Here is a 230,686-nt window from a genome sequence, read left to right on the forward strand (position 1 = left end):
TCGGCTTCGGCATAGTTCAGATCACGAGCGCCTCTTTTGCCGCGCCCAACTTCTTTTAATATTTCAATGATATTCATGTTCAAGGCCCCTTTCAGATTTATGCTTTTAGCATTTGCTGTGCTTTCACAATGGAGATGGCCACATCAACGATTCGTTTGCGCTCATTCATCGCTTTTTTACGCAGCAGATCATATGCCTCCGCTTCCGGGATGCCGTTTACTTCGCCAAGTATCCCCTTCGCCATATCAATCCATTTGCGTTCTTCCAGCCGAGCGGTCAGTTGTTTGCGTTCACTTTGCCAATGCTGGCGTTCAAAAAAGCGTTTGGCGCTAAAATGAAGAGCCCAATTCAGCTCATGGGCTGCCATGGAAGGGGTTAGAATACCGTCGACAGTCACGTCTGCTTCACAAGCCTCCGTCGATGACAGCGCTGATGTCGCGCTGCACCACCAGAGCAACGGAATTGCTTTGGTTTGCTCCAACCTGCTACTCCACATGCTGATTGTGCCGACAGGTATGTTTAGTAAGGCCGCATCTGCATTATGGATGAGCTGTTTGATTTCAGATTCATGGCGGCAGGGCAAAGGCAGGTATCCGTTGGATTCTAAAAGGTGCTCAGGTCCTGCCTGCCATGAGGGAATGGTGTCTGCCTGCTTGGATGCAGGGTCAGCATGTGAGTGAATTACCAACAAGGAACGCAAGCTGGCTCCTCCTCTCTTTAACATGAAGGGTAAATAAGCATAGGATTGTATGTCTTGATAAGAAATATGACATATAACTTGATGAGATGGGTTTACTTTTCCATCATAATGAAGTGGAAACGGACTTTTAAACCATTTTGGCGTGTTTTGGACTGAAAATCAATCCTAATTTTGTAGAAGAGTGATATTTTATACGTCATCAATATGTTACTTAGTGATAAAATATTATTTTTACGAGATTTTGCGTAAGGAATATTGACATGTGATTTGAATCGTTATATATTGGCTACAGTACTTTAAATTCATACTCTGATGAATACAACGGCGTATTCGATGAAACGGCAATGGAGCCTGTTTTCACATGTGGAGGGATGTTTTGCATCCCCGTATGTGAAGCAGGCTTTTTATGTTTTAAGGATAGAAATGGAGAGGGAGTGACCTAATGAACTACATCCAAAAATTAGTGCTGGTCGGCAACGGAATGGCGGGGATACGCACTCTCGAACATTTGCTGAAGATCGCACCAGGTGCCTATGAGATTACGGTATTTGGGGCCGAGCCCCATCCAAACTATAATCGGATCATGCTGTCCTCTGTTCTGGCCGGTGGAGCAGGTTTGCAGGATATTATCATCAACGATTGGAATTGGTATGAAGACAATAATATCCGATTGTATACCGATGATCCTGTCACAGCGATCGATACGGAAAAGCGACAGGTGACTTCACGATCCGGTGTATGCGTCTCTTATGATTTACTGTTGTTGGCAACAGGTTCTAAACCCTTCATTTTGCCGCTTCCAGGAGCCGACAAGGATGGTGTGATTGGGTTCCGGGATATTCGTGACTGCGAGATGATGATGGAGACGGCGAAGACGCACAAAAAAGCGGCCGTTATCGGCGGCGGATTGCTTGGGCTAGAGGCAGCCAGGGGGCTACTCAATTTGGGAATGGACGTTACAGTTATTCATATTAACGGTTATATTATGGATCGGCAGCTGGATGAGGCTGCTTCCCTTATGTTACGGCGCGAGCTGGAGGAACAGGGAATGACTTTTCTGGTCAATAAGCGGACGGCGGCTATCACCGGGCGTCGTCGCGTGGAAGGGCTAAAGTTTGCTGATGGCAGCGAACTGGAAGCGGATTTGATCGTTATGGCGGTAGGTATCAAACCAGACATTGAACTGGCGGTGTCAGCGGGAATCCCCGTAAACCGCGGTGTCATCGTAAATGATCACATGGAAACGAATATTCCTGGCATATATGCCGTTGGAGAATGTGCAGAACACCGGGGAATCACTTACGGTCTGGTTGCCCCATTATATGAGCAGGGGGGCGTCCTGGCTCAGCGACTCGCGGGAATGGAGACTCCTGGCTACAGTGGTTCCGTTACTTCTACAAGATTGAAGGTATCGGGCGTCGATGTATTTTCAGCAGGAAATTACAAGGATGAGTCGGGAACGCGATCACTGCGGTATCAGGATGATATTGATGGCGTCTACAAAAAAATCGTCATTAAGGAAGAAAAACTGATCGGTGCCGTTCTGTTTGGGGATACCTCTGATGGAGCCAAGTTGTTTTCTCTGATTAAAAGTGGGGAGTCGGTGGTTGGTCGAGAGAAAGAGTTGTTACTTGGCTTTAACCCTGGTCAATCAGAAGGTAGTGGCACCATGATGCTGGAGCAGATGCCTGAAGACGAAATTGTATGCGGATGTAATGGTGTATCCAAGGGTGACATTGGAGAGGCGGTTGCGGCTGGCTGTAAGAGTCTTGGGGAAATTAAGGCCTGCACGAAGGCATCGGCATCATGCGGCGGCTGCAAGCCATTAGTGGAGGGGCTCTTACAGCTGTACGCAGGTGCAGAAGCCGGAGAATCGATTAAAGAGGGGATATGTGGCTGTACGACACTTGATCGGGAGGCGATTATTGATGGTATCCGAGAAATGGGGTTGAAGAGCGTCAAAGAAGTGATGAACGTGCTGGGCTGGAACGAAGCTGAAGGATGCACCAAATGTCGGCCGGCCCTCAATTATTATCTAGGTATGCTGTGGCCACTGGATTATGAGGATGAGAAGGAATCCAGATTTACGAATGAAAGGTACCATGCCAATATTCAGAAAGATGGCACCTACTCTGTGGTGCCCCGCATTTATGGAGGAGTTACTTCACCTGCCGACCTGAAGAAGATTGCTGCTGTCGCGGAGAAATACAATGTGCCTTTGGTTAAATTTACGGGTGGCCAACGTCTTGACCTGCTTGGTGTAAAAAAAGAAGATCTACCGGGAATCTGGTCCGAATTGGATATGCCATCGGGATATGCATATGGAAAGACATTGCGAACCGTCAAGACGTGTGTCGGTAACACTTTTTGTCGCTTCGGCACACAGGACGCTATGGGCATGGGCATCCGGTTGGAAAAGGCATTCGAACGTCTGAATGCGCCATCCAAAGTCAAACTGGCTGTGTCGGGCTGTCCGCGTAACTGCGCAGAAGCGACGATCAAGGACTTGGGTGTTGTCGCTATTGACGGTGGCTGGGGGATCTACATTGGAGGTAACGGCGGTATTAAAGTGCGGGCAGCAGAACTGCTGTGTACTGTAAAAACCGAGGATGAAGTGATGGAATGGACTGGTGCCTATTTACAGTATTACCGTGAGCAGGCGAATTGGAACGAGCGAACAGCTCATTGGGTAGAACGGGTAGGCGTAGAGTCGATCAAACAGGTATTAGCAAATGCGGAGACGAGGCAGCAACTGGTAAGCAGAATTGAGGAGACGTTAAGCACAACGACTGATCCGTGGCACGAAATCATTCATAACGAAGAGCTGCGCAAAAACTTTGTACAGCTGCCGGAGCTTAAGGCAGTAATGGAATAGGAGGCTGACCAAATGGAGAGCAATACGATAACCAGCAGAATCAGGATAGCAGATCTGAACGAGATTGACCGACGTGGAGCAAGAACAGTTCGCATTCATAATGCAGAGATAGCCGTATTTCGCCTTAGTGACGGCAGCGTGCGTGCGCTTGAGAACCGTTGTCCACACAAAGGGGGACGGCTATCTGAAGGAATGATATGTGGATCGGTGGTCCATTGTCCGCTCCATGATTGGAAAGTCGACCTGTCCACTGGTCAGGTGCAAGAGCCGGATACTGGATGTGTGACCACTTACCCGACGGAGATTGACAGTGAGAGTGGAGCAGTTTACATCGTAATCTAGGGGCATTAGGTTTATTTGCTTGGGGTGCTGGGCTTAGTTGTTCTTCTATATAATAGAAGAGATACGTATTGCCGAACAATTCTCTAGAATTCAATCTTGCTGAAAAAAGAGACATTGCTGCTTAAGCGTGGTGTATATAAAAAGTCAACCTTACTTCTGGTTGGCTTTTTTTTTGCCTAAATCTTGAACGACGGCCAGTTTCTCGTCTCGGCACCGTTTGCTTTATCTTCAAACAAACAAAAAAAGCCTTGAAAATCAAGGCTTCTGACGAATAGGACGGATGGGGATCGAACCCATGACCCTTACCCTGTCAAGATAATGCTCTCCCGCTGAGCTACCGTCCTGTAGTTACTAGATAATATCATGTATTAACCATATATGTAAAGTGAAAAAATAGAAATCAGCCTGTACTTCATGACTATTTATATATATAATTCAAATTTAGTGAGTTTACATTTGAAATTAAGGATAGGAGGAACTGATGATGGCCGCAGAAATTATAACTGTAACAACAGAAGAGCAACTGCAGAAGGCAATATTGATCCGTACCAAAGTGTTTGTCGAAGAGCAGAAGGTTCCTCTGGATCTTGAAATTGATCATTATGACAAGCTGGGAGATACCGCCCATCATTTGCTAATTTGTGAACATGGGGAAATGGTGGCTACTGGTCGGCTGACATATTACGATGAAGAGACAGCTAAAATGCAACGTATTGCCGTTCTCAAGGAGCATCGTGCAGCAGGTTATGGACGTGTATTACTGCTAGCACTGGAGGAACGTGCACGTGAACTTGGGCTGAGATACTCGTTGTTAGATGCTCAATGTCAAGCTGAGAAGTTTTACGAAAAGCTTGGCTATGAAACGATCTCCGATGAACCTTTTGACGATGCGGGAATACCGCATGTACGTATGCTTAAAAAGTTGTAGTCGAGGCACAGGGTGTATACAAAGCTGTACAATGCGCATGCTAGTAAAAGTTCCTCCACTATACTATGGATAAGGAGCGATGCAGCATGGCTAATACAGAACGAGAACAAATTACGGCAGTACGTAAAAACGGGGATGGCGATCTTGCGTCATTTCAGACGTCTACTGGACGGATTTTGGATTATAGCCAAGCGTTGAACGAGATTGAAGCAGGTTCAATTGCAGGCGTCAACGTGTTCAAGGCCAAGGATGGAAGCAAACGAATTCGAGGGGATGCCGATGGAGATCCTTCTAATAACCTAGATCAACTGCCGTTGTTCTGACCTTGACTCGCAACATTAACGTCCAAGCTTATCATTGTATACAAAAAATATGCAGCAAGCCGCCTAGCTATCCTTTGTAGGAAAGTCGGGCGGCTTTTTGTTAATTGTTAATACTCCCTTTAGCTCGGTTACTCTGCACGTTCCAATTCTGCTAGCGGATATACTCGTTGCTGCTCCAGAAAGGACATAATCCCTGCCTTATCCCTAAATTGTTCCATATCGTCACTATAGTGCATCAGATGAATTTGCTCTTGAAGAGGTGTTGGCAAGCTTAGCAGCTCATCTAACGTTGTATGGACTTCTCCGGCACCTTGTAATTGAACCTCATGTAAAATGCTCCGACATCCCCGTTCATGCACCAGATGATGAAGTAAATCGGGATCAAAAACCATGTCCGCACTATAAAAAAGACGATCATTGATGAACAAAGAGTAACTGTTTTTACCAGGAATATGCCGTGTAGGGATCAGCTCTACCTGGATACCCGGTACTAAGGTGGTGGGTACGCCAGGGGTTATGACATTTACCTCGAATACATCCTCAAGCTTGTCAATCATACCTTGCTGTGACATGCCGCCCTTGAGCGTATGCTCCCATAAAGGGTGGATTAATGGTTCGGCGATATAAAGCAGAGGTTTGCGACGATGGAGGATATTCATTTGAAAACCAAATTCCTCTAGGCCTCCGACATGATCTGCGTGAATATGTGTGATTAAAATAGCGTCAATATCAGGCAAAGGGACACCCATCTGGTGTAATGCTAGAGATGCGGTTGTACCGCAATCGATCAGCAGCTTGCCTTCCCCGCTATCCAGCAGCGCGTTGTTGTTGTAATAATGCTTGGCAAAGGCGCTACCTGTACCAAGCATCTGTATCGTTAGGCCCATTATGGATTCACCCTCCAGACGATGTGTTATAAGACACTCTACAATCGTATTTTAACATCTAGGCTGCAGGAACTAAAGATTTGGCTCCTTATGTAAAAACTTTGGACAATTTGTGAAACACAGCGCAACTTGTGCGGCTGAGCTAGGTATAAATGTACGACAGATGGTTTTTAACAGATAACGATGGAGGGATATGTAGTATGAAATGGAGAAAAGTGATGGCCCTAGTGATGGCCTTTTCAATAATGGGAGGGACCGTCATTTCGGCGGAGTCCGCCAAGGACCAAGTGCAGTTGATTATTAACGGAGAAGTGTCAAAAGATGGCGCAGTTGTCATTGATGGGAAAACTTATGTGCCTATCCGTGACTTTAACGGGCTTGTAAATTTTGATCCCTCTGGTGGAAAAGTTGTCTTCGACCAGCCAAACGTGCATATGTTCCTGTTCAAGGGAGATACTGTGTTTGGTAACGTGAATAAAGGTAACAAAGTGAAGTTTAATGTTTTCAGCCAAATTGATACCCTGAAAACAGATATCTCCGGAGTGAAAGTAGCGATTACCGACCCTTCGGGCAATGTAAAGGATATTCAGTCCCAAGATATCAAAGGAGCGCAAAAGGATAACTTCTGGTTCCGTACGAACGACTTTACGTATGATTTCAAAACAGCAGGGAACTATCGAGTCGGTTTCTACATTAAAGAAAGTAAAGACGGTAGTTATACACTGGTATCCGAAAAAGTCATTACAGCGATAAATTAGGCATACCACAAATTGACCTGCACTCTTGATCATGTTACGATACGAGGGAAAATAAAACAATTTGAAGGTAGGTATTTCCATGAGTGATCACAAACATGAACACGGTGAAGCCTGCAACCACGATCATGACCACGAACATGAAGAAATGGTTCTTACGCTAACTGATGAAAATGGCAAAGATGTAGAAATGGTGCTGGTAGAGACCTTTGACGTAGAAGATCACGTGTATGCTCTGTTGCTTGAGCGTGGCAATCCCGAAGCGGATGGTATCATTCTTCGTATGGAAGAAGAAAACGAAGAAATGGTGCTTTACAATATTGAGGACGAAGATGAGTGGAAGCGTGTAGAAGCAGCTTATAGCGAGCTTGTTGCCCAATACGAATAAGATTGGATACAGCAGCTGCTCTTGCTCTTCAAAACACTAGAAAAGCCCCCGAATGGGGGCTTTTTTTGTTGACCATCAACATTTTTTTGCATGCAGATGCTAACAGATCATTGTTTAAGAAATAGCGTCAGTTTCAACGATAACCTTCACCTGATGTACCGTTCGATCCTCAGGTCCTTTAACAGGCAGGCCTACTTCCACATGATCTACAATATAATCAATATTGTCCTGCGAAATAACTTCGCCCGGCAATAGGATTGGGATGCCTGGTGGATATACATAAATGAATTCTGCAATGATACGGCCAGCAGATTCCTTGAAGGGTACGATTTCCGTATCTCCGTAAAAAGCGTCTCTCGGAATGAGGGAGAGCTGCGGTATATCCGGTATCTTTACAACCAGCTCATGCTGCTGACCTGTGGAATAGTGCAGTGAAGCCAGCTCGCGCAAAGCTTTTAATAAAATGTCAATTTCCTCTTTGGTATCACCAGGAGTCACCAAACAGAGAATATTATACATATCGCTAAGCTCAACTTCGATATTGTAGTGATCTCTCAGCCAATTTTCCACATCATATCCGGTAAGGCCTAAATGGCGAATATGAACCGTCACTTTGGTCGGATCATAATCATAGGTAGCTTCCGTGCCAAGAATTTCACTGCCAAAGCAATATAGCCCTTCGATTTTGTTGACCTCTGCGCGGCAATATTCAGCTAATTCCAGAGCACGTTGTGCGATTTCATGGCCATTAAGGGCCAAATTGCGTCGGGATGTGTCCAACGAAGCCAGCAGAATATACGAAGTGGACGTCGTTGTCAGCATACTGAAAATAGTTTGTACACGCTGCGGATTAACGAATCCGTTTTTTGTATTTACATTTAGTATCGAGCTTTGAGTCAAAGAACCACCCAGCTTGTGAACGCTTGTAGCTGACATGTCTGCCCCCGCCTCCATGGCGGACATCGGCAAATCAGCGTGAAAATGAATCAGTACTCCGTGAGCCTCATCGACCAGGACCGGCACATTATAGCTGTGAGCGAGATCTACAATTTCCTTCAAATCGGCGCACACACCGTAATATGTCGGGTTGATGACAAGGACGCCTTTGGCGTCAGGGTGACGTTCCAATGCCCGGCGTACGGACTTGGTTGTAACCCCGTGGTGAATACCGAGATTCTCATCACTGACCGGAGAAATGAATACCGGCTTCGCACCAGCGAAGATGATGGCAGACATTATGGATTTGTGTATATTTCGGGGTACAATAATTTTATCACCTGGCATACAAATGGACATAATCATGGTGATAATGGCTCCGCTTGTCCCCTGTACACTGTAATAAGTATAATCAGCTCCGAAGGCTTCTGCTGCAAGCTTTTGAGCTTCTTCAATGACGCCTGATGGCTGATGCAGATCGTCCAATGGAGCGATATTGATCATATCTATGGAAAAAGCATTATCCCCCATAAATTCGCGAAATTCCCGATCTGCCCCCACTCCCTTTTTATGACCTGGGATGTGAAATTGAACCGGATTGCTCTGAGCATGCTTTTTCAAAGCAGTAAAAAGCGGGGTGTTGCTTTGATTCATTAGTGTTGTCACAACCTTTCATGCAGGATTTCGACAATCCTGTGCAATTGATAATAGAACAAAATTGAGTATAGCAGTTTGAAGTAGGAATGCAAGCGATTGAGGGCGCATTTATTTGCGAAAGAGTGGAGTAGGCGGAGAACCCCGAATGTATAGACAAAAAACAAAGGCGGAGGATGTGGGATAGATGAAGCAAATTAGACGAAAAAAAGCTTCGCAGCGGCTGTGGACTCCTTTTTTCGCCAAATTATGGATACTGGTGTTTCTGGTCGAATTTATGAAGGGATCTCTTCTGGTATCGATCCTGCCGGTATATATGGGAGAAACGTTGGGGCTGTCGGCCGGAATTATCGGTTTAGCCTTTTCGCTTCAGTATTTCGGAGACAATGCATTCCGGGCACCGGCGGGCTGGATGGCTGAACGGCTCGGTTACCGTGGCACGATGTCAACCGCGTTGTTGTTTACACTTGTAGCGATCATTATGCTAAGCGCACTGACGGAACCTGTGTGGCTCGTCATCGCGTGTCTGCTACTAGGACTGGGGACATCTCCGCTCTGGCCGTGTGTGATGACCGGAACGACCGAAATGTCCGGACCTAATAACAATAATGGTGCAGCGATGGGAACACTGGAAATTGCGTCCATGGGCGGAACGGGCTTGGGTCCACTCGTTATGAACTTCGCCATATCCCACTACGGACACTCTTACGGTATGGTGTTCATGATTTTGATAGGATGCAGTATTGTATTACTACTGGTTGCTCTTATGCTGCCTGGAACGAACAGGTCTGCTGGCAAAGGTGACCTCGAACAGAGCGCACTCATATCTTCTGATGGGAAGTCCAAGCAGAAGCGGCAAGTGCTGAGTGGTATCCAGGAGACGATCAGCACGCTCAAAACCAAGCTTAATGTGAATCCGTTAATTTACCCTGCGCTGTTTTTGCAGTCCTTTGTCATCGGTTTGATCAGCCCTGTGCTAACGCTGTACGCGCGGACGGATCTCGGAATTTCACCGAACTTGTATAGCGTGCTTCTGATTGCCGGCGGTGGGGTGACTGTGCTGGCATTGATCCCTTGTGGCAAGCTGGTGGATCGCCTTGGAACCAAGTACTTTTTGCACATCGGATTTTTGCTTGCCGGGACCACGCTATTTTTCTTTTCAACAGTACAGACCATCCCGCTTGTGTTTGTATCCGTAGCAATTATTGGCTTGGGATATGCGCTCATTTTGCCTGCATGGAACACGTTTCTTGCCCAACTGATTCCGGAAAGCGAGCGTGCAACAGTATGGGGCTTTTTTTTAACACTCCAAGGCTCTGGCATGGTTATCGGTCCGCTCGTTTCAGGAGTGCTATGGGACCGCGCTGGACACACAGCTCCATTTATCATCAGTGGGATCGTGATGCTGCTCATGTTTGGCTGCCATCTGGCTTTGGCGCGCAATCCACGGAGAAAAACCGTTGTTAAGGCTTGAACGGTGCTTTTAGAAGTGGATCAGGGCCGCATTTATTCTGAAGCTATTCCTTTGGAAAAGACATCCGGTACAGTGGCAGCAAATGCTCAAAAGTGGAACGCACTGTCTGCAGTAGCGCAGCTCCGTCACTAGCGAGAGGATCATTACGATCAATGCGGAGCCCGCACATGACCTCGGCTTTTTTCACCTGCTGCAGCTTGTTAATGATGGTTTGAAACTCTTCAGTGTCCATTTGCTGCTGTTCTGTACCTTGTGGAGCCATATGATCCATGGACCAGTAAAAGTGACCTGGTATGTTAGATCGCACATCGCTGAGGTTGGTTTCAAGCGCCTGGGCAAATGTGATTTTATTCGGACTTTCATAAATGACTGCGAATATGACGAATATATGGGAAGCGAACATACCTACCTCAAAATGCGGCAACGCCTTATACCCGCGTTTATTTGCCGCCCAGGCTACCCATGTATCGATCGGGGGGTTGACCTTGCGTCGTGCATGCTTGGCAACGTGAACGTGCATAGGCTCCCCGCATAAGTCCGTCAGGAAGGGGGCTAACTCCTCGCCAATCGCCTCCAACTTGGGCCGAACCTGTTGAATCAGCACCTCCATGCGAGGTTCCAATCCTGGTATCTCAAAAACATCAAAGTCCTTTGCAGTAAATCCACTAAATGTCATTCCTATTCCTCCAGTAACTAGGCTAAGCCATATCGTGTGGCGTATTATGTCCGATTATAGCATAATGTCAGCGGGCTTGACCGTCTTTAGACCAGGCTCGGTACAAGCACATAAGGCAAAAGTAGGATTGTGCGCTGTTACTCATAAAAATAGGTCAAATAACCAAGTACCCTTACATAAAATGAAGTATAAAATAGAGCAAGGGAAGATCAAGCGGGAAAGCCGCAGGCTTGCTGTAGCCGGACTTCTTGAATCGGACTTGAAAAAGGAGGGAATGCCGTGAACAAGGGCTGTGAGGTAGAATATTGCAATCTAGAGCTCCGGTTTAGCCGTCGGCATATCCATAATCTGATCAAGGATTTGATATCGGAAGGGTATTCGCTGTACTGGAGCGAGGATGAGTCGTATCTGGTTTTGTCGGTGAGAACCGGGCGCAAGCTGGTGAAGCTCCGTTTTCAACAATTGCGCACAGGGCACTATAAGCTGGCTGGAGATTATGTAATCCGCGATGCCAAGCTGGCTGAGTGGTTGGAGAAGCTAATTGGAAGTACTCGAGGTCATGCCATTGTCAAAAGAGTCAAGGATCATCATATCTTGGTAGAAAATATTTTGTTCGGCGAGGTCATTCGTCTGGTCGAGGTTACTGGCTTTAAGCAGCGTGTTATTTATCAGAAAGGACCCGTGCTGTCCGCTCAGGAAATGGAAGATATGTACGCTTCCAATGAAGGGGAAACCCGGCTGCTGCTGCTCAAAATGGAAGTGGATGATGAATTGGAGAAGCTGTTCACAGCCATGACCGAGGAAGATACGATTAAAATCGAGAATTGCCACAAACGCCTGCAAACGCTATCTCACCAACTGCTGATGATGGAAGCGTAGTACATCGGAACACCTCATGCAAATGGGGTGTTTTGACCTGTGATTAGACAGGGGTTCACTTCTGACACTAAAAACGTTAAAATAGAAGTGCACGTGTTCCGATTCACATAAAGTGTAATGCGGTAAAGCGGCGATATAGAATACAAAATATGTTGCAAAGGATGAGGAACCAGATGGCAAAACAGCAAATTGGTGTGATCGGCCTGGCGGTAATGGGTAAAAACTTGGCCCTTAATATTGAGAGCAGAGGCTTCACCGTTTCGGTTTTTAACCGCTCTCCAGAAAAAACGCACGATCTTATCAAAGAAGCAGAAGGTAAGAAACTGACGGGTACTTTCTCCATTGAAGAATTTGTGAACTCACTGGAATCACCCCGTAAAATCCTGATCATGGTTCAAGCTGGTAAAGCTACAGATGCCACGATTGAACAGCTTGTGCCTCATCTGGACAAGGGCGACATTATTATAGACGGAGGCAATGCCTACTTCCCTGATACACAGCGCCGCAGCAAGGAGCTGGAGGAAAAAGGACTTCGCTTTATTGGTACAGGCGTATCCGGTGGTGAAGAAGGTGCCTTGAATGGTCCTGCCATTATGCCAGGTGGACAAGAAAGTGCCTACAAACTGGTAGAGCCGATTCTGACTGCAATCTCTGCTAAAGTGGACGGCGACCCATGCTGTACATATATCGGTCCCGACGGTGCTGGTCACTATGTAAAAATGGTGCACAACGGTATCGAGTACGGTGACATGCAATTGATTGGTGAAGCATATCACTTGCTGAAATCAGTTCTGAATGTGAGTGCGGAAGAACTTCATGAAATCTTTACAGAATGGAATAAAGGTGAACTGGACAGCTATCTGATCGAAATTACAGCTGACATCTTCTCCCAGTATGATGCTGAAACAGGCAAGCCTATGGTAGATGTGATCTTGGATGCTGCGGGTCAAAAAGGTACTGGTAAATGGACAAGCCAAAGCGCGCTGGATCTGGGTGTGCCATTGTCCATGATTACCGAGTCCGTATTCTCCCGTTTCTTGTCTGCTATGAAAGATGAGCGTATTGCGGCAAGCAAAGTGCTGAGCGGTCCTAAAGCTGAATCCTTCAGCGGCGACAAAAAAGAATTTATCGAAAGCGTACGTAAAGCCCTGTTCGCAAGTAAAATTGTGTCTTATGCTCAAGGTTTCGCTCAAATGCGTGCAGCTTCCGATGAATATGATTGGGATTTGAAATACGGAAAAATTGCAATGATCTTCCGCGGTGGTTGCATTATCCGTTCGCAATTCCTGCAAAACATCAAGGATGCGTATGACCGTGATCCTGCTCTGAAAAACCTATTGCTGGACTCTTATTTCAAAAATGTAGTAGAAACGTATCAAGATGCATGGCGTCAAGTGATTTCCGTGGCTGTATCTCAAGGTATTCCAGTGCCTGGCTTCTCCAGCGCGCTTGCTTACTATGACAGCTATCGCACGGAGCGTTTGCCAGCAAACCTGCTGCAAGCGCAACGTGACTACTTTGGTGCACACACGTTCAAGCGTGTGGACAAAGAAGGCGTATTCCATCATCAATGGTTTTAATGAACTGACGAATATGTAAGAATGCAGTATGTAACACAACGGAAGCTTTTTTGCCCTCTGGGTAGAAAAAGCTTCCGTTTTTGATTTGGTATTTTAGATACAATGTTGAATTCGCTAAAGGATTGTATAATCTTTTGACGCTATGGTATGATAGAAACACAAAATTTTAATGCTTTACCGCGTCTAAGCTTTGAGTTTAAATAAAAGAGACGGAAGATTCCCGTCTCTTTTATAGACTAGCTGTTTTACTGCTCCTGTGACCATTGCAGCATGCCACCAATCATATTGGTGCAACCCACGTAACCTAACTGCTGCAAATATTCGCAGGCACGTTCACTGCGATAACCGCTCCGGCAAATAAAGATGATTTCACCGGTGCGTTCAATTTCCTCAAGGCGGCCCGGAATCTGTCCGAGCGGAATGTGCTTGGCACCTTCAATCATACCTTCCGCTACTTCTTCCGCTTCACGGACGTCGATCAATTGCAATTGCTCTCCTGCTTGCAGGCGTGCGCGAAGCTCAGAAGGTTCAATCAGAGCGATTTGCGTCATGGCTGGACCTCTTTTCTAATGTAAATGGGTACTATTTGTATTGTTGACGTGTGAGAAACGTCACACTCTCTATGTATGATAGCGAAGCGATCTCTAAGCTGTCAATTAGCCTGAATCTAAAAATCAAATAAAGATTGGTCAACCAGGTTGCTAAACCTCGACAGACCTAGATGAATATTCCTTATTTTTTAGGTGGAGAAATGAACGTTACAACTTGTATAATTAACGTAAACTAGGATGGTTTGAATCGAAAAGGAGCATGTATAATATGGATGTTATCGTTAGACCTACCCCTTCCCTGCAAGGAGAGATTGGGGCTTTGTCCTCCAAAAACTACACTACTCGTTATCTGCTAACGGCTGCACTAGCTGATGGGCAAAGTACTATTTACTATCCAGCTCATAGTGAAGACAGTGATGCTATGCGTCGTTGTATCACCGATCTGGGAGCAGTGCTGGAAGAGGATAATGAAAAAATCGTGATTACAGGTTTTGGTAGCCATCCTCAAGCTGTGAAGGAACTGAACGTGGGCAATGCAGGAGCGGTGCTCCGTTTTTTGATGGGAATTGCGTCCCTATGTCCGGATGTTACATTTGTGAATACATATCCCGACTCCTTGGGGAAAAGACCCCATGATGATCTAATTGATGCACTGGGCCAACTGGGGGTTAGAGTAGATCATCGTGAAGGCAAGTTGCCAATACGTATTCAGGGTGGTCAGGCGAAGGGCGGTAAAATCCAAGTGTCCGGTTCGGTTAGCTCACAGTATTTAAGCGCTCTGTTGTTCCTTACACCTCTACTGGAGGAAGATAGTGAAATTGAAGTGCTGCATGATTTGAAATCCAAAGTGGTCATTGGGCAGACGCTGGAGGTATTGCAAGAGGCTGGTATTACCATTCATGCAAGTGATGACTACATGTCTTTCCGCGTACCGGGTCGGCAATCCTATCAGCCACGTACGTATACTGTACAGGGGGATTATCCAGGGAGTGCTGCGGTGCTGGCGGCGGCTGCAGTAACGAATTCCGATGTAACCATCCATCGTCTTAAAGAACAGAGCAAACAGGGAGAACGTGCTATTGTAGACGTGCTGCGTATGATGGAAGTGCCACTGACACATGAGAACGATACCGTTGTCGTAAAGGGGAACGGTCGATTGAAAGCCATCGAGTTTGACGGTGATGCTGCGACAGACGCTGTGCTTGCCATGGTAGCTGCGGCTGTATTTGCCGAAGGTACGTCCCGTTTCTATAACGTGGAAAATTTACGGTATAAGGAATGTGACCGTATTACCGATTATTTGAATGAATTGAGCAAGGCTGGAGCTCGGATAGAAGAACGTCAAGCGGAAATCATTGTGCATGGTAGACCGGAGGGTGTCGAAGGTGGTGTGGAAATCAACGCGCATTTTGATCACCGTGTCATTATGGCATTGACGGTTGTAGGTTTGCGTGCGCAGAAGCCGCTAGTGATCAAGGATGCGCATCATGTCGCCAAATCGTATCCACAGTATTTCGACCATCTGACGACGCTTGGTGCTTCTGTAGAATGGGTAAAATAAAGGTAAGTTAAGATGCAGACAGGAGGAGAAAAAATGGCTTTTGAAAATCCGTCCAGAGAAGAGATTAAGAATATTTTGGAACAAGTAGGCAATATTGCGGTTGTTGGTTTGTCTGATAAATCAGACCGCACCTCATACATGGTTTCTTATGCTATGCAACAGCGGGGATACCGGATTATTCCGGTAAATCCTGCGGCCGCAGGACAAACGATTCTTGGAGAGACTTGCTATGCCAGTCTTGCTGAAGTACCAGAGCCCGTTGAATTGGTTAATGTATTCCGGCGTAGCGAATACTGCGCAGAGGTTGCGCGTGAAGCCGCTGCTATTGGAGCAAAGATATTGTGGCTGCAACAGGGAATTATAAGCCAGGAAGCCGCTGACATTGCACAGGAGCATGGAATGACGGTTATTATGGATCGTTGCATTAAGGTGGAGGATTCAGTGACCCAAGCTGTACGTAAAGGATAATCACATCGCTGAATCATGCTATATGAGCATGAAAAAAACCTTCTTCCCTTATTTCATAGGGTTGAAGGTTTTTGGTGTGAAATCAGAACTATGATACAGTATATTATACTTTCAGGAATCCATATAATGTATGTATGCTTGGAATATGATAGGGTCTAGTTAAATTCATAGGGTTATCGCTGAGTAATAAGTTATATGACCTGTAAAAGCGTAAATAAATATTTTTGGCTGACGGAACCATTGCTTTGACAAAAGTATTTATTCGGCTTACCATCAGGGATAGAAGGGAGAGGAATGCCATGAATTGGCTCGGATCCTTACAACAGCTTGGTCGTGCTGTCATGCTCCCGACGATGGTGCTACCAGCAGCTGCAATATTGCTAAGTCTCGGCAGCCTTCCTTGGGCCACGTGGGGATTTCCTATGGTGTCTGATATGGCAAATGCGGCGGGACACGGGATTTTTTATTTTTTGCCGTATTTGTTTGCGGTGGGTGTTGCACTGGGTATGTCGAATCAAGCAGGTCAGGCGGGACTGGCTGCATTGGCTGGTATGGCTATATATGATCAGGTCACATTGAGATTTGGAAACGGACTCATTCAGCCAGCGACGCTCATAGGTATCATTTTGGGGATTATTTCAGGCTTGGCTTATAATCGCTTCAAAAGCATTAAGTTGCCCGAAGTGCTTCAGTTTTTTGGGGGAACCCGATTTGTTCTGCTGCTTATTGGCCTGTTCTCTGCTGTATTTGCAGGGCTTATGTTGATTATTGCTCCGCTGATCCAGCGAGGACTGGAATTTATAGTAGGCCTGGAATCGAGCTTGGGCGGTTTTGGACTGCTTATTTACGGTATTCTATACCGATTATTGGCAGCTTTTGGTCTTCATCATCTGCTTAATAATATATTTTGGTTTCAACTGGGTACATATAAAACGCCGTCTGGCAACGTTGTGCAGGGGGATTTGCCCCGGTTTTTTGCTGGCGATCCGACAGCGGGCTATTTCATGTCTGGGTTGTTTCCCATTATGATGTTTGCGATCCCTGCGATTGCGTTAGCGATCATTCAGGAAGCTCGTGAAGATTTGAAGCCAAAGGTGCAGAAAACGTTTCTGACGGCCGCATTGGTCTGCTTTTTTACCGGAGTGTCGGAACAGATTGAGTTTGCCTTTTTGTTTGCTGCTCCTTATTTGTTCCTCGTTCATGCGGTTATGTCCGGTCTGGCCATGTGGCTTACCTTTGAGTTGGACATTCATCATGGCTTTTCATATTCGGCGGGTTTTATAGATTATGTCCTTAATTTCCACCTGTCACATAACGCCTGGTTACTAATTCCAGTCGGAGTGGCATATGGGCTTGTGTATTATGTACTGTTTCGATGGGCGATCCGTCGGTTCCGTATTCCAACCCCTGGTCGCGAGGAAGGCTCAGTTCTGGAGGATTGGGCCGGTAATATTCCTTACAGTGCTCCGCTTATTTTGGAAGCACTCGGTGGGAAGGAGAATATTGTGCAGGTAGAGGCCTGCATTACCCGTTTACGGCTGACCGTTCACAATGACAGGCTGATTAATACCGGAGCAATGAAGGCTTTGGGATCAGCCGGGCTTATTAATCTGGGCGGGGGTAATTTACAAGTCGTATTTGGAACATATTCAGAACTGATCCGTGAGGAAATTGCGAAGTTGATGGAACGTGATCTTCCTCAAATTTTGTTCAATGCTCCTGTACATGGAAAAATGCTACCGATTCATGAAGTGCCTGACAAAATTTTTGCAACGAAGCTGGTTGGGGACGGTGTTGCTTTTGTTCCTGAACGCGGTGAACTTGTGTCTCCGGTGTATGGTACTGTGATGCATTTGTATCCAACCATGCACGCTTTAGGCATCTCCACACGAGAAGGACTTGAGGTTCTGCTTCACATCGGGATTGATACTTCACAGCTAAAAGGGAATTTTACTGCTATGGTAGAAGCAGGCGATACGGTGGAACCGGGGCAATTGCTGATCAAATTTGATTTGCAGGCGCTACGAGAGCAAGCTCCATCGCTGGTGACTCCTATGGTCATCACGAATCCGGATCGCGTCAAGTCGTGGAGCTTTGCTCCGTTTAAAACAGTGAAAAAAGGTCAGGCCTCGGTAATGTCCGTTGTGCTGCATGACAGGAATGTTGGAGGGGTAGAAACATGATAGAAGGCATCGGCGCCGCAGCAGGTGTGGCCATCGGGAAGGCATTTGTCCTGCCGAGCTGGGAATGGGATTTACCAGATCAAAAAATGGATACGGTAGATCTAGCGAAGGAATTTGAACGATTGTATGAAGGGATACGTACATCCAAAAGTGAAATCCAGTTTATTAAGGATGAGTTTCGAGAGATGGTGGGACCGGAGGAATCCAGCATTTTTGATGCTCATCTTGCGATATTGGAAGATCCGGAATTCATGAATGAAATTAGCGGAATTATTCAGCGTCAGTATAAGGCGGCCGAGGTGGCTGTGAAGGAAGCTATTGATCATTTTGTGACCATGTTTGATTTGCTGGATGATGAATATATGAAGGAGCGGGCAATCGACATTAAGGATGTGGGGAACCGACTGCTCAAGCATTTGCTGGGCGCACCGGAAGTGACTCTTCCCAACGACACACAGCCCTATATTCTGGTAGCCAAGGAGCTTTCGCCATCCCAATCGGCACACCTGAATCCCAGCTACGTGTTGGGGATTGTGACTATGAATGGTGGTAAAACATCGCATTCCGCGATTATGGCCCGTGCGCTTGGTATCCCACTCGTTTCAGGATTGGAGAGCAATTTGAATTTGCCCGTTCAAACCGGAGATATGATGGTTGTGGACGGAGACCTGGGCAGGGTGTATGTAAATCCGGAAAAATCAGTAACAGACCACTATATCGTTTTGCGTGACGAGCAGCGACGCAGAAAAGAGCAGCTTCAGGTACTCGCTTCGGTAGAAGCTGTGACCAAGGATGGAACCACGCTGAGGCTGGCGGCCAATATTAGCTCCGTTAAAGAGCTGGAGGCCGCTTTGAAGCATGGAGCTCAAGGTGTGGGGCTGTTCCGCACGGAATTTTTATATATGGATCGCAAATCTGCTCCTGATGAAGAGGAACAGTATGAAGTATATCGGCTAATAGCGGAAAAGGCAGGCAATCACTCCGTAGTCATCCGTACATTGGATATCGGCGGCGACAAGCCGTTGGATTATCTTGAACTCCCAGAGGAAGAAAATCCTTTTCTAGGTTATCGTGCTATACGGATTAGTTTGGATTGGAAGGAAATGTTTAAAACTCAATTGACTGCAATTTTGCGAGCCAGTGCAACGGGGAATATCAAGGTCATGTACCCGATGATCTCATCCGTGGAGGAAGTCCGTCAGGCAGATGTTCTTTTGAAGGAGGCTATGGCGGATCTGGATGCAAGAGGGCTTGCCTATAATCCCAAAATACAGCGAGGAATTATGATTGAGGTTCCGGCTGCGGCGATGATCGCGGATCTATTAGCAGCTGAAACCGATTTTTTTAGTATCGGAACAAATGATCTAGTTCAGTATGTGCTGGCTGTGGACCGTATGAATGAGCAGATTGCGCATATGTACCATCCATACCACCCGGCTGTACTTCGAATGCTGCGCATGACTGCACAGGCGGCACATCAAGCCGGAATTGATGTGAGTGTCTGCGGTGAGATGGCTGGAGATGAACGGTCGGTTCCACTTTGGCTGGAACTAGGAATACATCAGCTCAGTATGTCCCCCCAATCTTTATTGCGGGTCAAGCATCGTGTGCTGAATACGACCGCATCTGAGGCGATGACAGTTGCTCGTGCTTGCTTTGGCATGTCTACTGGTGCAGCGATCGAAGACAAGCTGACTGCGGCTAATATCAGCTGCACCCCGGCCGGACCTGGGCGGCAGTAATGCTTTAAAATCTGAAAGCTTAGCTTGGCTCGTACAAAAAAGCACCTTTAAAACCATGAATAAAGTGGTTTTGAAGGTGCTTTTTCGATATAGCTATAAATAAGGGTTACTCAAGTCCTGAATATGCGGACTGGATATCTTATTTCTGAGCGCTATTAGCTAATACATCGCAGAACGCTTTTCCGTAAGGGGGAAGATCAGGCGGTCGACGAGCGGATACAATATGTCCGTCTGTCACCACAGCTTCATCCTTCCAGATGGCTCCTGCATTTTCCATATCATCACGAATACCTGGTGTGGAGGTGACCGTAACACCATCCAATATTTTTGCAGAAATCAGTACCCAGCCTGCATGGCAGATTTGTCCGATGGGTTTATGTGCGGCATGAAATTCCTGTACGAGTTGAATGACCTTGGGATAGCGGCGCAGTTTATCAGGCGCCCAACCGCCAGGAACGAGAATTCCGTCATAATCGCTGCTATTCAGTTCTTCAAAGGCATATTCTGCTTCAGCAGGTACGCCGTATTTTCCAATATACTTTTTACCCTTTTCAGCACCGGCTAAATGTACTTCCGCGCCTTCTTCACGAACGCGATACACCGGGTACCATAATTCCAGATCCTCGAATTCCTCATCTACCAGGGCAATTACCTTTTTTCCGGTAAGTCTTGACATCCAACCATCCTTTCGTGCGTCACATGATGACACCTTTGTTTTGTAATCTGTACTTTTACATCTTAAGAAAAAGTACGCCCGAAGTCCATTCCTCCGCAGATTCTCGGGTTAGGAGTCGCTCTTTAACAACAATCGTCGTCATTTTTTGACCCCCAAAGCTTTGGTAATTTGTTCATTGCTGCAATCTGTGGAAGGATTTGAGGCCCCAAAGTCGAAATAAAAAAAGGTATGATAGATTTTATTGAGTTAACAAATATTTTATAGACTAGTAGATAGATATATCTGGATTCTGATGAGATCCTCATATAAGTTTGATCCTACGTAATGAGGTGGTAAAATGCATAAGCAATGCCAATGTGGTGAACCGATGGGGCTGGAATTGCGAAAGGTAATATACGCGAGTAAGGTTGAAATTTTGCATGTCCCTGTATTCTCATGTCCGTCATGCTTTTCCAGTGAGGTTTTGCAGCATGTGACGAAGGACATTAAGGAACTATTACAAAGTCTAGGGAGCAAACCTGCACCCCGGCGAATATCTTTTGCACGCAACAATGAACTGGCAGAAATTATTCGTAAGCTTGTACTGGAGGAAGCGGATAATCCCAATGTGGATTGGCAATCCGCTTTGGAGGAGCGAATGGAGCTTCGAATTAATCTCTTACTGGATCTTTATCGCTATGCGAGAAGCCTAGGAGATGAAGATTGGATGAATGATGTAGAGAAAAGATTGGTTCAATTATCCGGTTTTACCAGTAAATCGGTGTTTACGAATACAAAAAACTAAAAAATATGAAAATTTTCATGGTCACCATTGGATTTTACATGTTCTTTTTGTTACGATGAGAATAGGCCATACGACAAGACACAGAAAGGAATGTATATCCAATGGCGACGATGACGAAAATGACTACTATTCAACAATTAAATACGGCTCTGGAAGCGTCATCAGACAAGCCGTTACTCCTCTTTAAGCACAGTACACGTTGTCCGATAAGTGCAGGTGCATATCAGGAAGTGGAGTCTTATTTGGAAGATGCTCCCGACGAAAATATTGAATACGGTATCATTTATGTAGTAGAGGATCGGCCGGTGTCCAATGCGGCTGCGGACATGCTTCAGGTGAAACATGAATCGCCGCAGGCCATTTTAATCAAGGACGGGGAGGCTGTCTGGCATACATCCCATTCGAATATTACAGCCCGTGCGCTTCACGATCATCTCACATAGATAGAATGAGTGCTGTCGTTGCATAAAGTAGTATTTTGTCGTATCATGGTTCTAATTAGTTGATCTAGGATTCGGTTGAAAATTTATTGGCAATGGAGAGAAGGAATGTGACGGTAACGATCTATGATGTAGCTCGCGAAGCTGGTGTCTCAATGGCCACGGTGTCCCGCGTAGTTAACAATAATCCTAATGTAAAACCTCAGACCCGCAAGAAGGTGTACGAAGCGATTGAACAATTGGGATATCGCCCGAATGCGGTAGCTAGAGGTCTGGCCAGCAAGAAGACAACGACTGTTGGCGTGGTTATTCCGGATATATCGAACTCAATTTTTGCAGAAATTGCACGCGGTATTGAGGATATTGCAAATATGTATCACTATAACATTATTTTATGTAATGCCGACAAGCGTAAAGAAAAAGAGATCCGCGTTATCAACACATTACTTGAAAAGCAAGTGGATGGACTGCTGTTCATGGGCGGCACAGTAACGGACGAGCATATTCAGGCCTTCCATACAGCTGCAGTTCCTATTGTTCTATGTGCAACGAGTGATGAAAAAGGTAGCTATCCTTCAGTTGATATTGACCATGAAGCCGCTGCTTTTGATGCAGTTAACACGTTGATCCGTCATGGACACCGTCAAATCGCAATGATCAGTGGTACGCTTCAAGACCCTGCAAACGGCTATGCACGTTTCCAAGGTTACAAGAGAGCATTGGAAACAGCTGGAATTGATTATCAGGAGGATCTCGTGAGAATCGGGAACTACCGCTATGAATCCGGTGTTGAAGCCATGAAATACTTCCTTGGTCTGAAGAAGAAACCAAGTGCTATTTTTGCCGCTACGGATGAAATGGCAATTGGTGCGATTCATAGTATTCAGGATGAGGGATTGAAAGTACCTGATGATTTTTCGGTAATCAGTGTTGACAACATTCGTATGGCCTCCATGGTTCGTCCTCAGCTGACGACCGTCGCACAACCAATGTACGATTTGGGTGCGGTAGCCATGCGTTTGCTGACCAAGCTGATGAAGAAGGAAAACGTGGAGAACTCTCGCGTTATTTTGCCGCACGAGACTATTTTGCGGTTATCAGTTAATTATTTAGACTAGGCACAGTGCCGAATAGGATACACCTTCGATGAAAGCTCCTTTGAGGGAGCTTTTTTCGTAGATACATAGCTTCTTGTGACATCATCATCAAACTAAGAAACGAGGGATGCGTAATGAGCCGACTTTATGGATTAATGGGTGCGATGGATGAAGAAATTGAATTGCTGCTCTCGGCGATGACCGAGGCAAGCAAGACGACCAAGACGGGAATCACATACACTACCGGAATGATTCACGGGCAAAGGGTAGTCGTCTGCAAGTCCGGTGTAGGCAAAGTCAATGCTGCAGTAACAACACAAATCTTGATTGATCATTTTGGCGTCGAACAAATTATATTCACGGGAGTGGCAGGGGCGGTACACCCGGATTTAAACATTGGGGACATTGTCATCTCATCAACATGTATGCAGCATGACATGGATGTAACGCCTTTGGGTTATGCCAGAGGGGTCATTCCTTATCAGGACACCTCAGAGTTCGCGGCCGATCCCGAGCTTGTCAGTCTGGCTGAACAAGCCTGCAAATCGTTTGGCGATCGATACATTGTCGGGAAAGTACTTTCCGGCGATCAATTTGTCGCAAATCGTGAGATAGTGACAGCATTGCACCAAGAAATGGACGGTGCTTGTACCGAGATGGAAGGCGCCGCAGTGGCTCAGACAGCTCATATGAACGCTGTGCCTTATGTTGTCCTACGATCTATGTCAGATAAGGCTGATGGATCGGCTCACGTGAATTATGCTGAGTTTACGGTAGAAGCCTCACATCGTTCGCACCGTATTGTGGAGTTCATGCTCAAGCATTTGGGATAAGAGTGTAATATTTTTAATACATGAATCTTCGAACAAACCGGATACGGTCAAACTGTTCTCGTGATTCGAGGGGCACATCATCTCCCATTCGTACCATCAGACAGTTCGCAGGGTGTGAGCATATTTCAGGATCATCCGTGGCGTACCATACCATATTTACGGTTTTCATCAGACGTTCCATCATGCGGCGGTATTCCCATACGGAAAGACCGCTGCCTTTTAAATCCCAGTGCCAGTAATATTCGGTTGTAAAAATAATATAGGATTCGAGCTGTCCGTCTTCAAAGGCAATCCGAATCATTCGGCTACCCAGGCCCAGTCCGCGATAGTCATCGGCTACCTCGACAGCTCCGAGTTCCAGTAAATCCTTCATGCCAGCTTCCGACCAGCGTTCCATCTCGTCTGGATAGTGAAAAGTGACATATCCCAGAAGGGTTTCTCCATCATGGGCAATGATGATTCTGCCTTCAGGCAATTCTGAAATTTCCACCAGCGCGTCGAATTGCTCCTTTGGTTTACGAAAGGCGTCCAGTTGCGTATGCATTTGAAATGAACGCAATCGATCAGCGGATACCGGTCCTTCTACATGGATGGTTTGTCCGTTATGATCCAGTGTGTCCAAGTGGTACAATTTTAAATGCTGCATGGGTGCGACCTCCTTGTTTGCCATCAGTACCTCTTCATATCCCCTACTTATAACAAAAAAACAAATAAATGAAAAGGATGGTCGTCACATCCTCACCTATGATATACTGATTTAGACACGAATTGTTCACAATTAAATGCTTTAAATCAAACCACAAATCAAAAGACCTGATTTGCATCATTAATTTTGTAAGCGCTATTTTGTTCTGTGTAATTCTCATTATTCCATTGTGAGGAGGCTGAACGCATGAAGATTGAAGAACTCCAGGCTGTAGTTCCCACATCCAACATGGGCCCTTATGAACAAGCTTACAACAACTTTCAGTGGGAAGATGTAGAACGTCATTTTACGTGGTATGAAACAGGCAAAGTGAATATGGCACATGAGGCGATTGATCGACATGTAGAGGAAGGCCGGGGGGAGAAAGCAGCACTTTTGTATTGCGACGCAAACCGTCATGAAACCTACACTTTTTCTCAGCTCCGTGCCAGCTCCAACAGGTTCGGAAATGTGCTGCGCAAATACGGTATTGGTAAAGGGGAGCGGGTGTTTATATTCATGCCGCGTTCACCTGAACTGGTCATTAGCATGCTTGGGGTTTTAAAGGTAGGGGCTGTTGTCGGTCCACTATTTGAGGCGTTTATGGAAACGGCGGTTAAAGATCGCTTGGAGGATAGCGGGGCGGTGGCACTAGTAACCACACCTGCGCTTCTTTCACGGGTGAAACGTGAGGAGCTTCCTGCGTTGCGTCATATTTTTGTGGTTGGTGATATGGACGAACGGGAGCAGGGAATTATTGATTTCGAAACGGAAATGCTCACGTCCTCAGAAGATCTTGAGCCCGAATGGCTGGGGCGTGAAGATGGATTAATTATTCACTATACGTCAGGCTCAACGGGCAAGCCCAAAGGCGTGTATCATGTGCAAAATGCAATGATTCAGCATTACTATACGGGGAAAGTGGTACTGGATCTGCGGGAAGATGATGTGTATTGGTGTACTGCGGACCCTGGTTGGGTTACGGGAACATCATATGGTATTTTTGCTCCTTGGCTAAATGGAGCCACGAATGTCATCCGTGGAGGACGTTTCAGCCCAGAGGATTGGTACCGCACGATTGAACGTCACGAAGTGACTATTTGGTATAGTGCTCCTACGGCGTTTCGGATGTTGATGAGCGCAGGGGAGCAGGTAGTTGCCAATTATGATCTAAGCAGCTTGCGGCATGTATTATCCGTTGGGGAGCCACTGAATCCCGAGGTAGTGAGATGGGGTTGGCAAGTATACACACAGCGTATTCATGATACTTGGTGGATGACGGAAACAGGAGGACAGTTGATCTGTAATTACCCAGAGCTGCCGATTAAGCCGGGTTCGATGGGAAAGCCACTTCCAGGTATTCAGGCTGCTATTTTGGACGACAGAGGCCAGGTGTTGCCTCCTAATAGGATGGGACATTTGGCGATTCGTACACCATGGCCATCCATGATGAGCCGCATATGGAACAACCCCAATAAGTTTCAGGAATATTTCCGCTTTTCCGGTTGGTATGTATCCGGTGATTCAGCTTACATGGATGAGGATGGATATTTCTGGTTTCAGGGGAGAATTGATGATGTTATTAACTCCTCTGGAGAGCGCATCGGTCCTTTTGAGGTGGAGAGCAAGCTTCTGGAGCATCCTGCCGTAGCAGAAGCAGGAGTCATTGGCAAACCAGATACTGTACGAGGAGAGATCATTAAAGCTTTTCTCGCCCTGCGTGATGGCTATACCGCGTCGGAAGCGTTACAACAGGACATTTACCGCTTCGTCAAGGAAGGGCTGTCTGCTCATGCTGCTCCGCGTGAAATTGAATTTAAGGAAAGGTTACCCAAAACCCGTTCCGGCAAAATTATGAGACGTGTGCTGAAAGCTTGGGAGCTTAACCTTCCTACAGGTGACTTGTCTACTATTGAGGATTGAATTGATGCATGTTTGCACCAAAAAGGGAGTCTCCATAGCTATTATAGCTATGGAGACTCCCTTTTTTATTAGGGTGAACTCATGCATCTCACCCAAACTATCGCTTCTTGTTTTTGTTTTGAACTATGGACGAACGGCTCCAGAAGGAGCTGATTCCCCCATGGTATTCATGGAAGTAACACGGAACCAGCCTTTGGGCTTGCGGCCTGGTTTATACTCAAAGCTGGTGTTTGCGGTAGAGCCTATGTTTTTAAAAGGCTCCGCACCGCTTTCACTGTAATATACGTTATAGGCTGTTATAGCGTCCGCAGGCTTTCCTGCACTCCATTGGAGGACTACGGACGTGCCTGCAGCTTTAGCTTGGGGCTGCCCAGGAGCAGTAGGAACTTCTGTAGGCTGTGCACCTGTTCCATCTCCCTCGCCCGGAATATCTGGTGACTCAGAATCTGCAGGTGGCACTACAGGCGCTGCACTTGCTTGGGTACTTGGCCCAGATTCATGTCCTCCCACATCAACGGCGGTCACATAGTAACTTGCGCTGCTTCCACCAGGGCTATCAGAGAATACCTTGGAGCCATCAGCCATGACAACCTTTCCAAGCCGTTGGAAGCTGCCTCCATCTGTAGAACGATATAGACGGTAACCTACAACATCACTGTTTCCGCTTGGGCTAAAGCTAATTATGGCTTTGCCATCACTATAGCTTACGCTGACGCTAGATGGAGCGTTAGGAGCTGCCCCATCGTCCTTGCGTGGATCAATCTGAGTAGGTGCTTCTTTATCTGCATCTTGAGGCAGATAGTAGGACAACGAATTATGCCGTCTCATCACTCTAAAGGCTTGCTGAAGCTCTTTAATCAATTCTGAGATTGGCTTTTCCCGTTTTCTAACGGTCCGTTCATACAACATATCATCTGGCGTACCATCACGTGGAATGTAATTTACACCCTGATAGGTAATGTATTTCGCACGGGTAACACCATTTTCACTGTTTTTGGGTAAATATTTACTGTTATAAATGTCTGAACCATAGGCGGACGCTGTCCGGCTTACAATACCGTCAGGTCTCTTGAAACTGTCCGTTTGGAATAACTGAGAATCTTTAGCCGTTACTTCATTCATGATTAGAGCCCATAGACGACGAGCCCGCTCTTTTTGTGCTTTCGTTTCAAGCTTATTGACAGGTTGCTTGTAACCAACCCACACTCCCAGCGTGACGTCAGGCGTAAAACCCTCAAACCACACATCGGTGTAAGATTGCGTAGTACCTGTCTTGCCGGCGATCGGAATCTTGCCGGATTGATTAAAGTTACGCTTCACCAGTCTGCCTGTGCCTTCCGATACGGCTGTACGTAACATATCTGTCATCAGGTAGGCGGTTTGTGGTGTGAAGGCCTGTACAGGATTAGGCTGATGCTTGTATACAATATTGCCTTGCGAATCCACGATCTTTTCGATCATGTAGGCATCATTAAACACACCGCCATTTGGGATGGCTCCATATGCATTGGTTAGTTCCTCAACGGTTACCCCGTGGGCCAAGCCGCCGAGTACACCGGTTTGGGCGTTGTTATCACTTGGTTCCAAGGTGGTAATACCCAGTTTTTTAGCAAAAGCCCAAGCCTTATTGATCCCTACCTTTTCGTTAAACAGCTTGAGTGCTATCGTATTTAGCGATTGATTCAGTGCATAACGCGCTGTGACTAATCCTTGGTAGCGGTTGTTGGCATTTTTCGGGATGTGATATCCATTACTGCCATCTTTCAAAATAATAGGAGCATCATCCACAATCGTGCCAGGCTGTACAAGACCGCTGTCCAAAGCAGGCAGATAAGCAGCAATCGGTTTCATGGCTGAACCCGGCTGGCGTACCATCTGGGTAGCATAGTTCATTTGCTCTTTTTGGAAGTCCCGACCTTCCATCATACCGAGAATGGCGCCGGTTTTATGCTGAATCAGAATGGCCGCCGCTTGCTCGTCACCCTTGGTTTTACTTGTAGCAGAGAAGTTGTCATTATTTTCTGCAATTTGACGCATGGATTTGTACACGCTCTTATCAATGGTGGTATATACCATATAGCCGCCTGTGCGAAGCTGCTGTTCAGCTTCTTTGAGCATGTCGTTATCATCCTTGGTTTTGGTATCTGCACTGGCATTAGCTGCTTGACTCGGATTGGTGACAGACATGAGTGCCTGAGCAGCTTGCCGCTCTGTTTCCATCATAAGATATGGATAGGTGTTATAAGCCTTAACAGTGCGTGGTGCTAGAGATTTTTTGATATCAAAAGCCATCGCTTCATCATATTGTGCTTTATTGATTTTGTTCTCCTCCAGCATTCGGCTGAGCACCAGGTGCTGGCGGTTAATCGCTCTTTTAAATCCGGCTTCATTAAACTCACCTTTACCGTTGTAAGCAGAATAAGAAGAAGGGAGTTGCGGCAGACCTGCCAGATAGGCAGCTTGGGCTACATTAAGCTTGCCCAAATCATTCTCATTAAAAATACCTTTGGCCGCTGCTTTAATACCAAAGACGTTGTAACCGCTTGATCCGTTACCGAAAGGTACCTTATTGAGATAGGCTGTAATTATTTGCTGCTTGCTCAGGAAGCGCTCAAGGCGCAGAGATAGCAAAATTTCTTTGACCTTGCGGTCATCCGTACGATCAAGATTTAAAAAGACACGACGTGCAAGCTGCTGGGTAAGCGTACTCCCTCCAGTTTGTACGGATTCATGTAGTGCCTTTTGCTTCACAGCACGCAGCGTTCCCGACAAATCGACACCTTTATGCTCGTAAAAATGATTATCTTCAATGGCAATAACTGCGTCAATGACGAGCTGAGGAATCTCCTTAAACGTAACAGGTCTTCGATCTTCCTCGGTCCGAAGCTGCCCGATGGGAGAGCCATCATTAAAATAAGCGAAGCCTGTAATTGCATTTTTATCTACTTCCTGTAGAATCGTAGATCTGGAACGCACGGGCTCGTTTTTTACAATAGAAGCAACATAGCCAGCGGCGGTTCCCCCTGCGAATAGTGCCCCCATAAAACCGATGATGACGACCCACTTTATGACACGGCCGAGCCTTCGCATGGTTCTCCGTAAGCGGGAAGGCTTAGGCTCTGATACATTGTTTTTTTCTTCAACCATTAAGTCTTCCTCCTTTATAACAGCCATTATTATAGCATAAAATTACAAAATGAACCCATATGCTAAAAAGCCTGTCTTTTGGTGTCGTTGACTACATAAAAACAGTGTGTTATAAATAGGTCAAAGTAAATATCGTGAAAAGCAGAGAAAGACTTCAGTAGAAGGTGGAATCACGTTGTGCAGAGAGCCGATGGGTGGTGTGAATCGGTAGCGTCCCTCCTTTGAATTACCGTCTGGAGCTGTCTGGATGAATGGAAGCTTTTGCAGGTTTGCGAAGCTCTCCATAGTAATCCGGTACCGGGTGTAAACTCGTTATAGGAATGAAGTGAAAGAAACGTTGGTTTTTTGCATACGTTTCTTTAATTAGGGTGGTAACGCGAGTAGCTCCTTCTCGTCCCTTGGGATGAAAGGGGCTTTTTGGTTTGTTTAAATAGTAAATATTGGATGGAAAATAGGAGGGATTCAAGATGAAGTGGGAAGAATTGAAGCCTGAGCAACAGGCAGAGGTAGAACGACAACTAGAAGTTATCCGTCGTGGAGTAGCGGAAATTGTACCTGAGGATGAGCTGAAGCGTAAGGTTATTAAATCGGTTGTTAGCGGCGAGCCACTTAAAATTAAGCTGGGTCTAGATCCGTCTGCACCCGATATTCACATCGGACATACGGTTGTTATGCACAAACTGCGCCAGTTCCAGGAATTAGGGCATCAAGTGCAACTGATTATCGGAGATTTTACAGGCAGAATTGGTGATCCGACAGGTAAATCGGAGACCCGCAAGCAACTGACTGAGGAAGATGTACAGCGTAATGCACAAACATACAAGGAACAAATTTTTAAGATTCTCGATCCTGAAAAGACAAAGGTATGCTACAATTCCGAATGGTTAGGACCGATGTCTTTTGCGGATGTGGTAACTCTGTCTGCCAAAGTAACGGTTGCCCGTATGTTGGAGCGGGATGATTTTACAAAAAGGTACCAAAACGGCTTGCCGATCAGCATCCATGAGTTCTTTTACCCGCTGATGCAGGGCATGGACTCTGTGGCTCTCCAAAGCGATATAGAATTGGGAGGAACAGATCAAAAGTTTAATCTGCTGATGGGCAGAACCCTGCAAAAGGAATACGGAGTAGAACCGCAGGCAACCATTACATTGCCACTGCTTGAGGGGCTTGATGGCGTTCAAAAGATGAGTAAAAGTTTGGGTAACTACATTGGTGTGGATGAGGAGCCAAATGAAATTTATGGTAAATCGATGTCCGTTCCTGATGAGTTGATGCTGAAATATTTTGAGCTTGCAACGGATATTACCAATGAGGAGCTGGCAGAGCTGGCGAAAGGTGTTAAGGAGGGTTCGGTGCATCCACGCGATGCCAAAATGAAACTGGCCGGAACATTAGTGCGCATGTACCACGGTGAAGAGGCGGCAGAAGCGGCCAAGCAGCATTTTGTGACTGTATTCCAACAACGCGCGCTTCCTGATGACATTGAAGAATTCACCTTAACAGCAGATCAGTTAGAAGAAGGTGGCATTCGTGTGATCCAGTTGCTGACTCATCTAGGCTTTGCAGCATCTAACGGTGAGGCCAAGCGTAGTATTCAGCAGGGGTCGGTCAAAATTAATGAAGAGAAGTGGACCGATGTGAACGAAGCATACAAGCCGCAGGAAGGCGACATTGTACAGGTAGGTAAACGGAAATTTGCTAAAATCAAGCTTGGATAATTAAAATACATTTAAAAGCAGCGTTGAGATTGATCTCGTATCTCAGTGCTGCTTTTTTTATTTCTACCAAGCGAAAAGCCGTGGTAAACTTAGCACAAATAATCAAACAAATAGATACAGAGTTTTACATAATGAATACGTGGGTTGCCCAATGTGGGTGAAGGCTAGATAAATAACAAGTGTGGGGAAGGATTATATGGACTACTTTAAACGAATTCAGTGTGCGATTGAGTTTATTGAATTGAATCTCCGGGAAGATTTAAAAATTGCCGAGATTGCTTCACAGGCATACTTTTCAGCTTTTCATTTCCAGCGGGTTTTTCAGGCCATTTCGGGTTTTACAGTTCAACAATATATAAGAAGGAGAAGATTGTCCGAGGCGGCAAAACGGCTAAAGCAATCCAACCAAAAGGTATTGGACATAGCTATTGAGTATCAGTACAACTCGCAAGAAGCTTTTACTCGCGCTTTTGAAAAAAGTTTTGGGATCACCCCTGGGAAATATCGTAACTGTGATATTGAGCTTTCTGATCAAAGTAAAATCAATTTTCTGGATTACAAAAAAAACGCAGCGGAGGAATTAGAGGTGAACAAGCCTGTGATACTGCAACTCGAAACGACCAAAATTGTAGGATATGAATATAAAACAAATCTCAATAATGAGCAGCATTATAAAGAAATCCCAGGATTTTATGAACACTTTGGCGCACATGAATATTTTATGTGTATTCCAAATAAAATCGCACCGGGAATGTCATATGGGATTGCCTGTCGATTTGAAGACAACGGTGCATTTTCATTTGTGGTGGGTGAGGCCGTTGAAGAAGAATCAAAAGAACTGGCTGAGGGTTTCATATATATGGAGATTCCAGCAGGCAAGTATGCTGAGTTTGACGCTTCAGGTTCAAATGGACGTGTTCAGAGTATACGAGATTTTATCTACGGCACATGGCTTCCTAATTCTAATTTTGAACGGAGGGAGGGACCTGATTTTGAAATTACGGACGTGATGAATTCCTATCCTGATCATTTGAATATGAAAGTGTACATCCCCATTGAATAAAACTCTAAGGCTTAATGCGTGGGGAATATAAAAAGCACCCGAATGAATTCGGGTGCTTTTTGGTGCTAATGCAAGGATTAGCGGTTGTAGAATTCGACGATTTGTTTTTCATCGATATCTTGGGACAATTCAGCACGCTCAGGCAAACGAATGTATTTACCTTCCAGAGCTGCGTCATTGTACTCCAGGTAAGCTGCCAAGTGGTTACGGTTTTCCAAAGCTTCTTTGATGGAAGACAGGGAACGACTTCTTTCACGAAGACCGATCACGTCGCCAAGGCTTACTTGGTAAGAAGCGATGTCAACTTTTTTACCGTTCACAGTAACGTGACCATGAGCTACCAATTGACGTGCGCCTGCACGGGAATTAGCAAAGCCAAGACGGAATACAAGGTTGTCCAGGCGGCTTTCCAGCAAGAACATGAAGTTCTCACCAGCGATACCGTGCATGTGTTGAGCTTTGTTGAACAGGGTACGGAATTGTTTTTCACCCAAACCGTACATGTGGCGCAGCTTTTGCTTTTCTTGAAGCTGCATACCGTAGTTACTGATTTTTCTCCGTTGGTTTGCACCATGTTGTCCCGGAGGGAAAGGGCGTTTCAATTCTTTACCTGTGCCGCTCAGGGAAATACCGAGACGACGGCTCAATTTAAATTTAGGACCAGTGTAACGTGCCATTATAGAGTTAACTCCTTCATAATTAAAATTTGAGTTGGGGCTCTCTTTGCGCTCCAATTTGTTCGGCGCTACCTAGTAAGGTGAGACGCACTACTGACAGAAAAGTTCAGCCGCTGTCCTGTCAGCAACAAATAAGATGAGGGTGACACAAACTGTTACGCCCAAAATTTAAGATCCGCACAGTAGATAGTTCTGCCGTACAGTCTTTTTCAATAATATATATTATATGGTATAGTGGGTCAATGTCAAGAAGAGAAAAAGAATGAAAACGTCAAAATTTGTCGATAGGGCTTTAGAACTAAAAAAGTGGGACGAATTTCTGAAAAATGGATGCAAATTTCTAAAGTTGAGAGTAAAATAGATCATATTATGAGCTATAGTGGTGTATAGCCGCTGTCTTGGTACAGCTAATTTTGCTGTGAAGGAGCGCCTTAATATGTCGGAATTTTCAACAACGGATCAGCAAACGCTTGACAGTAAAACAGTGCAGGCTAGCGGTGCTCCGCTGTTTGATGATAAAGGATATACGTCTTTTGCCTGGCTCCAGAACATGGATATGACACCCTATGATTACCCCTATATTAATCAGCTTCTCGTCCAAGGATATCGGAATTGGTTACAGCAGAGCAATGGTATATCCTGGATCAGTGAAGAGTATACTGCTGTCTTTAATTTTACAGGTGTTCGGGTTGCTGGTAGGGAAGAGGATGATGACGAGGATTTAGAGTTGGTCGAGCGTTGTTGCATATCTAGAGAGATGGAAGTGAGCCAGCGTAAACTTCGAGATGGGAGCCTTGCATTTGTATACATGGTCCCCATATTATGCCGCAATTACAAGAGAGAGCCTTTCGCCGCTCTTCGTTTTACACGGCCTGCTCAACATTCTGTCTCGAATCAGGACGCATTGTTAGTGGCTTCTTTGCATTTTAGATCCTGCTTTTACTCGAAGTTTGAGTATATATTTATGGAAGATATCCTAGGGATGCAGAATCGGAGCGAACGTGAGGGCAGACGCCGCTCTATTTTATTTCAGATTGTAAAACGGATGCATGACAAGATCGATGTGGAAGGCGTGCTGGATGAAGTATTTGGAAGTATCGCCTATTTGTTTCCCCATGTGGATATCACGTTGTATATGAGTCAGGATCGGCACAGTCGAAATCCTCAGGTCAAGCCTTTGTTGCTGCATGAACGGGACGAGGATGTATGTGTCCGTGCATTTATGAAAGGGCAAATGGCTGTGAATGAGCCTGCTGGTCCACAAGATGAAATAACTGAAATCGGTATCCCGTTACGTGGTAAGCAGGGCGTATATGGTGTTTTCCATATGATTCTTCCGGCAGGTGCGGATAGTATGGAAAAAGTGGACGTAGAGCTGATTGCGATGATGGCAGATACAGCTGGCACCGCATTTGAAAATGCGAAGCTGCTGGAGCAATCGAATGTACTTATCCATGAATTGCGGCTCATTAATGAGTTGGTTCAGCGTTTGAATCAGAGCCTGAAATTAAATGAAATATTTGAGTTTGCCGTGCAGGAGTTATTAAAAATGTTCATGGCCGACTTTTGTTGTATTGTGCAGCTGGATCAGGATGGAAGTTGCTTTAGGGTGATGTCAAGCAATGTGGAAAGTTTAAAGCTGGAGAGTTACCCTCGTGAAGGCGGATTTGCTGGACTGATATGCAAAACAGGAGAGCCTGTGATTGTGTCTGACTATAGGAAGGATGGAAAGATATCCTCTTGGTTTATGGATGCGACTGACTCTCAGTCATTGATGGCTGTGCCTATGAAGAACAGGGGGACTCCTAGAGGGGTTATATTATTATCGAGCAAGCTTCCACACTTTTTTTCTTACGATAATTACAAGATGCTGCAAATGCTGGCTCCTCATATCGGACTGGCCGTAACTAATGCTATGCTGCATGCCGAGGTGCGGCGTCTCGCTAATATGGACATGCTAACAGGTTTATATGTGCGTCATTATGTAGACCGAATCATTCAGGAGCATCAGGAAAAAGATTTCTGTGGCTCTCTTATTTTGGTCGATATTGACCAATTCAAGCAGGTGAATGATACGTATGGCCACCAGACGGGGGACGAAATTCTGAAAAGCGTCAGCAATATTGTTCGCTCGGCGACCCGTGATGAGGATGTATGTGCCAGATGGGGCGGAGAGGAGCTTGCCATTTATTTGCCGCAGCTGGGGGTGCAGCAGGCACTGGGGTATGCAGAAAAAATACGTAGCCGTGTACAATATGAAACTAATCCTCAGGTGACTGTTTCTTGTGGGATTGCTGAATGGAACTGGCTGGACGAGCAGATCAGTATCGAATCTTTATTTTATAGGGCTGATATGGCCTTATATGAAGCAAAAAATGAAGGCCGTAATCGTATAGTTATTGATCATATAGGCGATGTGTAGAGAATATTCCTTAGGGAATGTTCTCTTTTTGTTTTGCATAACCGTTTGTAGACAGGTAATCCTAAGCGTAGCTATAACATGGATGTTCTAAAACAGAATTTTTATCATGATTTATAGTCATGTTTAGGATAGGACGGATGATGGTATGCATTGGAGAAAGCAATGGGTAATGCGGGGCTGTGCGTTTCTAATTATATGTGTGTTAAGCGGTTGTGTACTGGATCGACAATATACTCCTGAGCAGATTTTTAGAAGATCTGTTGCAGGAATGGCTGGCAGAGAGAGGATAACATTTAGCGGACAGACTGGAATCAGAACTGACGGCGGTCTGCCTACGGCTAAACAGTTTGAATATCGCGGGAAGCTAAGAAATCACGATGAATTAATCATGCACTGGGGATCTACAGAGGCTTTCCGTAAGCAAGGCGACTATGTAGCACTAAAAGAAGGTAAGTCCGAGCCTGGTGTTACACATGAACGATTTCTTCGTCAAAATGGGAAATGGATTGCGCTGACATCTGGGGATACTTCTATGGTTCAAAATGGCATGTTAAATCGCTTCAATCCGATTCAGGAGCTAGAGGAATTAAATACACTGAATAAGAGCATTCGTATGGAAAAGGGAGCTGCCCGGGGAACTTGGGTGGTGAGGATTGAACCAGAACCTGCCTCGGCAAAGCGTTGGTTAAAAGAACGTTTAATGGAAGAGATGAATACGTTAAATCCTCAAATCAGGATATTAAAAACACAGCATACAGAAACAAACCGAGAGCTGCAACAAAAGCTGAGCCAAATATGGAAGCAGAGTTGTGAGGATATGAACAACCAACTGGAGCATTCCAGTGTGCAGACTGTGTACCATTTAACTATAGATCGCCAAACGGGTTTACCCTTAAATCTATCATCGGAATGCCGAATTTCCCGACAGGTTGCGAATGAAGAGCAGCATCAGGAGGCTCTGATCACCCGAGTTGTTTTTGAGGACTACAAGTAACGGAGCGGGCATGATACAATGGAATTTGAATTAACCGTTGTTCAAAAAGAGCGAATAAAGAAGGAGAGACACTACATGAAAGATCCTAGAATACTTAAGCTGGCGGAAAATCTGGTAGGTTACTCTGTTGAAGTGCAGCCTGGAGAAAATGTATTGATCGAAATGATTGGTACAGAGCGTGACTTGCTTAACGCCATCATTCATGAAGTTGGTAAAAAGGGTGGAAATGTTTTTGTTCAGCTTACAGATCGTAAGGTGCAGAGCGCTATGCTTCGCAATGCGACAAAGGAAATGCTGGAAACTTGGGCTGAAATTGACCTCAACCGGATGAAACAAATGGACTGTTACATCGGAATTCGTGCAGGCGAAAATGTAAATGATCTGTCAGATGTACCGGAAGATAAAATGAAAATGTATAATTCAATTTATCAGCATGCGGTACATAGCGAACAACGAGTGAAACACACAAAATGGGTAGTGCTGCGTTATCCGAATGACAGCATGGCTCAATTGGCCAATATCAGCACCGAAGCATTCGAAGATTTTTATTTCGATGTATGTAACCTGGATTACGCAAAAATGGACAAGGCTCAAGATGCATTGGCAGACTTGATGAATCGGACAGACAAAGTACGGATCAGCGGTCCAGGTACTGACCTGAGCTTCTCTATCAAGCAAATCGGAGCCATTAAGTGTTCGGGTCAATGCAATATTCCGGATGGCGAAGTATACAGCGCGCCTGTACGTGATTCAGTTAACGGAACTATTAGCTATAATGCACAAACCCTGTATAATGGAATTACCTTTGAGAATGTTAAATTCCGTTTTGAAAATGGTAAAATCGTGGAAGCGACAAGCAACGATACAAAGCGGTTAAATGATATTCTCGATTCCGATGAGGGAGCACGCTATATTGGCGAGTTTGCCATCGGGTTTAACCCACACATTTTACACCCAATGAAGGATATTCTGTTTGACGAGAAGATTGCAGGCAGCTTGCACTTTACACCAGGTCAAGCTTATGAAACGGCGGATAACGGTAACCGTTCTTCGATTCATTGGGATTTGGTATTGATTCAACGTCCAGAATATGGTGGCGGTGAAATTTATTTTGATGATGTTCTAATCCGTAAGGATGGCATTTTTGTGCTGCCTGAGCTGGAGCCTTTAAATCCTGAAAACTTGAAATAACGATATCTGTTCTTGCTGAGAAAGCGATTTCAATGTATCATAATGAATGAGCATTGATACATGACAATCCAGTAAAGCGAGGGATCTTACTATGTCCAACAATAATGCGGCGGTTGTTGAAATTGCACAGACGGCGAGCAAATTCACTTCTTCCATCGTCCTTCATTCCGAAAATAAGTATATTGATGTGAAAAGTATACTGGGCTTGTTTACGACGTTGGTCAGCAGTCACAGTTATGAGCTGCATGTTCACGGGCCTGACGCCGAGGAAGCCAAAAAAGCGATTATTGAGGTGTTCCAGAAGCACGGGCTGCACATTTCAGTAGCCACCTAACTTATTGAGGAAGCAAAAGCATCCCTACCTGTAACTGTAGGGATGCTTTTTTTGTCAGGTTCTTGTATTAGCCTGCAATTTGGTCTAATATTAAGGTTAGGACGTCTTGTGCGACATTGAGACATAGGGGGGAAGAATCCATGACTTCATCTGATTTGCAGGAACAATTGAATATCAAGGCCATTAATCTGCTTCAGGAAGATGCAGATAAAATAAAGAAGCTTATTGAAGTACAGATGGAGAATCTGGCAACCCGTTATTGCCCTCTCTATGAGGAAGTGCTGGATACTCAGATGTACGGATTTTCCAAGGAAGTGGATTTTGCGGTTCGTGCCGGACTTCTTCCGGAAATGGTAGGTAAACAGCTGGTCAGTGAGCTGGAACGCAATCTGGCTATTCTATATGAGGCCATGAATAATAAGGCTAATTAGGAAGACGGTTGAATTGATGAGAGCATGCGAAGTTTGAGAGCATGCTTTTTTTGATGCCATTTTTTAAAAAGGGGACGAGAGGTCGCTTATAGCATTCACCTTTGCCCTTGAATTTTTACAGTTTAAGGGGTTATATCGTCTTAAAAATTCAAGGGCATTAGTGATCAGAAGAATAAACGAAACGCGAAGAAGTCACTACAATGTAATCTACATTTTAAACTTTGGAAGCTACACCAGGAAGAAGGATACACCCAACAATACATACACTACCAGTAGCATGAGTCCCTCATACCAGTTGGTTGAGCCGTCCTGAGTGATGGATTTGGCGATAAATACAGCGACGGCAATGGCTACCAATTCAATGGTGGTGAAAACGATATTCATCGTGTTTCCCATAAAGTAACTGACAAAAATCAGCACAGGGGCAACGAATAGGGCAATTTGCAAACTGCTGCCGACAGCAATTTCAACAGATGCACCGATTTTGTTCTTCATGGCTAGTAAAATGGCAGCGCTATGTTCGGCCGCATTACCAATAATAGCGACAAGAAATGCACCCACAAACAATTCGCTGAGTCCAAATTGAGTCGTAAATACTTCCAGTGTACCTACCAGCCATTCACTGACAAAAGCGACCATAACGGTAGCGAGTACCAAATAGGCAATGGATTTATTTCTAGACCATACAGGGGCATGCTCATGCGGCAATTCTTCATCTTTTTGTTCGGTCACGTCAGCTAAATAGTCCTTATGCGTAATCATAGAAAAAATAAGCCACGCAATATACGCGACAATGAGCGTGCCTGCAACAATGAGACTGAGTGTATCTGACTCGCTATCCGTGATCACATGTGTGTTCAGAAAGACAGCTGGAACGAACAAGGCAATAACAGCCACAATCATCAGTGAGCCACTTAATCCAGCCAGCGATATATTGAAATTTTGCACTTTATATTTCAAACCGCCAGCGAACAGACTCGCTCCGAGCACCAGCAGCAGATTGCCGATGATCGAACCGGTAAGACTGGCCTTTACCATATCGTAAAGACCTTCTTTGACAAGAAAAATGGCGATGATCAGCTCGGCTGCGTTACCAAAGGTGGCATTTAAGAATCCACCTAAACGTTGACCAGCATAATGAGCAACACTTTCAGTCGCCCTACCGAGAAAACCGGCTACGAATACAACAGAAATCGCACAAATGACAAATTGGGCTATGGCATTCCAATGTGTGTAATGAGCGACTGCACTAAGAGCAAATGTCGCTATAAGCAAAGCGGGAGATAACCATTTTTTCAATGAAGAGCACCTCGATATCAATAGATGTGTACAAGTTTGGTGAATACTGTCACTTGTATGGATTTTTCTAAATTAATATACCCAAAATGATATAGGTTGTAAACGAACGATGTTTTTATACGTAAGGTTTGCATTTGGAGTGGCTGAGGCTTTACAATACAAATAAAGGATGGATGAAGGGGGACATAGGTCATGGCAGAGCAAATTCAACAACTGGAAGCAGGAAACATCAAGATTTCCAACGATGTCGTAGGAAAAATTGCCGGGATGGCCGCATTAGAGACACCAGGCATTGCTGCAATGTCAGGCGGCTTATCGGAAGGCTGGGCCAAAAGGCTGAGCGGTAAAAATGTGCAAAAGGGCGTATCAGTGGAGGTTGGACAACTGGAAGCTGCCATTGATCTACGTATTATCGTGCTCTACGAAACACCTATTCATGAGGTGTCCCGAATTCTTCAGCAAAATGTGCGAGAAGCCGTCGAAAGCATGACGGGGTTGCGGGTCGTGGAAGTGAACGTAAAAGTGGAAGGTGTCGCGTTCAAGGACGACGCAGTGTAATAGAACCACTGCATGCTAATGGACATTTTTTCACCAATGGTATAGATGCCGGGAATTCCGTGCGATAATCCGCATAAGAACACGAAAACTGGTGGTTATAAAACGCCAGTTTTCGTTTTGTGAATCTTCTGGTTAACATTTTGCAGACGGACCTGTAGTTATATACATATACAAAAAAAGAACTTCCAATGCCACCGTGATTAGTGGTCATATGGAAGTTCTTTTTTTAGCGGTAACGGTTGGTTCTACGAGTTTGAAAGCGAGTGGGAACTTCATTACGGACCGTCACCCCTGTGGTGCGTTCTTGCACTGCTTGTTTGGTGTTCTCACGAGAAATACTGAGCATGATGCCCATAGAAAACATCATGACAAGCAGGGAGGAACCACCAAAGCTAATAAACGGAAGAGTTACGCCAGTGATTGGAATCGTTTGGGTTACCCCGCCGATATTAATGAAGGCCTGAATGGCGATCAAACCCATGATGCCAGTGCCCACCAACGTTCCGAACGGATCATGGCAACGCAGAGCAATGATCATGCCTCGCCAAATGAAATACAAATATAGCATTAGGAAAATGGCTGTTCCGATAAATCCGAATTCTTCACCAATAACTGAAAAGATAAAATCATTAAACGAGTTGGGCAGATAATGAAGCTTGATAATGCCTTTACCAAATCCTGATCCGTTTAAGCCGCCTTCGCCAATTGCTTGCAGGGACTGCACCAGATTGTATCCTGTGCCTTGTCTATACTTCTCGGGATTAAGAAAGGCTTGAAAGCGTCCGATTTTATAATCTTGCTTGGCAGCAGTAGCCTGTCCATTTGCGCTGTCGGAATCTCCTCCAAACAACGATCCAATACCAAATACGATGGAAGCGCCTAGCACGAGCAGGATGATTGATGCTGTAATGTGTTTGACGCTGGCCCCCCCGGCATAAATAATCAGGCCGCTGGTGGCTACCAAAATAAAGCAGGAGCCTAAATCCGGTTGAAGCATGATGAGTCCTGCGACAGAGCCTACAATGACCGTTACAGGTATGTAGCCAGTCCGCAAATCTCTAAATCGATCTCCTTTTTTGACAATCAGTGCGGATAAGTAAAGGATGATGGATATCTTTGCGAGTTCTGTTGGCTGGAAGCCAATACTACCAAATCTGAGCCAGCTTTTTGCACCATTCAGAGAGCCTGTAAAAAGTACGATGATTAGCAGTAATATGGTTATGAAAAATAAAGGTACAAAAAGCTTTTTATATTTTTCCATCTTAATATTCATAGCTACCAGCATAATAAAAAGTCCAAGTATAGCAAATGCGGACTGGCGCTTTACAAAATATAAAGAGTCAAAATTGTATTCTTTATTCAGCAGAGCTACGCTGGAGCTGGAGCTAAATACCATGATTACACCGAATCCAACCAGCAACAAAGTGAGGATCAGCAATTGGAAATCCGGTGTCCCTCTTCTTCGAGTCTCCGGCTTCGTATTTCTCATATCAGCTTCCCCCGGTATTCGCCGCAAGGTATATTCCTCGCAGACGTTTATCATTTTATCGTTTATCCATTTTATCATAGTATGTTTGATAGGCTTCTGCAACCATCTGGAACAACAGATATCACAACAATTCCATATCTGCTACAATAGGATAAAAATAAAGACTTGAGAGAAACGGCGCGTATGGGGTAAAGCTGCATGATTTATCGGAAGCTGTCCCGATGTTTTAAAAGGAGAGGTGGAACATAATGACACAACAGGCGATGGACCAAACCTGGTTTAATCAATTACAACAAAACATGGTGGAGTGGCGTAGACATTTACATAAGAATCCCGAAATTTCTTTTCAGGAAAGTAAAACTGCCGCTTTTGTAGCGGATAAGCTAGAGAGCTGGGGATTAGATGTTCGCCGACAGGTAGGGGGACACGGTGTTGTAGGTACCATTCGTGGTGCCAAACCTGGACCTGTGGTTATGTTACGCGCCGATATGGACGCTCTTCCTATTCAGGATGAAAAGGAATGTGAATATCGCTCCAGTGTGGATGGGGCCATGCATGCTTGCGGACATGACGGACATACGTCTGTTTTGCTTGGAACAGCATACTATTACAGTCTGAACCGTGATGAGCTGGAGGGAGAAATCCGGTTTTTGTTCCAGCCTGCGGAGGAATTGCTGCCTGGGGGTGCGGTTAATGTCATCAAAGATGGCGTACTGGAAGGTGTGGATGTTATTTATGGCATCCATTTATGGACACCCTTCTCGGTCGGGACCGCTGCGAGTTGTGCAGGGCCGTTGATGGCGGCTGCCGACGATTTTTATATTGAAATTGCAGGTAAGGGTGGGCATGGCGGTATGCCCCAGTCCACTAATGATAGTGTGGTGGCAGGCTCTGCTCTTGTTATGCAACTGCAGAGTATCGTAAGCCGTTCAGTCGACCCGTTAAAGCCTGCTGTGTTGACGGTGGGAACGATCCAAGGGGGCTCTGCGCAAAATATAATTGCAGAAACCTGCCGCTTGAGTGGAACCATTCGTACGTTTGATGAGCAGACCCGGACGGTCATGAAAGAGCGATTGCATGAGGTAACTGAGCTTACAGCAGCAACATATGGGACATCAGCAAAAATTCGTTACATTATGGGATACCCGCCAGTTGTTAACGATGCCCAGGAAGCATCCCGCTTTTTTAAGGAAGCAAAGCCTGTGTTCGGCGAGGGGAATGTACAGGAAGCGCCAAAGTTGATGCCTGCCGAAGATTTTGCGTATTATTTGGAACGTGTGCCAGGTTGTTTTATGTTCGTCGGGGCGGGTAATCCGGCCAAAGGAGCAATTTATCCGCATCACCATCCAAAATTTGATTTTGATGAGGATGCCATGATCAACGCAGTTCGTCTGTTTATTGCCATGTCTACCGGATATGTTGCTGGACGAAAAGAAGGGGCAATTAACGGCTAATACGAGCTAAATTGGGAAGGGTCCAATCTGGAGTATGAGCTGAATGAAATGGGGTACCCTACTCTTGAAAAGGAGGGAGTACCCATGAAAAAGGTTCAGGAAGTTATGACTAAAAAATGTGTAACGGTTACCCCGCAGGACAATATTTACGAAATAGCGGTCAAAATGAAAGACAATGATACTGGTTTTATCCCAGTTGTGGAAAGCGAAGGCAGTGATAAGTTGATCGGTGTGGTAACAGACCGTGACCTTGTGATTCGCGGCTACGCAGCTAAAAATTCTGGTTCTGGTTCGGTGGATACGGTAATGACAACAGGTATTCGTACAGCCAGTGCTGACATGTCAGTGGACCAAGCAGCTGAACTGATGGCAGAACAGCAAATCCGTCGTTTGCCCGTGACGGAAGGAGACCGTCTGATCGGGATTGTTTCGATTGGGGATTTAGCGGTTCGTAATATTTTTGCAGACAACGCTGGAGAGGCGCTTAGCCAAATTTCCGAGCAGGTTCACTAGAAGGATAATATAGCAGGTACCAGTTTGGGACGGTCATTATCCCGAGCTTCTGATCAGGAGTTCAACCCGAGTGTGGGTTGGACTCCTTGCTATTCCGGTTGATATGCGAATAAACGGATAAGCTATTTATTATAGAACTTTTGAGTGTCAGGAGGTAGTCATGAACCCAGATCATCCTTGTATTGTACAACGTGATTTTACCGTTCTACTGGAAATGGGTTTGCCCGATTCGGAATGGGCCCGTTCACAGTTGCAGGTTTATGCGGAACTGGTAAAAAGTCCGTCCGCTTTTCATACATATCACATCACTCCATTGTCGCTCTGGAATGCGGCCGCTCTCGGGTGGAGTGCTGAGGACATTCAAAAAAGTTTGCACTCTATGTCCCGTTGGGATATTCCGCGTGATTTGTTGAGAGATATTGAACAGCTTGTATCTCGTTACGGGACGTTGACGCTGTCACGGGCAAGTGCAAAAGAAGAACAAATTTACGACACTGATACGATTGACGCGAATCGTGATGAGCAAGAGTCAGACAGAGATACAAAGGCGAGTAAAACCAACACATACACAATAGGGGATCACTTGATCTTGACGGCAGAGACCCCAGCTTTACTGGATGAGCTATTAAACAAGAAAGAGCTAAAACAGCTTGGTTTGCTTCGCACCAATGAGACAAGTGCATCCGTACCGCCCGAAAATCGTGGCTTGCTCAAGCAGGAATTAACTCGCTTGGGATATCCTGTTGTGGATACGGCAGGTTATCTTGAGGGGAACCTGCTTCGTTTTACCTTGGGAAAGGGACAAACGGAGTTGCAGCTTCGTGATTACCAGGTGAAAGCCGCTGATGCATTTGAAGGTGCAGACGGCTTAGGGGGTAGTGGAGTACTGGTCCTCCCATGTGGAGCCGGAAAAACAGTGATCGGTATGGCAGTGATGAATCGCCTTCAGTGTGAGGTGCTTATTTTAACTTCTAATACTATCTCCGTGCGGCAATGGATCGAAGAATTGAAGCAAAAGACGAATATTCCTGTCGATTCTATCGGGGAATACAGTGGTCAGAAAAAGGAGGTGCGACCGATAACGGTGGCAACCTACCAGATTTTGACGCATCGTCGCACCAAAGACGGAGAGTTTGAACATATGAAGCTACTGAGTGAGCGGAAGTGGGGACTCATTATATATGATGAGGTACATTTGCTGCCTGCGCCAGTATTTCGAGCGACGGCTGATATTCAGGCTACCCGTCGTTTGGGATTAACAGCTACGTTAGTTCGAGAGGACGGGTGTGAGCGGGATGTGTTCTCTTTAATTGGACCCAAACGGTACGATATGCCGTGGAAGGAACTGGAACGACAGGGCTGGATTGCTCAGGTCGATTGTGTAGAGCTGCGTTTGCCCATGACCGCTGACCTTTTGGAGCGAAGTATGCGCGCTGAAGGCAGACAGCAATACCGAATTGCAGCCGAAAATCCGGCTAAGCTGGAGGCAGTACGCAGTCTAATGGAGAAACACAAGGGTCTACCCACGCTTATTATTGGTCAATATTTAGACCAGTTACGTAAATTAGCTCAGGAGCTGGACGTTCCACTGATTACGGGATCCATGACTCAGAGTGAGCGGGTGCGTTGGTTCGATGCGTTTCGCAAGAGCAGTATTCAAACCCTGTTGGTATCCAAGGTGGCGAACTTTGCGGTGGATTTGCCGGATGCAGCGGTGGCCATAGAAGTATCGGGTAGCTTTGGCTCACGTCAGGAAGAAGCGCAGCGACTTGGCCGCATTTTACGACCAAAGCCAGGCGAGAATAAAGCTTATTTTTATGCATTAGTGACAGAGAACAGTAAGGAGACGGATTTTGCAGCACGTCGTCAGCTGTTTCTGATTGAGCAGGGCTATGAATATGCGGTTCGCAGGTTTGATAGGACAATGGCTAGCAGAAGCCAGGAGGATGAGACAGAAGATGGCGGAAAGAAAAAGGAGGCCTAATCAAGGATGGGCGTAACGAATACGCAAGGCAGCTGGAATGAGCTTTCAGCGGATGAACTGCTGGTGCTTAAACGATGCTTTATCCGACATGCTGCACAGCCTATGAGGGAAGAGGAGCCTGTGCAGCTTACCCAAGGTGCCTTAAGCGGAGTCGAAACAAAACTGGCACTGCATGGGCTTCGCACCCGGGGGTGGCTGGAGGCAGTTACCAAATCGTGGGGTGAGCGGATTTTATATATTCCGGTTGATCGACTACCCGCTCTGTACGATATGTTGTTAGAGCAAACTCCAATGAACGAGATACATACGGATCATCCGATAACGGTACATGAAGCAATGACTGGACTGGAGTCAGAGTTACTGCATGTGTTGTCACGTATTGCAATACAGGGGGTTCCTTTGACGGCCAAAGGAACCATACATAAGCGGTCATTGCAAAAATTAAATGAACTTACCCCCTTTCGTCCAGAGGACCTGGAGGGACTTGGGTTGCATTATGCGCATGCCGAGCTGTATCCAGTACAAACGGTGGTCATGATCGATTTACTACTTAGTTTGGGCCTGCTTGTGAAAGAAACTGTGTCTTTCCGCATTCAGGAAGCGGAACTGGCGACATGGATTCGCTTGTCTGCTGGGCAAATGCGCAAGCATATTTTTGCCACCCTCATGGAAAGGTACGGCAAGGCTGAAGCGCCCATACAGCATTTTCGCTATATGCTGTGTGCCGTCTCGCAGTATGTAGGAACAGACGGATGGATATCTATTCAGTGTCTGCTGCAATGGATGCTTCAGGTAGGCTTAATGCCGCAAAATCGTTTAAAGGGAGATGATTCCACAAACAGTACCCTTATAGATATTGTTCCTACAAACGCAACTCTCGATGGGCTTGCGGATGAAACAGTATCTGATTTTAATTTTAATGGACCTTTTATGGAAGATATAAAGGGTTGGTTGAAGGCCCTGACGGCTTTTGGAATGGGGGATTGGGGTCAGACCACATCAGGTGAATTGTGTTTTCGCTGGAATGTCTCTGTGACAGATCTGCTTCGTCCCTATCATGACGAGGATACACATCAAGAGCAAGGTGCCTTTTATGTGCAGCCTGATTTTGAAATATTAGTGCCGCCAGATGTCGCATATGATGTGCGCTGGCGATTGGAATGCTGCTGTGAACGTGTGACAGGAGACCGGATGGTAGTATATCGGATTACCAGAGAGAGTATTACAGAGGCAATCGAGCTGGGCATGGAGTCTAAGGCGATTCCTGCTCTTTTGGACAAGTACAGTCGGACAGGGGTGCCAGAACATGTACGGCTGGCAGTAGAGCAGTGGGCAGGCGATGTCGGACGAACGGCTTTTGCGACGGTAACACTTCTGCGATGCGGTACTCAGGAGGATGCGGACATGGTTGCGCGTCATCCTGCACTGGAAGGATTACTGGAGCGACTCGGTGACAAAGATTTTATTATCCCGGTGCGCTTTGCTGACAAAATACGAAAAGCGCTCGCTACAATTGGATTAAGTCCGCGTCTTGAGCCAAAAGGTGCGGATGAGCCAGATCATCATTATCCACTTTTGACGGAGACAGAGAACCTAGAAGCAGGCCGTTCCCTATTTTCACAAGAGGGAAGAGCTGGTCTGGTTTACACAGGGCGTACGTTGCATTTCTATGAACAAGAGCACACCCTGCCTAATCCGTCCGACTATTTTCCAGAAAGATCTACAGTACCCTCTTCATGGACAAAAGAATGGAGGAGTTACCATACGTCCACTTCCAGGCAGTTGATGGAGCAAGCGATCCGTTGGCAGGCGGCGGTGGGATTGCGCATTAGTGGGAAAGAGGTTAAATGGATACCGGAATCGGTGGTTTCGGGCGATCCCTGGAGTGTCACAGGCTGGTACGCCTCAGGACTGGATGAGAAAACATCTTCTCATGCAACCTTGCAGCCAAGGGATTGGTCCGAGATGAGGTTGTTGGTTCCTTTTACATAGTCGTGTCAGGAAGTGCATGAAACTCCTTCTTCTCAAAAGAAGGATGTGGTATGATAAATGAGTCTACTTTTATTGGGTAGAACTTTATATAAAGTGAGATGACATTCATGAGCGTAGCCGAATTGAACACGGTCAATATGGCAGAAGTGCTTATTAACGCCTATGAATTGGGCGATATGGTCAACCGGTCCTTTGAGGTATCGGATTATTTATATTGGAAGCAGCGTGTGGAATTGAATCCGTCTATTCAGGCGTGTGTACGCAAGCTGGATGCCAAAAAGGAGCTTTTTGCTGAAACGGAGCGTTTTGGGCATTTTCATCCCAACTATCATGAAGCGAAGGACGCAGTGCAGGTCGTTGAACTGGAGCTAGAACAATTTGAGGCTGTTAAGGAGTTCAAACGGGCCGAAAAGGCGCTGGATGATATGCTTCATGCCATGTCTGAAACGATTGCATATTCCGTGTCCGAGACCATTAAGGTGCCGAGCAACGATCCGAATGTGAAAAAGGGCGGATGCGGCAGCGGAGGAAAATGCTCCTGCGGATAGGCCATAGGAATGATACGGAGGGGAGATGAAGCGAATGTTTGCCGAGCGGACAGGGTACATCATTTGGGTAAGCGATATCAAGGCTGCCCGCAATCTGGAGAAATACGGAAATGTCCACTATATTTCAAAGCGTATGCATTATGTAGTTATTTATATGAATGCGGATCGGGCAGAGGACACCGTTAAAAATATTCGCAGACTTTCCTATGTACGTAAGGTTGAGCGTTCTTTCCGAAATGAGATTAGGACGGAGTACAACGACGATAAGGAAAAGATGAAAGAATATGAAATATAAGCTTTGATTGTCTATACATTTAGAATTCTTAAAAAAGGTCAGCCTACGGGCTGGCTTTTTTTTGTGAAGCCAGGACTTTTGCATACTAATCTTAATGCTGTTAGACCTAAAAAATCTTTAAAAAACACCCATAAACTTCAATTTTGTAACTTGTAGTCCCGGGTCTGTTGAGGTAACATATGAATATATTGGTAGATATAAAGACCTATCTGGTGGGGAGAGTGATCCCGTGCGTGACAAGGCAATGCAGCGATGGAGTACATACGAACCGTTCTACGTGGAGATGGGCGATAAGAAAGTCGCCGATATCGTGATTACAAATCATGCGAAAACACGTTATTTAGATCGGGTAGAGCAGAAACAGTCCGAGACGAATCATATCGCCGCCTGGCTTTGGGAATGCCTGAAGCAAAACAGGATGGAGTCCTACTATCATAATGAAGAGGATGTATATTTAATTGATGGTGATCTGGTCGTTGTCGCCGAATTTGGTGAGTTGCCAGGTGAGATGGACATTGCGGGAAATCCGCTTCATAAGATGATTATTATTACCTTTTTGGGTCGGATGTCAGAGACTATCGAATTGAGGGACTTAAAATCCTACTATTCATGGTTGCGCCATTCGCGGCGCATGACACTGATGAAAAGCAGTCGTAAGCAAAAATAGACGGTGATTTGGCGAACGGTTCCATTAAAACCGCGCTCATTGACACCGTCGAGTTTGAGTAGAAGTATGCAGTTATCAGCTGCATGCTTTTTTATTTTGCAAGCATATACTCCTCATTTCGGTAAGTTTACTCGGAAATTGTTCGCAGACGTTTTTCTTATGCTAAAATAAGGAGATCAGAGGGGAGAGGGCTGTCAATATGAACTTTCATCAGCTGCACATTTTTTATACCGTAGCGGAGCGCGGAAGCTTCTCGGCGGCGGCGCAAGCGCTGCATATGACGCAACCTGCGGTGACGATGCAAATTCAATCTTTGGAAGATTATTTTGGCACGAAGCTACTGCACCGATCGACTAAAAAAATTGAGCTTTCGGAGGCAGGAGCGACATTACTTCCTTTTGCAAAAAGAAGTATGCAACTGATCAGGGAAGCTGACGAGGCAATGTCTGCTTTTACTCACATGCTGGAGGGAAGATTGCATATTGGCGCCAGCCTAACGATTGGTGAATATATTGTGCCAAGAATGTTGGGCCCGTTTGGTCAGGAGTACCCTCACATACGCATGGCAATGAATGTAATGAATACGACTCAAATTATGGATGATATACTAAAGCATCAGTTGAATTTAGGGCTGATTGAGGCCCCGGTTCAACACCCGGATATTGTGGTGGAATCTGTGATGCAGGACGAACTGAAGCTGATTGTTCCTTCGGGGCATGTGTTAGCCAAGGCCAAAAAAGTAGTTTTAGAAGATGTATTCAAGCATCCTTTTGTAGCTAGAGAAAAAGGTTCTGGTACACGACAAGTCATAGAAGACGGGCTCAAAAATCGTGGTGCGGATGCCTCTCGACTTGATATTGTAATGGAGATGGGCAGCACTGGAGCGGTCAAATCAGCGGTAGAGGCAGGACTGGGGATTACCATGCTGTCACCTTCTTCAGTCAAACACGAGGTTGCGCTCGGGTTGTTGAAAATTGTAAATATTTCAGATATTACCTTCAAACGAGAGTTTTATGCGATTCATCTGAAATCAGCTTTGTTGCCAATCCCGGTAGTAACTTTTTTATCTTACTTGCGTCGTCATGATCAGGGATTGGACGTATTCGAGGACTCGCAGGACAAACTTGTAGTGATGAAAGAGGAGGAGCAATTGCGTAATGAAGGAACAGATTAATTCACAACGATATGATCTACATACACACACCCAAGCATCTGACGGTATGCAATCACCTGCTGATAATGTGCGCTGGGCGAAGGAAAAAGGGTTGGCCGGTGTGGCTATTACAGATCATGATACGGTGGCCGGTTTGGAGGAAGCCTTGGAGGAGGGAAGACGCATTGGAATGACCGTGGTGCCGGGTGTGGAAATCAGTACACGTGCTGGTGGCAAAGATATTCATATATTAGGTTATTTTATGGATTACCGTAATAAAATATTTTTGGAACGGTTGGAAAAGCTGAGACAGGCGCGGGATACCCGTAATGATTTGATTTTGAGTCGATTGCGTAGCTTGGGCCTGGAAATCACGCTAGATGAGGTGGTGGCTACAATGGGCAGACCACTAGCGCCAGATGAAAGCATTGGACGTCCGCATATGGCAGATACCCTGGTTCAAAAAGGTTACGCGAAGGACATGCGTGATGCGTTTGACCGTTACTTGGCAGAAGGTGCGCCCGGATACGTATCTGTACCCCGTGTAGAGCCTGCGGAGGCTATAAGCTGGATTCGTGAAGCAGGAGGTGTGCCTGTAGTGGCCCACCCTGGCTTGTATGGAAATGATGAACTGGTGCGCTCCATTATAGAGGCAGCGAAGCCTGTAGGGTTGGAGGTGAGCCATTCAGACCATGATGCTGAGGCTGAGAGCCGATATACTGCAATGGCGCTGCACTATGGGCTTATCGCAACAGGCGGCTCGGATTTTCACGGTGCGCGCCAAGGTGTGATTTTCCACGGTGATCTGGGTAGCCGTAGTGTGGAAGGTCAGGTTGTCGAGGAATTGAGAAAGGCTGCTGTTGGACAAAAGTAAATGAGAAAAAGCCCCTTGCCTACCGCATGGAACACTAGAAGTGTACGTGCAACGGGCGAAGGGCTTTTTTTGTAGATTCCATATGCTGGTGGAACCTAGCCGTTTTTGATGCGGTTCGGCAGCTTTTTGACCAGTTCCTCATCAGGTGTGATAAAGAGCGTACGCTGATGATCGTAGATGACAAAGCCGGGCTTCGCACCGCTTGGCTTGCGTACATACCGAATCAAAGTGGCATCTACAGGTACGCTGCTAGACTGCTTGGCTTGGCTGAAATAGGCAGCCAGTTGAGCAGCTTCCTCCAACGTTGCGTCTCCGAATTTCTCGGCACGAATAACGACGTGTGACCCTGGAATATCCTTTGTATGCAGCCACGTGTCATTGGGTCCGGCCAGTCGATTGGTCACATATTCATTCTGCAAGTTATTTTTGCCGACCAGCAGCTCGATGCCTTCGGATGATGTATATACGTGCAAGGTCGGGCGGTCATTTTTCTTCTTTTTCTTTCCTTTTTTAACCCGATCTCTGAGATAGCCCTGCTGAACCAGCTCTTCACGTATTTCCTCAATGTCGTTAATAGAGGCATGGGCTAGCTGCTGAAGAAGATTGTCCATATAACGAATTTCTTCGTGTGTTTTTGCTAGTTGTTCGTCAATGACAGCCAGGCTGTTTTTATATTTGTTATACTTTTTAAAATAACGTTGTGCATTATCTGAAGGGTTGAGTAGCGGGTCCAATGGAATGGTGATCGCACCCTGTTCCTCGTCATAAAAGTTAGTGAGTGTTACTTCCTTGTCTCCCTTTTTTACCTCATGCAGTGAAGCGAACAGCAGCTCTCCGTAAATCCGAAATTGATCGGCATCTTCCGCTTCAGCCAAATCTTGATGGAGATGATCGAGTTTTTTTACGTTTTTGCTCCGCTCGTTTTGTAGAAACCGCAGTAGGTCGCTAACCTTTTGCTTAACCGTGTCCCTTTCTGCTTTTTCACCGAAAAAGTCCTCCATACACTCACTGATGGTAGCGTATTCCTTACGTTCTCCTTCGATCAGCGTCAGTGGAATGGCTGAAAATATTACTTTATCTTGTGCGTTCAGTCCAGATACTGGCTGAAAACGATGATTCCGCACGTCATCCATAATGTCACTGAATGTCCTCCACAGTCGACGATCCTTGTCACCAGATGCTTCTTCGTTAGATGCTCGGATTAGTATCTCTTCAGCAATGAGGGGACTAAGTCCGGTAAAAGTGTTCACGAGCCAGCGTTTGGGAGCTTCTTCGGCCTCAAGGGCTGCTTGATACGAGGAGATGAAGGCTGCTTCTTCGACTTCTAGTGGATTCAGCTTATTTTGTTCAGGAGGTTCCGTATATTGAAAGCCTGGCATAACGACCCGATAGCTGCTGATAGAGGGTGTGACATGATGAATGCCGTCCAGCATCATACCTGTTTCCGGGTCAAGCAAAATAATGTTGCTATGTCTACCCATCACTTCAATAATAATGCGCTTCAATGAAATATCCCCCAGCTCATCACGCTGACGTATATTCATATGAATAATGCGCTCCATGCCCACCTGCGTGATGTTCTCAATAATGCCTCCTTCGCAATGTTTGCGAAGAAGCATACAAAACATGGGAGCTTCTGTCGGATTGAGAAAGCTTTGCTCTGTAAAATGTACGCGCGGAAATGTCGGATTAGCCGACAGCAACAGCTTTACACTCCCGCCTTGTGCCCGCAGGTTCAGCACGATATCGCGTTCGTTTGGCTGATGTATTTTATTAATGCGCCCGCCCCGGATGGCTTGCAGTTCGTGTACGATAGCGCGGGTTACGATTCCGTCCAATGCCATAATGTATGTTCTCCTTTGAAGCAAATGTATTTTCGCCTTCCTTCTATGATACATAACTTTGGGACAAAACTTAAGCGGCTTTGTGATATTTCGAGTCCTGTCCGAATAGATTGAATCAAGAAAGTCTGTCCAGCATATCAGCAATCGTGGCACAAAAATAGAATAACGGGCAGCCATCCTACGCACAACCGACGGAAACGGACTATCTGACCGGGAGGGAATTGGGGAGAATGGAACAAGCACACTGGCACCAATTAAGCAATGAACAGCTTTCAACTAGTCTGGAAGTCGACCCGAAGCAGGGTCTTTCGGAGGAACAGATTGCGGAACGAAGAGAAAGGACGGGTTGGAATGAGCTGAGCGAGGGCAAGCGTGTTTCGGCAATTTTGCTGCTGCTCAACCAGTTCAAGGATTTTATGATGCTTGTATTGATGGGAGCGACCCTGATCTCTGGCCTACTCGGCGAGTATCTGGATGCGATTACCATTATTGCTATCGTTGTGCTAAATGGAATTCTCGGCTTTGTGCAGGAATTCAGAGCTGAACGTTCATTGCGAGCTTTAAGACAGCTTTCGGCTCCAACCGCCAAGGTGCTGCGAGGCGGCAAACGAATACATGTTCAGGCCAGAGAACTGGTGCCGGGCGATATCGTGCTGCTGGAAAGTGGTGATCGTATCCCTGCAGATGTAAGGTGGTTGAGTACAAACGGCTGTGATGTCGAGGAGTCTGCCCTGACAGGTGAATCGGTTCCGGTGAGTAAGCATTCCCGTCCTATTCATGCCGCCGAAGTACCTCTTGGGGACCAAAAGAACATCGGTTTTATGGGCACCATGATGACCAGAGGCACCGCACAAGGCGTGGTCATTCGCACAGGCATGAGTACCGAAATGGGAAAGATCGCAGACTTGATCGAAAATACGGAGTCGCAGGAGACACCGTTACAGCACAGACTGGAACAGTTGGGCAAAATTTTGATTATTGTGGCGTTAGCGCTAACCGTGCTCGTGGTCATAGCGGGTATTTTGCATGGTCAGCCAGCCATGAGCATGTTTTTGGCCGGCGTGAGCTTGGCTGTGGCAGCCATACCAGAAGGATTGCCCGCGATTGTAACCATTGCACTCGCTTTGGGTGTACAGCGTATGATCAAACGCAAGGCCATTGTGCGCAAGCTGCCTTCCGTTGAGACGCTCGGCTGTGCGTCTGTCATTTGCTCTGACAAAACGGGCACACTGACCCAAAATAAAATGACAGTCACCAAGCTGTGGCTGGATGGTCGTTTCTGGGGAGTTACCGGGGAAGGTTATGATCCACACGGTCATATTATGGACAGGGATCTTCCGGCCGACCTAAAAAACGGACAATCCTTGCGTAGATTGCTGCAAGCTAGTGTACTTTGTAATAATGCGGAGATTGTTCAAGCTGACATAGATGAGCTGCGTTCAAAAAAGAAAACCAAAGAGCCGACGCCTTCCGCTGTTTGGGAGCTGAAAGGTGATCCGACAGAAGGAGCGCTGGTCACGTTAGCTGCCAAAGGCGGAGTCACGCGACAAGGGCTATACGAACTGTACACACGGGAGCGAGAATTTCCTTTTGACTCAGATCGGAAGCGGATGTCGGTACTCGTACGCCACCAGGGAGGACATATTGTATTTGCCAAAGGAGCGCCAGACGTGCTACTGGGTCAGTGCTCTTACATTTTATGGGAAGGGAATGTCGTTCCGTTAACGGGTACGCTGCGCCAAAAGGTATTGGCAGCCAATGAAGGTATGGCATCGGAGGCGCTGCGTGTACTTGGCGTCGCTTACCGTGATATCCGCTCGCATGAGCGTGTCTCTACGGTTGAGGAGGCTGAAACACAGCTGATTTTTATCGGCCTGACCGGCATGATTGATCCGCCACGCCGCGAGGTTCGCGAGGCCATTGGCAAGTGCCGTCGTGCTGGCATTCGCACGGTGATGATTACGGGCGATCATGGCACAACTGCGGAGGCCATTGCACAGCAGCTGGGCATTCTCCAACGCGGCTCAAATGTATTGACAGGACAGCAACTGTCTCTCATGGATGATGCGGCGTTGGATAACGTTGTTGATACCGTCTCTGTGTATGCGCGGGTGTCGCCGGAACACAAGCTGAGAATTGTCAAGTCGCTGCAAAGACGCGGACATGTCGTAGCTATGACCGGAGATGGCGTCAATGACGCACCTGCGATCAAGGCATCGGATATCGGTATTGCCATGGGCATTACAGGAACAGATGTGACCAAAGAAGCAGCTGCACTTGTACTGAGTGACGATAATTTCTCAACTATTGTAGCGGCAATTGAGGAAGGACGAAATATTTACGAGAACATCCGTAAATTCATACGTTATTTACTCGCTTCCAATGTTGGCGAAATTTTGACGATGTTCTTTGCCATGATGGCTGGGCTGCCGCTACCTTTGTTACCCATTCAGATTTTGTGGGTGAACCTGGTAACTGACGGTTTGCCAGCGATGGCTCTGGGTGTGGATCAGCCGGAAAAGGATCTTATGGAGCATAAGCCTCGTGGCGCAAAGGAAAATATTTTTGCACGTCGACTGGGCTGGAAAATTATTAGTCGCGGTCTGTTGATTGGCCTATGTACACTTGCGGCCTTTTGGTTGACATTACGGATTGCTCCGAATGATGCAGGGCAATTGATCAAAGCGCAGTCGGTTGCATTTGCTACGTTAGTGCTGGCGCAGTTAATTCATGTATTTGATTGCCGTAGCTCCCGCTCCGTTTTCCATCGTAATCCGTTTCAAAATAGTTATCTCGTGCTTGCCGTACTGTCCTCCATTGTACTGATGCTGGTTGTAATGTATGTGCCTGTGCTGCAACCTATTTTCAAAACGGTACCCCTTGGTTTACGTGAATGGGCACTATCTATTGTCGCAGCTGGAATTCCTACGTTCCTGATGGGAGCGGGAAGTGTATGGGGCGGTCGACGTAACCGTCGTCACGGCGGAAATACACGATTTTCAGCGGGACGTACAAAGTTCTCAGCCTAGAATTCGGGTCTTGCATATCGCATCGCTTTCACGCTTTTGCCCTGTATGATATTATGGGATCAAAGCTTCAAGAGGAGCATGACATCAGCAGCAACGGCGGGGGGAAGCTATGGAATTCACTAAAATGAATGGTCTGGGTAATGATTTTATCGTTTGGTACGGGCATCAGGAATTGCCGTCTGACGCCTCGGAATTAGCTGTTCGGCTATGTGATCGACATTTTGGTATTGGCGCCGATGGATTGGTATATATATTGCCGTCTGAAAAAGCAGATTTTCGCATGCGCATCATTAACTCAGACGGCTCGGAGGCCGAGCAATGCGGTAACGCTATTCGTTGTGCTGCCAAATATGTGTATGACCGTAAGCATATCAACCGTGAACAGATCACGATTGAGACGCTGGGTGCAGGTGTGCAACAGGTTGAACTGACTGTGGAAAACGGAACTGTACGAATGGTAAAGGTAGATATGGGAGAGCCGATTCTGGAAGGATTGAAAATTCCAACTACACTCGATTTGACTAACGTAATAGATGAGCCCATTGAAGCTGGAGGAAGTGGTTTTCGCTTTACGGCTGTTTCTATGGGAAATCCGCACTGTGTCATTTATGTTGAGGATGCGCCTAGCTTTGATCTGGAGGCCTGGGGGCCAAAGCTGGAGTGTCATCCATTGTTCCCTAAAAAAACAAATGTTGAGTTCGCCACGGTACAGAGTCGGAAGCATATAGATATGAGGGTATGGGAGAGGGGAGCAGGACCTACGCTAGCCTGTGGAACTGGAGCCTGTGCTACGCTTGTTGCTTCTGTACTAAATGGATACAGCGACCGCCGCGCCATGGTAAGCCTAAAGGGCGGCGATCTGGATATTGAATGGAGCGAGGATGATAATCACATTTATATGACAGGGCCGGCTGAGATTGTGTTCGAAGGTCGTATATAGAAGTGAGGGTGAAGAAGACCTTAGCAGGTCTTCTTTTTTTGCCCTTTTATGCCGCTGTTTACTGGGAAAATGGTGAACAGAGCGATATTCTGTCTTTTTTTGACGTCTGAACGATGTATAATATAGAAAATGAGAAAACGATAAGGAGGCCGTTCATAGTGCGGAAATTTCGTTGGGTATCAGCAATTGCAATCCTCATTCTTATAGCCACCGCGCTTCCGGTTCAAGCGGCGACTATTCCTGCTGCCACAGAAACGACGGACAAGCAGGTTGGTTCGCTAACTCCGACAGTCGTAAGCCGTTTAGAAAAAGCAGTGCAAGAACTTATCGGTTCAAAAACTGCATTTCAATTTGACGATGTAACGGATATGGGGAAAACCTGGATTGTCGAGGGTGAATTGGAAGATGGAACAGCTACGTTACAGACAGAATATAATAAAGAGAAAAACAGAGTAGATTCTACAACCATACGATATAAAATAAGTAGTTTGGGAAAGGCGATGAACGCGCCACTCAAGGCAAAAGTATTAAACAGCGCCAAAGCGTTTGACAGCAAGCGCCCCTTACAATTTGAAGCATTCTGGCGAGTCAAATCCCCTTATCAGTCCAACAAGCCTTCAAATTACTGGGTATTCTGGGGGGCAGGAGAAAAAGCTTCCTCATTGTATGTTGATGTGGATCAAGGTAATGCTATTACCGTCAATGCGGACTATGCACTGAAGCAGGTGGATCCTGTGTTACTGAACCGTGCAATGAACACGTTTAAGCGAGTGAGTGGACAGCGAATCACAGTGCAGCATGTCTCACGGTACAAGGATGAGAAAAAGGGGCTTTCTTATTGGTCGTTCGAGGATGCAAGCGAGGCGAATGAAGTCAAAATTGGTGCGGTAACCGGTAAAGTGCTGGCTGTATCCACATCAGGGATGGACTGGAATGATGACGCAGATTTCAAAAAATCTTTTGCAAGTCCAAAATATACCGCCGCCGAAGCATTGAAGCTGGTCAAGCCTAAGGTTCAACTATTGTTCAATATCAATGTGTCCGGCTATAAAGTGAATGTTCAAGGAAATCAATATACGTTCTCCCAAAAGGGGACGGATTCTATTGTGGCTAAAGTAAATAAAAAAGGGACTTTTTACGAGTTTTCTCTCCATTCTTCTGATGGGAAAATGCTATGAAAATGTAGTGGTAAATAGAAAATGATAACTCAAGTTGCCTTACTCCTGGTATCATTTTGTCGGGGCGTGAGGCGGCTTTTTTTGTTTTTGGCTTATGTTTGTAGTCTCTTTATGTTACATTAGTATGAAAATAAAGAGCGGGGTGGAGCAGAGGACATGAAACCGGATTTGCGTACTGTGCTGAATCGTGAAATTATTGTCGGAGACGGCGCTATGGGGACTTTTTTGTACCAGCTAGGATTTCCAGTAAATACGTCTTACGAAGAACTGAACATTACTTCGCCTGATGTTATATCAGACGTACATGGGCAGTATTTAAATGCAGGAGCACGATTGCTGGAGACGAATACATTCTCTGCAAATGATTATAAGTTAGCCCGCTTTGGACTGGAATCTAAGGTGGAAGAGATTAATCGTGCTGGTGTGCGAATTGCCAAGGCTGCTGCCGGACCTGAACATTATGTAGTAGGTGCGGTCGGTTCCATATGCGGAGGCAAACGTCTTAACATATCCAAGCTGGAGCTGTCAAGAAACTACGAGCAGCAGATCGATGCCCTTCTTTCCGAAGGGGTTGACGGCATTTTATGCGAAACGTTTTATTCACTGGACGAAATGCGCATTGCGCTTCACAGTGTACGTAACTACAGTGACATTCCGGTAATTTGTCAATTTGCGGTCGATCAGGTTGGTCGTACCCAAGATGGTTTTCTAGTGTCAGAAGCTTTTTCAACACTGCGTAGTGAAGGAGCTGACATCCTCGGGTTTAACTGTCACTCCGGTCCGCAGGGAATTATGAGTGTAATGGAGCAGCTGGATGGTCCTTTGTCTGTACCGCTGTCTGTATATCCAAATGCGGGGCTGGCAGATTATGTGGACGGTCACTATGTATACGGTGCATCACCTGAATATTTCGGAGAATGTGCCGCGTCCTTTGTAGATCTCGGGACCAGGCTGATTGGTGGTTGTTGCGGAACTACGCCAGACCATATTGCTGCTGTTTCCAAAGCTTTAAAAAATTTGCAACCGCCCCCGTTGGCTCCAAAAGAAGCTTTGTCGACAGAGTCCATTCATGTGGTGGAGCAGACAGCAAATGAAGGGGGACGAGGCAATGGCAGACATGCCAGCGAACCCAACATTGTGGATCTGGTTAAGGAACGGCATACGGTCATTGTAGAACTGGATCCTCCGCGAGATCTGGACATTACCCGGTTTATGCAAGGTGCGCATGCCTTGAAGAAAGCCGGAGCCGATGCACTTACACTTGCTGACAATTCGCTCGCAGTCACTCGTATGAGCAACATGGCGCTTGGGCATCTGGTTAGTATTGAAACAGGCTTGCGTCCATTAATTCATATCGCATGTCGTGACCGTAATCTGATTGGTACTCAATCCCACATGATGGGTTTTGACGCACTGGGTATTGACCATGTACTGGCGGTTACTGGTGATCCGGCGCGGTTTGGTGATTTACCAGGCGCCAGTTCGGTGTATGATATGACATCTTTTGAAATCATACGCATGATCAAGCAGTTAAATGATGGCGTCGCATTTTCCGGTAAACCACTCAAGCAGAAAGCTAATTTTGTGGTGGGAGCTGCTTTTAATCCGAATGTTAAGCATTTGGGTAAAGCCGTACAGCGGTTGGTAAAGAAAATTGCCTCCGGGGCCGATTATATTATGACCCAGCCTGTTTACGATCCTGAGCTGATTATAGCCATTGCAGAAGAGACACGGCATTTGGAAATACCGATTTTTATCGGTATTATGCCGCTGGCTAGTGGCCGCAATGCAGAATACTTGCACAATGAAGTGCCAGGCATTCAGTTATCCGATGAGGTGCGTGCACGTATGTCGGGACTAGAGGGCTCGGAAGGACGAGCAATGGGCGTGTCTATTGCCAAGGAGCTGCTTGATACGGCCATGGAACATTTTAATGGGATCTATTTCATGACTCCTTTTATGTTCTATGAAATGACAGCTGAGCTGACTTCATATGTATGGGAAAAATCAGGCCGAGCACAGGCCCCTTGTTTCGACTATAATAATCAATTACAATAGTATAATGGATGTGATGCCGATGTCATTGAGTATGACCGGATACGGTCAAGCCATCCTTCATCATGAGGGGTATAAAGTACGCTTGGAATTGAAATCGGTCAATCACCGCTATTGCGAAGTGATGATGAGAATTCCACGTGAATGGACTCGTTATGAAGATGGCTTGAGAAGAACGGTTCAACAGCAGATTAAACGCGGTCGTATCGATGTTTTCATCCACAGGGAACGTGATGAAGAACAGATACCCGCCGCACGGTTGAATGACACTGTGGTGCAGGCTTACCTGCGTGCAGCGGAGCAGCTGGCGGATCGTTATGGCGTGAAAGGAACGTTAGGTATAAGTGATATCCTTGCTTTGCCTGATGTTCTGGGTGAGCCTGGAGAGGCTTGCAATGGAGACGAAGATGACTGGGAAGAGCAGCTACAGCGAGCTTTGAACGAAGCTTTGCAAGGTTTGCTGGAGATGAGAAGGCGAGAAGGCGGGCATTTGGCACAAGATGTGGAATCCCGCATTTTACGTTTGGAATCCTTTCATCATGAAATGACGGTGTTGGCTCCTCATGTTGTGAGCGACTACCGTAACAGGCTGAAGCACAGGCTTAAAGAGCTTCAGGACGGTTCATTTACGCTTGATGAACATAAGTTCGGAATGGAGATTGCGTTATTCGCGGATCGCAGCAATATTGATGAGGAGCTTACCCGGCTTCAAAGTCATTTTGGACAGTGCAAAAGGTTGCTGCTGTCGGACGAGCCGGCCGGTCGCAAATTAGATTTTTTAATCCAGGAAATGAACAGGGAAGTCAACACGATCGGCTCTAAGGCTAATCATCTCACATTAGTTAATCTGGTCGTTGAGATGAAAGCAGAGCTCGAAAAAATTCGTGAGCAGGCTGCAAATATTGAGTAGCTACCTGGTAGCGGCACGGCTGCAATAGTCACATGTATAGGGGGAAAGACCTGAATATGGCAATCAAATTGATCAATATTGGCTTTGGCAATATCGTGTCGGCCAACCGAATAATCTCCATCGTCAGTCCGGAGTCTGCTCCGATCAAGCGGATTATACAGGAAGCCAGGGACCGTCATATGCTAATTGATGCTACCTATGGCCGCCGGACACGGGCTGTTATTATTACAGACAGTGATCATGTAATCCTGTCTGCGGTGCAGCCGGAGACGGTCGCTCATCGCCTATCCACTAAAGATGATGACAATGACGAATAAAAATGGAGTGTACTATGGCTAAGGGATTATTATTTGTAATATCCGGACCTTCGGGGTCGGTAAAGGAACGGTAGGCAATGCATTGCGCGAAAAGCTACCTGAGATAACGTATTCTGTTTCTGCTACAACTCGAACACCTCGTTCGGGCGAGCAAGATGGAGTGACCTATTTTTTCAAAACGCGTGAAGAATTTTTAGGGATGATTGAACGGGATGAATTGCTGGAGTACGCAGAATATGTAGGTAACTACTATGGCACTCCACGTGATTTTGTAGACCAGACGCTTGCGCAGGGTAAAGATATCTTTCTGGAAATTGAAGTTCAGGGCGCGCTAAAGGTTAAAGAAAAATTTCCAGAAGGCATATTTATATTCTTGCTTCCACCTTCGCTGGATGAGTTGAAGGATAGAATTCGGGGACGTGGCACAGAAACTCAAGCAACCATTGATCACCGTATGTCGGTAGCTGTGGACGAGATGAACCTGTTGCGTCATTATGATTATGCGGTTGTCAATGATGAGATTGATCTCGCTTGTAAACGAATAGAATCCATTATTATCGCCGAACATTGTAAGGTTCGACCTTAAGCGAGGCTTTACATATGCCAAGCGTACCGAAAGTGAAATAATACTGTATAAGCTGAGCTTGAAGGTGTACACTGGAGTTCAGCTTATACAGCTTAAAACTACATGAAGAGGTGTCTATTCGTGCTGTATCCTTCCATTGATGAAATGATGAAAAAGGTAGATAGTAAATATTCGCTGGTTGTAGCGGCATCACGCCGTGCTAGACAGTTGCGTGAGGGCGAGAAGACGAGCTTGAAGAGTCCTAAATCTCACAAACAGGTTGGAGTAGCTCTGGAAGAGATCTATGCAGATCATCTTTTGCTTGAAAGCGGCGAAGAAGAATAAGAATTATAGACAATCATTATAACCAGGCGCAATGCCAATTCCTTTGACAACCGCAAGGTTGTTATTTTTTTCGGTCAGGGGGAGTTAACGATGTTGAAGGGGAAAGTTATTATTCTTGGTATAACCGGCGGAATTGCTGCCTATAAAGGGGCTGCGCTCTGCAGTAAGTTGACGCAAAAGGGAGCCGATGTACATGTGATTATGACGGCTTCTGCCAAGGAGTTTATTACCGAACTTACGCTGCAGTCACTCTCTCGCAATCCGGTGTACAGTGATACATTTGATGAAAGAGAGCCGTCTATCGTATCCCATATTCATCTGGCGGATGCGGCTGATCTGGTGCTAGTTGCTCCTGCAACGGCGAATATCATCGGGAAAATGGCGCATGGTCTTGCTGATGATATGTTATCGACAACGTTGCTGGCTACGACAGCGCCTATTATGGTGGCCCCTGCGATGAATGTACATATGTACACTCATCCTGCAGTCATGCAAAATATGGAGACACTGGTATCCCGTGGTGTGAAGATGATTGAGCCTGGTGAAGGATTACTGGCTTGTGGTTATGTTGGCAAAGGACGTTTGGAAGAGCCAGAAACTATTGTGCAAACGATTGAGCGCTTTTTTGATCAGCAAGCTCAGGAGCCTGAAGCCACAATCAAGTCTGAAGCACGGTGGTTTGGAGAAGAATCTACGGAGAAACAAGTAACCGAGCGACTTGTAGATAAGAATGAATTAGCGCTTTCGGAAAAAAAAGTCATTGTCACGGCTGGAGGCACGATTGAGCGAATTGATCCTGTCCGTTATATTACGAATGATTCATCTGGTAAAATGGGCTTTGCCATTGCGAAAGTCGCTCAGGAGATGGGGGCAGAGGTGCATTTGATTGCTGCCAATACCAGTGCGGAACCGCCTTCAGGTATTTCGCTTGAAAGAGTCCAGTCAGCTGAAGACATGTACCAGGCTGTGCTAAAACAATGGGAAACGAGTGATATGGTCGTTATGGCTGCTGCCGTTGCAGATTATCGACCACGTGAGGTGGCACAGACCAAGATCAAGAAAAATGATAGTGTATTTACACTGGAGTTAGTGAAGAACGTTGATATTCTGGAATCACTCGGACGCAGCAAGAAACATCAATTTTTAATTGGCTTTGCAGCAGAAACGGGAAATTTGGAGACGTATGCAATAGATAAATTAGAACGTAAAAATTGTGATTTGCTTGCGGCAAACGATGTAACTGTGGATGGTGCAGGTTTTGGCGTCGATACAAATGCTGTTCAAATATATGACCGAAGCGGGATGGTGGAGCAGATTCCTGTACAGTCAAAGGAAGAGGTTGCGCGTAAATTGCTTACTCTAGCCGCGGGACGCATGGGTGGGGTGCTGCATTAATGGAGACAGGCAATTTAGTTGCCAAGGTCATTGTCGATGTACCTGCCAAGGATACAGATCGTACCTTCGATTATCTGATACCAGATTCCATGAGACCTTGGATTGAGCCAGGTAGTCGGGTAGCTGTGCCATTTGGCAAACGGACGGTGCAGGCTTTTGTTATCTCGGTAGTTCCAGCTGAAGAGCCGCCGAAATATAGGATGAGGGCGATTCAGGAGTTGCTGGATCTGGTACCGCCCTTATCTCCCGATTTGGTTGAACTGGGCAAATGGATGAGCGAGCGTTATGCTTGTAATCAAATTATGGCACTGCAAGTGATGATTCCTACCGCGCTTAAGGGCAAGGCGGAACGTTATATCTCCATTGCCGAACAGCAAGAGTCTACGAATCCACAGCGATCTATGCTGTCTAATCAGGGGGATGAGATCGAATGGGCCCTTCTGACTGACGACGGTATGAGCGACCCGGCGGAGCGTCAGATTGTCAGCTTCATTCAGAATAAGGAGCAAGTCCCGTTGCAGCAACTTAGTAGACGTTTCCCCGAGGAGGCGGAGGTTATTAAATCGCTGTTACGCCGCGGAGTGCTTCAGGAAAGCCAGGTTATTAAAGACAAGCTTGGCAAAAAGACGATGAAAGCTGTTGATCTGGCTATCAGCATAGATGAAGCATCCATGGCACTGGAGCAATTTTCTGCCAAGGCGCAGCGTCAGCGGGAGGTACTTGCTTTTTTGCTGGAACGTAGCGAGTTTCTGCCTCTGCCGCTGAAGGAAGTTATGACCTCGTTAGGTGTATCAGCTGCGACGGTTAAGGCACTGGAAGATAAGGGCTATGTGTTACAGGAAGATGTTGAAGTGTTCCGCGATCCCTACCGGGGCAGACACTTCAAGCCTACAGACCCACTCCCTCTTACGGCAGAGCAGCAGTCGGTGTATGAACGGATTGTTCGTCAGCTGGACATGCGTGAGCAAGGAGCTTATTTGCTGCATGGAGTCACAGGGAGCGGTAAGACGGAAATCTATCTGCAGACCATTCAGCGCTGTATCGAGCAGAATCGCCAGGCGATTGTGCTCGTACCCGAAATATCATTAACTCCACAAATGGTCGAACGTTTCAAAGGACGTTTTGGCGACCAGGTCGCAGTGATGCACAGTAGATTGTCCGGGGGAGAACGGTACGATGAGTGGCGCAAAATACGCGAAGGCCGTGTAAAAGTAGCGATTGGCGCTCGTTCAGCGGTATTTGCCCCTTTTCGTGAGCTAGGGCTCATTATTATGGATGAGGAGCACGAAACGTCCTATAAGCAGGAAGAGACACCCAAATACCATGCGCGTGATGTAGCCATTCGCAGAGCACACCAGCACGGGGCTGTCGTTATACTCGGTTCAGCTACACCGTCACTGGAAAGCTATTATGCTGCTCGCTCCCAAAGCAACGACGAGTTTGCGCCGCTACTGCTTGAAATGCCGACCCGCGCATTGGGGAACACGTTACCCGAAGTCCATATCATGGACATGCGTGAGGAGCTACGGGCCGGCAACCGCTCCATGTTCAGCCGCGCGTTGCATAATGGAATCGCAGAGCGATTAGAGCGTAAGGAGCAGACGGTATTACTGTTGAACCGGCGTGGTCACTCCACGTTCGTCATGTGCCGGAGCTGCGGCTATGTGGCGGGATGTCCGGATTGTGATATTTCGCTTACCTATCATCAGCGGTCGAACAATTTACGTTGTCATTATTGCGGCTATTCCGAGCCTGTACCTCAGACTTGCCCGGAATGCGGTAGTGAGCATATTCGTTACTTCGGTACAGGTACTCAGCGAGTGGAAGAAGAGTTGGCTAAGCTATTCCCTGGTATACGTGTTGTCCGAATGGATGTCGATACAACGACTGAAAAAAACGCTCATGAAAAGCTGCTTAAGCAATTTCGTGATAAAAAAGCAGACGTACTACTGGGTACTCAAATGGTAGCCAAAGGGCTGGACTTTCCCGATGTAACGCTGGTAGGTGTCATTACTGCGGATTCTGCTCTTAATTTACCGGATTTTCGGGCTGCGGAAAAGACCTTTCAGCTGTTAACACAAGTAGCCGGGCGTGCTGGAAGGCATCAATTGCCGGGAGAAGTATTCGTACAATCCTACACTCCAGAGCATTATTCGGTGGTTCATGCAAGCCGTCATGATTATTCATCTTTTGTGAGGGAAGAGTTGAAACACCGCCGTAATTTGCACTACCCGCCATATTGCCGACTTATTTTGGTGACCTTTTCTCATGAACAGCTTCCAGTGCTAGTCCGATTGGCTGAAAATTATTCAGCGACACTACAGGGACGAGCCAGACAACGGGGCTGGTTCGGGAATATGGACCGGCTTACATCGGATGTATTGGACATTTTGGGGCCAGTAGCTTCACCCATTTCGAGAATCAAGAATAGATACCGATTTCAATGTATGATAAAATGGCGTGGAAATATCGACGCGATTGGTTTGGCTCAGCAAGTGGCTGATGAAATGGCCGAATCTGCACAGGCACAAAAGTTGCTGATTAGTCTGGATGTTGATCCGCAGATGCTAATGTAGAGTGTTAACACTAAAGTTATTCGCACAATTGATGCGGACAAGCCGTCCGTACATAGGATAATGTAGCAGTCGCTTTTGTGATGAATACAGTAAAGCCTAAATGAAGGAAAAAGAGGAAGGTGTTCTGTTGTCATGTCAATTAGAATTATAGTGTTGGAGCCGGATGACGTATTGCACAAAGTAGCGAAGGAAGTTACTAAAGTTACGCCTAATGTGCAAAAGCTGCTGGACGATATGGCAGATACGATGTATGAAGCGGAAGGAGTAGGTCTAGCTGCTCCACAAGTAGGTATTTTGAAGCGGCTCATCGTCGTAGATGCTGGAGATGAGCATGGCTTGATAAAAATGATCAATCCAGAAATTGTGGCCGAAGAAGGAGAGCAACTGGGACCTGAAGGCTGCCTAAGTATTCCAGGGTTGAACGGGGATGTACGTCGTGCCGAGAAGGTTACAGTCAAGGGACTGGATCGCGAGGGCAAGGCTATTACCGTTACAGCGACAGGGTTGCTTTCTCGTGCTTTTCAGCATGAAATTGATCATCTAAATGGAGTATTGTTCACGGATATTGCAGAAAAAGTATATGAGGTTGCTCTGGAACAGCCAGGACCGAACCGTCAGACAGGGGAGTGAGGTTCGATGAGCCAAGACATTCGTATTATCTTTATGGGTACACCTGAATTTGCAGTCCCATCGCTGAACATGTTGCTGGACAACGGATATAACGTGGTCGGTGTAATTACTCAGCCGGATAAGCCACAGGGACGGAAAAAAATATTGACGTCTACACCAGTCAAGGAAGCGGCTGAGAAGCGCGGATTGCCTGTGCTGCAACCGACACGCCTGCGTCAACCGGAAGCGGTAGCTCAGGTGGCGGAATTGCGTCCCGATCTAATCGTAACCGCAGCTTATGGACAAATTTTGCCTAAATCCGTATTAGACCTGCCTCGTTTCGGCTGTCTGAATGTGCATGGTTCGTTACTTCCCCGATATCGGGGAGGTGCACCGATCCAGCGTGCGATTATTAACGGTGAAACTGTGACAGGTGTGACGCTAATGTATATGGCGGAAGGGCTGGACACCGGCGATATGATATCGCGGGTTGAGGTGGCTATAGAGCCGGAGGATACATCGGGCACAATTTTTGAAAAGCTAAGTGTAGCCGGAGCTAGACTTTTGCAGGACGAGCTGCCCAAGTTGCTGGCAGGGCAATCAGACCGTACGCCGCAAAATGAGGACGAGGCGACCTATGCCCCGAACCTGAACCGTGATGATGAGCGCATTACATGGAGTGATAATGCAGAGCAAATATACAACCGGATTCGCGGTCTGGTTCCTTTTTCTGGCGCGTTTACACTTTGGGAGAACAATGTTTTTAAAATATGGGCTGCGGAGCAGCCTTCCATAAATAATGAAGCGAGTGGCTCAAATGCTCCAGCACCAGGCACGGTTCTTCAATTAACCGCCCGTGGCATTGAGGTGCAGACAGGCGAAGGCACTCTCTGGCTGACCCAGGTTCAACCGGCAGGCAAGAAGGTTATGGAAGCCGGAACCTTTGCACGCGGCGGACAGATGAAGCCCGGCACGGTGCTCGGATGAGCGGGGGACACTCCCGTCAGGGAGACCAACGCAAGGGAGTGGGGACCAGATCCGACAAAACTCGCAAACAGACGGCGCGGGAAGTTGCACTTGACGTGCTGACCGGTGTGGAGCAAGAGGGCGCGTATAGCAATCTTGAGCTCAATCGCCGGCTTCAGCAGGCAGGTTTATCTGCAAGTGATGTTGGTTTGACGACGGAACTTGTATACGGTACAGTGGCACGCCGAAATACACTGGATTATTTTTTGAATAAATTTGTTCAAAAAGGAACGGCCAAGCTTCAGCCTTGGGTACGTTCGTTGCTGCGGATGAGCGTATATCAGCTGGTGTATCTGGATCGAGTTCCGGATCATGCAGTTGTTAGTGAAGCAGTGACCATTGCCAAGCGGCGCGGGCATCAGGGGATTTCCGGTATGGTCAATGGCGTCCTTCGCAGCATGCTGCGTGAGTCGAACAAGCTGCGTATTCCTGACGGTTTGTCAGCAGAGGAACGGATTTCGTTAGAACATTCCCATCCACAGTGGCTAGTTAAGCGCTGGATCAAGCAATACGGTACCGATACAGCTGAGGCTATCTGCAAGGCTAATAACGAGCCCCTGCAGTCAGCGTGCGAGTGAATACGACGATGACCAGTCGTGATCAGCTGCTGGACGAGATGATTGCAAAAGGGATTGATGCCGTTCCTTCGGCCGTTAGCCCCTATGGGATTGTTGTTCGTAGCGGCGGAAATATGGCGCTTACCTCGTGGTATACGGACGGATTGTTGTCTGTACAGGATGAAAGCTCCATGCTTGTTGCTGAAGCGGTCGCTCCTGAGCCTGGCATGGCAGTGCTGGACTGCTGCGCAGCTCCAGGCGGCAAAACAGCTCATATGGCTGAGTTGATGAAGGATCGCGGCCGGATCGTTGCAAACGATCTGCATGCCCATAAGCATCAACTAATCCGTGAGCAAGCGAATCGGCTTGGTCTAGACGCTGTTGAGACGGTTACTGGTGATGCGTTGGATCTAAAGGAACGATATGCTCCGGCTTCTTTTGACCGTATTTTGCTGGATGCGCCATGCTCGGGCTTTGGGGTGATTCGCCGTAAACCTGATCTGCGTTGGAGCAAAACTGCGCAGGATGTTCGCGACATTACTCAACTGCAGCACGAGTTGCTGGATAGTGTGGCCGGACTATTGAAGCCGGGTGGTATTCTGGTATACAGTACTTGCACGATTGAGCCTGACGAAAATGAAGGACAATTGGCTCGGTTTTTAAGCGAACATCCAGAGTATGAGTTGGCAAAGGATCATTCTTTTCCAGCCGTGAGTCATGAAATGGATGGTATACAGAAAGGCTCGGTACAGCTGTTACCGCAGCATTTTCACAGTGACGGATTTTATATTGCGCGTCTGCGCCGGGTAAAGTAGCTCGGAAGAGAATTCCAGGTAGCTGCCCACCAGTATTTCCACAATCCGCCGGACACTTCCGGCGGTTTTTTGCATGAAGATGAAAAATTTTTACCCCCTCAGGGATTTGTGCTAAAATAGGAAGAATGAAAAACACTGTCTGTGATTAAACAGAACTTAATGAAGAAGGAACGGGTGCAAATATTGATGAAACCTTTTATATATGATTTAACACTGGAAGAGCTTCAGGACTGGGCCAAAAACAACGGTGAGCCTGCCTTTCGGGGAGGACAAATTTTTGACTGGCTGTATGTAAAGCGGGTCAATAATTTCAGTGAGATGACGAATTTGTCCAAGGGGCTGAGAGAAAAGCTGGAGGAGCAATTCAGTTTTGTGACGCTTCACGAAATAACAAAGTTGGAATCGAAAGATGGGACTGTTAAATTTCTGTTTGGCTTACACGATGACCATGCTATTGAGACGGTTATCATGAGACATAATTACGGAAACAGTATTTGTGTAACGACTCAAGTGGGTTGCCGGATTGGCTGTACTTTTTGTGCCTCGACGCTTGGGGGTCTCAAAAGAAACCTGACGGCTGGCGAAATTACGGCACAGGTGGTGCAGGCTCAGAAAATTCTGGATAAAACGAATGAACGAGTGAGCAGTATTGTGATTATGGGCTCGGGTGAGCCTTTTGAAAACTATGAAGCGACAATGACGTTTTTGCGTACAATGATTCATGAAAAGGGCCTGAATATTGGTCAACGTCATATTACGGTGTCAACCAGCGGCATTGTGCCCAATATTTATAAATTTGCTGACGAGGATACACAGATTAATCTGGCAATATCCATCCATGCGCCCAATGATGCGCTGCGTTCGAAGCTGATGCCTGTAAATCGGCGTTATCCTTTTAAGGATGTTATGGATTCTCTTCGTTATTATCTTGCTAAGACGGGGCGGAGAATTTCGTTCGAATATGCCTTGATCGGTGGAGTAAACGACCAGGCAGAACATGCTGAAGAGCTTGCGGATGTGTTGAAGGACATGCTGTGTCACGTCAATTTGATTCCAGTCAACCATGTGCCTGAGCGCAAGTATGTGCGCACATCGCGCAGCGATATTTTTAATTTTCAACGTATTCTTGCCGAAAAAGGCGTCAATGTGACGATCCGGCGTGAACAGGGTCACGATATTGCCGCTGCCTGCGGTCAGTTGCGTGCAAAGCATATGGAGTTGGGGTGAAACCATTTGATCAAAACAGTTCATGTCAGCCATGTCGGACGTGTGCGTTCGGTAAATGAGGATTCTGCCTGGATCAGGCACTTGGAGCAAGGCTATATTCTTGGAATTGTTGCCGATGGTATGGGAGGGCATCTGGCCGGTGATACGGCCAGCCGCCTTGCGGTAGAGACACTTGCCGCTGATTTGGCGACGCTGGAGAGCGGATTATCCGCACATTCTTTGACGGCGGCGCTCAGCGACGCTATTTTGCATGCCAATGAAGTCATCTTCCAAACGGCTGCGCGCGATGACCAGTATCATAATATGGGAACGACGGTTGTTGCCGTGTTGCTCAATGATGCATCTGGAATTATCGGACATATTGGTGACAGTCGCGCCTATGTCATATCCAAAGGAACGGTACGTCAGCTTACAGAAGACCATACTTTGGTTAATGAGTTGTTCAAAAACGGTCAGATCAGTAAGGAAGAGCGGGAGAACCATCCCCGTCGCAATGTGCTGACACGGGCATTGGGCACTGATTCCGAGGTGAAGGTGGACATTGACACCATTACGCTGGAAAAAGGCGATGTACTATTACTATGCAGTGACGGATTAAGCAATTTGGTAACAGAAGAACAGATCAGTAAGGTAGTAGGTGCCGCAGAAAATCCTTTGGAGGAACGTGCGGATCGTCTGCTACATCTGGCGCTGCTTGCCGGTGGAGACGATAACATTACTGTAGCTTTGTTTGAATTGCCCGACAACACGGTTTCATTGAGTGAAAAGGGGTGTGAAGCATGATCGGGCACCTGCTTGGGGGAAGGTACGAAATTATTGAGCGCATCGGTGGCGGCGGTATGGCGCTGGTGTATAAGGCTCAAGACATTTTGCTGAATCGCAATGTCGCGGTAAAAGTGTTGCGTCAGCAATTTGTTCATGATGAGGAATTTATTCGCCGGTTTCGGCGTGAGGCACAGTCAGCGGCCTCGCTTTCTCATTCGAACGTGGTCAGTATTTATGATGTCGGCCAAGAGGATGAAATCCATTATATTGTAATGGAGTGCGTTGAAGGCAAAAATTTGAATGAAATTATTAAAGAACGTGCGCCATTACAAGTGGATGAAGCAGTGCGGATTGCTTCCCAGATTTGTGATGCGCTGGAGCATGCCCACCAAAATCAGATTATTCACCGGGACATTAAGCCTCATAATATCTTAATTGGACGTAATGGACGGGTTAAGGTAACCGATTTTGGGATTGCTCGAGCTGTTACGTCAACGACAATTACTCAGACAGGTTCTGTTGTGGGTTCTGTTCATTATTTTTCACCTGAGCATGCAAAGGGTGTCATTACCGGCGAAAAATCGGACTTATATTCTTTAGGTATTGTCTTATATCAAATGCTAACGGCACAGCTTCCTTTTCTGGGAGAAAGCCCAATTAGTGTGGCACTCAAACATTTGCAAGAGGAATTTGAGGAACCGCGTAAAATTAATCCGTTGATTCCGCAAAGTGTAGAAAATGTCATTCTGAAATCGATGCGTAAAAATCCGGAGGAACGTTACCAATCAGCAGACGAAATGCTAAGGGATTTGGAGACTTGTCTGCTACCGGGGCGGCGCAATGAATCCAAGCTGGAGTTTACACATTTGGATGATGAGGACCAAACGCGGGTTATCCCAGCTATTAAGCCTCAACAATTAGGTGTGTCTTCCAGTGGTGACGATGTGCCTGTCCAACCTCGGGAGTCTGAACAGCTTCCGAACAAGCAAACGTCCAAGAAAAATAGAAAAAAAACGATCTTCTGGGTAACACTAGTGTTGGTACTACTTTTGTGCATGGGCGGCGTGGTGTACTATGTGCAAAGTGTGCTTGTCGTACCTGAGGTGAAAGTACCAAGTGTACTGACACAAACAGAAGACCAAGCGAAGGTCACTCTAAGTAAAGCAGGACTAGTCATTGATGATCCAATCCAGCATGAATATAAAGAGGGGATTGCACCGGGAGTTGTTTTTTATCAAAGCTACCCTGAAGGTTCTTTAGTCAAGGAAGGAACGGAGATTAGTCTGAAAGTCGGGATTGCCAAGCCGCTCACCCCGATGCCAGATGTCAAAGGACAAAGCTACGAGAATGCTGTCAAGCTACTGACCGCCCAGCAGATTAAGGAAACACAGATTCAGCAAAATGAGCAGTTCAGTGATCAGGCTGAAGGAACCGTCATTAGTCAGACACCTGCTGCAAATGAGCCATTTGATAAGGATTCGGTTCAGGTAGTGCTCACCGTCAGCAAAGGCGCTGCCACTGTTAAAATGCCGAATCTTGTAGGGATGACGCAGAGCCAGGCGGAAAATGAGGTCAAAAAGGCGGGGCTGAAGGTTGGCTCAATTAAAGAGGAATTTAGCTATGAGCAGGATAAAGGAAAAGTAACCAAACAATGGCCTTCAGAGGCGGGCAGTGATCTGCCCCCAAATACGGAAATTACGTTTTATGTAAGTACGGGTTACCCGCCAGAAGCGATTACGTTACCGTTTAATGTACCTGTGGCGCCGAAGGAAGAGGGCAAAAACAGTAAAATTCGTATCACTTATACAGATGCACGTGGAGAAAATCAGGAGTGGGGCAGCCGTACGATTAATACGACACAGGTGTTTACGATCAACCTGCTGATGGCCCCTAACAAAGACAGTGTCGTCTCCGTATTTAGAGATGGTGCTTTTGTTGACACGTATCCTGTTTCTTATATTGATGCAAAAAATGGAACGGTGACGATGCCTCAAATTGCTCCACCTGCAGGAACATCACCGACTGATACATCTGGTGGTACTTCCTCACCGAATGGAAGTGGAAACGGTGAGGAAGGAAACAGCGGGGAATCTTCTAACGATAGTGGTAATGGTGGAGGCGACTCTAACAACCAGGAGGGGACAGAAGGCGATGGTGATCCTTCTGCTTTTGCCCCAGGAACCGATTCCTCAGGAGTTACGCGCAGTGAGTTGGCGGTTAGCAAAAAAAACAACCCCGGTCACGGTTCCCGCAAAAAGAAGGACAAAGTGATCGAGGCTGTGCAGCATCAGTAAACTTACTAGAGAAAGAAGCTTAACCTGTTCCACACAATGAAACTTGAACATTATGAAGGAGGACATCTTACACATGCCTGAAGGTCTGATCGTCAAGGCGCTTAGCGGATATTATTATGTCTCCAGCCTGGATCAGGATGGGCGTCCGGTATCCGGCGAAGCTACGGTACAATGCAGAGCACGTGGCCTTTTCAAGAAAAAAGAGATTACGCCCCTTGTTGGTGATCGGGTCCTTTACGAACTAACTGAAAACGGGGAAGGTACGGTCAAGGAGATTAGAAAGCGTACGACGGAGCTAATTCGCCCTCCAGTAGCTAATACCACGCTGGCCGTGCTGCTGTTTTCCCTGCGTGAGCCGGATTTAAACCTGCCTTTACTGGACAAATTTTTAGTCCATATTGAGCACGCTGGGCTGGATACGATTATCTGTCTGACCAAGCGCGATTTGTATGAAGGCAGCCCTTCAGAGGATGATAAGGTGCTGATGGTTCAGGAAATGTATCGGAAGATTGGTTACGAGGTGCTGGTAACCAGCGCCCGTACTGGAGAGGGTACGGCTGAGCTCAAGAAGCTGTTGGCCGGCCAAATCAGCGTGTTTTCCGGTCAGTCAGGTGTAGGGAAGTCCTCCATGCTTAATGCTTTGGAGCCTGGCTTAACGCTGGAGACGAGCGCCATAAGCAATAAGCTGGGACGAGGAAGACATACGACTCGCCATGTGGAGCTAATTCCTTTAGACAACGGCGGGTTTGTAGCAGATACACCGGGGTTTAGCCAACTGGATTTTTTAAAGCTGGGTGTGGATGAGTTATCGCCTTGTTTTCGAGAATTCCAACAATATGCGGAAGGATGCAAATTTCGGGGTTGTACGCATATTCACGAACCTGGCTGTAAAGTAAGAGAGGCCTTGGAAGAGGGACATATTTCACAGGGACGCTATGATAGCTATCTGCAGTTTTATCAGGAATTAAAAGAAAAAAAACGGAGGTATTGAGCATATGTTAAAAATAGCACCGTCGATTTTATCCGCTGATTTTGCTCGTTTGGGCAGTGAAGTCGCGGAAGTCCAAGCAGCGGGGGCAGACTGGATTCATGTGGATGTTATGGATGGTCATTTTGTATCCAATATTACACTGGGCCCCCCTATCGTTCAGGCTATTCGGCCGCATACAACTCTCCCACTGGACGTTCATCTGATGATTGAGCAGCCTGAACGTTATATTAGTGATTTTGTAAAGGCAGGAGCTAATATCATCACGGTCCATGCGGAGGCCTGTGTTCATTTGCATGGTGTCCTTCACATGATCAAGCAGCAAGGCGCTCTGGCGGGAGTGGCTCTCAATCCGGGGACATCACCATACGCGATCAAGGAAGTGCTACCGAATGTGGATATGATTCTTGTGATGACGGTTAACCCTGGTTTTGGGGGCCAGTCCTTCATTCCAGAGACGTTGAATAAAATCAGACAAATCCGTGCTTGGTTGAATGAATTGGGTCGTCCAGACGTACATATCGAAGTGGACGGAGGTATTGCGGAGGAGACGGCACCAGCCGTATTTGAAGCAGGTGCTGACGTATTAGTGGCAGGTAGTGCAGTATACGGCAGAGCAGACCGTGCAGCGGCTATTACTGCTATTCGGGATAGTGTCGCTCATTTGTCCAAGTGAAGCTAACTGAAGCACTGTGGATGACCTTAGCGAGTATGATGACCGGTTTGACACTCAGTTGTTTCTCGCTAGTGAAGACGCCTTGGAATGCTATACTTTCACTTTTGGCTGTTCTTATTGTCCTGTTTTATTTTCGTAAAAATGAAAGGCGTGGTTTGCGTATCGGTTTTGTGGTGAGCAGTGTGCTTTATTATATCCTGTTTATCTTTATACTCTCAGCATATCTCTATGTTCGTGGACTTGTCTGATGGTATAGCCTGGGATGGTTGTGCATAAATATGGTTACATGAGCGGGATTCTCATGTAGCCTTTTTTTGTGGGGCAACAACCCTTGACAGGTTGCATAAACTACAGAGAACGGATGCAGGAGGATGATGGGGAGGGTGAGGCATGAAGTTTTACACAATCAAGCTGCCAAAATTTCTGGGTGGATTCGTCAAAGCCATTTTGAATACATTCCAGAAGAACTGAAATCAAAGTAACGTTGACACAGGATGTAGGATGAAGGCGAAAGGTACACAGGAGGCACGCTTCCCGGGCACAGCAGATTGATAGCTCGGCAATAAAAGACAGGAATGCGCGGGAAGTTGCCTGACATTTTGTCCTCCTGAATCAGTGGGATATTATTCGAATAATCAAAAAAGCACCCGTTTAAAACGAGGTGCCTTTTGTTTATAACGATATTTTTTTACGACTACACGCGAGTCACTTTACCGGCTTTCAATGCACGAGTGCTGACATAAACGCGTTTCGGTTTACCGTTAACGAGAATGCGAACTTTTTGTACGTTGACGCCCCAAGTACGGCGATTACGGTTGTTAGCGTGAGATACGTGGTTACCGCTGCCAGGCTTTTTGCCTGTTACAGAACATTTACGAGACATGATTCCACCTCCTATTCTGAAAATAACCAAACTCCATATGGAATGGGTCGCTCTTCAGGCCGACTGGGTCAGCCGGACTTTATAAGTCACTAACCTGAACAAAACAATACTTAAATATAATATCATAGTCAAAAAAGCTCCGTCAACTGATTCAAAAACTTTATTTATTTCTCTTTCGCATTATAGTACAATATGGGATAGCTATTGTTGCGACTATTTTGTTTTTTAATGGAATGTGAATTCTTATTCCAGTCATGCCGGGCAGTTCAGAGGCGGGACCATAATCATCATTCCGGCCAATGATTTTTTGTTGGGCAGTTGACTGGTTTTTCATATTATATGAGCTGTGGAAAGAAACCAGAGGATGGTTACGGAAGCTTACGAAAGGGTGAGATTCGTATTCGTCGTCTGGCTTTAGTATAATTCAATTGAACCTTGAACATGTGTTGTGAAGATGGATTGTAAAACAATTGTATTAAGCTAGGAAGGGGAATTCTCTTGAGTAATCGTTCTTTGAATGGAACAGACTTTACCGCGATGGTTTTAGCCGGGGCGGAACAATTACAGCAGCATGCGGAGCATGTCAATTCACTAAATGTATTCCCGGTGCCAGATGGTGATACGGGAACCAATATGAATCTGACGATGAGCGCGGGCGTAACGGAATTGAAGAGGGGAGATTCTTCCTCCATCGGTGTCATGTCCGGCATCTTATCCAAAGGCTTGCTGATGGGGGCCCGCGGCAATTCAGGGGTTATCCTGTCTCAGTTGTTCCGTGGCTTCAGCCGTTACGCTGCCCCATACGAGGAATTGAATACCCTTCAGTTCGCATCGGCATTGCAGAGCGGGGTGGATGCGGCCTACAAGGCGGTGGTTAAGCCGGTGGAGGGTACAATTCTTACCGTGGCGAAGGAAGCGGCCAGACATGCTGTGTTTTTCTCGCGCCGGACGAACGACATCACAGAACTGATGGAAGAAGTGCTTGCCAAAGCAAAGGAAACGCTTGCCATGACGCAGGACATGCTCCCTGTACTGAAGCAAGTAGGGGTTGTAGACTCGGGTGGACAAGGACTTGTGTATATTTATGAAGGATTTATGCAGCATCTTGGAAGCGGATTGGTGACATCTCCAACTTCAAAAGGCGATAGTGTACGCCCGGTTTTTGCTCCTTATGTATCGGAGAGACCTACAGCTGCGCCTGTGGCTCCTTCTCCAGATGCGCCGATTTCTGCGCAGGCGAAGCTCGAAACGGAGAATATTGAATTTTTGTATGATATGGAGTTTTTTATTAATCGACAATTGGGCGAAGCGCAAGGTACAAATTTTGATGAGGAAGCTTTCCGGAAAGCGTTGTCAGTAGATGGTGATTCGATTATCGTTATTTCGGATGATGATGTCATCAAGGTTCATGTGCATTCGAAGGCTCCAGGTGAAGTCTTGAATCTTGCGCTGCGTTACGGGGAAATTACACAGATTCGAATTTTGAATATGCGCGAGCAGCATCGTGATTTGCTGTCTGCAGGTATGGATGGTGCTCCTGAGCCTGAATGGTTTGCAGAAATACCAACAGAGCCTGCACGTGAGGAGGAGCCATCTGAGCCTCCAGCTCATGAGCTAGCACCTTTTGGCTTTATAGCTGTGGCTTCTGGTGAAGGGATTGCTGATATTTTCAAAAGCTTGGGTGTTGATGTTGTCCTTTCGGGTGGTCAGACGATGAATCCGAGCACAGAAGACTTCGTGAATGCGGCTCGCTCGATTGCGGCTCAACATATTTTTATTCTGCCGAATAATTCCAATATAATCTTGGCTGCTGAACAAGCGCGTGAATTGTTAGAGGTGGAACGTTTGGTGTCGGTGATTCCAAGCAAAACAATTCCTCAGGGCATTGCAGCAGCATTTGCTTACCAAGAGGAAGAAGCCTTTGAGGTAAACCAAGATAATATGCGGGACGCAGTTACCCGTGTGAAGTCTGGACAAGTGACCTATGCGGTTCGGGATACGACACTTGATGATCTGCATATTACAGCGGGCCACTACATTGGTATTCAGGATTCTAAGATCGTGGCGACTGAGGAGCAATTAATGGCAACATCCCGCCTTTTGCTGGCGAAAATGCTGGTGAATGGCGATGAAATTGTTACGATTCTTACAGGTTCGGACGCAAAACAAGAAGAGACAAATCAGCTTGTTGCGTGGCTTGAAGAAAATTATTCGGATGTTGAAGTGGAAGTTCATGAAGGTGGTCAGCCGATTTATCCTTATCTGTTCTCAGTGGAAACCTGATGTGCTTTGGCACACCCATGGTAGTCCACTACAAAGGAGGTCTGACTGATGAGAACTATCATTTTGACAGATAGCACGGCTGATATTCCACAGGAAATAGCAGATCGTCTCGGCATAGTCATTGTACCATTGACGGTGATGTTCGGCAGCACAGCTTACCTGGACGGTATTGAGATGTCAGCTGCACAGTTTTACAGCGAACTGGTACGGGCTGATGAACTGCCTACAACGTCACAGCCATCACCAGCCCGTTTTTTGGAGACGTACACGGAGCTGTTGGAGCAATACCCCGAGAGCCAGGTTATCTCTATCCATTTATCCTCCGGTGTGAGCGGAACGTACCAGTCCGCTCTGCTGGGTAAATCCATGTTGGAGAAGCATGAAGATAGAGTGACCGTTATGGATTCTAAGTCGGCCTCGTACGGATACGGTATGCTCGTGGTTTACGCCGCAGAGCTGGCAGCTGCCGGGCAATCCCCGGCTGAAATTATTCAGGGTGTGGAACGTCTTGGGGAACGTCGTTGTTTGTATTTCCTGGTGGATACACTGGAATACTTGCAAAAAGGCGGACGAATTGGCAAGGCAGCGGCTATGGTTGGTACGTTGCTTAACATTAAGCCAATTCTTTCGATTGACAAAGAAGGTATTATTTATTCGGCTGATAAGGCGAGAGGGCATAAAAAAGCGACAGCACGAATTATTGAACTGCTGGAGCGGGATTTAAAAGGCCAAAAAATTAATATTGCTGTGGGTCATACGGCAGATCGCTCGGCGGCAGAAGCGTTTGTGGCTCAGCTGGCAGAGCATTTTGAACTGGGCGATCAAATATATACTGAACTTGGCGCTGTGATCGGAACTCATGTGGGACCAGGAACGATTGGTATTTTTGCATGGCCGGCCGGAGATGAGAGGTAATATGCTGCAATTGGATCAAATACCATTAAAACAAATACACGGCGTGAGTGCTCTCAAAGAAGGAGAGCTTCACGCTTTTGGCATTTCTAACGTGCAAGATATGCTGGAATATTATCCGTTTCGGTATGAAGATTACCGACTGCGATCGCTAAGCGAAGTGAAGGACGGAGATAAGATTACAGTACAGGCGAAAATTATGGGCATTCCGGTGCTTCAGCGTTACGGACGCAAATCAAGGTTAACTTGTAAATTGATGGCTGAGGATTGGATGTTTACTGCAACATGGTTTAATCGGCATTTTTTGAAGGATCAGCTAACATCAGGTCGTGAAATTGTGGTGACTGGTAAATGGGACCTCAAGCGGATGCAGATGACTGTTGCAGATTCTGAGTTTCCTGATAAAGGAGTAGCCCGTTCGGGGACACTTCAACCGGTGTACTCTATAGGCGGCAAGGTTACGCAAAGTTGGATGCGAAAAATAATGAACCAGACGCTCCAGCAGTTTGGTGAAATGATTCCCGAAATATTGCCTGAGTTGCTTGTACGCAAATATAGTATGATGCCGCGCAAGCAGGCTATTGCGGGTATACACCAGCCTCAGGACAATCGCGAGGGGCAAGAGGCTCGTCGGCGGATGGTGTATGAGGAGCTATTTTTATTTCAACTGAAAATGCAGGCATTCCGGGCGTTAAATCGTGGTCGAGCGGACGGGGTGGTACATACGGTGGATAACGCCACGATTCGTGAATTTGTAAGAGCTTTGCCTTTTGAATTAACAGACGCACAGAAGAAGGTAGAGCTTGAAATACTGCACGATCTACGCTCACCTTATTGTATGAACCGTCTGCTTCAAGGGGATGTTGGGTCGGGGAAAACTGTGGTTGCCGCCATCGGTTTATTCGCAACAGTACGTTCCGGTTTTCAGGGAGCACTGATGGTGCCAACCGAAATATTGGCCGAGCAGCATATGCGGTCGCTTCACAAGCTGTTTGAACCCTTTGGAATCAGCGTGGGGTTACTGACAGGAAGTACAACTGGGAAGAAGCGTAAGGAGTTGCTTGCCGCTCTTCAAATGGGTCTGCTGGATATTGTGGTGGGCACGCATGCCCTTATTCAGGAGGATGTGTATTTCCGCCAGCTTGGACTAGTTGTAACGGATGAGCAGCACAGGTTCGGAGTCAACCAGCGTAGTGTACTGCGCCGCAAGGGCTACAACCCCGATGTGCTGACCATGACCGCCACACCGATCCCGCGTACGCTGGCGATTACTGCTTTTGGTGATATGGATGTTTCTACAATATCAGAGCGGCCAAAGGGACGGATTCCAATTTCTACGTATTGGGTGAAGCACGAACTGATGGATCGAGTGCTCGGTTTTATTTCTCGTGAGGTAGATCAGGGACGGCAGGCTTATCTAATCTGCCCGTTGATTGAAGAGTCAGAGAAGCTGGATGTACAGAATGCCATCGATCTGCATATCCAAATGCAGCAGGCTTTTCCACATTATCGCGTTGGGCTGTTGCACGGACGAATGACTCCTGCAGAAAAGGAAGAAGTTATGCGTTCCTTCTATGCAAATGAGGTTCAGCTACTCGTTTCAACCACGGTTGTAGAGGTGGGGGTAGATGTGCCCAATGCGACGCTAATGATTATTATGGATGCAGATCGCTTTGGATTGTCCCAGCTACATCAGTTACGTGGACGTGTTGGAAGGGGCGCACATGCCTCATACTGTGTACTGATCGCGGATCCTAAGTCGGAGGTTGGTCAAGAGCGGATGAAGGTAATGACCGATACGGACGATGGTTTTGAGGTTGCTAGACGCGATCTGGATTTGAGAGGGCCGGGGGATTTCTTTGGCACCAAGCAGAGCGGGTTGCCCGAGTTTCGGTTAGCAGATATGGTAGCGGACTTTGAGGTGCTGGAAAAGGCACGTGAGGATGCAACTGATCTAATCAAGGACTCCTCTTTTTGGACATCTCCGCAGTATGAAGCACTTCGCGGTTATTTGCAAAAAGAGCAGATTTTCCAAGGGGATCTTATCGACTGACCCACCATGAATGATGAGGATGTTCTAAACGTTTCTAACAGATAGGTACAATGGACAGGCTGACCGTCATATATTTGGGAATGACCGAATGATATGGGAGGTGTGGCAACATTGAGCTATCAGCAATATGGAATTAGTCCGCAATTGGTGGAGCGGATTAAGTTAAAAATGAAAAATCGTGCGCTCAAGGAGCGGGTTAAGCAGCAGATCGAGGGCGTGACCAAAGCAGATCTGCAAAACAAAGCTAAGGTGCGTCATCTTGTGAAGACCACTTCTGCTATTTTAAACGAGCGATTGACGGCTACACAGGAGGAGCAACTGACTGCCTTCGTATTGGCACAAAAAATTGATCCGTCTAATACGTTCCATCTGATCAAGCTATGGGGAATGTTCCGTTGATGCTGTTCGAACGGGTGCTTCAAAGCACTTTCCATGTTTTATGTGAAGCATAGATAAAAAAAGGATTGCCTGATGTTAGGCGATCCTTTTTGGCTTTATTTAAGGCTTTTGTATTTCATTCCCCGGGCAATAGGCAGTAGTCTTTTAGTGTGAAATTCTATTCGTAATAACCACCAATCTTGATAGACCGTTCCATGGCCTGTACACCTGGACGTACCGTTGTTCGGTGCAGAGAACGCTCCCTAGCCCAGAAAATTGTAAAGGTTAGCACGGTGACTGCTCCAGTAAGCGCATCACGCGAAGGACCAGAATCCGGTTACTGTACGGATGGTTCACCTTGTTCCCGTCTTGCCCGAACCTCCTGGACAATTTTTCTGTTCATTGTTTCCGTCAGCTCATAATTCTTCATTGGAAATACGGAGAGAAATGTCAGAACCCCCGGAATAATTGTAAATAGTAGTGTGAGCCAAATAAGGGTTGTATTTGTTTGGACGATATTAGGCTGATAACCCGCTAACGCCAGCGCATAACCACCCACGGCGCTGCCGATTGCGGCCGCCAATTTGGCCCGGAAAACGTTAGCTGAGAAAACCATCCCCTCTGATCTGTTTCCAGTTTTCCACTCTCCATAATCGACGCAATCTGCTAGCATTGTGGACATGACAACATAGTTCAGCCCCACACCGAAAGAAATGATACAGCTGAGAATAAAGACAAGTACAATAGAGTTGCCGCAGAAGAAAAGAGCTATCATGGATATGGAGGTGATTAGCACCCCTGCTATGCTAGTGCCTTTTTTGCCGATCCACTTGGCAATGAACGGAACTGCGACGTTACCTGCGATTTGAAATCCCACGGTTAGTCCCATAAACAGTGGAATGAATGCTTCGGCACCTAGGTTGTATTTGAAATAATACAAAGTAAAGGCATTACGAATGTTGGCAGTCATTTCGATAATAAAAAACGAGATGATCAACAGCCGCAAAGGTCGGTTTTCAATGAAGAATAGGCGGAGTACTCCTTTTAACGTTTGTTTTTCATGACGAGGCACTACGTGTTTTTCTTTTACGCCAAACACTGTAAACATCATGCAGACGAAGAACAGGCCACAAAGTACAGCAACCGCTCCAGCCCAGCCGTTGAAGAAATGGACGAGGGGAAGCGCTACGACATTGACCGTCCACAAGCCGGCACTTGCAACCGTACGAGGAACAGTCACGACCTTGGTTCGTTCTGCAGCATCTTTGGTTATAGCGGCGGACAGTGACCAATACGGAATATCCAATATGGAATAGCTAATGCTCCAAGCGATATAGGTAACATAGGCATAAACCAGCTTCCCGGCGGAAGAAAGGTCCGGACTGAGGAAGAGCGCCAAGGTGGTGAGTGTTACCAAGAAAGCCCCGATGAACATGTAAGGCCTAAACTTCCCCCAACGCGTATTCGTGTTGTCGACTGCAATGCCGATAAAGATATCAACTACCGCGTCAATCACCCGTGCCACCATCAGTAATGTCCCGACTGCAAGCGCATTCAATCCAAAGCTGTCAGTATAGAAGAACATAAGATAAACGGCGGTTAAATTGTAAATAACATTCATCCCATAACTACTCAGTGAGTAAGAGATCAGTGTTTTTAAACTGACTTTGTCATTATTTTTTGCAGATGCAGAAGTAAGCATGTTTTAACCCCTTTCAAAAATTGACGATCATAACAGACTGTAATGATACGTTTAACGCAAACTTGTAAGCGTTATCTTGAATTACAGAATAACAAAAGCTGCAGGAGGAGTACATGATTTTTCTAAAGCAGATGATAGCAAAAACAAAGATTGTCGCAAACATTCACAGGTTGAGGTTTCTTTTTAGCTCTTATAACATAATTCTTAATTTATGCTATATTTGTTACGGGAACACCGCCCTTGGTTAACTTTTAAATTCTGAAACGTGGAGGTTAGGAATGAGTGAGAATATGATTCAATTTGTAGATACACGTACCAGTTCAAAACATAAAAATATTACAGATTTAATCCTATATAATTGTGGTTCCGAGCCTTGTTCTCCCAACCAGGACTTTGGGCCTATCGCCAGGGATTTCAATCTTATCCACTTCGTATTAAAGGGGAGAGGCAAACTGGTATTAGATAAGGAAACATATAACATAGAGAAAGGACAGGCTTTTTTAATCCCTGCCAATAAGGCCGCTTATTATCAAGCTGATGAGTACGAGCCATGGGAGTACAGCTGGGTGGGGTTTATGGGGATCAAATCCGAAATGTACTTGCAGAACATCTCTCTTGTTCAGGATAATCCGTATGTGGTAAGTATCGGAGACATCACTTTTTTTCATTCGACCATTCTTGAAATGCTTCGTATAGGGAATAATACGCTTTCTTCATCCTTGGCTATTCAGGGGTATTTGTGCCATATTCTCGCCAAGCTGGTGCATGAATCGGGTGAAACGATGCCTGTGAAACAAGAGCTTCCCTATTCAGTTCAATCTATCAACTATATGGAGAAAAACTACAACGGTGGCATTCAAATCAATGAGGTGGCAGAGTATCTCGGCCTTCACCCAAATTACTTAACCTCTGTTTTTAAGCAGGAAATAGGCGAAACACCAAAGCAATATTTAATGAACATTCGGATTAAAAAGGCATGCGAGCTGTTACAGGATACCAGTTACTCTATTCAAGTAATCTCCAATTCGGTCGGTTACTCGGATCAACTGACCTTTTCACGGGCGTTTAAAAAAATGATGGGCATTTCTCCCAGCGCTTATCGTGAAAATATTCTTTGATTTTGCTATATATATCTTCTAAAAATACTGGTGATTGAGGTGGGTGTATTTTGATATCGTAAAGCTGTTGGTTTTTCCTGCATGGTATTTTAAAGGATTGCACGGAAGAACTCACTTTACGAGAGGGGAACTGCATGTGGATACACTCATTGCCTTTATTCCAGCCATAGGCTGGGGATTCATGCCCATACTGGCGCAAATGACAAAAGCCAGTCCTCGCGAGCAACTGACGGGGACGGTCATCGGTGCCGTATTGTTCGCACTGTGCCTGTATTCGTACTCACCTGTTAACTTTCAAATCACACCATTTATTGTGAGCTTTGTCTCAGGTGTGTTTTGGTCCGTAGGACAGTTGCTTCAATTTCAAGCTTTCCAGAAAGTAAGCGTTTCAACGGCCATTCCCATTATTTGTGGGCTACAACTTATGGGAACGACGCTTTTTGCAGCACTAATCTTGGGCGAATGGACGACTGGGTACCAATTTGGTATTGGATTAGCAGCGCTTATATTTATTTTGTCTGGCATCTTGCTGACGAGCTATCAGGGCAAATCAAGTGGTTTGTCCAAGCCTTTACCCCTTCAAATTCTTGTCATGTTGGTTTGTTCGGGTATAGCCTTAACCTTGTATGTTATTATTAATCAAATCTTTCATGTTTCCGGTCTGTCGGTCATCTTACCGCAATCACTTGGCATGCTGTGTTCTGCGCTTTTAATGAACTGTAAGGGAGGGCAGAAGCTTCATCTGGTTCAGGTGCTGCGCAATTTGTCTACGGGTTTGTCGTGGAGCGTGGCAAATTTGGCGCTATTCATTTCGAATGGGCTTATTGGAGTCGCTGCCAGTTTTCCGATCTCTCAGGCGAGTATCGCCATCTCCTGCGTTGGCAGTATTCTGATTTTCAGGGAAAAGAAGAGTCCCGGCGAATGGCTTCGTCTACTGGCCGGCATTACGGTAATCATGGTCGGAGTGGGATTGATTAGCCTGGTCAAGCTCTGAGATTTAGCAATTGAATATTAGCGGAATGCGCTGATTACAAACCCGTACCTTTTGAGATAGCTTGTAGCGTACCCGTTCTCGTCCAGCGCTACAAGCTACAGATTGCGGCTGACCGAGGCGGAAATATTAAAAATATTAGCTTTCGCAAGTAAACGGATAATGAGAAAACTCTATGTGAATGGTTTAACCATTGCATAGGTTTTTTTTGGAATTTTGTGTTTAACAGCGGTCATAGGACGCGCAATCACTGTCAAAGGAAGTAGTTTTCAGGTGAGTAGCTTTTGAGATTGAAATAACATCTCCCGCTGTAAAAGTATTTTTATAAATAATAGAAAGATTATCCGTTTGCTGTACTTTACTACAGTCATAAATGTGGTGCATTAATATATGTGACAGACAGCTTTGTACATGGCAGAAATTTCGTTGCGCATACTTCCTGATTACAGGTGTTTAAGATAGGTGTGTTATTCGGACAAGCTTATTTAGTTGTATTTTATAATAATTAATAAATGCAATGATGTTTTACAGTTTTGAGAGGCTCAAAAAGTGTCAATATAATGTTTTTATTCTATTTCGATGGATAGGATGAACATTAGGAAAAAGGCTTGTCTCAAAATAAACATAGAGACAAACCTTTTTTTAATTTTATTCATACCAAATGCTGCCTTCTGAAATCCATTGGACTCAAACCTAAGTGCGTTTTTATAAATTTTGTGAAGCTAGAAGGCTGTTCAAATCCAAGCTTCTCAGCAATTTGATGAATAGGCTCTTTAGTCGTTAAAAGCAAGTTTTCTGCAAGTTCCAGCACCCTGGATTTGATAAAATCCTGAGCTGTTCTACCGGTTTCTTTTTTTAGCATGTCCGAAAGATAATTAGGTGAATACCCCATTGCTTGAGCAAGGCCTTTTACACTTGGTGTACCTGATTTTTCAATAATATCCACTGTACACTGTTCATTTAAAAGCTCTTCGAACTTGGTGACGGCGTCTTTATAAACCACTGTTCTAGTGATAAATTGCCTGCCATAAAAGCGTTTAGCGTAGTTTAAGAGTAATTCTAAATTGGACACAACGAGTTCTTTCGTGTAAAGGTCTATATTTTTACTGTATTCATCTTCAATGTTCTTCACTATACGTTCAATCGTCTCTCTCTCTTGTTCAGAGAGCTGCAAGGCTTCATTTGCTTCGTATTCAAAAAAGCTGTACTCGGATATTTTTGACCATAGTGTGGTTCCTCTGATCATGTCAGGATGAACACAAAGCATCCAGCCATCCGAATATTCAGGTGTATAATTGCCCTCAGAAATCATGATTTGACCAGGAGCTGTGAAAACAAGGCTGCCTTCACGAAAATCATAGTTTTTTCTGCCGTATTTAAAATCACATTGAGTACCACTTTTTAGAGATATCACATAAAAATTCAACATGACGTCAGTGTTAAACATGGTTTCCGATGGATTAGCATTTTCAAAATTCATCGCAGTAATTAATGGATGTTTAGGTTTATTGTATCCGAGTAATTCATGTAAGTCAGATATTGATTCAACCGTTAACATGATTTGCCCTCCTTATGAACAAAACAATTCCTCGCAAATAGAAAGCTCTTCTTATCATATCCTTTGAATTTCAAGTAAGACATAGTCTAATCCACGATAAACTTGTTTGAATTACAGAACTATTTATCAGTAATCTGGACAATATCATCAGTAACCTGGATATGTACCTAATCGAATGGGTTGCAGTATAAATATATTACTTAAATGAAAAGGAGAATTACGATGATTACAAAAATCATCCTTATTACTGGAGCTACTGATGGAATCGGAAAAGTTGCGGCGAAAACCATGGCAAAGCAGGGACACACTGTGATCATTCATGGACGGAATCAAAACAAAGCACAGAGACCCTTAATGTATTTTCACCATTGCTCTTAACAGAGTTATTATTAGATGTTCTTTCAAAAAGCCCCTCAGCAAGGATCATTAATACCTCTTCCGCAACACATAGGATTGCCAAAAAACCAGATTTCAGCGATTTACAGTTGGAAAAGGACTACACCTCGTCCGGTGCGTATGCATCCTCCAAATTGTATACGATTTGGATCACAAGACACTGGTCAGCTGAACTAATGAGAAGGGGACTGAAAAATATAACTGCGAACGTGTTACATCCTGGTGCTGTTGCGACTAGATTTGGACAAGACAACGATAAAGGTTTAATTAATAATATAGTGTTTAAGTTGGCACTTCCATTCATGAATACGCCAGAAAAAGGAGCTGCTACAACCGTATATTTGGCCACATCACAAGAAGTAGAAAAGGTTAATGAGAGAAATTCTTTGGTAACATGAAGGAGGAAAAACCACGGGATCGATATTATTCTGTAGAAAACGAAATAAAAGTTTGGGATTACTGCCAAAAGGTTATTAGCCCTTATATGAATAAATAAGTACGGAGCAATAATAAGGTTTACGATGGCCCCTCTGCTTTCCTGAAGTTGAGGGGCTTTTTGTATTCATTTTCTTTCCTAATAATCAGTAATAGGGACAACTTTGTCTGTAATCAGGCTATGTTAACCATAGATCTGGAGTTTTAAACTATAAGTATCCATTAAGACAACCTTAGATGCGTTATCACGCTGTACCTAAGTGTAGGCTGGAAATAGTGTATGAAGGGGGATGAGATAGGGATACGAATACAATTCAAATACAACAATTTAGCTGATATCTGAAATATATAATATGAAAAATGAAAGGGGTATAACAAGTATGTGTAAAGTTCATGCATTGAGTGTTCTCAGTGCGAATGCGCCATTTGAACGGACGATGATTGAACGGAGGGAACTGCGCCCAGATGATGTTCTAATCGATATTAAGTATAGTGGTGTATGCCACACCGATGTTCATATGGTCCATAATGATGGAGGTTACTCTCAATTCCCAATGGTTCCCGGTCATGAAATGACAGGAATTGTAGAAGCGGTTGGAACGGAAGTAACTAAGTTTGTAGTGGGTGACCAGGTTGGAGTAGGGCCTCTCGTGAACTCTTGTGGAGAGTGCGAGAATTGCCTACGTGGTGAGAATATGTTCTGTAAAAAGGGCATGGTCATGATGTATAATTCCGTAGACTACGATGGAAATATTACTTACGGTAGTTACAGTCAAAAAATTGTAGTGAAGCAAAATTACGTACTTCAGATCCCAGATAGTTTGGGCTTAGATGTTGCCAGTCCACTACTCTGTGCAGGAGCTACGGCTTACTATCCTTTGAAACATTGGGGAGTAGGTCCAGGCAAAAAAGTCGCTATCGTCGGTATTGGAGGTATCGGCCACCTAGCTATCAAATATGCCCATGCATTAGGAGCTGAAGTTACGGCCTTGAGTCAGACAATGGATAAGAAAAGCGATGCGCTAAGTTTTGGCGCCGATCATTACTATGCAACGAACGATCCTGACACATTCTCGACGCTAGCTAGTCAATTTGATGTGATTTTCAACACGACCTCTGCAAGTCTTAATTTAGATGCTTACGTATCCATGCTTAATATAAATGGTACGTTTGTTATCATTGGTGATCCCGGTAAGTCGAACCAATTTAATACGCTCAGTTTGCTTATGGGTCGTCGCAGAATTGCAGCAACGCCTGGAGGCGATCTTCTTGAAACCCAAGAAATGCTTGATTTCTCCGCAGAGCATGGTATTGTCCCTGAAATTGAGGTAATTCACACCAATCAAATCAACGAAGCTTTTGAGCGACTTATCCGAAATGATGTGCGATATCGATTTGTTATTGATACATCTACCTTTTAAGTCGTATTTTCGAGGATAACTCAATAGACACAAACATCATCAAAAGCACTTATCTGAAAGACAGGACTTACAATAGAGCGGACGAATTGCTGCTCGTCCGCTTTTCTAATTTATAAATACGCTAGTAAATTAGCTCATAAGAATTTAAAAAGAGAAGAAGTGAATTTGTATTGAAAACATTGGCCATAGTTGGTGCAGATCCCTGATTGGACTTTTCACTGGCTAAAACGTTTGGTAAACACGGATTTCGCTATGATTTCAAGAACATAAGAGAAACTAGACCAGTATACTGAGCAATTAACTAAATTGAGGCTCAAGGTTTTGCTGCGGATATTACTAACAAAGCACAGCTTACTAGAGCTTTTCAAGAAATTAAAAGTACATTGGGAACTATAAATGTCATGGAATTCAGTCCATACAGCGGAAATGTACCTACGACATCGTTGAAGAAAGCCTTTTTTTAATTGAATTCAAATGTGTATACCAAGTTTCCGCTTTTTCAAGACAAGATAAAATGTTATACATTGGTTCTTTATTTTTGTTGACATTTAAAAGATGAAGCCCAGCCAACCAGAATTCCGTTCCGATCCTCATCCCCCACGAGCACATTAAGCTTTCTTGGCCTTTATGATCACAGAAATAATGTGATGATCCACGCTCGTACCAGATACCCAATCTTTGATGATTGATTTACATAATCCTATAAATTACCTGAATACAGAACTAATGTTTGGTATTATAATAAATAAGAATACATGTTCGTACGTATATGATCGTTTTTTTGGAGGGTGCAGCATGACTAAAACAACTGAGCGGACAATTCTTTTGGCGGATTGCCAGTCTTTTTATGCGAGTGTAGAAAAAGCTTCCTACCCAGAGTATAAAAATAAACCGCTTGCGGTAGCAGGCGATCCTGCACGCAGGTCTGGAATTATTTTAGCAGCATGTCCTATGGCTAAAAGTTTCGGGGTGTCTACAGCAGAACGGCTCGGTGAAGCCCTCAAGAAGTGTCCTGAGCTTGTGATCGTCCGTCCCCGTATGAAACACTATATCGATGTCTCTTTAGCAATTACGGATATATACAAGGAATACACCGACCTGGTAGAGGTGTTTAGTATCGATGAGCAGTTTCTGGACATTTCGGGTAGTTTTAAAATTTTTGGAGATTCTTTAACCGTTGCAAGAGAAATTCAAAAGAAGGTTCTTTTACAAACCGGGGTTTGGGTACGAATAGGAATCAGTTCCAATAAGGTTCTTGCCAAAAGCGCAACCGATATTTGGGCTAAAAAAATTAAAAGCGGTATATTCACGTTGCCCAAGACAGAATTAGAGCAGCTGCTCTGGCCACAGCCAGTTAATAAAATGTTTGGGGTAGGTTCGCGGATGTCGTCCCATTTTGAGCGGCTTGGTATGACAACCATTGGTGATATCGCTAGAACGTCTCTACCAGACCTTAAGTCTAAATTTCGCGCTCGTTTTGGAAAACAGTCGGATATACAGGCGGAGGTCATGTGGAAAACAGCCAATGGTCTAGATGAGAGTCCTGTAGCTCCGTATACCTTCAGTTCTCCACAAAAGTCGATAAGTCATATGATAACCCTACCCCAAGATTATTTGGAACCAAATGAAGTAGAGACCATCCTGCTTGAACTCTCGGAAGAAGTTTGTCGAGACAGTCGTCGTAAGGGGTGCATGGGCTCTGTCGTGACCGTTAGTTGTACATGTAGCCCATATGAGGCTCCCACCGGATTTTCCAGGCAAATGAAGCTTACAGATCCGACTAACAATACGAATAAAGTGTACAACGCAGCAAAAAAAATATTTTATAATTTTTGGAACGGTATGCCGATACGACGCTTAGGTGTCACTTTAAGTGGGTTGGTTGACGACCAAACTTATCAACTTTCCTTCTTTGAGGATCATGAGCGTATCCGCTCCTTGGAAGAAGCAACAGATAAAATTAAAGAACGCTATGGTAGCGCAGCTATCGTAAGAGCGTCCTCTTTGACCCAAGCTGGTCAGGCACTGGAGAGATCCCTAAAAATCGGGGGCATTATAAATAAATGAAGGGATATACTGATGTAATTTAGAATTACTAGAGCAAGGTCAGATCCCACTACATATTGGTCTGAAGGGTTCTTGGGAAACAGGTAAAACTAAAAAACTGTTAATCTTTGAATTAAAGTCTAGAAAATTATTGCTGGACTTTGTTAATACTACAATGCTATTTGGTATTTTAGCTGTGTTTTATACTTTTCCTTCGGTTCGAGTCCATACTCCTGTTTGTCCCAGCACTTTCCGCTGAATTTCACTTGCAATACTCAACGGATCTCCGAACAGGGAGAGACTTCCGCTCATATCCAGAAATTGTTCATCAATGCTGAAAACCTCAACCAAATCCGTATACTCATTATAGATTTCTGTTATTTTTAATGAGACATCGATATAATGCTGCATGCGCAGGCGTACAATGATAAGGTCAGGACATTTTTTACAGCTTCCCCCAGACGTTCTGCAGTGGATATACCATGTTTTTTGGCCAGCGGACACGTGGCTAAAATAACGCCTGAACGAAGTGCAGGGTCACCGGCCACAACGAGCGACTTATGTTGGTATGCGGGATTATCCGTTTTTTCGACGCTGGTGTAAAAGCTTTGGCAGTCCGCTAGAAATATGGTTCTACTTCCACGCTCCTTCACAATGTTGATCTCCTCTCCTGGCATGTGATTAATCATATTCCAGAATATTCTTGAACATATACCCTTATAGTAGTATTATATATAGAACAAGTGTTCCTAATACAAATGTATTTTTTGGAACATTACAGTTTACGGGAAACCTAGCATGGCGTATCATATTATCTTGAACAAAAACAAGTGGAAATGAATGAATATTGAGGGGAGAAAACCATTTTTATGAACCCAAAACGTCGACCATCATCTCAAAAACGCAGTAGGTGGCGCATTTTTGGCAGAGTTTTGCTGATTAATATCAAGTGGTTCTCGCTTGCGGGTGTACTTGGAGTGCTGTTTGCCGGAGGTCTTATATCCGGTTATGTGGCGGCACTGGTTCATGATGAACCTGTACGATCACGTCAATTGATATATGAAAAGGTAAATGAGAATGCTCTGACCAGTTTTGTATTTTTTAATGATCAGGTAACTCCGGTTGGAAGAATGCGCATGGAAGAGGACCGACAGCTCGTTGACCTGAAGGATGTCCCTCAGTCCATTGTGGATGCCCTCATTTCAACAGAAGATAGCCAATTTTATGAGCACCATGGTGTAGATTTAAAGGGGACGGCTCGTGCTGTCAAACAGAAACTTTTGAATGAAAACCGCCAAACTGGCGGCAGTACACTGACGCAGCAGGTAGCCCGAAGAGTTTTCCTCAGTCTGGATAAAACGGACAGCCGAAAGGTGAAGGAAATGCTGCTGGCACTACGTATGGAGCGTTTTATGGGCAAAGACAAAATATTAACGGCTTACTTAAATAAAATGCCTTTTGGTAATGGTTCCGCTGGTTACAATTTGTATGGAATCAAGTCTGCTTCGTTAGGAATTTTTAATGTAAGTGATCTACATAAGCTTCATATTGCTCAAGCGGCTTATTTGGCAGGTCTTCCACAGCTGCCATCTGTTTATTCCGCTTTTGATGGTAAAGGGAATTTTGATGAAGAAGGTTTCAACAAAGCGATGGAGCGCCAACGTGTTGTGTTGGGAAGAATGCTGGAAACAGGCAAGCTCACACTGTCCGAATATAATGATGCGCTTCAATTTGATGTGAGAGCGACTCTTGCACCCCATCGCGAAAAAAGCTATAACACATTCCCTTATTTGATGCTGGAAACAGAGCGGGAGGCCGCACAGCTGTTAGCACTCCAGCAAAATCCGAATCTCACAGCAGCCGAGATTTCTAAGCCTGAGCATGCTGAACTTCTTCAAAATACGCGAGAAGAGTTGCAACGGTCCGGCTATCGAATTTATACAACGATAAACAAAAAAATTTATAGCAATATGCGACAGATTGCAGCTAATCCACAAAATTTTTCTCCATACAGTAAGAAGAAGGGACTAGAACAGATTGCGGCAATCATGATTGATCATAAAACAGGGGCTATCCTCGGTATGATCGAGGGCCGGGATTTTAATACCGAGCAAATGAACTATGCAACTCAAATGACACGTCAGCCCGGTTCTGCCATGAAGCCTATTGCTGCTTACTTACCTGCTTTGGAGAAGGGCTACACTCAGCCCGCCGGTCTTATTGATGATTCACAAATCATATTGAAAGACGGACGAAAGGGTTATCATATTCCTAAAAATTATAACAGAAGGTATGAGGGGCTTATGACAGCCCGTGAAGCACTCAATCGGTCAATTAACATCCCTGCACTGAGGCTGTTTTTATATGAAGTTAAAATTCCAAACGCTTGGAATTTTGTGCGTTCTCTTGGAATTACGACGATTCAGCCGCAGGATGAACATGCTCAAACAGGAGTTCTAGGTGGACTTAGTAAGGGGGTATCCGTCGAGGAACTGACCGCAGCATATGGGACAATTCCCAATATGGGCGTGTATAATGCACCTCACTTGATCAGTAAAATTACAGATGCCAACGGTAAGATTGTATATGAATTTAAACCACAGACGAAACGTGTATATTCGCAGCAAACCGCATTTTTGATGACGGATATGCTCAGAACCGTTATATCAGACCCAAGAGGAACTGGCAAACGTCTGCAAAAAGCTTTTAAGAGCTACGGTACCATTGATATTGCGGGTAAAACGGGTACGACACAGAACTTTGGTGATGTGTGGTTTATGGGATACACACCTGACGTTACGCTAGGCGTATGGGCTGGTTATCGTCAACAGGTTAATACATTATCTCAAGAAGGTCACACCAGAGCACAGTCGGTGTGGGCGTTGATCATGAATGAGGCGGTCAAGGACCAGCCTGAGCTTTTTAAGAATAAGCATTTTATACAGCCGGAAGGCGTTGTGAAAGTTACGGTATCTAGTCTTACAGGTAAGCTGCCAGGGCGCTATTCCCGCCAATCAGGTCACCTCGTGACTGACTGGTTTAACCAAAAGTACGTGCCGACCGAAGTCGGAAGAGAACAGCTTCCACGTTCTGCTAGACCAGTAGTTCCGTCCAAACCAGATATCAAGAAAGAAGATGTCCCTGAGATCAAGGTACCAGCAACAGATCAAGAGGAGGTTCCACCAGAGGAAACAGTTCCTTCTGTTCCTGACACAGACGCAGAGATCGAACCGCCTGATGAGAATAACGATGTGCCATCAACAGATACTTCGCAACCTTCTGTTGAAAACGTGCCGGAGACACCTTCTGAATCAGAGAACCAGAGTGGTGCTCCAAAAACTCAGCCTGATGAGGTTATCGATCCTAAACCAACGACTGATCAATCCAACAACTAAGCAACATGGACGATCTAGTTTAGAACACCGTTTCCAACAATATTGACAGTGACCTGCGGATGAAAACGGACATGGGGATACTCCTCATTCCAACGCTATTCCATTACAATGGCTACCTTGAATGGGAAGTTGGATAGTCAGGCTCCGGTACATCTGTCGGACAGAATTCTCGGTGCCTGAATAAACTTCATTGGTACTTTACCTTCATTGGTTTGAGATTCATCTACAACTTCTAGTGTTTGCTGGAGTAGGCCCTTAGGAGTAAGATCATAAATCGATGCATTTGCCAATCTGGCATCCTTTAAGCTGTCCTGATCCCAGCAGCCTGTTGTAATTATGAGTAGAGCCAGCATTTTATGCGGCTCTGCTCTTTTTTCATATTTTAGATTTCTCCTTTTTGAAAATACGAGCCAAATTATTTGCATGTAACCAATGGGCTTTAAAATTTTCTCTTTGTTCAGGCAAGTAGGCAAGGCGAGATTATAAGGGGGCATAGTCTTGGGTCAGATCAATTCCCAGGTAGTATCCGAGTTTACGCCGAACCTCACTGCGGGCAAAGGATGAAAGCATGAAAAATCGTCTTTGGTAACCGCGGCATACATACAAAACCTCTACGCCTTCATGATTTCGGATTTCGCTGTATATTTTCACTCCCTGTCTTTTCATTCGTGCTTTTGTTTCTGCTAATTGAACAGTTACGCGCTGTTGTACTCCAGTCAGGCTACGAATATACAAATCGGGCATTTTTAGAGGAGAGATATTCATAATGCGAATGTCTCGTTCCAGCACATCCAGTACAAGTGTTAGAAGTACACACATCTTGATCAGTCCTGCGTCTTCTTCAGAAGGCAAAGGAGCTTTATGCTTGTTATCAAGTACCTTTCTGTTTGTCATAAATATCTCCTTTACGCGGAGTGAAAGTACAATATATAATAAGAATATAGAACATATGTTCTGAATATACTTCATCATAGGAATTTTTCTGTTGCTAAAGCAATCATCAATTATTGGAAAAGTGCGGGGAGCGCTACTTCCATGTGCCATTATGTAAAGATTCTTGCATATAGGGCCGATGACAGCCAAACAGAGTTTATGTTAAGCTAATGGATAAAAAACTTACATAGAAGGGGATAGCGTTCTGATAGCGACATTTTTTACTATTTAACATAAGAGAGTCAAGAAAGAAGGTTTACATATTGTCACGTTCGTTATATGCAGCTTTATTATTGTTGAGCCTTATTTGGGGCGGTTCTTTTATGTTTATTAAGGTGTTATTGCTACATCAAGTAGGACCGTGGACCATTGTATTTCTGCGATCCAGTTTTGGTCTTATTTTTATCATCTTATTAATGGTTCTTATACGCAAGCCGTTTAAAATCAAAAGCATTCCGTGGAAATCGGTTATTCTGGTAGCATGTGTCAACATGGTTTTACCATGGACATTGATTGGTTTTAGTGAGACCAGAATAGCTAGCAGCATGGCTTCTGTATTGAATGCCACCACGCCAATATGGACTATGTTGGTGGGTCTTGTCTTCTTCGGAGCTATATTTCATCGCCTGCAGTGGTTAGGAATGGGGCTCGCTTTTATAGGAATTATTATTTTATTGGGTATTAATCCTGCCTCTATTATTTCTGTTGATCCGGTAGGTTTTGGATGTATGCTGCTTGCGACTCTCTGCTACGGATTTGGAACACAGCTCTCCAAACGTTTTCTCTCCAATCTTTCCATGTATCAGGCTACCTTTGCGACACTGTTTGGTGCGGCAGCAGGGGGTGGTATTATGATGGTAATTGTAGAGAGACCAGATTTGTCGATCGTTTCTGTTCCAGGAGTATTAGGTTCCCTAATAGGACTAGGAGTTTTGGGTTCAGGGGTAGCATATATCTTGTTCAACTATATGATTTTGCGGGGGAGTGCGGAATTCGCTTCTTCGGTAACGTATTTTGTACCAGTGAGTGCCATCGTATGGGGCTTTTTACTTCTGAATGAGCATATCGGCTGGAACGTGCTGACCGGGCTGGTTCTTATACTCGGGGGCGTATTTATGGCCAATCAGCGCAGAACAGCCAAACTAAGGGTAATAACTCCAAGTGAAAATAAAACACACTCAGGTCATTGAATGTGTACTCGCCAAACCTTTGGTATAATGCGTCAACTCGCACATACAATAAAGCATGCTCACACATAAAATAAAATATGGTGCAGCAAAAAAGCAAGCTGTTTAGCAGGTGACAAGGTGTGGTATAATAAATTATAGAATTATATGTACCACAGAAATGTCGGAGTTTTATTCCACAAAAGAAAGGATCAGGATACCATGTGTCCCCGAAGGATACTTCCCCAAAGGACGATTTGGAAACGATTTGATCTGTCTTATACTTAGCTTTTCCGCGGAGTAACGTCAAGCTGCGAAAGCCAACTCTGCGGAAGAGGGGATTGTACATGCGAAGGACCAAGTCCTCCAGGCACATCTTACCAGGTTGCTTCCGTAAGAGTGGGTTCATCCACATCAAACTTACGAGAAACCGAGGGAGCCTGTATGAGGAAAACTTACGAATCTATCGTGAACAATGGAGCACTGAGACAGATTGCTGTCATGTTGCTCGGAACATGCATTTTAGCTTTTACGTACTATCACATTAACGCCCAGAATCATTTGTCAGAGGGCGGATTTGCAGGCTTAGCTCTGCTGGGGCATTATGCGTTTGGCATATCTCCAGCATGGAGTATGCTGATGCTTGATGTTCCTGTCATATTGCTGGCATGGGTACTGAAGGGCAAAAGATTTATGATGCTAGCATTAATCGGAGCCGTCGCCTTTTCACTGTTTTATGCAGGATTTGAGAAATACTCGACTCTGGTTATAGACCTGCATGGAAATCTGCTAATAGCAGCTCTACTTTGTGGGGTGCTCACAGGTTTAGGAGCCGGAATCGTACTGCGATTCGGTGGAGCAACCGGGGGCGATGATATTTTGTCTCTGCTGGTGAGCGAGTGGCGCGGATGGAAAATCGGCAACGTGTTTATTGTCAGTGACATCATCGTGCTAGGATTATCGCTGTTGTATCTGCCTGTGAAGGAAACAATGTTTACAATACTGGCTGTGTGGCTTGCCGGAAAAATAATTACATGGACGACCACGTTCCAATTGCACCGACCTGTGAAAAAGGTACTGCCAGCGGCTATTCCCGCTAAAAAGGTAGTTGCCAAAACAGTGCCGGTCGTCCACAGCCTTCGTCAATAAGGAAAGGGTGTTACGTCAGGAGAGAAATCTTCTTACGTAACACCCTTTCGCTGTATGGGAAGAGCAAATGTTGATCATACTTAGTGCCGCTTGAGTGCTATTTTTTATATTTTTTCTACTGCTTCTTATTTTCTTCTACTGGATGAGTATCGTTCCATTCTTCAGCTTGAGCAGTGGCAATCGCAATAGCACGCCCTTCTTCATAGCCCTCGCGGAGTAGAGCGTTAGCGATATCAACGGCTTTTTCTCGCACCCGGGGTTCCAGATTTTTCATGGATGGCGGGTAATCATGTTTGTTCCAAGGCATTGTTGCACACTCCTTTTTAGCAGATGTTGTATTATGTATTACCCGTTGTTGGCTTAGACAAACAAAAATTAAGGTAATGAATGTATTGTAAAATATATCTTGAGAAAAGGCGTATAATGGTGTGCAGAATACCAGAAAAAGGAGTGGAACATTTGCTTGCCTGGGGTTTCGTTTTTTTACTAACCATCATCATTCATACTACCGATAGCTTGTCTTATGCTCTTCGGCTTGGTGGTTTGCGAGCACGTCGGATTGGATTGGCCTTAACCGTGGCCGGAATGCTGCTGTTGGTTTCACGCACCTCCAATATGGCGCAGGGGCCTTTACTTGGAGGGATGGTCGATCAGGCTAAAGAGTCAGCCCAATTGGGCGGAACGGATACGAGACTGGAACTGTATATGCACGGGGTATTGCTGGCCGCCACCGTTGGAACTATGTTTGCTATATTACTGTATCCAACAGTGGTGCGCATGTCAGCCAGATGGATTGTGCATTTGGAGCATACTGGATCTATTCCAGCTTTAATACGTCATTTAATGAGTCGAAATCGCTGGAAGCATGCAGGCTACTACATAAAGCGCCCTAGCTGGTCCATGCTTACCTCCCTGATCAGTGGAGTGATCCCCAAGCGTCTAATTATTTTAAATATTGCCGTTACCGCAATTTATACAACTGGAGTGGTATCTGCCTTGTATGCGTCATTTCTATGGCCCGCCCAAGGTACGGCAATGTCAATGTCGTCAGGCTTAATCAATGGCGTCGCAACGGTATTGTTGACCTTGTTAATTGATCCAAGATTGGCGGTGTTGTCAGAAAAAACGCTACGAGGGGAGCTACCCCTAATTCGGATGAATAGTGTGTACGGTTGGATGATCATCTCGCGTTTGGCAGGAACTTTATTAGCTCAGCTATTGCTGGTACCGCTAGCCATTTGGCTTGGGTGGGTGATGAGCTAGATCAGTAAAGATGTGCTGCCATATCCAAAAAAGGCTGACCCGTGACCATCTAATAAAGATGATTCCGGGTCAGCCTTAATGATTTTACGGCTGCTTACTTTTCAAATAATGACTTATATGCTCCATATCCTTCACGCTCCAAGTCTTCCTGAGGCACAAAGCGGAGCGCGGCAGAATTGATACAATAACGCAAACCCTCTGGACCTGGACCATCATCGAATACGTGCCCTAAATGGGAGTCTGCTTCGCGACTTCGCACCTCGGTACGAATCATGAAATGGCTGAGATCGGTCTTTTCTTTGACATTGTAACTGCGCAACGGACGGGTAAAGCTAGGCCAGCCGCAACCCGCATCATATTTGTCCAGTGAACTAAACAAAGGCTCTCCTGATACGATATCCACGTAAATGCCTTCAGCTTCATGATCCCAAAACTCATTTTGAAATGGGCGCTCGGTCGCGTTTTTTTGTGTTACTTCGTATTGAATAGGCGTCAGCCGATCTTTGAGCCCGGACTTATCAATCTTGGCAGCCCAATTTTGCTCAATAAAATCTTCACGTCCCGACCCTTTGCGGTAGCGTTTGTAGTGAGCGGGGTTTTTCTTATGATAGTCCTGATGATATTCTTCTGCTTCATAAAAAGTTGCGGCAGGCAGAATAGATGTTGCAATGGGCTTGTCAAAACGGCCACTTTGAGCGAGAGCTTCTTTGGAAGCCTCTGCCTTGATGCGTTGTTCATCATTATGATAGAAAATAGCCGTTTGGTAGGATGAACCTCTATCGTGAAATTGTCCACCTTCATCCGTTGGATCAATCTGTTGCCAAAATAACTCCAACAGTTTTTCATACGGGAACACTTGGGGGTCGAATGTAATCTGCACGGCTTCCACATGTCCCGTTGTTTCAGAGCATACCTCTTCATAGGTAGGATTTTCGGTATGTCCCCCTGTATATCCAGATCTAACCTTCAAAATACCGGGCATTTCCTCAAAAGGGGAGACCATGCACCAGAAGCAGCCGCCCGCAAAAGTTGCCTTTTCTACCGTGTTTGGATTGTTGGTGCTCATATTTTATCACTCCAATCTGAGAATGTTTAATTAGTTGTTATTTAAATAGCTTACAATTAAATTATATACGGGATTTTTGCAAAATCCAACGAAACATCAGAAAGTACTCAGCTGCGTAGCTGTAGTGTGTCCCAAAAAAAGCAATCAAACATTCTACAGAACCGGTACAAACTCATTGCTATCATGTTTTGTTGGCGCGCCTAACTCTTTTTCGGTAAAGTACAAATCCGCCACCTACCAGTGCAGTATATAGCAGTAAAATAAACAAACCCGTGATTGGATGTTCCGCAAAGGTACCGCCTGCATAAGCATACACTGCAATTGCGGGAAGCTTGCCGATCGCTGTGCCTAGCATAAAGCTCCAGAACGGAAACCCTGCTACTCCGGCATATACATTTACAGCTGCCTGAGGAATGACTGGAATCAGGCGAGCCAGTAGCACAGCAGTAAAAGGCTCTTTCTCCATGACCTGATTGAAGCGCTCCAGTGCGGGAACACGCTCCAAATAAGCACGTCCTTTGTCACGAAACAGGGTACGTACGGCACTGTATACGACCAACGCAGCGAAAGTAGTGCCAAGCCAGCAAATCAGAGCACCTTGCCAGGCGCCTGCTGCATAAGCAATGGAAGCGATAATCAGCTTGTAAGGGATGAACGGAATTAACGCGAATAAAAATGCGAGCAGCAGCAGAACCGGAAAGGAGGTTTGTTTGTCCGCCCATGCTAGCCAGTCATATCTGTAGATAAACGCGATGCAGAACAGCGAAACATAAGCCGCGGGGAGTAACCATTTTTTCATTTACATACCTCTTTCAATATCCCTGTTCGGCTTTTTGCTTATACAGAAAAAATAGGGTTCACATTCCCAAAAATGTATGCTATACTGCCACTAACAGAATAGTTCCCAAAGGGGAGTAGCTCAGCGAGTAAAGTCGTCATTACGGGATTCTTAATCCCCGGCTTTATTGGCAACGTAATGTTGTAAGCGAGACCTTTGCCAGGATTTTAGGAATCCGGGTAAATGGTCTTTTTTTGATGCCAAAATGGGGTCAAGCGCCGTTTCCGGATTCCGCGAAATGGCGCTTTTTTAGTATAAAGCGCTGAACTATGTACAGTATAACAAATAAATAAAGAAGGTGGGAGACACGTATGGATTTTTTGTCAATTGAGTTTTTAACCGCATTATTGTCCATCATTGTCATTGATCTGGTGCTAGCTGGTGACAATGCGATCGTAATCGGCTTGGCGGCGCGGAATGTTGATAAGGCCAATCAAAAGAAGGTCATTATCTGGGGGACGGTGGGAGCAGTCATCATTCGTGTGATTGCTACCGTGCTGGTCACATACTTACTGCAAATATATGGATTGCGTTTGGTTGGGGGTCTCGCCCTTATCTATATCGCCTATAAGTTGTTGGTCGAAGAGAAAAAACATGAAATTTCAGCTACAAATCAGATGTGGGCAGCGATTCGCACCATTATTATTGCGGATACAATGATGGGACTCGATAATGTGCTTGCTGTTGCGGGAGCCGCTCATGGAGATATGCTACTTGTTATTCTCGGTCTGGCAATTTCCGTTCCGATCATGGTGTGGGGAAGCACGATTATTCTGAAACTGACAGAACGTTACCCGGTAGTGATTACGATTGGAGCCGCAGTATTAGCGTATACCGCTGCTAAAATGGTGGTGGCTGAGCCATTAATTGCACACTGGTTCGCAAATGGAGTCGTTAAATATGGTTTCGAAGCCTTGGTTGTAGTTTTGGTTGTAGCCATTGGGATGCGTGTTAAAAAAATAAAAAGTGAGAAAACAAAAAAGGAAGCATTGCACGCATAAGCTGACTTATATTGAAGTAATCTGGCTGAAGCTGGATACTCAAGTCTTAGAGGCTGTTCCGTCAGGTCCATCTGGATCGGGAGTAGCCTCTTTTCTTTGCTTGTCAGCGGACTTCCATGTAAACTAGACAACAGATGAAATGAGTATTAGAGGTGGAACGATATGGACAAGCAAATCAAGACAAGAGTAGCGATTGCAGGATTGGGTGGTATCGCTCGTAAAGTGTACCTGCCGTTACTGTCTGCACACCAAGGCGTAGACATCGTAGGTGTCATGAACCGTTCACAGGAGCCGGTTAGTTCTACTATGGAGCAGTATAGACTACCTAGAGGAACGACGGATATGAAGGAAATGCTGGCATGGGAGCCGGAAGCTGTATTTATACATGCGGCCACCGAAGCACATTTTGACCTAGTCATGGCGTGTATTGAAAAAGGGATAGCGGTGTACGTGGATAAACCATTGTCCTATGATGTTCGTCAGAATCTGGAAATGACTGCTTTCGCGGAGGCACAGGCTGTACTGCTGGCGGTAGGTTTTAATCGGCGTTTTGCTCCGCACTATGTGGCTGCAAAAGCTTGGCTAGAGGAAGTGGGTGGTTTCAGTCAATGTGCGGCGATTAAACACCGAACTGGATATGATCGTAGACCGGCGGCACAGACGGTTTATGATGATTTAATTCACATGCTTGACTTGCTATTATGGCTGGGTGGCGATGATTATGAGCAACTGCATAGTAGTCTGAATACAACGAGTGAAGGTTACATGGACGCTGCATTTGGGACTTTGCGTTTGGGGGATGCTGCCGGTACATACAGTATGAGCAGACAGGCAGGGGCTGACATAGAGAAGCTGGAGCTTCACGGGGCAGGACGGTCTGTTGAGGTAACGAATATGGAACAGGCTGTTTTCATGCAAAAAAATAATTTATCACAAACTCAAACTTTTGGAAGTTGGGATACAATATTAGAAAGACGGGGATTTACCGGGGTGGTGAATCATTTTCTGGAGCATATTCATCGTCCGGAGAAGTGTGCGATACAAGCTGGAAAAGTCCTGGAAAGCCATATGCTGGCAGAAGAACTGATTAGTCGTTTGCGTAATTAATAAGGAACCATGACGATCGAGACATCAAGAGTTATAGGTTGAAGGAGAAATGTATCAATGGAAGACAACCGCGGAAAACAGTTAGAAGAAGCCATCATTGAAAATTATAAGCAAGAAGAAGATATGATGATCCTTGTGTTTGCTCAATGGTGCATTAATAACGGCTTGGAGCCAGAGGAATTATATCGTGTAGCGTATCCACAGCAGGATAGCAACGAGCGTCTGCTACGAATACGCAAACTGACTGTATCGCGCGAAGAAGCAGGTGATATTCCGCTGGATACGGTATTAGGTGTGCTGTCCATGTTCGGAAATGAGGACTTGGCGATGGTCGTATCCGAGGCGGCTGCCCAGCTCCCGTCGGAACGAAAATAAGTCCAGCTAAAATAAAACATCTGGCAAAATCATCATAACATCGTGTAAATAAACTATTTACTGAGGATATTGTTGATCGGGAGGGTAAGCTGACGATGGAAGATATACCTGTGCCAAGCACTTGTAAAGGCTGTGAAAGAGATATCGCTTTATCGGAAGAGCAAATTACCAGAATACTAAACAATATGAGACCCAAAATGGAATGTGTAAACGATGAAGTGTACGAAGCCAGACTGTTGGCCTGCGCACAATGCAATGAGTTAATGTCGGGGCATACATGTGGCAGTAGCGGAAGTATTGTTCGTATACGTGCCCTGGCAGCAGCTCAAAATTGTCCCAGCTACCATGGTTCACGTTGGCAAGGATCAGCTTGAAAAATGTAAAGCCCAGACTCAGTTAAACCTGAGATTACAGGCTAAAGTAGTCATCCCCTGGTCTGCCTTAATGGCGGACCTTTTTAGTTTGCTTGGACTTTGTTGTTAGCAATTGACAAATTGTAGACAATAAAATATATTAAACACGTAAAATGTTTTTATTTAATTATTAATATTTATATTAATTAACAGGTTTTTAGGCATGACAACGTGTAACATTAGAGTCCAAAAAGTAACGGTAGTGAGAGTGTAATTTATACCGTTATGAAAGCGTAATCATTATGTGGTATTCCAACAATCTTAATGTTTTGGGAGGGTTTGTTGTGAAGGGTTCTGTTATTGTAAATACCGATTGGGAACAGGGCATAATTAATAAAAATATTTATGGGCAATTTGCTGAGCATCTTGGACGATGCATTTATGAAGGCTTATGGGTGGGACAGGACTCTCCAATCCCTCACACTGACGGAATTCGAAATGATGTGGTAGAAGCGCTGAAACAGCTGAACATTCCTGTGCTGCGCTGGCCTGGGGGCTGTTTTGCGGATGAATATCATTGGAAAGATGGGATTGGACCGAAAGAAAACCGCAAAAGAATGGTAAATACGCACTGGGGCGGTGTGGTTGAAAATAACCATTTTGGTACACATGAGTTTTTCCAGCTGTGTGAGCTATTGAATGCAGAGCCGTATATTTGTGGGAATGTAGGCAGTGGTACAGTGCAGGAAATGTCGGAGTGGGTAGAGTACATGACCTTTGACGGGGAGTCCCCTATGGCTGCATGGCGTCAGGAAAACGGTCGTGAAAAACCTTGGAAGCTCAAATATTTTGGAGTAGGTAACGAAAACTGGGGCTGTGGCGGTAACATGCGCCCTGAATATTATGCCGACTTGTATCGCTGCTATCAGACATATGTCCGTAACTATGGAGAGAATCGCATTTATCGAATAGCTGGTGGGGCGAATGTGGATGATTACCGTTGGACCGAAGTGCTGATGCGCGAAGCCGGGCATCTGATGGACGGTTTGAGTCTACACAACTACACAATTCCGGGGAGTTGGGAAGGGAAACGACACGCAGTTGGTTTTGATGAAGCAGAATGGTTTGAGACGATGAAAAAATCATTGCATATGGATGAACTGATTACTCGTCACTCTGCCATTATGGACCAATATGATCCTGACAAACGGGTCGGGCTGATCGTCGATGAATGGGGAACTTGGTTCCTGACCGAGCCGGGTACCAATCCTGGCTTCCTTTATCAGCAAAATACGATGCGGGATGCGCTGGTAGCCGGACTACACCTGCACATATTCCATAATCATCATGATCGTGTGCAAATGACCAACATTGCTCAAATGGTCAACGTTTTGCAAGCGATGGTTTTGACAGAAGGCCCTGCTATGCTGTTGACGCCGACATACCATGTATTTGAAATGTTCAAAGTGCATCAGGATGCACAAGCACTGGCAATTCATGCGAAGGTAGGCAACTATGAGTATGATGGAGATTCCATCCCACAAGTAAGTGTGTCCGCCTCTAAGGCACAAGATGGCTTTATTCATATAAGCTTATGCAACGTCCATCCAGGTGAATCGGCAAATTTGAGCCTTGAACTAAGAGGGCTCGAAGAGGTTAAGGAGATCAATGGTGTTGTCTTAGCCAGTGACGATATGCAGGCACATAATACATTTGATCAGCCAGAGCGGGTGAAAAAGGAAGCTTTTACATCTTATCAACTGCAAGAACAGCATTTGGATGTTACGCTGCCACCAATGTCAGTTGTGATGCTGACGATTGCTCCGTAAAAACAGATTGTGGTATGTGAGTAGTATCGTATATTGTTATAAAAAAAGAGAGAGCGTTCCCCTGAACGCTCTCTTTTTCCTACAATTGCTCGCGATGAATCAACCTGAATTCCTTGGGCGACATACCAAAGCGGGAACGAAATACACGATGAAAGTATGTGTAGTTAGCAAATCCTGACGATTCGGCGGCTTGTTCCAGTGACATGGGACTGAAAATGATACGCTCCCTTGCCATGTTGAGCCTGATGTCCAGTGTGTACTGCATAATGCTCGTATCGAACGTTTCTTTAAAAAGGTGTACCGCTCGTGATACGCTGATTCCAACGTGTGAAGAGACATCATCCAGCTTAAAATTAGATGATGCATTTTCTTCAATATAATTTTTTATCTGATAAGCAAGATAGTTATGATGAGTAGCAATGGGCTGCTCAGATAGTATACGGTCAAACTCCAAACATAAAATGCGTATGTAATAGCTTGATATTTCCGGGTAAGGATTAGAAATACGTCGCTGCTCCAACACGAGCTGACGAAATAGACCAAGCAGGGCTTCTGTGAGTTGAACCTTAATTCGGTTGGGACGTTTGTGATGATTCCACCACTCATCTACCCACGGACCACCGAAAAAAATGTGATAATCCCCACTTTCAACAACCTGTTCTCCCATGGGATTCAACTCACTGTGAATATCCAGTTCATAAGGCTCGGTTGGATTGAACAGCAGCAGATCACCTGCCTCAATCCGTGTCATTTTCCCGTCAATGCGTGCTTGACAGCGTCCATCTGTTTGCAGACGGAATAAATAATTTTTGATTCCATCAGGCTGGTTCGAATAAAAGGGCTTACGGTGGAAGGAATAGCCTGCGGTAAGAACCTGGCAAGGCTCAATGATAGACATGATGATGACTCCTTTGGGCATATGGCTGTTTCAAATATTGACCAGATTGTTCATGTTTTAATCATATTATTCATTTTAAACGAAAGCAAAATAGAATACCATGTGAACTGTAAAGCTTACATGTTAGATGAGAAAGTACATGTTAGAGGCCAAGGAGTGTGAAGACGTAAAACGAATCAAGGCCGGGATTATCAGCTGTGGTAACACTAGCTCGGTATATCTTAAAATTCTCCAAACCAACCCGCCCTTTGAAGTAGTGACCTTTGGTGATCTATTGAATGGAAGGGCCAAGGAGAGGGTCGATAAATTGAGTGTTGAAAACGTATACAAAGTGGAAGGATCGATGCTTCGGCTTGAGATGGAGCTTGCATTCATCTGCCGGTACCTGGCTGCCAGGCACTGCAGATGTGCGATACCAGAGGCGGGCAAGCAGGTGTAATGGAACAGATATAACGGGAATTCATCCTGACAAAGAGGTGAAGGAGAATGACTAAAGTAGGATTGCAATTATACACAGTTAGGGAAGAGATTGAACAGGATTTTGAAGGTACATTGCGCAAGGTAGCTGAGCTGGGCTACAAAGGGGTTGAGTTTCATAACTTTTTCGGACGTAGTGCCAAGGATGTCAGAGCGCTTTTGGATGAGCTGAATCTGGAGGTTGTCGGAACCCATATACAATACAGCCGCTTGCTGCATCATTTGGATGAGGAAATTGCATATCACAAAGAATTGGGCAATAAATACCTCATTGTTCCTTATTTAACCGAAGAAGAGCGGGAGTGGGATGACCTTTTTGTTAATCTGAATCATATTGGTGAAAAAGTAAAGGAGCATGGGTTGATACTCGCCTATCACAATCATGATTTTGAACTAACAGAGAAAATCAATGATCGCCCGGTATTCGATGCTCTATATGATGCGGTTCCCGATGATTTGTTACAGGTCGAAATGGATACTTGTTGGGTATACTATGGAGGCTATGATCCAGTGGAATACATCGGACGATATCGTGGACGCCTACCTATCATTCACTTAAAGGATATGGCACGTGACGAGCAGCAGAAAGCAATTACTGTAGAGTTAGGCAAAGGAGAAGTGCAGCTTCAGGCTATTACAGACGCCGCTATTGAAGCAGGTGTGGATTGGGTTGTCGTGGAACAGGATTTCAGCTCAAATCCTCCAATCGAAAGCATTGAAACCAGTATGAAGTGGCTCCAACAATACGCAGCTCAAGGAGGAAATATTCATGTCTAAAACACTCAAGATCGGGATTATCGGTTGTGGGGGCATTGCCAACGGCAAACACTTGCCGAGTCTTGCCAAGCAAAAGAGAGCAGAAATCATTGCATTCTGTGACATTATACCAGAACGTGCTGAAGAGGCTGCTGAAAAGTATGGTGCAGAAGGATCGCAAGTTTATAGCGATTACCGTCAGTTGCTAGAAAATAAAGACATTGAAGTTGTACATGTATGTACCCCTAACGACTCGCACTCAGAAATTACAGTAGCGGCGCTGGAGGCAGGTAAGCATGTGCTATGTGAAAAGCCGATGGCTAAAACTGCTGAGCAGGCACGGGAAATGCTTGATGCGGCCAACCGTACAGGCAAAAAGCTGTCCATTGCTTATCAAAATCGTTATCGTGATGACAGTCTGTATCTGAAGCAATTGGTCGAGCAAGGAGAGCTTGGTGAGATTTATCTGGGTAAAGCCATTGCTCTACGCCGCCGTGCGGTTCCAACCTGGGGAGTGTTCTTGGATGAAGAGAAACAGGGGGGTGGCCCGCTTATTGATATCGGCACACACGCACTCGACCTGACACTTTGGCTGATGGATAATTACAAGCCTAAAAGCGTACTAGGTTCAACCTTCCATAAGCTGGGAGACCGAAAAAATGCAGCAAACGCTTTTGGACCGTGGAATCCTGATGAATTTAAAGTAGAGGACTCAGCTTTTGGATTCATCACCATGCAAAATGGAGCTACAATTGTATTGGAATCCAGCTGGGCATTAAATGTTGTAGAGTTTGGTGAAGCCAAGACGTTGTTATGCGGTACCGAAGGCGGAGCAGATATGCAGGATGGATTGCGCATTAACGGAGAAAAGAATAGCCGTTTGTTTGATACAAAAATAGATCTGAATGCAGGAGGAGTTGCCTTTTACTCCGGTGAAACGGAAAATGAAGCAGACCGTGAAGCCCGTCTGTGGATCGAATCTATTCTGGACGACAAAGAACTTCTTGTGAAGCCGGAGCAGGCACTGGTTGTTACTGAAATTTTGGAAGCCATCTATGAATCGGCCCGCACGGGAAAAGCAGTTTACTTTGACTAAGCCTATAATTATCCCGAATAGACAATCACTATAATGAAAGCAGCTTTTTTCACATATGATACAGGGAGGGATTTCTTTTGAAACTTGGAGTATTTATGGTGCTGTTTGGTGGACGTTCGCTAGAGGAGGCGCTGGATTATGTGGCTTCTCAGGGATTGGATGCTGTAGAAATTGGAACAGGTGGCAACCCGGGAGATAAGCATTGCAAGCCTGATGAGCTGCTGGAGAACGATACGGCGCTCAAAAATTTTAAAAAGGCAGTAGAATCTCGCGGACTAACGATTAGCGCGCTTAGCTGTCATGGCAATCCGCTTCACCCACAAAAGCATTTGGCACAGGCAGATCATGATGCATTTTTGAAAACCGTCCGATTGGCAGAAAAGCTGGAAGTTCCTGTCGTGAACACTTTCTCAGGCTGTCCGGGGGATCACGAGGACGCGAAGTATCCAAACTGGCCCGTGGCTCCGTGGCCTAATGATTTTCAGGAAGTATTGAAGTGGCAATGGGAGAATAAAATTATTCCTTACTGGACCGAGACAGGTAAATTTGCAGCAGATCACCATGTTAAAATAGGGCTGGAGTTACACGGGGGCTTCTCCGTGCATACACCAGCAACCTTACTTCGTTTGCGTGAAGCGGCAGGAGAGGTCATTGGTGCTAATTTGGATCCGAGCCATATGTGGTGGCAGGGAATTGATCCCGTACAGGCGGTTCAAATTTTGGGACGAGAGGGAGCCATCCACCATTTCCATGCCAAGGATACGACGATTGATCCGATCAATGTTAATAAATACGGACTTACTGATATGCAGGAGTATACGAATATGTTAGATCGAGCATGGCAGTTCCGTACTGTGGGCTATGGTCATGATGTAAAAACCTGGGCAGATATTATCAGTGCTCTGCGTTTGGTGGGATACGATTATGTAGTAAGTATTGAGCATGAAGACGGTCTGATGTCTGTAGAAGAAGGCTTTACTAAGGCTGTCCATAATCTTCGCCAGGTCCTGATTGAAGAACCGCTGAGCGAGATGTGGTGGGTCTAACCTAATAGGGGGAACTGTGATGATTAACGTCACCATTTGGAATGAATTTCTGAACGAGAAGTTAAATGAAGAAGCCAAACGGATTTATCCTAACGGCATACACCAAGCATTGGCTGACGGCTTGGCAGATGAAGGTTTTGCCATTCGAACAGCTACTCTGCGTGATAATGCCGAGCATGGTTTGGGAGAAGAAATCCTCAATTCCACAGATGTGCTGCTGTGGTGGGGACATAAAGCCCACGACCAGGTGAGCGATGAAGTTACAGCGCGTGTCGTCAAGCGTGTGCAGGAAGGGATGGGCCTCATCGTACTGCACTCAGGCCATTTTTCTAAGCCATTTAAAGCTCTGATGGGCACCAGTTGTGATTTAAAATGGAGAGTTGCAGGCGAGCAGGAGATTATTTGGTCAGTAAATCCGTTACATCCCATTGCAGAAGGGATAGACGCCAAAATTCTCTTAGAGCAGGAAGAGATGTATGGAGAGTTCTTTGATATTCCTGCGCCGGATGAACTGGTCTTTATCAGTAACTTTGAAGGCGGCGAAGTATTTAGAACTGGATGCACCTTCCATCGAGGCAGTGGTAAAATATTTTATTTCAGACCAGGGCATGAAACCTATCCAACTTATTACCAACCTGATATTTTGAAGGTCATTGCTAACAGCATCCGTTGGGCTTCTCCGACAAGTAATAAAAAACCAATATATGGTAGGAGTGAACCAGTAAGGCCTCTTGGTGGAGTGTTGGTATAGTTACAATTATCACATTATGATAAATTCTATAAAGAACAGATTTACAGGCGGAACCTCTGGGATTCCGCCTTTTTGTATTTAACGAATTAGACATATACCTGCCGCATTGGTTTGTTGTATAATCAGTTTTGGTCATGGCAACTTTATCATCACAGGTAATTAAATTTAAGAAAGTGTTTTCTTTCGGGATAAAGTATGCTAAAATGATATATACTAACAAAAGGAAAGCTTTATCAAACCGAAATGCAAAAGAAGGTGAAAAATTTGGAGAGTCAACCGCAATTTACAAAAATGTGTCCGCGTTTTGAAACCGCCTTTTCATGTCTGGGTAAGCGCTGGAATGGATTGATTATTCAATCCATGATGAGCGGTCCCAAGCGGTTTAAGGATATTTCCAATCTGATTCCCACAATGAGTGACAAAATGTTATCAGAGCGGATGAAGGATCTGGAAAATGAAGGGATTCTTACACGCCATGTATATCCGGAAACTCCTGTCCGCATTGAATATGAGCTAACCACCAAAGGTCGTGCACTTCAGCCGGTTATGGAGCAGATTCAATTTTGGGCTGAGGAATGGATTAGATGATCACCAAACTCATTAAGTGTTTTTCATAGCAAAACAGCCTTTTCCTAGGAAAAAGGCTGTTTTTTTATTTTGTGATAGGTAGTACGGCTTAATAGCTTTTAGCACGGCCTGCTACTGAGAATACTCCGGCTGTTGTACGGCGGGGGACACGGGATTGAATATCCAGTGCGGCTGTACGAAATGTGCCTAAGCACGAGTGGCAAAGTCTTCCTGCATAAATGGGAGAACGGCAAGACTCGCAAGGATAATCAAGCTGACTGTATGTGGAGGGAAATTTGCCTGCTCTTACCCAATCTGTGAGCAAATCCATAGGTGTGCCAGTCACATCACTGAGTTGGCGGGTATGAGTAGAAGGATGCCTCCATAGATAGTTAGAACAGCGGTCAAAGAATATATTTTCTTCTTGAATACAAGTGCTACACAGGTTTCTAAGATTTTGACGGAAAATGGAACCGCATTTTGGGCAATTCGAAGTATGTATCTCCATAGAAACCAGTCCTTTGTATCGGAATATAGTAGTATTTTAAAATTTATTAGTTACATATTACTATGACTTTATACCTATATCAATCTTTATTTAAAGAAATTGCTGATCTTTGAGTATATGCTGGCATCGAGATTGACATTACTCTGTTACTTATGTATTATAACTTACATAAAGTTACTATATGAATAAAATAAACTGTATACGATAAGGAGATTTTAATGATACCATCTTTATTTTTAGCACACGGATCACCTATGCTTGCTATTGAACAGACGGACTATACTGCATTTTTAGATCAGTTGGGGAAAAGCATTCATCCTAAGGCGATTGTTATCTTTACAGCTCACTGGGAGACACAAATGTTAACGATTAGTTCAATGGATGACATATACGATACAATTTATGATTTTGGAGGTTTCCCACCGGAACTGTACGAAGTGAAATATCCAGCACATGGTTCTGTTGAACTAGCTAATAAGTTGAAAAAGTTATATGAACAAAACGGCATCGAGGTACAAACTGATCATGTGAGAGGACTGGATCATGGTTCCTGGACATTGTTGCATCGTATGTATCCTGAGGCAGACATTCCGGTAGTTCAGATTTCCGTAAATCCGTACCTCTCGCCCAAAGCACAATTTGCCATTGGTGAAGTGCTGCGTGAGTTGGGAGAACAAGATATTCTGGTCATTGGCAGTGGCGTGACTGTCCATAATCTGCGTATTGTCAAATGGGGAGAAACGAAAACGGAACGTTGGGCAATTGATTTTGATGACTGGATTATCGAAAAAGTGCAAAGCGGAGATATAGAAGCTTTAGATCACTATGAAAGCGAAGCGCCGTATGCTCGTCAGGCTGTACCTAGAGCAGAACACTTTGTACCGTTGTTTATTGCAATGGGTAGTGGCGACCCTGCAAACAAAGCTAAGGTCATCCATAGAAGCTATGAGATGGGAAATTTAAGTTATCTATGTTTGCAGTTTTAAAGTGGGTAGGCAGAAGAAGGTCGAGTTATGTGCTTTGTTACTGTCCCGTCCGTTCTCTAAAAAATGGGGAGTGGAATAAAATTAGGGAGTGTTATAAGCTAATAATGGCTTACAGCACTCCCTTTTACATTAAAAAAATTTATTATATCCGGCAAATCTCACGTGGGCACAATTCACAATGACATACACCTTGCAGCATTTCCAAATCCTTGACAACAATCATACCATTATCGTATTCGACTGCATTTTTCTTACGCAGATCACTGAGCATCCGATTTACACTTTCCCGGGTAGCACCGATCATATTTGATAAGTCAGTATGAGTAATCTTTTTATGAATCAGAATATAGTCGCCGTGAGGCTCACCATAGGTGTTGCATAGTCGGATGAGTGTGGAACATAGAGCGCCAGGCTTGCCGTACATCATCAAATCGCGGAACTTGGTCTGGGTAATGCGGTGATGCGATCCCATCCATTTCATAAAGTCAATCGCAAAATCACAATGCTGACAAATAAGCAACTCCAAATCTGTATGATCGATTACGCCAATATCACTGTCCTCCAGAACCTCAGCAGAAAAGGAATGCTTAGTGCCGAAGAAAGGATCAGCTTGACCAACAAGATCGCCGCTTTGATACATATATAGAATAAGTTCCTTACCCTCATCCGTAGTTTTGGTCACTTTTACGCGTCCGCGCTTAATATAAAACAGCTTATCCGCTGTATCTCCTTCCCAGAACAGATGCGAACTTTCTGGCATAACTCGATCTTTCATCATCACTTGCAGCCGGTTGAAGCTGGCCTCCGAGAAGCAACAGGTGTTGCCGCGGGCTTCCATTACATTTGTAGGGTTTCTCATCGTCCATTTCCCCTTTGTATCCTATGTTATTTTATCTGCAACTTGATCAATTCAAATTCATTATATACCTGTGCAATGCGTTTTTGGGGCAAGATGAGGGGGTAAAAGTGGCAGAATTCCAAACTTTGTGATTTAATTCACTTCATAAAATAAAATTTTAAATAGATTGTGAAAAAAATCACAAAATATCTTAGAAAGCTGTGTTACGATCAGTGCGTGAACAAGAGATAGTACACGAGATAACAGGAGGATGAGGGAAATGGCTGTTAAAAACGAGGTTATCCAAAAAGAGCAAAGCGCAGAGCAGTATATTCAAACGCTGATTGACCGGGCGAACCGGGCACAGCAAGCTTTCATGAGTATGAATCAGGAGCAGATGGACGAAATCGTACAAGCTATGGCACTCGCAGGGATGGATAAGCACATGCACCTCGCGAAGTTGGCTGTTGAAGAAACAGGACGCGGTGTGTACGAGGACAAAATCACCAAAAACATGTTTGCAACAGAATATGTCTACCATAGCATCAAAAATGAGAAAACCGTCGGTGTCATTGAAGACAATGACTTTGATAGTTTTCAAAAGATAGCTGAACCAGTCGGTATTATCATGGGGATTACTCCAGTAACAAACCCAACTTCGACTACGATGTTCAAAGCGTTAATTGCCATTAAAACACGTAACCCAATCATTTTCGGCTTCCATCCATCTGCTCAATCGTGTAGTGCGGAAGCAGCCCGCGTCTTGCTTGAAGCAGCTGTTAAACATGGTGCTCCAGCGGATTGTATTCAATGGATTGAAGCACCTTCGATGGATAAAACAAATGTACTGATGAACCACTCTGATGTAGCGTTGATTTTGGCAACTGGTGGATCAGGCATGGTTAAGGCAGCTTATAGCTGTGGTAAACCTGCACTTGGCGTAGGTCCTGGTAACGTACCTTGCTTTATTGAGAAAACAGCCGATATCAAACAGGCCGTGAACGACCTTATCCTTTCTAAATCTTTTGATAACGGTATGATTTGTGCTTCGGAACAAGCTGTAATTATTGAAGAGCCTATCTTCGAGCAAGTGAAGAAATTGATGATTGCTAATGGTTGCTACTTTGTAAATAAAGAAGAGGCAGCTAAGCTCACTCAAGGAGCTATGAATGTAGAAAAATGTGCAGTGAACCCGGCCATTGTCGGCCAGTCTGCTGTAAAAATCGCTGAAATGAGCGGTATTACAGTACCGGCAGGAACCAAAATTTTGGTCGCTGAAATTGAAGGAGTAGGAACCAAATTCCCATTATCTGCGGAAAAATTGAGTCCGGTATTGGCTTGCTACAAAGTAAAAAATGCAGAGCAAGGTATCCAACGTGCTGCTGAAGTCGTAGAGTTCGGCGGTATGGGTCACTCGTCAGCTATCCATTCGCAAGATGAGGATGTTATTGCTCGCTTCGCAGACCGTTTGCAAACAGGACGTATCATTGTAAATGCACCTTCCACACATGGCGCAATCGGTGATATTTACAACACCAACCTTCCTTCGTTGACACTTGGTTGCGGTTCGTACGGTCGTAACTCGACTTCGTCGAACGTATCTGCAGTTAACTTGATTAATGTGAAAAGGGTGGCGAAACGGACGGTGAATATGCAATGGTTCAAAGTACCTTCCAAAATCTATTTTGAAAAAAATTCGACACAGTATCTTGCTAAAATGCCTGATATCACACGTGTAGCCATTATCACTGACCCTATGATGGTGAAACTCGGATATGTGGACCGTGTCATCCATTATTTGCACCAGCGTCAAACACCGGTTGCTATTGAAGTGTTCTCCGAAGTAGAGCCAGATCCATCGACAGTTACGGTAGAGCGCGGTACTGAAATGATGAGACGTTTCCAACCGGATTGCATCATCGCACTCGGCGGCGGTTCGCCAATGGATGCTGCTAAAGGCATGTGGATGTTCTATGAATATCCGGATACTGATTTCAATAACTTGAAACAAAAATTCATGGATATCCGTAAACGGATTTACAAGTACCCACGTCTGGGTCAAAAAGCACAATTTGTGGCTATCCCTACAACTTCGGGTACAGGTTCGGAAGTTACATCGTTTGCAGTTATTACGGACAAAAACCTGGGCAACACGAAGTACCCGCTGGCTGACTATGAGTTGACTCCTGATGTGGCAATTATTGACCCTGTGTTTGTATATTCGCTGCCTAAAACTGCTGTAGCCGATACAGGTATGGACGTTCTGACCCATGCTATCGAGGCTTATGTGTCTGTAATGGCCAATGATTATACAGATGGTCTGGCAATTAAAGCTATTCAACTGGTATTCCAATACCTGGAGCAATCGGCTCTGACTGGTGATAAGCTGGCTCGCGAAAAAATGCATAATGCTTCTACACTTGCAGGTATGGCGTTTGCTAATGCATTCTTGGGTATTAACCATAGTCTTGCACATAAATGGGGCGGACAATACCATACAGCGCATGGCCGCACGAATGCTATCTTGCTGCCGCACGTTATTCGCTACAATGCGAAAAAACCGACAAAATTTGCTTCGTTCCCTAAATATTCGCACTTTGTTGCAGATGAGCGTTATGCAGAAATCGCACGCATACTGGGACTGCCTGCACGTACCACTGAAGAAGGGGTTAACAGCTTAATTGACGCGATCCGTAAGTTGAACAAAACACTCGGTATCGAGGAATCGTTCCAACAACTTGGTTTCGATCCAAAAGACTTTGAATCACGTGTAGATTATTTGGCTGACCGCGCTTTTGAGGATCAATGTACAACTGCAAATCCAAAGCTGCCGCTGGTTACTGAATTGGCTGATGTATACCGTAATGCCTTCTACGGACGCTTTGATCAATAATATAATAGTATGAAGAGGCTTGTAACTAAGCATTTTCCTATACAATACCAATGCAGGCTCTCTATATAGAGGGCCTCTTGGTTTGGGAAGGGAGGTGAACGGCAAGGCTAGAGGTATACGCGTGAAGCTAGGGGAAATAAAGTGACAAAAATCACTCATATTGTGATTTTTGTCACATACTACACTCTATCATTATTCTACAATAAGAGTGTAAGAAAGGTCCCGACACTGAGCGTAAGGCATCGGTGAAAAGGCCGGGCTCAAGAAATAGTTTAAACGTGAAAAAAATCACAAGTCCGGAAGACCAAACAATTTGGAGGGATTTACATGTCGGTGATTGAGAGAGAATTACAAGAGCAACAATCTGGCTGGAGAGGTTTTAAAAAAGGAAAATGGACTAAAGAAGTTAACGTCAACGATTTTATTGAAACAAATATCTCACCTTATGTTGGCAATGAAGAATTTTTGGTTGGTCCTACCGCCAATACAACTGCATTGTGGGAAATTGTATCTGATCTTACTAAAAAAGAGTTGGCAAACGGCGGCGTTCTTGATGTAGACGTAAATACGCCATCCACCATTATTTCACATAAACCAGGCTATTTGGACAAGGACAAAGAACAAGTTGTCGGCGTACAAACAGATGCTCCATTCAAACGTTCTTTGCAGCCGTTTGGTGGAATTCGGATGATGATCGATGCTTGTAAAGCCTATGGTTTTGAAGTGCCACAAAGCATTGTTGACATTTTCACTCATATTCGTAAAACACACAACCAAGGTGTATTTGACGCTTATACAGATGAAATGAGAGCAGCTCGTAAAGCTGGCATCATTACTGGTCTGCCAGATGCATACGGTCGTGGTCGTATAATCGGTGACTATCGTCGCGTAGCTCTGTATGGTGCAGACTTCTTGATCCAAGATAAAAAACTTCAATTGAAAAGCCTTGAAGTTGATTCCATGGAAGAAGACGTAATCCGTCTGCGTGAAGAAATTTCTGAACAAATTCGTGCTTTGAATGAATTGAAACAAATGGCTGCTGAGCACGGTTTTGATATTTCTAAACCAGCTAACAATGCAAAAGAAGCTTTCCAATGGGTATATTTTGGATATCTTGCAGCGATTAAAGAACAAAATGGTGCAGCAATGTCTTTGGGACGTGTATCTTCATTCCTTGATATTTATACTCAACGTGATCTTGAGGAAGGTGCGATGAACGAAGAACAAGCTCAGGAACTGGTCGATCATTTTGTTATGAAACTGCGTATTGTTAAGTTCCTGCGTACACCTGACTACAATGAACTGTTCAGTGGTGACCCAACTTGGGTAACAGAATCCATTGGTGGTATGTCTGTCACTGGAGAAACTCGTGTTACCAAAAACAGCTTCCGTTTCTTGCACACACTGTACAACTTAGGACCTGCTCCAGAACCTAACTTGACTGTACTGTGGTCAGAAAAACTGCCTGAGGGCTTTAAAAAATATTGTGCAAAAGTTTCTATTGAAACTAGCTCCATTCAATATGAAAATGACGATTTGATGCGTCCAATCTACGGCGATGATTATGGTATTGCTTGTTGTGTATCCGCTATGAGAATCGGTAAACAAATGCAATTCTTTGGCGCTCGTGCCAACTTGGCAAAAGCTCTACTGTATGCCATTAACGGCGGTAAGGATGAAAAATCCGGCGTTCAAGTAGGACCTGAGTTCCCAGCTATTACAAGCGAAGTGCTGGATTACGAAGAAGTGTTAAGCCGTTTCAAACCTATGATGGAATGGCTGGCAAAACTGTACATGAACACTTTGAATGTTATTCACTATATGCATGATAAATATAGCTACGAACGCATTGAAATGGCGTTGCATGACCGTGATATTCTTCGTACCATGGCTTGTGGTATTGCGGGTCTGTCAGTTGCTACCGACTCCTTGAGCGCCATTAAATATGCAAAAGTTAAACCAATTCGCAACGAAAAAGGAATTGCTGTTGACTTTGAAATCGAAGGCGAATATCCTTGCTACGGTAACAATGATGACCGCGTAGATACTATCGCTGTAGAACTGGTAGAAAGCTTCATGAGCATGATCCGCAAACATAAAGCTTATCGTAATGCGGTTCCTACTCAATCTGTACTGACCATTACTTCCAACGTGGTATACGGTAAGAAAACAGGTACAACACCTGATGGACGTAAAGCAGGCGAACCGTTCGCACCAGGTGCAAACCCAATGCATGGTCGTGATAAAAAAGGTGCTCTGGCATCTCTGAGTTCCGTAGCCAAATTGCCTTATGAACACAGCTTAGATGGTATCTCGAATACCTTCTCCATCGTGCCTAAAGCACTGGGTAAAGAAGAAGAAACACGCAAAACAAACCTTGTTTCGATGATGGATGGCTACTTTGGAAGCCACGCACATCATCTGAATGTCAATGTGTTTGCTCGTGAACAACTGTTGGATGCAATGGAACACCCAGAAAACTATCCACAACTTACGATTCGTGTTTCCGGTTATGCCGTTAACTTTATCAAGCTGACTCGTGAGCAACAATTGGATGTTATTAACCGTACTTTCCACGGTACAATGTAAATAAGTTTTACGTATCAAATAATACACTGACGCACGCATAGCGGATGCGGGAAGGATGATGCAACATGTTGAAAGGTCACATACACTCATTGGAAACCTTCGGGACCGTCGATGGTCCCGGCATCCGCTTCGTGCTCTTTATGCAAGGATGCTTGTTAAAATGTCAATATTGCCATAATCCGGACACTTGGGCCTTGAATGAAGGTAATCCGATGACGTTAGAAGAAGTATTGGCTGAGATTGAACCATATTTAGCCTATTACCGTTCTTCGGGAGGCGGATTAACAGTTTCCGGTGGAGAACCGACATTACAAGCTCATTTTGTAGCAGAGCTGTTCAAAGAAGTGAAACGTCGCTGGAATTTGCACACGACATTGGACAGTAACGGCTTTAATGATGCAGGTCGTATCCATGATCTACTGGACGTAACGGATTTGGTACTACTAGATATTAAACACATTGATAACGACAAGCATATTAAGCTTACAGGCAAATCCAACGATCGTATGCTAAGTACGGCCCGCTGGTTGTCTGAGCAAGGGCGAAAAATGTGGATTAGACACGTATTTGTACCGGGTATCCATGACGACGAGCAAGATCTACTCAATTTGGGACGGTTCATTGGAACGTTGAACGGAGTCGAGAAATTCGAAATTTTACCTTACCATCAAATGGGTGTTTACAAATGGGAAATGCTCGGTAAGGCATATCCGCTGGAGGGAGTTCCGTCTCCTACAGATGAAGAAGTTCAACGTGCTTACCGACTCATTGAAGAGGGTCGTCTGGAGACTGCAGGAACGAATACTGCTTGCCGTCCATCATAATGTAAATGGATCAGAACTACTTTCAGGTTATAAAGCCGCCGTCACATCAGATCAGATGGACGGCGGTTTTTTTGTTGTTGAATTTTTGCAGTCACAGGAGAAAGTTACCTTTTTTTCATGATCGTCAAAATTTCCAGAAACTTTTTGACAACTGTCGCGTCTAATAGTATGACTTTTCACGGGAATGATAATAATTTGGGGATAGAAGGAGACAGACAATGAATTTCAAGAAATGGACCATGCTCACCGCCTTGGCGGTAGCTCAGGTGGCTGCAGTAGCCCCTGTAGGAGCAGAAGCAGCATCAACAAGCGTTCAATCCACCGATTCGGTTAGCGCCCAGCAGACGACCAATGTTGCTGATTCCGGCGTTCAGAATAGTATCGGAGATCAAAATGGAACAAGCACACCAGCTAATACGGTAACACCTGATAACACGGGTGTATCCAATGATCCATTGACTGGGCTGCCTACAGATACCACTAACGGATCGAACGTAACCAATGATGTATACGGTGGAGACGGAACGATCACCAATCCTGGTGGAGCTCCAACATCCATGAATGCGAATCAACTGATTTTGTATTTGAACAGTGCTAAAATGGAACAAAACGGACAGGTATATACGGCAACTCAGCCGATGACAGTCAAAGACGGAGTTTCCTATGTAGCTATCCGTTCTCTTGTCAGCCGTGTCGGATTGCAGTTTAGTTATGACACTGCCACCAAAGAAACCGTAATCACCCAAGGAACAAATGTCCTACGCTTCAAAACAGACAGCAAAGTTTATACGGTTAACGGTGAAGCTAGACAAATGAAGGGACCTGCTTTCCAACAAAAGAACGTATTTATGGTACCGTTGACTTCGATTACACAGGCCCTAAATATTCCTTATACTGTGAATAATACAACTAAACAAGTTATCATGGATTTGAATCAGAAGCCAAAAGCTTCTTTCACGGTTCAACAAAAGGATATCTATGCGGGTGAAACTCAAGTTACGTATTTGACCAAGGAATCTTCTCCTACAGGTCTTCCGATTGTGAACCAACGTTGGGAAGGTAAGCAGGACGTATTTCAGGAGCCGGGTACATATGTAGTTACCTATTCCGTTCTTGACTCTGCTGGGAACTGGAGTGATCCTTACTCAGTAACAATTACAGTAAGACCGCCAAACCAGCCGCCGGTAGCTCTGTTTACAACGGATAAAAAAGAGTACAAGATGGGTGAAAAAATTACCATTACCGACCTGAGTACTGACGACGAAAATGCTATCACTAAGCGTGATTGGGAGAACAAGAAACTTGCCTTCTTCCAGCCAGGTGATGTAACCATTACCCTGACCGTGACTGATAAGCATGGCGCAACAGGTACCAAAAGTGAAACGATTAAAATTACGAATGAACTGCTGTACAACGAAGATGATTTCAATAAAATTTTCACGCCATATGGTGATAAATACAGTGTAGATGGCAGTCAGGTGCCTGCTATGGCTACTATTCCAGTGACAAGTACTTCTTCCCCACGTCTATTGATCCGTGCTAACAGCCCAGAGCGTGTGTTCCAGGATGGTATCGTGTATCAGGAAACCGGATCAGGCAGTACGCGTATTCTTGTCCATCATGTCAATGAAACGGGTCGAGATGTGAAGATGTACGTGATTGCGACCAACAACAATATCACTCCGACCAATATAAATGTCGAAAATTCCGGTTTTGCTGGACCATCTGAATTTGCCACAGCTGCGGGTAAAGTTTCGATTCAAAGGTACTTTCAATCTATGTTGGATGGAAGCAAGCATTCCAGCACAGTTCTAAATCCGGGTGAGAGCCGTGTTATTTTACAAGATTTGAACGCGCAAAAAATCAAGCAAAAACAAGTTATTTCTTTGTTATCCGATCTGTACACGGATCAACCTATTCAATACACGGTAGTTGTGCTAGATGCTAATGTAGATCCGTTGACTGCGTTGCCTACTCTGGCAAAACTGCCTAAGGACGGCATTCATAACCGTGGAACGTACGCAAATTCGGATATTTCACTCAATTATACCGAAGAGGTTGGTAAAACAGCTCAACGTATCGTTCTTGGTGATAATAAGGTGGACCCGAATCTGATTGGTACCGACGGTCTGGATGGCTCTTCTGCTTCCAATGCCGGCAACTTTGGTGTTGTATATAAGGTTAAGTTGGATCATGTAGCGCCGTATTCACTGATTACGTTTAACCCACGTGGAGGCGAATACGCCGGCTATGCGATGGTGAATAATCAGGTTGTGGGTATACCAACAAATGGTTCTGTGCAAGCTCCGAATGAGATGAGTGTGCTGTATCGCACAGGTCATATCGAAGAAAGTGTAGAGATGTATTTCACTGCAGCTGCTGGTAGTAATCTGCCGGTTTCCGTAGTAGTTATGCCTTTACCAGCTATTAAAAACTAATTTTAAATAATCGGTGCTGTATACCGGCTTAGACCACTTGAGTCTCATCATTCACCGTTTTAAAAGTCGATGTTACTTGCAGGATATAGGCGTTCTCCCGTTGCGAACTTGGTTGCAGCACTGGAGAACGTCTTTTTCTTATGAGTAGCGCGAATATCTCTTATAATATTGACTTTAATCGTGGTATAATGAATAGATGCAAGCCTAAGCCTGCATCAGAAAACCTGAAACTATAGACAGGGGAGGGTGAAACGCATGCTGACAAAGGATGAGATTATCGCAACGATGTCCGCTCAGGGGCTGCGTATTACAGATCAACGCAAGACGTTGGCCACGTTATTTTCCGAGAATGAAGGGTATCTGTCCCCTAAAGACGTTTATGAATATATGGGTAAGAAGTACAGCGGACTTAGCTTTGATACAGTATATCGCAATCTGCGTGTAATGCAGGAATTGGGTGTACTGGAGCAGGTATCTTTTGAGGATGGGATGAAGTTCAAGGTGAGCTGTAATGAACATCATCACCACCACCATATGATTTGCTTGAGCTGTCAGAAAACATTGCCGATTTCTTTTTGTCCAATGCAAATGACAGATACAACAGATCAATTCCAAATCGTCGAGCATAAGTTTGAAATTTTTGGTTATTGCAAAGACTGTCAGCAGAAGAATGGGCATACTGAGAGTAATTCGGATGGGGGTTTCAAACAGACGAGCAGTCACACTCACAGCCACGGGGGCTACTGAAATGAAAATCACCACACGCAGAGTGGTACAGGCTCCGATTCAGTTTTATCGTGCTTACATTTCACCATTAAAGCCGGCTACCTGCAGGTTCTATCCGACGTGTTCGGCGTATGCGCTGGAGGCGGTAGAAGTGCATGGTGCGCTCAGAGGCTCATGGCTAGCTGCAAAGCGTATAGCTAAATGCCATCCATTTCATCCCGGCGGTGTAGATTTGGTCCCTCCTGCAAAAAAGGGGTTAGATCAGTCTGACAAAGATCGTTTGGTTACCCACACCGAGAAGGGTCTGACTTGACAGCGCCATGCCGATTTGGTTATATTTTGGTTAATATTGTTTTCCTGTGAAGGGATGAGTAAGGTAAGTCGTCCAGTACAGAGAGCCGGAGTTAGCTGAAAACCGGTCTGGAGTGAAGCCTGAATATGGTCCTGGAGGAACCTTTTTCGAGCGTATTTGCCACAGTGAAGAAGCTATGTTCAAGAGGCAATCGTAAGGAGGAGGCGTGATCCAGCGTTAATGGGCGGTCAGATGTGACCGGTGAAGCCTGTATTCTGCGAGGGTACAGGGAATTTGGGTGGTAACGCGTGAGGTGACTCTCGTCCCATAGGGACGGGGGTCTTTTTTTATGCCCAATTTGTGTCGAATTCATGAATTGGAGTACCTATCATGATAGCAAATCTTTTGCTGTCGTGAACAAAACAGGAGGAACATACATGTCTAGTGAGAACACATTTTACATTACAACACCGATCTATTATCCCAGTGACAAGCTCCATATAGGCCATGCCTACACGACGGTAGCGGGTGATGCGATGGCTCGCTACAAGAGGCTACGGGGATATGAGGTTCGTTATTTGACAGGAACGGATGAGCATGGCCAGAAGATTGAGCAAAAGGCAAGTGCAGCTGGCAAAACGCCGCAACGTTTCGTAGATGACATTGTGGCAGGTATTCAAGACCTGTGGCGGAAGCTCGACATTTCCAATGACGATTTTATCCGTACTACGGAGGAACGTCATAAGGCTGTCGTACAGGAAATCTTTGATCGTTTATTAAAACAAGGCGATATTTATAAGGGAGAATACGAAGGTTGGTACAGCATTCCTGACGAGACTTACTACACAGAAACTCAGCTCGTTGACGTCGTGAAGGACGCTGAAGGTAATGTGACTGGAGGTAAGAGCCCGGATAGTGGACACCCTGTAGAACTGGTCAAGGAAGAGAGTTACTTTTTCCGCATGAGCAAGTATGCTGATCGGTTGCTGCAATTTTATGAAGAGAACCCGCAGTTTATCCAACCGGAATCCCGGAAAAAAGAAATGATTAACAACTTCATCAAGCCGGGGTTAGAGGATCTGGCTGTTTCCCGTACAACTTTTGACTGGGGTGTTAAGGTCAAGGGGGACCCGAAGCATGTCGTATACGTGTGGATTGACGCACTTTCCAACTACATCACTGCCTTGGGGTATGGCTCTTCTAATACTGAGCTATACGATAAATTTTGGCCAGCAAATGTGCATATCGTAGGTAAAGAGATTGTACGATTCCACACGATATATTGGCCAATCATGCTGATGGCACTGGACCTTCCGTTGCCTAAAAAAGTATTTGCACATGGTTGGTTACTCATGAAAGATGGCAAAATGTCGAAATCTAAAGGCAATGTGGTAGACCCGGTAACGTTGATTGACCGTTATGGTCTGGATCAACTTCGGTACTACTTGCTGCGCGAGGTGCCATTTGGAGCGGATGGAACATTCACACCTGAAAGTTTTGTAGATCGTGTAAATTCGGATTTAGCCAATGATCTGGGCAACTTGTTGAATCGTACGGTAGCGATGGTAGACAAATATTTTGACGGCAAAGTTCCCGCTTATGAAGCCAATGTAACCTCATTCGACGCAGCTTTGGTAGATATGGCAACATCGACTTATAGTAAAGTTGAAGAAGCTATGGAAAACATGGAATTTTCCGTGGCTTTAACGGCGATTAGCCAATTTATTAGCCGTAGCAACAAGTATATTGACGAGACGCAACCTTGGAATCTGGCTAAGGATGAGGCAAAACGTCGCGAATTGGCATCTGTTATGGTGCATTTGGTAGAAAGCTTGCGTATTGCTTCCATTTTACTTCAGCCTTTCTTGACGCGTGCACCTCATCAAATTTGGAAACAACTCGGTATTTGTCAAGGGGAGCTGACTACATGGGATAGCGGCAAGCAATTTGGACGTATTCCAGAAGGAACGCAGTTGGTAAAAGGTAATCCGATCTTCCCTCGTCTGGACTCTGAGCAAGAGGTTGCTTTTATCGTAGAAGCAATGACTGGAGGTAAGAAACCGGAGGAAGCTGCCACACAAGCTCAACCGCTGAATGCATCTGAGGCGAGCCAGGAAGCACCAGAGCCGAAAGAAGAGATTGGCATTGAGGATTTTGCCAAGGTAGAACTGCGCGTTGCTCAGGTTGTCGCCTGTGAGCCTGTGAAGAAGGCCGATAAACTATTGAAGCTTCAGCTCGATCTTGGTTATGAGCAGCGACAGGTGGTATCAGGAATTGCGAAGTTTTATACACCTGAGGATATCATTGGGCGTAAGGTGATCTGTGTGACCAATCTTAAGCCAGTAAAACTTCGGGGTGAGCTGTCGCAGGGTATGATTTTGGCAGCATCACATGGGGATCAGCTTACATTGGCCACTGTACCGGATGGTATGCCAAATGGTGCGATTGTAAAATAAGAGGCTATATAAAATAAAAGAACGTAAAAAGCGTATGCTTGGATATTATTCTCCCAGGCATACGCTTTTTGGCTTGCATCATATTTTTCTCTGTCTATACGTATGTTTTAGTAGGTAGGGCTTGTATTTGCTCTGCGTGTTCACTAAGACAGGTGGGAGGAAATGATGATGTCAGATGTCAACGCCGGGTTGGCCATCGTTGCTGGACTGGTTTCTTTTTTTTCACCGTGCTGCTTGCCACTATATCCATCCTATTTATCGTATATAACAGGAATGTCGGCACGTGAACTGGCTGAAGGACGGCACAGGGCAGAGGTTCGCTATCGTACGATGGGACACACGCTTGCTTTTGTATTAGGCTTTTCGGTTGTTTTTTATTCACTGGGGGCAAGTGTCGGGTTGCTTGGAGAATGGTTTGCCAATTATGGGGATACGCTAAGAGTCGTAGCGGGGCTACTTATTATACTCATGGGTCTGGTATCTCTTGGTTTCGTGCGTCCATTATTTCTAATGAGAGAGCATAAGCTGCGCTGGACATGGAAGCCTGCCGGTTACGCCGGTTCCTTTGTAATCGGAATTGGGTTTGCGGCAGGCTGGTCACCCTGTATCGGTCCTATGCTAACAGCTATTATCGCTTTGGCGGCAGTAGAGCATCACATTTGGTTCAAGCTGATTACTGGCTACGCACTTGGTTTTGCGATTCCGTTTTTTGTATTGGCTTTGCTGGCAGGCTCTGTTAAGTTATCGTCCCGTTATACTTCCATCCTTATCCAAATAGGTGGCATGCTGCTTGTGATCACTGGCGGTCTGCTGGTAACGGATCATATGACAGATGTTACTCTTTTTTTACAACGGATTACCCCGGATTGGATGCTGGTTATGTGAAATATTCGATACGACTTAAAGGAAAATGTTCAAAAATGCGTTCTGTGATAAACTCCCGTAGTGCATTTTGCTGTTCATCGGGATAAACATATTTATTCTGGCCCCAGCGGCCCCATTTTTTCTTACGTTTTTCTATGTCCATTTCCAGTTTGGTTTTCGGGTAACGCTTCTCGATAACAGCTTTGGATGTTTTGGTAAAGCGATGCTGAATTAATTCGAATGTCAGATCCTTCGTAGCATGCTGGGGCAAGGTTTCTCCCAATCTACGCAGCAGCTCTCCGTATCCTTCTTCCCAGCCGTCATACCAAATGATGGGTGCGATGATGAACCCCAGCGGATAACCTGCCCGTGCGATTTTGCCCGCTGCTTCAATACGTTCCTCAAAGCGCGAAGTTGCAGGTTCAAACTGTTTAATAACATAATCGGAATTAATGCTAAAGCGGATGCGAGTATGGCCATTATGTTTAATATCCAGCAATGGATCAACATGATGATATTTTGTAACAAAACGAAGTCGGCCAAATTCCTCATCTGCCATGAAACGAATCAAGTCTCCAAGTGATCCAGTGATATGCTCCAAACCAACCGGATCAGAGGTACAAGCTGCTTCAAAACGAGTAATTTCAGGCGCCCGCTCCTCGATATAGGCTTTAGCTGCTGATATGATATCGTCAGTATTGACATAGATCCGAATATACGGCTTTGCTCCTAAGGTTGTTTGTAAATAACAGTAGTGACAGTGCCCCATGCAACCAGTCGAAATAGGGATGGCATATTCGGCAGAGGGCTTGGATTGGTCAAAAGTTAATGTTTTACGGATGCCGACAACCAGTGTCTTTTTTGCCACTCGGTATTTTTCAACTTCAGTTTCACCTGGTAAATTGGTAATTCGGTTGTGAGAGGTCGTCATACGATACGGAATATCCTTGGTTTTGACCCAATCCATAATACGCTGGCCTTTGGGATAATTTAGTGCGTCTGGTTCAAAAAACACCAGATCAGGCATGAATGGCTTGGTTCCTCTGATTTGGACAGGAGTACGCTCAAGCGTAGACATGGCTAACGCTCCTTTCGAAATAAATCCTCTGTGCTCTGGTGTCCAACTCTAAAGCATCTCCGCAGAAAGTAACGATACAGGGGCGACAACATTAGTGTACCCTGCTTAAATTGAACAAATCGTGGCAATAGATGTGAGTGGAGGGACGAGACTTGCCAATGAGCGATGATAACATGTATCATTACATAGTAGGTTTAATGCAGGAAATGAAGGCGGTAAGCGCCCGTTCAATAACAGAAAAGAGGGAAACAAGTGCCAACGCCAAGCATGGAAGATTATTTGGAGCGCATTTACCAACTGATCGATGAGAAGGGATATGCTCGTGTCTCGGATATCGCAGAGGGTTTGGAGGTGCATCCTTCGTCCGTCACCAAGATGATTCAGAAGTTGGATAAGGACGATTATCTTGTATATGAGAAGTATCGGGGACTGATTTTGACACCGAAAGGGAAAAAGGTCGGCAAACGGTTGGTTGACCGCCACCAGTTACTAGAGCAATTTCTGGATATGATTGGGGTTGACAAGGACCTAATATATAAAGATGTGGAAGGTATTGAACACCATTTGAGCTGGGATTCCATCACACGTATCGAGACATTGGTTGAATATTTCCGCCGAGATGAAGATCGCTTGCGCCAGCTTCATGACATACACAAGGAATTGAGTGGGGATTCCTAAAAGCATCTGTCCTTACGGACAATGCTTTTTTTATTTTCCTGACCGCAACAAATATCTGGTTATTAGCGTCTATCCATTATATAGCAGGACAAGATAGGGGTTAAAATTAACAGGGGTAGCGGAGGATTATAAAGATATGAATCGGAAGAAAATAGGGCTCATGGCTGCGGGTCTACTCTTAGCAGTACAGACTGCCATTGTGCCTGGAGTTCAAGCGGCATCAACTGGTGAGATTGAGATTATATTGGACGGACAGTCCCTGCAAAGTGATGCGTCACCGTACATTGTACAGGGCGCGAATGTCACGATGGTTCCTTTGCGAGTGATTAGTGAGGGATTAGGCGCACAGGTCAACTGGTCGGCATCGTCTGGTACGGTAACGATTACAGCACAGAACAAAAATATATCTATGGATAATGGTGCACAAAGCGCTACTGTGAATGGCAAGTCGGTTCGATTGGACGCATCTGCGCGTATGTCAAGTGGGAGAGTCATGGTACCACTGCGTTTTGTTGGGGAAGAGTTGGGGTTAAAAGTAGACTGGCAAGCCTCAGAGCGGGTCATTACGTTAAGCAGTGGTAAAGAAGGTACCTCTACTGGTGGGAGTACTTCTGTGGGAAACAGCAGCTCAACATCAAATAACTCAGCATCTGGCAATCAGGAGAGTGTTAGTACCGATCAGGGAGCCAAGGAGGATGGACAGGACGCTGTTACCTCACCGTCAACCTCTACTAATGAGGAAGTTTCAGGTTCCTCACAGGGAAATGTGGCTCAGGTGAAGGCTACAACCTCTATGCGTGGAGCATGGATTTCCACCATTAATGGAGATTGGCCTTCTTCATCTGCACGAAGCAGTTCCGAGAAGCAAAAGCAGGAGTTTACAAAAATGCTCGATGATTTGCAGGGTATGGGCATTAACGCGGTATTTGTTCAGGTTCGTGCCAGCGGGGATGCGCTTTATCCCTCTGATCTTGTGCCATGGAGCAAGTATTTAACGAATACCCAGGGTAAAAATCCAGGCTATGATCCGTTGAAATTTATGATTAGTGAATCACATAAGCGGGGGATGGAATTCCATGCCTGGTTTAATCCGTTCCGTGCTAATTCTACAGGAACAACTAGCGGTTTGGCAGCAAACCATGTGGCTAATCAACATCCGGATTGGATTGTTAAGAATGGTAGCCAGTTGTACATCAATCCTGGAATTCCAGCTGCACGTCAGCATGTCATTGCTGCGATTATGGAGGTCGTAAACGGATACGATATTGACGGTGTCCATTTGGATGATTATTTTTATCCTTACAGCGGGACTTTTGATGATGACGCGACTTTCAAAGCATATAACGCCAACAAAATCTCTAACAAAGGTGACTGGCGGAGAGATAATGTAAATAGTTTTGTTCGCGATTTGGGCAAAAGCATTCATGCCAGCAAGTCGAAAGTTCAATTCGGGATTAGTCCTTTTGGCGTGTGGCGCAACAAGTCTCAGGACTTAACGGGTTCAGACACCAAGGCAGGCGTTACTGCTTATGACACGACATTTGCAGATGTAAGAACCTGGATTAACAAAGAATGGATTGATTATGTAGCTCCACAAATTTACTGGAGTATCGGTTTCCCAGCGGCTGGATATGACAAGCTTGTCGCATGGTGGTCCAATGAGGTCAAAAATTCAGATGTTAAGCTGTATATTGGCCATTCACCTTATAAAATCGGCACCCCTGAAAAAGGATGGCAATCCTCTCAAGAGTTAATTAAGCAGCTTGAACTGAACGAGAATTATAAGCAGGTCAAAGGGGATATTTATTTTAGTGCACAGCATTTGCGGAAAAATCCATACGGACTCATTCAACTTCTTCAAAATTATTATCAATTATGATATAAATTGGATCATTTAGGTTCTACATGGACCTCCGTTCTCATACATAAGCAGTAGAACTGCTTACTCCCAAGAGAACGGAGGTTTTTTGATCTATGCTGATCAATGCTGTGTTCCAGGGTGGAGGGGTTAAGGGAATATCGCTGGCGGGTGCAGTTAAGGCTGCGGAGGAGCATGATATTGTATTCAATCGTTTGGCTGGTACATCATCAGGGGCTATTGTAGCTGCTTTGTTGGCTGCGGGATATACGGCGGATGAAATGAAAGCCGTAATTGAGAAAACTCCCTTGGTCAAGTTGTTAAGACGTTCTCCAGTGTTCAATATTAAGTGGGTTGGGCCAGCAGCACGTATCTTTCTTAAAAAAGGGCTCTACTCAGGAGAGGCACTAGAGCATTGGGTACGCGAGCTGTTACTAGCTAAAGGAGTGCGTACATTCGCGGATCTACCTCCTGGCAAGCTGCGCATTATTGCATCAGATATTACGAATGGACGCATTTTGGTGCTTCCTGAGGATATCAAACGTTTTGGTATAAACCCCTCTTCACTAGAGGTAGCCAAGGCCATTCGGATGAGCACGAGTATCCCTTATTTTTTTGATCCTGTTATGTTAAGACTTGATTCTGCACTTGCCAAGGGAAAAACCTTTTCCCAGCAATTTGTATTTGTTGTTGATGGAGCCTTACTCAGCAATCTGCCTCTATGGCTTTTTGATGAGCCTGTCAATGAACGTGAGGCCAAAACGATTCCAACGGTAGGATTTCAAATGGTGGGCAAAACAGGGACGGAGACCAAGGTTTCTTATATACGAGGCCCATTGACCATGCTGCAGGCTATTTTTGATACCATGCTATCGGCACATGATGAACGGTATATTGAGCAGGAGAATCGGTATCGGACCATTAAAATTCCAACTTTGGGTATCCGCACTGCCCAATTCAGCATTTCACCAGAGCAAAGTGATTTGTTGTATGCTTCCGGTGTGCAGGCAGGAGAAGCTTTTTTCCACAAATGGAGCATCACTTCTTACCAGCAGCAGTATAGTAAGTATCAATTGATGAAAGATACCATGTACGCCATGAAATAAACACCACTTACTGGCAGTTGAAGTATTTTCAAAGGAAGTAAAAAAGGAGCCTCTTCCCGGTCATATTGCAAAACACGGGTGATGGCTCCTTTGTGCTACATTTTAAAGGTTGATAATGATTAATGATATTTAGGTTGTTCCTCTTCATTTTTGCCCTTGGAACCCTCAATGACATGAAAAGGATACGCTTTGCGTTTGCTTGTAGTCTGCTGTTTACGTGCACTGGCTGTTTTGGTCATGGTGCGCACAGAGGGCTTAACTTTGGGAGTTCGCTTGCGTTGTCCTGGCTGGTATTTGTACAGCAGAAATATAACTGCAAAAATAAAGATGGGGATTAGTAAACTAATGAGAAAGCCCCAGCTACCTTTCCATAGCATATCTACAATTCCATATGCGCCCAAAGCAAGGGTAAGCCAGAAAATAACGGCATGTCTGTACATCATTCACTCATCCTTTCAAAGGATCAAGGACCGGACTGTTGAGAGTCTCCTTTACAGGTACATTTTCTAACTCAGCATCCAATTCAAGCATACGCTTAAATGAGGCAATCGATACCTCCACTTGATCATCGGTCGGTTCTTTGGTGGTAAGCAACTGCAGCCATAGGCCGGGGTAACCTAGATAACGAAGCACTGGAATTTCCCGAAGTGCATTGGTCAGCTTGAGAAATTCAAAAGAAAGACCCAATACGATCGGAAGCAGTAAAAGACGTTGCCCCATGCGCTCCCACAGATTATCGTAGGTAAACAGGGAGTAGACGAGTACCCCGATAATCACGGTGAGCATAATAAAGCTGCTACCGCAGCGATAATGCAGTCGGCTATATTTTTGTACGTTGGCTGGAGTCAGTTCTTCCCCAGCTTCAAATGCAGTAATCACTTTATGCTCCGCGCCGTGATATTGAAACAGTCGCTTAATTAACGGAGTTTGGGAAATACCCCATAAATAAGCGAGCAGCAAAATCAGCTTAATAGCTCCTTCAGCGAGATTATGCAAAATCTGGTTGTGAAACAAGCCGCCAAACAGGAAACTCTCCATAACAACCGGAACCAGGGTTAATACAATTTTGCCAAAGAGGAAGGACAATATACCGACCGCAGCCACGCCGATCATCATGCTCAGGCTCCAACGGGATTCCTCTTTTTTCTTTTGTTCAGCGCGTTCTTCCGGATCTACTTCATCATCAGCATACGCATCGGCTGAATAGTTCAAATGCTTGGTGCCCTTGGCACTGGAGTCGATGATGCTGACAATCCCCCGCAATAACGGAATTCTGCGGAATTTGGACACCCAGGATTGCTCCTTACGTGGTACTTCCAAATATGTGATTTCGCCAGATTTGCGGCGAACTGCCGTGACATTGACACGCTTGCCGCCGAACATGACACCTTCAATGACTGCCTGACCGCCGTAGCTCACAGGCTTGGATGCTTGTGACAACCGTCTCACCTCTCTTAATACATACTTTTTTGTATATTGTATCGAATTTGGAAGGGAATATCTAGTTAGACGAAAATGGGATGGAGTGACCTGCTAATTTTATCATTCGAAAAGGAAATTTAATCATAACGGAGAAGATGGAAATCCTTGTAGTGTGGGGAGATATCATGCCATAGGTTTAAAAAAGCATTTATGAGAGCGGTCAGACTGCCCCCATAAATGCTTATTATCGCCAGTTATAAAATCAGACGGAATCGCCAGATCAAATTCATTGCGTAATTGCCCCGACAGTCTCATCCACCAGTCCCTTTGACGAGACCGGGCCGCCAAACGTCCATGTTGTACTGGCCAACGGATAAGTACGTTTTTCTTTGACGAATTTCAAACCATTCCAAACAGAATTGTTTTTCATAGATGAGCCGAAAACATTATCGTCTGGCTGCACAATATAGATAAAGTTGCTGTCCTGAACGGCTGACAGAGCTTCAATGCCAACCGTTGAAAAGCCATACGATTCAACCTTGCTCGGTTTCCAATCGTTAACCAAACCGATCTTCGCCAGTGTTCCCACAACGACTGAATTATCTGAAAACATACGCAGACTGGCTGCATTTTGCGAAGTAAAAGCCTGTGTCAGTATAAAATGGAAATCCGATTTGTTTGCAGCGGCGAGCTTTTGTTTGGCTTCGGCATAATGCTGATCCAGATCGGCAAGCACCTGCTTAGCTTTATCCTCTTTTCCAAGAGCGACTGCGATACTATTAAAAATCTTCACCATCTTATCATAGTCGTAGCCGTTACCATCGTTCAGATTATATTCAATCGTCGGTGCGATGGCCTTGAGTTGCTCATAGATTGCTTCATTCCCATCAAAATTGGATATGATGAGATCCGGCTTTAATGAAGCAATCGCCTCCAAATTAGGCTCGTTGCGTGTACCGACATCGACCACGTTACTGTCCAGAGCCGCCTCTGGAGTCACATACACCTTATAGTTGGCATTGTCCGCATTACCAACTGGCTGAACGCCCAATGCAATCAAATCCTCCGTAAATGTCCATTCAAGCACCACGACACGCTGCGCGGGCTTGTCAAGCGTGAGTTCACCACGATTATGCTTTACTGTCACAGGACCGGTCGCTGCTTCAGTGGGTTTGCTGCCCGACGTAGTTGTCTGACCTTTATCTACTGCATTGTCAGTTGCTCCACAACCTGCCAGTGTGAGCATAAAAGTCAGTAACAATAAGAATCCGATAAATCCCTTTTTCATAGATTGCGTTCTCCTGTATAAACGTATTATGAAATGATAATGATTATCATTTTCATCAATATATTATGAAACAGGATTGAAATTTTGTCAATGCAAAGATTATTAAATCCACTCTTCGACTTCATTGTTAAACTGCTCCCCATTGGAGCATACTACCTCTCAAAATGGATAGGCACGAATTTGGTGGAAGTACACATGCTTTTCCTTATAACAATGAGTCCTCACCATGAGAAAATTTATTCATTTTGAAAGGAGATCCAAGCACATGAGTGAAACTTACTCTATACCGAAAATAGGTCGTGATCAGGAACAGTCCCGTGAATCTCAAAATCAACGTAATCATAATGACAACAGTAACAGAGGCAGACAACAGTCAGGCAAATTACATACACCGCTCATTCCCTTTGCACTTGAGCTGGGTTTTTTTGCGGGTTTGCTCTGGGGGTTGCTGCGCTGGCTGTTTTATACGCTGCACTTTACAGTAGTGGCGCCTGGCTTTCTGGCAGAGCCGTTTTTCAAGCATTCGTTCATGAACACCATGGCAGGGCATTTGGTGGGGTTGCTGTTTTTTATTGCATTGTCCGTGGTAGCGTCATTGGTGTACACCCTGATTTTGCGTAGGTTTAATGGCCCTATACCCGGTATTATATACGGTCTGATTTGGTGGGTTATTTTATTTGTGTTAACAGGCCCTAAGTTAGGGATGATGAACCCTCCTTATCGATTAACATGGAATTCCATATATACAGAAGTTTGCGTATTTATACTGTGGGGACTATTTATCGGATATACCGTTGCTGTCGAGTATACGGATGAAAGAATGCGCGAGCCTGAGAAGGCTGGGGACAGAACGTAACAAAAACTTCTCAAGCGCCTATCCCCTGTGTTAAAATAGCATTTGGTTATTTGACAGAGGGGAGCGGAATGAAGATGAAGAATGACCGGGTGCTAAAGTTGCGGCAGGCGCTGGGCGAGCATAACCTGCGGGCTATGCTGATTACTAGCCCTGTCAATCGTCGATATTTGACAGGCTTCACAGGTTCAGCGGGCTATGTGCTGATTACAGAATCCCATAGTTATTTGCTGACTGACTTTCGTTATATGACACAAGCGACCGAACAAGCCCAAGGCTTTACGGTAGTGCAGCACGCTGCGCAGGTCATGGAAACAGTAAAAGAATTGCTGTCTTCCCATCAGATTAGCGAAACAGGCTTTGAGCAGGATGATGTAACTGTTGCGACACATAAAGCTTATAGCGAAGATCTGTCACCTATTAAGCTGGTTCCGGTATCGGGCATTGTGGAAAAGCTGCGGGTGTACAAGGATGCGGAAGAGCTCGAAGTGATGCAACGGGCAGCGGATTTGGCAGATGCTACATTTGCACACATTTTACCTTACATCAAACCAGGAGTCAGCGAGCGTGAGCTGGATCTGGAAATGGAATTCTTCATGCGCAAGCAGGGAGCTACTTCTTCTTCATTTGACACGATTGTGGCATCCGGAGTTCGTTCGGCATTGCCTCATGGAGTAGCCAGTGCAAAGTTAGTACAAGCAGGTGAGCTGATTACGTTTGATTTTGGTGCGTTGCTGGATGGCTACTGCTCCGATTTGACCCGTACAGTGGCTACACAAGGGGATTTGGCGCCTCAGTTGCGCGAGATCTACGATATTGTACTTAAGGCGCAGCTTCACGCACTCGAACATATTAAGCCGGGCATGACAGGCCGTGAAGCGGATGCGCTGACCCGGGATATTATTGCTAGCCATGGGTATGGAGACAATTTCGGACACAGTACAGGTCATGGTCTGGGTCTTGAAGTGCATGAATCTACACGTCTGTCGAAGGCAAGTGATGATATTCTGGAGCCGGGCATGGTTGTAACGGTCGAACCAGGTATCTATGTGCCTGGATTGGGCGGTGTACGGATCGAGGATGATATCGTTATTACAGATAACGGCATCAAAGTATTAACGCATTCGAGCAAAGAATTTACAGTCGTTTAATAACGATAACAGTCCTGTAGGAGGGGTATTTAGTGATTAACGTTAATGATTTTAAAACAGGTTTGACCGTCGAGGTAGACGGAGATATTTTTACAGTTCTGGATTTTCAACACGTAAAACCAGGTAAAGGCGCAGCATTCGTACGCTCCAAGTTGAAAAACCTGCGTAATGGTAATACGGTTGAACGTACATTCCGTGCGGGTGAAACAATCGGCCGGGCGCAAATCGAAAATCGTGGTGTATCTTATCTGTATGCTAGTGCAGACGATCATACATTCATGGACAACGAAACATATGATCAATTTACATTGTCCAGCGATCAGCTGAAATGGGAGCTTAACTTCCTGAAAGAAAACATGAATGTAAATATCATAAGCTACAACGGAGAAATCCTGGGTATCAACCTGCCTACCAGCGTGGAACTCAAAGTAATTGAAACAGAACCAGGTATTAAAGGGAATACAGCTACAGGTGCAACCAAAAATGCCAAACTGGAAACAGGCTTGAATGTTCAAGTTCCTCTGTTTATTAACCAAGATGACGTATTGTTAATTGATACTCGTGACGGCAAATACATGTCTCGCGCATAGAATTTACATTTTCCGGTATCCTCTGTCCTTATTAAGGGCAGGGGATATTTTTATATGTACGAATATTAAAAAACATTGGCTCCACACAGCACTTTCGTATTATACTGTACTAAAGTTATGCCGCAGGATGTCACGTTCAAATCGTTTGGTGCCATCTCAAGGTTACATACTGTTGAGTCTGAGGGAGTGAATATCGTTGTCTTTGTATGTCATGAAATTCGGAGGCAGTTCCGTCGGTGATACGGAGCGCATGAAACGCGTGGCAAAACGCGTCGTTGAGAAACAGAGTGAAGGGCATCAATGTGTAGTGGTCGTTTCCGCAATGGGAGACACAACAGACGAATTGATTGACCAGGCCAAATTATTAAATGAGCAGTTGCCTGCACGTGAGTTGGATATGTTGATGACGACAGGCGAGCAAATTTCAATCGCATTGTTGTCGATGGCTATTCAGCAGCTGGGTCATGAAGCGGTATCGTTTACGGGATGGCAGGCAGGCTTCCGTACTGAATCTGACTTTGGTCGGGCTCGGATTACGGATATTCAACCTCAGCGTGTGCTGGATGCACTGAGTAGCAACAAGATTGTTGTTGTAGCAGGTTTCCAGGGGATGTCTGCAGATGGAGATATTACGACGCTGGGACGTGGTGGGTCTGATACGACGGCCGTTGCGCTGGCGGCGGCAATTCAAGCGGATGCCTGTGAAATTTACACGGATGTGGACGGCATATATTCAACAGATCCACGGATTGTGAAAGTGGCACGTAAGCTAAAAGAAATTTCTTATGATGAGATGCTGGAATTAGCCAATTTAGGTGCGGCTGTTTTACATCCCCGTGCGGTAGAGTATGCCAAACATAACCGGGTACCGTTGATTGTGCGGTCCAGTTTTAACCATAATGAAGGAACAGTCGTAAAGGAGGATGCAGTAATGGAGCAAGGCGTTGTAGTCAGTGGAATTGCATATGATAAAAATGTAGCAAGAATCAGTATTTTGGGCGTTGCAGATATCCCTGGTGTACTGGCAAAAGTTTTCGGAACACTGGCAGCAGCCAAAATTGATGTAGACATTATTGTACAGAGCGGGGTTGAAGCTGGAAAAGCAGATTTCTCCTTTACGGTAGCTCTAACGGATCGTGAAGCTGCACTTAAGACGCTGGAAGGTATTCGCGGGGAGCTTCCATACCGTGAAGTAACGTCTGAGGAAAATTTGGTGAAGGTCTCCATAGTAGGTGCAGGTATGGTTAGCCACCCGGGTGTTGCAGCACAAATGTTTGCCGTGCTGGCCGAGCAAGGCGTTAGCATTAAAATGGTAAGCACATCCGAAATCAAGGTATCGTGTGTAATTGAAGCTGGAAAGCTTCATGAGGTTATCCAAGCGTTGCATACAGCTTATAATCTGGATACCGAGGAGCAAGCGTTTGTAGGCGGCCCTAAAGACCGTCGTTAATAACATCAATTGATATAGAGAAATGCTATGACGGGGAAAGGTCGATAAATTATACGTTCCCTATTTATAGATTGATAAATCATAGAATACAGCAGTAGGTTAAGAGGTTGTTCCATCAGTGAGAGATAGACTGTGGAACAGCCTCTTTTTGCTGTAAATCTAGCTTTTTTATTTAAGGGTATCCCTTAGCCACCAAGGCATCGAGGGAGTCTTTTTTTATTATACAAAGCAGGGAAAGGTGCTTGAATGAGCGGGGAAAGGTCCGCTGAGCATGGATAGGAGTGATCAAAGGTTCGACTGGATTTTCAATATATTTTCGGCATAAAAAGCGAGAGTCAGCCATAGACTTGTCTTAAAGAAAAAGGACAACTGTGAGGAGGCGGCACTGGTATGGAATGGCTGGAGTTATTTCCGGAACCGTTGCACGGTATACTCGGAAGGCTTCCAGAAACGGTATTTAAGCAACTGGAAGAAATTCGGGTCCGGGAAGGAAGGCCGCTGGAAGTTAATGCGAATGGTGATCATCATTTTGTAACGACTGCTGGTCGGCTGACTTTGAATCCTGTTGAAGCCTATAAGCCTAACCGCGAGGATGCCCACCGATTGCTGGATTTTATCAGTAATCATTCCCTGTACACCATGGAAGAGGAGCTTCGCAAAGGGTTTATTACCATCCCTGGCGGTCATCGTGTTGGCTTGGCAGGGAGAACTGTGCTTAACCGAGGGCGAGTAGAGCATTTGAGGGATATAAGCAGCTTTAACGTACGAATTGCCCGGGCCATTCCTGGCATAGCTGATCGGATATTGCCTTATGTAGCGGATCGAAAATCCGGAATGATACGGCATACGCTCATCTTGTCACCGCCTCAGCATGGCAAGACGACGTTGCTTAGGGACTTGGCTCGACAACTGAGTTACGGAGGGATGCAAAGCAACGGAGGGCGACGAAATGGACTTAAGGTGGGCATTATAGATGAACGTTCTGAGATCGCCGGTAGCCATAAGGGCATCCCCGGCTTTGATGTCGGACCTCGCACCGATGTATTGGACGGATGTCCGAAAGCGGAGGGTATGATGATGATGATTCGCTCGATGTCACCGGATGTCCTGATTGTGGATGAAATCGGGCGGCCAGAAGATGCGGAAGCGGTACGTGAAGCGCTTCATGCAGGCATCGCAGTCATTGCTTCCGCACATGGTCGTGATGTGGCTGAAATGGCGAGCCGATCTGCCTTTGCCGGATTAGCTACAGGACAGGAGCTGTTCCAGCTCTATGTCATGCTGGAGCGGACGAGCCGGGGCGTCTCTTTTCGGCTGGCAGATGCCAAGCAGCGCAGGCTGACACTGCCTGGAGAAGGGCAGAACGGGGGCATCTCCTATGCTTAAGCTGCTGGGAGCTGTCTTGGTTATACTAGCCACCACACTGGCAGGCTGGCAGCGGGCAAGACAATTTGCCATGAGGCCGCGGCAAATCAGAGAGTTAATTCTCGCACTGCAAAGACTGACCACCGAGGTTTCTTACGGGGTGTCTCCGTTACCAGATGCTTTCGCCAAGACTGGAGAGCCCTTGCGAGAGCCGCTGCGCTCTCTGTTTCAGCAAGCCTCACGCTGGATGCACCCCTCTTTTGGCCTGACCGCCAGAGAAAGCTTGCATAAAGCGATTGAAGTCTCGTGGAGCCGTTCCTCTATGAAGCAGGCCGAGAAGGAAGCGATGCGTCAGCTTGCTTACAGCCTTGGAACCAGCGACCGTGAAGACCAGATCAAGCACATTGCGCTGACCATCCAGCAGTTATCCCATGAAGAAGCGCAGGCGCAGGCAGATCAGGTGAGATACGAGCGTATGAGCAGAAGCCTGGGACTGCTGATCGGAGCATTGATCGTCATTTTGATCTATTAGCGGGGTGCTCGAATGAATTTAGAAGTGAACGCAATTTTCCAGATTGCCGGAATTGGCATTATTATCGCTATGATTCATACCGTACTAAAGCAAATGGGCAAGGAAGACATGGCCCACTGGGTGACGGTCATCGGTTTCGTTGTCGTGCTGTTCATGGTGGTGCGAATGTTGGATAACCTTCTGCAAGAGATCAAATCTATTTTTCTTTTTCAGTAGGTGAACACATGGAAATCATTCAAGTGGTGGGCTTCGCCCTCGTTGCCACAGTCCTCATCTTAGTTATCAAGGAACAGAAGCCGATGTTTGCCTTTTTGATTGCAACAGCTGCGGGAATCGTCATTTTTTTGCTGCTGATTGGCAAGATCGGATCTGTGGTTGCCGTGCTGGAGCGACTGGCCAGGTCCTCAGGTATGGACATGATTTATTTTAAAACCGTATTAAAAATAATCGGTATCGCTTATATTGCCGAATTCGGAGCACAGATCGTACGGGATGCGGGGCAAGACGGTATAGCTTCCAAAATAGAGCTTACTGGAAAGGTACTCATCATGGTACTCGCAATCCCGATTATCAGCATTATTATTGATACCATTCTGAAGCTGATGCCCGCCTGAGGGGGTGATGCCATGAAAAGGCTGGGGGCATGCCGAATCTCAAAGTTATTGTGATTTTGCTGCTATGTCTCTGGTGCGCCTCGGCTGCGGTCCTCTTCGCAGATACACCTACAAACGAATGGATCAGACAACAGGCGGAGCAAATGCCCAAAGATGATGTTGAACATTATTGGGACGGACTCATGAAGCAATACGGCGGATTTTTCCCTGACCAGAAAACGCCTTCTTTCATGGACATGCTGCTTCCGGGTGGTGAAGGATTCAGCATAAAAGGTGTGTTGATGGCCATAGCTGATTTTTTCATCCATGAAATCCGGGTGAATGCCAAGCTGCTCGTCACCATCGTCATGCTCAGCATTATGAGTATGGTGCTGGAAACGCTGCAAAGCGCTTTTGAAAGCAAGCAGGTCAGCAAAGTTGCCTACGCTATCGTGTACATGGTCATTATCATTTTGGCGATTAATAGCTTTAGTGTAGCGATTGGTTATGCCAAAGAAGCAATTGACAGCATGATTCATTTCATGATGGCGATGTTGCCCTTGCTGTTTACCATGTTGGCCTCGATGGGTAACGTTGTCACCGTTTCGGTGACCCACCCGCTGATTGTATTTATGATCAACACGGTCGGAACAGTTATTCATACGCTTGTTTTCCCGCTGCTGTTCTTCTCGGCTGTGCTGTACTTGGTCAACTCGCTCACGGGCAAATACAAGCTGACCCAGTTAGCTGATCTACTGCGGAACGCGGGTGTTGCCGTGCTGGGAGTGCTTCTGACTATTTTTCTAGGAGTCATTTCGGTACAGGGATTAACCTCTTCGGTTACTGACGGATTAACAATCCGTACAGCTAAATATATTACAGGTAGCTTTGTTCCGGTGGTAGGCAAGGCGCTGGCAGATGCGACGGATACGGTCATTTCGGCATCACTGCTCGTTAAAAATGCCATCGGCCTTGTGGGAGTCATCATTATTTTGTTCCTGTGTGCTTTTCCTGCTCTCAAAATTCTGACACTAGCCCTCATTTATAAAGTGACCGCAGCAATCATGCAGCCTTTGGGAGATACGCCTATTGTGGAATGTTTGGATGCCATCGGCAAGAGTATGATTTATGTTTTTGCGGCGCTGGCGGCAGTGGGATTAATGTCCTTCCTTGCGATTACCGTCATGCTCGCAGCAGGCAACATGACAGTCATGATGAGGTGAATACATGCACATAATCCAACGAGAGGGAGGCGAGTGACGTGAACTGGCTGGGAGGCTGGCTCAAGGAACTAGTGCTAATCGTGCTGCTGGCTTCTTTTGTCGATATGATCTTACCGAGCCGATTTATGGAAAGGTATGTCAAACTCGTACTCAGCCTGCTTGTTTTGCTGACATTGCTGTCTCCGATTGTGCGCTTGCTGAGCAGTAGTCCCTCAGAGGTTCTGGGGCGAGCATTGGATCTGCAACGCCAGGCAGAGACAGGTAATAGGGAACCGACATTGGAAGAGATCTTAGCCAAAGGCAAACAGCTAAAGCAACAGCAGGAACAAAGCTCCATGCAATGGGCAGGCAAAGAGGTAGCTAAGGAAATGAAAGGGCAATTGGAGCAGTACACTGGGTTAGCAATTCAGTCGGTCCAGGTGACCCTTGCGCAGATTCAGCAGAAAGAGTCGGGGCTAGAGGCAGGAACGGGTGTTCAGTCAGTAGTGGTCAAATTGGCGGAGCAGAAGGCAAAAAAAGAAAAAAACACAAAGGTCCCGCCGGGTACAGATATCAAGCCGGTTGTGGTGGAGCCTGTAGCTGAAAAGACAGTGAATATTCGTGTGGAGCCGACACAGTCAAAACCCTCTAATCATAATGAAGGAACGCGAGAAGATGATCGTAGTCCTGACGAAACCACAGAGAATGGCAAATCTGCGGATCAGAAAGCTTTTGGTTTAATCACAGGAATTCTACGTGAAAAATGGGGGATCGACAGCACACATGTTCAGGTGATTAATTCGCAGGATGGAACACATGAATGGTAACAGGAGGTGAACCGAAATGGGCAAATGGAGGGAAAAGCTGGAGCAATGGATGGGTGGAGGGGGGGACGGAGCGAAAAGGTTCAATTCATTTCGTTGGCTACTTATTCTTGGCCTTATCGGTGTAGCGATTATGCTCTTTAATTCATTCGTTAATGTGAAAAAAGTCGACCCGGAAAACGTAGGGAGAGAACCGCCTGGCGTAATGAAAAATGAGCCTGCGTTAGAAACAACGGTAGGTGAGGACAGTTCCTTTGCCGGAATCGAGAAGGCTTTTGAGGATAATATGAAACAGATGCTGGAGCAGATTGTTGGCGTAGGAACCGTCGATGTCATGGTTACGGTAGATTCTACCGAAGAAGTGATCGTTCAACGGAATGTGAAGGACATGCAGGAAGAAAATAACGAGTCGGACGCCAATGGTGGACAAAGGCACACTACTCAATATACACGCGATGGTGAGATTGTCACCTATGAATCATCGGGCGGTCAGCACACCCCGATTGTTACCAAAAAAGTAAAACCACAGGTAAGGGGAGTGCTTGTTGTGGCTATGGGGGCAGAAAACCCTACGGTGAAGCAGCTCATTGTGGATGCTGTGCAGAAGGGACTAAACGTACCTTCATACAAAATATCAGTCGTTCCGCGTAAGCAGGGATAATATGGAATTGGGGAACAAAGAAGTTAATATTGCAAACCACTTATGAATATGGAGGACAGAACATGAATAATAAAAGACAAACCGTTTGGCTGGTGTCCATGCTGAGTTTAATGGTGGTACTGTCTGCATATTATTTGTTTACGGAGGACTCAAGTCCGGCGAATCCGCCAGTAGCGGACAGCGAGCAGGTGAGCAAGGTTAAACAGGATGCTGCACAGGAAGCAACGACAAAGGCAGAAGAACAAATGAACGAACTGAAAGTAAATGAAGTAGTAACCAATGGAGAAGTAACTGACGGAACGGCAGAGACTTCCACAAAGGACACAGCTTCTACAACTGATCCAGCAACAGAACCATCCAAAGGTGATAAAGACACAGCCGCCGCCCCTGCTACTGAATCGACTGCATCCGATCAAAACACAACTACAGCTAAGACAGACACGACAGCTAAAAGTGATGACAAAGCAGCTTCTAGCGCCAAAACCGACAAGCAGGTACTTGATCAAGTAGCAAACGAACAAGCAGCCCAACCAACAGCGGCAGCTGTGATTGACAACTATTTACTGGAGCGGGATGTGGAAAATCAAAAGAAAAATGACGAGCTGACTACGGCAATGAATGATAGTACACCGCAGAAAGCCGCAGAGGCACAAAAGGAATTGCATGTACTTGAAGATAAACAGGCCAAAATTACCGGCATCGAAGAAGAACTGCAGCAGCAATTCGCCAATGCAGTCGTTCGCGAGGAAGATGCTGATAAATACAAAGTAGTGGTTCTGAGTGAAAAATTGGATGCTAAGCAAGCGGTAACGATTGTCGATAAAGTCATGAAGGAATTAAACGTAACGCAGGACAAGATCAGTGTCCAGTATGTTACACAATAAGACAAAAAACGCGAAAAAGCCCGGATTTCTGCACAATCCCGGGCTCTTTCTATTTTTAATGATTGTGATATAATACATAAAGCTGTTTCAAAAATGTTATCAGCAACCGGCAAAATGCTGAAGGAGTGATTAATAGAGATGTTTAAATTAAGCGAGATTAAGGAATTGATCAAGCTGGTGGATGAAACGTCTGTGCATGAGCTTGAAATTGAAAATGAAGGAACTCGCCTCATGATCCGTAAACCGGGTAAAAGCGAGATCGTTACGGTACAGGCTCCTGTAACAGCACCTGCTTATACAGTGGCGCCACAAGCTGCAATTCCGAATCCACAAGTACAGTCCGATGTTGGACATGCAACTGCTGGGGAACCAAAGGAATATGCAAGCAATCTACATAAAATCGTATCTCCGATGGTAGGCACTTTCTATAGTTCTTCATCCCCGGATACGGCTCCGTATGTGAGTATCGGCAGTAAAGTAGGCGATAAAACAACGGTATGTATCATTGAAGCGATGAAGTTGATGAACGAGTTGGAAGCTGAAGTGAAGGGCGAAATTGTGGAAATTTTGGCCGAAAACGGACAGTTGGTTGAGTATGGCCAGCCATTGTTCCTTGTGAAACCGGAGTAAAAAGCTTGTTTGACCCCTTTTTGAGGGTTCGGCAAGACTGCTCCCAGGGAGGATAAAGTCATGACATTTCAAAAAGTATTAATCGCGAACCGTGGAGAAATTGCAGTTCGTATCATTCGCGCTTGCCGCGAAATGAATATTTCGACAGTTGCCGTCTATTCGGAAGCTGACAAGGATTCGTTACATGTGCGTCTCGCAGATGAGGCTTACTGTATCGGACCGACGTTGTCTAAGGACAGCTATCTTAATTTTACGAACCTGATGAGTGTTGCTACATTGACTGAATGTGATGCCATTCATCCAGGTTACGGATTTTTGGCGGAAAATGCAGACTTCGCTGAAATTTGCGAATCATGCAATATTACGTTTATTGGACCTTCTCCTGGAGCAATTAACAAAATGGGAGATAAGGCTGTCGCCAAGCAGACCATGAAGGATGCTGGGGTTCCGGTTATTCCAGGTTCAGACGGACTGGTTGAGGATGTACAGGATGCAATCAGTATCGCACGTGATATCGGATATCCGGTCATTATCAAGGCCACAGCAGGTGGTGGTGGTAAAGGTATTCGTATTGCTGAAGATGAGGATAATCTTATCCAGCAAATCACGACTGCTCAGCAGGAAGCGCAGAAGGCCTTTGGTAATGCGGGCGTGTATCTGGAAAAATATTTGACAGGTATGAAACACGTGGAAATACAGATCATAGCGGACAAGCATGGTAATGTTGCCTACTTGGGTGAACGGGACTGCTCTGTTCAGCGTCGTCGTCAGAAGTTGTTGGAGGAGGCACCATGTCCAGTACTTTCGCAGGATGTTCGTGAAGAAATGGGACAGGCAGCTGTTCGTGCAGCTTTGGCCGTTCAATACTCTGGCGCAGGTACGCTTGAATTTTTGCTTGGTCCGGACAATAAATTCTATTTCATGGAAATGAACACACGTATTCAGGTGGAGCACCCAGTAACAGAAATGATTACCGGTGTAGACCTGATTAAAGAAATGATTTCGGTTGCTGAAGGGCATCCGCTTTCCTTTACACAGGAAGAAGTCACGATTAATGGGTGGGCAATCGAATGCCGTATTAACGCTGAGGACCCGGATCGTAATTTTATGCCTGCACCGGGTAAAATCGGATTTTATCTGCCTCCGGGCGGTCCTGGAGTGCGGGTAGACAGCGCTGCTTATCCAGGTTATAGCATTCCTCCTTATTATGACTCTATGATTGCCAAGCTGATTGTATGGGCGCCTACACGGCAGGAGGCGATTGCCAAAATGAAGCGGGCTTTAGCTGAGTTTGCTATTGAGGGCATACCCACAACGATTTCTTTTCACCAGCGCTTGCTAGAGCATCCAACCTTTATTGAAGGCGATTTTGATATTAAATTTTTGGAGGAAAACGAAGTTTAATCGGTATATTTCCTCAGTTTGTCATAATGAACGCCAAATGATATAGTATGGATAATAAGTGAGCATGTCTGCTTTGATATCCAAAGCTGGAATGAAACTTATTTTGACCGAAAGGTGTTGAAGGTATGAGCACAGTGCCAACCGAATTCGAACGTACAGAAATTGGGGAAATTCAAATTGCCCCGGAAGTTATTGAAGTCATTGCCGGACTGGCTACCGTTGAAGTACCAGGTGTAGCGGGAATGAGTGGCGGATTTGCTGGCGGATTTGCCGAACTGCTAGGCCGCAAAAATTTATCTAAAGGTGTAAAAGTGGAAGTCGGACAGCGTGAAGCTGCTGTAGACGTCTCCGTCATTATTGAGTATGGTAACCGTCTGCCTGAGGTGGCTGCTGCTATTCAGCATAATGTTAAGCGTTCCATTGAAAACATGACAGGTCTTAACGTGGTAGAAGTGAACGTGCAAATTCATGATGTTCAATTCAAAAATGCTGAAAAAGTAGAAGAGCCGGAAGTGCTGGGCGCCGGACGGGTTAAATAGAGCGATACTTTGTACAAACCCCCGACCCTTATGGGTCGAGGGTTTACTCTAATTTAAGGAGGCTGTGCGTTTCGTGGCTAAAGTTATGGACAGACTTCTGCTGTTTTTGTACAGCTTAAGTATCGGAATTATCTCCATTCTCGCCATCCTCCTCCTGAGCGGGGCCATTCCGTATGTTTTAAGTATTGAGGATGAGCGAGTGGTGTGGTTTACCAGCTTGATTATTGCAGGAGTTCTGTTGTTATTGAGTCTTCGGGTTTTTTATATCTCTATTCGACGGAACCAAACCGTACAGCATTCTATTGATCAGCGAACCGAATACGGTGATATTCAGATTTCGGTGGATACCATCGAAAACCTGTGCCTCAAAGCGGCTTCCCGATTTCGCGGGATGCAGGATCTGAAAGCACGCGTTCGTGTGTTGGAATCGGGACTTGATATTACGATTCGGGCGATTGTTGACGGGGAAAGCTCCATTCCGGTGTTAACCTCCGAGGTACAAAAGGGGGTACACGACCATGTGGAAGAGATTACAGGAATTCCAGTATCCAATGTGTCGGTGTACATCGCTAATGTTTCTCAGTCACCAAGCTTTAAGAGTCGTGTGGAATAGAGGTGATTTTCCCTGATGCCCTGGAAAGAAATATGGGGAAGTTACAAGGGCCGGATCATGGGGATCACGGCTGGTATTTTTTTCGGTTTTATTTACTTGTGGGCAGGCTTTTGGAATATGTTGTTCTTTGCATTGATGGTGTTCATCGGATATACGCTAGGAAGACGTAGCGATTCAGCGCTTGGTCCATTCTTCCCTTGGAAAGAATGGAGCGAATGGTTGTCGCAGCGTTGGCGTCCTTTTAAATGAACCCTGTGATACGTGTTCTCCAAAATACAGCTGTAGCTTATTTGCGCCCAACGGTTTTGGAGGATGCGTTCACAGGTTTTTTTGTGGAAATTGGTTAGAATGAAAAATAGATATAGGCAAGCGTAGGAGGCAGGGCATGAAAAGACGTCTGGCGAGGGAATTAGCGGTACAGAGTATGTACCATATGGAAATGAATGAAGTGGAAGCGGCGGCAGCTGTGGACATGCTGCTTCAGGAAGCGGCTGAGGAAAACGAAGCCGAAGTCGTAATTAAAAATGCGGCAGTGTTAAGAGCGTATGTTTTGGAGCATGTGCGTGGCACATGGGAGCACAAGGAAGCGATTGACGGGCTGTTGGCGGATTACCTGAAAGGCTGGCAGATCAGCCGACTTTCGCGTGTAGATCGTCAAATTTTGAGGCTTGCGGTATATGAAATGATTTTCCGCGAGGATGTTCCAGCCAAGGTAGCAGTCAATGAAGCCATTGAGTTGTCGAAGCACTTTGGTACCGAGGAATCGGGTAAATTTGTTAATGGTGTGCTGGGACGAGTGATACAAGAGCTGGAGCAATTGAAAGCACGTTTTTAATTAGAGACTACTGAATCAGGTTGGGGAGTGGTTAAACATGTCAGCACCGATCATTGATGGTAAACAAATCTCTCAGGATATTCGGGCAAGCATTCAGCAAGAGGTCATTCGTTTGAAAGAACACAGCTTTCAACCCGGACTGGCTGTTGTACTGGTAGGCGAAGATCCTGCTTCTCAGGTGTATGTTAAAAATAAGGAAAAGGCGTGTCATGATCTCGGCTATTACTCTGAGGTTCATCGATTGGCGGCAGATACTTCGCAAGAAGCATTACTGAAACTGGTGGATAAGCTGAATCATCAAAGTAATATCCATGGGATTTTGGTGCAACTGCCATTGCCAAAGCATATTCAGGAAAAAGCTGTCATTGACGCGATTGCAGTGGAGAAAGATGTTGACGGATTTCATCCGGTAAACGTAGGGAATCTGGTCATCGGCGATGATAGCCTATTGCCTTGCACTCCCGCTGGAGTCATTGAGTTAATCAAACGCGCTGGAGTAGAAATAGCTGGTAAACATGCAGTTGTTATTGGTCGCAGTAATATCGTGGGCAAGCCGGTATCATTATTGCTGCAGCGTGAAAATGCTACGGTTACGATGTGTCACTCTCGTACAGCGAATATTGCCGAGCTCAGTAAACAAGCGGATATTTTGGTCGTTGCCATCGGCAAAGCCAATTTCATCGATGCTTCGTATGTAAAGCCGGGTGCAGTAGTTATCGATGTGGGAATGAATCGTCTGGAGAACGGAAAGCTGGCGGGTGACGTTGATTTTGAGAGCGTAAAGCAAGTGTCCGGTCCGATTACGCCTGTTCCCGGCGGAGTAGGCCCAATGACAATTACAATGCTGATGCAAAATACGCTCGTAGCGGCCAAGCGGTCGCACGGTTTGGCATAAAGGCAGCTGCCTGTGGCTGAACAACAACGTATTTATTCTATACAGGACCTGAATCGCTATATCCGGATGAAACTGGAATCCGATCAGGTGCTGACTGATGTATGGATACGCGGGGAAATTTCTAACTTTACGCATCATTCGAGTGGTCACATGTATTTTACGCTCAAGGATGAAGGGAGCCGCATACGTTCGATTATGTTTGCAACTCATAATAGACGGCTCCCTTTCGTACCGAAAGAAGGTACGCGTGTTATCGCCCGGGGAAACGTATCCGTGTATGAACGGGATGGTCAGTATCAATTTTATGCGACTCAAATGCAGCCTGACGGTATAGGCAGCCTTTATCTGGCATATGAACAACTCAAACAAAAGCTTGATGCAGAAGGGCTGTTTGATACCACTCGCAAACGGAATCTCCCTGCTCACCCTGCAACCATTGGCGTAATTACGTCACCGACCGGAGCGGCTGTGCGTGATATTATCACTACACTTCAACGGCGATACCCGCAGGCTGGAATCGTGTTGTATCCAGTTCTTGTGCAAGGAAAAGGTGCTGCCCCCTCGATCGTTAAGGCAATTGAAGCCATGAATCGTATGCAGGAGGTTCAGGTGATGATCGTCGGACGGGGTGGTGGTTCCTTAGAAGAACTGTGGGCCTTTAATGAGGAAGCGGTTGCGCGTGCCATTTACGCATCGGTCATTCCTGTGATTTCGGCCGTTGGACACGAAACGGATTTTACCATTGCCGATTTTGTGGCTGACTTACGCGCAGCGACGCCGACCGCAGCAGCTGAGCTGGCTGTGCCTCATCAGGGAGAGCTTCGGGATCAGCTGCTTCAGCGGGAGCAGCGGTTGCGTAATGCCCTTAGGCAGCGGTTGGAAGCCAGTCGTGAACGCTTGATGAGGCTTCGGCGTTCGCCAGTGTTGCTGCATCCGCGCCGCTACATGCTCCAGCATGCAGAGCGGATGGACATGCTGCATCAGCGTCTGATCCGCGCAGCGGCTAACCGTGCACGCTTAAACGCAGAGAAAAACGCGCGTATGCGTCAGGTACTAGAGCGGTTTAATCCGCGTGAACAAATTCGTTCGGCGCGCAAGCAGACGGATATGGCACAACGTCAGCTGGAGTCTGCGATGCGTGCGATCACAAAAACGGGGCGGCAGCAGCTGCATACCGGAATTCGTCAGCTGGACGCGCTGAGTCCGCTCAAAGTCATGGCCCGAGGCTACAGCTTGGTATACGATGAGCAGGAGAAACGGCTAATCAAGTCGCTCAAAGATGTACAACCGGGAGATTCTATCAAGATAAAAGTGAGTGACGGACAGTTAGACTGTCAAGTATGGGGAATGAAGGAGGACGCGAAGCACGGTGGCGAATGAAGCGGAATTGAATTTTGAAGCGGCCATGGCCGCTCTTGAAGAAATTGTCGGACAACTGGAGCATGGAGACGTTCCTCTGGAGCAAGCCATTGATTTGTTCCAGCGGGGGATGAAGCTGTCTCAGCTTTGCAGTCAGAAGCTGGAACAGGTCGAACGTAAAATTGAAATGATCGTGGAAGAGGATGGAGATTTGCGCAAGAAGCCTTTCGGCGGCGGATTGGATGAAAACGGCGGTGAAGGGCTTGAATAGACTGTCGTTCAAGGAATATTTGACAGTGACGGCGGATGCAGTTTCGTCTGCATTGACCGAGCAGTTTCCGGCGCATTGGGACATTCCAGATGTTCTTCGAGAATCTATGAACTATTCACTGACCGCAGGCGGTAAACGGCTGCGGCCTCTGCTTGTGATCGCCGCTGCGGAAGCATTTGGTGGAAGCAGGGAAGCGGCGTTGCCAGTAGCATGTGCGGTAGAAATGGTACATACGTATTCCCTCATTCACGACGACTTGCCGGCGATGGATGATGATGATTATCGGCGAGGAAAGCTGACGAATCATAAGGTATACGGCGAGGCGGTTGCTGTTCTTGCGGGCGATGCTTTGCTGACCCATGCATTTTATAGCATCGTGCAGGCGGGTCGTCGTCACGGGGTTTCTTCCGATGCGCTATTGTCCATAGTTGAGGATTTATCCGAAATGAGCGGTGCCAGAGGCATGGTAGGTGGACAGGTCGCAGATATGTCGGGCGAGCAGGGAATGACGGGGATCGAGGAACTAGAATATATCCACCTTCATAAAACGGCTGATTTGATCATTTTCTCACTCTTGGCAGGTGGACGGATTGGTGGGGCAGACAAGAGTCAACTAGAGGCGCTTCGCCGCTTTGGACGAGATCTGGGCTTGGCCTTTCAAATTCAGGACGATATATTGGATCTCATAGGCGATGAAAGCAAAATGGGGAAAAAAACGCAGAGTGATGTTGAACAGGAGAAGGTTACCTATCCGTATTTCATTGGTATGGACGCATCTCTACGACAAGTGGAGGAACTCACAGCATCTGCCAAAAAAGTGATTGCAGAAGGTGGTATTCCCGATTATTCACGCTTGCTGGAGATAGCGGATTACCTGATGAAGCGTGATCATTAGTAGTGTTAAAACTGGTTTGACTTGTCTGCGTTTAAGCACAGTCCAAAAGTGTGATATAATACTTGTTAACTTTACACACAAACTTGAAGGAAAGCGGGGAGATATGCGTGCTGCTTCCACACATAAAGCAACCAGGCGATCTGAAATCACTGTCGGTTGAGGAGTTGGCTTCTCTAGCCGAGGAAATCAGGAGCTTTTTGATTGAGAAGCTGTCCGTGACTGGGGGGCATCTGGCATCGAATCTGGGAGTGGTTGAGCTCACGATCGCCCTGCATTATTGCTATAACAGTCCAAAGGACAAGATGATTTATGACGTTGGGCACCAAGCCTACGTGCACAAAATATTGACAGGGCGAATGGATCGTTTTGATACACTTCGTCAGCGTGATGGACTTTGTGGTTTTGTAAAAAGAAGCGAGAGCGAGCATGATGTTTGGGAAGCTGGACATAGCAGCACTTCCCTTTCGGCTGCAATGGGGATGGCCTTGGCACGTGATTTGAAGGGCGAGGACAATAAGGTTATTGCAATGATCGGGGACGGCGCGTTGACTGGGGGCATGGCCTTCGAAGCATTAAACCATATTGGTCATGAACGTAAAAATTTAATGGTCATTCTGAATGATAATGAAATGTCCATCGCCCCGAATGTAGGGGCCATGCATAATTATTTGAGCAAAATTCGCTCGGACCGTCACTATTTGCGGGCAAAGGATGAGCTGGAAGTTTTGCTGAAAAAAATACCCGCTATAGGCGGTAAACTTGCCAAATCGGCTGGCCGCGTCAAGGACAGTCTTAAATATATGATGGTACCAGGTGTGCTGTTTGAAGAGCTGGGATTTACGTATCTTGGTCCGGTGGACGGACATGATTTGTCCAAGCTAATTGAGACTTTTCAGCAGGCTGATAACGTGACTGGCCCTGTATTAGTGCATGTCGTAACCACCAAGGGTAAAGGCTATAAGCCTGCGGAGGCCGATTCACACAAGTGGCACGGCATCAGTCCATACAAAATTGAATCAGGTCAGGTACTCAAAGCTGTAGGCAATCCGATGTATACGGAAATTTTCGGTAGAACGCTGATTGAGCTGGCTGAACAGGATGAGCGCATCATTGCGGTCACCCCTGCAATGCCTGGTGGATCAGGACTAGTACCTTTTAGTAAAGAGTTTCCTACACGTATGATCGACGTCGGCATTGCTGAGCAGCATGCTGCAACCATGTGTGCAGCGTTAGCAATGGAAGGGATGAAGCCGGTATTTGCGGTGTATTCCACTTTTATGCAGCGTGCATATGACCAAATTGTGCACGATATTTGTCGTCATAATGCCAATGTGATGTTCGCGATTGATCGTGCTGGTTTTGTTGGTGCAGACGGTGAAACTCATCATGGCGTGTTTGATGTAGCATTCTTGCGTCATATCCCGAATCTTGTGCTTATGATGCCAAAGGATGAAAATGAGCTGCGTCATATGATGAAAACAGCACTTGACTACGAAGACGGTCCAATTGCTTATCGTTACCCACGTGTTAATGTGGTTGGCGTGCCGTTGGATAAAGAATTGCGGGTTATTCCTATCGGCAGTTGGGAGCTTCTGCGTAAAGGTGAGGGCTTCGCTGTAATCGCTTCAGGACCGATGCTCCAAGTGGCGACAGAGGCTGCGGAGGCGATGAAACGTGAGGGTATGCAAGTGGGCGTTGTGAATGCTCGCTTCCTCAAGCCTTTGGATGAGGAGATGTTGCGTGAGCTGGCCCGCCAGCATACGAAGCTGATCGTATTGGAAGAAGCTTCTGAAGCAGGAAGTTTGGGTAGTGCTGTACTGGAATTTTACGCCAAAGAAGAAATACAAGATGCACAGGTGCGCTTAATGGGGATTCCCGATCTGTTTGTGGAGCACGGCTCCATCAAAGAGCAACGCGCTGAAGTGGGACTTACCGTTGAAGCTGTGTGCTTAAAGCTGCGTAAGTGGTCCGCTGAGCCAGCATATGGCATGGGGCAATCTGTATAGGATAACTTAAAGTAAACAACATGATTTTATAAAAAGTATGACAAGAGCAGCCTGGCTGCCTAAAGGGAGATTAACATGTCTGTTCCGAAGGAACGCATTGATGTATTGCTTGTAGAACAAGGTTTTTTTGAAAGCCGCGAAAAAGCTAAAGCCGCGATCATGGCAGGTTTAGTGTTGGCGGGCAGTGAACGGATCGAGAAAGCGGGAATGAAGGTACCACGTTCCAGTGAGCTTAAAGTTAAAGGTTCGGTGCATCCGTATGTAAGCCGTGGAGGGTTGAAGCTCGAAAAGGCCATCCGTCAATTCGAGCTGGACATGAAGGGCAGGACGATGCTAGATATCGGTTCATCAACCGGAGGCTTTACGGATTGTGCGCTTCAACATGGAGCTCAGTACGTGTATGCCATTGACGTGGGCTATAATCAGCTGGATTGGTCACTTCGTAATGATGAGCGTGTATGCGTTATGGAGAAAACGAATTTCAGATATATGACACCTGCGGATTTGAGCGGTCCTGTGCCTAATTTCGCAAGTATTGATGTTTCTTTTATCTCGTTACGAATTATTTTGCCGCCATTGCTTGCATTGCTGCATCAACCTGCTGATATTGTAGCTCTAATCAAGCCTCAATTCGAAGCTGGTCGCGAAAAGGTTGGGAAATCTGGCGTGGTTCGAGAACCTGCTACGCATAATGAAGTGTTGCAGACCATCTTGATGTTTGCACATGAGCTTGGACTTACGTTGCAAGGCTTGGCCTTTTCCCCGATTACAGGCGGCGAAGGAAATATTGAATTTTTAGCGCATTGGCGTTTGGATGGGCTCCCGGCCGCAGAATCGCAGCTGGAAAAGATGGATTACAGTCCACTGATTGAACGAACTGTTCAGGAAGCAGGTCAGACTTTTAATAATGGCCCATCGCGTAAGTGACATTCAGGGGTTCTCCATGAGTTCTGTGAACTTAAGAGAACCTCTTTTTGGTGTGAGGGATTGCTTGTAGAACTCACGTTCGCCTATAATGGATGTACAGATGAAAAGGAATTTTGCGTCATGTCCTAGAATATGTCCATGAGGTGATCGGTTCATGGACACGCGATACGATACGGTTATCATCACTGTGATCGGGGTGATATTAGGGATATGGGCTTTTTATAGCCTGCGTGCCTGGTTAAAGGAGCCGGGACCGCTTGTGCTAAAAACGATACCGATTAATGAGGATTTGAACGAAGGACCTGCTGTGGACCAACTGGAGGAAGCAGGATATGAGGTGGTGGGCGGGAAAATGAAAATACCGCTTGCTTTTAAAGTGAATGGACATACCGTGTATAGCCGTTTGTTTATTGACTACGTAGCTGTACGTAACGGTTCGACATATATGGTCAAAACGTCACGCCGCAAGAAACCTATGGAGTGGAACGGTCCTGATTTACGGGACAGGCTTATGCCTTATTTGCTGCTCTATCCGGGCTGTGCGGGGGTATTGTACGTTGATACGGACGAGAAAAGTATTCGCCTTATTACATTAGTGGAAGACCTCGAAGAAGAGGAATATGAAGGTTAATCCATAGGAGGATTATATGAAGGGTCAACGACATATTAAAATCAGGGAAATTATTTCACAACATGAGATTGAAACGCAGGATGATCTAGTTGAAGCATTGCGTGAGGCTGGTTTTCAGGTCACCCAGGCTACTGTATCCCGGGATATCAAAGAACTGCTGCTCATAAAGGTCCCAATGGACGACGGCAGATATAAATATTCGATGCCTTCAGACCAGCGTTACAATCCGACGCAGAAACTGAAACGTACATTGGTTGACAACTTTTTGCATATTGACTACACAACCAATCTGATTGTGATGAAGTGCCTGCCAGGAACAGCTAACTCGATTGCTGCTTTATTAGATAATATTGAATGGTCTGAAGTCATGGGTACGATTAGCGGGGATGACACCATTTTGATTATTTGCCGATCGGAAGAAAACAGCGAAACTATCGTGAATCGTCTTATGGGCTACATTTCCTAATTATAAAGGCTACGCATATTAGGCGTTTTAATTTGTACATCATAGAGGTGAAAGAACGATGCTGGTCACTTTGTCTATACGGAATTTGGCAGTCGTAGAGGCTGTCGATGTTCATTTTTATAAAGGATTTCATGTATTGAGCGGGGAAACTGGTGCTGGTAAATCCATTATTATTGACGCACTTGGGCTGATTGCGGGTGGCAGGGGGTCTGCTGACCTAGTGCGTTACGGTTGTGATAAAGCAGAAATGGAGGCCTTGTTTGAACTGCCGGTCAAACATCCCGTTTGGAATACGTTGGAGGAACAAGGGATTAAGGCTAACCCAGAAGAGCATTTACTGATTCGTCGAGAACTTACGGTTCAAGGGAAAAGTTCATCTCGAATTAACGGTCAGATGGTTAATTTAACGATGTTGCGTGAGGTAGGTGAGCAACTCGTTAATATTCATGGGCAGCATGAGCATCAAAGCTTGCTGCGTGCAGATCGACATCTGGCGCTGCTGGATACGTTCGGTGATTCAGTCATCGGTCCAGTCAAAGCGCTTTACAGGGAGCGCTACAATGCTTTTGTCAAAGCGGAAAAAGAAGTAAGGGAATTGCAAAGCTCCAGTCAAAAGGCTTATCAGCTATTGGACATGTATCGTTTCCAATTGGAAGAGATCGCTGCGGCAGAATTAAAATTGGGTGAAGATGAATTATTGGCAGAGGAACGGGTCAAGCTATCCCATAGTGAGAAAATGATGGATGGAATATCAGGAGCATATGAGCTGTTAAGTGGCAGAGGCGGGTTGGATACGGTCAATAACGTGTTGTCCAGATTAAATGATGTTCAGAGCTATGATAGTAAAAGTCTTCAGCCCATTGCGGAGCAGATTCAGTCTGCTTTCTATCAGTTGGAGGATGCAGCGTTTCAATTACGTTCTTATCGTGAGGATATTGAATTTAATCCGGGCAAGCTGCATGAGGTGGAGCAACGTTTGAATCAAATTACCGGACTACAGCGAAAATATGGTGATAGTATAGAACAGATTTTGGAATACTATAGCCGTATTGAGCAGGAAACCGATCTGTTGGAAAATAAAGATGAGCGGCTGGAGCAGCTCATTGCAAAGCGGGATGAGTTGCTATCGGATTTGCTGGAGATTGCTGAAGAGCTTACAGAAGCGCGTGAAATTTGTGCCGAAGAGCTTGCAGAGCAAGTAGAGCAGGAATTAAAAGATCTTCAAATGGAAAGAACGTCACTCAAGGTACGCATTGATCCAATTGAAGATCCACGGGGATATGAATATAAGGGTCTAAAGGTACGACCTACCAAGCAAGGGATAGATAATGCGGAATTTCTGATTTCGCCCAATCCAGGTGAGCCACTTCGCCCACTCGGTAAAATCGCTTCTGGTGGTGAGTTATCACGTATTATGTTGGCAATGAAAAGTATTTTTGCGCGTCATGATCAAATACCGGTGCTCATTTTTGACGAGGTGGATACCGGGGTAAGTGGTCGTGCAGCTCAGTCTATAGCCGAGAAGCTGTATCGTTTGTCTTCCGTTTGTCAGGTGTTTTCCATTACTCATTTGCCGCAGGTGGCATGTATGGCAGATCATCAGTACCTAATTGAAAAAAACGTTCATGATGGACGAACCATGACTCAAATTGAGGGACTAACGGAGGAAGGTCGGGTCAAGGAATTGGCACGGATGCTGGGCGGCGTAGAAATTACCGAAAAAACATTGCATCACGCACAGGAAATGCTGAATTTGGCGGAAGGAAAGAAAGCCTGAAAAGAGCGGCTGGCGTAATGATTAACAGTTATAAAAGCCTGGGGGCAAGGTTACCTTATAGGTACGCAATTGGCGACCACCTTTACTCGTCAAGCGAAAGAAGCAAAGGGAGCGTGACAGCCATTGAATTTTTACTCCAGGATCAAATTGCTCGGTCTTTTGCTTGTTTTTCTTATGTGTTCTCTCGGTAACGCTCAGCATGTGCAAGCAGCGCTGCCTCTACAAGCTTCTTTGGATTTGTTCGGCTCTAAAAGCATGAAAACAACCCAGGAAAGCGTGGTTCCCGATTTGAAAGTATACCCAGGGGGTCAGACGATCGGGGTCAAAGTAAAATCTTCAGGAGTGCTTGTCGTTGGTCACCATATCATTCAGGAAAGCAATGATCGTAAGGTGTCACCTGGTGAGACAGCTGGTATTCGCCTAGGGGACCGTATTACACACATGAACGGCAAACCCCTCAATAGTCTCGCCAGGGTAGCGGAAGCCGTGGACGAGGCAGGTAAAAACAAAAAGCCGCTTGACATCACGCTTTGTCGAGGCGAACAGACGATCTCCACTAAGTTAACCCCAGCATATGATCAAGAGGATAAAGCGTGGCGGCTCGGGTTATATATTAGAGACTCGGCTGCAGGCGTAGGTACATTAACATTTTATGCACCGGATCAGGGGGTTTACGGGGCCTTGGGCCATGTAATTACCGATATGAATACACAAACTCCCATTGTCGTGGGCAGCGGAGAGATTGTTCAATCCAATGTGACGTCAATTGCGAAAAGCCAGAGTGGGGAACCCGGAGAGAAACGTGCTCATTTTCTCAAGGATCATCGGATCTTAGGAAATATTGAACGAAATACGAACTTTGGAATATTTGGGAAAATGTCAGATGAGCCGCAAAATGGATTGTATTCGACGCCCATTCCGGTGGGACTTGCGAATGAAGTAAAAGAAGGACCAGCAGAAATTTTGACTGTACTGGAAGGTCAACAAATTCAGCGTTTTCAGGCAGAAATTGTACACATTTCTCAGCAGGATAAACCAGCAACCAAAGGGCTTGTGATTCGGGTTGTAGATCCAAAGCTATTAGATAAGACCGGCGGAATCGTGCAAGGAATGAGTGGGAGTCCGATTATCCAAAATGGTAAGCTGATCGGAGCTGTAACGCATGTATTTGTTAATGATCCTAAATCAGGTTACGGATGTTTTATCGAATGGATGTTGCGTGACGCAGGAATCATGCATAATAAACTGAGCTTGAAGTCATCCTCTAATCTTAAGGCGAGCTAGTGGCCTTAAGATTTTTTTGTCGAAAAGGAGAAGAATAACTCAGATTTGCAAGATAAAAAATCAATTATAATTGAATTTATAAAAAAAATAAATAAAAATAATTTTCGACAGAAGGAATTCATAATTCGATGTCGAAATCATATACTCCGACAAGAAATATTTATTTAATGCAAACAGATGTCCCAATGGAATAACACTCACTAAGGAGGAAGTACATTGCAAAAAATTGAGGTATTGTTGGCTGACGACAACCGGGAATTTACGAATTTGCTTGCTGAATATATTTCCGATCAGGAGGATATGGAAGTTACAGGAATCGCCTTCAATGGTGAAGAAGTACTCCAACGCATCGCAGAATCCCGCAACATACCTGATGTACTTATTTTAGATATTATTATGCCTCATCTGGATGGTCTCGGTGTATTGGAGCGTTTGAGAGAAATGAACCTGACTCCACAACCGAAAATCATTATGCTGACTGCATTCGGTCAAGAAAATATTACACAAAGGGCCGTTCAACTCGGGGCATCTTATTATATTTTGAAGCCGTTTGATATGGAAGTGCTTGCTAACCGTATACGCCAATTGGTAGGACCGCAATTAGTCAGCAACAGCCCGGTAACCGTTTCATCTATGCGGTCCAACGTTGTGCCTATGGGTAAGACGAAAAACCTGGATGCCAGCATCACGGCTATCATCCATGAGATTGGTGTACCAGCTCACATCAAGGGTTATCAATATCTACGCGAAGCCATTACGATGGTGTACAATAATATCGAAATTTTGGGAGCCATCACCAAAACCCTATATCCGGCAATTGCCGAAAAGTTCAAAACGACGGCATCCCGCGTAGAACGCGCCATTCGTCATGCTATTGAGGTAGCATGGACCCGTGGAAATATCGACAGCATCTCTCACCTGTTCGGCTACACTATTAATATCAGCAAGTCCAAACCAACGAACTCAGAATTTATAGCGATGGTCGCAGACAAATTGCGGATTGAGAATAAGGTGTCCTGAAAGGATCAGGATGATTAATGGATACCGCTTGTTTATTGGTTCATCCAGACCGATAAATAAGCGGTATTTTTTTACGAACAATTTTGAATTTTAACCTAACAATCTATTTGCCTCTACCTGTACTGCTGTATGCTACCCTTAAACTAAGTCTCTAACACTAAGCAGGGCTTTAATTCTAGTGGATATACGCTACTCCATATAGGAGAAGGGGGCAAAGAAGTTTAGCGACTAATCATTCTTGATTGGTATGCCCGATTAGAAATATAATTAAAGCAAACTTTCAAATGAGGTGAATCGGATGTCTTTCCATATTGTTCGAAGTATTTAGTTTCCGGGCTGGAAAAAAACGCGTGCCAGCTGTTAAGGGGGAGTCTACCCTGTTGACTACAAAACTAAAATTTTGAATAAATTCGGTTTGCCATTCTGTAGTTTATTATCTTATTTGAAGGTGGATAAAAATGAAATCAATTGAATATAAAGAGTTTTATGATAAGGTTGGAAAAACCAACGGATGGGATTTCAGTAATGTGAAATATATCTCTGAAGGAGTAAAATGGGACTTCTACAATGAAGTATCAAAGACGTGTGAGAAGTCGGACATATTGCTTGATATCGGCACGGGTGGTGGGGAAGCTATTTTAGCAATGGCGAATTCTGCATTACTTTTAGTCGGGATTGACCAATCTACTGGAATGATTGAAACGGCAACAAAGAACTCTATCAAATCTGATATAGCGAATGTTCGTTTTCTACAGATGGATGCTGAAAATCTGAATTTTCCCAGGGAATTCTTTAATGTAGTCTCTTCTCGACATTCGTGCTTCTGTGCAAAAGAAATAGTTAAGGTGTTAGTTAAGGGTGGTATATTTTTAACACAGCAAGTAAGCGAAAATGACAAATTAAACATTAAAGAAGCGTTTGGAAGAGGGCAGGCATTGGGTAATAAGAAAGATTCGTTGAAAACTCAATGTATTACAGAACTAAATGAAGCGGGCTTTAACGACATCCAGTCATTCGAATTTAATGCAACCGAATATTATCAGACTCCTGCAGACTTAGTTTTCATTTTAAAACACACTCCCATTATTCCTGACTTTGGACAAAAACAAAATGATTTTGAAATACTCCAACAATTCATTCTGGACAACCAAACTCCAAAAGGAATTAGGACAAATGCAGAGCGATTTATGATTGTGGCTAGGAAGTAAAACATAAAGGGATACCCGCTTTGGGGTATCTCTTTTTTGCTTGCAATGCTTCAACAGATGAATTAGATGGTTGAAAAATGATACTCTCACGCGGCTTATTATATGCCTCAATCAGTTATATAACAATCACGAAGAAAAATTTTCCTTTTGTAAACAGTTCTGAAATTCTCTTTAATTTTGATATAAACAATGTGTCGATTCTTGTCGATATAATATCTATTATATAGAGAACTAAGGAGCGAATATATGAAATTTAACATTCGAACAAAATTGTTATTGGGTTTCCTTGCGGTAATAATCCTGTTGGTTGTGATTAGTACAGTATCGATCTCGAGAATGAAAAAATTAGGCGATACTTCAATGGAAATTGATAGCCATTGGATGCCAAGTGTGACCATCCTCGGAACACTAAATGGTGATGTATCTGATGTAGAGCGGCTTTCATTAAATATTATTGTAGAACGTGACCCGGAGGAAATGGAGAAGGTTCAGGCCGAATATGATAAGGTTTTGAAAAAAGTTGAAGAAGGCCGAAAAACTTACGAAAAATTAATTGCTACCCCTAAGGAACGTGAAATGTATGAAAAATTCTCCAAAACGTATACAGAGTATTTGGATAAGTTGCCAGAAGTGATTGCAGCCGGGAGAGCTAATGATTACACTCAGTCAAGCATCCTTCACCAGGAATCCTATAAGTTATGGTATAGTTCAAACGATATGATCGCTCAGCTTATTAAGTTGAATGCAGATGGATCAAAACTGACTACAAAAGAAGCTGTTGATAACTTTATTTTAGGTAGACAATTAGTAATTGTTTTGAGCATTGCAGCCGTTATCCTAGCATTGATCATGGCGATCATTATAGCCCAAATTATTTCTAAGCCTATTTTGCGCATCAGTCGTGCTGCTGAAAGCATTGCGTCCGGTGACCTTACTGGGGAAGCTATTGTCGTAAAGGGCAAGGATGAGATTAGCACGCTGACGCATTCCTTTAATACGATGGTTGAAAACCTTCGTCAACTGATTCAGTCTGTAAGTAATACGACTGAGTTGGTTACCACTTCCTCGGAAGAATTGACGGCCAGCGCAGAGCAAAATAGCCAAGCAACTGCACAAATCACCGAAACAGTGCAAGAAGTAGCTACAGGGACGGGCGATCAAGTAGATATGGTGACCAAGTCATCCCAGGCTATTGAGGAAATGTCCATTGGTGTGGAACAAATTGCAATCCGTGCGCAAAATGTTTTTGCATCAGCTCAGGATGCAGCTCACAAATCAGCTGAAGGCAATCAGTTGATCCAGCAGGCTGTTGTCCAGATGAATAGTGTGAATGACTCTATGAATAGCTTGGCTGATCTTATGGCTGGATTGGGAGAGCGTTCAGATGAAATTGGGAAGATTATTGATGTCATCACCAATATTTCAAGTCAGACCAATCTTCTTGCCCTGAACGCTGCCATTGAAGCAGCCCGCGCAGGAGACCACGGTAGCGGCTTTGCTGTAGTTGCAGGTGAAGTGCGTAAGCTGGCTGAACAATCGGCTCATTCTGCTCAACAAATTACGGAGCTGGTGGGATTGATACAGAAGGACACCTCGCATGCTATTGAGGCGGTAGCATCCAATGGGCGAGATGTCATGACAGGTCGGGAAGTCGTGCAAAATGCAGGTGCATCCTTTGAGCTTATTCAGGAAACTGTTAATAAAGTGGCCAGTGAAATTGAAGAGGTCTCTGCTGGATCGGAGCAAATGTCTGCAAGTACCGATGAGATTGTTGGCTTTGTTAAACAAATTTCAGCGATTGCTGAAGAGGCTGCAGCCGGGACACAGCACGTATCTGCCGCGACTCAAGAACAACTGGCATCGATGGAGGAAATTGCTTCCTCTGCAAGAAATCTGTCCAAAATGGCAGAAGACCTACAAGGACAAATTGGTAAATTCAAGGTATAAATCGTATACCGTTTCTATATTTCAGGGGAAAAAGCCGCTCTATTGTGAGGGGCTTTTTTCCTATTCATTTTTAATTAATATATTGCGATTTTACCGTGGAGATATGCGGGGTCTGTAATTGGAAAGATATGATATAATGGTGGGAAATTCTTTGAGTTGGAGTGATATCATGGACAATAAGACTGAACATAAAGCAAGTGACCTGCGTCAGTTAGCGATAGACCAAATCATAGCTGTACCATTTTTGAATGATTTTAAATATTTGAAAAGCAGAAAAGTTTTGAAAAAAGAAAACAAGGAATTTATATTTGAAATTTGTTTTGGCGCGACCAAATATAGTGCATTAAAAGTTTACATTAACGTGGAATCTAAAAGTATAAAAAAGAAGTATAGTACAGGGGCTTGTTTTCACAGTGAGTTGATCGCTTTAACCAAGAAATATACAGGCAACAGGGATTATCTTGTGTCCACAGAAGCAGAAAGAGAACGAGTGATCCAAGAGATTACTGAAGATATCTACACTTTCGCGCTACCCTTTTTCAAGCGATTTGAACATGTAGAAACACTTGCAGAACAAGTACATAAGTCAGGCTTTTTACCACATCGCAAACGTTTTGATAAATTTAATCCGTTGACGAAAAGATTCATTGATTTTTATTATCAAGGGGAGTAATTTAGCCATCTGAGACATTTTTGTGCTCATCATCGGGAAGTAGATAAGCATTATGATAAGGAGCACGATGTCCATAGAGTGGATATTATCGTTTTTCAAAAGGATGATGTACAATTTGTAAAAAGGCTCAAACTACTCCTCTGCATAACATGTTTTACCTAACATGATCAATGTCTCGTTAAGAGGCGAGTCGGATGTTTCACTGGAGGGTAGATTTTTACATGGGTAGCAATCGAATGACCAACATAGAGGCTGTATACACGGATATATACAATCATATGTTATAGGCTAAGTCATCGTATTGAACGGGCTAGTGGTATGGATGCAAAAGATTCTAAAGCAAAGGCGGGGATGAGAGCATGTGGAATAGTCTGACTTGGGTGATCGTCGGCGTGTTGTTAGTGGCGTTGGGTTGGATTGTTATGGCATGGCGTGGACGTAGCAGCAATAAACAAGCGAATGAACATCGGGGCAATAATGTCATTGAATTTCGTCCTCGTAAGCCTGCCCGACAATCCCGCACCGCAAATGAAATGAAGTCTAAAATGTCTTCTGAAACACGCACAAATACAAAAGTGGCAGATATTAAGACTCAAGCTGGGTTTGGACTGTCTGGCTCAATCCAGAGCACAGGCAAGCAAAAATGCTCCTTTTGTAAAAAAGAAGAAAAATTAACCTTTTATGCTGATGATAATGGTTCGCTATATGGAGTATGTAAAGAGTGTAAGCATAAGGCGGAAAGACAGGATATGCTGCCACTTTAGTCTATACAAACTATTGAGGACCATCATTAAAGAATTCTTATAATTCATAAAAACTCCCAACCATATGTAAATAAATTGGTTAGGAGTTTTTTGTTAGTATTTTGCTATATTTACTACATTGTTAGCGAAGTTGCCTGTCAATCAATTCCTCTAGCGAATCAGCTATATGATCTGGTCCATAGGATAGTTCTTCCCTGCTTAAGCTCAACCAGGCATGACGCTCATCCATATCAAAGGCAGTCTCAAGCCAACCGGACAAGCCTCTGCCTCTACGGTCTACTTCTACAAGCACATGTACTCCCTCGGGTTCCAACTGCATAATCAGCTCTAGCTCCTCGATATCCCGTGCATACTCCGAGCCAGGCGTAAACTCAAACTCCTGCACAAATGGAACACCGCGTCCAAGCTTGGGGTGACGTTCGCAGGTGGAGGAACGGAATCGGAAGCCTAACAGGTGAACCGCCTCAAACACCGTACTCATATAAGGATGCGGCTCGATTTTAAGTGAATCACGATCGGTCGGGTCCAAAGCCATGCCAATATCCAATGCTGTTTCCAGCCAGACAGGCTGTTTGGCATGAGTAACAGGGGTTTCCAAAGGCAATCTGAAGGAAAAGGGGATTTCAAGCTCCTGTCCTTGCTTTAGATGAAAGCCATCAGATACCTTGATCCGCGCAATGCAGCAGGTGGTGACGGTTTTTTTATCATCGTGCTCTACGATATATTCAGTCTTGAGCTCAATATCAATTTTGCCGATTTCCTGATCAATTTTACCGCCCTTGATACGTATGATGCCGCTAATTTCTTCTCCAGGCACATATACAGTTTGATCCACTAACGTATCGACTTTGGCTGAACCGATTCCTGCACTTGCTAATATCTTGTTAAAGAAACTCATCATTCCGTCCCCCCGATAATCTTATGGTTATGGTAAACACACGAAAACTAAAAACCTGTACAGCTTAACCGGATATACGGGGAAAAAGCTTAAACCGTTCCAAAAAAATGCAAGGAAAAAGTAATGGAAAACAAGTAGGCGCATGGAATTTGCTGACCCATGTAGCTTACTAATCGCAGTTCACTTTATGGGGAGGTATAAAACATTTACGACAACGAGGCTCATAAGCCTCAGAGTCACCGATCATCACGATAGGTCCTACAGTGGAAGGTTTTCCATTGACCATACGCTGTGTAAATACTGCTTCCGAACTGCCGCATACAGCGCAGAAGGAAGTCAGCTTTTCGATGTCATCCGCCATAGCGAGCAGACCACCGACATAGCCAAACTCCTTGCCTCGGTAATCCAGATTCAGCCCATCGGCAATGACATGCTTTCCACAATAAGCTAACTCTTGTATGAGCGACATAATATGTCGACTAAAAAACTGGACTTCGTCAAAGGCAACCACATCGGCATCTTTCGTTTCTTGCAAAATATGCTGAACGAGCTCATCCGTAAGTTTTCTTGGAATAGAGATAGCGGGCAGCCGATATCCGATCCGGCTTACAATTTCGTCCTCGGCATAACGGTTATCTTCAGCTGGTTTGTAAGCGACCACCTTGCGATGCCCGTATTGGATTAGTTTCTGACAACGGCGAATTAATTCGCCGGATTTTTCACTGAACATGGGGCCTGTAATTATCGTAATTCGTCCTGTAGGCAAAGCGAATTCCCCTCTCTTAACATGTACATTACGCTGTAAATCTTCATCTCCGAAAGAAAACGCCATTATAGATTACCATAACGAGCCACATACAGACTAGAGAAAATATATTGTTTTTCGACATGTTTTTGTATGTCTATTCTTAAAACGTAAATGTGGCCGTCATTGCTCTGCCGCCGCGGGCATGATATGGTGAAGTGTAGTGGAATGAAGGGAAGAGTGGAAGGCATGGACGAAAAAAACACGGATTATAGTGCCAAAAGAAGAGCATTACTGGAACAAGGACTGATTAGCCCGCAAGCTCTGGAGCTAATCATTGAGCTGGAGACAGAGCTAGATCTTCTGAACAAGCAAAATGAATCGTTCCGCAAGGCGTTACGAGCCAAATCAGCACAAAGTCCAAGAATGTCTACCAAATTACGAGATGCGCTGTATGAATGATATGGAGAGATATCTAGATTAGGTAGATGATTTGCAGCCTATGCCTAAACGCTATATTTTGTACAGTGAAATAAAGAGAGTACAATAAGCTATATATAATCAATGTTAATGGAGGAGAAACATGACTATACATTGTGATGTCGCTATTTTGGGTGGAGGAACCGGAGGGTATGTAGCAGCAATTCGCGCAGCCCAGCTCGGCAAGGAAGTGGTGATCATCGAAAAGGACAAGCTCGGCGGAACCTGTCTGCACCGTGGTTGTATTCCGAGCAAGGCTTTGCTGCGCAGTGCGGAAGTATATGCAACGATTAAAGAAAGTGCGCAATATGGTATCGAGACATCGGGAGCACAGCTTGTATTTCCCAAGGTTCAGGAACGTAAGGAAGCCGTTGTGGAGCAGCTACACCAGGGCGTTCAATTTTTGATGCGTAAAAATAAAATTACGGTGCTGAGCGGTAAGGGACGCGTGATTGGACCGTCTATATTTTCTCCTAAAAGCGGAGCAGTGGCTGTGGAGCTAGAAGATGGTGAGATGGAGACGATTGTTCCTGCACATCTCATTATTGCAACAGGATCACGTCCGCGTGTGCTGCCTGGATTGGAGCCAGATGGCGAATTTATTCTGAGCAGTGACGAAGCATTGACTATGGAGAAGCTGCCAGCATCTCTGATTATCGTAGGTGGTGGTGTCATTGGCGTGGAATGGGCTTCCATGCTGAATGATTTTGGCGTGGAGGTTACAGTGGTTGAGGCCGCAAATCGACTTATTCCTACGGAGGACGCGGACGTTTCGCGTGAAATGCAGCGCTTGTTAACCAAGCGTGGTGTCAAGGTGCTGACGGGGGCACAAGTGTTGGCCGAAACCTATGGCAAGGATGAGGAAGGCGTACAGATTGACGTGCAAAAAGGAGAAGAAACCGAAACTCTCAGTGCTTCCAAACTGCTCATTTCTGTAGGTCGTCAGGCGAATGTGGAAAATATCGGGCTGGAAAATACAGATATCCGCGTGGAGCGTGGCTTTATCTCGGTTAATGAGCATTTGCAGACAAATGAGCCACATATCTACGCCATCGGGGATTGCATCGGCGGCTTACAACTGGCCCATGCAGCAAGTCATGAAGGGTTGCAGGCAGTTCATCATTTGGCGGGCGAAGAGTTTCACAGCGTACCCAACTATATGATTCCGCGGTGTATTTACACACGTCCTGAAGCCGCAAGCGTCGGCTTGACGGAGCAAGAAGCCCGTGAACGTGGACACCAGGTGAAAACAGGGAAGTTCCCTTTCCAAGCGATCGGGAAATCGCTAGTATACGGTAGTCGGGACGGCTTCGTTAAAGTGGTGGCGGACCAGACAACTAATGATATTCTCGGTGTACATATGATCGGTACGCATGTAACGGATCTGATCAGCGAGGCCGCTCTTGCGCAATTGCTGGATGCTACGCCGTGGGAAGTCGGACAGCTTATTCATCCGCATCCAACGTTGTCGGAGATTTTGGGAGAAGCGATGCTGGCCGTTGATGGACAAGCGATAGGCATATAAACGTTTCAAATAAATCGGTACTTTTCTTTTTGGGGCGAAAAGGATTATAATGGGGTTAGTCAGAGTTTAGTACCAGGTTTTAAGACAAGATGGTACTAGGTGCTGAAAGTAGGATGTTTGACATTTAAGGAGGTGCCTCAATGAGTTCTAAAGGCGCTGTAGACGCTGGCTTCAGACATGAACAGCTGGGACTTACTCACGGACAAGTAATTGATATGTACAGATATATGTTGCTCGCAAGAAGATTTGACGAGCGCAACATGCTCCTGCAACGGGCAGGAAAAATTAACTTCCACGTTTCCGGTATTGGGCAGGAGGCGGCACAAGTAGGTGCAGCTTTCGCTTTAGATCGGGAAAAGGACTATTTCCTTCCCTATTACCGGGATTACGGATTCGTGCTTGCAGTCGGCATGACACCGCGCGAATTGATGTTGTCGGCATTTGCCAAGGCAGATGACCCTAATAGCGGCGGTCGCCAGATGCCGGGGCATTTTGGTAGTAAACGACTACGTATTGTGACAGGCTCCAGCCCAGTGACCACACAGGTTCCACATGCAGTCGGTGTAGCGCTGGCCGCCAAGATGCAGAAAAAGGATTTTGTATCGTTTGTTACGTTTGGGGAAGGCTCCAGCAATCAGGGGGATTTTCACGAAGGCTGTAACTTTGCGGGTGTACAGAAGCTGCCAGTCATCATTATGTGCGAGAACAATCAATATGCGATATCGGTTCCGATTCATAAGCAGTTGGCAGGCAAGGTAAGTGACCGAGCATTGGGTTACGGATTCCCTGGTATTCGTGTCGATGGTAATGATGCGCTAGCCGTATATGCCGCGGTGAAGGAAGCACGTGAACGTGCTGTCCGCGGTGAAGGTCCTACGCTAATCGAAGCCATGATGTACCGTCTGTCCCCTCACTCCACTTCGGATAATGATCTGGCTTACCGGACCAAGGAGGAAGTAGATGAGAACTGGGCCAAGGACGGCGTAGCCCGCATGAAGAGTTACTTGATCGAATGCGGCATTTGGGATGAGGCCAAAGATGCAGATCTGTCGGCCGAACTGCTGCTCGAAGTCAAGGAAGCCATTGAATATGCAGATAATGCGCCTTTTCCTAAGCCCGAAGATACGCTACTGCATGTGTATGCTGATAGCCATGGGGAGGGTCGGTAATTATGGCGATGATGGAATATATTGATGCGATACGTCTTGCTATGAAGGAAGAAATGGAGCAGGATGAAACGGTTTTTGTATTAGGTGAGGACGTCGGTGTAAAAGGCGGTGTTTTTACAACGACTAAGGGGCTCATGGACCAATTCGGTGAGCAACGTGTCATGGATACACCATTGGCAGAGTCGGCGATTGCAGGGGTTGCAATTGGTGCGGCAATGTACGGAATGAAGCCGATTGCTGAAATGCAATATTCGGACTTCATGCTGCCAGCGACGAATCAGATTATTAGTGAAGCGGCTAAAATCCGCTACCGCTCCAACAACGATTGGAATTGCCCTGTGGTGATCCGCGCACCTATCGGTGGCGGTATTTTTGGTGGTTTGTATCACTCTCAGTGTCCGGAATCTATTTTTTTTGGTACACCGGGTCTAAAAATTGTTGCTCCATTTACACCTTATGACGCCAAAGGATTGCTGAAAGCAGCCATTCGTGACCCTGACCCAGTGCTGTTTTTTGAAAATAAAAAATCCTACAAGCTGATTAAGGGTGAAGTGCCTGAGGATGATTATATCGTTCCAATCGGCAAGGCTAATCTACTGCGCGAGGGTGACGATATTACGGTCATCGGTTATAGCCAGCCATTGCATTTTGTTATGCAGGCAGCTGAGGAATTGGAGAAGGAAGAGGGCATTACCGCACATGTTGTGGATTTGCGCACACTCCAGCCATTGGATCGCGAAGCCATTATCGAGGCTGCACGACATACAGGTAAGGTCTTAATCGTTCATGAGGACAACAAAACGGGCGGTATCGGTGCCGAGGTATCAGCTATTATTAATGAAGAGTGTCTGTTCGAACTGGATGCACCGATTGAGCGTCTGTGCGCTCCTGATGTGCCAGCCATGCCGATCAGTCCACCAATGGAGAAGTTTTATATGTTAAACAAGGATAAAGTGAAGGAAGCCATGCGCCGTCTCGCCATGTATTAATATAGAGCAGATTCGGGCGAAAGTATTCCAAAAGAGTAGTGGGGCAGCGATAAAACGCGCCCTTCTATGATGTTAAGGAGTTGAAAAAAATGTCAGACCAAACACAATGGAACGACGTGACCATGCCGCAATTGGCTGAATCGCTCGTATCGGCAACAATTGCCAAATGGCTCAAACAACCTGGTGACACAGTAGAGCAATTTGAGCCAATTTGCGAGGTCATTACAGATAAAGTGAACGCTGAAATCCCATCCACATTGGATGGCATTATGGGTGACCTGTTGGCGGAGGAAGGTCAGACGGTAGCGGTAGGCGAGTTGATTTGCCGTATCCAGACGAAGTCGGCTGCACCTACAGCATCAACAGGAGGAGCGGCACCAGCGGCATCAGCATCTCAAGGCAACGTACAAGCACAATCCCAGCAGAGTGCTGGATCGGATCAGTCCATGCGCGGACGTTTTTCTCCAGCGGTCCAAACACTGGCTGCTGAGTACAATGTGGACTTAAGCAGAGTGCCAGGAACAGGCATGGGGGGAAGAATTACTCGCAAAGACGTGCTGAATTTTGTGCAGCAGGGCGGCTCAGCTCCAACTGGAGTGACTGGTCAGACGAGTGGGACCACGGAAGGACAAGGATCTCCTTTTACAGGACTACAGCAGTCTGCTGTTCAGCATAGTGCTCCAGTTCAAAATATGGACCCTGCGATTCCCGTGCGCAACAGCGGTATTCATTTAACAGAGGCGCCAAAAGTTCCTATGATCGAAGTTGAGGGTGGCAACAATAACAGGTCCGAGTATTTTATTGATGTTACACCTATTCGTAGTGCAATTGCCCGCAATATGCGGCAAAGTGTTTCGGAAATTCCTCATGCCTGGACGACGATTGAAGTGGATGTGACCAACCTGGTGATGCTCCGCAACAAGATCAAAAACGAGTTCAAGCAAAAAGAAGGCATCAATATTACGTATCTGGCTTTTCTCATGAAAGCAGTCGTGAATGCAATCAAAGAATATCCGATCATGAATTCGGTGTGGGCAGTCGATAAAATTATCATCAAAAGAGACATCAATATTTCGTTGGCCGTAGGCACGGAGGACTCCGTTCTTACTCCTGTTATTAAAAAAGCCGACCAAAAAAATATTGCTGGTTTAGCTCGTGAGATTGACGATTTGGCACGTAAAACCCGCGAAGGTACACTCAAACTGGACGACATGCAAGGCGGAACATTCACCGTCAACAACACCGGTTCCTTTGGTTCCATTTTATCTTATCCGGTGATTAACTATCCGCAGGCTGCAATTCTTACCTTTGAATCCATTGTCAAAAGACCAGTGGTTATTGATGATATGATTGCGGTGCGCTCGATGGCTAATCTGTGTCTGTCGCTGGATCATCGTATTTTAGACGGAGTGATTTGCGGACGATTCCTGCAACGGGTTAAAGAAAATCTAGAAGGCTACACCTTGGATACGAAGCTGTACTAATCATCCGAACAGTTAGGTAAATGGACGGAGAGGAAGTGACAGGCCGTGAACAGACGACCGCTTGATGTAACCTATATGAATAGGATGGAATATGCCCATGCTTGGGATGTTCAGAAGGAGATTGTGGGAAAGCTGGATGCGGGGGAGGCGAGAGAAACGCTTATGCTTCTCCAGCATCCGCCAACCTACACCATTGGTTCCCAGAGGCATCCTGAGCATCTGCTCCTCACACCAGAGCAGCTGAAAGAGCAGGGCATCAGCGTCTTTCAAATTGATCGTGGGGGAGACATTACATATCATGGACCAGGGCAACTTGTCGGATATCCCTTACTTGTGCTTGGCAACCGAGAGGCGTTAAATCTGCACGGATACCTTCGAAGTTTGGAAGAAGTGATCATTCAGTTGCTGGCATCTTATGGGATTGAAGGGAGTCGTAAGCCTGAATATACGGGGGTATGGATCGGGAATCTTAAAATTGCGGCCATTGGTGTCAAATTTAACAAGTGTAAGCACCGTCGGGGCTTCGTAACCAGCCATGGCTTTGCCTTTAACATCAAGTCAGGAATACAGCATGAAGGTTTTGAAGGCATTGTTCCATGCGGAATTCAGGAATACGGTGTGACATCATTAGAGGACTGTACACAGCAGTCTTTTTCGGTAGAGCAGATTGCGAGGGAAATTGTGCCGTACTTTGAACAGCAATTTTCATTTGCTGCGCAATGGCAGACGCATTCCTTCCAATAAAAGGTCAGGCGGGCAATTGTGTGATTGACACGGGAGCCCGCCTGTTTGTTTGCTTGTGCAGCAGCTCGTCCACACATAGCTTGTAACGGATCTTGGGTAGCCCAAACTTGAGCGGTGTAGTTGTTATAGTGGCATAATAAACGGCTCAATCACCATGAACAGCGTAGAACCAATCATAGCTGCGAGCATAACGTAGACGAAAAAACGAACCCATTTTTTGTTAGACATGTGTAACTCCTTTAGGATAGGTTTAAGTCATAGATAAGAACATCTATCCGTATTGTAACGTAATCGGGAAAGAGAGGAAAGTTTAATGACAGTAGAGATAGTAAAAGATCGAATCGTACAGGAATTTATGGAACTCGTACAGGTGGACAGTGAAACAAAGCATGAACAAGAAATATCACGTGTTCTGAAAGAAAAGTTTAATGCACTTGGACTGGAAGTCGTAGAAGACGATTCCCGCGAAAGAACGGGACATGGTTCGGGTAATTTGATTGTTACCTGGAAAGCGGAAGGTGTGGAGCAAGCACCCAAAATATTTTTTACCTGTCACATGGATACCGTAACTCCAGGTAAGGGTATCAAGCCGCAGTTGGGTGAGGATGGCTGGATTCGCAGTGATGGTTCAACAATTTTGGGTTCGGACGACAAGGCTGGGATTGCTGCTTTGTTCGAGGCGATTCGTGTCGTGCGCGAGCAGAACATTCCCCATGGTCAAATTCAGTTCGTGATTACGGCTGGAGAGGAATCTGGTTTGATGGGTGCACGGGCGATGAAGCCGGAAGTGCTGGATTCTGACTTCGGATACGCTTTGGATTCGAACGGTGAGGTGGGTTCTATTTGTATAGCTGCTCCCACACAGGCACGTATTGAGATGAGAATTACTGGGAAGTCTGCACATGCGGGAGTCAATCCTGAAGACGGCATCAGTGCCATTCAAGTCGCTTCTAAAGCAATTTCTAAAATGAAATTGGGACGCATTGACAAGGAGACGACCGCTAACATCGGCAGTTTCGAAGGCGGAGGCGCGACGAATGTGGTCTGCGATTTTGTATTGATCCGTGCGGAGGCTCGCAGTATTGTACAGGAAAAGGTTAATCATCAAATTCAGCATATGCGTGAAGCGCTCGAAACCACTACGCGTGAATTTGGTGCCCAGGGAGAGTTCCGTAGTGAAGTCATCTATCCAGCATTCAGCTTTACGGAGCATGATGAAGTTGTACAGGTTGCTCAGCGTGCTATTCAAGGGCTGGGACTGGCAACATCAACCTTCCATTCGGGTGGCGGCTCAGATGCTAATGTATTCAACGGGCTTGGAATTCCAACGGTGAATTTGGCGGTGGGCTACCAGAACATCCACACAACAGAGGAAAAGATCAAGGCCGATGATCTAGTGAAGGTTGCTGAAGTAGTCGTAGCTCTGATCCAAGAAACTACAAAGTAAGACTTACTTTTTACATCTACAATATACGAAAAAGGGTTCAGGCTAAAGAAAGGAACGGTGTTCCTCCTTTAGATCTGAACCTTTTTTGGAACATTTAGCGAAGCAATAGTAGCTGTAGGTCCATATTCCTTTTGCCATTGACGCAGGAGGGCTTGAATCTGCCAGGCTTTGCCGACGATATGGAGAGTGGTTTCAGTCCGGTAGCTTTTCATGTTCTGAAATCTCCTTATAACAGAAGTTTTGATATACTACCCCCAGCATATGTTCCAAGTGGACAAGTTAGACTAATGTTGGAGATAATTAATAATGAAAGAAAGATAGAAGACGAAGGAGGAAACATGCCTGATGAACGACCAAACGAACGAACAAGTGAACAATCCAACAAGCCATGCACTTCGCAAGCCTTATTCCAATCCTGCGCTGGAGGAAAAGACCGTATCCACACAGCCTATCTTTGAAGGAAAGGTCATTACGGTACAGGTAGACACGGTAGAGCTTCCCGACGGCTCAACTGGAAAGCGTGAAATCGTCAAGCATCCAGGTGCAGTGGCAATTTTGGCTCTGCACGAGGGGAAAATGTTGGTGGTGGACCAGTACAGACAAGCTATGGGGCGCTGTGAGGTTGAAATCCCCGCAGGCAAGCTGGAGCGAGGTGAAGACCCGATGGAAGCAGCGGGACGTGAATTGAGAGAAGAAACAGGCTATACAGCCAAATCGTTGAAGCTGCTTCACTCTTTTTATACTTCTCCTGGCTTTGCGGATGAAATCATACATTTGTATGTGGCCGAAGAACTGGAGCGAGGTGAGATGGAACCAGATGAGGATGAATTTCTGGAGCTATTTGAGGTGACGCTGGAAGAAGCACACACACTTATTCGTGAAGGGCGCATTAGTGATGCCAAAACGATTCTGGCCGTCTATGCGTGGCAACTTCGCCAACAAACAGGGAGCTTCTAAGCGGATGGACACCAACATAATAGAACTTAACAACTACTTTGCAGACCTGCATATTCATATTGGCAGAACGGAGAAAGGAGCTCCAGTCAAAATTAGTGGTAGCCGTGACCTAACGTTTGCCAATATAGCCAAGGAAGCCTCCGGTCGCAAAGGGATTGGGCTCATTGGGATTATTGACTGCCATGCGCCTAATGTACAGGAGGATATTCGTCGATATTTGCATACAGGTGAAATGGAAGAAATCAGCGGTGGTGGTATCGCATACAGGGATACAGTGATTCTACTTGGCACGGAGCTGGAAATACGGGCTGAAGGTCGTCCCGAAGCACATGTACTGGCCTATTTTCCTGATCTGGCGGCGATGGAGGATTTTACCCAATGGCTGACGAAGCATATGAAAAATGTCAATCTCAGCTCACAACGGATCTACGCACCGCCACGTGAGTTGCAGCAGCAAATTTACGGACGTGGAGGCATTATGGTGCCTGCGCACGTGTTCACTCCGCATAAGGGCATTTATGGCAGTTCTGCAGCCCGTATGGAGGAAATGCTGGATATGGAGTTCATTAGTGGGGTGGAACTGGGGCTGAGCGCAGATTCATCTATGGCAGGCTTGATTTCAGAACTGGATCGCTTCAGCTTCCTCACGAATTCAGATGCCCATTCACTTGGGAAAATTGGACGAGAATACAACAAATTATCATTGGCGAAGCCGAGTTTCGATGAATTCAGGATGGCTTTGGAGAGGCGTGAAGGACGACGAGTGTGTGCCAACTACGGTTTGAATCCCAAACTTGGAAAATACCATCGCTCTTACTGTCAGAGCTGCGGTACGATTATTGATGAGCAACAGATGGCGGACGAACGCTGCCCTAACTGTGGCCATACCAAGCTGGTGCGGGGTGTGCTTGATCGAATCTGGAGCATCGCCGACCGTGAACAGCCCGTAATTCCCTCCCACCGTCCTCCGTACATTTACCAGATTCCGCTGGAATTTATTCCAGGCTTGGGTAAAGCCAAGCTGAACCAGCTGTTAGCAGCCTTCGGAACAGAAATGAATATTTTACATGAGGTTACGCAGGAGGAACTGTCAGGGGTCGTCGGTAAAGTGTTGGCAGAGCAGATTGTGCTTTCACGCGAAGGACGCCTGGCGCTTGTATCCGGTGGTGGTGGAACATACGGAAAAATAGCAAAATCCTAGTAAAGTGTCCTAGTCAAGTCTTGTCTCCGTAAAAGGCATATCAGCGTCTGCTTGTTCATAACCATAAAATATCTCTGCCGTTGGCTTGGCGCATCATTCGTGATGTTAGATTTGCAGCGGAAGCTGCCCCATTCTAGCCATCAGCCGTCGGATTACGGTTGTTTTTTGGACAAACAAGCAGATGAAAGGGGCAGGACTCGATGCAATGGTTTCGTCATACGTTAAAGGACCAGACGTCATATTACGTTTTCTTGGCTGTGCTGTTTCTTGTAGGAGTTGTTTTTGGCGCACTCATGGTAAATGCACTCTCCCTAGAACAGTTACAGGATTTGTCCCGTTACCTGAAGGATTTTTTTGTGACGGTCAACCAAAACAAGCAGGGCTTTGCTGATTCGCAGGCGGCCTCAACCTTTTGGGACAGCGTATCTCTACATCTTAAATGGGTGGGCCTCATTTGGGTATGCGGGCTTTCGGTCATTGGACTCCCAGGTATTCTTGTGCTGAATTTTCTCAAGGGTGTGCTGATCGGATTTTCTGTAGGTTATATGGTAGGGCAATATTCGTGGAAAGGACTATTATTTTCATTGGTTTCCGTTGCCCCACATAACCTGCTCGTGATTCCGATACTGCTCGTCTGTAGTGTGGCTGCGATGACTTTTTCCATCCATATGATCAAAACCAAAATACTTGCTACTCGGCCATCAGACGGGATGTTGCGTCCGTTGCTTTCTTACGCAGGATTGACTGCTGTGATGATGGTGCTGCTTATCGGCAGCGCGTCCTTTGAAACTTGGGTCACCCCGGTTATGATGCAATGGGTCACTCCTATGCTGACGGCTTCCGTGACATCTTGATCTCATTTCAAAATGTTTGACTTTATTTGTATAGACCCCCTATAATAATAGGAGTGAAAAAAAGTGCAGTAGGCAGTAGCTTTGCAGGGGGAGGGAGACACATGGAAGCACGGATCGAAAAAATTAAGCAGCAGCTGCAATCCCAGGGCTACAAACTAACGCCTCAGCGGGAAGCCACCGTCAGAGTTTTACTTGAGAACGAAGATGATCATCTGAGTGCGGAAGATGTATTTATGCTCGTCAAAGAGAAAGCTCCCGAAATCGGTCTGGCAACCGTATACCGTACCCTAGAACTGCTAAGTGAACTGCATGTCGTGGAGAAAATTAATTTTGGCGATGGCGTTGCGCGGTATGATTTGCGCGGCGATACAACCAAACATCACCACCACCATTTGATATGTGTGCAGTGCGGCAGTGTAGATGAAATACTGGAAGATTGGCTTGGACCGTTAGAGGAGCGTTTGGAACGGGAATATAATTTTACTGTAGTGGACCATCGTTTGGACTTCCACGGTATTTGTTATCGTTGTAAGGCGAAGAACGATACGACCGCCCAAAAATCCTTGGGTAAAACCAAGAAAAACAAATCACAGGATTAATAAGCTGACTACCCAAGCTCTCACCGACGAAGACGCGTTCGGGAGAGCTTTTTTGGTTCGGAATTTGCTGTATGGGATCATGTGGTATAAAACAGAATAGCTTGTCATACCCTTCCATAGAGAGCCCTAAATAGGGACTACATTTTGGGAAAAGGCGGCTGATCCACATGGTACTATCATTGCGGAGAGGACTACAATGGCTGCGCTTGCTGATCTTGTTCGGGGTGTTGGCATGTATGTTCTTTTATAGCCTCAGGCTGTTTACAGATTGGATATCACCTGTAGATCATTACCGAATACCGGAAGGACATGCAGTTAAGGTATTTGGCGGACAAACAGTGAATGATGGGTCCGAGCAACGAGTAGCGGTGTTGGAACGTTTACGTTTCTTTTATTGGTATGGTGAGTAGTTTATGTAATCATCTTAATGAGATGATGATATGAAGTCGCACACGAAGAAGCAGGCGCAACAACGGAATCGCTGTATGCAGGACAAGGAGAGTTTTGGAACTCATGAAAATGTATATTCAACCTTTCGTTCAATATATGGAAGAGGAAAAGGGTTTGTCACGCAGCACATTGGAAGCGTATCAACGGGACGTACAGCAGTTTACTGAGTTTGCAGAAAGCTGTGGTCTTGAGCAGCCGGATAATGTACAGCGGTCACATCTAGTGCTGTATTTGGGGCGTCTGAAGGAACAGGGAAAAGCCGCGGCGACAATTTCACGTAGCGTCGCCTCTATACGCTCCTTTTTTCATTTTCTCATTCGGGAGGGAATCGCGATCCATGATCCTTCCGTTCTGGTGGAACTGCCCAAAGCCGCTAAAAAGAAGCCCTCGGTGTTAACGCAGGATGAAATAGAGCGTTTACTGGCAGCGCCGGATGTGAGTGCCCCGCAAGGGGGACGAGATAAAGCCATGCTAGAGTTGCTGTACGCGACGGGCATCCGCGTATCAGAGCTGATTGCCCTGAACGTCTGTGATGTGCGCATCGATTTGCGCTTTGTGCACTGTGGCGGCGAGGCGGGCAAGGAGCGCGTTGTACCGATCAGTCGTGAGGCATCACAGTGGGCACAAGCCTACTTGGACGAGCAGCGTCCAGCGTTGCTGCGACCCGGGCAGGGTGAAGAGGCTCTAGCAGAGCAGGAGGCCTTGTTCTTGAATGTATCGGGTCAGCGGCTCAGTAGACAGGGCTTTTGGAAAATAATTAAGAAGTACGCTCAGGAAGCAGGCATAAGCAAGGATATCACGCCCCATACGCTGCGGCACTCCTTTGCGGTACATATGCTGGAGGGCGGAGCGGACTTACGCTCTGTACAGGAAATGCTGGGTCATGCTGATCTGTCAACGACGCAGGTATATGCGCAGACAGCTAGACGGAACATGAAGGAAGTATATGAAATGCATCACCCGCACGGCGGTAACCGCACTTCTCATGAAAGCAATGATTAAACGTAACGTCGCTTTGCTGTCATAGAAAATGTGATAATGACTATAACTTTACGATTGTACAAGTCAGGAGAGATATGAATGTCAACAGCCAACCAAGCTACAATTCAGGAAGCAGCAGACTATATCCGTGCTAAGAGCGGAATAAGCCCAGAGATTGGTCTTATTCTGGGATCGGGCCTCGGTATTTTGGCCGATTTGATTCAAGATGGAGTTAGTATTCCTTATCAGGATATTCCCCATTTTCCCGTATCAACGGTAGAAGGCCACGAGGGGGAGTTACTGTTAGGCACAATTGAAGGTCGCGCCGTTGTCATGATGAAGGGGCGCTTTCATATGTATGAGGGCTATGGTCCACAGCTGACAGCTTTCCCTGTTCGGGTAATGAAGCAGTTGGGGATTCAAAGCCTGCTGGTGACGAATGCCGCAGGTGGTGTAAATACTTCCTACAAAGCAGGCGATCTGATGGTCATCTCGGATCATCTGAATTTGACCGGACAAAATCCGTTGATTGGCCCGAACGATGCTGCTCTGGGTGTTCGTTTCCCAGATATGTCGGAGGCGTACAGCCGCCGCTTACGTGAAATTGCCAAACAAACGGCTACCCAACAAGGCTTCAGCCTGCAGGAAGGTGTATATGCCGGATTGCTGGGACCCAACTATGAGACGCCTGCTGAAATCGTTATGCTGCGTACACTGGGAGCAGACGCAGTAGGGATGTCGACCGTGTCTGAAGTTATTGTAGCTCGTCATGCGGGGATTGAGGTACTAGGCTTCTCCTGTATCACCAATATGGCTGCAGGCATTCTCGACCAGCCTTTGTCTCATGGTGAAGTGATGGAGACGGCAGAGAAGGTACGTGAACAATTTTTGAAATTGGTACTGGCGATTATTCCACAAATGTAGATGGAGTATAATTTTCCATTCGAAACGGTGGGCATCTCCAAAGAACCCCATATCCGAGCGCCTTTTAATGGCGTGGGATACGGGGTTCTTTTTACATTCTGCGGTTGAACTGAGTATGATCGCCTAGTGAAGAGGGCGTGTGCTCCAAGTAGCTGTATTCGCTTTTTCTGCTACAGTTAGTCTATGTCGCTCTTGCACTTTGATCACAATGACCATGAAAATAATCCAGTAAATGGCTAATGAGTTTAGAAAACGGCTATCCGTTATATTGTTCAATACGATGAACAGGAAAAAAACGGCTGCCGTCAGCCATGTATACATATCTGTTTTGCCGATTCTGATTTTAAATAAGGTAGTTACGACGAGTATAACCGTTGCGAGTAGTCCTATAAGACCCACATCGATCCACAGATCTCGAAAGCCGCTATGGCTGCTTGTCAGATCAAAGCGGATGCCGTTCGCATAAATGCTGGGCCGGGCTGCCCAGAAGGAGCCATAACCATGTCCGAACCAGTAGTGGCTCTGAATAGCACCATCAATTCCTAGCCAGATTTCCGTTCTTCCGGTTAAGGTTGTTGTTTTTCCGAATTCCGAGGCAATCGCATCCCCATAAGTAAAGGTAAGTGCCAAACCCAAAAGAACAAGTAAGCAGGAACAGCTAAGAAAGAACCCCCGCAACGAGATGCTTCGAATTCTTTTGAATAACAATATAAACAAAATAAATACGAAGAGTGAAGATGTCAGTACCAATGAGGTAGTAGACTGGCATTTGATGAGCAATAAGGCATTGAGTAAGATGAAGCCAATATGTAAAGCTTTGCGTGTGCCCCTGAAAAAATATATGACATGTGAAACAAAACTTAACAGCGAGAGGGTTCCAAGTGTATTTTTATGACCGGAGATTCCCTTCCACAGTCCAGTATGTTCCACACCGCCATGAATGGCAAAGGAAGGAACGAGCACAACGGCGAGTAGATTGAGTATGCTCAGAATACTTAATGTAACGACTAAGAGGCGTATGCAGCCCTGTGCTGTATAATGGGTCACCAGATAGAGTCCAAAGGTAGAGAAGGCAATAAATTTGAGAACCATTAGCACAGAAGAGGTCTGCTCTTGTTCAGCCCATATACAGGAGGCGGCGATGTACATCATGAGTAAAGTCAGCAAAGGATTATCAGCTAGGATCGCGATCAATGATTTGAGTGAAGGCAGAAGCATGATATAGCTAAACAACAAGATAAGCAGAGAAATCGTGATCACTCTGGGAGACAAACCCTGACAGGCAAAGGGAATCGAGAAAGCCAGTAAACCGGCTACTGTGAGTATGTGTTTCACGGTTTCACCGCCTAGATACGTTATGTATCTATAATATACAAAATGTATCTTCTTGTACAATCATAATAAAATATTTATTTTCATTTTTCGCGACCTAGAGCAAGCCTTATGTGCATATACTCAGTCCATGCTAAGAAAATGAAGAATTATTCGGTATAGTATGAAAGTATTTTCACGTTTTTAACAATGGGGGTGTTTGGGTGGCGGATTTTACAGACCGTTTAAAGTTGAATTTGAGTGGTACGGGCAAAGAGTTAACGCCTCAGCAATTAAATGACAATTTTAAAGCCATTGAAAAAGAATTCATGGAACGCAGTGTAAACGTAAGCTGGTTTGGAGCTGCTGGTGATGGTATTCAGGACGACACGGCAGCTTTGCAAGAATTGATTAACAAGACTCCCGATTACTCCATTCTTCACATCCCCAGTGGCCGATACAAAATAACATCTACCCTTCAGATTCGGAAGCAGGGTATGCGCATTTTTGGGATTCATAAGGGCAGATACCGACAGGGTAAGGGAGTTACTTCGATTGAATATTATGGTACGGGTCCTTGTTTCCAAATTGGAGACGAAAGTCTGCCATCGTTTAGTGGCTTTCAAAATGTGCAGTTCCATGACTTATCGATCCGGTACGAAGGGACCGACAGAGCCACCTTAAATAATCCGTTTTCGCAGTCAGTGAAGCGCGGGTATTATGGCAAAGGGACTATGGGCATTCAGGACTGGAAGGGCGGCGGCGTTGTCCTGGATAACGTGTTGATTGAGCATTTTGAAACGGCTTTTTGGGGCTATGAAAGTGATGTGAACTTATTTAAATGCACGGAGATAAATTACAATAAAATAGGGATTCACTTGCAGAACAGAAGTTCACAGTTTACAAGCATTGCGCTTTTTACGCTTGGGAACGATACGGCGCTGGATCTGAATAGTTCTAACGGGGCGAGATTCATGGCTAGTCAGCACATTAAGGATGGGAGCTCCAGTGATATTCCCATTTTAATAAATGATTTTATGAATGCAGAATTTTTAGGCTGCTGGTTCGAAGGACTAAGCAGAGAACACAAGATGACAGTACCTTCTTTTATTCAAATTGGTGCTACGAAAGAAACCAAAAATGTTGCCCTGCGCGACTCTATTTTGGCGATAGCAGACAAATACGATGACACCCAATCGGTGTGCAATTATTTTGTGGATGTGGTCATTGGTAAAAAAGTTTTGGTGGACGAGGTGGGCGGATATCCTCGTAATCTCAAACAGCTTATTTGTTTCTCTGGCAGCTCCTCCACACAACAGGTGACACTTCGCTCCCATTTGGATTTTAGCTATAGCAATCATCGTTATGACGAGAATCATGGGACAGGGCAAGCTTTGTTGCTCGTAGAAAAATATTCGAATAACGGTATAGAACATTTGAATGAAACCTTTGTCAAAGCCTATCTTGGTTCAAGGCAAAATATCCCTGCAGGTAGCTGGCAGAAAGTAAGGTTTAATCAAATCAATCATGATGAGTTGACCGAATTCGATGGTTCGAATAGCCGATGGCGAGCCAAGCGAGCTGGGAAATACAGAATACAAGTCTACATTTCGACCGATCCCCAAGTAGATGGTAACCGGACACGGCTGGCACTTCACTTGAATGATGAGCAGCTTACCGGAAGTTCTGCCTATGCTTATCTCGATGACAGGGTGATTGGCGGACTGAACTATGGTGCATTGAGTGGAGCAATGGAACTTAGACTCGAAGCGAATTCTTTTATTGATATACGGGTGTTTAGTCAAAATGCAGTGGATATTTTACCGGGTGGGGGTATTACATATCTTACCGTTAGCCGGATTTAGACGATTTTTATAGGTCATTTTTACAGACGATAGATGTTGTGTCGTATATATATCGGGAAATACGCACCATGCTGGCTCAGCTTGGTGCTATTTGATGTTTTTATTCATATGGAATATTTTTCTTTCATTCTGACGACAATGGTTAGCAGCACGCGAATAGACCGGAGAGATCAGTAAATGGGCTCCGGCTCTTTACGCCAATATGTTGAGGAGGGGACCGATTGTGAAGAAAAAAGTGGTGGCGTTCATCCTGGCTTGTCTGGTAGCCTTGACTGCCGTCCCTGTCGGCGGTTGGGCCGAAGAAAGCAGACCTGAAAGCAAAACCAAAGTAGGATCAGCAGCTGAGCTGGCTCCCGAGGCCCTTTCGGCGATCTTGATGGATGCAGATACAGGCACAGTCATCTATGAAAAAAACAGTCGTGAAAAGCTTCCTCCAGCAAGCATCACTAAGATCATGACGATGCTGCTAACAATGGAGGCCATTCATGATGGCAAGCTTAAGCTGACCGATAAAGTACGGGCCAGTGAGTATGCGTCTTCAATGGGAGGCTCGCAAATTTTCTTAGAGCCGGGAGAAGAAATGACGGTTGATGAGATGCTGAAGGGAATTGCGATGGCTTCGGGCAACGACGCCTCTGTAGCGATGGCTGAGAAAATTGCAGGTTCTGAACAGGCTTTTGTCGAGATGATGAACGCCAAGGTGCAGCAGCTTGGACTCAAAGATACGCATTTTGCCAATTGTAACGGTTTACCCGTAGAAAATCACTATTCCTCTGCGCATGATATTGCGGTTATGAGCCGGGAACTGTTGAAATATCCGCACATTACGAAATATACGGGAGCCTATCAGGACTATTTGCGCAAATCCTCGGTCAAGCCCTTTTGGCTGGTGAATACGAATAAGCTTGTTCGCTTCTATACCGGAGCAGATGGTCTGAAAACGGGCTATACGTCAGAAGCAAAGTTCTGTCTTTCCGCTACGGCGAAGCGTGATGGCTTACGTGTCGTAGCTGTCGTACTTGGTGAGCCGAACACGAAGATACGCAATAATGAGGTTTCTTCCATGTTCGACTATGCATTTTCTCAATATACAATGAAATCCATATATAAGCCAGGCGAAAAGCTGGGCAGTGTAAAAGTTGAAAAAGGTGTATTGCCAGAGCTGGAAATTCAGGCTGACCGTTCTTACAGTGTGCTGGTGAAAAAAGGCGGCAACAAACAAACGCTGCGTCACGAGCTACAGTTGACCCCAAGCCTTAAAGCTCCTGTCCGGGTGGGTGACCCCGTTGGTAAGCTGGTCGTCTATCAGAATGGACAACGTCTTAAGGAGTTTAATATCACTTCGCCTGTGGCTATCGAGAAGGCCGGCTGGTGGAAATTGTTTAAACGTACCATGTCGAACCTATTTTCTTTGTAGATTTAACGGGGTTTTCTTCTAGTTTTGTCGGAGGGCAGGAATCGTCTGCGACTACGTAGAAATCCTTGTCCAAGACCGGGAGGAGAGTGAGTAAGCATGAACCTGCAAATTGAAATGGAGCATCACCGGGGAGTACTTATTGTAAGGCTGTCTGGTGAACTTGATCACCATACGTCGGATATGGTCCGTATGCAAATGGATGAGGCGATTCAGCGCCGGCAATGCGAGCATATCGTGCTCAGTCTGAAGAATCTTCAGTTTATGGATAGTTCCGGCCTTGGCGTTATCTTGGGACGATACAAACTGATCAAGCAAAAGGGCGGGAAAATGGCAGTCTGTGATGTCAATCCGCCGGTACATCGACTGCTGGATATGTCAGGCTTGTTTAAAATCATGCCCATTTATGACAACGAGGTAAATGCGCTCACGGAACTGGAGGTTGTGTCATGAGAGAAGGCACGGGGAACAATTTCATGAGCTTGCAGTTTGCCGCCAAATCGGAAAATGAAGCATTTGCCCGCGTGGCTGTGGCAGCCTTTATTTCCAGGCTTGATCCTACAATGGATGAGCTTAGCGATTTGAAGACCGTCGTGTCTGAAGCGGTGACAAACAGTATTATTCACGGCTATGACAGTGATCCGTCAGGTGTCGTAACGATTAAAGTCGGAATTGAAGCGGACGTGATCACGTTGGTCGTTGAGGACGCAGGACGGGGAATTGAGGATCTGGAGCTGGCCAAGCAGCCTCTCTATACGTCCAAGCCTGAATTGGAACGTTCTGGCATGGGCTTTACGATTATGGAAAATTTCATGGATGAGTTCGAAGCAGTCAGTGAGCCGGGCGGAGGCACGTCGGTCCGGATGAAGAAAAGGATTGAATCCAAGAAAGCTTTATATAATTAGGAGTTGATCCTATGGAAGCAGGAGGAAAAAAAACTTCGCACAGCTATTTGGAGGATACAGAAGTCAAGCGGCTTATCGCACTGAGTCAATCTGGTGATAATGATGCTCGTGAGACACTGGTCAATAGTAATATCCGGCTCGTCTGGTCTGTCGTGCAGCGCTTTATGAACCGGGGGTATGAACCTGACGATCTTTTTCAAATTGGTTGCATCGGATTGTTAAAATCGGTGGATAAATTCGATCTCAGCTACGAAGTCAAATTTTCAACATATGCAGTACCAATGATTATTGGTGAGATTCAACGCTTCCTTCGAGACGATGGTACACTCAAGGTTAGCCGTTCCTTGAAGGAAACAGCCAATAAGGTCCGCAAAATGAAGGACGAGCTGTCCAAACGGCTCAATCGCCTGCCTACAGTCAAGGAGGTTGCTGATGAGCTGGGAGTGACACCGGAGGATGTTGTTTTTGCGCAGGAGGCCAATAAGCCACCTACCTCCATTCACGAAACAGTGTTTGAAAATGACGGAGACCCGATTACACTTATGGATCAGATTGCCGACGAATCGCAGGAAAGATGGTTCGACAAGCTGGCGCTGAATGAGGCCATTGACGGATTATCTGAACGGGAGCGATTGATTGTGTACCTGCGTTATTACCGGGATCAGACTCAGTCAGAGGTTGCAAGTCGTCTTGGCATTTCTCAGGTGCAGGTATCACGATTGGAAAAAAAGATTTTACAACTGATCCGCGATCAGATTGCCCAATAATGAAGACAGGATTTTAGTGAGTGAAATCCTTATACTAACGCATTCTAAAGAGTATTCCAAAGCCATTTTAATGGCCAGGAGTACTCTTTTTTGCGTGTGACAAAAGACAATACACAGAATAGGTTTGCTTGCTTCGCCCCATACTAATCGGTAATTACGAGGATAAGGAGGGAATCGGATGAATCATAGTCCGGCTCCTATTGTCTACTTGCGGCTCCGCAGCCGTGTGCGTATGATCCAAGGGCAGGATTTACATTTGGGCGATGTAGCCCACCTGCTGACGGAGCCCGAATGGGAAAAGGATCTGCTTGAGCTTGTTCTCAAGCGGCCGCAGAAGCAGGACGGTAACCTGATACTGGTGGACATGCTACAAATCATATCAAAAATTAGAGATCATATTCCGGGAGTCGTAGTTGAATCTCTCGGGAAACCGCATGTACTTGTGGAACTCGTGGAAAGACCCCGTAAGCCATCCAAAATACTGTTCGTGTTAGTATGGTTGCTGCTGTTTTTTGGCTCTGCGCTGACGATTATGAACTTTCATGCTGACGTTAGCATGATGGAGGTACAGGTTCGGATTGTGGAGATGATTACGGGACAAAAGGATGAGCATCCGTACTTGTTCCAAATTGCTTACTCGATCGGCATCGGCTTTGGCATGATCGTATTTTTTAATCACTTGTTCAAGAAAAAATGGAATGAGGAGCCGACCCCCTGGAGGTGGAAATGTATCTGTATCAGGAAAATGTGGATCAGTATGTTGTGGCAGAGGAGTATGAAAAGATGGCTCGTTTGCAGACAAAGGATAAGAAACCATGATATTTGTACAGGCTGCACTTCAGATTATTTTGGGTATCGCTGGGGGCTGGCGGTAGGTAGCGGTGTGATTGCTTTTTTTATTGTGCTGGATATCATGCCGCGATTAGCACAACTCACCCGGACGTATAAAAAATCACGTGCATACGAAAAGGCGATGATTTTAGGTTCAGTGGTGGGAACCGTGGCCGATTTTTGGAACATTTGCTTGCCATTACCGGGCATGTTTACATGGATACCCGGGCTATTTTGCGGAGTGTTTATTGGCTTGCTCGCCGCGGCTCTAACAGAGGTGCTGAATCTCCTGCCCATACTGGCCAAGCGACTCCATATGACTGTATACATGTTCGGTCTGTTAATGGCAATGGTGCTTGGCAAGGTAACGGGTTCCTTATTTGATTGGTTTGTATACAACCGTTAATAGCGAAGAAGAAGGGGGCAAGAGATATGGATCACAGAACGGATCAGGATCAGCAGGAGCATTATCATGGAGACGGAGCAATAGGAAGGGAAAATAAGACTGATGGGGAAAGTTCGGGCTCCTGGAAGCAAAAGCAGGAGCAGGAAGCCGCTCGTCTTAAGCACAAAAAGAAAGCGAGCGTTCTGATAATGTAGAGGAATCCATTCGTTATTGGCAGGTTGAGGATGATATTTCTCCAAAGATGAAGGAAAATCGTGAAACTCTTAAAATGGTATTGGGTTTGGGAGAGACCTTTGATGTTGTGTTCAGGGAAATGACAACAGGTGGCCGCCATATTGGGTATCTGTTCCTGAATACCTTTGCCAAGGATCAGATCATGCTTGAGGTGCTAAAGCGGCTTACCTATCTGACGCCTGATGACATGACTTCAGCTGGACTCCAAGCGTATTTTGAAAATTTTATTCCACATATACAGGTAGAGAAGACGGATAAGATGTCTGTCGTCATAAACAAGGTGCTGACGGGAATGAGTGCTCTCTTCATGGAAGGCGAGCGTTTTTCTGTTATTCTGGATACTCGTAATTACCCGGTACGGAGTCCAGAAGAACCTTCCTTGGAGAGAGTCGTGCGCGGTGCACGCGATGGTTTTACGGAAACGATGCTTACGAATGTAGGTTTAGTGCGTCGGCGTTTGCGAGACCCCGGACTTAAATTTGAGGCTATGCAGGTCGGACGCCGAACCCGAACAGATGTATGCTTGGGCTACATTGATGATATTGTGGATAAGGTCATGGTGGATACGGTACGAGACAAAATTAAAAATGTTAATCTGGATGGTATTCCTCTGGCCGATAAGCAATTAGAGGAGACAATTATCAATAAAGGTTGGAATCCATATCCATTAGTACGATATTCAGAGCGACCAGATGTTGTGGCTTCGCATATTATGGAAGGAAGGCTCGTTATTTTCGTTGATACCTCACCCAGCGTAATGATTTTGCCTACCACTTTTTTTGACCTGTGCCAGCATGCAGAAGAGAATCGGCAAACCGCTTTTATGGGTAGCTATTTACGCTGGGTGCGTTTTTTAGGCATATTCGCCTCAATGTTTCTGCTTCCGATGTGGCTGCTAATGGTCATCAATCCCGAGTTAAAACCGGCGTTTCTCGATTTTATTGGTCCTCAGAAGGAAGCTCATCTTCCGCTGATTGCCCAATTTATCATTGTGGAACTAGGGGTCGATCTTATGCGAATGGCAGCTGTGCATACCCCGACACCACTGGCTTCCGCTATGGGTTTGATCGCAGCCATTCTGGTTGGCGATATAGCAGTTCAAACGGGACTATTCGTAAATGAGGTCGTCTTGTACATGGCTGTTGCTGCCATAGGGATGTTCGCAACACCGAGCTATGAGTTGGGACTGGCGAATAGACTGATTCGACTATTCCTGCTGGTTGCTGTTGCTATTTTTCACGTACCAGGCTTTGTCGTCGGCACGACACTGATCATTTTGATGCTGACGCTGCATCGGTCATATAATTCTTCGTATTTGTGGCCGTTCATTCCTTTTAATGCTAAAGCGTTAGCTTCCATCTTGTTCCGTATGCCTGTACTTGATGCGCCTAACCGCCCGTCATTTAATAAAACGAGGGACAATACGCGTATGCCCCATACGGATGCCAACACAGATTCGAACTCAGGCAATGGACAGGAGCATTAATATAAATGATCTGCATAAAAATCCATTGTTCTTGATGTTTTTTTTGCTATACTGGTGTAAACATTCGATGGAATATGACTAGCTTGTTCCAGAAAGAGAGGCGCCAGAACATGTATTTGCATGGAAGCAGTAAAATTAACAGCAATGGACATTTGGAGATTGGTGGATGTGATACCACGCTTTTGAAAGAGCGTTTTGGCACGCCGCTATATATTGTAGACGAACAGTTAGTCCGCCGGCGTTGCCGGGAATTTATAGAAGCATTTCGTGAGACCGGTTTAAAGTTTCAAGTGGCTTATGCAAGCAAAGCATTTTGTGTTATGGCCATGTGCGCTTTAGCTGCTGAAGAAGGAATGTCGCTTGACGTTGTTTCCAGCGGAGAGCTGTTCACAGCGCTGCAAGCAGGATTCCCGGCAGAACGAATCCATTTTCATGGCAATAACAAGACGCCGGAAGAAATTGAAATGGCGTTAGAGGCGCACATTGGCTGCTTCGTCGTTGATAGCAAGATGGAATTGCATTTGTTACAGGCTCTCGCCTCTGAAAAAGGACAACAGGTCAATATTTTACTGCGGGTTACGCCGGGGGTTGAAGCGCATACGCATGAATATATGGCCACAGGTCAAGAAGATTCAAAATTTGGCTTTGACATTGCGAATGGTACAGCCCGTCAAGCGGTGGAACAGGCTATCAAGCTGGATCATCTTAATCTGCTGGGAGTACATTCTCATATCGGTTCGCAAATCTTCGAAGTCAATGGCTTCCAAATGGCTGCCGAGCGGGTCGCAGCTTTTTGCAGAGAGATTAAGGAGCAGCTTCAGTTTTCCTTCAAGGTGATTAATCTTGGTGGTGGATTTGGCATCCGTTATACAGAGGAGGACACACCGCTGAAACTATCCACCTATGTACAGGCTATCGGCGAAGCGGTGAAAACTCATTTTTCTGGACTTTACGATGAGCTTCCAGAAATTTGGATTGAGCCGGGACGAAGTATTGTAGGTGATTCAGGTACAACCTTGTATACGGTAGGAAGCATCAAGGATATTCCGCAGGTTCGTAAATATGTTTCCGTAGACGGCGGAATGACAGATAATCCACGTCCTGCACTGTATCAGGCCAAGTATGAAGCGATGCTGGCTAATCGAGCACAAGATGCGAACGAAGAAACAGTGTCTATTGCAGGCAAATGCTGTGAGAGCGGCGATATGCTTATTTGGGATGTAGAACTGCCTCGCCCGAATAGCGGAGACTTGCTCGCTGTAGCCTCAACCGGAGCTTATAATTACTCCATGGCGAGCAATTATAACCGGATACGCCGACCAGCAGTTGTATTTGTCAACAACGGTGAGGCTGAGCTGGTAGTGCGTCGGGAAACCTACGAGGATATTGTTCGCAACGATGTTTTGCCACAGCGCTTGGTTCGTGATCAAGCCAGCTCAGTGGTTCAGCCCAATGCCAAGATTACGGTTTCGTCCTGATTGTGGAATTCTAAAATCAAGCAGGCCATTGCGTCGGTAATCACAGACCGGGGACAATGGCCCCTTTTTTTGGACAAGGCTTTGCTAAGCGCGCCAATTCATAGTAAACTGGAACTTGATGTTATTTAGTTTTCAAAACAGGTTGAAAAGGAGATACAAACAATGAAAAAAGGTAGAATAGATCTTGAAAACGGCGGTATCGTCGAAATTGACTTTTTCCCAGAAGAAGCTCCAAACACCGTTGCTAACTTTGAAAAGCTGGCAAACAGCGGTTACTACAACGGATTGAGCTTCCACCGCGTCATCCCGGGCTTTGTTGCTCAAGGTGGTTGTCCGATCGGTAATGGTACAGGCGGTCCTGGCTACACCATTGACTGTGAAACAGCTACGAATACAACCAAGCATGCCAAAGGCGTTCTGTCCATGGCTCATGCAGGTCGCAACACAGGTGGCAGCCAATTCTTTATTTGCTACGCTCCACAGCCGCATTTAGATGGAGTACATACTGTATTTGGTAAAGTAACCAAAGGTATGGAATTCATTGATGCTGTAAAACAAGGCGACAAAATGAAAGAGGTTAAAGTATTTGACGTGTAATTTACCATTACATGTATGATATGAATTCCTTTAAATAGCGTTGCATCTAAGCCGTTCTGTCTTTGGACAGAGCGGCTTTTGTTGTCTTTTGTTTGACGGTTTGCTGATTTTTACAATCACGTAGGTATTACAGTGCGTAAGATCACATTCGAAAAGTAAGTGTTGTGATAGCCTTTTCATAAGAATGCATTTTCCATTTATTTTATATGAGTATTCAAGCTCAGTAAGAGTTGGAAAAGAAGGGGGCTTATCACATTGTCTATTTTAACTCGCACAAATCGACTCGGATTTTTTGAAATCCGGCTGGAATCCATTGGTGGACTCGGCGCTAATCTGGCTGGCAAAATGTTAGCCGAAACCGGGGTGCTTGGTCTAGGGCTGAATGCTTCAAATTTCTCATCCTATGGTTCGGAAAAGAAGGGAAGTCCGGTTAAAAGCTTTGTTCGCTTTTGTGAGCCGGAGGTGGATATTCGGGATCACAGTCCGATTGAGCAACCGCATGTGGTAGGCATTTTCCATGAAACATTATACAAAACGGTAAATGTGATCAGCGGACTGCCAGCGGATGGGATTGTAGTGGTCAATTCCACACGTCCGGCAGAAGAAATACGGGCTGATTTGGGACTGGTATCCGGTACATTAGCAGTGGTCGATGCAATGGGGATCGCACTGGAAGAGCGAACCAAATTGAATACGTCCATGCTGGGGGCCTTGTTCCGTGTCTGTGATTTCTTAGATCCGGAAGCAATGAGATCGGTTATACGCAGTACCTTTGAAAAGAAAAATCCACAGTTGGTAGAACCTAATCTGCGTACGTTTAACCGTGGATTTGAGGAAATGGAACTACACGTATATCCGGTTACGGATGACGCGCAGGATCGGGTTTTTGAACGTCCGCAGCCTTTGCTGGGGTACGAAACGCAATTACTGGGAGGCGTTATTGCGACTCAGGGAAACAGTATGACGAGAGATGTTAGTGGTTCACGTCAGGGTTATGTGCCTGAATATGAAGCTGATAAATGTACCCATTGTGCCAAGTGTGATTCGATCTGCCCGGATTACTGTTTTGTATGGGAAGAGCAAGCAGACAAACGCGGAAGAATGATGCCGTTTTTGCAAGGGATTGATTACCAGTATTGCAAAGGATGTCTGAAATGTGTAGATATTTGCCCATCGGGGGCGTTAAGCTCGCGTCGCGAGCAATGGGGCTGGGCGGAGCAGCATCGTGTTGCCCACCAATTTCCGGTATATGAAGGAGGGCGTGCGTAATGGCAAAACTGGAGGAGGAACTCAAACAGACGGGCGCCGCACAAGTGACAACGTTCGAATCCGGTAATGAAATGGCAGCTACGGCGGCTGCGCAGATCAATTATCATATGATGGGATATTTCCCGATCACTCCATCGACCGAGGTAGCGCAGTATCTGGATCAAATGAAAACGCGTGGTCAGCATAATATTAAACTGGTTGCAGCCGATGGAGAACACGGATCGGCAGGGATTTGTTATGGAGCTGCGGCAGCTGGAGCGCGGGTTGTGAACGCCACCAGTTCGCAAGGTTTCCTGTACATGCTGGAGCAGTTGCCTGTTCAGTCAGGTACCCGTTTCCCTATGGTTATGAACCTGGTGACAAGAGCTGTCAGTGGTCCCTTGGATATTCGGGGGGATCATTCGGACCTGTATTATGGTTTGAATACAGGCTGGGTCATTTTGGCGGCAAGTACGCCACAGGCTGTGTATGATATGAACATCATGGCCCTGAAAATCGCAGAGCATAGCGATGTACGGTTGCCTGTAATGGTCGCATACGACGGTTTTTATACATCTCATCAAAAACGTAAAGTGCAATATTTTGCCGATGCAGAGACCGTGCGCGATTTTGTAGGCCCCAACCCGAACCTGAATTATCCGAATATTACGGATTTTGATCATCCTGTCACTGTGGGTGCGCATATGAACGGTGATGACCTGACGAATAATCACGTTCAACTGTCCGAAGCGTTGAAGCTTTCAGAAGGAGTATATGAGCAGGTAGTAGCAGAATATGCTGCTTTATCCGGTCGGGAATATCCGATTTTGGACCTGTATCATATGGAGGATGCTGAGGTTGCGGTATTTCTGCTGAATTCGGCGGCTGAATCGGCCAAGGATGTGGCGGATCAACTCCGTGCGCGTGGCATTAAAGCTGGTGTGATTCGTCCGAATATCATCCGGCCGTTCCCAGCCGCACAACTGCGGGAGGCGTTGCGCCATGTCAAGGCGCTGTTGGTGGGTGAACGTGCAGATTCGTACGGGTCGGATGGCGGTAATTTGACGCACGAAATTAAGGCGGCGTTGCAGGAGGACCCACTGAATCAAACCCTCGTATTGAGCCGTATCTTTGGCTTGGGAGGAAAGGATTTTTATGCGGAAGATGCAGAGGCGTTCTTCCAGCTTGCGATTGAGGCGGTAGAGGCTGGACGAGCGGAGAAGCCCTTTGATTATTACGGGATTAATCCGGGTTCAGCGGACAAGGTGATGCCGCAAGTCATGCAGCCACCACGTGGCAATGCATACCGTACGGGTCTGATTCAGGTTACGCCGGATGAGGCGACCGGGAAGCTCAAAGTCAAGGTACCACCTCTGCGTTCGTTAACAACCAAACCACGCCGTCTTACTCCGGGTCATGGGGCTTGTCCTGGTTGTGGAGCCTTGTCTGCACTAGAACTGTTTTTTAAAGGGATTGAAGGCGACATTGTTGTACTGTTCCAGACTGGCTGCGTATATGTGGTGACGACAGGGTACCCATACACATCACACAAGCAACCGATGATCCATAATCTTTTTCAAAACGGGGCCGCTACCCTTTCAGGAGCGCTGGAAGCTTACATGGAGATGAAGCGACGTAATGAAATTGAGATGTCGGATGATCCGACCTTTATCATGATCAGTGGTGACGGCGGGATGGATATTGGTATGGGTTCTGCGATTGGTGCGGCTCTGCGTAACCATAAACTGATCATGCTGGAATATGATAACGAGGGATACATGAATACAGGCTCTCAGCAATCGTACTCCACTCCAATGGGGCATATGACGAGTACGTCGGGTGTAGGGAAAATGCAAAAAGGGAAACAAGGGCATCATAAGGATACTGTGCAAATTATGGCCGCCTGTAACATCCCGTATGCCTTTACAGCAGCCGAAAGTCATCCGCAGGATATGCTGCGCAAAGCCGCCAAGGCTCAATGGTACGCCAACAACGTGGGTACGGCATATGGTAAAATTCTGTGCGCCTGCCCACTCAACTGGAAATCCGAAGACAGATTGGGTACTAGCATCGTGGGCGCCGCAGTCGAGTCTTGCTTCTTTCCTTTGTACGAAATCGAGCAAGGGAGCACGACGATTACGTACAATCCGGAAGACAAGGGAAAACGGATTCCAGCCGCAGAATGGCTGAAATTAATGGGTAAAACGAAGCATCTTCTCAAAGAGGAAGCAACGCTGGCTACCTTTGAGCAGGAGATTGAGCGTCGCTGGACTATCCTGAAAAAGAAACATGAAATTTCGGAGTTATAATTCTGTTTTTTTGCATAATAATCGTGTAACATTGTTAGCCGCTGTTTCGGCACCAGTTCGATTGAGATTCCTTGCGCTTGCTGCGCAAGGAATCTTTTTTTGCGTTTATGGGTTGAAGCATAAAAAAACAGGTAATGATTTCCGATATAGGAGTGGAGGCCTATAGAAGGCATGTTATAAAGTTTTCTTTTGAATTTTAAGATGCAATGAGGTGCAGGTAATGATTAAGCTGAATACAGTTGAAATAATTGAAATTATAAAGAAGCAAATCCCCAAGGTTATGAACATCACGCCAGTGGAACTCAAGTTTACGGATGATTTTGGACGGGCATCGCTGGCGGCAACAGAACACAAATTCACGCTGACGAACCAGCATTATTCTGCCAAGGTGATGGATTGCGTGTTAGAAACACAAGTGCGCCCTATTTTAATGTGTGAAATTATTTATTTTCTAAAATGCGAGTTTATTGATGGGTATGTGGATGTAAGACTGGATTATGAAGCATGTTCTGAGGGAGAGCGAGGACCTGTTGCTTCAGCTGTCATTACCTTTGATCATGATACGCAGCTTGGAGTCGACGAACTGGCCGATCTGATTGACCTGGCGCTTCATATGAATGATAAAACCTGGTTTGAGGAACTCTCCACTCAATATGTCAAAAGCAAAGCAGAAGCTTCGATTAGATAACTTGCTTTTTTTAGAAGTCGGTGCTAATATACGTAACAAGTTTAATGTTAATTCAATTAAATAAGAGCAAGATCCTTCGGGGCGGGGCGAAATTCCCCACCGGCGGTGATGACATGTTTGTGAATCGCTTCTGAGAACACAGCATGGCTTAGTCCGTGACCCGGATGCTGAACAATCAGCAGAAGGTGGACCTGGTGCAATTCCGGGACCGACAGTATAGTCTGGATGGGAGAAGGGTACGAAGCGCATGTGCATGACGTGACATGTGCCAATTTTTAGCATACGTAAAAGTACGTACGGCTTATTTCGTTGTAGGACAGCATCGGACGACAGCTTTTATTAAGCTTTCTTTTCGATAGTGTTCTGAGCGTAATTGGCTGTATTGTCATCATGCTTTCTTTTGGCAGACCTATGATTTCATGTCATTTTAATACATGTATGAACTGCGCTTGTATACTACATATGTGACTCTCATCACCCCCATGACGGATTGAATCCTGACTGGGGGTTATTTGCGCTTACAGCTGATGAATTAGGGATAAACTGAAATGTAGTGGAAAGGAGTGAAAGCATGTTTACCGGATTGGTCGAGGAAGTGGGTCGCATTCAAAGTATTTCCAAAAGTGGTGAAGCGATGGTGCTAGGTATTTCGGGTTCTGTGGTATTGGACGATTTGAAAATAGGCGACAGTGTCTCGGTGAATGGTGTTTGCCTGACGGCAATACAGATTGGTACTAAAGATTTTAAGGTTGATGTGATGCCTGAGACTTTTCGCAGCAGTAATCTAAGGGAACTCAGATCCGGCAGTCGAGTCAATTTGGAGCGGGCGATGGCGGCGAGTGGAAGATTCGGAGGACATATCGTACAGGGACATGTGGACGGGACGGGTACGATTCGCGGAGTGACATCAGAGCAGAATGCGGTAGTGTTCGAAGTTGAGCCTTCTGATCAAGCATTATTTAAATATGTTCTTCTCAAAGGGTCAATTACAATTGATGGTATCAGCCTCACAGTCGCGCAGCGGACGAGAAATAGCTTTGCTGTATCTATTATCCCCCACACCTTAGCCGAAACGGCCTTACAAGCCAAACGTGAGGGAGATACCGTGAATATTGAATGCGATATATTGGGCAAATATGTGGAGCAACTTTTACATTACAGAGGTTCAGCGTCGACGGAGAGAGCCGATCAAGCCCCACTTAGTTTGGACTATTTGGCGAAACACGGCTTTGCCTGATACAGCCTGTTACAGAATAATAGAAAAATTGGTTCAGGAGCATTCGTGACACAAGACATAAGGAGGAGAGGGTTATGGATAGAGGCATCCAAACAAGTGCAACGACAAACATCATGGAGCAGGATGAGTTGCACCACGACGAAGAGATTCGATTGGATTCCATCGAAGAAGCATTGGAGGATTTAAAGAACGGCAAAGTCGTTATTGTAGTGGATGATGAACAGCGGGAAAATGAAGGCGACTTTATCGCTTTGGCTGAAAAAGCATCGCCCGAGGTGATCAATTTCATGATTACAGAAGGTCGCGGATTGGTCTGTGTGCCGATCACACAGCACCGAGCCAAGGCATTGGAATTGCATCCTATGGTAGAGCAAAACACAGATTATCACGGTACCGCCTTTACGGTATCGGTAGATCATATAAAGACAACAACGGGGATTTCAGCGGCCGAGCGCTCTTTGACTGTTCGTGCCTTAGCCGACGAAGCAATCACGGGAAGCGATTTTCGCAAACCTGGTCACATGTTCCCGCTAATTGCTCGCGATGGTGGGGTCTTGGAGCGTGCCGGTCATACTGAAGCGGCTGTCGACCTGGCCCGACTCAGCGGCTTTAAGCCTGCCGGGGTCATTTGCGAAATTATAAAGGAAGATGGTTCGATGGCCCGCTTACCTGATTTGGTCGTGATCGCCAAGCGACATCAATTGAAGCTGATTAGCATTCAGCATTTAATCGACTACCGTCGTCGTTTGTCATTGTAAATAATTCAAAAAAAGAGAGGTTGATAAGCATGGCACGTTTTCTGGAAGGTAATCTCGTATCGAATGGTTTAAAGTATGGTATTGTGGTGGGCAGATTTAATGAATTTATTACAAGCAAACTGTTGAGCGGTGCACTTGATGCACTTCAACGACATGGTGCACAGGAAGGTGAAATTGATGTAGCGTGGGTGCCGGGTGCATTTGAAATATCGCTTATTGCACAAAAAATGGCCGCAAGTGGAAAGTATGATGCTGTCATTACGCTTGGCACGGTTATCCGTGGTTCTACTTCACACTATGATATCGTCTGCAATGAAGTGGCCAAGGGTGTGGCGGCAAGCAGTCTGAAAACGGGTGTCCCTATTATTTTTGGTGTAGTGACTACGGAAAATATTGAGCAGGCCATAGAACGGGCAGGTACAAAGGCTGGTAATAAAGGTTGGGATTCTGCGCTGGCTGCGATTGAAATGGCCAATCTCGGTAAGCAGTTCTAATGATATAAATGGCTGAAAGAACGGCATAAACTGCAAAGTGGAAAAGGGATTAGATTGTTAAGCAAGGCGATGACGTATATACTACAGAAAGAGGGATTGATAACGTAGAACATAAGTGCTAATGGGGAAAGGTATTGTTGAATGATGATTGGAGTAAGGCAGGGGGAAGCACATTGACAGTCGTAAATTACAAGCTGGAAACATTCGAGGGTCCGCTGGATCTACTGTTGCATCTGATTGATAAAGCCGAGATCGACATTCAGGATATCCCGATTAGCGATATTACTGATCAGTACATGGCTTTTTTGCACAGTATGCAGGAGCTGGAGCTGGACATTACAAGCGAGTTTCTAGTGATGGCGGCGACGCTCTTATCCATTAAGAGTAAATTGTTGCTTCCCAAGCCACCTGTGATGGAATATGACGATTTGGATTTTTATGAAGAAGAAGACTATGATCCACGTGAGGAACTGGTTCGCAAGCTGGTGGAGTATCGTAAATACAAAGGGATTGCTCGCCATCTGAGCGAACGGGAGTGGGAACGTAGTCTGATTTATGGCAAGGAGCCGGAAGATTTGAGCGCATTCCTGCCAACCGAACCCGCAAATCCGGTGCATGGGCTGCATGCGAGCGATTTGGTCGCGGCCTTTCAGCGTGCATTGCGCAAAGCTGAACGACGTACGACGGTAACCCGTGTTCATCGGGACGAAATTTCAGTCAAGGACCGTATCCGGCAAGTTATCGGGGCGCTAGAGAAGGTGGGGAATGGAGGACGGCTGCTGTTCTCCAAGCTGATGCATGAGGATATGTATCGGCATGAGGTGGTTGTAACCTTTTTGGCTATCCTTGAATTGATGAAAATGAAGCAAATCTTCTGTTATCAGGAGAAGCTTTTCGATGATATTGTAATGGAGTGGAGAGGGGATTTACGGGTTAATGGATTATCTGAAGCTGAAATCAATTATTGAGGGGCTACTGTTTCTCGCGGGAGAGGAAGGGTTGTCCACCAAGCAGATCGCCGACATTGTAGAACAGCAGCAAGAGCTGGTTGAAAAGTGTCTGGAGGATATGAAACAGGATATGGAGCAAGGAGGAAGAGGTCTGCAGCTTGTCCGTATTGCTGGTCATTATCAGCTTGCAACTTTATCCGAACATGCACCTTATTTTGAAAAGCTCGCCTACTCTCCTGCACGTGCCTCATTGTCTCAGGCTGCTTTGGAGACACTGGCCATTGTGGCCTACCGCCAGCCCATTACAAGAGTTGAAATCGAAGAGATTCGAGGTGTCAAATCCGAGCGGGCCATACATACACTGGTCAACAAGGAGCTCATTGAAGAGAAAGGTCGAGCTGAGGCCATCGGACGACCAATATTGTACGGAACGACGAAATCATTTTTGGATTATTTCGGTCTAGGCTCTCTTGAAGATCTACCGCAACCGGAGCAGTTCGAGGATTCAGACAATTTAGAAGAAGAGACACAGCTATTGTTCGAGCGTCTGGAGAGTAGCCAGCCTACGGAGAACGATTCGGATCCGGAATCTTAAATTCAAAAAATTCAAAAGACAGCCAGTCCTTACGTCGTTGAGGGCTGGCTGTTTGGCATTTTAAGATGCATGATTTTCCGCTGAAAGGTCATACTATTTTTGCCATGATATTCTATAGCAAAAGGGTAGGGAGGACTCGCCAGTGTGGAAATGGATCAGTATCGCCATCATCATCGTTATATTCATTGTACTGGCTATTCTGCTCTCTCGTATTCGATTGAAGCTGGAAATTGCCAAGCATGACAATGATGATCGGGCGCATCTAGAGATCAGATTTCTATACGGCTTGATCAAAATGGATTACGATATTCCAGCCATTCTCATTACAGGTTTGAAAAAAGGGCTTCTCTATCGGCTTGACCGCAATAAAAATATACATAAAACGGATGCTTCTGTGGATAGCGGAAATATTGATACCGAAAAAATCAAGCAATTTATACATGATATCCGGATTTTGCTCAAGGGTACACAATCCTTACAGCGATGGCTGAGACATACATTGGCTCATGTAACAGTGTCGAAAATGGAGTGGTCTACCAATATTAGTCTGGCTGACGCAGCTTATACAGCGACCTCAACTGGTATGTTGTGGGGATTAAAAACGAGCTTGATCGGTTTTGCCTCCAGCATTGTGCGCATGGAATGTACCCCAAAGGTGTTTGTGGTGCCTTATTGGGTGGACCGGCTACGTTTTACTACCATCTTGAATTGTGAAGCAAAAATATCGTTCGGTTATTTAATCTTTTCCATGCTCAGATTAGCTTTCCGCATATGGCGCGTTCCGGGAGGCATAGAGGCATGGAAGCGGGTTATTTCCAAAGCTCCTGAGAATCATCAAGCCAACAGTAAAGAATAAACAGTGTAGAGGATTGACATACATATTTCCTGAACCTTTGCGCACAATAGCGAAAGAAAAGCAGTCTACGCTTGAGATAAGCAGAGGAGGAATAAAACATGTCAGATCATCCGATTCAAGGGCTCATGCAAACCGCGATGGAGAACATCAAGGCCATGGTGGACGTGAATACGATTGTGGGAGACGCAGTGGAAACACCCGATGGTTCCGTTATTTTGCCAATCAGTAAGGTAGGATTTGGCTTCGCAGCCGGCGGAAGTGATTTTAACGTAGATGAAGAGTCGCTTCATACTTCCTCATCGGGTAATCATAGTGGGAAGGAAGTACATCCTTTTGGTGGCGGTAGCGGTGGTGGTGTATCTATACATCCCATTGCCTTTCTAGTTGTCGGCAAACAGGGAGCACAAATCGTTCCGTTGGACAATCAAACGCATCTGTTTGAGAAAATCATCGACTCCACACCATACCTGATCGATAAGGTTCAGTCTATCTTCCAGAATTCAGGCAGCAACATGCAGACTCCACCTCCACAGGTACCTGCAAATGCTAATACGGATCAAAGTCAATCTGGACCGGCTTACTTGTAAAAGTTATTGAAATTAAAAGTGTCCTCTTAAGAAGGTATCCCCAAGCCAAAGAATGGCCTAGGAATACCTTCTTTTTAGTATGCACTCGACCCTATTCCTGAATATACTGCCTTCCGCCAATGACAGCATGTATACAGTGACTGAATTCTTGGTAATAAAATGTATTCACTGATAGTTCATTTTCTCGGTTTTCTTCGGATGCGAACTGTGATAGGTAAACGAAGTCTGGGTAGATCACTTCATTTGTCAAATAAGCAGATACCGTGGCATCGGGGCGACGATGTTGATTAAGAGAATCAATAATACCTTGAGCCGGCAAGATGCCAATCCCATGGCCATAGAATGAATCTTCCTTCAATTTGACGACATTTTCTCCCTTCCATTCCAATGAATCTGACGACACATCTGGATTGTTGAAATACAGGATGTCCCCAGGTACTGCTTTATGGCTGCCTTGCTGTTGTATAAGCCTGAGATCACTGTCATAGTGCCAATCATACAACAGCATATCTGCAAAAATCTGATTAAACTCACTTTCCAGAATGGAATCCAGTACTCCTTTGTACAACACAATAACCATTGCTGTTGCACATTCAAAAGCGTATTGTTGACCGTTTATAAAGATATCTCTGATCCCCTGCGCGGGAGTAACACCTGCTTTGATCCGAAAACCGCCTTTTTCCGTTAACTCCCAAAATTGCGGGTTGCAACGCGCGGTAGCAAAAGTGGCAAAGGATACACCACTTTGATGTAATGCTTGTGCGGACTCTACAATCCGCGATCTTAAAATCATTTCAAACTGTAATCGCTGCATGTTGTAACCCCCCCTCGATTTCATATTTAACGTTAGTAACTAATATTATATGTGTTCAGGATTGCAAGTTGCTTGGTTAACGTAGAAAGAAAGCAAAACAGGAGCGGCTAATGACTGTCCTGTATAAGGAATTTTCTGTTATAAAGGTGGACATACTTTGAACAGCTTGGACATAGAATGGTACAAGACTTGCTCAAAACCGGAGGAATCCAAATGTTTAAAAAAAAACAACATATCCATGCGGACCACATCCATTATAAGAATAAGGCACGCGCATTTGTTTTGCCGCTAGCGCTTATGCTTATTTTGTCATTGCCGCTTACATTGCTGAGTCCACAGCCTGTTCTGGGAGCAATGAGAACAGAAGCAACACCGCCCACGTTAGGAACTCATGCCCAGGCTGCTTCTTTAATTGATGTCACTTCAGGACGGATCATATATTCAGCCGAAGGTGACCGGGAGCTCCGTATAGCTAGCCTAACCAAAATTATGACTGCGATTGTAGCCATTGAACATGGACGCTTGCAGGACCGAGTAAAGGTGAGTTCAACGGCGTATGCCAAAGAAGGATCTTCGCTTTTTCTGCAGATGGGTGAACAAATGACGCTGGAAAATATGCTGTATGGCTTAATGCTCCGTTCTGGTAATGATGCAGCTTCTGCCATTGCAGAGCATGTGGGTGGAACAGAAGAGGGATTTGTCCATTTAATGAATGACAAGGCGGTTCAGCTTGGGCTAAACCATACACATTTTGCTAATCCTCATGGGCTGGATGCCGACGGACATTATTCCTCAGCCAACGATATGGCCCGGCTCACCGCTTATGCGCTGCATAATCCAACTTTTGCCCGTATCGTAAAAACAGAACTGAAAAAAGCACCGAACCCCAACGATTCCTGGGACTACTCATGGCATAATAAAAACAAAATGCTGCGGCTGTATGAGGGAGCTGACGGTGTAAAAACAGGCTATACTAAAAAAGCGTTTCGCTGTCTAGTCAGCTCGGCCACACGTGAGGGGCGTCAGCTGGCTGCTGTTACCTTGAATGACGGGGACGATTGGAATGATCATGCCCGTATGCTTGATTACGGCTTCCGCTATTATCCCCTCATTCCGATTACGGACAAGCAGCAGTCTATTGAGGGTTACCCCCTCTTGACAGGTGCGAGTTTTTCTTATCCTTTACATGAGGGTGAGAAGACTCAATTGCACAAAAGACTGGTATTGTTTAAAAATTCCGCTTCGGCAGGTAGAGCTGACGTGTCTTTTGGTTTGCGAGGACGGGTCGAATTTTTACTGGAAGGTAAATTGATCGGTTCCGTTCCTGTATATGAAAAAGGTAGTAAGCTGCCTGCTCAAACTACTGTGCAGCCACAGCAGGAGGCTCCGACTGCACAAGCTCCTGCAAACCATACTCAGCAACGAGGTTGGACGAGCAAATGGAATGAAATTCTTGAAAATCTGTTTGGAGCATAAGGCAAGTAGGTTTGATGCTATAAAGCTGCGGTGTCACATCATTGGAAAAAGGGGGAATCAGTCATGATTCATCTCATATGGGTGGCTTTGATTTGTATAGGATTTCTATTTGCAGCCGCACAGGGAAATATAGAGGTGGTGACGAAGGCAGCTTTTGACGGGGCAACTACGGGTGTTACAGTATGCTTTGGACTGATAAGTGTGCTGGTATTCTGGATGGGTATGATGAGGCTGGCTGAAGACGGTGGGCTCTTACAGAAAATATCTAAGCTGCTTTCTCCTTTGGTCGCCTTTCTCTTTCCTGATGTTCCTCGTAATCATCCCGCTATGGGCTACATTTTGTCCAATATGAGCGCCAATCTACTCGGACTGGGGAATGCAGCAACACCAATGGGGATCAAGGCGATGCAAGAGTTACAAACACTCAATCCTGATAAGCAAACCGCTACACCCGCCATGTGTACGCTGCTTGCGCTGAATACAGCCAGCATTACGCTTATTCCTACAACGTTGATCGCCATTCGGCTAAATTTTCACTCCGCACACCCGGCTGAAATCGTCGGAACGACACTGGTGGCGACCGCAATAGCTACCTTTGCCGCCATTGCGGCGGATCGTTGGTATCGTAGTCGAGAATTGCGTCGCCGTCCTCCAGCGAATCCGCCGTCCCAGACTTCCTTGGCGCCACGTACCTCGCCTGCACCAACATCTGTAGTTTCTTCACATGTACCGCCCGTATCTTCACCTGCCGTACCGCGAACGGGAATCACAGCTACCAAGGGCAGGGACACCACTTGGAAAGGATGAGGGAGGCATGCTGAATTTTATTAACCTCGTATCGACTTGGGCCATCCCGGTTATTCTCGCTTTTATTCCTTTATATGCATATGCCAAAAAGGTCCCTGTCTACGATTCTTTTGTAGATGGAGCCAAAGACGGCTTTTCTACCGCCATCAGCATTATTCCTCATCTTGTAGGCATGATGGTGGCGATTAGCATTTTTCGAGCATCCGGCGCTTTGGACTATGTAATATCCTGGGTAACCCCGTGGATTAAAAACTGGGGCGTACCTGGCGAGGTGCTGCCTTTAGGTTTGCTTCGTCCATTGACGGGCACGGGTTCACTCGCGTTCACGACGGATTTAATTCGCACTTATGGTCCCGATTCCATGATCGGTCGGATTGCTTCAACGATTCAGGGCAGCACAGATACGACGCTGTATGTATTAACTGTATACTTTGGTGCGGTAGGTATCCGCAATGGACGATATGCCTTGAAAGTGGGACTATTTTCAGATGTGGTTGGTTTTGTAGCGGCTATTGCCATTTGTTTGCTTGTATTTTGAATTTTGCATCGTTTTTTGAACGGGGGTTGTGATTTTGCTCATGGATGGGTATCATTAGCATGAGGTGAATTAGCGAACATGGAAAGATTGCAGAAAATATTGGCCCAAGCCGGTGTAGCTTCCAGACGTAAATGTGAGGAGCTTATTCAGGCGGGCAGTGTGGAAGTTAACGGGGTTACCGTAACTGAGCTGGGAACGAAAGCAGACCCTGATCAAGATATGATTACAGTAAAGGGACGCCCGATCAAAACTGAGAAAAAAATCTATTTGATGATGAACAAACCCAAAGGGGTCATTACAAGCGCTTCCGATCCGGAAGGTCGCAAAATTGTGTCTGACTATCTGAAAGGCGTCAAGGAACGCGTATATCCGGTCGGACGTCTCGATTACGACACTGAAGGGTTGCTGTTGCTTACCAATGACGGAGAGTTCGCCAATCTGCTCACCCATCCCAAGCATCATGTGCCGAAGACGTATGTGGCTACAGTCAAAGGCGTTCCGCACGGTACTGAGCTGGACAAGCTGAAAAAAGGAATCGTGCTGGAGGATGGCATTACTGCACCGGCCGAGGTAGAATATAAGGATGTAGATCCGGACGGTAAGGAATCTGTGATCCAGATTACCATTTATGAAGGCAGAAATCGTCAGGTAAGACGGATGTTTGAGGCCATTTCGCACCCAGTCATCAGACTCAAGCGGATTGCCTTTGGGGATCTATTGCTGCAAAACTTGAAGCGCGGTCTCACCAGACCCCTAACCAAGGACGAAATCAACCGTCTCATTCAACTTGCCAAATCAGACAACACGAAAAAGAAACGGACAGGACGGGGGTCATAACCCCGGCCTTTTTGGTGTAAAGAGGCTGTTGGATGAGAGTAAAGTTTGACCAAGCACGGGAAAATAGTAAAATAGAGAGAATGCTTTTTTTAGCGAAGGGGCTGGGAATATGTCAGAACAAAGCAACCGCATATTAATTGTAGATGATGAAGAACGCATTCGCCGCCTTCTGCGGATGTATCTGGAAAAAGAAGGATACGAAATTGAAGAAGCTGAGGATGGTGAGATTGCTCTCCAAAAAGCGACTGCAAGCGATTACAGTATTATTTTGCTCGATGTGATGCTTCCGGGTATGGACGGGATTGAAGTGTGTACACGTCTACGTCAAACCAAATCTACGCCTGTGATTATGCTGACAGCCAAAGGTGAGGAAGTGAACCGCGTGCAAGGCTTCGAAGTTGGAGCTGATGATTATGTGGTCAAGCCCTTCAGCCCGCGAGAGGTCATTTACCGGGTAAAGGCAATTTTAAGACGATCGTCGGAGACGGCTTTTTTAACGAAAGAGGCTGTGCCAAGCAATAGTATTGTTTTTCCAAATCTTATTATTGAGCATGATGCCCACCGGGTAACTGCAGGCGGAATTGAAATCAGTCTAACGCCTAAAGAGTACGAGCTATTGCATTATTTGGCGGTGTCGCCAGATAAAGTCTTCTCACGCGAAGAACTGCTGAAAGATGTTTGGAATTACGAATTCTTTGGTGATCTCCGCACTGTGGATACGCATGTGAAACGGCTTCGTGAAAAGCTGAATAAGGTATCACCAGAGGCAGCGGCTATGATTACGACCGTATGGGGCGTAGGTTATAAGCTGGAGGTTCCAAAATAACGTGAACTTCTGGAGATCGCTGGTAGGCAAGCTGTGGATCACCATCATTTGTCTTGTAGGTTCTGTGCTTATTTTTCTGGGGCTTTTTTTATTGCCATATATCAATAGAAATTTTGCGGCGCATGAATCGACGGAAATCAAGCATTTATTCACCTATACATGTATCGTCGGATTTTTATTGACGACCTTTTTTGCTCTATTTCTTTTTACTAAAATCACACAGCCTATGCAGCTGTTGATTCAGGCGGCGAATGCCATCCGTGAGGGAAGGTATGATACTCGGCTTTCGCTGGTGACCAGCGATGAGATTGGAGAGCTGGCGAAAACTTTTAACCATATGTCTACGGAACTGGAAGCGACGATCCGCAGTCTGAATGAGGAGAAAAACCATTTATCCAGTGTACTGCGAAGTATGTCTGATGCCGTAATTACCTTCGACAGAAGTGGACAAATCATCTTGACGAATCCGCCTGCACAAAGTTTGCTGGATATTTGGAAAAAGCTGGAGTGGCAGGAACGTGATCTGGAGGAATTCGGAGCTTCTGTGCCTGAGCCTTTGCTGCCTTTGTTCCATACGGTTATGGACAGAGGCGAGGATGTCGGAGACTACATCCATGTCAAGAAAGGCTCGTGGTCAGTGCAAATGGCGCCGCTGTATACAGATAACGCTATTCGTGGTGCAGTAGCTGTACTTAGAGATATTTCGGAAGAAGTAAAACTTGAGAAGATGCGCAGTGATTTTGTAGCCAACGTATCCCATGAAATCCGTACACCCTTATCTATGATGCAGGGATACAGTGAGGCTTTGCTGGACGGCATGGCAGGTTCACCGGAAGAGTCCGAGGAGCTAGTACAGGTCATCCATGATGAATCATTACGTATGGGAAGGTTAGTCAAGGATCTGCTCGACTTGGCCCGAATGGAGGCAGGTCATACAGATATGTACCGTCAGGAAGTGGATGTGAATGAACTGATCGAGCGTGTTCACCGGAAATTTACGGTTCGTTCCAAGGAACGAGGACTGACACTCGATTATTATGAGCCAGGTCAACGCTTAGTGTTGCCTGAGGCAGATGAAGACAGACTGGAGCAGGTGTTGACCAATTTGCTGGATAATGCGTTCAGACATACGCCCTCTGGGAAAAAAGTTACCATTGCGGCGGATCAAATTCTGGGAGAACGGAATGAGTTAATCCGCATTCGGATTAAGGATGAAGGTGTGGGCATTGCCAGTGAGGATCTACCTTATATTTTTGACCGCTTCTACAAGGCAGACAAAGCCAGAGTACGTGGTGAAGACAAAGGGACTGGGCTGGGGCTTGCTATTGTTAGAAACATCGTAGAGGCTCACGGAGGCTCTGTCTCAGCTTCTAGCGTACTGGGAGAAGGGACGGAATTTACTATTTTGTTGCCGATCTCCAATAAAACAAGGCTGGGCTCTGTAACAAGCTTATAACGACGGCTCATATATCCCAGTTTGCAGGCATCCTCGGAAGAGGGTGCTTTTTGTTGAAAAATCAACATTTATCTTGTTCAACGTGGAACATTCTGTTTCAAGATGGATGCTTCTATGTTAGATAAGGGTATAAGAAAAGGCGCCTCGGTAGCCGGCGCCTCTCTTTATAAATAAAACCAAGGAATTTTTCAACACTGACTGGAACTAATCCAGTACTACTTCTTGGGCAGTATTCAGTTCTGGTAAGCCTACGAGTTGAATCAGCACGTCTTTAGGCACAGCTTTGTCAACGGTCAGGATCATGATGGCTTCACCGCCAACAATTTTACGACCTACTTGCATAGAAGCAATGTTGACGCTGTTCTCCCCAAGCAAGGTGCCGACACGGCCGATAATGCCGGGTTTATCATTGTGTGAGATAAGCAAGAAATGAGCCTCCGGTGCGACATCTACCGGGAACTGGTTCAATCGAACAATACGTTCACCATAGCCTGCTAGCAGGGTACCGGAAACACGTTGCTCTTCGCCGCTTTGTGTTTTGAGCGTAACGGTAATCAGGTTGGTGAAGCCCTTGGTGGCAGGCGCCTGAGAGACGATGAGATGGACGTCACGTGTTTTGGCAAGATGCACAGAGTTCACGATGTTCACATCGCTGCCCAGATGACGGCTAAGTACACCTTTCAAAATATAACGTGTGAGCGGCTGTGTATCCACAGAAGACAAATCGCCAGCATAATCTACCTGAATTTCACGTACAGCCTGATTGGTGATCTGAGCGGCAAAGCTGCCCAGCTTCTCTCCAAGCGAGAAATATGGCTGCAATTGCGTCATGACATTGGATGGTACTGGAGGCATGTTGACCGCATTTTTAAACGGCTCATCACGTAAAATATGCAGCACCTGCTCAGATACGTCGATCGCCACGTTCTCCTGAGCTTCGACGGTCGATGCACCCAGATGTGGTGTAACGATAATTTTTGGATGGCTCAGGAACGGATGATCCTGTGCTGGTGGTTCCGACTCGAATACGTCAAAGGCTGCACCGGCAACGATACCTTCATCGATGGCTTCAACAAGAGCCATTTCATCGATAACTCCGCCTCGGGCACAGTTGATGATGCGCATTCCTTTTTTCATCACTTCAAACTGCGGGCGAGCAATCATATGCTTGGTTTCTGGTGTTAATGGCGTGTGCACGGTCATGAAATCTGCGTTGCGGATAATTTCGTCCACGCTGGCCAGCTTGATGCCCAGCTTCTCAGCGCGTTCTTCAGTCAGAAACGGATCATAACCAAGGATGCTCATGCCAAATGCTTTGGCGCGTTTAGCCACCTCACTGCCGATACGTCCCATGCCGAGAACTCCAAGTGTTTTGTTACGTAGTTCGACACCGAGGAATGTTTTACGATCCCATGTACCACCGATGGTTTTAGCGTAAGCCTGTGGAATATGGCGAGCCAGTGCCATCATCATGGCAAAAGTGTGTTCACATGTCGTAATTGTATTGCCGTCAGGAGCATTAATAACGATAATCCCGCGTTGTGTTGCTGCTTCAAGGTCGATGTTGTCCACGCCGACCCCGGCACGTCCAACAACCTTGAGGTTTTTACCTGCCGCCATGATGCGTTCGGTTACCCGGGTTTGGCTTCGGACGAGTAATGCGTCATAGTCACCAATAATTTGAACCAATTCATCCTCACTGAGACCTGTGTTCTTGTCCACCGTGACATCGTCTGCATCCATCAGCTGCTGAATGCCCAGGTCACTGATTGGATCGGATACTAACACTTTAAACATTTGGTTTCCTCCTCAAAGTTAACTTCTTTTATGGACAGGATGTACTTCGAACTGAAATACATTCCATAAAGAACATGAAAAAAACTTGAAATGCTTCTAAAAAGTACAGGAGAGCGGTCTAAATACTAGTGTGATAACGCATTGACGCAGAAAAGGAATAAAATAGTATTTTGCACCAAACTGATAACCAAAGGCCTTATGTGGAGTTGCTTTACGGTTTTCGGGCATCAAAAAAACTCCCGAATCACATACTATCTCCATAGTAAGGGACGAGAGTTATCGTGGTACCACCCTAATTCGCAGCCATTTCGCAATGGACTGCCTTCAGCGGTCATATAATGACCGAAAGGATAACGGTTTTCTGCCGATTGCATCTAATGTCGGAAAATGATTCCCAGACCTCGATGCAATAACTCAGGAGCGCTGAAAGTAGTTACTTCGCCACCGGCTTCCACCCAAACACCGGTTCTCTGAGGACGAAATCAATACCTTTTCTCCATCATTGTTGTTGTCGCTAATAATTTTTTCATAATGTATCATGGCTTACATGGGCATGTCAATAGGACATGCGGCATGTGTGGATAGACGACTAGAAACATAGCTACAGAATGCGGAAAAATTAAGATTTAAGTCTTCTTGAATCCGCCCGACTTTTTGGCTATGATGCTAAAGAAGACTAAGCAGAGGACTAACTAACTATGAAAAAGCTTAAAGTGAAATGGAAAAGAGCGCAAATTCATCAATTGAATGACCGCTTGCTGCTTTACAATTTGTATCTAACTCAGGGGCTGACCCTGCTGATTGGCGTAATCTGGATTATATTTCAGAAAAGAAATGTGTTTGAACTGTTTGCATTGCCCAACACGCTACATGTCTTATGGTGGGGATTGGGTTTGGCAGCCGCTATGCTATTAGTAGATTTGCTGCTGTCTCGGATCATGCCTGAGGATGCCATGGATGACGGTGGTATTAACCAAATGCTGTTTCAAAATCGACCGGTTTGGCATATTATTTGTATAGCTGCTATCGTTTCCATCTGTGAGGAACTTTTGTTTAGAGGTGCGATTCAGTACAGCTTTGGTCCTTATTGGACAAGCATTTTGTTTGCGGTTATTCATATCCGGTATTTACGGCACTGGATTCCCACGGGCTGGGTTTTCCTTAGCAGTTATGGATTGGGATATATATACGTGCAGACAGGCAGCCTGTGGGCACCGATCATTTGTCATTTTGTGATTGACCTTATATCTGGCTTAGCGTTACGTTTTCGGAGGTATGAAGAATGAATCAGGAACTTAGCAGAGTGCAGACCTATGGTAGCCGCCGAAATGGCCGCAAAGGCAAGGAGGAGGACAGGCCAAAGCCAAAACCGGTCCGCTCCCGTGCTTCACGGCCCATGCCAGAATTGGCAGACGTTGCCGCTGCACCAGAAGTTGCTGTGACAATGGAGGAGGACACTCCTGCCAGTGAGTACCGAACACGGACAGAGATGTTTCCGTCCCGTCGTATTCGGGTGAGTAAGTGGTTTTTGAATTTTTTAAGCACTCTTTTTGTGCTTATTACAGCCGCACTACTATGGTGGGGAATTAAGGGTGCACCACCCATTAGTGAAATGCTTTGGTGATATAAAGGCATTGTGATAGCTTGCGTCTAGTACGTGCGTGCAATATTATGCTAAAAAAGCCTCCAACTCCCACAAAATATGCGGAGAGGGGGCTTTTTACATCATTTAATTTTACATCATCTACATTTGACCTATGAGCAAGTGATAATTAACTGGCAGGAATCTCAATGCTTTGTGGATCGACAAATTGATAGCCCTTCTGCTCAAGGCGCGTCAATAGACTGTCCAGTGCCTCCGCTGTCCATGGCAGTTCATGCATCAAAATATTGCTGCCTGGATGAAGTTGTTCTGTTACATTTTTGAGAAGAGTTTCCGTTTTATGAGGTTGGTTTTTTTTCATGGTCCAGTCCAGAGAGCCTACGGACCATGTCATATACAAGAGCCCATTTTCCTTAGCAACCTTGCGACCTACGTCTCCACCAGCACCATGAGGCGGACGGAAGAATACGGGGGCTTGGCCTGTAGTGTCTTTAACGATTTTTTGTACTGTTTCAATCTGTTTTTTAACCTCAGCCTCAGACTTGTTCTTGAGAACGATGTGGTCCCAGCTATGGTTGCCAATGGGCTGTCCACGGTCATGGATAAGCTTGAGCAACTCAGGATGTTCTTTTACACGATAACCGTTTACGAAGAAAATCGCTTTTGCCTTGTGCTTATCCAATATATCTATGATTTTGTTAATCATGACCGCTTCTTTCGGGCCATCATCAAAAGTCAGCAATACCACTTTTTTTTCGACACCTTGTTGATTAGGAATAACATTGTAAGCTTTGTCCAAGTGATACATCTTGTTAGTGGTAACCGCAGTTGTTGAAACTGTAGTCTCGTTGCTCTTAACGGCGGTTTTGTCATTTTGTGTATTTGTTGTACTCACTGATTTTTGCTCATCACTGTCTGCTTGCTTGCTGCTTCCTTTGGGGGAAGATTTACTGCTCTGATCTTTGGCACTGTTACTTAAATCAGAAGTTACTGAATCCTGATGGTTACTGGAATCCGCAGATTCCGGCTTCGTCGCAGTGCAAGCACTAAGCAGCAGACATGCTGTTAGCAAAATGGCTGCTGTTTTTGTACCCATTAATTCATCTCACCTTCCTGTATTTATACCGTATGAGTTTGTCTCTGCTGACGAACACTATGCTTGATTCTACCACAAAGGGAGGTTCTAATTGTGAAAACATCTTCATTTTTCCTGGGAATCGTCTTGGGGGCTGTCGCAAGCTCTCTGATCTCTCGTAACCGCAATGCGTTGGGCTTATCCATGGACATGGGCGGAAAAAAAGGCGGGAATTTGGTACAGAAAGCTCGTACAAAAATGATGGACGCCGCATTTCCAGGCATGGGTGATATTGCGCTGAATACACAAGACACCCACAAGGATCATGATCATCGTTCACAAGCAGATAAAACCGTTCATAACGCCCAAACTGCCAAGAGCAAAGAAGAGAATATGAAGTTGATTAAAGAGTTTATTAGCACAAGTCCCGATGTTAAACGTGAGGTCGAGCAAATACTGAAAGAAACTCATACAGCCGTACCGGGATTGTAACCCGAAACCTCTATTCCGAATCATTTTGCGGCTTTTTTGTTAAAGCCGTTCAAATGATTCTTTTTTTTATCATTTTTATTCGTGCATTTACGATTATAAAATGATAACATGATTACATAGAACCATTTTCATCACAGGCATCATATTTGAATCATAATCTGCTAATAACACTCGGCTGCCAGGAGGAGGGTCCAGTATGAAAATAGAAAGATTAAGTCAGGACAAGATACGGATTTTCCTTACCTTTGATGATTTGAGCGAACGGGGTATCCAAAAAGATGATATGTGGCAAGAAATTCCAAGAGTTCATGAGCTGTTTACTGAAATGATGGATCAGGCATACAGCGAACTGGGCTTCGACGCCACGGGACCGTTAGCTGTAGAAGTCTTTGCGCTTCCTGCTCAGGGAATGGTTGTTATCGTCACTCGGGGAAAATACGATCACCAGCAGTACGGTTCGGGTCCCGATGAGGAGCTTCCAGAGGAAGTCTACGAAATGGAAGTCACAATGGAGCACAGTGATTCCATCGTTTACGCGTTTAGCGATTTCGAAGTACTCATAGAAGCGGCTCATATGCTCCGCAGCAACACTACGGAAGCAGGTAAGCTGTATCATTATAGAGGAAAATGGATTTTGCATTTGGAGCCAGAAGAAGTAGAAGAGTCCAAGCTTGCGGCCTTAATCGCGATTCTGGCTGAATTTGGAGAAGGTTCATCCGTAACACCAGCTATGCTGGAAGAGTATGGAAAGCTGATCATTCCTGAACAGGCAGTTGCTGTCATCTGCACCCATTTTGACAGCCGTTCTTGATTTGGTTTAGAAAGTGATAATGAAGTTAATTTGTCGGCTCTGCGCTGAAAGCAGAGCCGACTCATTTTATGGAGGGATGATCGGTGCTTCTGTTTTCTGTTTTAGCGGCAGCTACAGCGCCGGGTCTCGCCTTATTGATGTATTTTTACTTAAAGGATCGATATGATTCGGAGCCTCTGCACATGGTTATTAAAGTATTTTTGCTCGGTTTTTTGGTGGTGCTTCCGGTCATGATTTTTCAACGTGGGTTGCTGCTTTGGCTAGGAGATGACACTTTAATTCAGGTGTTCGGTATTTCCGCTGGAGTGGAAGAGTTTTTTAAATGGTTCCTGCTGTATCACATCATCTATAACCATACGGAGTTCGACGAGCCTTATGATGGTATATTGTATGCAGCCGCAGTCTCACTCGGGTTTGCCACAGTTGAAAATCTGTTATATGCCTGGGCGGGGCATGCTTCGATCAGCATGATGTTAATGAGATCGTTGCTACCGGTATCCGGTCATGCGATGTTTGGCGTTATGATGGGCTACTATATGGGGAAAGCCAAGTTTTCGAAAGACCTGAAGAGTAAATATATGCTGCTTCTGTCATTAGTGCTTCCATGGTTTTGGCATGGAGTGTATGATTTAATTTTGACGAAATTTTCACACGACTGGATCTGGTTTATCATTCCGTTGATGGCATTTCTATGGTATGGAGGGATGGCAAAAATCAGTCGAGCGAATAACCGTTCTCCTTTTCGAATGTTAAAACGGGAAGAAAAGGTTAATATGTAACGAAATGGGACACACTGATCTGACAAACCTGTTAGAGAAAGAGGTGTCTTTTTTGCGTATAAAAGTAAGAATTCATTGTAAAAGATGCGGAGAACGCTTTGTACTGAGAGGGCGAATGGAGCAAGGACAGATTCAGACCGGCTTTAAACGCTGTATTTGCGATAACTGTGAGTTTATTGTTGAAGTCATGGAAAACCATGCATAAGAGAGCTTTCTTCTTGTCACACTATCGGTAGTGTATTTGAAGAAAGGAGACTCCCAATATGTATAAACGACTTAGTGCCGTATTGTTCCCGGTGGTTACCCTGATTATGATAGGAGCATTTGTGTGGGGTTATCAGCAAAACCAGATGAGAAAAGAGGTGTCTTCTCAGGCAAATAGCATGTCGATTAAAGCGGAAAATCAATACCAGCGTGCATTTCATGATTTGTCGTTTCATATGGATCAGCTGCATTCCCAACTCGGTAACGCGGTTGCTGTCCATACTACTTCACACGCGATGCACCGCAAATGCTTGATGAACGTGTGGAGGATTGCAAGTGAAGCCCAAAACGAGGTTAATCAGTTGCCTCTCAATGTAATGCCTTTTAATCATGCTAAAGATTTGCTGTCACATCTATCTGCATTCTCGTATCAGACCGCTGTTCGTGATCTGGACCACGAGCCTTTAAACGAGAAAGAAATTTCGAATCTAAAAACGTTATATAACAATTCCAAGGAAATTTCGAAAAACATGCATGAGGTGCAGCAAAAGGTCATTAGCAAAAACTTGCGCTGGATGGATGTTGATATGGCGGCAGGTTCTCAAACTGGACCGAAGGACAACACCATTATTGATGGCTTCAAAACCGTGGACAAAAAAGTAGAGAACTACAAAGAACTGGATTGGGGACCGTCTGTTGCGAGCATTTATGATAAGCGCTCAGTGAAAAAGTTGAGTCTCCCGGCGGTGGATGCTGGACAAATTAAGCGTAATGCCGCTGAATTTACAGGAAAACCAGAAAGTCAGATTCGTGTGAACGAAAATGGCAAAGGAACAGAATGGGCGTCTTATACGGCTACGCTGTTAAATAAGCAACAGCCTGTAGCCACGATGGATTTTACGAAAAAGGGCGGCAAGCTCATTTCTTATCATGACATGAGAACAGTAGGTCCTAAAAAAACAACTCGTAATGAAGCGGTTCGCTATGCAAGTGAGTATCTTGAACAAAAGGGCTACAAAGGAATGAAGCCCGTAGCATATGATGAAAGCGGGAATTTAGCCAACATTACATTTGCAAGCCAACAAGGGGATGTGATTATCTATCCAGAAAAAATCACAGTCAGATCAGGCTTGGATAACGGACAAGTGATTGGTTTCCAATGCAGCGATTATGTCTATGAGCACAGTCGCCTCCGTCGCATTCCTCAGGCAAAACTGAATTTGAATGAAGCACGAGCGAAGTTGAATCCTGAGTTTCGTGAAACTTACCACCGCAAAGCACTAATTGAAAATGAACTGTCAAATGAAGTTCTGTGCTATGAATTTGGCGGTAAAATCAACGGTTCCATTTATCGAATTTACATTAACGCGAACACGGGAATGGAAGAAACGATTGAACAGGTAAAAGATTCAGATGAACCACAAGTTACGGCAAGTAATGCCTAGTTGATTACACTAAAATGAATCTATAGTCACTCTAAACCTCCTTTATTAAGGAGGTTTTTTGTGCTTTAGTCATGGTTCTAGCAAATATAATGCTTAATATAGGCACAAAGTCGTGGTATTATATACCTTAATTATAGTTTTGAATGGACAAGGATGGTGAATCGTTTGTTTCCGAAAATTAACGATGTGTTATACATACAAGTTGCCGGTACCGATCAGAAGGAGGAATCTTTTGAATATAAGTCACGTATTGCGGAAGAGGACCCACAGAACTTTCTAATCGAAATTCCCATGTCACAAACAAGCGGGCATTTGAAAAAGCTGTTTCTTGGGGAAGAACTGTCTATATTTTTTATGAGCGAGGGTGGGATTAAAAACTATTTTAATACCCACGTTACAGGCTTTAAAGAAGACGTCCTCCGGATGGTTCGCATTCACAAGCCTGCTCCCGACAGCATCAGCAAAATTCAGCGTCGAAACTTTCTCAGGGTAAAGGCCAACTTGGAAATTGCGGTTAAACATGGTGCAAACGAATCTAGATTTGTAGCAGAGACGCATGATGTAGGAGGTGGAGGCGTATCTTTTCAGACTCAGGGTTCACATCATCTTGAAGAAGGAGAATCATTGTCTTGCTGGATTTTGGTTCCATATAAAAACGGCACTCAAGAACATGTTCCGTTCCAATCCGAAATTGTACGCATTCAGCAGATGGAAAATGGCCGCAAACTCATTATGTTGAAATATGAGAAAATCGCTGACCAGGAGCGCCAAAAACTGATTAAATATTGTTTTGAAAGACAGTTGGAGTTCCGGGGGAAATCGTAAACATCCGAAGCTTTTCTTTTTTAGTAAACCTGTCGCTTATTTTGCATCGCCTATAAATGTGTGGTATAATTTTCACGTCGCAGGCAATGCCTGCTTTTTTCTTGAGGTTAGGTTAGGAGGAATTCCCTGTTGGCAAGGCAACATGCATCTTCAATTAACAAAATAAATGTAGCCATTGATGGACCTGCTGGCGCAGGGAAAAGTACAGTGGCCCGCTTGGTGGCGAAAGCACTTTCCTATGTATATGTAGATACCGGAGCCATGTATCGAGCAGCAACATGGTACATGATGTGCAAAGAAATTCCTGCAGAAAATGTACAAAAAGTGCTTCAGCATGTACCTGAGCTGGTGATTGAATTAGTACCGGACCCCACAGGCCAAAAGGTTTATTGTAACGGGGAAGATGTAACCACTGTGATTCGTTCGATGGAAGTGACTAGCAATGTGTCACAGTATTCGAGTATTGCTGGTTTACGTACACGCTTGACCGAATACCAGCGTGAAATGGCTGCGCGTAAAGGTGTCGTCATGGACGGACGCGACATTGGAACAACTGTGCTTCCCGATGCGGAAGTCAAAGTGTTCATGACCGCAAGTGTTCAGGAACGTGCCTCACGTCGTTTTAAAGAACTGAGCGAAACTGATGATATCACTCTGGAACAGCTTGAACGTGACATTGCGGCACGTGATAAGTTTGATGAGGAGAGGGAGGTATCCCCGCTTCGTTGCAGTGAGGACGCCATCGTGCTTGATACGACTCATATGGGCATCCAGGATGTCGTAGATACGATCGTATCTTATTGCTTAACGGAGAAGGATGGAGAGATCAGCCAATGATATATACTGTATGCGCCAGTATTTTGCGTCTCATTTACCGCGTTCTGTTCAGGCTTGAGGCGGTAGGCAGGGAAAATGTTCCTGCTGAGGGTGGAGTGCTGTTGTGTTCTAATCATATTAGTAATCTTGACCCTCCTACAGTTGGCATTTTGCTGAAGCGAAAGGTTCACTTTATGGCCAAAGCAGAGCTGTTTAATGTTCCTGTACTGGGACCACTGATCGACAAACTGGGAGCTTTTCCAGTTAAACGTGGTGGTGTGAGTAAGGAATCCATTAAGCTGGCATTGAACATTTTGCGTGAAGGTAAGGTTATGGGGATTTTTCCCGAAGGCTCCAGAGGAGCTGGGGGAATTGGTAAAAAGGGTGCTGCCAGTTTTGCACTGCGTAGTGGAGCGGCTGCCGTTCCGGTCGCCATTATTGGTGATTACAAGCTTTTCCGTAAAACGAAAGTGATATACGGTAAACCTGTTAATTTGGACGGTTACCAAAAGGGTACCGATGTCGAAGGAGATCCTCTTGAACTGGCAACAGAAGCAATTATGTCACGTATTCGCACAATGAAGGAAACGGGTAAGCCTACGAATGATTGAACGGCTTGCATGAATTGTGTCTAAGCTTGGAAAACTAGAACAAAAATGTATTTTGTTTTGAACTCTGCTATGCGCAGGTTTAAATAAATGGTTTTTTTGAATTGAGGAGGGTATTGACATGTCGGAAGAAATTAAAAATCAAGAAGCTGCTGAAGCGGCAAATCAAGACGAGCTCGATCAAATCGTTTCCCTGAAAAAAGGTGACACCGTTAAGGGTACAATTGTGAAATTGGAAGATAACCAAGCGGTAGTAAGCATTGGATATAAATACGATGGAGTTATTCCAATTCGCGAATTGTCTTCTGGTCTGGACAATGCAGAAGAAGCAGTACAAGTAGGCCAAGAAGTTGAAGCTAGAATTATCAGCATCGACGACGGCAAGGAAAAACTTGTTCTGTCCAAACGTGCAATCGACAGTGAAAATGCTTGGGAAAAATTGGAGCAACTGTTCGAAAGCAAAGAAGTATTTGAAGTTGTTGTGAATGATGTTGTTAAAGGCGGCATCGTAGTAGACGTGGGTCTGCGAGGATTCATCCCTGCATCCATGGTAGAACGCCATTTTGTTGAAGATTTCAGTGATTACAAAGGCCGCACATTGCGTGTTGTTGTAAAAGAACTGGATCGTGAAAACAACAAAGTGATCCTTTCCCAAAAAGACGTTCTGGAAGCAGAATTTGAAGCTAACAAGCTTAAAGTAATGGCTGAGCTGAAAGAAGGACAAGAAATCGTTGGTACGGTTCAACGTCTTACTCAGTTTGGTGCTTTCGTAGATGTTGGCGGAGTAGATGGTCTGGTTCACGTATCTGAAATTGCTTGGACTCATGTTGATAAGCCTTCTGATGCTGTTTCCGAAGGAGATCAAGTGAAAGTGAAAGTCTTGAAAGTAGATCCTGAAAAAGGAAAAATCAGCCTGAGCATGAAAGCTGCACAGCCTGGTCCTTGGGAATCGGCTGCTGGACAATTCAATAACAATGACATCGTAACTGGTGTTGTTAAACGTCTGGTTAACTTCGGTGCATTCGTTGAAATCGCTCCTGGTGTGGAAGGTTTGGTTCATATTTCTCAAATTTCCCACAAACACATTGGAACTCCACAAGAAGTTCTGGAAGAAGGACAAGAAGTTAAAGTTAAAATTCTTGAAATGAATCCTTCCGAAAAACGTGTTAGTCTGAGCATTAAAGAAACTGAGGAAGCTCCTGAAGCTGCTCCAAAAGCAGAAAGAGCACCACGTGCATCTCGCGCACCTCGTGAGGAACTGAATAATCCTAACGTTTCCCTCAACAACTCCGGACTGAGCATTACGCTTGGCGAGCGTTTTGGCGATAAGCTGAACAAATTTAAATGAGTTTAAATCAATACATTTTATAATAAGCATAACGTACACCATCGGCGGACCCAGAGGGTTCGCCGATTGTTGTTACGTCACTATATCGCCAATAGGTATGTTTTTTGCTATGATGATAGCGGAAGAATTGACAGGAGGAGTGAATTTATGGCAAGACCCGTTGTGGCTATCGTTGGTCGTCCGAATGTGGGTAAGTCCACGATTTTTAATCGGATTATCGGGGATCGTCTGTCCATCGTGGAAGATAAACCGGGAATCACTCGTGACCGTATTTACGGTATATCGGAGTGGAATGGTAAGTCCTTCAGTATTATTGACACCGGCGGCATTGAGATTGATGGTGAGGATGTTATTTTGAAGTCCATCCGTATGCAGGCCGAACTTGCAATAGAAGAAGCAGATGTTATTGTATTCATGAGCGATGCAAAAGCAGGAATAACGCAAGCGGATGAAGAGGTAGCTCAAATGCTGTATCGTTCGGGTAAACCGATCATCGTAGCAGTAAACAAGGTGGACAACCTCAGTCGCGCTGATCTGATCTATGAGTTTTATTCTTATGGATTTGGTGATCCAATTGCTGTTTCTGGTAGTCATGGTACAGGGATCGGTGATCTGTTGGATGCAATTACGTCCAATTTACCTGAACTAGAAGAAGATCATTATGATGAAGACGTTATACGTGTCGCTTTGATCGGACGTCCGAATGTAGGTAAATCTTCACTCGTTAATGCCATTCTAGGAGAAGAACGGGTTATCGTTAGTGACATTGCTGGTACAACGCGTGATGCAATTGACACGCCTTTTGAAAAAGACGGTCAAAAGTATGTACTGATTGATACGGCAGGTATGCGTAAACGTGGTAAAGTATACGAAACGACAGAAAAATATAGTGTAATGCGTGCGATGCGTGCGATTGAGCGTGCAGATGTTGTACTGGTCGTTATTAACGGCGAGGAAGGCATCATTGAGCAGGATAAACACATTGCTGGCTATGCTTATGAAGCGGGTAAAGCCTCGTTGTTTGTCGTTAATAAATGGGATGTCGTAGATAAAGACGATAAAACGATGCATCAGTTTGAGACGAAAATCCGTGACCACTTTTTGTTCATGACCTATGCTCCGATTGTGTTCTTGTCTGCAAAGACAAAGCAACGTCTGCAAAAGTTGCTTCCAGTTGTACAGCATGTGGCACAGCAGCATGTCATGCGTATTCAGACACATCTGCTGAACGATGTCATTTCCGATGCGGTTGCCATCAATCCACCGCCAACAGACAAGGGCCGTCGTCTGCGTATTAACTATGTGACTCAGGTTGCTGTTAAACCGCCTACGATGGTTGTATTCGTAAATGATCCAGAGATAATGCACTTCTCTTATGAGCGTTATCTGGAGAACAAAATTCGCGCCGCCTTTAATTTTGAAGGAACTCCAATTCGAATATTTACACGGCGCAAGTCTGACGAAAGTTAGGAGCGAATAGGTTGATTTTACAGATCGTTGCCATCGTACTCAGTTACTTGCTTGGCTCTGTCAGCTTTAGTTTGCTGTATGGAAAATTAAAAGGAATCGACATTCGCCAGCATGGAAGCGGCAATGCCGGTGCGACGAATACGCTGCGCGTGCTTGGAAAAGGCCCAGCTATTCTGGTACTGCTGCTGGACGTACTTAAAGGGGTTATTGCGGTGCTGATAGGGCACTGGTTGGGTGGAGAATCATCCTGGTTACCGGGTTTGTGTGGCATAGCGGCGATTGCGGGCCATAACTGGCCGGTATATTTTCACTTTCGCGGAGGCAAAGGGATTGCGACTGCCATTGGTGTATTGGCATCTCTTGCCTTACTGCCGGCATTATATGCCGGAATCATTGCGATACTTGCGATCGTAATAACGCGTTATGTATCCCTGGGATCACTAATTTTTGTCATTTTGACCCCTTGGATATTACTCGTACTTGGTTATGCTTGGCCGTTATTTTGGACGGCTCTAATCATTTGCCTGTTCGCTGTGTGGAGACACCGTACTAACATAGTCAAGTTGGCACGGGGAAATGAGAATAAGCTTGGCTCCAAAGGAGGAGATCGTCTTGTCTGAGAAAATAGCTGTGCTGGTGGCAGGGAGTTGGGGAACAGCCTTAGCTTCCGTACTTGCGACCAATAACAACGATGTCTCTGTCTGGACGAGAAGCGAACAACAAGCTGCTGAGATCAATGAGAAGCATACGAATGAGCATTATTTACCAGGCTCTATTTTGTCTGATCGCATTTCAGCTACAACGGATATGCAGACTGCGGTATCTGGAGCTAAAGCGGTGATCATCGTATCTCCTTCGTCTGCCGCTCGGCAGGTTGCACGTAGTCTGAAGGCTCATTTCACCAAGGATATGCTGGTAGTACATGCCATTAAGGGTTTTGAAACAGAGACACTCAAGCGTATGTCCACGGTGATCTCGGAAGAGCTGGAAATCGCGGAGGATGATATTGCCGTGCTGTCAGGCCCGAGTCATGCGGAGGAAGTGGTGAAGAAATGTCCTACAACGGTTGTTGTAGCTTCTTCCAATGAGAAGGCTGCTCAGGCTGCCCAGGGGTTGTTCATGAACTCCTATTTCCGCGTCTATACAAACCGTGATTTACTCGGTGTAGAACTGTCCGGTGCTTTAAAAAATATTATTGCACTGGGCGCGGGAATGTCGGATGGACTTGGCTTCGGTGATAATGCCAAAGCGGCTTTGTTGACCCGTGGATTGGCTGAGATTACCCGTGCCGGAGTTGAGATGGGGGCTAATCCATTAACCTTTGCCGGACTCGCTGGTATAGGCGATTTAGTGGTGACGGCAACGAGTCGTCACAGCCGCAACTGGCGTGCAGGTTCATTATTGGGACAGGGCCAACAGCTTGATGCCGTACTGGAATCTATGGGAATGGTCGTAGAGGGGATTCGTACGACAAAAGCAGCATACGCTATCTCACAAAAATTGGGTGTGCAAATGCCTATTACAGAGGTGTTGTATGGAGTGCTGTTTGAAGGACGTGACGTCCGCAAAGCCGTTGAGGCATTAATGGGTCGCGATCCGAAAACCGAGATGGAAGTCATGCCGCTTCAAACTTGGGAGCAATGGCATTCATAAGAGTACAGAGGAGCTTCTAAAGTATAAAGGTTGTCTCATGAGTAGATCTTTCTACGATGAGATAGCCTTTTTTAGTTAGGCGTTTGGCATGTCTTTTGTATGCTTAATCACCTTTTGTCTCCGTCACTCATAGACTGAGTTGAGCAATGGCGGAGGAGGGGAGATTGTGAGTAAAAACTTTCCGAAAGATGCATTGAAGGCCATTAACAAAAAAGGCGGCAAAAACATATCCGAAAATGCAGTGAAAAAGCTGGCAGGCACGGTAAAGCCGGACACGCTTCAAAGTGAAGCGCAGTTGCGTCAGCTTATAAAACAGGTGTCTGCGATGGCTAACATTCCGGTATCGGAAGATACAGTCAGGGATATTGTCGGAGCCGTCAAAAAGAGTGGAATGAATCCTTCCAATATGGAAGCGTTAATGAAAATGATGATGAAAAAATAAAACACTGGCCGTATGATGGTTCGTTTTATTCACCGTGAACCGGGAAGGTTCGCGGTTTTTTTTATATTTTGAGGCAGTAAAGTGCTTTTTCAGTACACAAAATGTCGAACTGCCATGTCGAACATGTTATAATGATGCCCATCAGGAAACGGGTGGAAAGACAGCAAAGGAGGAAACGATGTTGAAGGAGGCAATATCATCAGTGTTAGTGGACAGGCTTCCTCACGATCTGGCAGTTGCGCTGGGTAGCTTGACTGAGAGCTGGTCAGCGGTGTCGGTTCCGTGGATGCTGGGGGGGAGCTGTGCACTACTTGTGCAAGAAGTTGAACTGGATCGTCTGCCTCGGGACATTGATATTTATGCGGATATTCATGCAGCAAAGCTGTTACACGCGCGCTCGCCGGGTGTAAGTATAGACCCACAGCAGGTTGACCGTAGCGGATCTTACGTTTCTTTGCTAAGCCACTATGAACTGGAGGGATTTCCAGTCGAATTGGTGGGAGGATTTGAGGTTTTATGTGATGGAGCTTTATATCGCTTAGAGGTCGAGCGGCTACTCTGGTCGGCTGGGATTCAGCTTGATCTGGAAAATACCTCATTGCGTTTGATGCCTCTCAGTCACGAGTTGCTATTCAATCTGTTGCGAAATCGTCCTGACCGCTATCAAGCGATTGCAGATGTCATGAAGCGAGACCCACAACAACACATAGGGATACTAACACAGCTATTGGTCCGCAACATTTGGAATAAGGAGCAGTTGGGCAAGCTTATAGATCTTCTCCCTTGGCCAGAACTTCACTCCTTAATCGGGATGAGTAATGAAATATAGGTTGCGTGCGTATTATGAGAAAAGGTGAATGGAGGACCGTTTATGAATGTACAGATTACGTTCCAGCCATCAGGCAAGCGTGTACAAGTCGGTCAGGGCACGTCATTGCTCCAGGCTGCGCGTAAAGCAGGTGTGTATATTCCCACTCGTTGTGATGGAAAAGCAGCCTGTCTGATGTGTAAAGTGCAGATAGCACCGGAACGGGCTGAGCTCGCAGGTCACCCTAATGATGCAGAACAGCGTAAGCTGGGACCTTTACTGAATGAAGGAATACGTTTATCCTGTCAGGCCCACGCTCAAGGTGATGTAGAGGTAACCATACCGGAGGATAGACTTAAGGCAGCTATTAGGCGGCAACTGGAGCGTCAGGCACTGGATGACGAACTGTGGTAATATCGATTTTAATAATTAGAACAAAAAACAAAGGATATTTCTCGACGGCTAGAACCGGTCAGAGACATATCCTTTTTTTATTTAAGTCTAGCAACAAAGTCATGGGGAAATCTTGCTGCGCATATATTAGGTGAGTGGACCCAAACGTAAAATATCGTTTCTGCAATGATCGCTGTAACGTAATCTATTTTAAAAAAACTAAACATATTTTACGGAGGGGATACATATGATGGTATCAGTCCAAATGCATGTACGAGTTTACGCCGTTTCGCCGATTCCATCAGTCTCCTGAATCTCGGCGGCGGACGACTTCCGGGCATTTTAAAGGCTGTTCTGCCGCATCTGGGATCAAGCAGTTGGTTGAACACGAAGCGGATGCTCTTTAAGCATTTTTCCTTCGGAGACTTTTGAGGAGGGGATTTCATTGGAGAAAGTGGACATTTTTAAAGACATTGCCGAACGCACCGGAGGAGACATCTATCTTGGGGTCGTCGGCGCAGTCCGAACAGGAAAATCAACATTTATCAAGCGGTTTATGGAAACGATTGTACTGCCCAACATTACGAGTGAGGCGGACCGTGCCCGCGCCGTAGACGAGTTGCCGCAAAGTGCGGCAGGGAAGACGATCATGACGACGGAACCTAAATTCGTACCGAATAATGCCGTCCAGATCAAAGTAACGGAAGGACTGGACGTGAATGTACGTCTGGTTGACTGTGTGGGATATGCAGTAGAAGGTGCAAAAGGCTACGAGGATGAAAATGGTCCAAGGATGATCTCTACACCATGGTTTGAAGAACCCATTCCTTTTCAGGAAGCGGCAGAAATCGGTACACGTAAGGTTATTCAAGAACATTCGACACTCGGTGTGGTAGTCACCACAGACGGCACCATTGCTGAAATCCCGCGTAGCTCTTATGTAGAGTCGGAGGAACGCGTCATTGAAGAGTTGAAGGAAGTTGGCAAGCCATTTGTTCTGGTTATCAACTCCACGCATCCACGCAGTGATGAAACACTCCAACTTCGCAGTGAACTGGCTGCCAAGTATGATATTCCAGTCATGACACTCAGCGCGGCGACCATGACGGAAGATGATGTTACGGGTGTACTTCGTGAAGTATTGTATGAATTCCCGGTGCATGAGGTGAATGTGAACCTGCCGAGCTGGGTTATGGTATTGAACGAAAATCACTGGCTGCGTAGCAACTATGAAAATTCCGTTCGTGATACGGTTAAAGATATTCGACGCCTGCGTGATGTAGATCGGGTGGTCAGCCAGTTTATGGAGTATGAGTTCATCGATAGAGCCGGATTAAGCGGTATGAATATGGGGCAGGGCGTAGCGGAAATTGATTTGTATGCGCCTGATGAGCTGTATGACCAGATTTTGGTTGAAGTCGTTGGGGTAGAGATTCGTGGCAAGGATCATTTGCTACAAATGATGCAGGATTTTGCCCACGCTAAACGTGAATATGACCGCTTTGCCGAGGCTCTGGAAATGGTCAAGACAACAGGTTATGGTATTGCAGCTCCGTCACTGGCCGAGATGGCACTGGACGAACCGCAGTTGATTCGACAAGGTACAAGATTTGGCGTGAGGCTTAAAGCGACAGCCCCTTCCATTCACATGATTCGTGTCGATGTGGAATCGGAATTTGCTCCGATTATCGGAACAGAGAAGCAAAGTGAGGAGCTCGTACGCTACCTGATGCAAGATTTTGAGAATGATCCAATCAAAATCTGGGAATCTGACATTTTCGGACGTTCGCTGCATTCTATTGTGCGTGAAGGTATTCAAGGCAAGATTGCCATGATGCCGGACAATGCACGCTACAAGCTTCAAGAAACGCTGGGTCGCATTATTAACGAAGGTTCTGGTGGTCTTATTGCTATCATTCTTTAAGGCTAAGCCATAACCAAAATATGTAAGGGGAATACCGTAGAGAGCTGACTGCTCTTTGCGGTATTTTTTTATATTTAATAAAACCTATTTACATACTTGGTTTAACGCGATATATTAAGTATCAAATTTGAAACATATTAGTGGATCGAACGAGGGGGAAACAAATCATGTATATCCAAAAAGGGCTCCAAAAAAACAAGAAGCTAGGGCTCGGAGCCATCATGCTACTGGTGCTGATTATACTGGTCACAGCATGTGGCGCGCCGAAAACAGAGAACGGCGCTCAAGGGACAAGCACTGCAGGAACGAGTACAGGAGACGGAAAAACAGATAGTTCGAATCTAAAGGGTAAACGGGTTGCTTTGATCATGGAGTTTAATACAGGTACGTTTTCGCAGCAGTATGTTCAAGGTGTGGAAGATGAGGTTAAGAAATTTGGCGGTACGCTGACCAAGTTTGTTGCCAATAACGATAAGGCTAAAATGGCTTCTTTGCTAGATAGTGCGATTAACCAGCAGTTTGATGTTATTTTGACTGACCACGGTGACGCATTGCTGGAGCCAGGACTTAAAAAAGCAATTTCCCGCAATATTCCGGTTATCGTGTTCGATGCCGCGGTCAATGTTCCGGGTGCGGTAGTGCTTTCACAGGATGATCAAAGCATGGCAGAGCTGACGCTTGAGCAAATGAAAAAGGACATCGGTGGCAAAGGAAACATTGTGAAGGTATGGGTTGCTGGGTTTGCGCCAATGGAGCGCCGTCAGGTTGCTTATGACGCATTTTTGAAAGCCAATCCAGATATTAAAGAGATTGCAACTTTTGGTTCGGCTCAGAATCCTGCTTTGGATACGCAAGCCAAAATGGAAGCAGTGCTAAAGCAATATCCTAAGGGTGAAATTACAGCAGTGTGGGCGGCTTGGGATGAATTTGCCAAAGGTGCAGCTCGTGCGATACAACAAGCTGGGCGTACGGAAATTAAAGTTTATGGGATTGATATGAGTGATGAAGATTTGCAAATGATTCAGGACCCGAAAAACCCGTGGGTGGCTTCAGCAGCCGTAGATCCAACAGATATCGGGCGCGTACAAGTGCGCTATGCATACCAGAAGTTGCATGGGGATAACCCTGAGGAGAAAGTTGTGCTGAAGGCAGTATATGTACAGCGCGAAGAGTTGCCAGATAAGCAAATTTCCACATCCGAGTTGTCTCAATTTGTGAAAGGATGGGGCAAGAGTGAGCAGGGCTACAAGGATTGGATGAAGGAATATGAAACGTCCAAATAAAATGGATGCATAACGCAAATGCAAAGGCGCGCTTCGGCGCGCTTTTATCATAAGCGGGAGTGAGGGGACATTCATGAGTACACAAGTATATACATTGGAGATGAAGAAGATCAGCAAACGGTTTGCTGGTGTAGATGCGCTGCGAGCCGTGGATTTTACGGTGCAGGGTGGCGAAATTCACGCTCTGCTAGGTGCCAACGGGGCAGGGAAGAGCACATTAATGAAAATCTTGTCAGGTGCGTATCGTTTCGATCAGGGAGCGATCGTTGTGGATGGCAAGGAGCTGATTATTCGTTCACCGTGGGAAGCCAAAAGAGCCGGAATTCACTGCGTGTATCAAGAAGTCGATTCGGCACTTGTGCCTCAGTTAACCGTCGCTGAAAATATTGTAATGGACGATTTGTCTGCACCTGATGGTCGATGGTGGGCTGCACCAGCGTCCATGCGCAGGCGAGCACGTGAAGCGTTAGCACGTCTGGAGGTTGATATAGATGTACGACGATACGTGTCAGAATTGACGTTGGCAGAAAAGCAACTTGTACTCATCGCACGGATTTTGACACAGCGGGCGAATACTATCATTTTTGACGAGCCAACAGCACCGCTGAGCGAGGAAGAAACGAGGCGTTTGTTCCGCACCATTCATACCCTCAAGGATGAGGGAGTAGCATGTATTCTCATCACGCACCGATTGCCGGAGGTCATCGCGCACAGTGACCGTATTACGGTGATGCGTGATGGTGAGCGCGTGTTCTCGGGACCTGCTTCTGATTTAAATGTAGGCGACATTATCACGTATATGCTTGGGAAAACATTTGATGAGGAATTTCCGAAAACAGAGGTACCTATTGGTGAAACGGTATTGGAAGCAAGAGGACTCCGTAAGGGATTGCGGGTTCACGGCGTTGATTTGCAGGTCAGACGCGGCGAAATTCTGTCTATTGTGGGTTTGGTCGGTGCGGGCAAGACGGAGTTGTCACGACTACTTACAGGGGCAGACAAGCCTGATGTGGGGGAGCTGACCTTCAAGGGGCGCTTCATTCGTTTGCGTGAGCCAGCGGACGCGATAGCTCAAGGAATTGTGTCCATACCTGAGGAGCGGCGTAAGCAGGGGGTCTTGATTGAGGAGAGCGTGGAACGAAACCTTAGTCTTCCGCTCTTAGGCAAGCTGAGTGTCCTGGGTTTCATCAGTCGGTATAAAGAACGTAATAACGGTAATGGGGTTGTCGCCTCTCTTGGTATTAAGACGCCTTCACTGCGCCAGCATGTTAAGTATTTGAGCGGTGGGAATCAGCAAAAGGTTGCGATAGGAAAATGGCTTCATTTCGGTGCGGATGTATTCGTTTTTGACGAGCCAACTAAGGGTGTGGATATAGGGGCAAAAAGCGATATTTTCCGTATCATCGGAGAATTGGCTGCACAAGGAAAAGCAATCATTTATCTTACCTGTGAATTTGCGGAAGGTATAGGCATTGGTGATCGGATAGCAGTCATGTATGACGGTAAAATAATAAGGGAATTTGCGCGAGGCGAAGTCGAACAGGAACAGCTTCTGTTGTACGCCAGCGGTGGTGAAGAGGTGCATTCATGAAGGAAAAATGGTTAAATGTCTCGTTTCGATACGGTGCTGTAGTTGTCATTATAGGTGTGTTGGCGTTTTTCTCAGCCACATTACCTTATTTCTGGACGTATGATAATTTGATGGATATTCTTGGCTCCATTGCGATTGTTACTTTCGTGGCCATTGGTGTGACGTTATCACTTATTGTAGACGGTTTTGACCTGTCGGTTGGTGCAACGGTATCTTTGACGACGGTCGTCTCAGCTTCGTTGATGGTCTGGTATGAACAGCCTGTTGCAGTGGTTATTATTGTATCTCTGATTGTTGGAGCTTTGGTTGGGCTGTTGAATTCACTTTTGATTATTAAACTGCGTATCCCCGATTTGCTCGCAACTCTAGCCATTATGTATATCGTTAGCGGGATTCACCAAACATACGCACAAGGCTATACCATCTACAATCATATGCAGTTTCCTGATGGCAGCAAGGCGCCAGGCGAGATATCTCCAGCATTTCTTTTACTGGGGCAGGGTAAATGGTTGGGTATCCCGATTTCGGTTATTTTACTGTTGCTAGCTGTGGCAGCGGTGCATGTTTTCTTGACCTACACAAAGCACGGGCGTCAAATGTATGTAACTGGCGGGAATGAGGAGGCTGCTCGTCTGTCAGGTATACGGGTAAAAAAGGTCCGTACACTGGCCTATATCGCTTCAGGCGTATTTGCGGCAATTGCCGGTATTTTATATGCCTCGCGTGTAGGCTCGGGTCAAATTGACGCTGGCTCTCCCTTACTTATGGAGGCGGTAGCTGCAGTATTTGTCGGCTTTTCAGTGTTTGGTGCGGGTAAACCCAATGTTATTGGTACATTTATTGGTGCGGTGTTAATCGGCGTATTAGTTAATGGACTGACCATGATGAATGTGCAATATTTTGCCCATGACATTGTCAAAGGAGTAGTGCTGGTGCTTGCGCTGGCTGTTACTTTTTACGTACTGAACCGTCGTCGTACTTGAAATTGTCTGTCGACTGTATTACTATAAACCTTGTTCCACGCAAGAAGGGTGCCATAAAACGCCAGTTTCGGCCTATATGGCGGTGGTTAGGTATATTCTATGTATATTTAACGACGAAACGGAAACAGATGATAACATTATGGAAGGCAGTATGCCGCCCGGGTTATTTTATACAGGCGACTTCATTATCGGTGGAGCACACCGATAACCTTAATGCTGGACTACACTTGAATTGGGAGGTGAATATGTTGAATAAAACGGATTTGATCAATCAGGTTTCTGAGAGCACTGAATTGTCCAAAAAGGACGTAACCAAAGCAATCGATGCAGTATTTGAAGCGATCGCTGGAGCACTGCAAAACGGAGACAAGGTACAACTGGTAGGTTTCGGGAACTTTGAGGTTCGTGAACGTTCCGCACGTAAAGGACGTAACCCGCAAACAGGAGAAGAAATCGAAATCCCTGCGAGCAAAATTCCGGCATTCAAACCGGGTAAAGCGCTCAAAGACGGAATTAAATAAGATTTC

General features: G+C 45.6%; 216 protein-coding genes, 1 tRNA gene, 6 pseudogenes, 1 riboswitch and 2 other annotated features (1 of these 226 cut by a window edge). Of the genes and pseudogenes, 186 read left to right on the forward strand and 37 right to left on the reverse strand.

The genetic code is table 11. The features are described 5' to 3' along the window. Positions 1–77, reverse strand: partial view of an anthranilate phosphoribosyltransferase gene (locus tag G7035_RS17795; RefSeq protein WP_019687977.1) — the 5' end (the start) only. It extends 997 nt beyond the left edge of the window; the window shows 77 of its 1,074 coding nt (coding positions 1–77); it begins with the start codon at positions 75–77; the stop codon falls past the left edge of the window. Positions 78–97: 20 nt separating this feature from the next. Further along, complete coding sequence (locus tag G7035_RS17800; protein ID WP_019687976.1) at positions 98–700, reverse strand: ANTAR domain-containing response regulator; 603 nt, start codon at positions 698–700, stop codon at positions 98–100. Between the two features lie 442 nt (positions 701–1,142). On the opposite strand from G7035_RS17800, the gene nirB reads away from it, so the two are divergent. Beyond that, positions 1,143–3,575, forward strand: a complete 2,433-nt coding sequence (nirB, locus tag G7035_RS17805) for a nitrite reductase large subunit NirB (protein WP_019687975.1) — start codon at positions 1,143–1,145, stop codon at positions 3,573–3,575. Positions 3,576–3,587: 12 nt separating this feature from the next. After that, positions 3,588–3,917, forward strand: coding sequence for a nitrite reductase small subunit NirD (gene nirD / locus G7035_RS17810; RefSeq protein ID WP_019687974.1), 330 nt, complete (start codon positions 3,588–3,590; stop codon positions 3,915–3,917). 272 nt (positions 3,918–4,189) lie between these two features. Here nirD and G7035_RS17815 read toward each other — a convergent pair. After that, positions 4,190–4,261 (reverse strand) — tRNA-Val (locus G7035_RS17815). 140 nt (positions 4,262–4,401) lie between these two features. On the opposite strand from G7035_RS17815, the gene G7035_RS17820 reads away from it, so the two are divergent. Beyond that, positions 4,402–4,845, forward strand: a complete 444-nt coding sequence (locus tag G7035_RS17820) for a GNAT family N-acetyltransferase (RefSeq protein ID WP_029515124.1) — start codon at positions 4,402–4,404, stop codon at positions 4,843–4,845. A gap of 86 nt (positions 4,846–4,931) precedes the next feature. Continuing rightward, positions 4,932–5,168 (forward strand): DUF3892 domain-containing protein, encoded by a 237-nt coding sequence (locus tag G7035_RS17825; protein ID WP_016822393.1) that lies wholly within the window; start codon positions 4,932–4,934, stop codon positions 5,166–5,168. Positions 5,169–5,296: 128 nt separating this feature from the next. Here the strand turns inward: G7035_RS17825 and G7035_RS17830 are convergent, their stop codons facing one another. Then, positions 5,297–6,055 (reverse strand): MBL fold metallo-hydrolase, encoded by a 759-nt coding sequence (locus G7035_RS17830; protein WP_019687972.1) that lies wholly within the window; start codon positions 6,053–6,055, stop codon positions 5,297–5,299. 200 nt (positions 6,056–6,255) lie between these two features. Here G7035_RS17830 and G7035_RS17835 point away from each other — a divergent pair, with 200 nt between their 5' ends. Further along, positions 6,256–6,813 (forward strand): hypothetical protein, encoded by a 558-nt coding sequence (locus tag G7035_RS17835; protein ID WP_013371897.1) that lies wholly within the window; start codon positions 6,256–6,258, stop codon positions 6,811–6,813. A 79-nt stretch (positions 6,814–6,892) separates the two neighbouring features. Then, positions 6,893–7,198 carry a DUF1292 domain-containing protein gene (locus G7035_RS17840; protein ID WP_007431055.1) on the forward strand — a complete coding sequence of 102 codons (306 nt, stop codon included), beginning with the start codon at positions 6,893–6,895 and terminating at the stop codon, positions 7,196–7,198. 114 nt (positions 7,199–7,312) lie between these two features. Here G7035_RS17840 and G7035_RS17845 read toward each other — a convergent pair whose 3' ends face one another. Next, a complete protein-coding gene (locus tag G7035_RS17845) occupies positions 7,313–8,788 on the reverse strand; it encodes an aminotransferase class I/II-fold pyridoxal phosphate-dependent enzyme (RefSeq protein ID WP_016822391.1) in 1,476 nt (491 codons plus the stop codon). Positions 8,789–8,975: 187 nt separating this feature from the next. Here G7035_RS17845 and G7035_RS17850 point away from each other — a divergent pair, with 187 nt between their 5' ends. Then, positions 8,976–10,262 (forward strand): MFS transporter, encoded by a 1,287-nt coding sequence (locus G7035_RS17850; protein WP_019687971.1) that lies wholly within the window; start codon positions 8,976–8,978, stop codon positions 10,260–10,262. Positions 10,263–10,305: 43 nt separating this feature from the next. On the opposite strand, the gene G7035_RS17855 is transcribed toward G7035_RS17850, so the two are convergent. Then, a complete protein-coding gene (locus G7035_RS17855) occupies positions 10,306–10,938 on the reverse strand; it encodes a YktB family protein (protein ID WP_017427814.1) in 633 nt (210 codons plus the stop codon). Positions 10,939–11,217: 279 nt separating this feature from the next. On the opposite strand from G7035_RS17855, the gene G7035_RS17865 reads away from it, so the two are divergent. Both G7035_RS17865 and gndA read left to right on the forward strand, forming a co-directional pair. Next, on the forward strand, positions 11,218–11,817 hold the full coding sequence (locus G7035_RS17865; protein WP_016822387.1) for a hypothetical protein: 600 nt from the start codon (positions 11,218–11,220) through the stop codon (positions 11,815–11,817). Positions 11,818–11,990: 173 nt separating this feature from the next. Further along, a complete protein-coding gene (gndA, locus tag G7035_RS17870; RefSeq protein WP_013371891.1) occupies positions 11,991–13,397 on the forward strand; it encodes an NADP-dependent phosphogluconate dehydrogenase in 1,407 nt (468 codons plus the stop codon). 245 nt (positions 13,398–13,642) lie between these two features. Here gndA and G7035_RS17875 read toward each other — a convergent pair whose 3' ends face one another. Next, on the reverse strand, positions 13,643–13,948 hold the full coding sequence (locus G7035_RS17875; RefSeq protein WP_019687970.1) for a rhodanese-like domain-containing protein: 306 nt from the start codon (positions 13,946–13,948) through the stop codon (positions 13,643–13,645). 268 nt (positions 13,949–14,216) lie between these two features. Between G7035_RS17875 and aroA the strand changes: the two genes are divergently transcribed. From aroA to ptsP, 4 genes are all read left to right on the forward strand, one after another. Continuing rightward, positions 14,217–15,509, forward strand: a complete 1,293-nt coding sequence (gene aroA / locus G7035_RS17880) for a 3-phosphoshikimate 1-carboxyvinyltransferase (RefSeq protein ID WP_019687969.1) — start codon at positions 14,217–14,219, stop codon at positions 15,507–15,509. A 33-nt stretch (positions 15,510–15,542) separates the two neighbouring features. Further along, on the forward strand, positions 15,543–15,977 hold the full coding sequence (locus tag G7035_RS17885; protein ID WP_019687968.1) for a CoA-binding protein: 435 nt from the start codon (positions 15,543–15,545) through the stop codon (positions 15,975–15,977). Between the two features lie 299 nt (positions 15,978–16,276). Next, positions 16,277–18,160: a glucose PTS transporter subunit IIA gene (locus G7035_RS17890; RefSeq protein WP_019687967.1), complete on the forward strand. Its 1,884-nt coding sequence runs from the start codon at positions 16,277–16,279 to the stop codon at positions 18,158–18,160. After that, the gene (gene ptsP / locus G7035_RS17895; RefSeq protein ID WP_019687966.1) at positions 18,157–19,902 is read left to right on the forward strand and encodes a phosphoenolpyruvate--protein phosphotransferase; all 1,746 of its coding nucleotides are present in this window, start codon (positions 18,157–18,159) and stop codon (positions 19,900–19,902) included. Before G7035_RS17890 ends, ptsP begins: the two co-directional genes overlap by 4 nt. Positions 19,903–20,041: 139 nt before the next feature. Here the strand turns inward: ptsP and G7035_RS17900 are convergent, their stop codons facing one another. Then, positions 20,042–20,578 (reverse strand): type 1 glutamine amidotransferase domain-containing protein, encoded by a 537-nt coding sequence (locus G7035_RS17900; protein WP_017427809.1) that lies wholly within the window; start codon positions 20,576–20,578, stop codon positions 20,042–20,044. 337 nt (positions 20,579–20,915) lie between these two features. On the opposite strand from G7035_RS17900, the gene G7035_RS17905 reads away from it, so the two are divergent. From G7035_RS17905 to G7035_RS17920, 4 genes are all read left to right on the forward strand, one after another. After that, entirely contained in the window at positions 20,916–21,362 is a 447-nt protein-coding gene (locus G7035_RS17905) for a hypothetical protein (protein ID WP_016822381.1), read from the forward strand. Positions 21,363–21,463: 101 nt separating this feature from the next. Further along, positions 21,464–21,805 (forward strand): bacillithiol system redox-active protein YtxJ, encoded by a 342-nt coding sequence (gene ytxJ / locus G7035_RS17910; RefSeq protein ID WP_019687965.1) that lies wholly within the window; start codon positions 21,464–21,466, stop codon positions 21,803–21,805. Positions 21,806–21,912: 107 nt separating this feature from the next. Continuing rightward, positions 21,913–22,920 (forward strand): catabolite control protein A, encoded by a 1,008-nt coding sequence (gene ccpA / locus G7035_RS17915; protein WP_013371881.1) that lies wholly within the window; start codon positions 21,913–21,915, stop codon positions 22,918–22,920. 113 nt (positions 22,921–23,033) lie between these two features. After that, a complete protein-coding gene (locus tag G7035_RS17920) occupies positions 23,034–23,732 on the forward strand; it encodes a 5'-methylthioadenosine/adenosylhomocysteine nucleosidase (protein ID WP_019687964.1) in 699 nt (232 codons plus the stop codon). A 13-nt stretch (positions 23,733–23,745) separates the two neighbouring features. On the opposite strand, the gene G7035_RS17925 is transcribed toward G7035_RS17920, so the two are convergent. Next, positions 23,746–24,378 carry a GNAT family N-acetyltransferase gene (locus G7035_RS17925; protein ID WP_016822378.1) on the reverse strand — a complete coding sequence of 211 codons (633 nt, stop codon included), beginning with the start codon at positions 24,376–24,378 and terminating at the stop codon, positions 23,746–23,748. 246 nt (positions 24,379–24,624) lie between these two features. On the opposite strand from G7035_RS17925, the gene acsA reads away from it, so the two are divergent. Then, positions 24,625–26,340: an acetate--CoA ligase gene (acsA, locus tag G7035_RS17930; protein WP_019687963.1), complete on the forward strand. Its 1,716-nt coding sequence runs from the start codon at positions 24,625–24,627 to the stop codon at positions 26,338–26,340. 123 nt (positions 26,341–26,463) lie between these two features. Here acsA and G7035_RS17935 read toward each other — a convergent pair whose 3' ends face one another. Next, entirely contained in the window at positions 26,464–29,487 is a 3,024-nt protein-coding gene (locus tag G7035_RS17935) for a transglycosylase domain-containing protein (protein ID WP_019687962.1), read from the reverse strand. Positions 29,488–29,622: 135 nt separating this feature from the next. Then, positions 29,623–29,889: a binding site (T-box leader), on the forward strand. Positions 29,890–29,954: 65 nt separating this feature from the next. On the opposite strand from G7035_RS17935, the gene tyrS reads away from it, so the two are divergent. Both tyrS and G7035_RS17945 read left to right on the forward strand, forming a co-directional pair. After that, positions 29,955–31,208, forward strand: a complete 1,254-nt coding sequence (gene tyrS / locus G7035_RS17940; protein WP_019687961.1) for a tyrosine--tRNA ligase — start codon at positions 29,955–29,957, stop codon at positions 31,206–31,208. A gap of 196 nt (positions 31,209–31,404) precedes the next feature. Beyond that, positions 31,405–32,271, forward strand: a complete 867-nt coding sequence (locus tag G7035_RS17945; protein ID WP_019687960.1) for an AraC family transcriptional regulator — start codon at positions 31,405–31,407, stop codon at positions 32,269–32,271. Between the two features lie 77 nt (positions 32,272–32,348). On the opposite strand, the gene rpsD is transcribed toward G7035_RS17945, so the two are convergent. After that, the gene (gene rpsD, locus G7035_RS17950; RefSeq protein ID WP_016822373.1) at positions 32,349–32,948 is read right to left on the reverse strand and encodes a 30S ribosomal protein S4; all 600 of its coding nucleotides are present in this window, start codon (positions 32,946–32,948) and stop codon (positions 32,349–32,351) included. A 436-nt stretch (positions 32,949–33,384) separates the two neighbouring features. Here rpsD and G7035_RS17955 point away from each other — a divergent pair, with 436 nt between their 5' ends. The 5 genes from G7035_RS17955 to G7035_RS17975 all read left to right on the forward strand — a co-directional run bounded on the left by G7035_RS17955 (position 33,385) and on the right by G7035_RS17975 (position 38,320). After that, positions 33,385–35,370, forward strand: a complete 1,986-nt coding sequence (locus G7035_RS17955) for a sensor domain-containing diguanylate cyclase (RefSeq protein ID WP_019687958.1) — start codon at positions 33,385–33,387, stop codon at positions 35,368–35,370. 169 nt (positions 35,371–35,539) lie between these two features. After that, the gene (locus tag G7035_RS17960) at positions 35,540–36,364 is read left to right on the forward strand and encodes a hypothetical protein (RefSeq protein WP_019687957.1); all 825 of its coding nucleotides are present in this window, start codon (positions 35,540–35,542) and stop codon (positions 36,362–36,364) included. Positions 36,365–36,439: 75 nt separating this feature from the next. Continuing rightward, the gene (locus G7035_RS17965; RefSeq protein ID WP_019687956.1) at positions 36,440–37,555 is read left to right on the forward strand and encodes an aminopeptidase; all 1,116 of its coding nucleotides are present in this window, start codon (positions 36,440–36,442) and stop codon (positions 37,553–37,555) included. Positions 37,556–37,646: 91 nt separating this feature from the next. Further along, on the forward strand, positions 37,647–37,889 hold the full coding sequence (locus tag G7035_RS17970; RefSeq protein ID WP_013371869.1) for an HPr family phosphocarrier protein: 243 nt from the start codon (positions 37,647–37,649) through the stop codon (positions 37,887–37,889). Between the two features lie 140 nt (positions 37,890–38,029). Further along, positions 38,030–38,320, forward strand: a complete 291-nt coding sequence (locus G7035_RS17975) for an Fpa/YlaN family protein (RefSeq protein ID WP_007431028.1) — start codon at positions 38,030–38,032, stop codon at positions 38,318–38,320. 228 nt (positions 38,321–38,548) lie between these two features. On the opposite strand, the gene cax is transcribed toward G7035_RS17975, so the two are convergent. Beyond that, complete coding sequence (gene cax / locus G7035_RS17980) at positions 38,549–39,619, reverse strand: calcium/proton exchanger (protein ID WP_013371868.1); 1,071 nt, start codon at positions 39,617–39,619, stop codon at positions 38,549–38,551. A 192-nt stretch (positions 39,620–39,811) separates the two neighbouring features. Between cax and G7035_RS17985 the strand changes: the two genes are divergently transcribed. Beyond that, a complete protein-coding gene (locus tag G7035_RS17985) occupies positions 39,812–40,177 on the forward strand; it encodes an Asp23/Gls24 family envelope stress response protein (RefSeq protein ID WP_013310912.1) in 366 nt (121 codons plus the stop codon). 226 nt (positions 40,178–40,403) lie between these two features. Here G7035_RS17985 and ftsW read toward each other — a convergent pair whose 3' ends face one another. Continuing rightward, a complete protein-coding gene (gene ftsW, locus G7035_RS17990) occupies positions 40,404–41,666 on the reverse strand; it encodes a putative lipid II flippase FtsW (RefSeq protein WP_016822369.1) in 1,263 nt (420 codons plus the stop codon). Between the two features lie 248 nt (positions 41,667–41,914). Between ftsW and G7035_RS17995 the strand changes: the two genes are divergently transcribed. The 9 genes from G7035_RS17995 to G7035_RS18035 all read left to right on the forward strand — a co-directional run bounded on the left by G7035_RS17995 (position 41,915) and on the right by G7035_RS18035 (position 51,146). Further along, entirely contained in the window at positions 41,915–43,120 is a 1,206-nt protein-coding gene (locus tag G7035_RS17995; RefSeq protein ID WP_016822368.1) for a M20 family metallopeptidase, read from the forward strand. Positions 43,121–43,204: 84 nt separating this feature from the next. After that, positions 43,205–43,633 carry a CBS domain-containing protein gene (locus tag G7035_RS18000; RefSeq protein WP_013371865.1) on the forward strand — a complete coding sequence of 143 codons (429 nt, stop codon included), beginning with the start codon at positions 43,205–43,207 and terminating at the stop codon, positions 43,631–43,633. Between the two features lie 160 nt (positions 43,634–43,793). Continuing rightward, positions 43,794–45,617, forward strand: a complete 1,824-nt coding sequence (locus G7035_RS18005) for a DNA repair helicase XPB (protein ID WP_019687955.1) — start codon at positions 43,794–43,796, stop codon at positions 45,615–45,617. 6 nt (positions 45,618–45,623) lie between these two features. Then, positions 45,624–47,609: a helicase-associated domain-containing protein gene (locus tag G7035_RS18010; protein WP_019687954.1), complete on the forward strand. Its 1,986-nt coding sequence runs from the start codon at positions 45,624–45,626 to the stop codon at positions 47,607–47,609. Positions 47,610–47,716: 107 nt separating this feature from the next. Then, positions 47,717–48,157, forward strand: a complete 441-nt coding sequence (locus tag G7035_RS18015) for a YlbF/YmcA family competence regulator (RefSeq protein WP_016822365.1) — start codon at positions 47,717–47,719, stop codon at positions 48,155–48,157. 34 nt (positions 48,158–48,191) lie between these two features. Next, the gene (locus G7035_RS18020; RefSeq protein WP_017427798.1) at positions 48,192–48,452 is read left to right on the forward strand and encodes a YlbG family protein; all 261 of its coding nucleotides are present in this window, start codon (positions 48,192–48,194) and stop codon (positions 48,450–48,452) included. A 229-nt stretch (positions 48,453–48,681) separates the two neighbouring features. Continuing rightward, positions 48,682–49,119 carry a hypothetical protein gene (locus G7035_RS18025; protein WP_016822364.1) on the forward strand — a complete coding sequence of 146 codons (438 nt, stop codon included), beginning with the start codon at positions 48,682–48,684 and terminating at the stop codon, positions 49,117–49,119. A 199-nt stretch (positions 49,120–49,318) separates the two neighbouring features. Beyond that, positions 49,319–50,293 carry a selenium metabolism-associated LysR family transcriptional regulator gene (locus G7035_RS18030; RefSeq protein WP_016822363.1) on the forward strand — a complete coding sequence of 325 codons (975 nt, stop codon included), beginning with the start codon at positions 49,319–49,321 and terminating at the stop codon, positions 50,291–50,293. Next, the gene (locus tag G7035_RS18035; RefSeq protein ID WP_016822362.1) at positions 50,277–51,146 is read left to right on the forward strand and encodes a PHP domain-containing protein; all 870 of its coding nucleotides are present in this window, start codon (positions 50,277–50,279) and stop codon (positions 51,144–51,146) included. The genes G7035_RS18030 and G7035_RS18035 overlap by 17 nt, the downstream gene beginning before the upstream one ends. A gap of 95 nt (positions 51,147–51,241) precedes the next feature. Here the strand turns inward: G7035_RS18035 and G7035_RS18040 are convergent, their stop codons facing one another. After that, positions 51,242–52,990: an Rqc2 family fibronectin-binding protein gene (locus tag G7035_RS18040; RefSeq protein WP_016822361.1), complete on the reverse strand. Its 1,749-nt coding sequence runs from the start codon at positions 52,988–52,990 to the stop codon at positions 51,242–51,244. Between the two features lie 230 nt (positions 52,991–53,220). Between G7035_RS18040 and G7035_RS18045 the strand changes: the two genes are divergently transcribed. From G7035_RS18045 to spoVM, 19 genes and pseudogenes are all read left to right on the forward strand, one after another. Beyond that, entirely contained in the window at positions 53,221–56,019 is a 2,799-nt protein-coding gene (locus tag G7035_RS18045) for a calcium-translocating P-type ATPase, SERCA-type (RefSeq protein WP_019687953.1), read from the forward strand. A 109-nt stretch (positions 56,020–56,128) separates the two neighbouring features. Beyond that, the gene (gene dapF / locus G7035_RS18050) at positions 56,129–56,959 is read left to right on the forward strand and encodes a diaminopimelate epimerase (protein WP_019687952.1); all 831 of its coding nucleotides are present in this window, start codon (positions 56,129–56,131) and stop codon (positions 56,957–56,959) included. Between the two features lie 158 nt (positions 56,960–57,117). Next, positions 57,118–58,137 carry a hypothetical protein gene (locus G7035_RS18055; RefSeq protein ID WP_019687951.1) on the forward strand — a complete coding sequence of 340 codons (1,020 nt, stop codon included), beginning with the start codon at positions 57,118–57,120 and terminating at the stop codon, positions 58,135–58,137. Positions 58,138–58,293: 156 nt separating this feature from the next. After that, entirely contained in the window at positions 58,294–60,195 is a 1,902-nt protein-coding gene (locus tag G7035_RS18060; RefSeq protein WP_196478867.1) for a bifunctional homocysteine S-methyltransferase/methylenetetrahydrofolate reductase, read from the forward strand. A 19-nt stretch (positions 60,196–60,214) separates the two neighbouring features. Beyond that, positions 60,215–61,102 (forward strand): YicC/YloC family endoribonuclease, encoded by an 888-nt coding sequence (locus G7035_RS18065; RefSeq protein WP_016822356.1) that lies wholly within the window; start codon positions 60,215–60,217, stop codon positions 61,100–61,102. A 56-nt stretch (positions 61,103–61,158) separates the two neighbouring features. Continuing rightward, positions 61,159–61,419 carry an extracellular matrix/biofilm regulator RemA gene (remA, locus tag G7035_RS18070; RefSeq protein ID WP_005548256.1) on the forward strand — a complete coding sequence of 87 codons (261 nt, stop codon included), beginning with the start codon at positions 61,159–61,161 and terminating at the stop codon, positions 61,417–61,419. Positions 61,420–61,433: 14 nt separating this feature from the next. Continuing rightward, positions 61,434–62,005: pseudogene (gene gmk, locus G7035_RS18075) on the forward strand (guanylate kinase). Positions 62,006–62,125: 120 nt separating this feature from the next. Then, on the forward strand, positions 62,126–62,329 hold the full coding sequence (rpoZ, locus tag G7035_RS18080) for a DNA-directed RNA polymerase subunit omega (protein WP_013371850.1): 204 nt from the start codon (positions 62,126–62,128) through the stop codon (positions 62,327–62,329). A gap of 90 nt (positions 62,330–62,419) precedes the next feature. Then, positions 62,420–63,724: a bifunctional phosphopantothenoylcysteine decarboxylase/phosphopantothenate--cysteine ligase CoaBC gene (gene coaBC, locus G7035_RS18085; RefSeq protein ID WP_019687948.1), complete on the forward strand. Its 1,305-nt coding sequence runs from the start codon at positions 62,420–62,422 to the stop codon at positions 63,722–63,724. Continuing rightward, complete coding sequence (gene priA / locus G7035_RS18090; RefSeq protein ID WP_019687947.1) at positions 63,724–66,300, forward strand: primosomal protein N'; 2,577 nt, start codon at positions 63,724–63,726, stop codon at positions 66,298–66,300. The genes coaBC and priA overlap by 1 nt, the downstream gene beginning before the upstream one ends. 132 nt (positions 66,301–66,432) lie before the next feature. Beyond that, a complete protein-coding gene (gene def, locus G7035_RS18095) occupies positions 66,433–66,930 on the forward strand; it encodes a peptide deformylase (protein ID WP_016822352.1) in 498 nt (165 codons plus the stop codon). Positions 66,931–66,936: 6 nt separating this feature from the next. Next, the gene (gene fmt / locus G7035_RS18100; protein ID WP_019687946.1) at positions 66,937–67,896 is read left to right on the forward strand and encodes a methionyl-tRNA formyltransferase; all 960 of its coding nucleotides are present in this window, start codon (positions 66,937–66,939) and stop codon (positions 67,894–67,896) included. After that, positions 67,893–69,307 (forward strand): annotated as a pseudogene (rsmB, locus tag G7035_RS18105) (16S rRNA (cytosine(967)-C(5))-methyltransferase RsmB). The gene fmt and the pseudogene rsmB overlap by 4 nt, the downstream one beginning before the upstream one ends. Before the next feature lie 186 nt (positions 69,308–69,493). Next, positions 69,494–70,534 (forward strand): dual-specificity RNA methyltransferase RlmN, encoded by a 1,041-nt coding sequence (gene rlmN, locus G7035_RS18110; protein WP_025365198.1) that lies wholly within the window; start codon positions 69,494–69,496, stop codon positions 70,532–70,534. A gap of 6 nt (positions 70,535–70,540) precedes the next feature. Further along, on the forward strand, positions 70,541–71,317 hold the full coding sequence (locus tag G7035_RS18115; RefSeq protein WP_016822348.1) for a Stp1/IreP family PP2C-type Ser/Thr phosphatase: 777 nt from the start codon (positions 70,541–70,543) through the stop codon (positions 71,315–71,317). Continuing rightward, on the forward strand, positions 71,314–73,593 hold the full coding sequence (gene pknB, locus G7035_RS18120) for a Stk1 family PASTA domain-containing Ser/Thr kinase (protein ID WP_016822347.1): 2,280 nt from the start codon (positions 71,314–71,316) through the stop codon (positions 73,591–73,593). The genes G7035_RS18115 and pknB overlap by 4 nt, the downstream gene beginning before the upstream one ends. Positions 73,594–73,666: 73 nt before the next feature. Further along, positions 73,667–74,584, forward strand: coding sequence for a ribosome small subunit-dependent GTPase A (gene rsgA, locus G7035_RS18125; protein WP_019687944.1), 918 nt, complete (start codon positions 73,667–73,669; stop codon positions 74,582–74,584). Between the two features lie 4 nt (positions 74,585–74,588). Then, the gene (gene rpe / locus G7035_RS18130) at positions 74,589–75,257 is read left to right on the forward strand and encodes a ribulose-phosphate 3-epimerase (RefSeq protein WP_019687943.1); all 669 of its coding nucleotides are present in this window, start codon (positions 74,589–74,591) and stop codon (positions 75,255–75,257) included. Between the two features lie 390 nt (positions 75,258–75,647). Beyond that, on the forward strand, positions 75,648–75,728 hold the full coding sequence (spoVM, locus tag G7035_RS18135) for a stage V sporulation protein SpoVM (RefSeq protein ID WP_010345573.1): 81 nt from the start codon (positions 75,648–75,650) through the stop codon (positions 75,726–75,728). A gap of 223 nt (positions 75,729–75,951) precedes the next feature. On the opposite strand, the gene rpmB is transcribed toward spoVM, so the two are convergent. Beyond that, positions 75,952–76,140 (reverse strand): 50S ribosomal protein L28, encoded by a 189-nt coding sequence (gene rpmB, locus G7035_RS18140; protein ID WP_013310881.1) that lies wholly within the window; start codon positions 76,138–76,140, stop codon positions 75,952–75,954. Positions 76,141–76,638: 498 nt separating this feature from the next. Here rpmB and G7035_RS18145 point away from each other — a divergent pair, with 498 nt between their 5' ends. The 4 genes from G7035_RS18145 to G7035_RS18160 all read left to right on the forward strand — a co-directional run bounded on the left by G7035_RS18145 (position 76,639) and on the right by G7035_RS18160 (position 81,787). Continuing rightward, a complete protein-coding gene (locus G7035_RS18145; RefSeq protein WP_019687942.1) occupies positions 76,639–78,423 on the forward strand; it encodes a DAK2 domain-containing protein in 1,785 nt (594 codons plus the stop codon). A gap of 48 nt (positions 78,424–78,471) precedes the next feature. Further along, positions 78,472–79,338 (forward strand): DegV family protein, encoded by an 867-nt coding sequence (locus G7035_RS18150; protein WP_016822343.1) that lies wholly within the window; start codon positions 78,472–78,474, stop codon positions 79,336–79,338. 1 nt (position 79,339) lies between these two features. Then, the gene (gene recG / locus G7035_RS18155; RefSeq protein WP_019687941.1) at positions 79,340–81,388 is read left to right on the forward strand and encodes an ATP-dependent DNA helicase RecG; all 2,049 of its coding nucleotides are present in this window, start codon (positions 79,340–79,342) and stop codon (positions 81,386–81,388) included. 111 nt (positions 81,389–81,499) lie between these two features. Next, positions 81,500–81,787 carry a stage VI sporulation protein F gene (locus tag G7035_RS18160; protein ID WP_016822341.1) on the forward strand — a complete coding sequence of 96 codons (288 nt, stop codon included), beginning with the start codon at positions 81,500–81,502 and terminating at the stop codon, positions 81,785–81,787. 316 nt (positions 81,788–82,103) lie between these two features. Here the strand turns inward: G7035_RS18160 and G7035_RS18165 are convergent, their stop codons facing one another. Beyond that, on the reverse strand, positions 82,104–83,468 hold the full coding sequence (locus G7035_RS18165) for an MFS transporter (protein WP_019687940.1): 1,365 nt from the start codon (positions 83,466–83,468) through the stop codon (positions 82,104–82,106). Positions 83,469–83,746: 278 nt separating this feature from the next. On the opposite strand from G7035_RS18165, the gene G7035_RS18170 reads away from it, so the two are divergent. After that, positions 83,747–84,586, forward strand: coding sequence for an AraC family transcriptional regulator (locus tag G7035_RS18170; RefSeq protein ID WP_019687939.1), 840 nt, complete (start codon positions 83,747–83,749; stop codon positions 84,584–84,586). A gap of 43 nt (positions 84,587–84,629) precedes the next feature. Next, positions 84,630–85,580 carry a GRP family sugar transporter gene (locus G7035_RS18175; protein ID WP_019687938.1) on the forward strand — a complete coding sequence of 317 codons (951 nt, stop codon included), beginning with the start codon at positions 84,630–84,632 and terminating at the stop codon, positions 85,578–85,580. 649 nt (positions 85,581–86,229) lie between these two features. Here the strand turns inward: G7035_RS18175 and G7035_RS18180 are convergent. After that, the gene (locus G7035_RS18180) at positions 86,230–87,135 is read right to left on the reverse strand and encodes a helix-turn-helix domain-containing protein (RefSeq protein WP_019687936.1); all 906 of its coding nucleotides are present in this window, start codon (positions 87,133–87,135) and stop codon (positions 86,230–86,232) included. Between the two features lie 222 nt (positions 87,136–87,357). On the opposite strand from G7035_RS18180, the gene G7035_RS18185 reads away from it, so the two are divergent. The 4 genes from G7035_RS18185 to G7035_RS18200 all read left to right on the forward strand — a co-directional run bounded on the left by G7035_RS18185 (position 87,358) and on the right by G7035_RS18200 (position 91,454). Further along, entirely contained in the window at positions 87,358–87,513 is a 156-nt protein-coding gene (locus tag G7035_RS18185) for an SDR family NAD(P)-dependent oxidoreductase (RefSeq protein WP_019687935.1), read from the forward strand. After that, positions 87,504–87,929 (forward strand): Rossmann-fold NAD(P)-binding domain-containing protein, encoded by a 426-nt coding sequence (locus tag G7035_RS27925; RefSeq protein ID WP_019687934.1) that lies wholly within the window; start codon positions 87,504–87,506, stop codon positions 87,927–87,929. Before G7035_RS18185 ends, G7035_RS27925 begins: the two co-directional genes overlap by 10 nt. 417 nt (positions 87,930–88,346) lie before the next feature. After that, positions 88,347–89,387: an NAD(P)-dependent alcohol dehydrogenase gene (locus tag G7035_RS18195; protein ID WP_019687933.1), complete on the forward strand. Its 1,041-nt coding sequence runs from the start codon at positions 88,347–88,349 to the stop codon at positions 89,385–89,387. Positions 89,388–90,182: 795 nt separating this feature from the next. Next, positions 90,183–91,454 carry a DNA polymerase IV gene (locus tag G7035_RS18200; protein WP_196478868.1) on the forward strand — a complete coding sequence of 424 codons (1,272 nt, stop codon included), beginning with the start codon at positions 90,183–90,185 and terminating at the stop codon, positions 91,452–91,454. 198 nt (positions 91,455–91,652) lie between these two features. On the opposite strand, the pseudogene G7035_RS18205 reads toward G7035_RS18200, so the two are convergent. Next, a pseudogene (locus G7035_RS18205) lies at positions 91,653–92,110 on the reverse strand (Y-family DNA polymerase); the annotation flags it as partial. Positions 92,111–92,302: 192 nt separating this feature from the next. Between G7035_RS18205 and G7035_RS18210 the strand changes: the two are divergent. Further along, complete coding sequence (locus G7035_RS18210; RefSeq protein ID WP_019687931.1) at positions 92,303–94,828, forward strand: transglycosylase domain-containing protein; 2,526 nt, start codon at positions 92,303–92,305, stop codon at positions 94,826–94,828. A gap of 137 nt (positions 94,829–94,965) precedes the next feature. Here G7035_RS18210 and G7035_RS27455 read toward each other — a convergent pair whose 3' ends face one another. Both G7035_RS27455 and G7035_RS18220 read right to left on the reverse strand, forming a co-directional pair. Then, a complete protein-coding gene (locus G7035_RS27455) occupies positions 94,966–95,322 on the reverse strand; it encodes a hypothetical protein (protein ID WP_029514450.1) in 357 nt (118 codons plus the stop codon). After that, positions 95,309–95,722 (reverse strand): YhjD family protein, encoded by a 414-nt coding sequence (locus tag G7035_RS18220; protein ID WP_019687930.1) that lies wholly within the window; start codon positions 95,720–95,722, stop codon positions 95,309–95,311. Before G7035_RS18220 ends, G7035_RS27455 begins: the two co-directional genes overlap by 14 nt. Before the next feature lie 302 nt (positions 95,723–96,024). Between G7035_RS18220 and G7035_RS18225 the strand changes: the two genes are divergently transcribed. Then, positions 96,025–96,951 (forward strand): DMT family transporter, encoded by a 927-nt coding sequence (locus G7035_RS18225; RefSeq protein ID WP_019687929.1) that lies wholly within the window; start codon positions 96,025–96,027, stop codon positions 96,949–96,951. A gap of 420 nt (positions 96,952–97,371) precedes the next feature. After that, positions 97,372–98,076: a YitT family protein gene (locus G7035_RS18230; RefSeq protein WP_016822328.1), complete on the forward strand. Its 705-nt coding sequence runs from the start codon at positions 97,372–97,374 to the stop codon at positions 98,074–98,076. 115 nt (positions 98,077–98,191) lie between these two features. Here G7035_RS18230 and G7035_RS18235 read toward each other — a convergent pair whose 3' ends face one another. Then, entirely contained in the window at positions 98,192–98,383 is a 192-nt protein-coding gene (locus G7035_RS18235) for a DUF2188 domain-containing protein (protein ID WP_019687928.1), read from the reverse strand. Positions 98,384–98,535: 152 nt separating this feature from the next. Between G7035_RS18235 and G7035_RS18240 the strand changes: the two genes are divergently transcribed. Next, positions 98,536–99,339, forward strand: coding sequence for a lipid II flippase Amj family protein (locus G7035_RS18240; RefSeq protein ID WP_017427474.1), 804 nt, complete (start codon positions 98,536–98,538; stop codon positions 99,337–99,339). Between the two features lie 94 nt (positions 99,340–99,433). Here G7035_RS18240 and msrA read toward each other — a convergent pair whose 3' ends face one another. Then, a complete protein-coding gene (gene msrA, locus G7035_RS18245) occupies positions 99,434–100,405 on the reverse strand; it encodes a peptide-methionine (S)-S-oxide reductase MsrA (RefSeq protein WP_016822326.1) in 972 nt (323 codons plus the stop codon). A 181-nt stretch (positions 100,406–100,586) separates the two neighbouring features. Next, positions 100,587–101,204, reverse strand: coding sequence for a TVP38/TMEM64 family protein (locus G7035_RS18250; protein WP_019687927.1), 618 nt, complete (start codon positions 101,202–101,204; stop codon positions 100,587–100,589). Positions 101,205–101,554: 350 nt separating this feature from the next. On the opposite strand from G7035_RS18250, the gene G7035_RS18255 reads away from it, so the two are divergent. The 5 genes from G7035_RS18255 to G7035_RS18275 all read left to right on the forward strand — a co-directional run bounded on the left by G7035_RS18255 (position 101,555) and on the right by G7035_RS18275 (position 105,908). Then, entirely contained in the window at positions 101,555–102,244 is a 690-nt protein-coding gene (locus G7035_RS18255; protein WP_019687926.1) for a TerC family protein, read from the forward strand. A 162-nt stretch (positions 102,245–102,406) separates the two neighbouring features. Beyond that, positions 102,407–103,351, forward strand: coding sequence for a Gfo/Idh/MocA family protein (locus G7035_RS18260; RefSeq protein WP_019687925.1), 945 nt, complete (start codon positions 102,407–102,409; stop codon positions 103,349–103,351). A 57-nt stretch (positions 103,352–103,408) separates the two neighbouring features. Next, positions 103,409–103,726, forward strand: a complete 318-nt coding sequence (locus G7035_RS18265) for a hypothetical protein (protein ID WP_016822322.1) — start codon at positions 103,409–103,411, stop codon at positions 103,724–103,726. A gap of 95 nt (positions 103,727–103,821) precedes the next feature. Next, on the forward strand, positions 103,822–104,100 hold the full coding sequence (locus G7035_RS18270; protein ID WP_019687924.1) for a DUF6171 family protein: 279 nt from the start codon (positions 103,822–103,824) through the stop codon (positions 104,098–104,100). Positions 104,101–104,423: 323 nt separating this feature from the next. Further along, on the forward strand, positions 104,424–105,908 hold the full coding sequence (locus tag G7035_RS18275) for an alpha-N-arabinofuranosidase (RefSeq protein WP_019687923.1): 1,485 nt from the start codon (positions 104,424–104,426) through the stop codon (positions 105,906–105,908). 79 nt (positions 105,909–105,987) lie between these two features. Here G7035_RS18275 and G7035_RS18280 read toward each other — a convergent pair whose 3' ends face one another. Continuing rightward, complete coding sequence (locus G7035_RS18280) at positions 105,988–106,806, reverse strand: AraC family transcriptional regulator (RefSeq protein WP_013371816.1); 819 nt, start codon at positions 106,804–106,806, stop codon at positions 105,988–105,990. A 139-nt stretch (positions 106,807–106,945) separates the two neighbouring features. Here G7035_RS18280 and G7035_RS18285 point away from each other — a divergent pair, with 139 nt between their 5' ends. The 7 genes from G7035_RS18285 to G7035_RS18315 all read left to right on the forward strand — a co-directional run bounded on the left by G7035_RS18285 (position 106,946) and on the right by G7035_RS18315 (position 112,993). Continuing rightward, positions 106,946–107,245, forward strand: a complete 300-nt coding sequence (locus G7035_RS18285) for a Gfo/Idh/MocA family oxidoreductase (protein WP_019687922.1) — start codon at positions 106,946–106,948, stop codon at positions 107,243–107,245. Positions 107,246–107,292: 47 nt separating this feature from the next. Beyond that, the gene (locus G7035_RS18290; protein ID WP_019687921.1) at positions 107,293–108,060 is read left to right on the forward strand and encodes a sugar phosphate isomerase/epimerase family protein; all 768 of its coding nucleotides are present in this window, start codon (positions 107,293–107,295) and stop codon (positions 108,058–108,060) included. Then, positions 108,053–109,135: a Gfo/Idh/MocA family protein gene (locus G7035_RS18295; RefSeq protein ID WP_016822317.1), complete on the forward strand. Its 1,083-nt coding sequence runs from the start codon at positions 108,053–108,055 to the stop codon at positions 109,133–109,135. Before G7035_RS18290 ends, G7035_RS18295 begins: the two co-directional genes overlap by 8 nt. A 77-nt stretch (positions 109,136–109,212) precedes the next feature. Then, positions 109,213–110,181 (forward strand): sugar phosphate isomerase/epimerase family protein, encoded by a 969-nt coding sequence (locus G7035_RS18300; protein ID WP_016822316.1) that lies wholly within the window; start codon positions 109,213–109,215, stop codon positions 110,179–110,181. Between the two features lie 19 nt (positions 110,182–110,200). Next, positions 110,201–110,932 carry a ThuA domain-containing protein gene (locus G7035_RS18305; protein ID WP_019687920.1) on the forward strand — a complete coding sequence of 244 codons (732 nt, stop codon included), beginning with the start codon at positions 110,201–110,203 and terminating at the stop codon, positions 110,930–110,932. Between the two features lie 243 nt (positions 110,933–111,175). Then, positions 111,176–111,520 carry a winged helix-turn-helix transcriptional regulator gene (locus tag G7035_RS18310; protein WP_013371810.1) on the forward strand — a complete coding sequence of 115 codons (345 nt, stop codon included), beginning with the start codon at positions 111,176–111,178 and terminating at the stop codon, positions 111,518–111,520. Between the two features lie 705 nt (positions 111,521–112,225). Beyond that, positions 112,226–112,993, forward strand: coding sequence for a dioxygenase family protein (locus tag G7035_RS18315; RefSeq protein ID WP_019687919.1), 768 nt, complete (start codon positions 112,226–112,228; stop codon positions 112,991–112,993). A gap of 142 nt (positions 112,994–113,135) precedes the next feature. Here the strand turns inward: G7035_RS18315 and G7035_RS18320 are convergent, their stop codons facing one another. Continuing rightward, on the reverse strand, positions 113,136–113,852 hold the full coding sequence (locus G7035_RS18320) for a Crp/Fnr family transcriptional regulator (RefSeq protein WP_014599995.1): 717 nt from the start codon (positions 113,850–113,852) through the stop codon (positions 113,136–113,138). A gap of 259 nt (positions 113,853–114,111) precedes the next feature. On the opposite strand from G7035_RS18320, the gene adhE reads away from it, so the two are divergent. The 8 genes from adhE to G7035_RS18360 all read left to right on the forward strand — a co-directional run bounded on the left by adhE (position 114,112) and on the right by G7035_RS18360 (position 126,934). After that, positions 114,112–116,724: a bifunctional acetaldehyde-CoA/alcohol dehydrogenase gene (gene adhE / locus G7035_RS18325; protein ID WP_019687918.1), complete on the forward strand. Its 2,613-nt coding sequence runs from the start codon at positions 114,112–114,114 to the stop codon at positions 116,722–116,724. A 327-nt stretch (positions 116,725–117,051) separates the two neighbouring features. Continuing rightward, positions 117,052–119,313, forward strand: coding sequence for a formate C-acetyltransferase (gene pflB, locus G7035_RS18330; RefSeq protein ID WP_016822312.1), 2,262 nt, complete (start codon positions 117,052–117,054; stop codon positions 119,311–119,313). 65 nt (positions 119,314–119,378) lie between these two features. Next, positions 119,379–120,137: a pyruvate formate-lyase-activating protein gene (gene pflA, locus G7035_RS18335; protein ID WP_013371803.1), complete on the forward strand. Its 759-nt coding sequence runs from the start codon at positions 119,379–119,381 to the stop codon at positions 120,135–120,137. 218 nt (positions 120,138–120,355) lie between these two features. After that, entirely contained in the window at positions 120,356–122,575 is a 2,220-nt protein-coding gene (locus tag G7035_RS18340) for a copper amine oxidase N-terminal domain-containing protein (RefSeq protein ID WP_019687917.1), read from the forward strand. 255 nt (positions 122,576–122,830) lie between these two features. Further along, positions 122,831–123,322, forward strand: a complete 492-nt coding sequence (locus G7035_RS18345) for a Fur family transcriptional regulator (protein ID WP_016822309.1) — start codon at positions 122,831–122,833, stop codon at positions 123,320–123,322. Between the two features lies 1 nt (position 123,323). After that, complete coding sequence (gene yidD, locus G7035_RS18350; protein ID WP_016822308.1) at positions 123,324–123,614, forward strand: membrane protein insertion efficiency factor YidD; 291 nt, start codon at positions 123,324–123,326, stop codon at positions 123,612–123,614. A 416-nt stretch (positions 123,615–124,030) separates the two neighbouring features. Further along, the gene (metG, locus tag G7035_RS18355) at positions 124,031–126,049 is read left to right on the forward strand and encodes a methionine--tRNA ligase (RefSeq protein ID WP_019687916.1); all 2,019 of its coding nucleotides are present in this window, start codon (positions 124,031–124,033) and stop codon (positions 126,047–126,049) included. Positions 126,050–126,217: 168 nt separating this feature from the next. Then, positions 126,218–126,934: a cytochrome c biogenesis CcdA family protein gene (locus tag G7035_RS18360; RefSeq protein WP_025365168.1), complete on the forward strand. Its 717-nt coding sequence runs from the start codon at positions 126,218–126,220 to the stop codon at positions 126,932–126,934. Here the strand turns inward: G7035_RS18360 and splB are convergent. Further along, positions 126,927–127,991, reverse strand: coding sequence for a spore photoproduct lyase (splB, locus tag G7035_RS18365; RefSeq protein WP_019687914.1), 1,065 nt, complete (start codon positions 127,989–127,991; stop codon positions 126,927–126,929). The two genes, G7035_RS18360 and splB, sit on opposite strands and share 8 nt — an antisense overlap. 252 nt (positions 127,992–128,243) lie before the next feature. On the opposite strand from splB, the gene mntR reads away from it, so the two are divergent. The 3 genes from mntR to G7035_RS18380 all read left to right on the forward strand — a co-directional run bounded on the left by mntR (position 128,244) and on the right by G7035_RS18380 (position 131,633). Continuing rightward, positions 128,244–128,669, forward strand: a complete 426-nt coding sequence (mntR, locus tag G7035_RS18370) for a transcriptional regulator MntR (RefSeq protein WP_007430946.1) — start codon at positions 128,244–128,246, stop codon at positions 128,667–128,669. Positions 128,670–128,805: 136 nt separating this feature from the next. Further along, positions 128,806–130,548, forward strand: a complete 1,743-nt coding sequence (locus G7035_RS18375) for a family 10 glycosylhydrolase (protein WP_019687913.1) — start codon at positions 128,806–128,808, stop codon at positions 130,546–130,548. Between the two features lie 95 nt (positions 130,549–130,643). After that, positions 130,644–131,633 carry a patatin-like phospholipase family protein gene (locus tag G7035_RS18380; RefSeq protein ID WP_016822303.1) on the forward strand — a complete coding sequence of 330 codons (990 nt, stop codon included), beginning with the start codon at positions 130,644–130,646 and terminating at the stop codon, positions 131,631–131,633. Between the two features lie 119 nt (positions 131,634–131,752). Here the strand turns inward: G7035_RS18380 and G7035_RS18385 are convergent, their stop codons facing one another. The 3 genes from G7035_RS18385 to G7035_RS18395 all read right to left on the reverse strand — a co-directional run bounded on the left by G7035_RS18385 (position 131,753) and on the right by G7035_RS18395 (position 134,343). Continuing rightward, on the reverse strand, positions 131,753–132,073 hold the full coding sequence (locus G7035_RS18385) for a hypothetical protein (protein WP_017427493.1): 321 nt from the start codon (positions 132,071–132,073) through the stop codon (positions 131,753–131,755). 7 nt (positions 132,074–132,080) lie between these two features. After that, positions 132,081–133,073 (reverse strand): DUF1385 domain-containing protein, encoded by a 993-nt coding sequence (locus G7035_RS18390; RefSeq protein WP_017427494.1) that lies wholly within the window; start codon positions 133,071–133,073, stop codon positions 132,081–132,083. Positions 133,074–133,341: 268 nt separating this feature from the next. Beyond that, positions 133,342–134,343, reverse strand: a complete 1,002-nt coding sequence (locus G7035_RS18395; RefSeq protein WP_019687911.1) for an ABC transporter substrate-binding protein — start codon at positions 134,341–134,343, stop codon at positions 133,342–133,344. Positions 134,344–134,608: 265 nt separating this feature from the next. Here G7035_RS18395 and G7035_RS18400 point away from each other — a divergent pair, with 265 nt between their 5' ends. The 33 genes from G7035_RS18400 (at position 134,609) to G7035_RS18560 (ending at position 164,592) form a co-directional block, all read left to right on the forward strand. Next, positions 134,609–135,199 carry a YqhR family membrane protein gene (locus G7035_RS18400; protein WP_019687910.1) on the forward strand — a complete coding sequence of 197 codons (591 nt, stop codon included), beginning with the start codon at positions 134,609–134,611 and terminating at the stop codon, positions 135,197–135,199. Between the two features lie 74 nt (positions 135,200–135,273). Continuing rightward, entirely contained in the window at positions 135,274–136,347 is a 1,074-nt protein-coding gene (locus tag G7035_RS18405) for a M24 family metallopeptidase (protein WP_017427496.1), read from the forward strand. A gap of 32 nt (positions 136,348–136,379) precedes the next feature. Beyond that, positions 136,380–136,937, forward strand: a complete 558-nt coding sequence (gene efp / locus G7035_RS18410) for an elongation factor P (RefSeq protein WP_013371789.1) — start codon at positions 136,380–136,382, stop codon at positions 136,935–136,937. Positions 136,938–137,133: 196 nt separating this feature from the next. Further along, on the forward strand, positions 137,134–138,387 hold the full coding sequence (locus tag G7035_RS18415) for an aspartate kinase (RefSeq protein ID WP_013371788.1): 1,254 nt from the start codon (positions 137,134–137,136) through the stop codon (positions 138,385–138,387). Positions 138,388–138,777: 390 nt separating this feature from the next. Beyond that, entirely contained in the window at positions 138,778–139,773 is a 996-nt protein-coding gene (gene spoIIIAA / locus G7035_RS18420) for a stage III sporulation protein AA (RefSeq protein WP_019687908.1), read from the forward strand. Beyond that, complete coding sequence (gene spoIIIAB / locus G7035_RS18425) at positions 139,766–140,284, forward strand: stage III sporulation protein SpoIIIAB (protein WP_013371786.1); 519 nt, start codon at positions 139,766–139,768, stop codon at positions 140,282–140,284. The genes spoIIIAA and spoIIIAB overlap by 8 nt, the downstream gene beginning before the upstream one ends. 12 nt (positions 140,285–140,296) lie before the next feature. Then, positions 140,297–140,500: a stage III sporulation protein AC gene (gene spoIIIAC, locus G7035_RS18430; RefSeq protein ID WP_010345636.1), complete on the forward strand. Its 204-nt coding sequence runs from the start codon at positions 140,297–140,299 to the stop codon at positions 140,498–140,500. Positions 140,501–140,508: 8 nt separating this feature from the next. Next, complete coding sequence (gene spoIIIAD / locus G7035_RS18435; protein ID WP_013371785.1) at positions 140,509–140,898, forward strand: stage III sporulation protein AD; 390 nt, start codon at positions 140,509–140,511, stop codon at positions 140,896–140,898. 29 nt (positions 140,899–140,927) lie between these two features. After that, on the forward strand, positions 140,928–142,100 hold the full coding sequence (gene spoIIIAE / locus G7035_RS18440) for a stage III sporulation protein AE (RefSeq protein ID WP_196478869.1): 1,173 nt from the start codon (positions 140,928–140,930) through the stop codon (positions 142,098–142,100). A gap of 38 nt (positions 142,101–142,138) precedes the next feature. Then, the gene (locus tag G7035_RS18445; RefSeq protein WP_019687907.1) at positions 142,139–142,906 is read left to right on the forward strand and encodes a stage III sporulation protein AF; all 768 of its coding nucleotides are present in this window, start codon (positions 142,139–142,141) and stop codon (positions 142,904–142,906) included. A gap of 16 nt (positions 142,907–142,922) precedes the next feature. Further along, positions 142,923–143,564 (forward strand): stage III sporulation protein AG, encoded by a 642-nt coding sequence (gene spoIIIAG, locus G7035_RS18450; protein ID WP_017427500.1) that lies wholly within the window; start codon positions 142,923–142,925, stop codon positions 143,562–143,564. Positions 143,565–143,626: 62 nt separating this feature from the next. After that, entirely contained in the window at positions 143,627–144,448 is an 822-nt protein-coding gene (locus tag G7035_RS18455) for a SpoIIIAH-like family protein (protein WP_017427501.1), read from the forward strand. A gap of 138 nt (positions 144,449–144,586) precedes the next feature. Beyond that, positions 144,587–145,078, forward strand: coding sequence for an acetyl-CoA carboxylase biotin carboxyl carrier protein (accB, locus tag G7035_RS18460; RefSeq protein ID WP_016822291.1), 492 nt, complete (start codon positions 144,587–144,589; stop codon positions 145,076–145,078). Between the two features lie 60 nt (positions 145,079–145,138). Further along, on the forward strand, positions 145,139–146,482 hold the full coding sequence (accC, locus tag G7035_RS18465; protein ID WP_019687906.1) for an acetyl-CoA carboxylase biotin carboxylase subunit: 1,344 nt from the start codon (positions 145,139–145,141) through the stop codon (positions 146,480–146,482). 125 nt (positions 146,483–146,607) lie between these two features. Next, positions 146,608–147,021, forward strand: coding sequence for an Asp23/Gls24 family envelope stress response protein (locus tag G7035_RS18470; RefSeq protein WP_013310820.1), 414 nt, complete (start codon positions 146,608–146,610; stop codon positions 147,019–147,021). A gap of 73 nt (positions 147,022–147,094) precedes the next feature. Further along, positions 147,095–147,634, forward strand: a complete 540-nt coding sequence (amaP, locus tag G7035_RS18475; RefSeq protein ID WP_013371778.1) for an alkaline shock response membrane anchor protein AmaP — start codon at positions 147,095–147,097, stop codon at positions 147,632–147,634. Positions 147,635–147,649: 15 nt separating this feature from the next. Continuing rightward, a complete protein-coding gene (locus tag G7035_RS18480) occupies positions 147,650–147,883 on the forward strand; it encodes a DUF2273 domain-containing protein (RefSeq protein WP_016822290.1) in 234 nt (77 codons plus the stop codon). Positions 147,884–148,019: 136 nt separating this feature from the next. Further along, on the forward strand, positions 148,020–148,469 hold the full coding sequence (nusB, locus tag G7035_RS18485) for a transcription antitermination factor NusB (protein WP_019687905.1): 450 nt from the start codon (positions 148,020–148,022) through the stop codon (positions 148,467–148,469). A gap of 37 nt (positions 148,470–148,506) precedes the next feature. Next, entirely contained in the window at positions 148,507–149,364 is an 858-nt protein-coding gene (folD, locus tag G7035_RS18490) for a bifunctional methylenetetrahydrofolate dehydrogenase/methenyltetrahydrofolate cyclohydrolase FolD (RefSeq protein WP_016822287.1), read from the forward strand. A 66-nt stretch (positions 149,365–149,430) separates the two neighbouring features. After that, a complete protein-coding gene (gene xseA, locus G7035_RS18495) occupies positions 149,431–150,744 on the forward strand; it encodes an exodeoxyribonuclease VII large subunit (RefSeq protein WP_049789351.1) in 1,314 nt (437 codons plus the stop codon). After that, a complete protein-coding gene (gene xseB, locus G7035_RS18500; protein ID WP_013371773.1) occupies positions 150,734–150,994 on the forward strand; it encodes an exodeoxyribonuclease VII small subunit in 261 nt (86 codons plus the stop codon). Before xseA ends, xseB begins: the two co-directional genes overlap by 11 nt. Next, positions 150,966–151,889: a polyprenyl synthetase family protein gene (locus G7035_RS18505; RefSeq protein ID WP_019687903.1), complete on the forward strand. Its 924-nt coding sequence runs from the start codon at positions 150,966–150,968 to the stop codon at positions 151,887–151,889. The genes xseB and G7035_RS18505 overlap by 29 nt, the downstream gene beginning before the upstream one ends. A gap of 107 nt (positions 151,890–151,996) precedes the next feature. Further along, positions 151,997–153,895: a 1-deoxy-D-xylulose-5-phosphate synthase gene (gene dxs, locus G7035_RS18510; protein ID WP_016822284.1), complete on the forward strand. Its 1,899-nt coding sequence runs from the start codon at positions 151,997–151,999 to the stop codon at positions 153,893–153,895. A gap of 75 nt (positions 153,896–153,970) precedes the next feature. Further along, positions 153,971–154,822 (forward strand): TlyA family RNA methyltransferase, encoded by an 852-nt coding sequence (locus tag G7035_RS18515; RefSeq protein ID WP_019687902.1) that lies wholly within the window; start codon positions 153,971–153,973, stop codon positions 154,820–154,822. Between the two features lie 154 nt (positions 154,823–154,976). Beyond that, complete coding sequence (locus G7035_RS18520) at positions 154,977–155,453, forward strand: hypothetical protein (protein WP_016822282.1); 477 nt, start codon at positions 154,977–154,979, stop codon at positions 155,451–155,453. A gap of 16 nt (positions 155,454–155,469) precedes the next feature. Then, on the forward strand, positions 155,470–155,919 hold the full coding sequence (gene ahrC, locus G7035_RS18525; protein WP_013371768.1) for a transcriptional regulator AhrC/ArgR: 450 nt from the start codon (positions 155,470–155,472) through the stop codon (positions 155,917–155,919). 58 nt (positions 155,920–155,977) lie between these two features. Beyond that, positions 155,978–157,696, forward strand: coding sequence for a DNA repair protein RecN (gene recN / locus G7035_RS18530; protein ID WP_019687901.1), 1,719 nt, complete (start codon positions 155,978–155,980; stop codon positions 157,694–157,696). Positions 157,697–157,819: 123 nt separating this feature from the next. Next, the gene (gene spoIVB, locus G7035_RS18535) at positions 157,820–158,980 is read left to right on the forward strand and encodes a SpoIVB peptidase (RefSeq protein WP_019687900.1); all 1,161 of its coding nucleotides are present in this window, start codon (positions 157,820–157,822) and stop codon (positions 158,978–158,980) included. Positions 158,981–159,196: 216 nt separating this feature from the next. Beyond that, positions 159,197–160,000 (forward strand): sporulation transcription factor Spo0A, encoded by an 804-nt coding sequence (gene spo0A, locus G7035_RS18540; RefSeq protein ID WP_013371763.1) that lies wholly within the window; start codon positions 159,197–159,199, stop codon positions 159,998–160,000. Between the two features lie 458 nt (positions 160,001–160,458). Next, the gene (locus tag G7035_RS18545) at positions 160,459–161,208 is read left to right on the forward strand and encodes a class I SAM-dependent methyltransferase (protein WP_019687899.1); all 750 of its coding nucleotides are present in this window, start codon (positions 160,459–160,461) and stop codon (positions 161,206–161,208) included. 246 nt (positions 161,209–161,454) lie between these two features. Next, the gene (locus G7035_RS18550; RefSeq protein ID WP_019687898.1) at positions 161,455–163,155 is read left to right on the forward strand and encodes a methyl-accepting chemotaxis protein; all 1,701 of its coding nucleotides are present in this window, start codon (positions 161,455–161,457) and stop codon (positions 163,153–163,155) included. 169 nt (positions 163,156–163,324) lie between these two features. Next, positions 163,325–163,828: a hypothetical protein gene (locus G7035_RS18555; protein ID WP_019687897.1), complete on the forward strand. Its 504-nt coding sequence runs from the start codon at positions 163,325–163,327 to the stop codon at positions 163,826–163,828. A 359-nt stretch (positions 163,829–164,187) separates the two neighbouring features. Then, the gene (locus tag G7035_RS18560) at positions 164,188–164,592 is read left to right on the forward strand and encodes a hypothetical protein (RefSeq protein ID WP_019687896.1); all 405 of its coding nucleotides are present in this window, start codon (positions 164,188–164,190) and stop codon (positions 164,590–164,592) included. A 121-nt stretch (positions 164,593–164,713) separates the two neighbouring features. On the opposite strand, the gene G7035_RS18565 is transcribed toward G7035_RS18560, so the two are convergent. Further along, a complete protein-coding gene (locus G7035_RS18565; RefSeq protein WP_029515117.1) occupies positions 164,714–165,490 on the reverse strand; it encodes a sporulation protein in 777 nt (258 codons plus the stop codon). 169 nt (positions 165,491–165,659) lie between these two features. Further along, positions 165,660–166,256 carry a thymidine kinase gene (locus tag G7035_RS18570; RefSeq protein ID WP_026065459.1) on the reverse strand — a complete coding sequence of 199 codons (597 nt, stop codon included), beginning with the start codon at positions 166,254–166,256 and terminating at the stop codon, positions 165,660–165,662. 207 nt (positions 166,257–166,463) lie between these two features. Between G7035_RS18570 and G7035_RS18575 the strand changes: the two genes are divergently transcribed. The 6 genes from G7035_RS18575 (at position 166,464) to lipB (ending at position 172,626) form a co-directional block, all read left to right on the forward strand. After that, positions 166,464–166,697: a hypothetical protein gene (locus G7035_RS18575; RefSeq protein WP_017427510.1), complete on the forward strand. Its 234-nt coding sequence runs from the start codon at positions 166,464–166,466 to the stop codon at positions 166,695–166,697. Positions 166,698–166,818: 121 nt separating this feature from the next. Then, positions 166,819–168,240, forward strand: a complete 1,422-nt coding sequence (gene lpdA / locus G7035_RS18580) for a dihydrolipoyl dehydrogenase (RefSeq protein WP_019687893.1) — start codon at positions 166,819–166,821, stop codon at positions 168,238–168,240. A 140-nt stretch (positions 168,241–168,380) separates the two neighbouring features. Next, positions 168,381–169,409, forward strand: a complete 1,029-nt coding sequence (locus G7035_RS18585) for a thiamine pyrophosphate-dependent dehydrogenase E1 component subunit alpha (protein WP_019687892.1) — start codon at positions 168,381–168,383, stop codon at positions 169,407–169,409. A 2-nt stretch (positions 169,410–169,411) separates the two neighbouring features. After that, a complete protein-coding gene (locus G7035_RS18590; protein ID WP_016822271.1) occupies positions 169,412–170,398 on the forward strand; it encodes an alpha-ketoacid dehydrogenase subunit beta in 987 nt (328 codons plus the stop codon). A gap of 89 nt (positions 170,399–170,487) precedes the next feature. Then, positions 170,488–171,882, forward strand: a complete 1,395-nt coding sequence (locus G7035_RS18595; RefSeq protein WP_019687891.1) for a dihydrolipoamide acetyltransferase family protein — start codon at positions 170,488–170,490, stop codon at positions 171,880–171,882. A 45-nt stretch (positions 171,883–171,927) separates the two neighbouring features. Further along, positions 171,928–172,626: a lipoyl(octanoyl) transferase LipB gene (gene lipB, locus G7035_RS18600; RefSeq protein WP_019687890.1), complete on the forward strand. Its 699-nt coding sequence runs from the start codon at positions 171,928–171,930 to the stop codon at positions 172,624–172,626. 123 nt (positions 172,627–172,749) lie between these two features. Here lipB and prli42 read toward each other — a convergent pair whose 3' ends face one another. Next, positions 172,750–172,854, reverse strand: a complete 105-nt coding sequence (gene prli42, locus G7035_RS18605) for a stressosome-associated protein Prli42 (RefSeq protein WP_016822268.1) — start codon at positions 172,852–172,854, stop codon at positions 172,750–172,752. Positions 172,855–172,939: 85 nt separating this feature from the next. Between prli42 and G7035_RS18610 the strand changes: the two genes are divergently transcribed. Continuing rightward, positions 172,940–174,073, forward strand: coding sequence for a tripeptidase T (locus G7035_RS18610; RefSeq protein ID WP_016822267.1), 1,134 nt, complete (start codon positions 172,940–172,942; stop codon positions 174,071–174,073). 68 nt (positions 174,074–174,141) lie between these two features. Here G7035_RS18610 and mciZ read toward each other — a convergent pair whose 3' ends face one another. Further along, on the reverse strand, positions 174,142–174,285 hold the full coding sequence (mciZ, locus tag G7035_RS18615; RefSeq protein WP_019687889.1) for a Z-ring formation inhibitor MciZ: 144 nt from the start codon (positions 174,283–174,285) through the stop codon (positions 174,142–174,144). A gap of 133 nt (positions 174,286–174,418) precedes the next feature. Here mciZ and G7035_RS18620 point away from each other — a divergent pair, with 133 nt between their 5' ends. The 7 genes from G7035_RS18620 (at position 174,419) to G7035_RS18650 (ending at position 180,039) form a co-directional block, all read left to right on the forward strand. Further along, positions 174,419–175,030, forward strand: a complete 612-nt coding sequence (locus tag G7035_RS18620; RefSeq protein ID WP_016822265.1) for an NUDIX domain-containing protein — start codon at positions 174,419–174,421, stop codon at positions 175,028–175,030. Positions 175,031–175,034: 4 nt separating this feature from the next. Next, positions 175,035–176,231, forward strand: coding sequence for an endonuclease Q family protein (locus G7035_RS18625; protein WP_019687888.1), 1,197 nt, complete (start codon positions 175,035–175,037; stop codon positions 176,229–176,231). 200 nt (positions 176,232–176,431) lie between these two features. Continuing rightward, the gene (gene spoIIM, locus G7035_RS18630; RefSeq protein WP_016822263.1) at positions 176,432–177,085 is read left to right on the forward strand and encodes a stage II sporulation protein M; all 654 of its coding nucleotides are present in this window, start codon (positions 176,432–176,434) and stop codon (positions 177,083–177,085) included. A gap of 101 nt (positions 177,086–177,186) precedes the next feature. Next, positions 177,187–177,684, forward strand: a complete 498-nt coding sequence (fur, locus tag G7035_RS18635; RefSeq protein WP_016822262.1) for a ferric iron uptake transcriptional regulator — start codon at positions 177,187–177,189, stop codon at positions 177,682–177,684. 167 nt (positions 177,685–177,851) lie between these two features. Further along, entirely contained in the window at positions 177,852–178,094 is a 243-nt protein-coding gene (locus tag G7035_RS18640; RefSeq protein ID WP_017427515.1) for a YqzK family protein, read from the forward strand. 103 nt (positions 178,095–178,197) lie between these two features. Further along, positions 178,198–179,136, forward strand: a complete 939-nt coding sequence (gene xerD / locus G7035_RS18645; protein WP_019687887.1) for a site-specific tyrosine recombinase XerD — start codon at positions 178,198–178,200, stop codon at positions 179,134–179,136. Between the two features lie 78 nt (positions 179,137–179,214). Continuing rightward, the gene (locus G7035_RS18650; protein ID WP_016822259.1) at positions 179,215–180,039 is read left to right on the forward strand and encodes a purine-nucleoside phosphorylase; all 825 of its coding nucleotides are present in this window, start codon (positions 179,215–179,217) and stop codon (positions 180,037–180,039) included. A gap of 123 nt (positions 180,040–180,162) precedes the next feature. Here G7035_RS18650 and G7035_RS18655 read toward each other — a convergent pair whose 3' ends face one another. Beyond that, complete coding sequence (locus tag G7035_RS18655; protein ID WP_019687886.1) at positions 180,163–181,374, reverse strand: O-antigen ligase family protein; 1,212 nt, start codon at positions 181,372–181,374, stop codon at positions 180,163–180,165. A gap of 200 nt (positions 181,375–181,574) precedes the next feature. Between G7035_RS18655 and G7035_RS18660 the strand changes: the two genes are divergently transcribed. The 20 genes and pseudogenes from G7035_RS18660 (at position 181,575) to ytfJ (ending at position 201,055) form a co-directional block, all read left to right on the forward strand. Beyond that, positions 181,575–183,215: a glycosyl hydrolase family 28-related protein gene (locus G7035_RS18660; RefSeq protein WP_019687885.1), complete on the forward strand. Its 1,641-nt coding sequence runs from the start codon at positions 181,575–181,577 to the stop codon at positions 183,213–183,215. A 223-nt stretch (positions 183,216–183,438) separates the two neighbouring features. Then, the gene (locus G7035_RS18665; RefSeq protein ID WP_016822256.1) at positions 183,439–184,632 is read left to right on the forward strand and encodes a D-alanyl-D-alanine carboxypeptidase family protein; all 1,194 of its coding nucleotides are present in this window, start codon (positions 183,439–183,441) and stop codon (positions 184,630–184,632) included. 96 nt (positions 184,633–184,728) lie between these two features. Next, complete coding sequence (spoIIAA, locus tag G7035_RS18670; protein ID WP_016822255.1) at positions 184,729–185,082, forward strand: anti-sigma F factor antagonist; 354 nt, start codon at positions 184,729–184,731, stop codon at positions 185,080–185,082. Then, entirely contained in the window at positions 185,079–185,534 is a 456-nt protein-coding gene (gene spoIIAB / locus G7035_RS18675; protein ID WP_013310781.1) for an anti-sigma F factor, read from the forward strand. The genes spoIIAA and spoIIAB overlap by 4 nt, the downstream gene beginning before the upstream one ends. 11 nt (positions 185,535–185,545) lie before the next feature. Continuing rightward, positions 185,546–186,301, forward strand: a complete 756-nt coding sequence (gene sigF, locus G7035_RS18680; protein WP_013371734.1) for an RNA polymerase sporulation sigma factor SigF — start codon at positions 185,546–185,548, stop codon at positions 186,299–186,301. A gap of 178 nt (positions 186,302–186,479) precedes the next feature. After that, positions 186,480–187,120: pseudogene (locus G7035_RS18685) on the forward strand (stage V sporulation protein AA). After that, positions 187,117–187,538 (forward strand): annotated as a pseudogene (locus G7035_RS18690) (stage V sporulation protein AB). The pseudogenes G7035_RS18685 and G7035_RS18690 overlap by 4 nt, the downstream one beginning before the upstream one ends. Before the next feature lie 26 nt (positions 187,539–187,564). Beyond that, positions 187,565–189,258: pseudogene (locus tag G7035_RS18700) on the forward strand (spore germination protein). 110 nt (positions 189,259–189,368) lie between these two features. Beyond that, positions 189,369–190,736, forward strand: coding sequence for a diaminopimelate decarboxylase (lysA, locus tag G7035_RS18705; protein ID WP_016822250.1), 1,368 nt, complete (start codon positions 189,369–189,371; stop codon positions 190,734–190,736). Between the two features lie 162 nt (positions 190,737–190,898). After that, a complete protein-coding gene (locus G7035_RS18710) occupies positions 190,899–191,333 on the forward strand; it encodes a peptidylprolyl isomerase (RefSeq protein WP_013310775.1) in 435 nt (144 codons plus the stop codon). Positions 191,334–191,588: 255 nt separating this feature from the next. Then, positions 191,589–192,602 carry a 2-oxoacid:acceptor oxidoreductase family protein gene (locus tag G7035_RS18715; protein WP_017427522.1) on the forward strand — a complete coding sequence of 338 codons (1,014 nt, stop codon included), beginning with the start codon at positions 191,589–191,591 and terminating at the stop codon, positions 192,600–192,602. Then, positions 192,602–194,890 (forward strand): thiamine pyrophosphate-dependent enzyme, encoded by a 2,289-nt coding sequence (locus G7035_RS18720; RefSeq protein ID WP_019687884.1) that lies wholly within the window; start codon positions 192,602–192,604, stop codon positions 194,888–194,890. The genes G7035_RS18715 and G7035_RS18720 overlap by 1 nt, the downstream gene beginning before the upstream one ends. Positions 194,891–195,110: 220 nt before the next feature. Further along, entirely contained in the window at positions 195,111–195,578 is a 468-nt protein-coding gene (locus tag G7035_RS18725) for an IDEAL domain-containing protein (protein WP_019687883.1), read from the forward strand. A 68-nt stretch (positions 195,579–195,646) separates the two neighbouring features. After that, a riboswitch (FMN riboswitch) is annotated at positions 195,647–195,819 on the forward strand. 330 nt (positions 195,820–196,149) lie between these two features. Further along, positions 196,150–196,815, forward strand: coding sequence for a riboflavin synthase (gene ribE, locus G7035_RS18730; protein WP_019687882.1), 666 nt, complete (start codon positions 196,150–196,152; stop codon positions 196,813–196,815). Between the two features lie 74 nt (positions 196,816–196,889). Further along, positions 196,890–197,573, forward strand: coding sequence for a 3,4-dihydroxy-2-butanone-4-phosphate synthase (ribB, locus tag G7035_RS18735; protein WP_019687881.1), 684 nt, complete (start codon positions 196,890–196,892; stop codon positions 197,571–197,573). 29 nt (positions 197,574–197,602) lie between these two features. After that, the gene (gene ribH, locus G7035_RS18740) at positions 197,603–198,067 is read left to right on the forward strand and encodes a 6,7-dimethyl-8-ribityllumazine synthase (protein ID WP_017427524.1); all 465 of its coding nucleotides are present in this window, start codon (positions 197,603–197,605) and stop codon (positions 198,065–198,067) included. A 173-nt stretch (positions 198,068–198,240) separates the two neighbouring features. Next, positions 198,241–199,035: a segregation and condensation protein A gene (locus tag G7035_RS18745; RefSeq protein ID WP_017427525.1), complete on the forward strand. Its 795-nt coding sequence runs from the start codon at positions 198,241–198,243 to the stop codon at positions 199,033–199,035. Further along, entirely contained in the window at positions 199,004–199,612 is a 609-nt protein-coding gene (gene scpB / locus G7035_RS18750; RefSeq protein WP_019687880.1) for an SMC-Scp complex subunit ScpB, read from the forward strand. The genes G7035_RS18745 and scpB overlap by 32 nt, the downstream gene beginning before the upstream one ends. A gap of 142 nt (positions 199,613–199,754) precedes the next feature. Then, positions 199,755–200,468, forward strand: a complete 714-nt coding sequence (locus G7035_RS18755; RefSeq protein ID WP_016822239.1) for a DUF2953 domain-containing protein — start codon at positions 199,755–199,757, stop codon at positions 200,466–200,468. Between the two features lie 98 nt (positions 200,469–200,566). Next, on the forward strand, positions 200,567–201,055 hold the full coding sequence (ytfJ, locus tag G7035_RS18760; RefSeq protein WP_016822238.1) for a GerW family sporulation protein: 489 nt from the start codon (positions 200,567–200,569) through the stop codon (positions 201,053–201,055). A gap of 91 nt (positions 201,056–201,146) precedes the next feature. Here ytfJ and G7035_RS18765 read toward each other — a convergent pair whose 3' ends face one another. Continuing rightward, positions 201,147–201,869 (reverse strand): protein-glutamine gamma-glutamyltransferase, encoded by a 723-nt coding sequence (locus tag G7035_RS18765; RefSeq protein ID WP_019687879.1) that lies wholly within the window; start codon positions 201,867–201,869, stop codon positions 201,147–201,149. 213 nt (positions 201,870–202,082) lie between these two features. Here G7035_RS18765 and G7035_RS18770 point away from each other — a divergent pair, with 213 nt between their 5' ends. From G7035_RS18770 to G7035_RS18795, 6 genes are all read left to right on the forward strand, one after another. Further along, positions 202,083–203,345: a D-alanyl-D-alanine carboxypeptidase family protein gene (locus G7035_RS18770; RefSeq protein ID WP_019687878.1), complete on the forward strand. Its 1,263-nt coding sequence runs from the start codon at positions 202,083–202,085 to the stop codon at positions 203,343–203,345. Positions 203,346–203,408: 63 nt separating this feature from the next. After that, positions 203,409–204,152: a nucleoside recognition domain-containing protein gene (locus G7035_RS18775; protein ID WP_019687877.1), complete on the forward strand. Its 744-nt coding sequence runs from the start codon at positions 203,409–203,411 to the stop codon at positions 204,150–204,152. A gap of 7 nt (positions 204,153–204,159) precedes the next feature. Continuing rightward, positions 204,160–204,690, forward strand: coding sequence for a spore maturation protein (locus G7035_RS18780; protein ID WP_014599983.1), 531 nt, complete (start codon positions 204,160–204,162; stop codon positions 204,688–204,690). 78 nt (positions 204,691–204,768) lie between these two features. Continuing rightward, positions 204,769–205,527 carry a pseudouridine synthase gene (locus G7035_RS18785; protein ID WP_013371714.1) on the forward strand — a complete coding sequence of 253 codons (759 nt, stop codon included), beginning with the start codon at positions 204,769–204,771 and terminating at the stop codon, positions 205,525–205,527. 109 nt (positions 205,528–205,636) lie between these two features. After that, positions 205,637–206,353: a response regulator transcription factor gene (locus G7035_RS18790; protein ID WP_013371713.1), complete on the forward strand. Its 717-nt coding sequence runs from the start codon at positions 205,637–205,639 to the stop codon at positions 206,351–206,353. Between the two features lies 1 nt (position 206,354). Then, on the forward strand, positions 206,355–207,809 hold the full coding sequence (locus tag G7035_RS18795; protein ID WP_019687876.1) for a sensor histidine kinase: 1,455 nt from the start codon (positions 206,355–206,357) through the stop codon (positions 207,807–207,809). 204 nt (positions 207,810–208,013) lie between these two features. Here the strand turns inward: G7035_RS18795 and serA are convergent, their stop codons facing one another. Further along, positions 208,014–209,606 (reverse strand): phosphoglycerate dehydrogenase, encoded by a 1,593-nt coding sequence (gene serA / locus G7035_RS18800; protein WP_013371711.1) that lies wholly within the window; start codon positions 209,604–209,606, stop codon positions 208,014–208,016. A gap of 262 nt (positions 209,607–209,868) precedes the next feature. Then, positions 209,869–210,118 (reverse strand) — a binding site (T-box leader). Positions 210,119–210,304: 186 nt separating this feature from the next. Between serA and G7035_RS18805 the strand changes: the two genes are divergently transcribed. Continuing rightward, the gene (locus G7035_RS18805; RefSeq protein ID WP_017427533.1) at positions 210,305–210,892 is read left to right on the forward strand and encodes a type II CAAX endopeptidase family protein; all 588 of its coding nucleotides are present in this window, start codon (positions 210,305–210,307) and stop codon (positions 210,890–210,892) included. Further along, positions 210,889–211,230: a hypothetical protein gene (locus tag G7035_RS18810; protein WP_017427534.1), complete on the forward strand. Its 342-nt coding sequence runs from the start codon at positions 210,889–210,891 to the stop codon at positions 211,228–211,230. Before G7035_RS18805 ends, G7035_RS18810 begins: the two co-directional genes overlap by 4 nt. Before the next feature lie 148 nt (positions 211,231–211,378). Here the strand turns inward: G7035_RS18810 and G7035_RS18815 are convergent, their stop codons facing one another. Beyond that, complete coding sequence (locus G7035_RS18815; RefSeq protein WP_019687875.1) at positions 211,379–212,305, reverse strand: polysaccharide deacetylase family protein; 927 nt, start codon at positions 212,303–212,305, stop codon at positions 211,379–211,381. A gap of 93 nt (positions 212,306–212,398) precedes the next feature. Here G7035_RS18815 and G7035_RS18820 point away from each other — a divergent pair, with 93 nt between their 5' ends. The 20 genes from G7035_RS18820 to G7035_RS18915 all read left to right on the forward strand — a co-directional run bounded on the left by G7035_RS18820 (position 212,399) and on the right by G7035_RS18915 (position 230,680). Further along, the gene (locus tag G7035_RS18820) at positions 212,399–212,776 is read left to right on the forward strand and encodes a hypothetical protein (protein ID WP_013371707.1); all 378 of its coding nucleotides are present in this window, start codon (positions 212,399–212,401) and stop codon (positions 212,774–212,776) included. A 196-nt stretch (positions 212,777–212,972) separates the two neighbouring features. Next, positions 212,973–213,587: a genetic competence negative regulator gene (locus G7035_RS18825; protein ID WP_016822229.1), complete on the forward strand. Its 615-nt coding sequence runs from the start codon at positions 212,973–212,975 to the stop codon at positions 213,585–213,587. A gap of 83 nt (positions 213,588–213,670) precedes the next feature. Further along, on the forward strand, positions 213,671–214,366 hold the full coding sequence (gene prsW / locus G7035_RS18830) for a glutamic-type intramembrane protease PrsW (RefSeq protein WP_016822228.1): 696 nt from the start codon (positions 213,671–213,673) through the stop codon (positions 214,364–214,366). A 263-nt stretch (positions 214,367–214,629) separates the two neighbouring features. Beyond that, entirely contained in the window at positions 214,630–216,015 is a 1,386-nt protein-coding gene (gene ypeB, locus G7035_RS18835) for a germination protein YpeB (protein WP_019687874.1), read from the forward strand. 165 nt (positions 216,016–216,180) lie between these two features. Then, complete coding sequence (locus tag G7035_RS18840) at positions 216,181–216,840, forward strand: flagellar brake protein (RefSeq protein WP_019687873.1); 660 nt, start codon at positions 216,181–216,183, stop codon at positions 216,838–216,840. 129 nt (positions 216,841–216,969) lie between these two features. Further along, positions 216,970–217,677, forward strand: coding sequence for a (d)CMP kinase (gene cmk, locus G7035_RS18845; RefSeq protein ID WP_017427536.1), 708 nt, complete (start codon positions 216,970–216,972; stop codon positions 217,675–217,677). Continuing rightward, the gene (locus G7035_RS18850) at positions 217,674–218,267 is read left to right on the forward strand and encodes a lysophospholipid acyltransferase family protein (protein WP_019687872.1); all 594 of its coding nucleotides are present in this window, start codon (positions 217,674–217,676) and stop codon (positions 218,265–218,267) included. Before cmk ends, G7035_RS18850 begins: the two co-directional genes overlap by 4 nt. Positions 218,268–218,385: 118 nt before the next feature. Beyond that, positions 218,386–219,612, forward strand: a complete 1,227-nt coding sequence (gene rpsA / locus G7035_RS18855; RefSeq protein ID WP_013371699.1) for a 30S ribosomal protein S1 — start codon at positions 218,386–218,388, stop codon at positions 219,610–219,612. A gap of 147 nt (positions 219,613–219,759) precedes the next feature. Continuing rightward, positions 219,760–221,082, forward strand: coding sequence for a ribosome biogenesis GTPase Der (der, locus tag G7035_RS18860; protein WP_013371698.1), 1,323 nt, complete (start codon positions 219,760–219,762; stop codon positions 221,080–221,082). An 11-nt stretch (positions 221,083–221,093) separates the two neighbouring features. After that, the gene (gene plsY, locus G7035_RS18865; RefSeq protein ID WP_013371697.1) at positions 221,094–221,702 is read left to right on the forward strand and encodes a glycerol-3-phosphate 1-O-acyltransferase PlsY; all 609 of its coding nucleotides are present in this window, start codon (positions 221,094–221,096) and stop codon (positions 221,700–221,702) included. Further along, complete coding sequence (locus G7035_RS18870; protein WP_013371696.1) at positions 221,695–222,735, forward strand: NAD(P)H-dependent glycerol-3-phosphate dehydrogenase; 1,041 nt, start codon at positions 221,695–221,697, stop codon at positions 222,733–222,735. The genes plsY and G7035_RS18870 overlap by 8 nt, the downstream gene beginning before the upstream one ends. A 166-nt stretch (positions 222,736–222,901) precedes the next feature. Then, on the forward strand, positions 222,902–223,177 hold the full coding sequence (locus G7035_RS18875) for a stage VI sporulation protein F (RefSeq protein WP_016822222.1): 276 nt from the start codon (positions 222,902–222,904) through the stop codon (positions 223,175–223,177). A gap of 178 nt (positions 223,178–223,355) precedes the next feature. Further along, entirely contained in the window at positions 223,356–224,006 is a 651-nt protein-coding gene (locus G7035_RS18880; protein WP_017427538.1) for a hypothetical protein, read from the forward strand. A gap of 42 nt (positions 224,007–224,048) precedes the next feature. Then, complete coding sequence (locus G7035_RS18885) at positions 224,049–224,399, forward strand: 2Fe-2S iron-sulfur cluster-binding protein (RefSeq protein ID WP_019687871.1); 351 nt, start codon at positions 224,049–224,051, stop codon at positions 224,397–224,399. A 248-nt stretch (positions 224,400–224,647) separates the two neighbouring features. Then, positions 224,648–224,785: a hypothetical protein gene (locus tag G7035_RS18890; RefSeq protein ID WP_013371690.1), complete on the forward strand. Its 138-nt coding sequence runs from the start codon at positions 224,648–224,650 to the stop codon at positions 224,783–224,785. 38 nt (positions 224,786–224,823) lie between these two features. Then, the gene (spoIVA, locus tag G7035_RS18895) at positions 224,824–226,302 is read left to right on the forward strand and encodes a stage IV sporulation protein A (protein ID WP_017427540.1); all 1,479 of its coding nucleotides are present in this window, start codon (positions 224,824–224,826) and stop codon (positions 226,300–226,302) included. 167 nt (positions 226,303–226,469) lie between these two features. Then, positions 226,470–227,585 (forward strand): sugar ABC transporter substrate-binding protein, encoded by a 1,116-nt coding sequence (locus G7035_RS18900; RefSeq protein WP_019687870.1) that lies wholly within the window; start codon positions 226,470–226,472, stop codon positions 227,583–227,585. A gap of 73 nt (positions 227,586–227,658) precedes the next feature. Beyond that, complete coding sequence (locus tag G7035_RS18905; protein ID WP_019687869.1) at positions 227,659–229,176, forward strand: sugar ABC transporter ATP-binding protein; 1,518 nt, start codon at positions 227,659–227,661, stop codon at positions 229,174–229,176. Continuing rightward, positions 229,173–230,159 carry an ABC transporter permease gene (locus G7035_RS18910; RefSeq protein WP_016822216.1) on the forward strand — a complete coding sequence of 329 codons (987 nt, stop codon included), beginning with the start codon at positions 229,173–229,175 and terminating at the stop codon, positions 230,157–230,159. Before G7035_RS18905 ends, G7035_RS18910 begins: the two co-directional genes overlap by 4 nt. A 248-nt stretch (positions 230,160–230,407) precedes the next feature. Then, positions 230,408–230,680 carry an HU family DNA-binding protein gene (locus tag G7035_RS18915; protein ID WP_014599981.1) on the forward strand — a complete coding sequence of 91 codons (273 nt, stop codon included), beginning with the start codon at positions 230,408–230,410 and terminating at the stop codon, positions 230,678–230,680. Positions 230,681–230,686: the final 6 nt, after the last annotated feature.

The sequence above is a fragment of the Paenibacillus polymyxa genome, from assembly GCF_015710975.1.
In the GTDB taxonomy this organism is placed as follows: domain Bacteria; phylum Bacillota; class Bacilli; order Paenibacillales; family Paenibacillaceae; genus Paenibacillus; species Paenibacillus polymyxa.

Coding starts and splice junctions, on each gene's coding strand:
- G7035_RS18405 (WP_017427496.1), top strand. CDS start 135,274: ATGAAGAATGACCGGGTGCTAAAGTTGCGGCAGGCGCTGGGCGAGCAT.
- tyrS (WP_019687961.1), top strand. CDS start 29,955: ATGAAGTGGGAAGAATTGAAGCCTGAGCAACAGGCAGAGGTAGAACGA.
- G7035_RS18255 (WP_019687926.1), top strand. CDS start 101,555: ATGGATTTTTTGTCAATTGAGTTTTTAACCGCATTATTGTCCATCATT.
- G7035_RS18455 (WP_017427501.1), top strand. CDS start 143,627: ATGAATAATAAAAGACAAACCGTTTGGCTGGTGTCCATGCTGAGTTTA.
- G7035_RS17975 (WP_007431028.1), top strand. CDS start 38,030: ATGACTTCATCTGATTTGCAGGAACAATTGAATATCAAGGCCATTAAT.
- xerD (WP_019687887.1), top strand. CDS start 178,198: ATGAAAATGTATATTCAACCTTTCGTTCAATATATGGAAGAGGAAAAG.
- G7035_RS18565 (WP_029515117.1), bottom strand. CDS start 165,490: ATGAGTTTCTTTAACAAGATATTAGCAAGTGCAGGAATCGGTTCAGCC.
- G7035_RS18180 (WP_019687936.1), bottom strand. CDS start 87,135: ATGTTAACGGTTGAATCAATATCTGACTTACATGAATTACTCGGATAC.
- G7035_RS18150 (WP_016822343.1), top strand. CDS start 78,472: ATGAGAACTATCATTTTGACAGATAGCACGGCTGATATTCCACAGGAA.
- yidD (WP_016822308.1), top strand. CDS start 123,324: ATGAAAATCACCACACGCAGAGTGGTACAGGCTCCGATTCAGTTTTAT.
- G7035_RS18560 (WP_019687896.1), top strand. CDS start 164,188: ATGTGGAATAGTCTGACTTGGGTGATCGTCGGCGTGTTGTTAGTGGCG.
- G7035_RS18885 (WP_019687871.1), top strand. CDS start 224,049: ATGAATGTACAGATTACGTTCCAGCCATCAGGCAAGCGTGTACAAGTC.
- G7035_RS18790 (WP_013371713.1), top strand. CDS start 205,637: ATGTCAGAACAAAGCAACCGCATATTAATTGTAGATGATGAAGAACGC.
- rsgA (WP_019687944.1), top strand. CDS start 73,667: ATGCCTGAAGGTCTGATCGTCAAGGCGCTTAGCGGATATTATTATGTC.
- G7035_RS18310 (WP_013371810.1), top strand. CDS start 111,176: ATGCAAAAGAAGGTGAAAAATTTGGAGAGTCAACCGCAATTTACAAAA.
- G7035_RS17960 (WP_019687957.1), top strand. CDS start 35,540: ATGCGGGGCTGTGCGTTTCTAATTATATGTGTGTTAAGCGGTTGTGTA.
- der (WP_013371698.1), top strand. CDS start 219,760: ATGGCAAGACCCGTTGTGGCTATCGTTGGTCGTCCGAATGTGGGTAAG.
- spoIIAA (WP_016822255.1), top strand. CDS start 184,729: ATGAACCTGCAAATTGAAATGGAGCATCACCGGGGAGTACTTATTGTA.
- recN (WP_019687901.1), top strand. CDS start 155,978: ATGCTGGTCACTTTGTCTATACGGAATTTGGCAGTCGTAGAGGCTGTC.
- G7035_RS18230 (WP_016822328.1), top strand. CDS start 97,372: ATGAGGAAAACTTACGAATCTATCGTGAACAATGGAGCACTGAGACAG.
- acsA (WP_019687963.1), top strand. CDS start 24,625: ATGAAGATTGAAGAACTCCAGGCTGTAGTTCCCACATCCAACATGGGC.
- accB (WP_016822291.1), top strand. CDS start 144,587: ATGTTTAAATTAAGCGAGATTAAGGAATTGATCAAGCTGGTGGATGAA.
- G7035_RS18850 (WP_019687872.1), top strand. CDS start 217,674: ATGATATATACTGTATGCGCCAGTATTTTGCGTCTCATTTACCGCGTT.
- ribE (WP_019687882.1), top strand. CDS start 196,150: ATGTTTACCGGATTGGTCGAGGAAGTGGGTCGCATTCAAAGTATTTCC.
- ribB (WP_019687881.1), top strand. CDS start 196,890: ATGGATAGAGGCATCCAAACAAGTGCAACGACAAACATCATGGAGCAG.
- spoIIIAD (WP_013371785.1), top strand. CDS start 140,509: ATGGAAATCATTCAAGTGGTGGGCTTCGCCCTCGTTGCCACAGTCCTC.
- nirD (WP_019687974.1), top strand. CDS start 3,588: ATGGAGAGCAATACGATAACCAGCAGAATCAGGATAGCAGATCTGAAC.
- nirB (WP_019687975.1), top strand. CDS start 1,143: ATGAACTACATCCAAAAATTAGTGCTGGTCGGCAACGGAATGGCGGGG.
- spoIIIAC (WP_010345636.1), top strand. CDS start 140,297: ATGAATTTAGAAGTGAACGCAATTTTCCAGATTGCCGGAATTGGCATT.
- ribH (WP_017427524.1), top strand. CDS start 197,603: ATGGCACGTTTTCTGGAAGGTAATCTCGTATCGAATGGTTTAAAGTAT.
- G7035_RS17825 (WP_016822393.1), top strand. CDS start 4,932: ATGGCTAATACAGAACGAGAACAAATTACGGCAGTACGTAAAAACGGG.
- G7035_RS18030 (WP_016822363.1), top strand. CDS start 49,319: ATGAACTTTCATCAGCTGCACATTTTTTATACCGTAGCGGAGCGCGGA.
- G7035_RS17900 (WP_017427809.1), bottom strand. CDS start 20,578: ATGTCAAGACTTACCGGAAAAAAGGTAATTGCCCTGGTAGATGAGGAA.
- G7035_RS18165 (WP_019687940.1), bottom strand. CDS start 83,468: ATGCTTACTTCTGCATCTGCAAAAAATAATGACAAAGTCAGTTTAAAA.
- G7035_RS18910 (WP_016822216.1), top strand. CDS start 229,173: ATGAAGGAAAAATGGTTAAATGTCTCGTTTCGATACGGTGCTGTAGTT.
- G7035_RS18585 (WP_019687892.1), top strand. CDS start 168,381: ATGAGTTCTAAAGGCGCTGTAGACGCTGGCTTCAGACATGAACAGCTG.
- ptsP (WP_019687966.1), top strand. CDS start 18,157: ATGATAGAAGGCATCGGCGCCGCAGCAGGTGTGGCCATCGGGAAGGCA.
- G7035_RS18650 (WP_016822259.1), top strand. CDS start 179,215: ATGTCAACAGCCAACCAAGCTACAATTCAGGAAGCAGCAGACTATATC.
- nusB (WP_019687905.1), top strand. CDS start 148,020: ATGAAAAGACGTCTGGCGAGGGAATTAGCGGTACAGAGTATGTACCAT.
- G7035_RS18625 (WP_019687888.1), top strand. CDS start 175,035: ATGGACACCAACATAATAGAACTTAACAACTACTTTGCAGACCTGCAT.
- G7035_RS18270 (WP_019687924.1), top strand. CDS start 103,822: ATGGAAGATATACCTGTGCCAAGCACTTGTAAAGGCTGTGAAAGAGAT.
- G7035_RS17995 (WP_016822368.1), top strand. CDS start 41,915: ATGACACAACAGGCGATGGACCAAACCTGGTTTAATCAATTACAACAA.
- fur (WP_016822262.1), top strand. CDS start 177,187: ATGGAAGCACGGATCGAAAAAATTAAGCAGCAGCTGCAATCCCAGGGC.
- G7035_RS18905 (WP_019687869.1), top strand. CDS start 227,659: ATGAGTACACAAGTATATACATTGGAGATGAAGAAGATCAGCAAACGG.
- G7035_RS17905 (WP_016822381.1), top strand. CDS start 20,916: ATGCATAAGCAATGCCAATGTGGTGAACCGATGGGGCTGGAATTGCGA.
- gndA (WP_013371891.1), top strand. CDS start 11,991: ATGGCAAAACAGCAAATTGGTGTGATCGGCCTGGCGGTAATGGGTAAA.
- G7035_RS17945 (WP_019687960.1), top strand. CDS start 31,405: ATGGACTACTTTAAACGAATTCAGTGTGCGATTGAGTTTATTGAATTG.
- G7035_RS18825 (WP_016822229.1), top strand. CDS start 212,973: ATGAAAATAGAAAGATTAAGTCAGGACAAGATACGGATTTTCCTTACC.
- G7035_RS18620 (WP_016822265.1), top strand. CDS start 174,419: ATGAACGACCAAACGAACGAACAAGTGAACAATCCAACAAGCCATGCA.
- coaBC (WP_019687948.1), top strand. CDS start 62,420: ATGTTGAAGGGGAAAGTTATTATTCTTGGTATAACCGGCGGAATTGCT.
- recG (WP_019687941.1), top strand. CDS start 79,340: ATGCTGCAATTGGATCAAATACCATTAAAACAAATACACGGCGTGAGT.
- G7035_RS18380 (WP_016822303.1), top strand. CDS start 130,644: ATGCTGATCAATGCTGTGTTCCAGGGTGGAGGGGTTAAGGGAATATCG.
- G7035_RS18360 (WP_025365168.1), top strand. CDS start 126,218: ATGTCAGATGTCAACGCCGGGTTGGCCATCGTTGCTGGACTGGTTTCT.
- G7035_RS18015 (WP_016822365.1), top strand. CDS start 47,717: ATGAGCGTAGCCGAATTGAACACGGTCAATATGGCAGAAGTGCTTATT.
- G7035_RS18710 (WP_013310775.1), top strand. CDS start 190,899: ATGAAAAAAGGTAGAATAGATCTTGAAAACGGCGGTATCGTCGAAATT.
- G7035_RS17875 (WP_019687970.1), bottom strand. CDS start 13,948: ATGACGCAAATCGCTCTGATTGAACCTTCTGAGCTTCGCGCACGCCTG.
- G7035_RS18575 (WP_017427510.1), top strand. CDS start 166,464: ATGAAGGGAAGAGTGGAAGGCATGGACGAAAAAAACACGGATTATAGT.
- G7035_RS17970 (WP_013371869.1), top strand. CDS start 37,647: ATGTCCAACAATAATGCGGCGGTTGTTGAAATTGCACAGACGGCGAGC.
- scpB (WP_019687880.1), top strand. CDS start 199,004: ATGGATTATCTGAAGCTGAAATCAATTATTGAGGGGCTACTGTTTCTC.
- spoIIIAG (WP_017427500.1), top strand. CDS start 142,923: ATGGGCAAATGGAGGGAAAAGCTGGAGCAATGGATGGGTGGAGGGGGG.
- pknB (WP_016822347.1), top strand. CDS start 71,314: ATGATCGGGCACCTGCTTGGGGGAAGGTACGAAATTATTGAGCGCATC.
- rpsA (WP_013371699.1), top strand. CDS start 218,386: ATGTCGGAAGAAATTAAAAATCAAGAAGCTGCTGAAGCGGCAAATCAA.
- G7035_RS18000 (WP_013371865.1), top strand. CDS start 43,205: ATGAAAAAGGTTCAGGAAGTTATGACTAAAAAATGTGTAACGGTTACC.
- G7035_RS18400 (WP_019687910.1), top strand. CDS start 134,609: ATGAGTGAAACTTACTCTATACCGAAAATAGGTCGTGATCAGGAACAG.
- G7035_RS18550 (WP_019687898.1), top strand. CDS start 161,455: ATGAAATTTAACATTCGAACAAAATTGTTATTGGGTTTCCTTGCGGTA.
- G7035_RS18765 (WP_019687879.1), bottom strand. CDS start 201,869: ATGCAGCGATTACAGTTTGAAATGATTTTAAGATCGCGGATTGTAGAG.
- G7035_RS18295 (WP_016822317.1), top strand. CDS start 108,053: ATGTCTAAAACACTCAAGATCGGGATTATCGGTTGTGGGGGCATTGCC.
- rlmN (WP_025365198.1), top strand. CDS start 69,494: ATGAAACCTTTTATATATGATTTAACACTGGAAGAGCTTCAGGACTGG.
- lpdA (WP_019687893.1), top strand. CDS start 166,819: ATGACTATACATTGTGATGTCGCTATTTTGGGTGGAGGAACCGGAGGG.
- splB (WP_019687914.1), bottom strand. CDS start 127,991: ATGTCTACGCTTGAGCGTACTCCTGTCCAAATCAGAGGAACCAAGCCA.
- G7035_RS18725 (WP_019687883.1), top strand. CDS start 195,111: ATGATTAAGCTGAATACAGTTGAAATAATTGAAATTATAAAGAAGCAA.
- dapF (WP_019687952.1), top strand. CDS start 56,129: ATGGAATTCACTAAAATGAATGGTCTGGGTAATGATTTTATCGTTTGG.
- rpsD (WP_016822373.1), bottom strand. CDS start 32,948: ATGGCACGTTACACTGGTCCTAAATTTAAATTGAGCCGTCGTCTCGGT.
- G7035_RS18260 (WP_019687925.1), top strand. CDS start 102,407: ATGGACAAGCAAATCAAGACAAGAGTAGCGATTGCAGGATTGGGTGGT.
- G7035_RS18340 (WP_019687917.1), top strand. CDS start 120,356: ATGAATTTCAAGAAATGGACCATGCTCACCGCCTTGGCGGTAGCTCAG.
- G7035_RS18210 (WP_019687931.1), top strand. CDS start 92,303: ATGAACCCAAAACGTCGACCATCATCTCAAAAACGCAGTAGGTGGCGC.
- G7035_RS18035 (WP_016822362.1), top strand. CDS start 50,277: ATGAAGGAACAGATTAATTCACAACGATATGATCTACATACACACACC.
- G7035_RS18320 (WP_014599995.1), bottom strand. CDS start 113,852: ATGAGAAACCCTACAAATGTAATGGAAGCCCGCGGCAACACCTGTTGC.
- accC (WP_019687906.1), top strand. CDS start 145,139: ATGACATTTCAAAAAGTATTAATCGCGAACCGTGGAGAAATTGCAGTT.
- adhE (WP_019687918.1), top strand. CDS start 114,112: ATGGCTGTTAAAAACGAGGTTATCCAAAAAGAGCAAAGCGCAGAGCAG.
- ftsW (WP_016822369.1), bottom strand. CDS start 41,666: ATGAGAAATACGAAGCCGGAGACTCGAAGAAGAGGGACACCGGATTTC.
- G7035_RS17955 (WP_019687958.1), top strand. CDS start 33,385: ATGTCGGAATTTTCAACAACGGATCAGCAAACGCTTGACAGTAAAACA.
- ytfJ (WP_016822238.1), top strand. CDS start 200,567: ATGTCAGATCATCCGATTCAAGGGCTCATGCAAACCGCGATGGAGAAC.
- G7035_RS18375 (WP_019687913.1), top strand. CDS start 128,806: ATGAATCGGAAGAAAATAGGGCTCATGGCTGCGGGTCTACTCTTAGCA.
- G7035_RS17885 (WP_019687968.1), top strand. CDS start 15,543: ATGGCTTTTGAAAATCCGTCCAGAGAAGAGATTAAGAATATTTTGGAA.
- G7035_RS18785 (WP_013371714.1), top strand. CDS start 204,769: ATGGAAAGATTGCAGAAAATATTGGCCCAAGCCGGTGTAGCTTCCAGA.
- spoIIM (WP_016822263.1), top strand. CDS start 176,432: ATGCAATGGTTTCGTCATACGTTAAAGGACCAGACGTCATATTACGTT.
- spoVM (WP_010345573.1), top strand. CDS start 75,648: ATGAAGTTTTACACAATCAAGCTGCCAAAATTTCTGGGTGGATTCGTC.
- prli42 (WP_016822268.1), bottom strand. CDS start 172,854: ATGTCTAACAAAAAATGGGTTCGTTTTTTCGTCTACGTTATGCTCGCA.
- G7035_RS17965 (WP_019687956.1), top strand. CDS start 36,440: ATGAAAGATCCTAGAATACTTAAGCTGGCGGAAAATCTGGTAGGTTAC.
- G7035_RS17855 (WP_017427814.1), bottom strand. CDS start 10,938: ATGACATTTAGTGGATTTACTGCAAAGGACTTTGATGTTTTTGAGATA.
- G7035_RS18010 (WP_019687954.1), top strand. CDS start 45,624: ATGGGCGTAACGAATACGCAAGGCAGCTGGAATGAGCTTTCAGCGGAT.
- G7035_RS27455 (WP_029514450.1), bottom strand. CDS start 95,322: ATGCCCCCTTATAATCTCGCCTTGCCTACTTGCCTGAACAAAGAGAAA.
- G7035_RS18810 (WP_017427534.1), top strand. CDS start 210,889: ATGAATCAGGAACTTAGCAGAGTGCAGACCTATGGTAGCCGCCGAAAT.
- G7035_RS17845 (WP_016822391.1), bottom strand. CDS start 8,788: ATGAATCAAAGCAACACCCCGCTTTTTACTGCTTTGAAAAAGCATGCT.
- G7035_RS18250 (WP_019687927.1), bottom strand. CDS start 101,204: ATGAAAAAATGGTTACTCCCCGCGGCTTATGTTTCGCTGTTCTGCATC.
- G7035_RS18640 (WP_017427515.1), top strand. CDS start 177,852: ATGGTACTATCATTGCGGAGAGGACTACAATGGCTGCGCTTGCTGATC.
- priA (WP_019687947.1), top strand. CDS start 63,724: ATGGAGACAGGCAATTTAGTTGCCAAGGTCATTGTCGATGTACCTGCC.
- G7035_RS18280 (WP_013371816.1), bottom strand. CDS start 106,806: ATGTCTATCATTGAGCCTTGCCAGGTTCTTACCGCAGGCTATTCCTTC.
- spoIIIAB (WP_013371786.1), top strand. CDS start 139,766: ATGCTTAAGCTGCTGGGAGCTGTCTTGGTTATACTAGCCACCACACTG.
- G7035_RS18040 (WP_016822361.1), bottom strand. CDS start 52,990: ATGGCATTGGACGGAATCGTAACCCGCGCTATCGTACACGAACTGCAA.
- G7035_RS18065 (WP_016822356.1), top strand. CDS start 60,215: ATGTCATTGAGTATGACCGGATACGGTCAAGCCATCCTTCATCATGAG.
- G7035_RS18170 (WP_019687939.1), top strand. CDS start 83,747: ATGAGTGAGAATATGATTCAATTTGTAGATACACGTACCAGTTCAAAA.
- G7035_RS18045 (WP_019687953.1), top strand. CDS start 53,221: ATGGAACAAGCACACTGGCACCAATTAAGCAATGAACAGCTTTCAACT.
- G7035_RS18900 (WP_019687870.1), top strand. CDS start 226,470: ATGTATATCCAAAAAGGGCTCCAAAAAAACAAGAAGCTAGGGCTCGGA.
- folD (WP_016822287.1), top strand. CDS start 148,507: ATGTCAGCACCGATCATTGATGGTAAACAAATCTCTCAGGATATTCGG.
- spoIIAB (WP_013310781.1), top strand. CDS start 185,079: ATGAGAGAAGGCACGGGGAACAATTTCATGAGCTTGCAGTTTGCCGCC.
- G7035_RS18720 (WP_019687884.1), top strand. CDS start 192,602: ATGGCAAAACTGGAGGAGGAACTCAAACAGACGGGCGCCGCACAAGTG.
- G7035_RS18195 (WP_019687933.1), top strand. CDS start 88,347: ATGTGTAAAGTTCATGCATTGAGTGTTCTCAGTGCGAATGCGCCATTT.
- ypeB (WP_019687874.1), top strand. CDS start 214,630: ATGTATAAACGACTTAGTGCCGTATTGTTCCCGGTGGTTACCCTGATT.
- msrA (WP_016822326.1), bottom strand. CDS start 100,405: ATGAGCACCAACAATCCAAACACGGTAGAAAAGGCAACTTTTGCGGGC.
- G7035_RS17840 (WP_007431055.1), top strand. CDS start 6,893: ATGAGTGATCACAAACATGAACACGGTGAAGCCTGCAACCACGATCAT.
- fmt (WP_019687946.1), top strand. CDS start 66,937: ATGAGCCAAGACATTCGTATTATCTTTATGGGTACACCTGAATTTGCA.
- G7035_RS17935 (WP_019687962.1), bottom strand. CDS start 29,487: ATGGTTGAAGAAAAAAACAATGTATCAGAGCCTAAGCCTTCCCGCTTA.
- G7035_RS18595 (WP_019687891.1), top strand. CDS start 170,488: ATGTCAGACCAAACACAATGGAACGACGTGACCATGCCGCAATTGGCT.
- G7035_RS18805 (WP_017427533.1), top strand. CDS start 210,305: ATGAAAAAGCTTAAAGTGAAATGGAAAAGAGCGCAAATTCATCAATTG.
- G7035_RS18395 (WP_019687911.1), bottom strand. CDS start 134,343: ATGAAAAAGGGATTTATCGGATTCTTATTGTTACTGACTTTTATGCTC.
- G7035_RS18060 (WP_196478867.1), top strand. CDS start 58,294: ATGAAACCGGATTTGCGTACTGTGCTGAATCGTGAAATTATTGTCGGA.
- remA (WP_005548256.1), top strand. CDS start 61,159: ATGGCAATCAAATTGATCAATATTGGCTTTGGCAATATCGTGTCGGCC.
- G7035_RS18610 (WP_016822267.1), top strand. CDS start 172,940: ATGACAGTAGAGATAGTAAAAGATCGAATCGTACAGGAATTTATGGAA.
- G7035_RS17985 (WP_013310912.1), top strand. CDS start 39,812: ATGGCAGAGCAAATTCAACAACTGGAAGCAGGAAACATCAAGATTTCC.
- G7035_RS18555 (WP_019687897.1), top strand. CDS start 163,325: ATGGACAATAAGACTGAACATAAAGCAAGTGACCTGCGTCAGTTAGCG.
- metG (WP_019687916.1), top strand. CDS start 124,031: ATGTCTAGTGAGAACACATTTTACATTACAACACCGATCTATTATCCC.
- rpmB (WP_013310881.1), bottom strand. CDS start 76,140: ATGTCTCGTAAATGTTCTGTAACAGGCAAAAAGCCTGGCAGCGGTAAC.
- G7035_RS18315 (WP_019687919.1), top strand. CDS start 112,226: ATGATACCATCTTTATTTTTAGCACACGGATCACCTATGCTTGCTATT.
- aroA (WP_019687969.1), top strand. CDS start 14,217: ATGGATGTTATCGTTAGACCTACCCCTTCCCTGCAAGGAGAGATTGGG.
- G7035_RS17835 (WP_013371897.1), top strand. CDS start 6,256: ATGAAATGGAGAAAAGTGATGGCCCTAGTGATGGCCTTTTCAATAATG.
- G7035_RS18005 (WP_019687955.1), top strand. CDS start 43,794: ATGAACCCAGATCATCCTTGTATTGTACAACGTGATTTTACCGTTCTA.
- G7035_RS18265 (WP_016822322.1), top strand. CDS start 103,409: ATGGAAGACAACCGCGGAAAACAGTTAGAAGAAGCCATCATTGAAAAT.
- G7035_RS18220 (WP_019687930.1), bottom strand. CDS start 95,722: ATGACAAACAGAAAGGTACTTGATAACAAGCATAAAGCTCCTTTGCCT.
- G7035_RS18815 (WP_019687875.1), bottom strand. CDS start 212,305: ATGGGTACAAAAACAGCAGCCATTTTGCTAACAGCATGTCTGCTGCTT.
- xseA (WP_049789351.1), top strand. CDS start 149,431: ATGAAACTGGAATCCGATCAGGTGCTGACTGATGTATGGATACGCGGG.
- G7035_RS18880 (WP_017427538.1), top strand. CDS start 223,356: ATGTTGAAGGAGGCAATATCATCAGTGTTAGTGGACAGGCTTCCTCAC.
- pflA (WP_013371803.1), top strand. CDS start 119,379: ATGTTGAAAGGTCACATACACTCATTGGAAACCTTCGGGACCGTCGAT.
- G7035_RS18515 (WP_019687902.1), top strand. CDS start 153,971: ATGTCTGTTCCGAAGGAACGCATTGATGTATTGCTTGTAGAACAAGGT.
- G7035_RS18545 (WP_019687899.1), top strand. CDS start 160,459: ATGAAATCAATTGAATATAAAGAGTTTTATGATAAGGTTGGAAAAACC.
- G7035_RS18780 (WP_014599983.1), top strand. CDS start 204,160: ATGCTGAATTTTATTAACCTCGTATCGACTTGGGCCATCCCGGTTATT.
- G7035_RS18480 (WP_016822290.1), top strand. CDS start 147,650: ATGCCCTGGAAAGAAATATGGGGAAGTTACAAGGGCCGGATCATGGGG.
- ahrC (WP_013371768.1), top strand. CDS start 155,470: ATGAAGGGTCAACGACATATTAAAATCAGGGAAATTATTTCACAACAT.
- G7035_RS18590 (WP_016822271.1), top strand. CDS start 169,412: ATGGCGATGATGGAATATATTGATGCGATACGTCTTGCTATGAAGGAA.
- lysA (WP_016822250.1), top strand. CDS start 189,369: ATGTATTTGCATGGAAGCAGTAAAATTAACAGCAATGGACATTTGGAG.
- rpe (WP_019687943.1), top strand. CDS start 74,589: ATGTTAAAAATAGCACCGTCGATTTTATCCGCTGATTTTGCTCGTTTG.
- G7035_RS18770 (WP_019687878.1), top strand. CDS start 202,083: ATGTTTAAAAAAAAACAACATATCCATGCGGACCACATCCATTATAAG.
- G7035_RS17830 (WP_019687972.1), bottom strand. CDS start 6,055: ATGGGCCTAACGATACAGATGCTTGGTACAGGTAGCGCCTTTGCCAAG.
- sigF (WP_013371734.1), top strand. CDS start 185,546: ATGGAAGCAGGAGGAAAAAAAACTTCGCACAGCTATTTGGAGGATACA.
- G7035_RS18470 (WP_013310820.1), top strand. CDS start 146,608: ATGAGCACAGTGCCAACCGAATTCGAACGTACAGAAATTGGGGAAATT.
- G7035_RS18520 (WP_016822282.1), top strand. CDS start 154,977: ATGGACACGCGATACGATACGGTTATCATCACTGTGATCGGGGTGATA.
- def (WP_016822352.1), top strand. CDS start 66,433: ATGTCAATTAGAATTATAGTGTTGGAGCCGGATGACGTATTGCACAAA.
- G7035_RS18385 (WP_017427493.1), bottom strand. CDS start 132,073: ATGTACAGACATGCCGTTATTTTCTGGCTTACCCTTGCTTTGGGCGCA.
- G7035_RS17925 (WP_016822378.1), bottom strand. CDS start 24,378: ATGCAGCATTTAAAATTGTACCACTTGGACACACTGGATCATAACGGA.
- ytxJ (WP_019687965.1), top strand. CDS start 21,464: ATGGCGACGATGACGAAAATGACTACTATTCAACAATTAAATACGGCT.
- spoIIIAA (WP_019687908.1), top strand. CDS start 138,778: ATGGAATGGCTGGAGTTATTTCCGGAACCGTTGCACGGTATACTCGGA.
- G7035_RS18185 (WP_019687935.1), top strand. CDS start 87,358: ATGATTACAAAAATCATCCTTATTACTGGAGCTACTGATGGAATCGGA.
- G7035_RS17850 (WP_019687971.1), top strand. CDS start 8,976: ATGAAGCAAATTAGACGAAAAAAAGCTTCGCAGCGGCTGTGGACTCCT.
- G7035_RS18505 (WP_019687903.1), top strand. CDS start 150,966: ATGAAAACGGCGGTGAAGGGCTTGAATAGACTGTCGTTCAAGGAATAT.
- G7035_RS17820 (WP_029515124.1), top strand. CDS start 4,402: ATGGCCGCAGAAATTATAACTGTAACAACAGAAGAGCAACTGCAGAAG.
- G7035_RS18345 (WP_016822309.1), top strand. CDS start 122,831: ATGCTGACAAAGGATGAGATTATCGCAACGATGTCCGCTCAGGGGCTG.
- G7035_RS18200 (WP_196478868.1), top strand. CDS start 90,183: ATGACTAAAACAACTGAGCGGACAATTCTTTTGGCGGATTGCCAGTCT.
- mciZ (WP_019687889.1), bottom strand. CDS start 174,285: ATGAAAAGCTACCGGACTGAAACCACTCTCCATATCGTCGGCAAAGCC.
- serA (WP_013371711.1), bottom strand. CDS start 209,606: ATGTTTAAAGTGTTAGTATCCGATCCAATCAGTGACCTGGGCATTCAG.
- G7035_RS17890 (WP_019687967.1), top strand. CDS start 16,277: ATGAATTGGCTCGGATCCTTACAACAGCTTGGTCGTGCTGTCATGCTC.
- G7035_RS17920 (WP_019687964.1), top strand. CDS start 23,034: ATGAGCCGACTTTATGGATTAATGGGTGCGATGGATGAAGAAATTGAA.
- G7035_RS18775 (WP_019687877.1), top strand. CDS start 203,409: ATGATTCATCTCATATGGGTGGCTTTGATTTGTATAGGATTTCTATTT.
- G7035_RS18285 (WP_019687922.1), top strand. CDS start 106,946: ATGTTAGAGGCCAAGGAGTGTGAAGACGTAAAACGAATCAAGGCCGGG.
- G7035_RS18290 (WP_019687921.1), top strand. CDS start 107,293: ATGACTAAAGTAGGATTGCAATTATACACAGTTAGGGAAGAGATTGAA.
- G7035_RS18020 (WP_017427798.1), top strand. CDS start 48,192: ATGTTTGCCGAGCGGACAGGGTACATCATTTGGGTAAGCGATATCAAG.
- G7035_RS18890 (WP_013371690.1), top strand. CDS start 224,648: ATGTACGAGTTTACGCCGTTTCGCCGATTCCATCAGTCTCCTGAATCT.
- spoIIIAE (WP_196478869.1), top strand. CDS start 140,928: ATGCCGAATCTCAAAGTTATTGTGATTTTGCTGCTATGTCTCTGGTGC.
- G7035_RS18235 (WP_019687928.1), bottom strand. CDS start 98,383: ATGCCTTGGAACAAACATGATTACCCGCCATCCATGAAAAATCTGGAA.
- G7035_RS18305 (WP_019687920.1), top strand. CDS start 110,201: ATGATTAACGTCACCATTTGGAATGAATTTCTGAACGAGAAGTTAAAT.
- pflB (WP_016822312.1), top strand. CDS start 117,052: ATGTCGGTGATTGAGAGAGAATTACAAGAGCAACAATCTGGCTGGAGA.